This window comes from Paenibacillus sp. JT31N7 (genome assembly GCF_059692095.1).
In genome coordinates this window covers 285,408-516,093 of sequence record NZ_JCAUAT010000002.1, presented here as the reverse complement: position 1 = coordinate 516,093, position 230,686 = coordinate 285,408, and the positions used below count along the sequence as shown (strand labels likewise).

General features: G+C 53.3%; 206 protein-coding genes, 4 pseudogenes and 2 riboswitches (2 of these 212 only partly in view). Of the genes and pseudogenes, 159 read left to right on the top strand and 51 right to left on the bottom strand.

The genetic code is table 11. From position 1 onward, the window contains the following. A protein-coding gene (locus AC58P5_RS12640) for a metallophosphoesterase family protein (RefSeq protein WP_497386914.1) crosses the window boundary here: on the bottom strand, nucleotides 1–680 show its 5' portion. It extends 358 nt beyond the left edge of the window; the window shows 680 of its 1,038 coding nt (coding positions 1–680); it begins with the start codon at nucleotides 678–680; its stop codon lies off the left edge, out of view. 99 nt (nucleotides 681–779) lie between these two features. After that, nucleotides 780–2,243 (bottom strand): aminotransferase-like domain-containing protein, encoded by a 1,464-nt coding sequence (locus tag AC58P5_RS12635; protein ID WP_497386912.1) that lies wholly within the window; start codon nucleotides 2,241–2,243, stop codon nucleotides 780–782. A 142-nt stretch (nucleotides 2,244–2,385) separates the two neighbouring features. Between AC58P5_RS12635 and AC58P5_RS12630 the strand changes: the two genes are divergently transcribed. From AC58P5_RS12630 to AC58P5_RS12560, 15 genes are all read left to right on the top strand, one after another. Beyond that, nucleotides 2,386–3,711, top strand: coding sequence for an MFS transporter (locus tag AC58P5_RS12630; protein WP_497386910.1), 1,326 nt, complete (start codon nucleotides 2,386–2,388; stop codon nucleotides 3,709–3,711). Between the two features lie 260 nt (nucleotides 3,712–3,971). Then, nucleotides 3,972–4,931 carry a hypothetical protein gene (locus tag AC58P5_RS12625; RefSeq protein ID WP_497386908.1) on the top strand — a complete coding sequence of 320 codons (960 nt, stop codon included), beginning with the start codon at nucleotides 3,972–3,974 and terminating at the stop codon, nucleotides 4,929–4,931. Between the two features lie 15 nt (nucleotides 4,932–4,946). Beyond that, entirely contained in the window at nucleotides 4,947–5,198 is a 252-nt protein-coding gene (locus AC58P5_RS12620; RefSeq protein ID WP_009677159.1) for an acyl carrier protein, read from the top strand. A gap of 41 nt (nucleotides 5,199–5,239) precedes the next feature. Continuing rightward, nucleotides 5,240–6,928: an NAD(P)/FAD-dependent oxidoreductase gene (locus AC58P5_RS12615; protein WP_497386906.1), complete on the top strand. Its 1,689-nt coding sequence runs from the start codon at nucleotides 5,240–5,242 to the stop codon at nucleotides 6,926–6,928. Nucleotides 6,929–6,947: 19 nt separating this feature from the next. Continuing rightward, nucleotides 6,948–8,222, top strand: coding sequence for a cation:proton antiporter (locus AC58P5_RS12610; RefSeq protein WP_497386904.1), 1,275 nt, complete (start codon nucleotides 6,948–6,950; stop codon nucleotides 8,220–8,222). 30 nt (nucleotides 8,223–8,252) lie between these two features. Continuing rightward, nucleotides 8,253–8,510, top strand: coding sequence for an acyl carrier protein (locus AC58P5_RS12605; RefSeq protein WP_009677174.1), 258 nt, complete (start codon nucleotides 8,253–8,255; stop codon nucleotides 8,508–8,510). Nucleotides 8,511–8,551: 41 nt separating this feature from the next. After that, nucleotides 8,552–9,271: a class II aldolase/adducin family protein gene (locus AC58P5_RS12600; protein ID WP_497386902.1), complete on the top strand. Its 720-nt coding sequence runs from the start codon at nucleotides 8,552–8,554 to the stop codon at nucleotides 9,269–9,271. Nucleotide 9,272: 1 nt separating this feature from the next. Continuing rightward, on the top strand, nucleotides 9,273–12,161 hold the full coding sequence (locus AC58P5_RS12595) for an AMP-binding protein (protein ID WP_497386900.1): 2,889 nt from the start codon (nucleotides 9,273–9,275) through the stop codon (nucleotides 12,159–12,161). Between the two features lie 66 nt (nucleotides 12,162–12,227). After that, nucleotides 12,228–13,472 carry an LL-diaminopimelate aminotransferase gene (locus AC58P5_RS12590; RefSeq protein ID WP_497386898.1) on the top strand — a complete coding sequence of 415 codons (1,245 nt, stop codon included), beginning with the start codon at nucleotides 12,228–12,230 and terminating at the stop codon, nucleotides 13,470–13,472. Between the two features lie 67 nt (nucleotides 13,473–13,539). Beyond that, the gene (locus AC58P5_RS12585; RefSeq protein ID WP_497386896.1) at nucleotides 13,540–14,553 is read left to right on the top strand and encodes a hypothetical protein; all 1,014 of its coding nucleotides are present in this window, start codon (nucleotides 13,540–13,542) and stop codon (nucleotides 14,551–14,553) included. Nucleotides 14,554–14,586: 33 nt separating this feature from the next. After that, nucleotides 14,587–15,585: a cysteine peptidase family C39 domain-containing protein gene (locus AC58P5_RS12580; RefSeq protein ID WP_497386894.1), complete on the top strand. Its 999-nt coding sequence runs from the start codon at nucleotides 14,587–14,589 to the stop codon at nucleotides 15,583–15,585. 26 nt (nucleotides 15,586–15,611) lie between these two features. Beyond that, nucleotides 15,612–17,555: a hypothetical protein gene (locus AC58P5_RS12575; protein ID WP_497386892.1), complete on the top strand. Its 1,944-nt coding sequence runs from the start codon at nucleotides 15,612–15,614 to the stop codon at nucleotides 17,553–17,555. A 9-nt stretch (nucleotides 17,556–17,564) separates the two neighbouring features. Next, entirely contained in the window at nucleotides 17,565–19,010 is a 1,446-nt protein-coding gene (locus AC58P5_RS12570) for a CoA-acylating methylmalonate-semialdehyde dehydrogenase (protein ID WP_497386890.1), read from the top strand. Nucleotides 19,011–19,049: 39 nt separating this feature from the next. After that, nucleotides 19,050–20,060 carry an MBL fold metallo-hydrolase gene (locus AC58P5_RS12565; protein ID WP_497386888.1) on the top strand — a complete coding sequence of 337 codons (1,011 nt, stop codon included), beginning with the start codon at nucleotides 19,050–19,052 and terminating at the stop codon, nucleotides 20,058–20,060. Nucleotides 20,061–20,066: 6 nt separating this feature from the next. Beyond that, the gene (locus tag AC58P5_RS12560) at nucleotides 20,067–20,864 is read left to right on the top strand and encodes an NUDIX hydrolase N-terminal domain-containing protein (protein WP_497386886.1); all 798 of its coding nucleotides are present in this window, start codon (nucleotides 20,067–20,069) and stop codon (nucleotides 20,862–20,864) included. A gap of 197 nt (nucleotides 20,865–21,061) precedes the next feature. Here AC58P5_RS12560 and bluB read toward each other — a convergent pair whose 3' ends face one another. After that, nucleotides 21,062–21,709, bottom strand: coding sequence for a 5,6-dimethylbenzimidazole synthase (gene bluB / locus AC58P5_RS12555; protein WP_497386884.1), 648 nt, complete (start codon nucleotides 21,707–21,709; stop codon nucleotides 21,062–21,064). Nucleotides 21,710–22,086: 377 nt separating this feature from the next. Here bluB and AC58P5_RS12550 point away from each other — a divergent pair, with 377 nt between their 5' ends. The 15 genes from AC58P5_RS12550 (at nucleotide 22,087) to AC58P5_RS12480 (ending at nucleotide 36,982) form a co-directional block, all read left to right on the top strand. Continuing rightward, entirely contained in the window at nucleotides 22,087–23,403 is a 1,317-nt protein-coding gene (locus tag AC58P5_RS12550) for an ABC transporter substrate-binding protein (protein WP_497386882.1), read from the top strand. 142 nt (nucleotides 23,404–23,545) lie between these two features. Beyond that, complete coding sequence (locus AC58P5_RS12545) at nucleotides 23,546–24,442, top strand: carbohydrate ABC transporter permease (protein ID WP_497386880.1); 897 nt, start codon at nucleotides 23,546–23,548, stop codon at nucleotides 24,440–24,442. Between the two features lie 21 nt (nucleotides 24,443–24,463). After that, nucleotides 24,464–25,276, top strand: a complete 813-nt coding sequence (locus tag AC58P5_RS12540; RefSeq protein ID WP_497386878.1) for a carbohydrate ABC transporter permease — start codon at nucleotides 24,464–24,466, stop codon at nucleotides 25,274–25,276. Between the two features lie 13 nt (nucleotides 25,277–25,289). Beyond that, nucleotides 25,290–26,054 carry an MBL fold metallo-hydrolase gene (locus AC58P5_RS12535; protein ID WP_497386876.1) on the top strand — a complete coding sequence of 255 codons (765 nt, stop codon included), beginning with the start codon at nucleotides 25,290–25,292 and terminating at the stop codon, nucleotides 26,052–26,054. 45 nt (nucleotides 26,055–26,099) lie between these two features. Next, nucleotides 26,100–26,891, top strand: coding sequence for an HAD-IIA family hydrolase (locus AC58P5_RS12530; protein WP_497386874.1), 792 nt, complete (start codon nucleotides 26,100–26,102; stop codon nucleotides 26,889–26,891). 141 nt (nucleotides 26,892–27,032) lie between these two features. Then, nucleotides 27,033–27,635 carry a glycerol-3-phosphate responsive antiterminator gene (locus AC58P5_RS12525; protein ID WP_497386872.1) on the top strand — a complete coding sequence of 201 codons (603 nt, stop codon included), beginning with the start codon at nucleotides 27,033–27,035 and terminating at the stop codon, nucleotides 27,633–27,635. Between the two features lie 217 nt (nucleotides 27,636–27,852). Beyond that, nucleotides 27,853–29,754 (top strand): lamin tail domain-containing protein, encoded by a 1,902-nt coding sequence (locus AC58P5_RS12520; RefSeq protein WP_497386870.1) that lies wholly within the window; start codon nucleotides 27,853–27,855, stop codon nucleotides 29,752–29,754. 104 nt (nucleotides 29,755–29,858) lie between these two features. Beyond that, nucleotides 29,859–30,053, top strand: a complete 195-nt coding sequence (locus AC58P5_RS12515; protein WP_497387578.1) for a DUF6199 family natural product biosynthesis protein — start codon at nucleotides 29,859–29,861, stop codon at nucleotides 30,051–30,053. A gap of 31 nt (nucleotides 30,054–30,084) precedes the next feature. Then, entirely contained in the window at nucleotides 30,085–30,504 is a 420-nt protein-coding gene (locus AC58P5_RS12510; RefSeq protein ID WP_497386868.1) for a hypothetical protein, read from the top strand. Nucleotides 30,505–30,536: 32 nt separating this feature from the next. Then, nucleotides 30,537–31,202 (top strand): HAD family hydrolase, encoded by a 666-nt coding sequence (locus tag AC58P5_RS12505; protein ID WP_497386866.1) that lies wholly within the window; start codon nucleotides 30,537–30,539, stop codon nucleotides 31,200–31,202. 25 nt (nucleotides 31,203–31,227) lie between these two features. Beyond that, a complete protein-coding gene (locus AC58P5_RS12500; RefSeq protein ID WP_497386864.1) occupies nucleotides 31,228–31,599 on the top strand; it encodes a YybH family protein in 372 nt (123 codons plus the stop codon). A gap of 370 nt (nucleotides 31,600–31,969) precedes the next feature. Continuing rightward, complete coding sequence (locus AC58P5_RS12495) at nucleotides 31,970–32,620, top strand: TetR/AcrR family transcriptional regulator (protein ID WP_497386862.1); 651 nt, start codon at nucleotides 31,970–31,972, stop codon at nucleotides 32,618–32,620. Beyond that, entirely contained in the window at nucleotides 32,613–33,911 is a 1,299-nt protein-coding gene (locus tag AC58P5_RS12490) for an MFS transporter (protein ID WP_497386860.1), read from the top strand. The genes AC58P5_RS12495 and AC58P5_RS12490 overlap by 8 nt, the downstream gene beginning before the upstream one ends. Next, nucleotides 33,896–36,214 carry an ABC transporter permease gene (locus AC58P5_RS12485; protein ID WP_497386858.1) on the top strand — a complete coding sequence of 773 codons (2,319 nt, stop codon included), beginning with the start codon at nucleotides 33,896–33,898 and terminating at the stop codon, nucleotides 36,212–36,214. Before AC58P5_RS12490 ends, AC58P5_RS12485 begins: the two co-directional genes overlap by 16 nt. Before the next feature lie 9 nt (nucleotides 36,215–36,223). After that, on the top strand, nucleotides 36,224–36,982 hold the full coding sequence (locus AC58P5_RS12480) for an ABC transporter ATP-binding protein (protein WP_497386856.1): 759 nt from the start codon (nucleotides 36,224–36,226) through the stop codon (nucleotides 36,980–36,982). A gap of 255 nt (nucleotides 36,983–37,237) precedes the next feature. Here the strand turns inward: AC58P5_RS12480 and AC58P5_RS12475 are convergent, their stop codons facing one another. Continuing rightward, entirely contained in the window at nucleotides 37,238–37,408 is a 171-nt protein-coding gene (locus AC58P5_RS12475; protein WP_497386854.1) for a recombinase family protein, read from the bottom strand. An 81-nt stretch (nucleotides 37,409–37,489) separates the two neighbouring features. Here AC58P5_RS12475 and AC58P5_RS12470 point away from each other — a divergent pair, with 81 nt between their 5' ends. The 15 genes from AC58P5_RS12470 to AC58P5_RS12400 all read left to right on the top strand — a co-directional run bounded on the left by AC58P5_RS12470 (nucleotide 37,490) and on the right by AC58P5_RS12400 (nucleotide 51,939). After that, on the top strand, nucleotides 37,490–38,026 hold the full coding sequence (locus AC58P5_RS12470; RefSeq protein WP_497386852.1) for a nucleotidyltransferase domain-containing protein: 537 nt from the start codon (nucleotides 37,490–37,492) through the stop codon (nucleotides 38,024–38,026). A 334-nt stretch (nucleotides 38,027–38,360) separates the two neighbouring features. Next, on the top strand, nucleotides 38,361–38,870 hold the full coding sequence (locus tag AC58P5_RS12465) for an endonuclease V (RefSeq protein WP_497386850.1): 510 nt from the start codon (nucleotides 38,361–38,363) through the stop codon (nucleotides 38,868–38,870). 19 nt (nucleotides 38,871–38,889) lie between these two features. Next, entirely contained in the window at nucleotides 38,890–40,221 is a 1,332-nt protein-coding gene (locus AC58P5_RS12460) for an SMI1/KNR4 family protein (protein WP_497386848.1), read from the top strand. Between the two features lie 86 nt (nucleotides 40,222–40,307). Next, nucleotides 40,308–40,871: a hypothetical protein gene (locus AC58P5_RS12455; RefSeq protein ID WP_497386846.1), complete on the top strand. Its 564-nt coding sequence runs from the start codon at nucleotides 40,308–40,310 to the stop codon at nucleotides 40,869–40,871. A 496-nt stretch (nucleotides 40,872–41,367) separates the two neighbouring features. Continuing rightward, nucleotides 41,368–41,835 (top strand): DoxX family protein, encoded by a 468-nt coding sequence (locus tag AC58P5_RS12450; RefSeq protein WP_497386844.1) that lies wholly within the window; start codon nucleotides 41,368–41,370, stop codon nucleotides 41,833–41,835. A gap of 50 nt (nucleotides 41,836–41,885) precedes the next feature. Then, nucleotides 41,886–42,350, top strand: coding sequence for a DUF8821 family protein (locus tag AC58P5_RS12445; RefSeq protein WP_497386842.1), 465 nt, complete (start codon nucleotides 41,886–41,888; stop codon nucleotides 42,348–42,350). Between the two features lie 405 nt (nucleotides 42,351–42,755). Next, nucleotides 42,756–43,586 carry a 5-dehydro-4-deoxy-D-glucuronate isomerase gene (gene kduI, locus AC58P5_RS12440; protein WP_497386840.1) on the top strand — a complete coding sequence of 277 codons (831 nt, stop codon included), beginning with the start codon at nucleotides 42,756–42,758 and terminating at the stop codon, nucleotides 43,584–43,586. A 38-nt stretch (nucleotides 43,587–43,624) separates the two neighbouring features. After that, nucleotides 43,625–44,374 carry a DeoR/GlpR family DNA-binding transcription regulator gene (locus AC58P5_RS12435; RefSeq protein WP_009677137.1) on the top strand — a complete coding sequence of 250 codons (750 nt, stop codon included), beginning with the start codon at nucleotides 43,625–43,627 and terminating at the stop codon, nucleotides 44,372–44,374. Between the two features lie 29 nt (nucleotides 44,375–44,403). Then, nucleotides 44,404–45,159, top strand: a complete 756-nt coding sequence (gene kduD, locus AC58P5_RS12430; RefSeq protein WP_497386838.1) for a 2-dehydro-3-deoxy-D-gluconate 5-dehydrogenase KduD — start codon at nucleotides 44,404–44,406, stop codon at nucleotides 45,157–45,159. A gap of 274 nt (nucleotides 45,160–45,433) precedes the next feature. After that, nucleotides 45,434–45,904: a MarR family winged helix-turn-helix transcriptional regulator gene (locus tag AC58P5_RS12425; RefSeq protein WP_497386836.1), complete on the top strand. Its 471-nt coding sequence runs from the start codon at nucleotides 45,434–45,436 to the stop codon at nucleotides 45,902–45,904. Beyond that, nucleotides 45,879–47,390 (top strand): DHA2 family efflux MFS transporter permease subunit, encoded by a 1,512-nt coding sequence (locus tag AC58P5_RS12420; protein ID WP_497386834.1) that lies wholly within the window; start codon nucleotides 45,879–45,881, stop codon nucleotides 47,388–47,390. The genes AC58P5_RS12425 and AC58P5_RS12420 overlap by 26 nt, the downstream gene beginning before the upstream one ends. 151 nt (nucleotides 47,391–47,541) lie before the next feature. Then, the gene (locus tag AC58P5_RS12415; RefSeq protein ID WP_326054868.1) at nucleotides 47,542–47,847 is read left to right on the top strand and encodes a hypothetical protein; all 306 of its coding nucleotides are present in this window, start codon (nucleotides 47,542–47,544) and stop codon (nucleotides 47,845–47,847) included. Between the two features lie 117 nt (nucleotides 47,848–47,964). Then, on the top strand, nucleotides 47,965–48,339 hold the full coding sequence (locus AC58P5_RS12410) for a DUF423 domain-containing protein (protein ID WP_497386832.1): 375 nt from the start codon (nucleotides 47,965–47,967) through the stop codon (nucleotides 48,337–48,339). A gap of 217 nt (nucleotides 48,340–48,556) precedes the next feature. Continuing rightward, on the top strand, nucleotides 48,557–50,047 hold the full coding sequence (locus AC58P5_RS12405; protein ID WP_497386830.1) for a PAS domain-containing sensor histidine kinase: 1,491 nt from the start codon (nucleotides 48,557–48,559) through the stop codon (nucleotides 50,045–50,047). Further along, nucleotides 50,044–51,939 carry a putative bifunctional diguanylate cyclase/phosphodiesterase gene (locus AC58P5_RS12400; RefSeq protein WP_497386828.1) on the top strand — a complete coding sequence of 632 codons (1,896 nt, stop codon included), beginning with the start codon at nucleotides 50,044–50,046 and terminating at the stop codon, nucleotides 51,937–51,939. Before AC58P5_RS12405 ends, AC58P5_RS12400 begins: the two co-directional genes overlap by 4 nt. Before the next feature lie 347 nt (nucleotides 51,940–52,286). On the opposite strand, the gene AC58P5_RS12395 is transcribed toward AC58P5_RS12400, so the two are convergent. Continuing rightward, nucleotides 52,287–52,829 (bottom strand): hypothetical protein, encoded by a 543-nt coding sequence (locus AC58P5_RS12395; protein ID WP_497386826.1) that lies wholly within the window; start codon nucleotides 52,827–52,829, stop codon nucleotides 52,287–52,289. Between the two features lie 138 nt (nucleotides 52,830–52,967). On the opposite strand from AC58P5_RS12395, the gene AC58P5_RS12390 reads away from it, so the two are divergent. From AC58P5_RS12390 to AC58P5_RS12375, 4 genes are all read left to right on the top strand, one after another. Continuing rightward, entirely contained in the window at nucleotides 52,968–53,270 is a 303-nt protein-coding gene (locus AC58P5_RS12390; protein WP_497386824.1) for a YunC family protein, read from the top strand. 372 nt (nucleotides 53,271–53,642) lie between these two features. Then, the gene (locus tag AC58P5_RS12385; protein ID WP_497387576.1) at nucleotides 53,643–54,944 is read left to right on the top strand and encodes a transcriptional regulator; all 1,302 of its coding nucleotides are present in this window, start codon (nucleotides 53,643–53,645) and stop codon (nucleotides 54,942–54,944) included. Between the two features lie 337 nt (nucleotides 54,945–55,281). Further along, on the top strand, nucleotides 55,282–55,503 hold the full coding sequence (locus AC58P5_RS12380) for a Spo0E family sporulation regulatory protein-aspartic acid phosphatase (RefSeq protein ID WP_497386822.1): 222 nt from the start codon (nucleotides 55,282–55,284) through the stop codon (nucleotides 55,501–55,503). A 12-nt stretch (nucleotides 55,504–55,515) separates the two neighbouring features. Continuing rightward, the gene (locus tag AC58P5_RS12375) at nucleotides 55,516–55,695 is read left to right on the top strand and encodes a hypothetical protein (protein WP_497386820.1); all 180 of its coding nucleotides are present in this window, start codon (nucleotides 55,516–55,518) and stop codon (nucleotides 55,693–55,695) included. A gap of 228 nt (nucleotides 55,696–55,923) precedes the next feature. Here the strand turns inward: AC58P5_RS12375 and AC58P5_RS12370 are convergent, their stop codons facing one another. Continuing rightward, the gene (locus AC58P5_RS12370) at nucleotides 55,924–57,597 is read right to left on the bottom strand and encodes a fibronectin type III domain-containing protein (RefSeq protein WP_497386818.1); all 1,674 of its coding nucleotides are present in this window, start codon (nucleotides 57,595–57,597) and stop codon (nucleotides 55,924–55,926) included. A gap of 948 nt (nucleotides 57,598–58,545) precedes the next feature. Next, nucleotides 58,546–59,523 (bottom strand): aldo/keto reductase, encoded by a 978-nt coding sequence (locus AC58P5_RS12365; RefSeq protein WP_497387574.1) that lies wholly within the window; start codon nucleotides 59,521–59,523, stop codon nucleotides 58,546–58,548. 228 nt (nucleotides 59,524–59,751) lie between these two features. Here AC58P5_RS12365 and AC58P5_RS12360 point away from each other — a divergent pair, with 228 nt between their 5' ends. The 14 genes from AC58P5_RS12360 (at nucleotide 59,752) to ptsP (ending at nucleotide 73,106) form a co-directional block, all read left to right on the top strand. After that, a complete protein-coding gene (locus AC58P5_RS12360) occupies nucleotides 59,752–60,240 on the top strand; it encodes a DinB family protein (protein WP_497386816.1) in 489 nt (162 codons plus the stop codon). Between the two features lie 592 nt (nucleotides 60,241–60,832). Further along, nucleotides 60,833–61,150 carry a hypothetical protein gene (locus AC58P5_RS12355; protein WP_497386814.1) on the top strand — a complete coding sequence of 106 codons (318 nt, stop codon included), beginning with the start codon at nucleotides 60,833–60,835 and terminating at the stop codon, nucleotides 61,148–61,150. 6 nt (nucleotides 61,151–61,156) lie between these two features. Further along, on the top strand, nucleotides 61,157–61,693 hold the full coding sequence (locus AC58P5_RS12350; RefSeq protein ID WP_497386812.1) for a GNAT family N-acetyltransferase: 537 nt from the start codon (nucleotides 61,157–61,159) through the stop codon (nucleotides 61,691–61,693). Between the two features lie 75 nt (nucleotides 61,694–61,768). Beyond that, nucleotides 61,769–62,566 (top strand): inositol monophosphatase family protein, encoded by a 798-nt coding sequence (locus tag AC58P5_RS12345; RefSeq protein WP_497386810.1) that lies wholly within the window; start codon nucleotides 61,769–61,771, stop codon nucleotides 62,564–62,566. Nucleotides 62,567–62,639: 73 nt separating this feature from the next. After that, nucleotides 62,640–63,497, top strand: coding sequence for an SDR family oxidoreductase (locus AC58P5_RS12340; protein WP_497386808.1), 858 nt, complete (start codon nucleotides 62,640–62,642; stop codon nucleotides 63,495–63,497). Nucleotides 63,498–64,025: 528 nt separating this feature from the next. Then, nucleotides 64,026–66,149, top strand: coding sequence for a BglG family transcription antiterminator (locus AC58P5_RS12335; RefSeq protein ID WP_497387572.1), 2,124 nt, complete (start codon nucleotides 64,026–64,028; stop codon nucleotides 66,147–66,149). 26 nt (nucleotides 66,150–66,175) lie between these two features. Beyond that, a complete protein-coding gene (locus tag AC58P5_RS12330; protein WP_497386806.1) occupies nucleotides 66,176–66,619 on the top strand; it encodes a PTS sugar transporter subunit IIA in 444 nt (147 codons plus the stop codon). Beyond that, entirely contained in the window at nucleotides 66,616–66,879 is a 264-nt protein-coding gene (locus AC58P5_RS12325; protein ID WP_009671516.1) for a PTS sugar transporter subunit IIB, read from the top strand. The genes AC58P5_RS12330 and AC58P5_RS12325 overlap by 4 nt, the downstream gene beginning before the upstream one ends. A gap of 20 nt (nucleotides 66,880–66,899) precedes the next feature. Further along, complete coding sequence (gene ulaA, locus AC58P5_RS12320; protein WP_497386803.1) at nucleotides 66,900–68,195, top strand: PTS ascorbate transporter subunit IIC; 1,296 nt, start codon at nucleotides 66,900–66,902, stop codon at nucleotides 68,193–68,195. Nucleotides 68,196–68,294: 99 nt separating this feature from the next. Then, nucleotides 68,295–69,287 carry a phosphotriesterase family protein gene (locus AC58P5_RS12315; RefSeq protein WP_497386801.1) on the top strand — a complete coding sequence of 331 codons (993 nt, stop codon included), beginning with the start codon at nucleotides 68,295–68,297 and terminating at the stop codon, nucleotides 69,285–69,287. Between the two features lie 13 nt (nucleotides 69,288–69,300). Next, nucleotides 69,301–70,059 carry a creatininase family protein gene (locus tag AC58P5_RS12310; protein WP_497386799.1) on the top strand — a complete coding sequence of 253 codons (759 nt, stop codon included), beginning with the start codon at nucleotides 69,301–69,303 and terminating at the stop codon, nucleotides 70,057–70,059. 19 nt (nucleotides 70,060–70,078) lie between these two features. Further along, a complete protein-coding gene (locus AC58P5_RS12305) occupies nucleotides 70,079–70,813 on the top strand; it encodes an SIS domain-containing protein (RefSeq protein ID WP_497387570.1) in 735 nt (244 codons plus the stop codon). A gap of 260 nt (nucleotides 70,814–71,073) precedes the next feature. Further along, a complete protein-coding gene (locus AC58P5_RS12300) occupies nucleotides 71,074–71,343 on the top strand; it encodes an HPr family phosphocarrier protein (RefSeq protein ID WP_497386797.1) in 270 nt (89 codons plus the stop codon). Continuing rightward, nucleotides 71,343–73,106, top strand: coding sequence for a phosphoenolpyruvate--protein phosphotransferase (gene ptsP, locus AC58P5_RS12295; protein ID WP_497386795.1), 1,764 nt, complete (start codon nucleotides 71,343–71,345; stop codon nucleotides 73,104–73,106). Before AC58P5_RS12300 ends, ptsP begins: the two co-directional genes overlap by 1 nt. Nucleotides 73,107–73,658: 552 nt before the next feature. On the opposite strand, the gene AC58P5_RS12290 is transcribed toward ptsP, so the two are convergent. Then, nucleotides 73,659–74,279, bottom strand: a complete 621-nt coding sequence (locus tag AC58P5_RS12290; protein WP_497386793.1) for a pyridoxamine 5'-phosphate oxidase family protein — start codon at nucleotides 74,277–74,279, stop codon at nucleotides 73,659–73,661. Nucleotides 74,280–74,566: 287 nt separating this feature from the next. Here AC58P5_RS12290 and AC58P5_RS12285 point away from each other — a divergent pair, with 287 nt between their 5' ends. Beyond that, on the top strand, nucleotides 74,567–75,562 hold the full coding sequence (locus AC58P5_RS12285; RefSeq protein ID WP_497386791.1) for a Gfo/Idh/MocA family protein: 996 nt from the start codon (nucleotides 74,567–74,569) through the stop codon (nucleotides 75,560–75,562). Nucleotides 75,563–76,553: 991 nt separating this feature from the next. Here the strand turns inward: AC58P5_RS12285 and AC58P5_RS12280 are convergent. Further along, nucleotides 76,554–77,024 carry an ester cyclase gene (locus tag AC58P5_RS12280; protein WP_497386789.1) on the bottom strand — a complete coding sequence of 157 codons (471 nt, stop codon included), beginning with the start codon at nucleotides 77,022–77,024 and terminating at the stop codon, nucleotides 76,554–76,556. A gap of 80 nt (nucleotides 77,025–77,104) precedes the next feature. Then, entirely contained in the window at nucleotides 77,105–77,470 is a 366-nt protein-coding gene (locus AC58P5_RS12275; protein ID WP_497386787.1) for a winged helix-turn-helix transcriptional regulator, read from the bottom strand. A 198-nt stretch (nucleotides 77,471–77,668) separates the two neighbouring features. On the opposite strand from AC58P5_RS12275, the gene AC58P5_RS12270 reads away from it, so the two are divergent. Then, on the top strand, nucleotides 77,669–78,628 hold the full coding sequence (locus AC58P5_RS12270) for an aldo/keto reductase family protein (protein ID WP_497386785.1): 960 nt from the start codon (nucleotides 77,669–77,671) through the stop codon (nucleotides 78,626–78,628). A 288-nt stretch (nucleotides 78,629–78,916) separates the two neighbouring features. On the opposite strand, the gene AC58P5_RS12265 is transcribed toward AC58P5_RS12270, so the two are convergent. Continuing rightward, complete coding sequence (locus AC58P5_RS12265) at nucleotides 78,917–80,617, bottom strand: MFS transporter (protein WP_497386783.1); 1,701 nt, start codon at nucleotides 80,615–80,617, stop codon at nucleotides 78,917–78,919. 161 nt (nucleotides 80,618–80,778) lie between these two features. On the opposite strand from AC58P5_RS12265, the gene AC58P5_RS12260 reads away from it, so the two are divergent. Further along, complete coding sequence (locus tag AC58P5_RS12260) at nucleotides 80,779–81,486, top strand: TetR/AcrR family transcriptional regulator (RefSeq protein WP_497386781.1); 708 nt, start codon at nucleotides 80,779–80,781, stop codon at nucleotides 81,484–81,486. Nucleotides 81,487–81,599: 113 nt separating this feature from the next. Here AC58P5_RS12260 and mtnA read toward each other — a convergent pair whose 3' ends face one another. After that, nucleotides 81,600–82,709, bottom strand: coding sequence for an S-methyl-5-thioribose-1-phosphate isomerase (gene mtnA, locus AC58P5_RS12255; RefSeq protein WP_497386779.1), 1,110 nt, complete (start codon nucleotides 82,707–82,709; stop codon nucleotides 81,600–81,602). After that, nucleotides 82,709–83,935, bottom strand: coding sequence for an S-methyl-5-thioribose kinase (gene mtnK, locus AC58P5_RS12250; protein ID WP_497386777.1), 1,227 nt, complete (start codon nucleotides 83,933–83,935; stop codon nucleotides 82,709–82,711). The genes mtnA and mtnK overlap by 1 nt, the downstream gene beginning before the upstream one ends. A 201-nt stretch (nucleotides 83,936–84,136) precedes the next feature. On the opposite strand from mtnK, the gene AC58P5_RS12245 reads away from it, so the two are divergent. The 8 genes from AC58P5_RS12245 (at nucleotide 84,137) to AC58P5_RS12210 (ending at nucleotide 91,515) form a co-directional block, all read left to right on the top strand. After that, nucleotides 84,137–84,586 (top strand): Dps family protein, encoded by a 450-nt coding sequence (locus AC58P5_RS12245; protein WP_497386775.1) that lies wholly within the window; start codon nucleotides 84,137–84,139, stop codon nucleotides 84,584–84,586. Between the two features lie 245 nt (nucleotides 84,587–84,831). After that, entirely contained in the window at nucleotides 84,832–85,425 is a 594-nt protein-coding gene (locus tag AC58P5_RS12240) for a DUF1802 family protein (protein ID WP_497386773.1), read from the top strand. A 340-nt stretch (nucleotides 85,426–85,765) separates the two neighbouring features. Next, nucleotides 85,766–86,602 carry a Fe-S cluster assembly ATPase SufC gene (sufC, locus tag AC58P5_RS12235; protein WP_497386771.1) on the top strand — a complete coding sequence of 279 codons (837 nt, stop codon included), beginning with the start codon at nucleotides 85,766–85,768 and terminating at the stop codon, nucleotides 86,600–86,602. Between the two features lie 32 nt (nucleotides 86,603–86,634). Beyond that, on the top strand, nucleotides 86,635–87,930 hold the full coding sequence (gene sufD, locus AC58P5_RS12230; protein ID WP_497386769.1) for a Fe-S cluster assembly protein SufD: 1,296 nt from the start codon (nucleotides 86,635–86,637) through the stop codon (nucleotides 87,928–87,930). Beyond that, on the top strand, nucleotides 87,927–89,153 hold the full coding sequence (locus AC58P5_RS12225; protein WP_497386767.1) for a cysteine desulfurase: 1,227 nt from the start codon (nucleotides 87,927–87,929) through the stop codon (nucleotides 89,151–89,153). Before sufD ends, AC58P5_RS12225 begins: the two co-directional genes overlap by 4 nt. Continuing rightward, nucleotides 89,140–89,568, top strand: coding sequence for a Fe-S cluster assembly sulfur transfer protein SufU (gene sufU / locus AC58P5_RS12220; RefSeq protein ID WP_497386765.1), 429 nt, complete (start codon nucleotides 89,140–89,142; stop codon nucleotides 89,566–89,568). Before AC58P5_RS12225 ends, sufU begins: the two co-directional genes overlap by 14 nt. A 27-nt stretch (nucleotides 89,569–89,595) precedes the next feature. After that, complete coding sequence (gene sufB, locus AC58P5_RS12215; RefSeq protein WP_497386763.1) at nucleotides 89,596–90,993, top strand: Fe-S cluster assembly protein SufB; 1,398 nt, start codon at nucleotides 89,596–89,598, stop codon at nucleotides 90,991–90,993. A gap of 186 nt (nucleotides 90,994–91,179) precedes the next feature. Then, the gene (locus AC58P5_RS12210; protein ID WP_497386761.1) at nucleotides 91,180–91,515 is read left to right on the top strand and encodes a DUF2512 family protein; all 336 of its coding nucleotides are present in this window, start codon (nucleotides 91,180–91,182) and stop codon (nucleotides 91,513–91,515) included. Nucleotides 91,516–91,688: 173 nt separating this feature from the next. On the opposite strand, the gene AC58P5_RS12205 is transcribed toward AC58P5_RS12210, so the two are convergent. The 4 genes from AC58P5_RS12205 to AC58P5_RS12190 form a co-directional block, all read right to left on the bottom strand. Then, entirely contained in the window at nucleotides 91,689–92,111 is a 423-nt protein-coding gene (locus AC58P5_RS12205) for a DUF308 domain-containing protein (RefSeq protein ID WP_497386759.1), read from the bottom strand. A 184-nt stretch (nucleotides 92,112–92,295) separates the two neighbouring features. Beyond that, nucleotides 92,296–93,354: an HD-GYP domain-containing protein gene (locus tag AC58P5_RS12200; protein WP_497386757.1), complete on the bottom strand. Its 1,059-nt coding sequence runs from the start codon at nucleotides 93,352–93,354 to the stop codon at nucleotides 92,296–92,298. 354 nt (nucleotides 93,355–93,708) lie between these two features. After that, on the bottom strand, nucleotides 93,709–94,737 hold the full coding sequence (locus tag AC58P5_RS12195; protein WP_497387568.1) for a ThiF family adenylyltransferase: 1,029 nt from the start codon (nucleotides 94,735–94,737) through the stop codon (nucleotides 93,709–93,711). Between the two features lie 328 nt (nucleotides 94,738–95,065). After that, nucleotides 95,066–95,833, bottom strand: a complete 768-nt coding sequence (locus tag AC58P5_RS12190) for a molybdenum cofactor biosynthesis protein MoaE (protein ID WP_497386755.1) — start codon at nucleotides 95,831–95,833, stop codon at nucleotides 95,066–95,068. A 155-nt stretch (nucleotides 95,834–95,988) separates the two neighbouring features. Here AC58P5_RS12190 and AC58P5_RS12185 point away from each other — a divergent pair, with 155 nt between their 5' ends. From AC58P5_RS12185 to ytvI (AC58P5_RS12155), 7 genes are all read left to right on the top strand, one after another. Continuing rightward, nucleotides 95,989–97,440 carry a bifunctional metallophosphatase/5'-nucleotidase gene (locus tag AC58P5_RS12185; protein ID WP_497386753.1) on the top strand — a complete coding sequence of 484 codons (1,452 nt, stop codon included), beginning with the start codon at nucleotides 95,989–95,991 and terminating at the stop codon, nucleotides 97,438–97,440. 114 nt (nucleotides 97,441–97,554) lie between these two features. Continuing rightward, nucleotides 97,555–98,385, top strand: a complete 831-nt coding sequence (locus AC58P5_RS12180) for an undecaprenyl-diphosphate phosphatase (protein WP_497386751.1) — start codon at nucleotides 97,555–97,557, stop codon at nucleotides 98,383–98,385. Between the two features lie 181 nt (nucleotides 98,386–98,566). Next, complete coding sequence (locus tag AC58P5_RS12175; protein ID WP_497386749.1) at nucleotides 98,567–99,655, top strand: HD-GYP domain-containing protein; 1,089 nt, start codon at nucleotides 98,567–98,569, stop codon at nucleotides 99,653–99,655. 222 nt (nucleotides 99,656–99,877) lie between these two features. Further along, complete coding sequence (locus AC58P5_RS12170; protein ID WP_497386747.1) at nucleotides 99,878–102,124, top strand: MMPL family transporter; 2,247 nt, start codon at nucleotides 99,878–99,880, stop codon at nucleotides 102,122–102,124. A 123-nt stretch (nucleotides 102,125–102,247) separates the two neighbouring features. Then, nucleotides 102,248–103,378 carry a radical SAM/CxCxxxxC motif protein YfkAB gene (yfkAB, locus tag AC58P5_RS12165; protein ID WP_497386745.1) on the top strand — a complete coding sequence of 377 codons (1,131 nt, stop codon included), beginning with the start codon at nucleotides 102,248–102,250 and terminating at the stop codon, nucleotides 103,376–103,378. 63 nt (nucleotides 103,379–103,441) lie between these two features. Then, nucleotides 103,442–104,755, top strand: coding sequence for a hemolysin family protein (locus AC58P5_RS12160; RefSeq protein WP_497387567.1), 1,314 nt, complete (start codon nucleotides 103,442–103,444; stop codon nucleotides 104,753–104,755). An 18-nt stretch (nucleotides 104,756–104,773) separates the two neighbouring features. Further along, nucleotides 104,774–105,820, top strand: coding sequence for a sporulation integral membrane protein YtvI (ytvI, locus tag AC58P5_RS12155; RefSeq protein WP_497386743.1), 1,047 nt, complete (start codon nucleotides 104,774–104,776; stop codon nucleotides 105,818–105,820). A gap of 431 nt (nucleotides 105,821–106,251) precedes the next feature. Here ytvI (AC58P5_RS12155) and AC58P5_RS12150 read toward each other — a convergent pair whose 3' ends face one another. After that, on the bottom strand, nucleotides 106,252–108,837 hold the full coding sequence (locus tag AC58P5_RS12150; RefSeq protein WP_497386741.1) for a glycoside hydrolase family 84 protein: 2,586 nt from the start codon (nucleotides 108,835–108,837) through the stop codon (nucleotides 106,252–106,254). A gap of 227 nt (nucleotides 108,838–109,064) precedes the next feature. On the opposite strand from AC58P5_RS12150, the gene AC58P5_RS12145 reads away from it, so the two are divergent. The 5 genes from AC58P5_RS12145 to AC58P5_RS12125 all read left to right on the top strand — a co-directional run bounded on the left by AC58P5_RS12145 (nucleotide 109,065) and on the right by AC58P5_RS12125 (nucleotide 112,213). Continuing rightward, the gene (locus AC58P5_RS12145; protein ID WP_497387565.1) at nucleotides 109,065–109,250 is read left to right on the top strand and encodes a spore coat associated protein CotJA; all 186 of its coding nucleotides are present in this window, start codon (nucleotides 109,065–109,067) and stop codon (nucleotides 109,248–109,250) included. Between the two features lie 38 nt (nucleotides 109,251–109,288). Continuing rightward, nucleotides 109,289–109,555 carry a spore coat protein CotJB gene (locus AC58P5_RS12140; RefSeq protein ID WP_497386739.1) on the top strand — a complete coding sequence of 89 codons (267 nt, stop codon included), beginning with the start codon at nucleotides 109,289–109,291 and terminating at the stop codon, nucleotides 109,553–109,555. Nucleotides 109,556–109,632: 77 nt separating this feature from the next. Beyond that, on the top strand, nucleotides 109,633–110,202 hold the full coding sequence (locus AC58P5_RS12135) for a manganese catalase family protein (protein WP_497386737.1): 570 nt from the start codon (nucleotides 109,633–109,635) through the stop codon (nucleotides 110,200–110,202). A gap of 378 nt (nucleotides 110,203–110,580) precedes the next feature. Then, nucleotides 110,581–110,802, top strand: coding sequence for a hypothetical protein (locus tag AC58P5_RS12130; protein ID WP_497386735.1), 222 nt, complete (start codon nucleotides 110,581–110,583; stop codon nucleotides 110,800–110,802). 265 nt (nucleotides 110,803–111,067) lie between these two features. Beyond that, nucleotides 111,068–111,257, top strand: a riboswitch (cyclic di-AMP (ydaO/yuaA leader). 11 nt (nucleotides 111,258–111,268) lie between these two features. Then, the gene (locus AC58P5_RS12125; RefSeq protein ID WP_497386733.1) at nucleotides 111,269–112,213 is read left to right on the top strand and encodes a 3D domain-containing protein; all 945 of its coding nucleotides are present in this window, start codon (nucleotides 111,269–111,271) and stop codon (nucleotides 112,211–112,213) included. Nucleotides 112,214–112,260: 47 nt separating this feature from the next. Here the strand turns inward: AC58P5_RS12125 and AC58P5_RS12120 are convergent, their stop codons facing one another. Further along, nucleotides 112,261–113,301: a polysaccharide deacetylase family protein gene (locus AC58P5_RS12120; protein WP_497386731.1), complete on the bottom strand. Its 1,041-nt coding sequence runs from the start codon at nucleotides 113,299–113,301 to the stop codon at nucleotides 112,261–112,263. 145 nt (nucleotides 113,302–113,446) lie between these two features. Continuing rightward, nucleotides 113,447–113,586, top strand: a riboswitch (cyclic di-AMP (ydaO/yuaA leader). A 3-nt stretch (nucleotides 113,587–113,589) separates the two neighbouring features. Between AC58P5_RS12120 and AC58P5_RS12115 the strand changes: the two genes are divergently transcribed. From AC58P5_RS12115 to AC58P5_RS12075, 9 genes are all read left to right on the top strand, one after another. Then, nucleotides 113,590–114,444: a C40 family peptidase gene (locus AC58P5_RS12115; protein WP_497386729.1), complete on the top strand. Its 855-nt coding sequence runs from the start codon at nucleotides 113,590–113,592 to the stop codon at nucleotides 114,442–114,444. A gap of 131 nt (nucleotides 114,445–114,575) precedes the next feature. Next, complete coding sequence (locus tag AC58P5_RS12110) at nucleotides 114,576–114,977, top strand: phage holin family protein (protein WP_497386727.1); 402 nt, start codon at nucleotides 114,576–114,578, stop codon at nucleotides 114,975–114,977. A gap of 382 nt (nucleotides 114,978–115,359) precedes the next feature. Beyond that, nucleotides 115,360–116,061 carry a pirin family protein gene (locus tag AC58P5_RS12105; RefSeq protein ID WP_497386725.1) on the top strand — a complete coding sequence of 234 codons (702 nt, stop codon included), beginning with the start codon at nucleotides 115,360–115,362 and terminating at the stop codon, nucleotides 116,059–116,061. 25 nt (nucleotides 116,062–116,086) lie between these two features. Next, complete coding sequence (locus AC58P5_RS12100) at nucleotides 116,087–116,416, top strand: hypothetical protein (protein WP_497386723.1); 330 nt, start codon at nucleotides 116,087–116,089, stop codon at nucleotides 116,414–116,416. Between the two features lie 146 nt (nucleotides 116,417–116,562). Continuing rightward, entirely contained in the window at nucleotides 116,563–116,829 is a 267-nt protein-coding gene (locus tag AC58P5_RS12095) for a hypothetical protein (RefSeq protein ID WP_497386721.1), read from the top strand. A gap of 111 nt (nucleotides 116,830–116,940) precedes the next feature. Next, entirely contained in the window at nucleotides 116,941–117,759 is an 819-nt protein-coding gene (locus tag AC58P5_RS12090) for a sugar phosphate isomerase/epimerase family protein (protein ID WP_497386719.1), read from the top strand. A gap of 1 nt (nucleotide 117,760) precedes the next feature. Further along, nucleotides 117,761–118,867 (top strand): Gfo/Idh/MocA family protein, encoded by a 1,107-nt coding sequence (locus AC58P5_RS12085; RefSeq protein WP_497386717.1) that lies wholly within the window; start codon nucleotides 117,761–117,763, stop codon nucleotides 118,865–118,867. 259 nt (nucleotides 118,868–119,126) lie between these two features. Then, the gene (locus tag AC58P5_RS12080) at nucleotides 119,127–120,335 is read left to right on the top strand and encodes an MFS transporter (protein ID WP_497386715.1); all 1,209 of its coding nucleotides are present in this window, start codon (nucleotides 119,127–119,129) and stop codon (nucleotides 120,333–120,335) included. A gap of 139 nt (nucleotides 120,336–120,474) precedes the next feature. Then, nucleotides 120,475–121,611: an ROK family transcriptional regulator gene (locus AC58P5_RS12075; RefSeq protein WP_497386713.1), complete on the top strand. Its 1,137-nt coding sequence runs from the start codon at nucleotides 120,475–120,477 to the stop codon at nucleotides 121,609–121,611. Between the two features lie 81 nt (nucleotides 121,612–121,692). Here the strand turns inward: AC58P5_RS12075 and nagA are convergent, their stop codons facing one another. The 3 genes from nagA to AC58P5_RS12060 are packed head-to-tail and all read right to left on the bottom strand — an operon-like array spanning nucleotide 121,693 to nucleotide 124,475. Then, nucleotides 121,693–122,889, bottom strand: coding sequence for an N-acetylglucosamine-6-phosphate deacetylase (gene nagA, locus AC58P5_RS12070; protein WP_497386711.1), 1,197 nt, complete (start codon nucleotides 122,887–122,889; stop codon nucleotides 121,693–121,695). After that, nucleotides 122,886–123,614, bottom strand: coding sequence for a glucosamine-6-phosphate deaminase (gene nagB / locus AC58P5_RS12065; RefSeq protein WP_497386709.1), 729 nt, complete (start codon nucleotides 123,612–123,614; stop codon nucleotides 122,886–122,888). The genes nagA and nagB overlap by 4 nt, the downstream gene beginning before the upstream one ends. A gap of 3 nt (nucleotides 123,615–123,617) precedes the next feature. Next, entirely contained in the window at nucleotides 123,618–124,475 is an 858-nt protein-coding gene (locus AC58P5_RS12060) for a MurR/RpiR family transcriptional regulator (protein WP_497386707.1), read from the bottom strand. A 215-nt stretch (nucleotides 124,476–124,690) separates the two neighbouring features. On the opposite strand from AC58P5_RS12060, the gene AC58P5_RS12055 reads away from it, so the two are divergent. Together AC58P5_RS12055 and AC58P5_RS12050 are read left to right on the top strand one after the other, a co-directional pair. Next, nucleotides 124,691–125,371: an HAD family hydrolase gene (locus tag AC58P5_RS12055; RefSeq protein ID WP_497386705.1), complete on the top strand. Its 681-nt coding sequence runs from the start codon at nucleotides 124,691–124,693 to the stop codon at nucleotides 125,369–125,371. Between the two features lie 323 nt (nucleotides 125,372–125,694). Further along, nucleotides 125,695–126,960, top strand: coding sequence for an ArnT family glycosyltransferase (locus AC58P5_RS12050; protein WP_497386703.1), 1,266 nt, complete (start codon nucleotides 125,695–125,697; stop codon nucleotides 126,958–126,960). A 204-nt stretch (nucleotides 126,961–127,164) separates the two neighbouring features. Here the strand turns inward: AC58P5_RS12050 and floT are convergent, their stop codons facing one another. Together floT and AC58P5_RS12040 are read right to left on the bottom strand one after the other, a co-directional pair. Further along, nucleotides 127,165–128,721 (bottom strand): flotillin lipid rafts scaffold protein FloT, encoded by a 1,557-nt coding sequence (floT, locus tag AC58P5_RS12045; RefSeq protein ID WP_497386701.1) that lies wholly within the window; start codon nucleotides 128,719–128,721, stop codon nucleotides 127,165–127,167. A gap of 21 nt (nucleotides 128,722–128,742) precedes the next feature. Beyond that, nucleotides 128,743–129,279 (bottom strand): NfeD family membrane protein, encoded by a 537-nt coding sequence (locus AC58P5_RS12040; protein ID WP_497386699.1) that lies wholly within the window; start codon nucleotides 129,277–129,279, stop codon nucleotides 128,743–128,745. 271 nt (nucleotides 129,280–129,550) lie between these two features. Here AC58P5_RS12040 and AC58P5_RS12035 point away from each other — a divergent pair, with 271 nt between their 5' ends. From AC58P5_RS12035 to AC58P5_RS12020, 4 genes are read left to right on the top strand one after another with little or no spacing between them, the layout of a single operon-like run. After that, nucleotides 129,551–130,246 carry a glycosyltransferase family 2 protein gene (locus AC58P5_RS12035; protein WP_497386697.1) on the top strand — a complete coding sequence of 232 codons (696 nt, stop codon included), beginning with the start codon at nucleotides 129,551–129,553 and terminating at the stop codon, nucleotides 130,244–130,246. A 14-nt stretch (nucleotides 130,247–130,260) separates the two neighbouring features. Beyond that, nucleotides 130,261–130,650, top strand: coding sequence for a DUF2304 domain-containing protein (locus AC58P5_RS12030; protein ID WP_497386695.1), 390 nt, complete (start codon nucleotides 130,261–130,263; stop codon nucleotides 130,648–130,650). Beyond that, nucleotides 130,647–131,018, top strand: coding sequence for an EamA family transporter (locus tag AC58P5_RS12025; RefSeq protein WP_497386693.1), 372 nt, complete (start codon nucleotides 130,647–130,649; stop codon nucleotides 131,016–131,018). Before AC58P5_RS12030 ends, AC58P5_RS12025 begins: the two co-directional genes overlap by 4 nt. Before the next feature lie 41 nt (nucleotides 131,019–131,059). Further along, nucleotides 131,060–132,319 (top strand): ArnT family glycosyltransferase, encoded by a 1,260-nt coding sequence (locus AC58P5_RS12020; protein WP_497386691.1) that lies wholly within the window; start codon nucleotides 131,060–131,062, stop codon nucleotides 132,317–132,319. A 26-nt stretch (nucleotides 132,320–132,345) separates the two neighbouring features. Here the strand turns inward: AC58P5_RS12020 and AC58P5_RS12015 are convergent, their stop codons facing one another. From AC58P5_RS12015 to AC58P5_RS12000, 4 genes are read right to left on the bottom strand one after another with little or no spacing between them, the layout of a single operon-like run. Next, nucleotides 132,346–133,473 carry a YheC/YheD family endospore coat-associated protein gene (locus AC58P5_RS12015; RefSeq protein ID WP_497386689.1) on the bottom strand — a complete coding sequence of 376 codons (1,128 nt, stop codon included), beginning with the start codon at nucleotides 133,471–133,473 and terminating at the stop codon, nucleotides 132,346–132,348. Next, nucleotides 133,473–134,840 carry a YheC/YheD family endospore coat-associated protein gene (locus tag AC58P5_RS12010; protein WP_497386688.1) on the bottom strand — a complete coding sequence of 456 codons (1,368 nt, stop codon included), beginning with the start codon at nucleotides 134,838–134,840 and terminating at the stop codon, nucleotides 133,473–133,475. Before AC58P5_RS12010 ends, AC58P5_RS12015 begins: the two co-directional genes overlap by 1 nt. A 4-nt stretch (nucleotides 134,841–134,844) precedes the next feature. Beyond that, entirely contained in the window at nucleotides 134,845–135,990 is a 1,146-nt protein-coding gene (locus tag AC58P5_RS12005; protein ID WP_497386686.1) for a YheC/YheD family endospore coat-associated protein, read from the bottom strand. 21 nt (nucleotides 135,991–136,011) lie between these two features. Beyond that, the gene (locus AC58P5_RS12000; protein ID WP_497386684.1) at nucleotides 136,012–137,397 is read right to left on the bottom strand and encodes a YheC/YheD family endospore coat-associated protein; all 1,386 of its coding nucleotides are present in this window, start codon (nucleotides 137,395–137,397) and stop codon (nucleotides 136,012–136,014) included. A gap of 534 nt (nucleotides 137,398–137,931) precedes the next feature. Here AC58P5_RS12000 and AC58P5_RS11995 point away from each other — a divergent pair. The 7 genes from AC58P5_RS11995 to AC58P5_RS11965 all read left to right on the top strand — a co-directional run bounded on the left by AC58P5_RS11995 (nucleotide 137,932) and on the right by AC58P5_RS11965 (nucleotide 144,877). Further along, the gene (locus AC58P5_RS11995; protein ID WP_497386682.1) at nucleotides 137,932–139,296 is read left to right on the top strand and encodes an ABC transporter substrate-binding protein; all 1,365 of its coding nucleotides are present in this window, start codon (nucleotides 137,932–137,934) and stop codon (nucleotides 139,294–139,296) included. 77 nt (nucleotides 139,297–139,373) lie between these two features. After that, complete coding sequence (locus AC58P5_RS11990; RefSeq protein WP_497386680.1) at nucleotides 139,374–140,327, top strand: carbohydrate ABC transporter permease; 954 nt, start codon at nucleotides 139,374–139,376, stop codon at nucleotides 140,325–140,327. Nucleotides 140,328–140,340: 13 nt separating this feature from the next. Then, nucleotides 140,341–141,186, top strand: coding sequence for a carbohydrate ABC transporter permease (locus tag AC58P5_RS11985; protein ID WP_497386678.1), 846 nt, complete (start codon nucleotides 140,341–140,343; stop codon nucleotides 141,184–141,186). A 43-nt stretch (nucleotides 141,187–141,229) separates the two neighbouring features. Next, nucleotides 141,230–142,666 carry a PTS transporter subunit EIIC gene (locus AC58P5_RS11980; protein ID WP_497386676.1) on the top strand — a complete coding sequence of 479 codons (1,437 nt, stop codon included), beginning with the start codon at nucleotides 141,230–141,232 and terminating at the stop codon, nucleotides 142,664–142,666. Nucleotides 142,667–142,682: 16 nt separating this feature from the next. Further along, nucleotides 142,683–143,519 (top strand): PRD domain-containing protein, encoded by an 837-nt coding sequence (locus AC58P5_RS11975; protein WP_009674595.1) that lies wholly within the window; start codon nucleotides 142,683–142,685, stop codon nucleotides 143,517–143,519. Nucleotides 143,520–143,631: 112 nt separating this feature from the next. Continuing rightward, complete coding sequence (locus tag AC58P5_RS11970; protein ID WP_497386674.1) at nucleotides 143,632–144,627, top strand: acrylyl-CoA reductase family protein; 996 nt, start codon at nucleotides 143,632–143,634, stop codon at nucleotides 144,625–144,627. Between the two features lie 22 nt (nucleotides 144,628–144,649). Then, the gene (locus AC58P5_RS11965) at nucleotides 144,650–144,877 is read left to right on the top strand and encodes a hypothetical protein (RefSeq protein ID WP_497386672.1); all 228 of its coding nucleotides are present in this window, start codon (nucleotides 144,650–144,652) and stop codon (nucleotides 144,875–144,877) included. Between the two features lie 461 nt (nucleotides 144,878–145,338). Here AC58P5_RS11965 and AC58P5_RS11960 read toward each other — a convergent pair whose 3' ends face one another. Then, the gene (locus AC58P5_RS11960) at nucleotides 145,339–147,276 is read right to left on the bottom strand and encodes an ABC transporter substrate-binding protein (protein ID WP_497386670.1); all 1,938 of its coding nucleotides are present in this window, start codon (nucleotides 147,274–147,276) and stop codon (nucleotides 145,339–145,341) included. A gap of 129 nt (nucleotides 147,277–147,405) precedes the next feature. Between AC58P5_RS11960 and AC58P5_RS11955 the strand changes: the two genes are divergently transcribed. From AC58P5_RS11955 to AC58P5_RS11945, 3 genes are all read left to right on the top strand, one after another. Next, nucleotides 147,406–147,573: a hypothetical protein gene (locus tag AC58P5_RS11955; RefSeq protein WP_497386668.1), complete on the top strand. Its 168-nt coding sequence runs from the start codon at nucleotides 147,406–147,408 to the stop codon at nucleotides 147,571–147,573. 131 nt (nucleotides 147,574–147,704) lie between these two features. Next, nucleotides 147,705–147,980, top strand: coding sequence for a hypothetical protein (locus AC58P5_RS11950; protein ID WP_103997733.1), 276 nt, complete (start codon nucleotides 147,705–147,707; stop codon nucleotides 147,978–147,980). Between the two features lie 234 nt (nucleotides 147,981–148,214). After that, entirely contained in the window at nucleotides 148,215–149,552 is a 1,338-nt protein-coding gene (locus AC58P5_RS11945; protein ID WP_497386666.1) for a DRTGG domain-containing protein, read from the top strand. Here AC58P5_RS11945 and AC58P5_RS11940 read toward each other — a convergent pair whose 3' ends face one another. The 3 genes from AC58P5_RS11940 to AC58P5_RS11930 form a co-directional block, all read right to left on the bottom strand. Then, complete coding sequence (locus AC58P5_RS11940) at nucleotides 149,553–149,849, bottom strand: YtpI family protein (protein ID WP_497386664.1); 297 nt, start codon at nucleotides 149,847–149,849, stop codon at nucleotides 149,553–149,555. It lies immediately after the preceding gene. A gap of 169 nt (nucleotides 149,850–150,018) precedes the next feature. Continuing rightward, a complete protein-coding gene (locus AC58P5_RS11935; protein WP_009674608.1) occupies nucleotides 150,019–150,162 on the bottom strand; it encodes a hypothetical protein in 144 nt (47 codons plus the stop codon). Nucleotides 150,163–150,515: 353 nt separating this feature from the next. Continuing rightward, complete coding sequence (locus AC58P5_RS11930; protein WP_326052339.1) at nucleotides 150,516–150,683, bottom strand: hypothetical protein; 168 nt, start codon at nucleotides 150,681–150,683, stop codon at nucleotides 150,516–150,518. A gap of 82 nt (nucleotides 150,684–150,765) precedes the next feature. Between AC58P5_RS11930 and AC58P5_RS11925 the strand changes: the two genes are divergently transcribed. The 3 genes from AC58P5_RS11925 to AC58P5_RS11915 are packed head-to-tail and all read left to right on the top strand — an operon-like array spanning nucleotide 150,766 to nucleotide 154,676. Continuing rightward, nucleotides 150,766–153,093, top strand: coding sequence for a sensor histidine kinase (locus tag AC58P5_RS11925; RefSeq protein ID WP_497386662.1), 2,328 nt, complete (start codon nucleotides 150,766–150,768; stop codon nucleotides 153,091–153,093). Further along, the gene (locus AC58P5_RS11920) at nucleotides 153,090–153,713 is read left to right on the top strand and encodes a response regulator (RefSeq protein WP_497386660.1); all 624 of its coding nucleotides are present in this window, start codon (nucleotides 153,090–153,092) and stop codon (nucleotides 153,711–153,713) included. The genes AC58P5_RS11925 and AC58P5_RS11920 overlap by 4 nt, the downstream gene beginning before the upstream one ends. A 24-nt stretch (nucleotides 153,714–153,737) precedes the next feature. Further along, nucleotides 153,738–154,676 (top strand): polyprenyl synthetase family protein, encoded by a 939-nt coding sequence (locus AC58P5_RS11915; protein WP_497386658.1) that lies wholly within the window; start codon nucleotides 153,738–153,740, stop codon nucleotides 154,674–154,676. A 40-nt stretch (nucleotides 154,677–154,716) separates the two neighbouring features. Here the strand turns inward: AC58P5_RS11915 and AC58P5_RS11910 are convergent, their stop codons facing one another. Next, entirely contained in the window at nucleotides 154,717–155,262 is a 546-nt protein-coding gene (locus tag AC58P5_RS11910; protein WP_497387563.1) for a sporulation membrane protein YtrI, read from the bottom strand. Nucleotides 155,263–155,264: 2 nt separating this feature from the next. Continuing rightward, nucleotides 155,265–155,597, bottom strand: coding sequence for a YtrH family sporulation protein (locus AC58P5_RS11905; RefSeq protein ID WP_009674587.1), 333 nt, complete (start codon nucleotides 155,595–155,597; stop codon nucleotides 155,265–155,267). 226 nt (nucleotides 155,598–155,823) lie between these two features. Here AC58P5_RS11905 and hisC point away from each other — a divergent pair, with 226 nt between their 5' ends. The 10 genes and pseudogenes from hisC to AC58P5_RS11855 all read left to right on the top strand — a co-directional run bounded on the left by hisC (nucleotide 155,824) and on the right by AC58P5_RS11855 (nucleotide 168,064). Then, nucleotides 155,824–156,918, top strand: a complete 1,095-nt coding sequence (gene hisC, locus AC58P5_RS11900) for a histidinol-phosphate transaminase (RefSeq protein WP_497386656.1) — start codon at nucleotides 155,824–155,826, stop codon at nucleotides 156,916–156,918. A gap of 47 nt (nucleotides 156,919–156,965) precedes the next feature. Next, entirely contained in the window at nucleotides 156,966–158,165 is a 1,200-nt protein-coding gene (locus AC58P5_RS11895) for a pyridoxal phosphate-dependent aminotransferase (protein ID WP_497386654.1), read from the top strand. A 215-nt stretch (nucleotides 158,166–158,380) separates the two neighbouring features. Further along, nucleotides 158,381–162,364 carry a DNA polymerase III subunit alpha gene (locus AC58P5_RS11890; protein WP_497386652.1) on the top strand — a complete coding sequence of 1,328 codons (3,984 nt, stop codon included), beginning with the start codon at nucleotides 158,381–158,383 and terminating at the stop codon, nucleotides 162,362–162,364. Between the two features lie 2 nt (nucleotides 162,365–162,366). Next, nucleotides 162,367–162,745 (top strand): annotated as a pseudogene (locus AC58P5_RS11885) (phosphatidylglycerophosphatase A); the annotation flags it as partial. Between the two features lie 520 nt (nucleotides 162,746–163,265). Then, on the top strand, nucleotides 163,266–163,454 hold the full coding sequence (locus AC58P5_RS11880; RefSeq protein WP_497386650.1) for a glutamate decarboxylase: 189 nt from the start codon (nucleotides 163,266–163,268) through the stop codon (nucleotides 163,452–163,454). Nucleotides 163,455–163,537: 83 nt separating this feature from the next. After that, on the top strand, nucleotides 163,538–164,404 hold the full coding sequence (gene accD, locus AC58P5_RS11875) for an acetyl-CoA carboxylase, carboxyltransferase subunit beta (RefSeq protein ID WP_497386648.1): 867 nt from the start codon (nucleotides 163,538–163,540) through the stop codon (nucleotides 164,402–164,404). Beyond that, entirely contained in the window at nucleotides 164,394–165,368 is a 975-nt protein-coding gene (gene accA, locus AC58P5_RS11870) for an acetyl-CoA carboxylase carboxyl transferase subunit alpha (RefSeq protein WP_497386646.1), read from the top strand. The genes accD and accA overlap by 11 nt, the downstream gene beginning before the upstream one ends. Beyond that, nucleotides 165,361–167,121, top strand: coding sequence for a pyruvate kinase (gene pyk / locus AC58P5_RS11865; RefSeq protein WP_497386644.1), 1,761 nt, complete (start codon nucleotides 165,361–165,363; stop codon nucleotides 167,119–167,121). The genes accA and pyk overlap by 8 nt, the downstream gene beginning before the upstream one ends. 112 nt (nucleotides 167,122–167,233) lie before the next feature. Then, nucleotides 167,234–167,665 carry an acyl-CoA thioesterase gene (locus AC58P5_RS11860; RefSeq protein WP_497386642.1) on the top strand — a complete coding sequence of 144 codons (432 nt, stop codon included), beginning with the start codon at nucleotides 167,234–167,236 and terminating at the stop codon, nucleotides 167,663–167,665. A gap of 3 nt (nucleotides 167,666–167,668) precedes the next feature. Continuing rightward, a complete protein-coding gene (locus tag AC58P5_RS11855) occupies nucleotides 167,669–168,064 on the top strand; it encodes an FxsA family protein (RefSeq protein ID WP_497386640.1) in 396 nt (131 codons plus the stop codon). Between the two features lie 77 nt (nucleotides 168,065–168,141). Here the strand turns inward: AC58P5_RS11855 and ytvI (AC58P5_RS11850) are convergent, their stop codons facing one another. Beyond that, on the bottom strand, nucleotides 168,142–169,275 hold the full coding sequence (gene ytvI, locus AC58P5_RS11850; protein WP_497386638.1) for a sporulation integral membrane protein YtvI: 1,134 nt from the start codon (nucleotides 169,273–169,275) through the stop codon (nucleotides 168,142–168,144). A gap of 442 nt (nucleotides 169,276–169,717) precedes the next feature. Here ytvI (AC58P5_RS11850) and ppk1 point away from each other — a divergent pair, with 442 nt between their 5' ends. Then, complete coding sequence (ppk1, locus tag AC58P5_RS11845; protein WP_497386636.1) at nucleotides 169,718–171,823, top strand: polyphosphate kinase 1; 2,106 nt, start codon at nucleotides 169,718–169,720, stop codon at nucleotides 171,821–171,823. Here ppk1 and AC58P5_RS11840 read toward each other — a convergent pair. Further along, nucleotides 171,783–173,318, bottom strand: coding sequence for a Ppx/GppA phosphatase family protein (locus AC58P5_RS11840; RefSeq protein ID WP_497386634.1), 1,536 nt, complete (start codon nucleotides 173,316–173,318; stop codon nucleotides 171,783–171,785). The genes ppk1 and AC58P5_RS11840 overlap by 41 nt on opposite strands. Nucleotides 173,319–173,593: 275 nt before the next feature. Here AC58P5_RS11840 and citZ point away from each other — a divergent pair, with 275 nt between their 5' ends. The 4 genes from citZ (at nucleotide 173,594) to AC58P5_RS11820 (ending at nucleotide 177,781) form a co-directional block, all read left to right on the top strand. Continuing rightward, complete coding sequence (citZ, locus tag AC58P5_RS11835) at nucleotides 173,594–174,706, top strand: citrate synthase (protein ID WP_497386632.1); 1,113 nt, start codon at nucleotides 173,594–173,596, stop codon at nucleotides 174,704–174,706. Between the two features lie 149 nt (nucleotides 174,707–174,855). Beyond that, nucleotides 174,856–176,154, top strand: a complete 1,299-nt coding sequence (gene icd / locus AC58P5_RS11830) for an NADP-dependent isocitrate dehydrogenase (protein WP_497386630.1) — start codon at nucleotides 174,856–174,858, stop codon at nucleotides 176,152–176,154. 158 nt (nucleotides 176,155–176,312) lie between these two features. Continuing rightward, nucleotides 176,313–177,257, top strand: a complete 945-nt coding sequence (mdh, locus tag AC58P5_RS11825) for a malate dehydrogenase (protein WP_326054400.1) — start codon at nucleotides 176,313–176,315, stop codon at nucleotides 177,255–177,257. 110 nt (nucleotides 177,258–177,367) lie between these two features. Next, on the top strand, nucleotides 177,368–177,781 hold the full coding sequence (locus AC58P5_RS11820) for a hypothetical protein (RefSeq protein ID WP_497386628.1): 414 nt from the start codon (nucleotides 177,368–177,370) through the stop codon (nucleotides 177,779–177,781). A 96-nt stretch (nucleotides 177,782–177,877) separates the two neighbouring features. Here the strand turns inward: AC58P5_RS11820 and yfbR are convergent, their stop codons facing one another. Both yfbR and AC58P5_RS11810 read right to left on the bottom strand, forming a co-directional pair. Continuing rightward, the gene (gene yfbR / locus AC58P5_RS11815) at nucleotides 177,878–178,459 is read right to left on the bottom strand and encodes a 5'-deoxynucleotidase (RefSeq protein WP_103997708.1); all 582 of its coding nucleotides are present in this window, start codon (nucleotides 178,457–178,459) and stop codon (nucleotides 177,878–177,880) included. Between the two features lies 1 nt (nucleotide 178,460). Further along, entirely contained in the window at nucleotides 178,461–179,642 is a 1,182-nt protein-coding gene (locus tag AC58P5_RS11810) for a polysaccharide deacetylase family protein (RefSeq protein WP_497386626.1), read from the bottom strand. Nucleotides 179,643–179,802: 160 nt separating this feature from the next. On the opposite strand from AC58P5_RS11810, the gene AC58P5_RS11805 reads away from it, so the two are divergent. The 3 genes from AC58P5_RS11805 (at nucleotide 179,803) to AC58P5_RS11795 (ending at nucleotide 184,465) form a co-directional block, all read left to right on the top strand. Beyond that, nucleotides 179,803–181,386: a fumarate hydratase gene (locus AC58P5_RS11805; RefSeq protein ID WP_497386624.1), complete on the top strand. Its 1,584-nt coding sequence runs from the start codon at nucleotides 179,803–179,805 to the stop codon at nucleotides 181,384–181,386. Nucleotides 181,387–181,763: 377 nt separating this feature from the next. After that, nucleotides 181,764–183,563: a two-component system histidine kinase PnpS gene (pnpS, locus tag AC58P5_RS11800; protein ID WP_497386622.1), complete on the top strand. Its 1,800-nt coding sequence runs from the start codon at nucleotides 181,764–181,766 to the stop codon at nucleotides 183,561–183,563. Between the two features lie 182 nt (nucleotides 183,564–183,745). Further along, nucleotides 183,746–184,465: a response regulator transcription factor gene (locus tag AC58P5_RS11795; RefSeq protein WP_497386620.1), complete on the top strand. Its 720-nt coding sequence runs from the start codon at nucleotides 183,746–183,748 to the stop codon at nucleotides 184,463–184,465. Between the two features lie 511 nt (nucleotides 184,466–184,976). On the opposite strand, the gene AC58P5_RS11790 is transcribed toward AC58P5_RS11795, so the two are convergent. After that, nucleotides 184,977–185,846 carry an AraC family transcriptional regulator gene (locus AC58P5_RS11790; RefSeq protein ID WP_497386618.1) on the bottom strand — a complete coding sequence of 290 codons (870 nt, stop codon included), beginning with the start codon at nucleotides 185,844–185,846 and terminating at the stop codon, nucleotides 184,977–184,979. A gap of 206 nt (nucleotides 185,847–186,052) precedes the next feature. On the opposite strand from AC58P5_RS11790, the gene AC58P5_RS11785 reads away from it, so the two are divergent. After that, nucleotides 186,053–187,147, top strand: a complete 1,095-nt coding sequence (locus AC58P5_RS11785) for a Gfo/Idh/MocA family protein (protein WP_497386616.1) — start codon at nucleotides 186,053–186,055, stop codon at nucleotides 187,145–187,147. Nucleotides 187,148–187,701: 554 nt separating this feature from the next. Here the strand turns inward: AC58P5_RS11785 and cydS are convergent. The 10 genes and pseudogenes from cydS to AC58P5_RS11735 form a co-directional block, all read right to left on the bottom strand. Further along, entirely contained in the window at nucleotides 187,702–187,836 is a 135-nt protein-coding gene (gene cydS, locus AC58P5_RS11780) for a cytochrome bd oxidase small subunit CydS family protein (RefSeq protein ID WP_497386614.1), read from the bottom strand. Between the two features lie 7 nt (nucleotides 187,837–187,843). Next, nucleotides 187,844–188,869 (bottom strand): cytochrome d ubiquinol oxidase subunit II, encoded by a 1,026-nt coding sequence (locus AC58P5_RS11775; RefSeq protein WP_497386612.1) that lies wholly within the window; start codon nucleotides 188,867–188,869, stop codon nucleotides 187,844–187,846. After that, nucleotides 188,866–190,221, bottom strand: a complete 1,356-nt coding sequence (locus AC58P5_RS11770; protein WP_497386610.1) for a cytochrome ubiquinol oxidase subunit I — start codon at nucleotides 190,219–190,221, stop codon at nucleotides 188,866–188,868. The genes AC58P5_RS11775 and AC58P5_RS11770 overlap by 4 nt, the downstream gene beginning before the upstream one ends. Nucleotides 190,222–190,830: 609 nt before the next feature. Further along, on the bottom strand, nucleotides 190,831–191,682 hold the full coding sequence (locus AC58P5_RS11765; RefSeq protein WP_497386608.1) for a hypothetical protein: 852 nt from the start codon (nucleotides 191,680–191,682) through the stop codon (nucleotides 190,831–190,833). 28 nt (nucleotides 191,683–191,710) lie between these two features. Next, nucleotides 191,711–191,851: pseudogene (locus tag AC58P5_RS11760) on the bottom strand (ATP-binding protein); the annotation flags it as partial. A gap of 14 nt (nucleotides 191,852–191,865) precedes the next feature. Beyond that, nucleotides 191,866–191,958 (bottom strand): annotated as a pseudogene (locus AC58P5_RS11755) (DNA-binding response regulator); the annotation flags it as partial. A gap of 416 nt (nucleotides 191,959–192,374) precedes the next feature. Continuing rightward, entirely contained in the window at nucleotides 192,375–192,917 is a 543-nt protein-coding gene (locus AC58P5_RS11750) for a phage tail protein (protein WP_497386606.1), read from the bottom strand. Between the two features lie 18 nt (nucleotides 192,918–192,935). Beyond that, a complete protein-coding gene (locus tag AC58P5_RS11745; RefSeq protein WP_497386604.1) occupies nucleotides 192,936–193,436 on the bottom strand; it encodes a phage tail protein in 501 nt (166 codons plus the stop codon). Nucleotides 193,437–193,468: 32 nt separating this feature from the next. Further along, nucleotides 193,469–193,969, bottom strand: a complete 501-nt coding sequence (locus tag AC58P5_RS11740) for a phage tail protein (RefSeq protein ID WP_497386602.1) — start codon at nucleotides 193,967–193,969, stop codon at nucleotides 193,469–193,471. Then, on the bottom strand, nucleotides 193,962–194,450 hold the full coding sequence (locus AC58P5_RS11735; RefSeq protein WP_497386600.1) for a GNAT family N-acetyltransferase: 489 nt from the start codon (nucleotides 194,448–194,450) through the stop codon (nucleotides 193,962–193,964). The genes AC58P5_RS11740 and AC58P5_RS11735 overlap by 8 nt, the downstream gene beginning before the upstream one ends. A 272-nt stretch (nucleotides 194,451–194,722) precedes the next feature. Here AC58P5_RS11735 and AC58P5_RS11730 point away from each other — a divergent pair, with 272 nt between their 5' ends. The 14 genes from AC58P5_RS11730 to AC58P5_RS11665 all read left to right on the top strand — a co-directional run bounded on the left by AC58P5_RS11730 (nucleotide 194,723) and on the right by AC58P5_RS11665 (nucleotide 214,310). Further along, nucleotides 194,723–200,515, top strand: coding sequence for a cadherin-like beta sandwich domain-containing protein (locus tag AC58P5_RS11730; protein ID WP_497386598.1), 5,793 nt, complete (start codon nucleotides 194,723–194,725; stop codon nucleotides 200,513–200,515). 217 nt (nucleotides 200,516–200,732) lie between these two features. Then, the gene (locus tag AC58P5_RS11725; protein WP_497386596.1) at nucleotides 200,733–201,389 is read left to right on the top strand and encodes a response regulator transcription factor; all 657 of its coding nucleotides are present in this window, start codon (nucleotides 200,733–200,735) and stop codon (nucleotides 201,387–201,389) included. A gap of 3 nt (nucleotides 201,390–201,392) precedes the next feature. Then, entirely contained in the window at nucleotides 201,393–202,832 is a 1,440-nt protein-coding gene (locus AC58P5_RS11720) for a sensor histidine kinase (protein WP_497386594.1), read from the top strand. Beyond that, nucleotides 202,829–203,581: a hypothetical protein gene (locus AC58P5_RS11715; protein ID WP_497386592.1), complete on the top strand. Its 753-nt coding sequence runs from the start codon at nucleotides 202,829–202,831 to the stop codon at nucleotides 203,579–203,581. The genes AC58P5_RS11720 and AC58P5_RS11715 overlap by 4 nt, the downstream gene beginning before the upstream one ends. 223 nt (nucleotides 203,582–203,804) lie before the next feature. Next, on the top strand, nucleotides 203,805–204,485 hold the full coding sequence (locus tag AC58P5_RS11710; RefSeq protein ID WP_497386590.1) for an N-acetylmuramoyl-L-alanine amidase family protein: 681 nt from the start codon (nucleotides 203,805–203,807) through the stop codon (nucleotides 204,483–204,485). Between the two features lie 30 nt (nucleotides 204,486–204,515). Beyond that, the gene (locus AC58P5_RS11705; protein ID WP_497386588.1) at nucleotides 204,516–205,916 is read left to right on the top strand and encodes an ABC transporter substrate-binding protein; all 1,401 of its coding nucleotides are present in this window, start codon (nucleotides 204,516–204,518) and stop codon (nucleotides 205,914–205,916) included. 20 nt (nucleotides 205,917–205,936) lie between these two features. Next, nucleotides 205,937–206,830 (top strand): carbohydrate ABC transporter permease, encoded by an 894-nt coding sequence (locus tag AC58P5_RS11700; protein ID WP_497386586.1) that lies wholly within the window; start codon nucleotides 205,937–205,939, stop codon nucleotides 206,828–206,830. 20 nt (nucleotides 206,831–206,850) lie between these two features. Next, complete coding sequence (locus AC58P5_RS11695) at nucleotides 206,851–207,720, top strand: carbohydrate ABC transporter permease (RefSeq protein ID WP_497386584.1); 870 nt, start codon at nucleotides 206,851–206,853, stop codon at nucleotides 207,718–207,720. Between the two features lie 51 nt (nucleotides 207,721–207,771). Continuing rightward, nucleotides 207,772–208,935, top strand: coding sequence for an efflux RND transporter periplasmic adaptor subunit (locus AC58P5_RS11690; RefSeq protein WP_497386582.1), 1,164 nt, complete (start codon nucleotides 207,772–207,774; stop codon nucleotides 208,933–208,935). Between the two features lie 270 nt (nucleotides 208,936–209,205). After that, complete coding sequence (gene gap / locus AC58P5_RS11685; protein WP_497386580.1) at nucleotides 209,206–210,273, top strand: type I glyceraldehyde-3-phosphate dehydrogenase; 1,068 nt, start codon at nucleotides 209,206–209,208, stop codon at nucleotides 210,271–210,273. A gap of 120 nt (nucleotides 210,274–210,393) precedes the next feature. Next, nucleotides 210,394–210,939, top strand: coding sequence for an RNA polymerase sigma factor (locus AC58P5_RS11680; protein WP_497386578.1), 546 nt, complete (start codon nucleotides 210,394–210,396; stop codon nucleotides 210,937–210,939). Then, a complete protein-coding gene (lepB, locus tag AC58P5_RS11675) occupies nucleotides 210,920–212,152 on the top strand; it encodes a signal peptidase I (protein ID WP_497386576.1) in 1,233 nt (410 codons plus the stop codon). Before AC58P5_RS11680 ends, lepB begins: the two co-directional genes overlap by 20 nt. Nucleotides 212,153–212,703: 551 nt before the next feature. Beyond that, on the top strand, nucleotides 212,704–213,654 hold the full coding sequence (locus AC58P5_RS11670; RefSeq protein WP_497386574.1) for a helix-turn-helix transcriptional regulator: 951 nt from the start codon (nucleotides 212,704–212,706) through the stop codon (nucleotides 213,652–213,654). Nucleotides 213,655–213,719: 65 nt separating this feature from the next. After that, nucleotides 213,720–214,310 carry a DinB family protein gene (locus AC58P5_RS11665; protein WP_497386572.1) on the top strand — a complete coding sequence of 197 codons (591 nt, stop codon included), beginning with the start codon at nucleotides 213,720–213,722 and terminating at the stop codon, nucleotides 214,308–214,310. A gap of 274 nt (nucleotides 214,311–214,584) precedes the next feature. On the opposite strand, the gene AC58P5_RS11660 is transcribed toward AC58P5_RS11665, so the two are convergent. Further along, on the bottom strand, nucleotides 214,585–215,763 hold the full coding sequence (locus AC58P5_RS11660; RefSeq protein ID WP_497386570.1) for a DUF4272 domain-containing protein: 1,179 nt from the start codon (nucleotides 215,761–215,763) through the stop codon (nucleotides 214,585–214,587). A 111-nt stretch (nucleotides 215,764–215,874) separates the two neighbouring features. Between AC58P5_RS11660 and pdxR the strand changes: the two genes are divergently transcribed. Both pdxR and AC58P5_RS11650 read left to right on the top strand, forming a co-directional pair. Further along, nucleotides 215,875–217,323, top strand: coding sequence for a MocR-like pyridoxine biosynthesis transcription factor PdxR (pdxR, locus tag AC58P5_RS11655; RefSeq protein ID WP_497386568.1), 1,449 nt, complete (start codon nucleotides 215,875–215,877; stop codon nucleotides 217,321–217,323). Nucleotides 217,324–217,405: 82 nt separating this feature from the next. Further along, nucleotides 217,406–218,095, top strand: a complete 690-nt coding sequence (locus AC58P5_RS11650) for a GNAT family N-acetyltransferase (RefSeq protein WP_497386566.1) — start codon at nucleotides 217,406–217,408, stop codon at nucleotides 218,093–218,095. 115 nt (nucleotides 218,096–218,210) lie between these two features. Here the strand turns inward: AC58P5_RS11650 and AC58P5_RS11645 are convergent, their stop codons facing one another. Beyond that, a complete protein-coding gene (locus AC58P5_RS11645) occupies nucleotides 218,211–219,038 on the bottom strand; it encodes an SDR family NAD(P)-dependent oxidoreductase (protein WP_497386564.1) in 828 nt (275 codons plus the stop codon). Between the two features lie 194 nt (nucleotides 219,039–219,232). On the opposite strand from AC58P5_RS11645, the gene AC58P5_RS11640 reads away from it, so the two are divergent. From AC58P5_RS11640 to AC58P5_RS11595, 10 genes and pseudogenes are all read left to right on the top strand, one after another. Next, nucleotides 219,233–219,493 (top strand): DUF8617 domain-containing protein, encoded by a 261-nt coding sequence (locus tag AC58P5_RS11640; RefSeq protein WP_497386562.1) that lies wholly within the window; start codon nucleotides 219,233–219,235, stop codon nucleotides 219,491–219,493. Nucleotides 219,494–219,502: 9 nt separating this feature from the next. Further along, a complete protein-coding gene (locus AC58P5_RS11635) occupies nucleotides 219,503–219,790 on the top strand; it encodes a hypothetical protein (RefSeq protein WP_497386560.1) in 288 nt (95 codons plus the stop codon). Nucleotides 219,791–220,072: 282 nt separating this feature from the next. Further along, entirely contained in the window at nucleotides 220,073–222,490 is a 2,418-nt protein-coding gene (locus tag AC58P5_RS11630; RefSeq protein WP_497386558.1) for a Kelch repeat-containing protein, read from the top strand. A gap of 31 nt (nucleotides 222,491–222,521) precedes the next feature. Beyond that, the gene (locus AC58P5_RS11625; RefSeq protein WP_497386556.1) at nucleotides 222,522–227,138 is read left to right on the top strand and encodes an RHS repeat domain-containing protein; all 4,617 of its coding nucleotides are present in this window, start codon (nucleotides 222,522–222,524) and stop codon (nucleotides 227,136–227,138) included. Continuing rightward, on the top strand, nucleotides 227,135–227,554 hold the full coding sequence (locus AC58P5_RS11620; RefSeq protein WP_497386554.1) for a hypothetical protein: 420 nt from the start codon (nucleotides 227,135–227,137) through the stop codon (nucleotides 227,552–227,554). The genes AC58P5_RS11625 and AC58P5_RS11620 overlap by 4 nt, the downstream gene beginning before the upstream one ends. 246 nt (nucleotides 227,555–227,800) lie before the next feature. Continuing rightward, nucleotides 227,801–228,496: pseudogene (locus AC58P5_RS11615) on the top strand (transposase); the annotation flags it as partial. 354 nt (nucleotides 228,497–228,850) lie between these two features. Continuing rightward, nucleotides 228,851–229,270, top strand: coding sequence for a hypothetical protein (locus AC58P5_RS11610; protein ID WP_497386552.1), 420 nt, complete (start codon nucleotides 228,851–228,853; stop codon nucleotides 229,268–229,270). A gap of 88 nt (nucleotides 229,271–229,358) precedes the next feature. Further along, a complete protein-coding gene (locus tag AC58P5_RS11605) occupies nucleotides 229,359–229,658 on the top strand; it encodes a hypothetical protein (RefSeq protein WP_497386550.1) in 300 nt (99 codons plus the stop codon). Nucleotides 229,659–229,722: 64 nt separating this feature from the next. Next, the gene (locus AC58P5_RS11600) at nucleotides 229,723–230,169 is read left to right on the top strand and encodes a hypothetical protein (protein ID WP_497386548.1); all 447 of its coding nucleotides are present in this window, start codon (nucleotides 229,723–229,725) and stop codon (nucleotides 230,167–230,169) included. A gap of 27 nt (nucleotides 230,170–230,196) precedes the next feature. Then, nucleotides 230,197–230,686 carry the start of an RHS repeat domain-containing protein gene (locus tag AC58P5_RS11595; RefSeq protein ID WP_497386546.1) on the top strand. It continues 1,025 nt past the right edge of the window, so the window shows 490 of its 1,515 coding nt (coding positions 1–490); its start codon is at nucleotides 230,197–230,199; its stop codon lies off the right edge, out of view.

Genomic DNA, 230,686 nt, shown 5'->3' with positions numbered 1-230,686 from the left:
TTCTCCAGTTTCGTCAGCTCGGCTTTCAGCCAGGCCAGTTGGGCATCCGAGTACCAGGCTCCTTCGCCCGCCTCCGGTTTTTCCTGCACGTAGGCTTCCTGGGACAGCAGGAACACCGGAATTCCGCCGGCTTCAAACTTGCCGTAAGGACGCTCGGTTTTCATAAAAGCCTGAAAACGCTGCCTCGACTGCGCATCCGTTTTACCGTTGGGCTGCGTTTCCGTGGCGAAGCTTCCTTTGCCGTCAATCCAGATGTCGTAATAGTCGTGATTGCCCATGTTGGCATATAAAGGAGGCAGCTTGAAGCCGCTGAGCACGCCTTTGAGCTGCTTGTAATCTTTGTCCGAACCGTACTCGGTCAGGTCTCCTCCTAAAATAAGGGCGTCCCCGGTATGCTCCGGTTTTACGAGATCGGCCAGCGCTTTCTTCAGCTTATCGGAGGTCCCGGAATCATAAGGGGTGACATGCAGGTCGCTCAGCAGCCAGAAGGACGCGAGCAGCTTTCCCGGGCCGGCAGGCACCGGAGTCGGAGCCGCGGACGGTCCGGTGGGAGGGGCGTTCAGCCCCGGGCCCAGTTCCTTGGAAGCGCCGCGGGTAAAAAAAGAGTAGAAAGCGGCGGCACCGAGAGAGGCCGCCGCAAAAGCACCCGCAAGGGAGCGGAGGAATTGCCGTCTGTTCATGTCTCACTTCCGTTCGGAGGTAGTTGTGCCGGAGCACGCAGTCTCCCTACTCATACGGAATACGGGCCAATCGGTTACACCTGCGGCGAGGAAAAGCGGCTATAAAACCGCGTTTTCGAAAGCTCGCCGTATTCTGCGGATTCCTTCGACAATTTCATGCTCCAAGATCGAGGCATAGGTGAGTCTGAAAAATCCTTTTTTCATGCCGTAAATGCTTCCGGGCCACAGCATGACGCCTTCTTTTACAGCCAGATCGACCAATTGTTTGTCTTCCAAAGGCAGATTGAGTTTGAGCCAGACGTAATATCCCCCCGGTGCGTTACGATTTCCGCCGAAAACGGATGCGTACGGAGAAAGCTCGCGCTGCAGCGCGTTCAGCATTGTATTTCTTCTTGCCGTCAAAGCTTCGCGGATGGAGATCAGGGATGGAACGGACGAAGGAGAGGTCATGTAGAGCTGCGCGAGCCGTTCTCCCGAATGACTGGAACTGTAGCCCATACGGTTTTTGGTCTCGGCGAGTTTGGCGATCACCGGAGGAGGAGCTACAATCCAGCCGGTACGCATGCCGGGTGTTGATATTTTGGACAACGTTCCGAGGTAGATGACAATTTTGTCCCCTTCGGGCGCTGCTTTTAAAGGCGGAACGGGCGGCGAGCCGGACAGATGAAGCAGGCCGTACGGGTCGTCTTCCACAAGCGGAAGCCGAAGCTGTTCGCACAGATCGATGAGTTTGGCGCGGCGGGCCGGACTGAGTGTTGTGCCTGTCGGATTCTGATAGGTGGGATTCGTAAAAACCATGCGGATGTTGTGCTTGTGAACCAGACGCGGAAGCTCGTCCGGGATCAGGCCTTGTTCGTCTACGGGAAGCGGGAACATGCGGATACCGGATGATGAGAAAACCTGCATGGCATAGATGTAGGAAGGCCCTTCGAGAGCGACTGCGTCTCCGGGCTGCAGAAGAGTGTTGGAAATGAGCTGGAGCGAATGCTTCACTCCTGATGTGACCAGGATGCTTTCGGGAGAGGCGGAGATGCCGGACCGGGTTTTCATAAAATCGGACAGGGCTGCTCGCAAGGCCGGTTCGCCCCGTTTATCCGAAAAATAGCTGTAGGTCTGCGCATAGTCGATTTGAGACGCGAGCTCGCCGAGCAGGCTCAGCGGCATCAGATCCGGGGACAGCTCCCCTTTAATCATGTTTACGATGCCGGGTATGGAGGCGGCTTCGCCGATTTTGTCGGTTATCGCCGCGTTGGGATTGAAGAAACGCCGTCCCAGATAATGATCCCAATTCGGCGCGGTCTGGACGGTAGTTTCCCATAGGCTTTCGCTGACCCGGGTTCCGCTGCCCTGTACCGAGTAAACCAGTCCCGTAGCCCGGAGTTCTTCGTATGCGGCCGATACGGTGCTCCGGTTGACGGACAATTGGAGCGCAAGCTCTCTTTCTGTCGGAAGCCGGGTGCCTGGCGAGAGCTCTCCTTTGAGGATCTGTTCCTTGAAATACGTACAAATTTGACGAAATATAGGGGTGTGGTCATAAGGCCGCGGTTTCCAGCTCATATTCATGGCTAACCCTCCTTGTTTCGTTTATTATACCGCATGAGGGGATTGGATGGGGAAAAAAACTGGGATTGGCTGGTGTGTCTACATAATTTAGGCGATATACTGAACTTACTCGCTACTACATGACGAGGGTGAAAGGAGTTAGATGCGTTTGCTGTTCAAAGAGCAAAAATATGCCTGGTTTCTGCTGGCATTCTTATGGGTTTTCGGTTTTGTCGGATCTTTGGGCAGGTTCGTCATGGCTTATTATCAGAAGGACATTTCGGAAACGCTGGGCGTAGGACGAAGCTTTCTGGGCGCCACCTGGTCAACGGCCATTTTTATCGGAGCAATCAGCGCTCCGCTCGGCGGCTGGTTGATCGACAAAATCGGCTACAAGAAAGTCATGATTTATAGCGCGATCGCCAACCTGCTTTCTCTGGCTATCGTCCTGCTTTTCCGGAATCCCGTCGGTTACTTTCTCGGGTTCGGATTGATTACAGGCATAGCGGGTATAGGGGCCTCGGCCAGCTATGTGTTGGTCGCGAACTGGTTCAAACATCACCGCGCCAAAGCGTTAATGATCATTGGCAGCGCGGGTTCGCTCGGATTGGCGGTGCTTACTCCCATCCTTGTCAGCAACAAAAGCTGGCTGAACTGGACAACGGTATACACCGTGCTGTTTATTATCTCGCTCGCGTTTATCCCCTTGATTTTATTGATTGTCCGTTCCAACAAAGAGGCACCCGAAGAAGAGGTGCCGGCAGCACCCGTACAGGACACATCGTCTCCTACAAATAAGGAACCCGGTGAAGAACAGTCACCGGCTCCGGCAGCACCCGTCTTTTCCCTGAAAAAGATGTCGGAAGGCTTTAAGGCTTTCCTGCTTTACCTGACTCGCCCGGTAATGCTGGTCATTATGTTCGCGCTCCTTACCTGCGGAATCAGCATGGGTACCGTCGAAATGAACCTGATGGCCATTCACCAGCTGGCCCACGTGCCGGATATGATGATGTCCTCGTCCCTGAGTCTTCTGGGACTTCTGGAACTGGTAGGAGGCGTTACGTTCTCCATTCTTCTGGACTACATGCCGCGTGTCAAAGCACTTGCTTACTTATATTTCTTCCGCATTGCCGCTTTCGCGATCCTGTTCTTCCACTTCGATTATTCTCCCATTCTCTTTTCGCTGATTTTCGGAGCAACATACCTTGGCGCTGTGCCTGGAGGTATTCTCGTTGCCGGAGAAGCATTGAATGAAGGAAAGAAACAAATCGGCCTGCAGACGGGAATTCTCCTGCTCATTCATCAGCTGGGCGGAGTCGTTGCGGCAATCGCCGGCGGGCTTAACTTTGACCTTGCGAATGACTATCAATTCCTGATTGTGGTCAACGCCGTTTTCAGCTTAATCGCAGCCGCGGGATATTTTGTCCTTTACCGCAAAGGAATCGGGGCCAAGAAAGCTCCAGTTCTTACCGGCGAGGTCGGCGCCTGATCAGTAACTTTCAAGAGAGGCGGGGACAGGCTCCCGCTTCTGCTTGACCGGCGTTCTAAGTCCGGCTTGTCGTTTACCCTACCGGAAGAGCTTGTGCTTCGATCTTTCTGTGCCGTCGGTGTTTTTCACGGTGCGCACTAGAGATATATAATCTATATCGCAACATGAGAAGGTGAAGAAAGCGAGGTGCCGGCATAAGAAGCTCTTTTTTTTAAGCACAAAATGGATATTAATAGAATCTAAGGAGATGATTTTAAAATATGAAAATAATACCAAGGTATGATGAAGATTTTTTTAACTGTGTGGAAAGTCATTACGTCAGCTATTGGAAAGCAGAAGGCATTCCGGTTGAATATATGTTTTACGGCGCCTTGGAAGATACCAGTAACGTCTACGATCATTTTATCGAAAAAAGGGACAACCGCTGGCTTTTTCACGACAAAAAACACGTTTTGGACGATATTCATCATTTCGGCCTGACATTACGCCAGGAGAGAATCGAAACGTTCCAGGAAGCGGAGCCGAAAATTATCGAAGCGCTGGATGAGGGGAAAATCGTATTTTTCTTCATCGACGGATACTACTTCAAACACCGCACCTTTACTTATCTCCAAAAGCATGAAGCCCACTGCATGATGATTTCCCAGCTCAGTCACGAGGGCGGAAAGAAGTGGTTCATCCAGGACCATGCCCAGCCGGATTTCTTCGACTACTACCCCCATGAAACGGTTGAAAAAGCTTATGACGATAATCCCGTAAAACAATTTGTCAAAGAAATCATGATTTTTGACATCGACCGCGAACGGGCGGCCAATCCTGAACTCGATCAAATCAAAGCGAAATTCGAGCTTTGGCTCCACGAATGCCGCGACGATTTTAAAATTTACCAGCAGGCTGTCGATTTTCTGGAAGCCAACCGTACGGACATCTCCAAGGTAGAAGAAGAACTGGAGGCGTACCAGAATGCGTTTTTCTTCCTTTACAGCTCCCGGCTTCTGTTCAGCCGATTCCTCGATGTTATGAACATTGAAACCTCCATCCGCGAATCTTTAAATGAAAGCATCCAATTGAACGACCGAATCCGTAAACTGATTACCAACTACAAAATTCTGGGGAAAATCAGTATTCCCAAAATTACGGAAGCATGCGACAGACTCTACGAAATCGAACCTCAAATGATCCGGACCCTGAAAGAAGAGCTGCTGACACAAAAAATCTAGGAGGAGTCAACTTTTATGAATCCAATCGAGCACAAAATCAGAGAAATTCTTACACAGGCGGACATCGCCGTCGACCAGATCGGAAGCAATGACGATATGACCACAATGGGGCTTAACTCGTTAACCCTGATTAAATCGATGCTGGAGATCATTAAGTTTTACGATCTCGAAATCGATGAGGAAAGCGTGGAATTTTATAACATCAAAACGATTCAGAACATGGTGGACTTCGTATCCGCGAATGTAGCCGAGAAAGCCAACGCTTAACAAAAAAAGAGGTTTTAAATAGGGAAGGGGCATTCAATTTAATGGAAAACACAGCAACAGCAAAACACTACGATGTGATTGTAATCGGGGCTGGAATCGCGGGAACGATCCTGTCCGCCATATTGGCCAGACAGCAGCTTAACGTGCTCGTTATCGATGCGGCGACTCATCCGCGTTTCGTTATCGGGGAATCCATGATTCCCGCCACATCTTTTATGATGCGGATTATGGCCGAACGCTACGATGTGCCGGAAATCATGCACTGCAGCACACTTCCGTTTGTTCAAAATCATATCACATCAAATTCCGGAACAAAACGTAATTTCTCATTCTTCTATCACCGTGAGGGACAAACCCAGAATCCGAAAGAAAGCACCCAACTGCCAGTTCCTAATATCCCGTACGGGCCCGAGGCTCACTTGTTTAGACAGGATACCGATGCCTACATGATGGCGGTGGCCATTAAATACGGCGCCACAGTGAAACAGAAGACGATGATCTCCGATATCGACATTCACGAGGACGGCGTAAACATTAAAACGACGGCGAACGAAGAGTTCAGCGCCAAGTATATCGTAGACGCCAGCGGCTTCAATTCCGTATTGGCGAAGCGGCTTGGTCTGCGCGAAGAGCCGTCCCGGATGAAAACGAAATCCCGTTCCCTTTTCACGCACATGGTCGGCGTAAAACCGTTCGACGAAATTACAAATAAGGATGAGCACAAACTTCCCAACCGGATTCATAACGGTACTCTGCATCATATCTTTGACGGGGGCTGGCTGTGGGTAATCCCGTTCGACAACAATGCGAAATCGACCAGTATCCTTTGCAGCGTCGGTCTCCAGTATGATCTTACCCGCAATCCGTCCATACCGGACAAAAAACCGGAACAGGAATTTGCGGACTTCCTCGAAGCTTATCCCGATGTCAAAAAACAGTTCGAAAACGCCAAGCCGGTAAGAGAATGGATTTCCAGCGGCGGCCGACTCCAGTATTCCGCAAGCAAAGTCATCGGCAAGCGCTTCTGTCTGCTGGCTCATGCTTCCGCCTTTATCGATCCGCTGTTTTCCAGGGGCCTTGCCATTACGACGGAAACGATCAACTCGCTTGCCCAGCGGTTAATCGACGCCGTAAGGGAAGACGACTTCAATGAAGAGCGCTTCGAACCGGTTTCCCGTATCATCCAGCAATCCTATGACACGAACGACCGTCTCGTTTCCTGCTCGTACACAGCTTTCCGTGACTTTAACCTCTGGAATGCCTGGTACCGCGTATGGGCGCTTGGACAAGCTTTTACCTCTCTTCGTCTGACCCAGGTTCTTTCAAAATTCTACAAAGAAAGAGATATGCAAATTCTGCTTGATATCGAGAAAGCTCCATACATCGGTTCCTTGTGCGTAGATTTTGCGGAATACCAGCCTCTGTTCGAAAAAGTAGCCTCGACGGTGGAAGCGGTCCGTGACCACGGGCTTTCTACGGAAGAAGCGACCAAGCGGATTTACGGCTACTACGAAGAAGCGCAAAGCTTCATTCCGGATCAGTATGAAATTTTAAACCCGGAGAAGCGTCATATATCCAAGATGGATATGCTTTCCCTGTATGAAGTGGTTATGTGGGGGGCACAGCAGGCGCCGGAGACAATCCGTAAACTGTATTTCGATATTGACGAATCTTTCTTAAAAGGAACGAAGGAGCCGGCTTCCAATGAGGTTCCCGTTACGACGGTATAACGTCGGGAGGCTTTAAATCATGCATCTTCTTCTCAATGTAATAGTCGCTCTGATTCTCATTCTTACGTCTGCGCGGATTATGGCGAGAGTGGCGGTCCTGCTGAAATTTCCTTCTGTAATCGGGGAGATGGTAGCCGGGATTCTTCTCGGACCCACCTGCTTCATGTATTTCTTTCCCGAGATCGGCAAATCGGTATTTAATGCGGATGTCGGCAATGTGATCTACATTTTAAGCAATTTCGGCCTGTGCCTGTATATGCTGCTCGTCGGTATGGAGATGAAAGGCATCGACAAGAAATCGTTCCGGCAAGCCGGCATGCTCGCTTCATCGGGAATTATTCCTCCCTTTCTGCTTGGGGGAGGAATCTCCCTCTTCCTGTATGCGTCCCTGGCGCAGCAGCAGATTACCCAGCTCGAATTTTTCCTGTATATGGGCGTCGCCTTATCCATTACCTCTATTCCCATGCTAGCGAGAATCCTGGAAGAACAGGGGCTGCTTCAGTCCCGTTTTGCCTCGCTTACTATGCTGGCGGGAAGTATAGACGATGTCATTTCGTGGTGTATTCTGGCTGTCGTGATCGTCATGGTACAAGCCAAAAGTATGTTCACCGGAGTGTCGACTCTGTTGTATACCATTTTGTTCGTTCTGATCGTACTGTTCGTCGTCAAGCCGCTGATGCAGCGTTTTGGCGCAAAGGTCCAGAAGGCCGGCTTTTTGTCGCACGGAGGGTTGGCTTTAGTGCTGTTATTGACTTTGGGTGCGAGTTTCGTCACGGAATTCATCGGCATTTATGCCGTCTTCGGCTGTTTTATTCTGGGACTGGCCATGCCGCGCAGTGAAGTGTTTCTCAGCGAAATGAACGTTAAAATCAGGGACATTACCGTCGTCTTTTTTCTCCCGCTTTATTTCGCCTATTCGGGTATGAAGACGAATCTGCTGGATCTGTTCAGCGCCGATATGCTGTTGCCGTTCCTTATCCTGCTGCTTTGCTCCATTCTGGGCAAATACGGCGGATGCACGCTTTATATGAGAAAGATCGGATTCAGCTGGAGGGAAGCCTCCGCAGTCGGCGGTTTGATGAATGCCAGAGGTCTGATGGAGCTGGTCGTCATCAATATCGGGATGACATACGGAATCATCACGCCCAAGCTTTACGCCATGCTCGTACTGATGGCGCTAGTGACTACCGCTCTCGCTATGCCGATCTACTCCTTATCCATGGGGACCAAGTCCCGTTCGGCTTCGACGGTATTCCCTCCCAAAGTTCAGTACCGTACAGAGGACGGGGGATAGGAACATCAATCTGAAGAAGGTGGGAAAACGATGAATATTCAAGACAAAATCAAACAATTTATTATGGAAGCCTCCGACGGCAATGTGACGCCTGAGGATCTGGAAAGAGTAGGCGACGATATCGGAAGACTGGGGCTTGACTCCCTGGCGAAGATCAAAATCGTCGTTCTGCTGGAAGAAGCTTACGATATTGAGACCGAAGTGGAAGAAATCAGTCCCGAAGTGCTCAATTCCATTTCACGTCTGGCGGAGTTCATCGAGCAGGAAGTCCAAAAAATTTCTGTATAACTCTCTTTAATCATTCTTCAACCGGAAGGGGACTAAAATCAGTGAGCCAGTTTATTGAAGAGATGGTTTATGCCTCTCAAATTTTGTACTTGGAGGGACATAACGACATTAACAACGGGCAAATTTCATACCGTGACCCCGAAACGGGAAACATCTGGATTCGAAAGGGATTTCTGGGCTGGGAAGAAACGACGCCGGACGATTTTATCCTCATCGATGCCGAAGGCAACCGTTTGAAGGGCGAGGGGCATATTCCTTCGGAATGGCCGCTCCACACCGAAGCCTACAAAGCGAGGGCCGACGTGAACTGCATTATCCATTCGCATCCCCCGTATTCGATGATCTTCAGCGCCACGGAGTTGGACCTTCGTCCGGTCACGCACGATGCTACGCCGATTATGAATACACAGCGGTTTACGTTGACTACAAATACGGTAACGAATCCGAATATTGCGGCACAGGTAGCCGAGTCTCTCGGAAAAAGCAATACGCTGCTGCTCAAAAACCACGGGCTGGTCGCAGTCGGTAAAACGATTCCGGAAACCGTCTGCTGGGCGGCCGTTCTGGAGAACGCGTGCAAGCTGCAGCTTATCGCCGAATCGACAGGTGTTCCCTACACATGGACGGAAGGCCACGAGATCAAAATGAAGAGCAAAATCATCTTCGGCGCGACAGCGATCCGGGAGTACTGGGCCTATTGGTGCAGGAAGGCAGACCGGCATTTTAATCCCCATTCCAAAAACCATTTGGTAGGAGTGTAACATGACCAATCAACTGTTAACTCAAGAGGATGTTCTGTCCATTTTCTACAATTTAAAAGGCCGGGAATACGTCGGAAGCAAATTTTCCAAATCTCCCCGTCCCGAAAGACATAAAAACTTCGAAGGCCCCTACACCCGTCTGAAAACATCCGTTTTTAACAAAATCAATGAAGATATGCTGCCCAAAACAGGGTTAAGCATTCTGGAGCAGGTGCTGCTCAGCTCTTTCAGTGTCACGTCGGTTAAATTTTACGGTTACCAGTCTGAAATGCTGTGGTCGTTCCCGTCTGCCGGAGGCTGCTACCCTGTCGACGTATATGTTATTGTCCGTTCGCTGGACGGTGTGGAGCCGGGCATCTACTATTACTCGCCTCTCAATACTTCTCTTCATAAAATCGCCTGCGCCGATTCCCTTTTTCTGCTGGATGAGGCGATCCTGCCACAGGACCAGGACGCGGATTATTACATCATGGTTTCGGCTGTCCCTTGGCGCAGCTGCTGGAAATACTCCCATCGCGGTTATCGTTTCAGTTTCATCGACGCAGGCCATGTCCTGGCGAATTTTCAAACGATCTTCCATTCGCTCGGCGTAAATTTCACCACGTATACCGCGTGCAAAGATCAGCATATCAAAACGCTGCTTCATCTGGACAGCCATGAAGAACCGGTCGGCATTATCGCTGTCAAGCAGCACGAAACTAAACCCCGGGCCGTGCAGCAGGCCTATCGCGGAAACTATCAAAGCCGCTGCATTACTACGTTCGACAGCGGTTTGTCCGCTTTCGATTGGGAACCGATCCGGTTGTACCAGGAAAAGGTGCGCCAGTCTCTCCAGCATCAGCAGCCGTCTGAGGATTGGACGGTACGCCATCATATCCCGGCGGAATGGAACGATTACAATGAGATGCTGCGTCTGATCATCGAGCGCCGCTCCAGCTCCTCCTATCTGCCGGTTGAAATTCCGCGTCACGATTTCATCCGTCTGCTGGAGTTTGTAAACAGCCTCGGTATGCCGATCCGCATATTCTGCGTCGTCCATGCCGTGGAGGGAATGATTCCGGGCACATATGAATTCAACGGCAGCGAGCTGAAAATGATCAAGGCCGGCGATTTCAGAGCCCGCTCCACGCAGCTTTGCTTCGATCAGGAATTCGTACACGATTCGTCGGTCCTGTTCTTCTTTGCGATCGATAAGTCCCAGGTGAATGACAAAAACTTTTACACGTATCAGCAAAGACTGGTGGATATGGGAATTCTGGCTCAAATGATCTACCTGAAATCGGGAGAATTGAAGCTGGGTTACTCCGCGATCGGCGGTTATTACGACGAAGAAGCGAAGGAATTGTTTAACCTCGGGGAAAACATGGACCTGCTCTACTCCGGTACGCTGGGCAAAGATGACATTAACTCCGCCTTCAAGGTTAAAATGGACCGCTACTATCTGAACAAACCGAAAGACAGCGAAGAGGTAAAGGGTGATTCGCCGGCTCAAAACGAGCGCATCATCGACAAGCTGTATGAAGCGGTTTCGAAATACGGACCGAAAGAAGCGATCCGCTTTGCGGATGAAAGCTATACGTACCACCAGTTCTGGAACCAGGTGGAGAAGACGGGCGCGTGGATCAAACAGCAGATTCCGAAGCAATATCCCGTCGGCATTTCCATGAAGAACTGCCCGAACTATTTGTTCGCATACTACGGCCTTCTTCTGGAAGGGTACATCCCGATGCTGATCGATCACACCTTCACCCAGGATGAGGTGGACAATCTCTGCTCCTATTACAACATCGGGTCCCTTCTTACGCTTGACGGCGAAGGCCGGATTCAAGTGCAGCTGCGGGAAGAGAGCTTCGATTCGTTCGACGAGGACGAATTTGCGAATGTGGCGACCTGCCGGTTCTCTTCGGGTACGACAGGCCGTCCCAAATGCCTGATGTTCACCCATGATGCGGTGATCAATGCCGGAGTAAACTGGGCGAAGGCCTCCGGGATCACTTCCGCCGACAACGTGCAGGTGACCGCGCTGTTCCATAACGGACTCGCATTCAATACTTCCCTGCTTGCCGTATTCGTGTCGGGCGCCTGCCTGTTTATCGCGAAGCAGATTACACCGAAGTCGATTTGGGAAACGGTGATGAAGGAAAACATCTCGATTCTGGTCGCCTTCCCTGTCGTCTACGATCTGCTGAACAACTCGAAATATTGCAAACCGGGACACAGCCTCCGCTTGTGCTTGTCCTCGGCGGCTCCGCTCCACCATGCTGTGAAGCAGGCGTTTCTGGACAAAACCGGTATGGAAATCTGCGATTATTACGGTATCGTCGAGGCGGGTCCTTGCACGTTTAATAACGGCAGCAAGGAAGCTTCGCTGGGTACGCCGGTTCCCGGAGTCGATATCCGGATCGTGAACGAAGAGGGCTTTGCCGTTGCGGACGGTGAATCGGGCATTATACAAGTCCGTTCCTCCTCCATGGCCAAAGGCTACTATAAAGCCTCCTTCCCGTTTGTCATATCGCCGGATGGCTACTACCAGACCACGGACAGAGGTTTTATAGAAAACAATCACCTGTACATTAACGGCCGTTCTTCAGACATGATCAACGTCGCCGGCAAGAAGATGGACCCGCTTGAAGTGGAAAATGTCCTGCTGAAGCTGTCCGGAGTCCTCGATGTCGCAGTCGTGGGTATCATGAACGAGCGGAAGACGACCGAGTATCCGGTAGCCTTCGTCGTACTTGATCCGGGTGTGACGATCGACGATCTTATCGCACACTGCCAGCAGTATCTGGCCCCGTTCAAGCTGCCGCAAAAATTCGTCATGACAGATAGCATTCCGCGCAGCGGAGTCGGCAAAATCAAACGCAAGGAATTGGCGGATTCACTGTCATAAGCAAGCTCCCGCACCGGCGGGGAAACACCGCCGGTGCTCCATAAAACGCATAAATGAGGGATAATCATGCTCGTTCTACAAGATTACATTCAAAAGTCCTTTGCGGACCGCATCGGAGGAGACAAGTTCGGCAAAGGAAACGAGGTCTATAAATTCGAGAAGATCAAGCGCGCCAAGGCGCAAGCATTGAAGGAAAAACCAGGTATCCCCATTATCGATATGGGATTGGGGGAGCCGGACTGGATGGCCGATAAGGAGGTCGTTAACGTTCTCTCCGCAGAAGCCGCCAAACGGGAGAACCGGTTCTATTCGGATAATGGGTCGTTCGAATTCAAGGAAGCGGCTGCCGCATACATGGAGCAGGTTTATGGTGTAAAGGGGCTTGACCCCGCGACGGAAATCAACCACTGTATCGGCTCTAAGCCTGCCTTGGCCCAGATTCCGGCCGTTTTCATCAACCCGGGAGATATTACGCTGATGACTGTGCCAGGCTACCCCGTTATAGGCACTCACACCCAGTGGCTGGGCGGGGAAGTGGTCAAGATGCCGCTTCTGGAAGAGAACGGCTATCTGCCCGATCTGAATGCCTTGTCCGACGAAGAGAAGAAAAGAGCGAAGCTGCTCTACCTGAATTACCCGAACAATCCGACCGGTGCCGTTGCTACCCGGGCGTTTTATGAAGAAGTCGTTCGCTTCGCCAAAGAAAACGAAATTATCGTCGTTTCCGATGAAGCATATGCCGCTTTGACGTTTGACGGTGAACCTCCGTTGTCGTTTCTGTCCGTTCCGGGAGCCAAGGATGTAGGCGTTGCTATCCAGTCCTTGTCGAAGGCGTTTAACATGACAGGCTGGAGACTTGGTTTCGTGGTCGGCAACGAGCTTGTTCTTAAAGCATTTTCTTATGCGAAAGACAATCACGATTCCGGACAGTTTCTCGCGATACAGAAGGCAGGCATCTACTGTCTGAACCATCCGGAAATTACGGAGGCTACCGCAGCCAAATATTCCAGACGGCACGGTCTTCTAGCCGAAGCTTTAGGCTCGGTCGGTTTTAAAGTACAGAAGCCAAAAGCGACCTTTTATTTATATGCGCGAGCTCCTAAGGGAATAGAAGACGGCCCCCGTTTCGACAGTGCGGAGGACTTCTCCCAATATCTCATTACCGAAAAGCTCATCTCCACCGTGCCTTGGGACGACGCAGGCGCCTATGTGCGTTTCTCCGTCACGTTCGAAGCGGAAGGTGAGGAGGAAGAAATAGCATTGATCGACGAACTGAAATCGAGGCTGCACGGACTCCGGTACATCTGGTGATCCCGGCGCAGAGACAGCTTGTATAGAACAGAGGGCTGCCCTCAATTTGAAGAAGGAGTGAAGGCGCGTGAAAACGGGAACTAAAGTGCTGCCTGTGGAGATACCTCCCATCCATGGACGCATGTATTACGCGTTTCCTTTGAGCATACTCGGTCCGGCCGGTTCTTATATGCCCTGGATGCTCAACAATTTTATACAGCTGCAGGCTTATTCGCTGACCAGAACCCGGGAAGAACAAGTCGCGGAAATCCGTTTCTATAACGCGGACGAGCCCGGCTGTTTCAGTGAAGTGCTGACAATTGTGCCGGAGGCGGCAGGAAAAGAGCAGGACATTCACCGGCAGGTAGCGGAAGCCATTGACCGGGACCAATACGTGTATGCCTATGTAGACAAATATTTCGTAGCGGACAACCCTTTTCACGGAAAAAAACACGTTATCCAGGAAGCGCTGATCTATGGATACGATCTGGAGGAGCAAACTTTTCAGATTCTGGGTTTTAACAAAAGCAGGCTGTTCGCTTCTTCAACAGTCCCTTTCGCTGACATTGCCAAAGGGATTGTCCACTCTCCCGTTACGGATGTTTTCCTGTTAAGGCCCAGAGAAAATTTCAATCCGGAGTTTCAGCTGGACAAGGTGATACCGCTTCTGACCCAGTACGTAGACTCGGCAGATAAGCATACCGGTCTTGCACTCCCCGAGCGTTCTCAGCTGGTGTTCGGACTCGACGTGTACAAAAGTGCTGCGGAGTCGTTAAGGTGCATTCTGGACAGAGAAGGTGCTGTCGTAACGAATATCGCGTACCTCCATATCCTCTGGGAGCACAAGAAAGTCATGGGGGTCCGGCTTCAAAACATGCAGGAGCATGGGATAGCCGTAGATTCCGGTCTTGACATCGTACAGGAAGCATACCGGCAGATGGAAAAGGAATTGTTCAATTTGAGAAACAAATTGCTCAAATACGAGCTCACTCAAAGCGCGCGTCTGATCGAACAGATCATACAAAGTCTCGATACGATGGCGCTTAAAGAAAAGCAGGTTCTGGAGCTTTGGCTGGAAAGACTGGCTATGATACCGGGCTGATTTTCATCTTGATTAAGAAGGGAGCGCGCTGCGTTGACGTATAACCAATCTCTCCGCCCGTTTAACGACTTTTGGATGAACTGCGTGTCGAACACGGTCTATTCCATTGCCGTCTCAAACGATTCCAGCTACCGGACAGCTGCTTATCTGAACCACTACACGTATCAGGTCGCAACTGATCCTTCATTCACTTATTTAACGATGGACCACCCGCTTAAGTATCAGAATGAGGTTTTTGATACGTTTATCCGAGAGTGGGAGCCTTACTATTTCCGGAATCCGCAGGAAATCGGGGAAGAAATCGGCGAACTGCTGGATAGCGGTCAGCTTCCGGTCGTTCACGTGGATCTATTTCACTGGATTCCGAACTCGCTTGCCTGGAAACAGTACCACTGGTACCACTACTCCCTGATCACCGGTTACGATGGGGAACGTTCGGTATACCGGGTGCTGGATGACGATATCAACGGCTTCCGGGATTTTGAAGTTCCGCCCGAACGTCTTCAGGAAGCTTTCCTCAGCTCCCAGACGGAGAATAATCCGGCTTATCAGGAGCCTCCTTGTTCTTTGATCCGGCTGAAAGAAGAGATTCCTCCTTACGAATTCAAACTTTCCGATTTGAGCCGCCACGCGGAGAGGTTGATCGGAGAGCTGGACAGCCTGCAGACGGAGCATTTGTGGGAAGGTACACCGGAACCGGATATGTTTGAAGAGAGCATGACCAACGGACTGGTCGGCGTCAATATTATCGAAAGCAGGCAGGCGGGAAACCGGCTTATGCTGCGCTATTTATTTGATGCCGGGTTTATAAAGGAAGCTGATTTTCAGACGCTTGACCGGGAATTGGAGGAATTGGCTCTGGGCTGGTTTAAAGCGAAAAATGTGTTTATCAAGGCGAAATTTTCGCTGAAAAGAAGATTCAACCGCGATCAGCTCCTTACCCTAGCCGTGCCGCTTCTTTACCGGGAGAGAAATTTCTGGGCGGCGCTTCTTGAAAGCACCAGTGCCGCAGCACTCTCCAAGGAAACTTAGGAAAGCGGCCAAGGAGGGCACCAAGAATGAAATATATCGGAATGGAACAAGCGGAGGCGTCCCAGCACCACGGTCGGCTCCAGCCTGTTCCCGGCGTCCGGCATTACCAGGCGGTCCGGGCTTGCAGGTTTAAGCCTGATTTGGAAGGGGGTCCCGGCTGGACCTTTCACAACGCGCCAATGCTGGCTTTCTGGAGACAGCGGTTTTATTTGCAGTACATTACATGTCCCGTGGAAGAGAACCATCCTCCGGCCCGGACGATGATTACTAGCTCGGCCGACGGCAGGGAATGGACCGAACCGGCGATTGCCTTTCCATCTTATGAGATACCGGCGGGGGTATATAGCGGTCCGGACGGCGCTGCCCTGCCGAAAGGCAGTCTTGCCGTCATGCATCAGCGTATGGGGTTTTACACGGCATCCGACGGAAGGCTTCTGACACTGGGCTTTTACGGCATCAGTCCGGTTCTTTCCGTGATGCCCAATGACGGCCGGGGAATCGGCCGGGTCGTACGCGAAATTTACCCGGACGGGTCCATGGGACCGATCTATTTCATCCGGCTGAACACTCATGCGGGATGGAATGCCGGCAACATCGGGTATCCTCTGTATACGGAATCGCCGGATGAAGAGTTTGTCGAGGCCTGCCGCTTATTACTGCAGGACAGACTGGCGACGATTCAGTGGTGGGAAGAGGATCAGAGCGAGGATGGCTTCTATCCGCTTACAGGCTACAAAGCGTTGAGCTGCTATCCCTTACCCGAAAACAAGGCAGCCGGCATCGGCAAAAACGGCAAATACGCAATCAGCTCGGACAATGGGGAAAGCTGGACAGAGACGGGTGAGATTGACGGTCTGGTTACAGCGGGCAGCAAGCTGTGGGGCCAGCAAACACCGGACGGCAAATATGCGCTGCTGTACAATCCCAACCCGAACAACGCGTACCGCTGGCCGCTGGCCGCAGCCGTAAGCGAGGATGGACTTCACTTCGACAAGCTCCGGGTAATCGGAGGCGAAGTTCCCCCGCGCCGCTATACGGGCTTTTACAAATTTTACGGGATGAATTATGTCCGCGGAATATCGGTTGGAAACGGCACGCCTGAAGAGGACGCAATCTGGGTTGCTTACAGCATGAACAAAGAGGACATCTGGGTGGCCCGCATACCGGTGCCCTTGGAGCCTGATACCCAAGAAGAGGCCGAGGCGGCCGCTGCGCTTGGTGCGGATACGAAGGGCTCGCTCAATCAAAATGCTGCTTCCGGGTATAGCTTGTCCGATCCGCAATATGAGCCGGATCATGCAGCGGAAAATCGGCTCGGTCATACGGCCGAAGATTCTAAAGACTTCTCGGCTCGTGCAGGCTCCGGCCTGGAGGATTTCGACCGTTGGAGCGTATACCAGCCCAAATGGTCGGAGATCCGCTTACGGGGAGATTCCGGGCTTATCTTGAGCAGCCGCGACCCCTATGACTACGTCAAAGTGGAGAAAGCTTTCGCTTTCCGGGCCGGCCTTCAAACGGAATTGACAATCGGTATCCGGCCTCTTGCCATCGGAACGGCACCGCTTACGATTGAGCTGACCGATGGCCGGGGAGAAGCGGCGGGCGGACTCCATTGGAGTACGGACGGACGTATTTCGGTCCTGCAAGCAGAAAGCAGCGTATTTTTGCAAACCTACGAAGAGGGCGTCGAGTATGAATGCGTGCTGTCCATTGATCCGGATAATGGCAGCTTATGTCTTTCCATAAACGGAACGCGGGTAGAAGAGCTTTTTGAGTATCGCGCAGCGAGCGTGAAAACCGTCGCATTCAAAGTAGGCGACAGGCCGTTCCGAGTAACACTGGATACGCCTTTAGACGGCGGGGATTTAAGCATTCCGGACGAGCCGCTCCTTCCCTCCGCCTACTGTATCCGCTATGTGAAGATTCAAAGTTCGCGCTTATCAAATCGTGTGCAAGCCGAAAGGAGATGAGATGCTTCTGTGACCATTTTATTGAAAAATTATATATCCGGCAGCTGGCAGGAATCTTCTTCATCCGTGACGGAAGCGGTCTATAATCCGGCTAACGACGGGGTTATCGCCCAAGTCCCGCTGTCAACTCGCAAGGATCTGGATGAGGCTGTTCAAGCGGCTAAAGCCGCCTTCCTGCCCTGGAAAAACACACCCGTTCAGAAAAGGGCGAGAATTCTTTTTAAATACCAGCAGCTTCTAGTTGAGGCTTGGGACGAGCTTGCCGCTTTGATCACGAGGGAGAACGGGAAATCCCAGCAAGATGCGTATATGGAGGTCCAGCGCGGCGTCGAATGCGTGGAATTTGCGGCGGGTATTCCATCCCTCATGATGGGACAGATCACTCCGGATGTGGGCACCGGTGTAGAGACGACTATGCTGCGTTACCCGATTGGGGTTGTGGGGGGCATCACCCCGTTTAATTTCCCTATGATGGTCCCTTGCTGGATGTTTCCGATGGCGATTGCCTGCGGCAATACGTTCATTTTGAAGCCGTCCGAACGTACGCCTTTGCTTGCGAACCGGCTTGCCGAGCTGTTCACGGAAGCGGGACTACCCGATGGCGTGTTCAATATCGTGCACGGCGCGCGCGAAGTGGTGAACGGCATTCTGGAGCATCCCGAGATCAAAGCCGTATCCTTCGTCGGCTCGCAGCCGGTTGCGGAATACGTGTACAAAACGGCGGCGCAGCACGGCAAAAGAGTTCAGGCACTTGCCGGAGCCAAAAACCATTCCATCGTTATGCCGGATGCGGACGAGGACCTTGCGGTCAAAAGCATTATCGAGTCGGCTTTCGGGTCTGCCGGTGAACGGTGCATGGCTTGTTCCGTCGTCGTTCTGGTCGGCGGAGACCGCGAGGACTTGAAGCAAAAACTGCTTGCCGCGGCGGACCGGCTGCAAATCGGCAACGGCGAAGAAAAAGAGACGGAGCTGGGTCCCCTTATTCGTCAAAGCCATAAGGACAGGACCCTGGACTATCTCAGCTCCGGCGAACAGGAAGGTGCCGTTCTGCTGCGGGACGGCAGAAAAGACGGGGCCGCTTCCGGCGCGGGCTATTTTCTCGGGCCGACTGTCTTCGACGAAGTTACACCCGCAATGAAGATTTGGCAGGATGAAATCTTCGCGCCCGTGTTGTCCATTATGCAGGCGGACAGCCTGGAAGAGGCGATCGCGATAGCCAACCGCTCTTCATTTGCCAACGGTGCCTGCATTTACACCGGACAGCTCGCAGCAGTCCGCCAGTTCCGGGAGGAAATAGATGCCGGAATGCTGGGAGTGAACATCGGCGTGCCGGCTCCGACGGCGCTTTTCCCGTTCTCCGGTTACAAAAATTCTTTTTATGGCGATCTGCATGTAAACGGGAAAGACGGACTTGAATTTTATACGCGCAAGAAGGTTATGACCGTGAAAGCATGAGCTAAACCGATGCGGGACACATGGAAAGGAGCGTGACGAATGGAGCTGCTCAAGCAGGAAACCGAGGACATTGTCAGTGTGAAGCTGCCTGTCGGCAGTGTCCTGCAGTGGCTGAACGCCTATCTGATCCGCGGGGAAGACGGCTACACGCTGCTCGATGCGGGAATGCCCGATGAAGAGACGTTCGGCTTGTGGCAGCAGGCCTGGAGACACCTGGGGATTGCTCCGCGCGATATCCGCTCCATTATTATCACTCATCATCATGTGGATCATTACGGGCTGGCCGCAAGGCTCCAGGACGTGACGGGCGCTTCGGTCCGGATGACGGAAGCCTGCTTTCTTCAGGCCTCCCGGATTTGGTCGGCGGACTCCGTTTACGATGAAGAGGTACTGGAGCTTTTCACCCGGCACGGAGCTCCCGGGCATTTGCTGGAAGTTACCGCGCCCGATCTGAAGCATTACGTGAAGTCTATGACTGAGCACCCGGAAGCCGAATTTATACGGGCAGGCGATAAACTTGCGATCGGTAAGTCGATCTTCGAAGCCGAACTGGTGTCCGGTCACGCGGAAGGACATCTTTGTCTGTACGACAAACAAGAGCAGCTCGTTTTTTGCGGGGATCATGTGATTCCGAAAATGCTGCCGAACCTTAATTTCACGCTCGGATTTGACGAGAATCCGCTCAGCTCCTATTTCAGTTCGCTGAACGAACATGCCGGACTGCCTGTCCGGAAAGCTTATCCCGGGCATATGATTCCTTTCCGTAAATACAACGCCCGTGCGGCCGACATTGCGGCCCAGTACCGCCAGCGCATTGACGACATACTGGCCCGGATGGACAAGCCGATGACCGCCTTTGAATTGTGCTGTCTCGTGTTCTTTGTGCCGTTAAACGCGGAACAGCTCCGTTTCAAGCTGTTTGAAATGTTGGCTTGCCTGAATTATTTGCAAAGCCTGAACTTGATTAAACCAGCGGAAGCGGGAGCGGACGGGCGGCTTTATTACAGACGTGCACCCGCACATGCGAATAAGGAACCCATGAAAGGATGAGGACCATTGGAAGCAAACAAAATAGTGGACTGGGCACATTATATCTTCGTAAGCGCAAAAGCGGGCCTTACTTATGCCTCGGACAGCTGTGATCTGAAAAGATACACGGTTATTAAGGGAGTGGCGGAAGATATGCTTTCTCTTTACACAGAGCCGCATGAGGATCTCCCTCGCAGAGTTCCGAACGGAGAAAACAAAATTTATTTAACGTTTGACGACGGCCCTGATCCGGTTTATACCCCGCAAATCCTGGATCTTTTAAAGAAATACGGCATCACCGGTACGTTCTTTCTAATAGGAGAAAGGGTACGGCAGCACCCGCACATCGTTAAGCGGATAGTGGATGAAGGGCATGCGATCGGCAATCATACCTACACCCATCCTTTCATGATCCTCCTTAATGAGAAAGAGTTGAACGAGGAGCTGTCCCTGACGGATGAAGCCATACGAGAGGCCGTCGGTTTTGCGCCCGTTCTTTTCCGCCCTCCGTACGGTTTGCTGAATCAGGGGACTATCGATTTGCTCCGTGCTCGTGGTAACGAAATTATGATGTGGTCCGAGGGACTCGAAATGTATGATTGGTCTTTCCCCGGGGTGGACAACATGGTCCGTCTTATTGAGGAAAAGACGGAATCCGGCAGCATGATTCTGCTTCATGACGGTGGAGGAACCCGGGAAGAAACTGTCCGTACATTAGAGAAAGTCATTCCTCTGCTGCTCGAGCACGGCTTTCATTTTGCGGCGGACTACCTGGAACAGAGCCGGAATGAACATGGACATACGACGGCGGGAGCGATCCGGTAAATCGGACATAGATGATCGGGGAAGAGGCTTTTGCAGGTGAAGGTGAATGCTTGAGTTCGGCTATGATACGCAGGCTGCTGCGCAAACAAGTGCGGCGCTGTCATGTTACAGCATACCGCTGCAACCGCGTTCGTTTACAGCCGCGGCCCGGGCCGCAGCAAAAACAAGGGAGCATTCCAGCCGGAATACTCCCTTGTTTAGTTTCCGAGCTGTCCCCACGTTTCGCGGTAGATCAGGCCTTCCAGCGCCCGGCGCTTTTCCCAGTTTGCCGTTTCGAGAATCGGCTGGACGGGATAGTGGTCCGTGTAGCCGATGGAGATTAAGGCGAGCGGGTCGATATGCGGCGGAATCGCCAGAATATCGCGGATATCGTTCTTCTTGTAGAAGCTGACCCAACCGGCTGCCAGCCCTTCCGCGCAGGCCGCAAGCCACAGGTTCTGGATGGCGCACGCGACGGACATCATATCCGTCTCCGGTATGGAGTTGCGTCCCAGAACGTGGGAACCTCCGCGCGTCGGGTCGCAGGTGATGCACACGGTCAGCGGCGCCTGCTTCAGGCCTTCGATTTTCAGATTCAGAAATTGATCCTGGCGCTCCCCTTCGTAATGAATGGCCAGCGCCCTTCTTTCTTTGTCGGCCGCCCAGGCGAGCCGTTCCTTGATTTCATCCGACGTCACCAGGATAAAATTCCAGGGCTGCATAAACCCTACGGAAGGGGCATGATGGGCGGCTTCAAGCAGTTTGACAACGGTTTCGTCGGAGATAGGATCACTGCGGAATGTACGGACGTCACGCCGGGTATACATAATTTTATAAAGCGCATCTCTTTCTTCTTTGCTGAACATGTCTGCTCACCTCCTCCTCCATTATATGCTTTTTTATCCCATAGCGGTTTGGCTAAAAAAGAGGAAAGGGTGCAAATCTCCTTCTTAATATGAATTTTTTTTGACAAAAACCTCTTGCCAATGGAACCGCTTCCGTGTAAGATGGAGACAAATATCATACCTGATCCAACGACGGCTAGAGATGATGAGAAGCCTTCACGCATACTCCTTTTCGGAGGCGTTTTTATGCTGGAGGCTTCTTTTCTTATGCCTATTTATAGAAAGGAGCGATCGCATCCGGGATACCGCAAACAAATGAATGCGTTTACACGAAAAGAGAAAGGTCACACAAACCGGCACAGACGTACACACTTAACGAATTTCAGGGGGGAACGTTCTTGAAAAAACTAATGGTTCTTATGATCGCGGTCGCCATGCTCCTTTCAGCCTGCGGAGGAGGAGGCGGAAGTACGGCGTCCACGGACAACAAAGGTTCCGGCGGAGACAGCGGCAAGCCCGTCGAGCTTCAATTTTACTTCCCGGTTGCGGTAGGCGGACCGATTACGAAAATTATCGACGGGCTTGCCCAAGATTTTGAAAAGGAAAACAAGGACATCAAGATCAAGCCGGTTTACGGCGGCAGTTACCAGGATACGATGACGAAGGTCGCTACGGCGGTTCAGGGCAACAACTCCCCGGATATGGCGGTTCTTCTATCCACGGATCTGTACACGCTGCTTTCAATGAAAGCCATTGAGGATCTCACTCCACGATTCTCGAAGGAATACTTCGGCAACTTCTATGAAGCGTTCCTCGGCAATACGAAGTCCGGCGATACCGTTTGGAGCGTTCCGTTCCAGCGCAGTACGATCGTGCTTTACTACAACAAGGATATGTTCAAGGAAGCGGGGCTGGACCCGGAAAAAGCGCCGAAGAACTGGACCGAGCTCCGGGAGGCGGCGGCTAAGCTGACGAAAAAGGACGCATCCGGCAAAGTGTCGCAGTGGGGGATCGAAATCCCGAGCACCGGCTATCAATACTGGATGCTGCAAGCGCTCTCATTGCAGTCCGGCGACAACATTATGTCGAACGACGGCAAACAGGTATTTTTCAACAAGCCGCACGTCGAAGAAGCCCTTCAATTCTATATGGACCTGGGGCAGAAGGATAAAGTGATGCCTAACGGGGCAATCGAGTGGGCGACCGTGCCTTCCGATTTCATCAGCGGCAAAACGGCCATGATGTTCCATACGACAGGCAACCTGACGAAAGTCAAAACCGATGCGAAATTCAACTTCGGCGTCGCTTTCCTGCCGGCCAACAAACAGTTCGGTTCTCCAACCGGAGGCGGCAACCTGTACGTGTTCAAAAACATCCCGGAAGAGCGCAAAAAGGCGGCCGTCAAATTTATCGAATTCCTGACGAAGCCGGAGCGTGTGGCCCAGTGGTCCATCGATACCGGATATGTCGGCACGACGAAAGCCGCTTACGAAACCGATCAGCTGAAAAAGTACATCGAATCGTTCCCGCAGGCCAAAGTAGCCAGAGATCAGCTGGAGCATGCGGACAGCGAGCTTTCCACGTACCAGAACGGCCAGATAACCAAGCTGTTTAACGACAACATCCAGGCGGCGCTGCTCGGCAAGATGACGGCGAAGGAAGCTTTGCAGAAATCGCAGGAAGCGGCCGAAGGGATTCTAAAGAATTTTAAATAACTTAAAACATGTTCGGCTAGAGACGATGAGAAGCCGCAGTTGCGTTAAGGAATCCTTCTTTCTCTGCGGGATCGCCTAATGCGACCTGCGGCTTCCTGTCGTTTTCGACCAACCTCTCCATGTGAAGAAACGGGTGATTTGATTGGCTCAACGAACGGCAACCATCAAGAGCAAATTCAACTGGAAAGAGAATGCGTTCGCTTATGCGCTCCTTCTGCCTTCTCTGATTTTCCTGGCCTTATTCACGTTTTACCCGACGCTCAAGTCGATCTATCTCAGCTTCTACAGCTCCAATTTCGAAAGCAGCACGTTTGTCGGGCTCGACCAGTATAAATCCGTCCTGCAGGATGAAGTGTTCCGCAAAGTCATTAAGAACAACATTCTTCTGGCGATCGGCACGGTTCCGACGAGTATTTTTCTCGCCATCTACATGGCCGTCTGGGTGAATAACAAGCTGAAGGGCAACGGGCTGCTCCGTGCCGCCTTTTTCTACCCGACCATCATTCCGATGATTGCCATCGCCAACGTCTGGCTGTTCATTTATACGCCTGATTACGGGCTTTTGGACAAATTCCTCGGTGTATTCGGCATTGACAGCCCCAACTGGCTCGGCAGCCCCGAGTGGGTTATGTATGCCATGATGTTTATGGTCATCTGGAAGGAAGCCGGGTATTTTATGATTTTTTACCTGGCGGGGCTGCAAAGTCTGCCTAAAGAAGTGTACGAAGCCGCCAAGATGGAAGGCGCGAGCCCTTTTCAGGTGTTCCGCAAAATTACGTTTCCGCTGCTGATGCCTACCACGACGTTCGTTTTTATCATCGCGGTGACGAATTCCTTCAAGCTGGTGGACCATCTGTACATTATGACCAAGGGCGGTCCGGACAACGGGAGCAACCTGCTGCTCTATCACATTTACGAAACGGCGTTCAGCTTCTGGGACATGGGCAAAGCTTCCGTGCTGACGGTCATCCTGCTCGTCATTCTGCTTGCCGTATCGATTTTCAACTACGCTTACCTCGATAAAAAAATCCATTACTAGGAGAAAGGAGAGGCACATTCTATGCATCAAGTCATCAACCGGACGATTGTTATTCTGCTTGCCATTGCCTTCCTGATCCCTCTGGTATGGACGGTGTTCACTTCCTTCACGCCTTCGGAAGAAATCATTACGCGGGCCAATCCGTTTGCGATTGAGAACCCGACTTTCGTGAACTACATCAACGCGTGGAAAACGATTCCGTTCCTCCAGTATTACTGGAATACGATCGTCATTGTCGTCGGCATCCTGGCCGTTCAGCTCTTTACGGTCACGCTGGCCGCCTATGCGTTTGCCCGGTTGAATTTTGTTGGCTCCGGTATTCTGTTCATCATCTTCCTGACGCAGATCATGATTCCGCCGGACATTCTGATCTACCCGAACTACACGATCATGAAAGAGCTGAATCTGGTCGACACGAAGCTGGCGATCATGCTGCCGTACTGGGCTTCCTCGTTCGGAGTGTTTCAGCTGCGCCAGACGTTCAAGCAGATTCCGCTCGATCTGGACGAAGCGGCACGCATGGACGGCTGCAAATGGTGGCAGACGCTCTGGTACGTGTACCTGCCCGCCGCCAAACCGACTTACATCGCGTTCGGCCTCATTTCCGTGAGCACCCACTGGAGCAATTTCATGTGGCCGCTCGTCGTTACGAACTCCGTCGAATCCCGTCCGCTTACCGTAGGAATCGCGATTTTCGCCCAGTCGTTTGAAACCGGCGCCCAATGGGGAACGGTAACGGCAGCGACGCTGATGGTTATCCTGCCTCTGCTTATTGCGTTCTTCGTATTCCAGAGACAATTTGTCGACAGCTTTATGCACTCCGGCATCAAGTAGGGGGCGCGCAGACATGGAACTGATTTTAATGGGAACGGCTTGCGCCTCTTCGGGTAGGGAAAGAGACAATACGTATCTGCTTTTGCGCGATACGGCCGGGAGCACGCTTATAGATATCGGAGGCAACCCGCTCGGGAAGCTGAAAACGCTCGGACTGACGACGCACGAAATCAAGCGGGTGGTGTTCACGCATTTTCATATCGACCATATTTACGGTCTGCCCTCCCTGCTCTGGGGGATGTGGATTGACGGCCGTGTGGACCCGCTGGAGCTTTACTGCGACGAGTCGGAGAAAGAATGGATGCAAAACTGGCTGGAGCTGATGAAGCTGACGCATGCTTTCGAGATAGTGGTCAAAGCCTTCAACTGGGAGAAGCCTGCGCTTCTATGGAAAGAAGGCGAAACGGCCCTGTCGGTTTTTCCAAGCAGGCACGGCGTTGCGGCCGTCGGCATCAAGGTGGAACACGGCGGGACGGTATTCGTTTATTCGACGGATACGATGCCGAATCCGCTCATTCGGGACATGGCCCGGATCGACCTGCTTGTCCACGAATCGACGACGGCGGAGAGAAGTCTGGCGATGCACAGCACCTTGCGCGACATTGCCGGCTACTACGACTGGGGCAAAATCGGCCGGGGCATACTCGTGCACCTGACGGACGACGAGCCTTACGAGGATCTGCTGAAGGATATGCCGGAACAGATTTCTTCCAAAATCTCTTTGGGCCGGGAACTGGAAAGAATCCCTCTGACAGCTGGAAATCCGGGTTTGTTTTAAAACGGCAGTAAGAAAGGGCAAAACCGAAAGAAAGGGAGTGAAGAGATGGATCATTATGCGGGGTACATATTTGATTTGGACGGAACGATTTACTTGGGCGATCATGCGATCGAAGGAGCTGTGGAAACGATCCATCATCTGCAATCCAGAGGAAAGAAACTTTTGTTTTTGACGAACAAGACGATCGAATCCCGTGAAAATTACGTTAAAAAGCTCGATACATTCGGCGTGAAGATCGGCATGGAGCAGATGCTGAATCCCGCGCTCGTCACGATTCATTATTTGCAGAACCATTATCCGGGCCAAAAGGTGTACGTCATCGGTGAGCCGGTTCTAAAAGAAGAATTTCTGGAAAACGGCATCCGGTTCGCGGACACGCCGGAGGAAACCGGTGTTGTCGTCATTTCCTGGGACCGCGATTTTCACTACAAACATCTGGACTTCGCTTACCAGGCGATCAAGCATGGAGCGGAAGCCATCGCGACCCACCCCGACAGAACATGCCCGATGCCGGGCGGAGACGTTCCCGACTGCGGAGGGATGATCGGCGCCATCGAAGGCACCACCGGCAAAAAGGTCACCCTGATTATGGGCAAGCCTTCCGTCATGACCGCGCTGACCGCGCTCGATATTTTGCAGGTGGAAGCCAAAGACTGCCTGATGACCGGAGACCGTCTGGAGACGGACATCCGGATGGGAGCCGAGGCGGGAATGAGCACCGCGCTTGTCCTCACGGGCATTACGAGCGAAGAAGATATCGCATCGGCCGAATTTAAGCCGACCTATGTGCTGCCTTCCGTTCATGCCATTGTGAAGCAGGGCTGTTCTTCCCCGTAACCTGCCGCTACGAGGCGCAAGATACAGCTAGAGGCAGCCGGGAAATGCAGCATGGTTACTTGCATAAAGGGACTGATGGGACTGAACGTTTGATTGGACCGGAGACCTGGAGAATGTTTAATCAACGATGAGGTGATGAGGATGAAAGAGACGACAGAACGTGCACAGCGAGTGGCTTATTGCCTGAAAAAGAAACCCGTGATTACAAGCCTGATGAATGCGGAGGAGCTGCCCGGCATTTTGCAGACCTCCTCCAATATCGTCTTTATATTGAAATCGGATATTTTTATGATCGAAGGCATCGTGGAAAAAATCCGCGAAGCCGGGAAGCTGTCCTTTGTCCATTTCGACTTGATCGAAGGAATCGGCAAAGACAAAGCGGGCGTCGCCTATATGGCGGAAAAAATCGGCATCGACGGGATCGTCACGACGAAGAACAATATTATTGCCGAAGGTAAAAAATACGGTCTGATTACCGTACAGCGGTTGTTCGTTTTTGACTCGGTATCGCTGGACAACGGCATCAAAATGACAAAAAGCTCCCAGCCTGACGCCATCGAGGTTCTTCCGGGAATGGTCTGCTCGCGGATTATGAAGCGGATCCGGGGCGAAGTGGATGTGCCGGTCATTGCAGGCGGTCTGATGACCGATCTGGAGGACTTTAACGCCGCTCTCGGAAGCGGGGTCATCGGAATCTCGACTTCCAGCAAGGAATTGTGGCGCTGGCAGGATGAAAACCGCTAGAGCCGTCTCAACAATTTCTTCATTAGATGTGCGGCACCGGATGCGTTAGGATATTCAAGGGACTTCTATACATGCTTTTGTAACGTTTCTGCGGGAAGTAAGCGACGCAGCTCCTTTGGGAAATAACGGTTGAATACTTGTGGATGGCTTTGAAAACAAGATCCGCTTTTATTCAGCCGTTTTTCATATAAAATTGATTCACCCGGGAGGATGAAGTATGCGCAAAAGTTTACGGAAAAAGATGGCCGGCGCCTTGACCCTGGCACTGGCGGCGGCTCCGCTTCTGCTGGTCTTGCCGACTCAGTCCGTTCAGGCTGCGGCCGTGCCGAAGCTGCTCATTACGGAGTTGGTGCCGGACACGACCAATTTCGCGAGCTACGACGCTTTCGAGTACATCGAGGTGTACAACAACAGCGCCGTGCAGGTTGACCTTCAGGGCTACCGGTTCAAAGCCGGCAGCTGGAACGCTCAAATCGCCCAGTCCTACAAGCTGGGGCCCTGGGAGACAGGCGTGGTCTGGACCCGGAGAGCCGAAATCAGTCCGCTTGGCAAAGAGGCGTTCAACAGCTATTATTCCCTTTCCTACGCAAGCAAGTATGTACCGGACAGCAAGCTTCACATCATTGAAAATGTCGGCGGCCTGACGAACAGCGGAACGCAGACCGTCACGATTCTGGACCCGGCGGGCGTCGAAACGGTCAAGGCGGCATACACGGCCGACGATGTGGCCGAAGGCAAGACGATCACCTACCGCTATCCGGCAGCGGGCGGTACGGCGATGCAGAAGATCGCCGGGCTGCAGGCGCCGACGCCCGGCAGGCTCGTGGCGGGACAAGCGCCAGCCCGTCCGAAGCAGGACAATCTGGCTCCCCAGGCACCGGCAGGGGTTACCGCTATTGCGGGCGGCGGCAGCGCGAAGCTCGCCTGGTCGGCGAACCCGGAGGCAGACGTGTTCCAGTACAACATCTACCAGAACGGAGCCCTGCTCTATACGGTTCCCGCTTCCCAGCATGAGTTCACGGCTTACTCCCTGATCGGAAACAAACCGTATACGTTCCAGATCAGCGCCGTGGATCTGTCCGAGAACGAGTCGGCCAAAACGTCCGTAACGGTTACGCCTTCCCACCAGTTGATCACGCAGGAAGAAAGAGCCGTCAATCCGAAGGACAGCAAATATCAGAGCCTGTGGAACATCAGTTCCGACGGACCGGTCGTTCCGGGACTGAAACAGGATCTCGTCCCGCAGGGAATGGCGTATTACCAGGCCAACAACTGGCTGCTCACCGTGGCGTATCTGGAAGACGGCCGCCCCGCGACTTTGACTGTCACGGATGCTTCGACGAACCAGTACGTCAAATCCATCGTGCTGTACAACAGCGACGGCACTCCTTACACCGGCCATGCCGGGGGCGTGGCGGTCAGCCGGGATCACGTGTGGATCGCCTCCGAAGGAGCGCTGCACCAGCTCCGCCTGAGCGATGTGACCGGCGCCCAGAACAACGGCGAAGTCTCCTTCATCGGCTCCGTGCCGGTGCCGGTAGACGCGGCGTTCAACACGTTCGCCGACGGCGTTCTTTGGGTGGGCGAGTTCTACGAGGCGAAGAGCTACCCGACCGATCCGAGCCACAAGCTCATGAACCGAGACGGCGTGCAGCATTACGCCTGGACCGCGGGATACCGGCTCGACCCGGTCACGGATACGATCCGTTCGGACAAGTGGAACGGCAGCGCCGGCACCCCGGCCGTGCCGGATTATCTCTTGTCCATCACGGAGAAAATCCAGGGCATCGCGTTTATGCAGAACTCCATCGTGCTTAGCCAGTCCTACGGACGCGGCAACGACAGCACGCTGTACCGCTACAACAACCCGATGCAGGAACCGGCCCACGCCACGGGAACCGTGGGCGGGACAAGCGTGCCCGTCTGGTTCCTCGACGGGCAGTCTGCCAAGGCCACGAACAGCAAGCTGACCGCCGTTCCGATGACCGAAGGCATCGTGCCGGTGGGCGGCGACCTGTTCGTCCTGTTCGAATCCGGTGCGAACAAATACCGGTACACGACGACGTACATCATGGACCGCGTTCTCAAAATCAACTGGAACCAGTGGGATCAGATGTAAATGCCAGGCCGTCCGCTTTTCGCAAGCGGGCGGTTTTTTTTTGCGGGAATGCGGAAGGCGTTGTAAGATAAAGGAAAACGGGCAGAAGAAGGGAGGTTTGGGCTATTTTTATTTTTATTGTCCTGATCCTGATAGGTATCTTGATGCTGGCTGCGCCGGGCGCCGTTTGGGCTGTCAAGGAAAGCTGGAAGTCCAACGACGGGACGGAACCGTCGGACCTGTATATGTTCTCCACAAGGCTCGGCGGAGGGATTTTTCTGCTTATCGGAATAGCCGGTATTGCGGTTAGTATGCTGTGACGGTGAATCCGTTTAAACGAGGGAAGAGACCATGATAAAAAAGTGGAACGGCACGTTTTTCGGCACGCTCGGGCTGACTCTGCTTTTGAGCTTTCTTCACGGAGCGGGCGGAGAGCTGCTTTTTCTAAGCGCATATAAGTACTCTGCTGTAGTGGAGAGCTTAGGTCTCGCCGTGGCTGTCCTGACCATTTTGTACGCCCTTCCGGTTCTTGTGTGGTTCAGGACGAAATATTGGGCCGCCTTGGCTTTTCTCCTTGTGCTTAGCCCGCTCGGCTCTTTGCTGTTTCTTTTCATCGGTGGCCTGTTTTTTCCGGTCGCGGAAGGTGACTTAGGAGCCGGAATACTTGGGTTCATTACAACGGGGATCAATCTTGTGAGCGTTGTGCTCGGCACATTCCTCGGTGGCTTGACTAACCTGATGCTGCACAGCAGGCGTATGCTCAATTCTTAATCTATGCTGTATACAAAAAGGAGGACCCACCCATGCCGATTCAGGCGGTTCTATTCGATTTCGACGGCACGCTGGCGGATACGCTGCCGCTTTCTTTCGACGCTTTCCGCTCCGTTTTTGAAACGTACGAAAACGTGACGCTGTCCGACGAGCAGATTACGGCCAAGTTCGGGCCGACCGAGGATGACATCATCCGGCGGAATGTAACGGACACATCCAAAGCGGAAGCAGCCATTGGGGATTACTATGCTTTCTATGAAAATCATTTTCATGAAAGGGTGAGTATGCCCCGGGATATTGTTCATATGCTGGAGGATTTAAGCGGGCGAGGAGTCCGGATGGTCATCATAACGGGCAAAAGCAGGAGAGCCCTCGATGTAAGCTTGAACAAGCTGAACATTGAGAAGCACTTCTTCTCCACCGTATCAGGCGACGAGGTGGAACGGCCTAAACCGGACCCCGAGGGGATTTTTGCGGCGCTGAAGCTGCTTGGGTTGTCCAAGGAAGAAGCGATCTTCGTCGGAGACAGCAGCGCGGATATTAAGGCCGGGAAGTCGGCCGGATTGAGGACGATTGGAGCTCACTGGTTCGAGACCGTTCAAACGGCACGGTTTGATCCGGAACCGGACCGTGTATTGAGGAACGCCCGGGATCTGACGGAGCTGGTAAGAGAGTCGCGTGCTACGATAGAACGTTAAGAACAAAAGAAGGGAAAGCTGCAGCATGACATACCAGAAGGCACTGGAAGCTTACATAACCGCTACAAATACACACGACTTCAGTGAAGTCGAAAAACTTCTGCACCCGCAGGCCGTCTACTGGTTTACGGACAAGAGCTGCACGACTACGGAGCAGATCCGGGCGTATTTTGAGAATACATGGAATCTCATCCGTGATGAGGTGTATTCGGTCCGTGATGTGCAGTGGATCGCGGAGAATCCGCAGACGGCTGCCTGCATTTACACGTACCTTTGGGAAGGCGTTCACAACGGGAAGTTTGTTTCGGGGAGCGGGCGCGGGACGAATGTGTTCGTCAAGGATGCTGAGGGCGAGTGGAAGCTCGTGCACGAGCATCTGAGCGGTGCCGTTCAGTAACGGGAGGTACAGGGGATGAGCTTATTCGAGGTGAGTCGTATCATAAGTAACGGCAAGTTTTTAGGTCGTACGCCCAATTATACGACTATTTCGATTTTGCGATCCCATGGATAATGATATTCCATACGGCATTGAAATTGTCATCAATCGAACTTCTGCACCACATATAAGGAGCCCTTCCAGACAAGGATTTCCGTGGCATCGAGTTGGGCAAAGATTGCTCCATCCACAATGATCGGGAGGGCCCGAATAAAGAAATCATGATTTATGCCATACTCACTTTCACTCCTTCAAACAATATGCTATTATTTACCTCATAACCGACAGACAGTCGGTCTATCAACCTGGCATCAAGCAAGGAGATGTAACGATGAGAGTTGTAAAAGAAGCAGAAGAACGCAGAAACGAAATACTTGACGCGGCGGATGAGCTTTTTGGGCAGAAGGGCTTTGATGGTACAAGTACGAACGATATTTTGGTCAAGGTGGGAATCGCACGAGGAACGCTATATCATCACTTCAAGTCGAAGGAGGATATTATGGACGCTCTGATTGATCGGTACAGCGTCAATCTTATAGGTGCAGCGCAGGAAGTTGCCCTAGATAAGAGCGTCCCCGTCATTGAGCGTATTCTCCGCGTGGTCATGGCACTGAACATAAACAGCGATAACGGAAGCGGCAAGGAAGTTATGGAGCATATTCACAGGCCCCAGAACGCGCTAATGCATCAGAAGATACAAAAGGTCATTATAAGCGGCGTTCCGCCGATCCTGACACCAATTATCCGCGAGGGTATTGAGCAGGGCCTGTTCAACACGCCGTATCCGTATGAATGCATGGAGATGGTTATCGTATATGCGAATACCATCTTTGATGAGGATAGGGCTGACATGACGAACGAGGAGCGCACTTCACGTGTGCTGTCGTTTATTTTTAACGTAGAAAGGCTGCTTGGTGCCGAAAGTGGAAGTCTGATGAGCGTTATGCAGATATTTGGTAAGGGTAAAGACGGCAATGAATAATCCGGGAGGAGCTTTCGGCAAATTTATTCTGCTGTGGTCGGGACAGCTTGTCTCAGCGATTGGAAGCGGGCTTACATCATTTGGGCTTGGGGTTTATATTTATCAGCAGACAGGGCAGGCATCGGCCATGGCACTGGTCACTCTGCTTGCATTTATGCCATCACTGCTGTTAAGTCCCGTGACGGGAGTGCTTGCGGACCGCTATGACCGGAGAATTCTAATGGTACTAGGCGACAGCCTTTCTGCAATAGGACTTGTATTTATTCTGATTTGTCTGCTTAACGGAGAAGCACAACTGTGGCAGATTTGCGTGGGAGTGACCCTAAGCTCGGTATTCTCATCGCTGCTTGATCCTTCGTATAAAGCTACGGTTACGGATCTGCTTACCGAGGAGCAGTATACGAAGGCAAGCGGTTTTGTTCAGGTGGCAGGCTCAGCCAAATATCTGATTTCCCCGGCACTTGCGGGATTTCTGCTGATTGTCTCTGATGTGAAGCTGCTGCTTATTATCGACATCTGCACCTTTTTTGTAACCGTTGCTTCGACGCTTGCGGTACGCAGGGGCCTTGCTTCCAAGAAATCTGAACAGACCGGGTCGTTCATGCATGAATTTAAGGAAGGGTGGAGAGCCGTTTCTAGTAACAGAGGTGTGCTTGTACTTGTCATTATGACCTCCGTAATGACCTTTTTTCTTGGTTTCATCGAAACGCTTACTATGCCCATGATCCTTGCTTTTTCGGACAGCTCTGTATTAGGGACGCTTGAGACGATTATCGCTCTGGGGATGCTTGTATCGAGTGTGCTGATTGGAATGGTTCGGATTAAAAGGGATTTTGTTAAAATCCTTTCACTTTCGCTATTTTGGGAAGGCATATTCATGGCGGTATTCGGACTTCGGGAAAACATTATACTTCTTGGTATTTCGGGGTTTCTCTTTTTTGCCATGCTGCCATTTGTCAACACAAGCTTGGATTTTCTGGTCCGCACCAACATTGACAAATCTGTTCAGGGCAGGGCTTGGTCACTGATCGGGTTAGTATCACAGCTTGGATTCATTGTTGCCTATATGCTGTCGGGAGTGCTTGCGGATTATGTGTTCACGCCTTTGCTGATTGACGGCGGAGAACTTGCGGGCAGTGTGGGCAGGATCATCGGTACAGGCAGCGGCCGGGGAACGGGACTTCTGATTATCATCGCCGGAATACTGTTAAGTGTTGCTTCTGTAATTTTGTATAACCTGAAATCTATTAAAAGGCTTGAAGACAGAGGTGACGTATGTACTACCGGATAATCCGCAATGATATGTTAAAAAGCAAACTAATTACGTTGACCATCATGATCTTCGTCGCTGCCGCGGCTATGCTTGTCTCTCTGTCGTCCATACTTGTCGTCAATCTTACGGGTGCAATTGATACACTCATGACGCAGGCAAAAACCCCGCATTTTCTGCAGATGCATTCAGGGGAACTGGATAGGGCACGGTTTACGGCTTTTGCGGACCAGAACAACAAGGTTGACGAGTTTCAAGTGCTTGAGTTTCTCAATGTTGATGGTTCGCGGATTGTCATTAACGGCAACTCACTTGTGGACAATGTTCAGGACAACGGCTTCAGTACGCAGAGCCGGAAATTTGATTACCTGCTTGACCTTGATGGGAATAGGATCACGGTATCCGACGGGGAGCTATATGTTCCAATCGGCTATATGAAGGACGGCACCGCGAAGACCGGGGATACGGCTGTAATCGGCGGAAAGAAACTTGCCGTTACCGGATTTCTCCGTGATTCTCAGATGAATTCGCTGCTCGCCTCGTCCAAAAGATTTCTTGTAAGCGAACATGACTACGCCGAAATACAGAGCTCCGGAAGCAAAGAATATCTGATTGAGTTCAGACTCAAAGACTTGTCCATGCTCGGGGCATTCAAAGATGATTACACCTCTGCTGGGCTTGAAGCCAATGGCCCCACGATTACCTACCCCCTGTTCAAAATGCTGAATGCCATGTCCGACGGACTTATGATTGCAGTCATCCTTCTAGTAAGCGTGCTTGTCGTTGCCATCGCATTTATGTGTATACGCTTTACGCTCCTTGCCACAATCGAAAGTGATTACCGCGAAATCGGTGTTATGAAAGCAATAGGATTACGAGTATCTGATATTAAAAAGATATATCTTGCGAAGTACGCGGGAATTGCGGCCTTTGGCTGTATGGTTGGTTTTGCCCTTTCATTTGTGTTCAGAGGCTTGCTGCTTGAAAATATAAGGTTATACATGGGAGGGAGCGAGAACTCTTCCTTAGCCTTGTTGTTCGGAGTAATCAGCGTAGTGCTAGTGTTCCTAGCCATCATTGGCTATTTGAGCAGCGTGCTGAGACGCTTCCGGAAAATCTCCGCTGCAGAAGCTGTTCGGTTCGGTATTTCACAGGACAAATCCGCGGGAGCAAGGCGTTTTACGCTGAGCGCAAACAGGCTGCTGAACGCGAATATTTTTCTCGGCGTCAAGGATGTGCTCGCAAGGACAAGTCTATACGCGACAATGCTTGCTGTGCTTGTGATCGCTGCATTTATTATGATTGTTCCCCAGAACCTGTACAACACGATTTCCTCCAAAAGCTTCATCACCTATATGGGGATAGGCAATAGCGATATGCGCCTGGACATTCAACAGAAGGACCATATCGCTGCAAAAGAAGCGGAAGTTGCAAAGGTCATGGAGAGCGACACGTCCATATCCCGATATGCCGTGCTTACAACGGAAACCTTCACAGCAAGGAGGCAGGATGGATCGGAGGAGAGGCTCAAAATCGAGCTCGGCGACCATTCGGTTTTCCCGGTGAAGTATTCCCAAGGCAGAGGACCAGCCGCAGATAACGAAATTGCTCTGTCCGTGATGAACGCCGATGAACTGGGCAAGAATGTTGGCGATGTCATTACGCTCGTGATTGACGGGAAGGCCAGAGATCTCACGGTATGCGGAATGTATTCGGACATTACCAATGGCGGGAAGACCGCAAAGGCTTCTATTACAGAGCGTTCGGAGGATAGGATGTGGTCCGTTATTTATGCGGAGCTTTCAGATGAAGCTGTTGTTGACGGAAAAGTTAGGGAATATGCGGAAAGATTTCGTTTTGCCAAGGTATCAGGCATTGATGAATATGTTACGCAGACCTTCGGCTCGACCATTAGCTCTGTCGGTAAGGCCTCACAGATCGCAATTGTGATGATGCTGGTTATAAGTGTTCTGGTTACGGTGTTGTTCATGCGAATGCTTGTTGCAAAGGACCGATATTCGATTGCCGTCATGAAGTCATTAGGTTTTACCAACTCTGATTTGAGAACACAGTATTTTTCGCGTTCGGTAGTTGTGCTCATTATCGGAATTGTTCTCGGGACGCTTCTGGCTAACACGCTCGGAGAGATATTGTCAGGCGCAATTATTTCTTCGTTTGGAGCATCGTCGTTTACGTTTGTGGTCAATCCGCTATCGGCGTATCTGCTGTGCCCGCTGATGCTGATCGGTTCAGTACTTATCGCAACAATGATTGGCACATCGGGAGCGGGACAAATCACAATATCCGGCAATATTAAGGAGTAGGTCATGAATATGAAGAAGATTATAACCGGTGAGAATATAGAAAAGGTTTACGGCCAGGGTGATGACAGGCGCAAGGTTCTTGACGGAGTGTCCGCCCACATTAACGAGGGGGAGTTCGTGTCGGTGATGGGACCTTCGGGCTCGGGAAAGTCGACGCTGATGTTCGCGATGAGCGGGATGGACCGTATTGACGGCGGGGAGGTTACTTTTGACGGCAGGGACTTATCAGCACTCCGCGAAGACGAGTTGGCTGACCTGCGCAGAACCCAAATGGGCTTTGTGTTTCAGCAGCCTACGTTGATGAAGAATATGAACATTCTGGATAACATCATTCTTCCGTCCATGCGCGACAACAGAAGGAATGTCAAGACAATCACGGAACAGGCGAGAATGCTTATGAAGAAGGTGGGCATAGCAGAGCTGGAAAAGCGGGACATTACCCAGGTGTCGGGAGGACAGCTTCAGCGTGCGGGCCTTTGCCGCGCCCTTATGAGCAATCCGCAGATTATTTTTGGTGACGAGCCGACCGGTGCGCTTAACCAGGAAGCTGCGCAGGCCATTATGAATCTACTTTCCGAAATCAACGCGGCGGGTACTGCGGTAATGCTTGTAACCCATGACGCCAAGATTGCGGCGAAGACGGAGCGTATAATGTTTATGTGCGACGGAAAAATCGTGAGCGAAATGCGGCTTCCGAAGTATAGTGTTGTAGATATCGAGGATAGGATGGAGAAGGTCATGGCGAAAATGCGGGAGATCGGGATATAAATAGTTGTGTACAATAATGCCTTGAGAGTCTCTACATTCTGAATTGAGGGTCCAGAGAACAAAAAAACTTGCCGTCACAGACAGCGCGGTGAACCTCATCACAAGTGACAGCAAAAAGTTGTCGTTAATTGAAGCTTCAAAGAAAAATCCAATGTCCTACGATTTTCTCTAAGAGTTTGAAGCCCGAATACAAAGTGATAATTGTCCGTATTGTTGGGATTGCAAACATTCTCAATGATTTGATTTCTTTCTAACTCAGCAAAGCTTCCTAAATATTTGTAGCATCAACTTATCCACAGGGGTAGAAGCATCGATGTTTTCACTAAGGCTGAAGAAAGCAGCTAAGTTTTTTTCAAGTGTTTCAATGATCGGAAGAAAATCTAATTGCTTCCGTGACATTCGGTTGATTCTCCATACTGCCACCATATCAAACTGAGCGTTTCCAATGTACTATAAGTGTAAACGGGTAAGGTTATGTAAGAAGTATATTTGTAAAAGGGGTTCAGCATGATAGAGCCAATGTTGGGAAATCAAACAGAGTTACAATTAAAGGTGTTAAGTGAAATCAGTACGGTTTGTGCAACAATCAGATGTGAATTCTGGTTGCGTGGTGGATGGGCAATCGATTTTCTACTCGGGAAGGTCACCCGTCCACATGACGATATAGACTTGATAACATGGATACAAAACAGAGAGCACTTAGAACACGCTCTTGCCGAAGCTGGCTATGAACAGACTCCCGTGAAAGAGCAGTTTCGTGGTAGGCAGTCCGATTTTCGTAAGGGTGACGTAGACATCACTTTCGGCTATATAACCAGTACCAATGATGGAAGCCTTATTATGAATGACTTACCCGAGTGGGTATGGCAATCTGACTCATTGTTACCACAAAGTTATATGTTAAACGGAATATCGGCTCATGTCATAAACCCAAGACAACTTTTGGAAGAAAAAAAGGTTTACGAACACATCGGTAGGAAACCTCGACCAAAGGACGCAGATAGCAAAAAGATATTGCATCGTATAATAGCAGAGTTAAATTGACCATTGTGACAAGAGACTCAGTGTCAGTAACTGTGGAGTTATTTCAGTAAAAGAGTACGGTAAGCTTCACGTTTCAAAACTATAGGGCGGTGATGCATGTTGCTTAAAGAAGTAGCAATGCCATCGCGCGTCAATGGCAGGAAGTAGCGGTGACGTACGGTTCCCCATCCTGTTCCGCGTTGTCGGCGGCGAAATATAATGAAAAAATCCATCTTTCAAATGGTTAAAGGGTGGATATTTTCTCTGTGCTGCGCCTGCGGCAGAAAAAATACTATGTGATATAATGGCTATAATTTCTAGCTTAAAATGAGTTTAAAGGAAGGAATCGCTATTAATGATCATCGCTGTCGATGTGTATTATGAGAAAAATCAAGCGAAATCAGTGGGGGTTATTTTTCAGAGCTGGGAAGATTCTAAACCACTCGAAGTGATCATCTCTTATACGGAGAACCCTCACGAATACGAAACGGGTTTTTTCTATAAACGAGAGCTCCCTTGTATACAGGAACTGTTGAACCTTACTGATATAAATCAAATACATACCATTGTTGTGGATGGCTATGTGTACTTAAACAATGAGAAAAAGCCCGGGCTTGGACATTATGTTTACACAGATTTTTCAGGGAAAATTCCAGTGATCGGTGTTGCAAAAAGTGCTTTTCACGACAACGAAGCCGTTGTCAAAAAGATTTACCGAGGCAACAGCTCTAAGCCTTTGTATATAACCTCTATCGGCATGGAGCTAGCAGTCGCTGCCGAGCACATACAGAGTATGTACGGAGAATACCGATTTCCGCATCTGCTGAAATTGCTGGATAAGCAAACGAAGGAAGCCCGGCTATAATCAACAGGGGGAATTCAATATGTTGTTTTGGAAGAAAGAAACGCAACTGGATCGAATAAAAAACAAACTCGAAAAGGCCATGCGCAAAGATACGGCTTTTTCGGTGTTTGGAGCATCCTCACACAAATACAGGGTTTATGACAAGCTTACAGCAAAAGAGCTTGCAGACTGGCAAGCAAAGAATAAGGTCATACTCCCGGAGCCTTATGCGCAGTTTTTAACGAGAGTCGGAAATGGAGGTGCCGGGCCGTATTACGGGATTTATTCGATTGAAAAGGCAACTTCTTATACCGATAGCGCACTCACTACAAAATGCGCTCTACACCCCAGAATGACAAAAGAGGAATGGAACCATCTGACCGATCCCCTTATCAATGATGAGGACATCTCCGACCTGGAATACGACGCCGCCCGTGAAAGGGTGTTGGGCGGCATGTTGTGTATTGGCACGCAAGGCTGCGAATACAATATGTATCTCGTACTTGAAGGGAAACACAGGGGGAAAATCGTTTACACTTCAGATTTTTATCCGGATCATCCCTTTTTCTTTGTCTATGAAGACAACTTTCTGGACTGGTATGAGCGCTGGCTGGACGAAATTATTCTGGATTATGATATCGCGTGGTTTGGCAGCAGAATGCCGGGCGATGAAAATGCATTGATACAGGTTTATCAAAACGCCCCAAACGAAGAAATCAAATCAAAAGCGCTTGATGGAATGTTCAAGTTTAAGAAAATCTCGCAGCCAACCATTGATTTTTTAGAAAGCGTTGCAGAGCAAAGACAAAATGATCGCACCACAGCCATTCAGCTAATTTGCAAAACCTCTGTTGACGCGGGAAGAGACTTTCTTCTCGAGCTGTTGCATTCCGAAAGTAATGAGGATTTTTTACAAGCATTATACATTCTGAACGGGTACGGTAAATCTTTTGATTTAGCGGAATTTATAAAAGTAATCGTGCAAAGTCTTGACAGGGTTCACGACCCGGAGACGTTGCGTCATGTGGGGTATGTTTTGGAATCCTCCTGCGCGATTACACTCCGAAACTTTGCGCCCTTTTTGTGCGACACCGACTCGAATATCCAAACTGCCGCAATCTATGCGACACGCAATTGCAATGACAAATCGGAAAGTTGGGAAACCATTGAGCAGATGTTAAAGGATGGCGACAAGGAGGTTGTGAAAAACTCTATTCAATATTGGGGCATTATCCCACATGAGAAGTTAATGCCTTATTATAAGGCTGCATGGCCGGAATATAAAAACAATAATAATTTCAGAGATAAATTTATAGGTTGTTTGAAAGAATTAAATTTGCCGGATGATTATTTTGACAAAGAATTAATGTAACTACTCCATATCCATACCATTAAAAACTCGCGCAACTTTGCGTAAGGCACCTTGAAAATAAATGATTCCATTAGAAGGAGAAGTATATGAGTTACGATCTCTCTGTCCACCTTAAGGGATTAAATGACCGTATTATACCTGAATGGTTGTCTGAAATAAGAAAGTTTAATATGGATGTAGAAGTCTATCCTGGATTTTCATTCCATACTCATTCAGGATTTCTTCCCTTCAAGGTTGTCATCTATGATTGCCCTAACAGTAGTCTGAATAATATCAAACTAATGACAGGATTTGAATTGTTTGTTAGACGTATTGAAGTAAAGGGTAAGAAGGGAACCTTTTTCACAAAGATATTTGGCAAACCACAACCATTGAGATTAATTGAGAAGAAACTAAGAGAAGCGGAAACTGAAATAAGTTTTTACATAAGTACTAAGGATAGTTTTGAATTTAGGATGGGATGGTATTCAGCGGCTGCGCTCGCTTTATTGTGTGATGGCGTATTGACCGACTTACAGGAAGGTATTCAATTGGAAGGAAGTCAATTAATTAGACATGCACATGAAGTAGTTTTGAAAGACGAGAGGCTAATCAGTAAAGACGATTGGAGAGTACATGAATTTAAAGAATGGCTTGGGGAACACAAATAGGTTTCCATTATTGGGGGTACTTTCATCATTGAACGATAGTTGAATGGACCGCTGTTTTATTATTCCTGCTGAAATTTCTCTGAGGCTTGATCGATAATCTTCCAGCGATAGGGTTTCATAAATTTCCGCAGTGCTGTGGTTACGGAGATATCACTATTTCTTGGTGATAAACTGCTCCGACCGAACCGGCTGTAATCATCGGTCACGATTCTCTCGCATCCTGACGCCCGCCAAAACTGACTCATGTTCAAAAACTTCGGCATTATCGCGCCGGAGCTTTTTTGCATTCAATCAAAGAGCCAAATGGCATAAAAGGAAGATACACATAGCCGACCGGCAGTTTTCATAAGGAGTTAAAAAACGTTGTTGACATGACACCGAATGGTGTCCTATAATTCAAATAGACACCAAATGGTGTCATAATAAGAGACAGCTAATTAACAATATGTGAAACCTGAATAAGTTTCGCTTAAAACAAGGATGGGGAGGAAACAAAATGAGTACCATCATCGGTACGGAAACAACCGTGAAAGCAGAAACCCGGCACCGCGGAAAAATAACTGCTTATTGGACCGTCACCTTACTGCTCGTCATATCCATTTCGTTAAGTGGTATTGGGCAATTAATGCGATATGGGGGGAATGTAGACTTAGTGACCGGTATCGGTTTCCCGTTATACGTCACGTACATTCTCGGGTCTTGGAAATTACTCGGAGTCATCGCTATCATCGTGCCGGGTTTTTCTCGGCTCAAAGAATGGGCTTACGCCGGTATTTTCTTCTTAATGACGGGTGCGGCTATATCACATGCGTTTGCTGACGATTATGGGGTTTACGGGTTTAATCTTATTCTTCCGCTTTTTTATGCGGCATTGACTATCGCCTCGTGGGCGCTGCGTCCGGATAACCGTAAAATGTATCAAGAGATGGTGAAATTATCAGTTGCCCCTTCGTACAATCAATAGATTACTACTGCCTGTTTTTAGTAAACCAATAGATAAGAGGAGAGATGAAAATGTCGTCTGTCGTTGATTTTAAAAATGTGTCTACGGTTGGTTTAGAGTCTTCACCTGTAGCAGAAGCGCTTGCCGGATTACGTGCGAATGAAGCCCGTTACTTTATGAACAAATACAAGCATGAATTTACGGTGGTACCTGCTAGCGAAAGTCAGGAGAACCTGGATTATGTAAACCGAATTTTGAAAGAAGAACGTGATATTGAGTTTGCGGCCAAACCTTTGGAAACGTCGCGTTTTCAAGTGGAAAATATCCGGTTTACCTACGTTTTTTATGAGGACGGGCTTGCGCTCAATGTCATGTATACGGTTGATGCCCCTAAGAAGCGGGCCGTCGGTTTTAAGCTTTCCGAGGGAATGGAGGTACCACAGGAGTTAGAAGGGAAGTTTAAGTTCGCCAGGCAGAAGTCTGCATTAGCCGGAACCATTCGGGGCTCGTTTTTTGTAATCAAAGGAGAATATTAAGGGAAGCAAAAATGCAAGTGGAGGAATCATTGTCCGAACACGACAAGACTTACAGGCTGCTGATCGAAAAAATTCGGGAACGTTTCCCCCGGGTTCGAGACTGAGCCCGACTCCTGTTCCGCCCATAGGAAAAGCGGCCGCCTTCATCTCCGGAAGGCGGCCGCTTTTTTTATTTGAAGAGGAGGGGCAGGGCCGGCTGGGTCCGTTGTGCGGGTTGGGAACTCTTTCCTCCTTTCTGAGATATCCTATGCGAGATTAATAGAAAGATGGCGGCGGCCGCCTGAATCTATGAAAAAAAGGGTTTCTGATCTCAATGAAAAAAGTTCTTTTATGTTCACTATGGTTGTGATACACTAAAAACGAACCTAAATGAACATAAACGTACCTTACAGGAGGTTATCCCATATGGAAATCCGACACACGACAAACCCGGCTGATTTTAAAACCTTTACGACCGAACGCATGAGAAAAGACTTTTTGATCGAAAATCTGTTTCAAGAAGAACGCATTTCGATGGTCTACACCCATTATGACCGCATGGTCATCGGAGGCGCGGTTCCCGTTAAGGAAACGCTGGAACTTGAAGCGGCCGACACGCTCAAAACGGAATACTTCTTGGAGCGCCGCGAGGTTGGCTTCCTGAACATCGGCGGAGACGCCGTCATTACGGCAGACGGAGAAAGCTTCGAGCTGGGCCGTCTGGATGCGCTGTATGTGGGCAAAGGGAACAAGAAAGTGACGATCGCCAGCAAGGATTCTTCGAATCCGGCCCGCGTATATTTCTGTTCGGCTCTCGCTCATGCGGAAATCCCGTCGAGAAAAATTTCGATCAAGGAAGCGAACCCGAACCACCTTGGCTCTCTGGAAACGTCCAACGAGCGGATTCTGAACCAGTACATTCATGCCGACGGTATTCAAAGCTGCCAGTTGATGATGGGGGTCACCCAGCTCAAAACGGGAAGCGTATGGAATACGATGCCGGCTCATATCCACGACCGCAGAATGGAAGCTTACCTGTACTTCGATCTGAAGGAAGACGCGCGCGTATTCCATATGATGGGCGAGCCTTCGGAAACGCGTCACCTCGTGGTTGCTAACGAGCAGGGCGCTATTTCACCGAGCTGGTCCATCCATTCCGGAGCGGGTACCAGCAACTATTCGTTCATCTGGGCTATGGCCGGCGAAAATTATACCTTTAAAGATATGGATATGGTGGCTATGAACGAGTTAAAGTAGAAGCATGAACCTGTTTGACAGGCAAGGAGGAATTATTCATGCTGGCTGCTGAACGCCATCGTACCATTCTGGAAGAACTGGAAAGCCGGAAAAGCGTCAAGGTTTCCGAGCTAAGCGATAAATTTCAGGTCACAGAAAAGACGATCCGCGAGGATCTCGAGAAGCTGGAGGAGAAAGGGCTTCTGAAGCGGACCCACGGGGGAGCTGTCCCTTTGCCCGACGAAGAGAGCTTGCTGCCGCAGATTCCGAATATCAAGCATGTCCGCGAAAAATCCGCCATCGCCGAATACGCGCTGACTTTCATCGAACCGCACGACATCATCGCGCTCGACGCCGGGAGTACGACGCTGGAGATTGCCCGCAAGGTGAAGAACATGCCGCTCACCGTCCTGACCAACGATCTGCTCATTATCCGCGAGCTGACGGCCAAGGACCAGATCCGGCTTGTCGTGCCGGGCGGGTACCGGCATCATAACCTGCTCGTCGGCACCGATCCGGATTGGGTGAAGAAGCTCAACGTGCACAAGCTGTTTCTGTCCGCCACCGGCATTCATCCGGATTACGGGCTGACCATTTTCACGGAGGAGCTGACAAGGCTCAAGCGCGTCTACATGGAATGCGCCAAAACGATTTACTGCGTCGCCGACCACAAGAAGTTCGGCAAAGGCGCCTTGATTACGTTTGCCGGGCTTGACGAGATCGACTATTTGATCACCGACAGCGGCATCGGTTCCGAGACGCTGAGCAAATACGGGGAAGCCGTCAACATTTTGCAGGCCCCTCTCTAATAACCGTTAGACTAAGGAAGGTGTACCGAATGAATTTATTTGATTTGTCCGGCAAAAAGGCCGTCGTAACTGGGGCTGGCCGCGGCTTGGGCGCCGCTATCGCGATCGGTCTGGCCGAGGCGGGAGCGGACGTGGCGCTGGTGACGAACCGGACGCCGGCCGATGACGTCAAGGCCCGGGTCGAGAGCTTCGGCCGCCGCGCGGTCACCATCCAGGCGGATGTCTCCGACCGCAGTCTGCTGCCCGGCGTGATCGGCCAGGCCCTCGAAGGCCTGGGCGGACTCGACATCCTGGTCAACAACGCGGGCATCATCCGGCGCAAGCCGGCTGCCGAGCATGACTACCAGGACTGGCAGGATGTTCTGGACGTGAACCTGAACTCCGTGTTCACGCTCTGCCAGCTTGCCGGCCGCCATATGATCGCGCAGGGTTCCGGCAAGATCATCAACGTGGCCTCCATGCTGTCGTTCCAGGGAGGCATCAACGTGCCCGGCTACACATCCAGCAAGCATGCCGTGGCCGGTTTGACCAAAGCGTTGGCGAACGAGTGGGCCTCCAAGGGCATTCAAGTCAACGCCATCGCGCCGGGCTACATGAGCACGGACAACACCGAGGCGCTGCGCGACGATCCGGTCCGCAGCAAGCAGATTCTCGAGCGTATTCCGGCTGCGCGCTGGGGCACGTCCGAGGATCTGGCCGGTCCGGCTGTGCTGCTGGCATCCCGGGCCTCGGATTACATGAACGGACATGTCCTGTGCGTGGACGGGGGCTGGATGGTCCGCTAGTCCGTCCTGCCCTGCTTTCGCTCGATCGTGACAGGGACGGGCTGTCCCTGCATAAAGCTGTGCCCTTCCGGGTTACAATGAGAACATCCTTCTCGTTTAACCCGGGAAGGGCTTTTTGCGTTGGAACATAATTCGACTATAAAGGTTAAAAAAGGACTCATAAAAGACTTATTAAGTTTATAGGAATATGATTGACTAGAAATCCTTTAAACTCTATAATATTTCGTATGCAAAATATTTGGAGGCGAATAATAAAGAGAGGAAGGAATCGGCATTGGATGAACAGGACCGCATTCACCGGATATTTCACTCCTACCGTGAAGTCAATCAAGCTTTTTTCCAAGTCTTGATGAAAGCGGCCCAGCTGTACGGCTTGACGCCGGTCCAACTGCTCACCCTAAAAAATCTGAAGGAGCATCCTCGTATCGGATTGGGGGAACTGAGCGAGTATATTCTGCTGGGGACCAGCACGACGAGCGGGATTGTGGACCGTCTGGTCAAAGCGGGCCTCGTTTCCCGGGAGCGTTCGGAGACCGACCGCCGGTCCGTTACGCTCAAGCTGACGGAGAAAGGGCTGGAACAGTGGAACCTGGTGGAACGAGACCACATGGAGCGATTGTATATTCTCGCTTCGGTATCCGAAGAGGATCAGCGGCAGTTGGAGCGTATCAATACACAAATCATAGACATTTTACAGAAAGTGAGAGATGAAGAAACCCATGAGTACAGAAGCACCCAAATTTAAACGGGGGCCCATTGTGGCTTCCCTGCTGATCGGAGCGTTCGTCGCCCTGCTCAGCCAAACCTTCCTCAACGTCGCCCTGCCGGGCATGATGAAGGATCTCCAAGTAAGCGAGAACACTATCCAGTGGCTGTCCAACGGCTATATGCTGGTCAGCGGCGTTCTCGTCCCGATCAGCGCATTTCTGATCGAGCGCTTTACGACGCGGAAGCTGTTTATCGCCGCGGTCGGCTTGTTTACGCTGGGCACGATCATAAGCGGATTGGCCCCCGGGTTCGAGCTGCTGCTGACCGGCCGTCTTGTCCAGGCGGCAGGCGCAGGCGTGCTTATGCCGCTGATGTCGATCGTCTTCCTGACGATCTTCCCCGTAGAGGAACGCGGCAAAGCGATGGGGATGATGGGTATCGCCATGATTTTCGCTCCGGCCATCGGTCCTACGCTGTCCGGCTGGATTATGGAGCATTACAGCTGGCGCGCCCTGTTCTACATCATTATCCCGCTTTCCGTTTTTGCCCTGATCTTCGGAGCCGTGTCGCTTAAAAACGTGACGCGCACTTCCAAGCCGCGCCTTGACGTTCTCGGCGTTATTCTCTCCACCCTCGGTTTCGGGGGACTTCTCTACGGCTTTAGCGACGCGGGTAAAGACGGATGGGACAGCACGATTGTCGTGACTTGCCTGACGGTCGGCGCCGTTTCGCTGATCCTGTTCATCTGGCGCGAGCTGGTGACCGAGAAGCCGATTCTGGAATTCCGGGTTTTCAAATTCAACATGTATTCCCTCACGACAGTTATTAACGTCATTGTTACGATGGCCATGTTCTCCGGGATGATTCTTCTCCCGCTCTATCTGCAAAATATCCGTGGATTTACACCTTTCGAATCCGGACTTCTGCTTCTTCCGGGCGCCATTCTGATGGGCATCATGTCCCCGATTACGGGTATTATTTTCGATAAAGTCGGAGCCCGCTGGCTTTCCGTTATCGGCCTGCTGATCATGGCCGTGACGACTTACGAATTCAGCAAGCTTACCATTGATACGACGTATACCACGCTCATTATGCTGTACACGATCCGCAGCTTCGGCATGTCGATGCTGATGATGCCGATTCAGACCGCAGGGATGAACCAGCTTCCGCAGCGTCTGAACGCGCACGGCTCGGCCATGTCGCAGACGCTCCGGAACGTGGCCGGCGCTATCGGCACCGCGCTGCTCGTGTCGATTATGACCAATGCGGCCAAGTCCCATGGAGCGGAAATGGTTGCCGCAGGCGGCATCAATCCCGCCGACAAGGTCAAAATGGCGGAGATTGCCCAGCAGTCCGCAGTCTACGGCATCAACCATTCCTTCGTCGTGGCGACATGGATGACGGTGGCCGCTCTCGTTATGGCTTTCTTTATCCGTAAAGTGAAGCCGCACGTCGAGGTCAAGCACGAGAGTGTCGTGATCGAAAACAAAGACGCCGAAGCCGTCACGGTTTCGTCGAAATAAGGTGGAACGAAAATCGTCCCGAACGCAGTCCCCGCGGCTGCTTCCGGACGATTTTTTTTGCTTTGGAACTGCATGCTCCAGGAAGGAATCTATCGAAGAGTTGTCGAATTTTGGAACCATGCAGGCTTTGCAGAGAGAGGGGACTTTTAAAATGAAATGCAGCATTTGCCAATGGGTTAAAATCGTCGATATGAACAACGAAGCGCTGACGGAGCAGCTTTTCGTACACGGGGAAATCGAAGGGGCGGCACTTACGGTAGGCGCTTCGGTCGTTACGCATTCGCTCGGACTGAAGAAGTTCGAAGTCGTTTACGACAAGAGGGAGGGCATCGAATCGGCCCGATTTAAAGTGGTCGACATCGAAGTGGATATGCTCCAGCACCCGTTTACGACCCGTGCGTACCTGGAGCCTCAGGTGCTCATTATCGGCCAGCACGACGTGGGTGAAGCGGAGTAATCGTAAGGCTCCCGGGAGGGCGGAAAAGGCGGCTAAAACCGTATCCGGATTGGATTCTTCGCGGATAATCGGCTATCATGGGGAGAGACGACTTTGCTTACAAAGGAGAATGGAGACATGATGCGTTTATTCATGATGCTGGGAAGCGTGAATATGTTTTTGGCGGTGGCGCTGGGCGCTTTCGGCGCCCATATGCTGAAAAGAACGAACATCAGTGCGGATATGCTTGCCGCCTACCAGACCGGCGTGCAGTATCATATGATTCATGCGGTCGGTCTTATCGCGATCGGACTCGCCGCAGATCGTCTGACACAGAACCAATCCCTGGTCAATGCCTCGGGCTGGGCGATCCTGATCGGAATTATTTTATTTTCCGGAAGCCTCTATGTGATGAGTTTGTCCGGTATTAAAGTGTTAGGGGCCATTACGCCGTTTGGCGGTGTTGCCTTCCTGGCAGGCTGGGTTATGCTGGCGATTGCCGCAATGAAATAAGAGCCGGATTTATTCCGGCTCTTTTCTTTTTTGTAAGGGACTTAAATAATAGCAGGAAAATTTACCTAGTGCGTAGAAGTTGTTACCATTTGCACAGTTGATTGTCGATTCAGGTGTTTGACGGAAGACGAAAATGTCGATTAAGGGCGGATTTGCAGGTTAATTCCCTGTACAAAGTCAGTAAACCCAAAATCCTTTTGAATGAAAGGAATACCGGATGTATAAGACATTCAGTCCAGATGAGGATAACGAATCGGGCTTAATCGCACCCGCTATGATTCCCGTGTTTGCCTACGCGTTCAAAGAAGCCTTGATCGGGATGGCGGTTGTTAATCAGCAGGGAGATATTCTTGAGGTGAATGAAGTACTCTGCCGGATGCTGGGATATACACGCCGGGAGCTTCTCGGGATGAACAAGGACGACATCGTCTATGCGGCGGTCGGTACGGAGGACTGGGTAAGCCGGTGGAAGGAGCTGGCCTCGACCAAAAGGCTGCAGATGGAGAAAAGGTTTCGGCATAGAGAAGGACACTGGGTCTGGGCGATGCTGAACGTGTCTCTTCTCCCGGGTACAGACGGTTCCTTTGTCTATTATGTGCAGCTGCAGGACCTGACGGGCCGGAAGGCCATGGAAGAAAAGCTGGAGCGGAGCCGTCAGGAGCTTGGGCCGCTTTTCGAGTATAACCCGGACATCGTCTGCATCCTGGATATGAGGGGACACATTGTCAGCATTAATTCCACGATGAGACAGGTCACGGGGTACGAGACGGGTGAATTGGCGGGGCATCACTGCGAGAGCTTCATTTTCCCGGGAGACCTGGACACGGCGACGGAGCTCTTCAAGGCTGCGAAAAGCGGCAGAACCCGGACCGGCGAATTCAATGTCTCGCGCAAGGACGGCAGCTGGATCACCGTGGAGGTCAATACGCTTCCGATTCAGGTAGGCAGCCATGTGGAAGGGATTTATGCGATAGCCAAAGACGTAACGAGGCGCAGGGAAACGGAAGAACGGCTGAGAACTTCCGAGAAGCTGTCGGCCGTGGGCCAGCTTGCGGCCGGTGTCGCCCATGAAATCCGGAATCCGCTGACGGCTCTGAAAGGCTTTACCCAGTTTTTGCAGTCCGGGGCAGAGGGAAAGCAGGAATACTATGAAATCATGATGTCCGAGCTGAACCGGATCGATCTCATCCTTTCCGAACTGCTTATGCTCGCCAAGCCCAAAGCGTCGGAATTCGCCTGGTTAAACCCGGAGCTTGTGATCCGGCATGTACTTGCGCTCCTTGAGGCGCAGGCCATTCTCAAGAACGTCGAATTCGCGACGAATGTGGACGGCTCCCTGTCAAGCATGATGGGTGCGGAGAATCAGCTGAAGCAGTTGTTCGTGAATTTATTGAAAAATGCGATCGAGGCCATGCCGGACGGAGGCCTTATCACGATCCGGCTGCAGGAGCAGGCGGACAAGCGGATCTGTTTCGCCATCGGGGACCAGGGAAGCGGGATTCCGCAGGATTTGATCGACAAGATCGGCGTGCCCTTCTATACGACCAAAGATCAGGGCAGCGGGCTGGGCATGATGGTCAGCCGCAAAATTGTGGAGGAGCACAAAGGCACCCTTCAGATTGAAAGCGCCATGGGGGAAGGGACGACGGTTTACGTTCGGCTGCCCATAAACAGAGAAAGCAGCGAAATGGAGGAAAAGCGGAAATGATACCGGTTCTCTTAGGCGGGTATGCGGCAGTTATCGTGATCGGAAGTGTGCTGCTGAGAGCCTACGCAGTCTGGATCTGCCTGGGAGCCTCTGCCATACTGGCGGGGGCGCTGCATACCGTGAACAAGCGCGGCAACCCCGCTGCTTCCCGGCAGGAAGGACTTACGGCATTGGACAACAAGCCGGTGGATCCGCCGGTTGCGGATGAATCCTCCCGATTGCTGGACACTTTATTCGATTACAGCCCGAACGCGATCAGCGTAACGGATGAGCACGGCAACTTAACCCGGGTAAGCCGGACCATGGAACGGCTCCTCGGAGCGACGAACGAGCAGCTGGTCGGCCATTCTTTCGGAGCCTACGTGTCCGACGGGCACCAGGATACGCTCAGGCAACGCTACGTAGATTTGCGGACAGGGGCGCCGCAGTTGTTCGATATCCCGGTGCTTCACCGGAGCGGATACCGGATTGACTTGTCCGCTACGGGCGTGCCGCTCGAGACGCAGGGGGAAAGCCGGCGGTTCCTGTTCATGTTCCAGGACATCACGGAACGGCGGAGAGCCGACGAGCAGTTCCGGCATATGGCCTACTACGACGATATGACGGGCCTGCCGAACCGGCGGCTGTTCAAAGAACAGCTTACGGAGGCTCTGCATCTGGCGGAAAGCCATCATCAGCGGGTAGCGGTCATGTACGTCGACATCGACGGCTTCAAGCTGTTCAACGACTGCTTCGGCTACGACTACGGAGACATGCTGCTGCTTCAGCTTGCGGAGCGCTTTACCCGGTGTGTCTCGGATAACGACTTTATCGCCAGAACGGAAGGCGACGAATTCGCCTTCTTCTACACGGGTATTCAAGGGCGGGAACAGGCCCTGCAGCTCGCCGCCCGGCTGTTGTCCGTGCTCGAAGAGCCTTTCATGCTGGAGCAGTATGAGCTGCACGTCACGGCAAGTATCGGCATCTCGCTGCTCTCGCGCGAATGTGAGGATGCGGATACGCTGATGAAGCATGCGAATATGGCCGTCACGCGGGCCAAGGAGAACGGAAAAAGCGATATCCAGATTTTCAACTCCGAAATGAGATCGGTCTCGCTTCAGAAGCTTCAATTGGAAAACGACCTGAGACGGGCCATTATAAACAACGAATTCGTGCTGCATTATCAGCCGCAGGTTGAGATCGAAAGCGGCCAAATCGTAGGGATGGAGGCGCTTATCCGCTGGAATCATCCTCAGAAAGGCTTTATTTCGCCGGGAGAATTCATCCCGTTTGCGGAGCAGTCGGGACTGATCGTGCCGATCTCGGAGTGGGTGCTGCACGAAGCATGCCAACAGAACCAGACCTGGCAGGATGCCGGCCTTCCGAAAGTTCCGGTATCCGTGAACTTGTCCTCCCGGCAGTTTCTCCAGCACAACTTGAAGGCTAAAGTCGATCAGGTGCTGCAGCATACGGGGCTGGCTCCCCAGTTTCTGGAGCTGGAGATTACGGAGAGCATGACCATGGACGTGGAGCATGCCATCGCTTCGCTTCTGGAGCTGAAGCAGCTCGGTGTCCAGGTGAGCATCGACGATTTCGGCACGGGATACAGCTCCCTGTCGTATTTGAAAAGATTTCCGGTCGACCGGCTGAAAATCGACCGCTCCTTCGTCCGGGACATCATGGAAGACCCGAGCGACGCCGCCATCGTCGCCACGATTATTTCCATGACGCGGCACTTGAACTTGAAAGTGATCGCCGAGGGCGTGGAGACGGAGGAGCAGCTTTCCTTCCTGCACCGCAATCATTGCCATGAGGTTCAGGGCTTCTGGTTCAGCCCGCCTCTGACGGCGGATAAAATGGGCTCCATGCTGCGCCGGATTACCTGCAGCGCAGGGAGGCTCAAGGAGGCGTAGGCCGGCGGAGACGGTGCGGAGCAGTCGATGAGGGCGCCGGCATAGAGAATAAACCGTGAAAGTTAAAGCGGTAAAGCTTTGGTCTGCATTCTTAAGAAAACGGTGAGGCCGCAACAGCAGCTCCGGGGACCGACAGTGAAGCGGTGCGACCGACCAGTAGGAAGAGCGAATGGCTGGCCGGAAAAAAAATAGAGCCGGAAGTTTTCGGGACACCGTTCTGCCAGACCCGTGATCGAAAAAAAAACGACACCGGGATTGCAGCTCCCGGTGCGCGATGCAGGGCCGCTTGACTTTAATCGGCCAAGCTGCCATATAGAAGAAAGGCCCGGGCGTATGCCGGGCCTTTTTTAATGTAAAGACATGTTGTCAATCTCGTTGAGCTTGAACAGATAGACCTTCTTCTCGTCCACATGGTAGACGGTGACGTTGCCGGACTCTTCATCGAAATTCAGAACCCGGCAGGGAAGACTGAGACGGATGCCGGCCCCTTTTACGACGGAAAGGCGGATAAGGGTGTTGTCCTTGATCATCTTCCGGAGCTGGTCTTCTACCTGGGGCCTATGCTGATTGGAAGCGGATGCAGCGGAAGGCGCAGGCGACCCGGTCTGGGATGCCGGAGTGGATGCCGGCTGTTTCCCGGATGATGCCGGTGATCCGTCCGATAGGGGAGCAGGTGCGGATGGCACAGGCGATGTGCCGTCCGGAGGCGTATTTAAAGCGATCAGCCTGCCGAGCTCAATCCCCTGTTCAATCGAAAAATCTTTAAAATTCGCGTCGTTCAAGACCTGCAGCAGCTTTTGAAGCGCAAGTCCATTCGTCTCTTCTTCCATCAAAATTTTAACGGTAAACAAATGGCCTTGTTTGGATGTTTGGTTCTTGTTAGTAGTCATAAGACCTCCGTCTCACTGAATCTGATCCTTTTACTATAGCATGAAATGGGTCTTTAGATACACACCGTTTTTGGGGCACCAAAACTTCTTTTCGGGCATATACTGCCTATGATTTTGAAGCGAGGAGATGTGTCGATCATGATGAAAGTGGAACCCGTTGAATTGGACGGAAATACGGCCATTGCGATAGAAGTAAAGCTGCCCAAAACGACGCTGCTCGTAGTGACGACGGATAAAGGCTATATCATGTGCGGAGCACTTGATGTCGCCCTGCTGAACGAACGGCTGAGCGACCGCCAGATTATCGCCGCCCGTGCCACAGGTGTGAAAACAATCGGCGAGCTGCTCGACGCTCCTCTGGAATCCGTTACGCATACGGCCGAGGAAATGGGGATTTTCGCGGGCATGACCGGCCGTGACGCCATACTTAAAATGATGTAGGAAACTCGGAAAGCCTCGGGTGCGGGTACTGCCGCTGCGCAGATGCCTGCATCCTTTTTTATGCGGAAAAATAGATCTATGAAACGGGCATTCATCTAATTGTCCCGATACAAGATTTGAGGTATAATTCCCATGTAATGGTAAAAATAAACAGTTTGTAAATGCAAAGCAGGCGTTCGAACCGATTACCTGTTTTAGCGGGTGACTCTCTTGTTATTTCTCCTGTTCTTTTATTGACCTATGTCTTAATAGCTCTGTTTCGTGAATAGGACATAGTACGGAATTCGGTGGTTTTCAGGAAGCGGTGATGGTTTGGGGACAAAAATAACTTCGATTCGCAATCAATTGAAGAGCTATCTGGATCGCCGGCAGATGACGATTAATCAGTTTGCGGAAATATCCGGCATCAACTCCGGGACGTTAAGCATTATTTTGCACGGGAACCGTCCGATCGCCATGCAGCAGCTGGACCGGATGACGGCCGGAATGGGGCTTGGCGAAGGCCATTTCTATGACTTATACATTGAAGAATGTTTTTTTCATTCGAATCCGGATTGGCGCAGATTGGGGCCGCTTATCCACCGGTGTGCGGAGCTTGGCAAACTCGACTGCCTTCTGCGGGTTGTACGGCTGATGCTGGAAAATCTCTCTTATCTTCCTTTGTTATTTGAGACAGCCGAGCAATTTCATTCGGAAGGTAAAAGAGAGGCGGCCGTGCTTTTGTATGAGTGCATCGCCGAAAGTGAAAAATATCAGCATTCGGAAAGACTGGCTCTTTGTCAGTACCGGTTGTTTACCCTTGCGCTCGGAGATGATTTAAAAGCTAATTTACGGGCGGCGACCTTATTCGAAAGCTATGTACCCCGGTTGGACGTGGCGGATCAGCTGGATGCGTTTAATCAATTGGCCTATGTATTCGGTACTCTTCACGAATGGGAGAAGGTCGATGCGCTGGCCATGGAAATGCACCGCATTGCAACCATTCAGTATCGGCTCGAACCGGCTTCGGAGCGCGGCGGGGAGAACGTCAAACGACCCGAACGCCCGCTCTGCTACTACATCCTGCAGGCCCTGTTGATCCGTTCCGTGGTATGCGAGGAGCGGGGCCAATTCGATCAAGCGCTGCATTACGTTTCGTTGTACGCCAAACCCGATTGGGTCCGGGATCAATCGGATGAGGAAAAACGCATTGTCGAACAGTTCAGGGGATGGGCGGTGGCGAACACCTATTTGTACCGCATCATGTCGGGTGACCTCATGGTCCTGCCCGAGTACATTAACTGTATCGCGTCCCGCAAGGACGATATTTTCACGGCACTCTGCAAAATCGTACAAACAGCCAATCGTTACGGGTATGATATCGACGGCATTCTGCAGCGTTTTTCTTCTCATCTTCCTTATCAAACCTATCAATCCGAATTCGGCGAATACAACAAGCCCGTTATGAAAGAGCGATACGCCCAGTTTTTGAGCGATTTGGCGGCCTATCACTTGACTCAAAATCGTAGAAAAGGGATAAAGTTTGTACTGCACGGATTGGAATTTTCTGTTAGAATAAATAGTGAGAGAAATATTATTCAATGTATGGCGCTTTTTGAAAGATTTAGGCATTTGGCGGGCATTGAAGAAAAGAACGAGTTTAAACATTTAGTGAATGAGGTGCGATTAGGATGAAAAGAAAATTATCGGTTTTGCTCGTGGTATCGAGTGTGGCAATTGCTGTTTTGGCGCCAAGTACGGGATTTTCAGCTCAACCGCAGACGCAAGTACATAAGATCGTACAATTGGGGCATGGCTGGGGAAATTAACCCGGCAAATGTAAAGGATAGCGGCAGTAAAGGCATTCCCGGTTTTTCCGGGAGTGTCTTTTTTTATGGCCGAAAGAGTTTACAAAGAAGAGAAAGAGTAATGTCATTCGGAAGAAATACTATAATTTAACAGAAGGATGTAAAATATGACAAGAAGAGTGTTAAAGTCAGGCTTTACATATGATCAATAGGAGAGTATGAAGATGGATGACATTCATCAACATATTGAAGAAATTCGTAGTGAAATGATGCGGCTGGCCGGGGAATACGGATTTTCCGATTCCAGGGTTTTAAGCAAATCGCAGGAATTAGACCGAGTGTTGAATAACTATCAGCGGGAGAAATACAAAATCGAGCAAAGTTATTCGGGTATTATCCATCTGAAACTCTCTTCTGTAACGAGTTCCGCCGAATTTATGAATTAGGAGAATATCCGTATGCCTGCTTCGATCATGGAATTGTTTAATTCTGAACAGCTCATCATTGTGGTGTTTTTGATGTGGGTACTCATAAGCGCCATGTTTATGGTCTTTCATCTGGACGGTAAAAAAAACAAGCGTACGCGTGATGACGTGGATCGGAAGCAAGAAGAGCCGCCTGATCACAAGCATCGCTAAAATGAATAAAGGCGGCTTTGATAACAAAAATCCGCTCAAAAGCGGCCCTGGATAAATAAGAGCCTCCTTTCTGCGCTTCGATCCTGTTCGAGCGCTTATTTGTGCTTGTGCTGGAACGCGTATCCGGGATTGCCCATTTGGCGCCGCTCAGCCCAAAAAAGCGGTTACCGCTGCGCGAAAGGCGCAAGGGTAACCGCTGCTTGTAAGGTGCCGTTATGCCGCTTTCGTTTACGGAGTCAGCTTCGGCAGTGTAGGAATGGTCTGGTTGCAGTCGCCTGCCAGAGGCAGGTTGCGGCACACATACTGGCCTGCGCTGTTCTCGGTGGCGCCGTCCGAAGGGGCGGGCAGATGAACACGCTGCTTCCACAGCTGCCAGAGCATGAAGCCGTCAAACGACTTGCCTTTGTTTTTGACGTATTTGACGAGCGTTTCCACGTTGTAGTAAGCGGAAGCGACGTTGTTCTGGCCGTTCAGCATCTCGGCGTCATAAACGGTTCCCGGCGCCGCATTCAGCTTCAATACGGCCCCGCCGGAGCCCTCGGGCGCAATCTGCAGGCCCATGTTGATCGTCCCGCCGTAGATAGCGCGGTACGCTTCGTAGCCTTCGCGCGGATCGTAATAGACGCCGCCGTCATAGGACATGAGGTTGATCATGTCGATTTTGCTGCCGTGGTCTTTCACGATGCGGTACATCGTGCCGCCGAACGGCGAGCCGTACTGCACTTTGCCTTCTTCGAACGGCGTGCCTTTCACGTAATAGGCTCCCGTGGACCAGCCGGCGATGGAGATTTTCAGCTTCGCGCCCCGTGCCTTGATTTCGTTGTACAGGCTGTTGATAATGCCGGCGATTTCGGCGTCTTTGGAACAGCTGAACGATTCGGCTGCGGCTTTGTTGCAGTTGCTGCCGCTAGACTCCCAGTCGATATCCACGCCGGAAGCGCCTAGATCGAGTGCAAGATCGACGACATGCGGGGCGTTGAAGTTCGCCCATTGGGTGCCTTGGCTGTAGGACCAGCCGCCTACGGAGAGCCACGTATCCGTTCCGCGCGCATCCAGTGCGGCGATGTTGCTGCGCAGATCCTGGGACTGCTGCGGCGTAAACTTCAGCTGGCCGCGGCCCGTAGAGGCGCCCTCGACAAATTCAAAGCCCGCAACCTCCTGGTCGAAGGCGTAGGAACCTTTGACATACTTCGTATCCGGTCTGGCGAAAGACAGGTTGACATCCGTGACGTAATTCGGGATATTCTCCAGCTTCAAATCGTAGATGCTGGTGTTCCAGGTGCTGGCGTAGGCGACGTACCTGCGATCCGGGGAAGGGGTGGTTCCGCCTTCCGGTGTCGTCACGCTGACCGGAGCGCTTGCGGCCGAAACGTTGCCGGCCGCGTCCTTGGCCTTCACGGTAAAGCTGTAGGCCGTCGAGGCGGTAAGGCCGGTGACGAGGGCTGTCGTTCCCGTCACGCTGGCGGCAAGAGCCGTCCCCTGATACACGTCGTAGCCCGTCACGCCGACATTGTCCGTCGAAGCCACCCATGACAGGGAGACGCTTGTGCTCGTGGAGGCGGTTGCCTTCAGCCCGGCAGGAACGGATGGCGCCTGCGTGTCCGTCGTTCCACCGGTTGAGCCGCAGTCGCTCACATACTTCCAGGCGCCCCAGGCGTTCGCCGTGTTGGGCTGTTCTCCCTGCGTCCACCACTTGGCTTCGAACGTTTTGCCCGAATAGGAGACTCTTTTGCCGGCCGTGTAGGCGGTTGTAGAGTTCCAGGCGGGGTCTTGGCATGCCGCTGCCGCCGTGCCGGCCGCATTAGCCTGGCTGGAAGCCAGAGCAGGCACAACACCGAGGCCAAGCGTGAAGGCGAGGGCGAGGTGAATCATTTTTTTTCGGGGAGTTGCGTAAGTAGTCATCAATCGGACGCTCCTTTTAATTGAAATAAGTGCGGGATTCAGCGGATAAGCGGGTTGGTCGTGCCTCCTTTCCATAGGGGCGAGGGCTTTACAAAATCGCGTATAGACATATACCCTCGATAAATGTAAACGGTTCCAATCTCGCTTTTATTATCCCATGACGGCTCGTCCCGATTAAGGATAAAAACCTATCATGGAGGGGGGAATTTCGATAAAGTCTGTTTAGTGGTAAAATATTCCTCGTATAAAGGCGGATTAAGGCGGCGGCAGCAGCGAAGTTTGTCGGGGCATGTGGGCCATTTTCACAGGGGTTTTTTGGAGAGAGAGGAGCGGATAAATTGACTAGTGGGAAAATCATTTACTGGATAACGGAGCTTCTCCTTCTTGCGGGTTTGTTCTATTTGATAAGAGTTTATTTAAGCGTTTATCTGGTGCGGTCCGTGGGCCTCTCGGATTGGCAGGCTACTCAGGTTGTATGGATCAGTCTACTCGTGTGTTTACTCGTTTGCGCGACGATCGGCATCCTTCAGGGACTGCGGACATATCTCAAAAAAAGAGGAAAGTTTTAACCGATAAGCTTTCAGGGGGAAAAGGATGATCAAAGGCGAAGCCGATATCCGGCAGGTGATCGACGCTGACGAAGACGGGTACAGACACACAAGCCCGGCTTGTTCGCTAAGAAGCTGGAATGGCAGGTAATGCCCGACAGCGGTGATTTTGGAGGTGTTATTATGGTTAAACTGATTGCACAGTGTCTCCTAATAGTTGTCGCTGTGCTAATTATTGTCGGAATTGTTCGTTTCATAAACGGACAGGGCTGAAAACGGCCCAAAGCCTGCTAAACCTATTTTATATTCTTTTCCGTCGGCTCGGCCGAGCTGGAGCCCCTTCTTTTTGCATAAAAAAACCTCCGGAGCTGCCAAAGCAGACCGGAGGTTCCGGAAGCGTTTAAGGAAGGAAGCTTCCTCTTGCGCTGACGTAAAGCGAATACCATTCTTCGCGGGTCATGAGCTCCGCCTGGCGCTCCGCGTCCCGGCAGGCGGCAATGCGCTCCGCGTTGGCCGTGCCGATTACCGGCTGGATCATGGCCGGATGCCGCATGAGCCAGCCGAGTACGATGGCCTCGCGCGTGGTCTCTTTCTCCTCCGCAAGCCTGCCGACGAGCTCCGCCGTCTTGCGGATGTGCTCCGGCTCCGAGTCCCCGAGGTTGCCGGAGAATTTTCCTTGGGCCAGCGGGCCCCATGCCTGAATCTGGATGTTCTCCATCCGGCAGTATTCCAGCAGCCCCTCGGAGAAGTTCACCGAAGTGCCGGCCTTCTGGTTCACATGAACCCCCTGGTCGAGCCAGTCGTGGCGCGCCAGACTCATCTCCAGCTGGTTGACGGCCAGCTGATCGGGCAGCGCGCGCTGCAAGAAGCGAATCTGGGCGGCGCTCATGTTGGACACCCCGAAGTAGCGGACTTTCCCGGCGGCTTTAAGACGCCCGAACGCTTCCGCGACTTCTTCCGGCTCCATCAGCGGATCGGGTCTGTGCAGCAGGAGGACGTCGAGATAGTCGGTGCCGAGACGGCGGAGAATCCCCTCGACGGCTTCGCCGATATAGGCTTTGGAGAAGTCGTAACGCCCCGGAACGCCCCCCTCCGCAAAGCGGATGCCGCATTTGGACTGGATCACCATTTCCTCGCGCAAGCCCGGCTTGTTTTTGAGAATGCGGCCGAAGGTTTCTTCCGCTTTTCCCCTTGTATAGATATCGGCGTGGTCGAACATGGAGATTCCGATAGATAGAGCGGCTTCGACGGCTTTCTGCGCCTGCGCTTCATCTTCTTTGGTCACCGGATCGGAATTCCAGCCTCCGCCGAAAGGCATGCAGCCCAGTACGAGGCGGCTGGCGTTCAGGCCGCGGTTTTTTAACGGCAGTATGTTCATCATCATTCCTCCTGTTGTAGGCACTATGCGGCAGACGTATGTACGTTGTTCATTATACCGAATGCGGAGTAGAGTGCCAAAAAAGAAAAGGGAAGGTCCCGGGAATTCACCGGAAGGCTCCTTTCCCTTCGTGCCTCGCGCAGCGTATGGAGCCGCGTCGTTGGAGATCGAGGACCTCTTTGTATTATACTGATAAAGAAAGTAGTTCCTTAAAGGAGGCTGACTAGTATGTTTGTAAGTCTGGATGAGTTTCAGCAAGAATGGAAGCATGAGGCTTCGTTGACCCTGAAAATTTTAAATACCTTAACGGACGAGTCGCTAGGCCAGAGCGTCGCGTTGGACCACTTCTCCCTCGGAGAGCTTGGGTGGCATTTGTCTCAAGCCATGTACGGCATTTTTTCGGCGGTAGGCTTGAAATTCGAGGGACCGGAGCGAGGCGCGGGAGTTCCCGAGTCCGCCAAAGAAATTGCCGATGTCTACGAGCGGACAAGCTCGAACCTGCTCCGGGCAGCGAGCGAGCAGTGGACGGACGAGACGCTGAAACAAAGCATTACGCTGTTCGGCCAGGAAACGACGATTCATGCCGTCATGCGCATGATTATTCAGCATCAGGCTCATCACCGGGGCCAAATGACGGTTCTTATGCGTCAGGCGGGCTTGGTTGTTCCGGGCGTTTACGGCCCGAGCAAGGAAGAACGTGAACAGATCGGTAAATAATGAGCTTGGAGCAAGCCCGAAGTAAGCCTGGGGCAAGCCTGAAGCAAGCCTGAAGCAAGCCTGAAGTAAGCCAGGAGCAAGCCTGAAGTAAGCCAAGAGCAAGCCAAGAGCAAGCCAAGAGCAAGCCATAAGCAGGACCTACATAGCTTTGCCGGAGGCAGTGGACATAGCTTCTATATGTAAACATCAAGTGAGTTTCGCTTGGTGTTTTCTTTTTAAACCGGAACAAAATGAAAAGCGCGGAGGACCGCTAGCAGGCCCCGTCCATTTACACCCCGCGTGATTGATCCGCTTCATGCGGCACTACACCGTACGCCGGGAGATTTATGTGGTGAGATACAGACAACGTGTGCATGAAATGCACGCGTTTTTTTGCGTCTCCGAGATGAATCGACCCGCTCACGACCCACCCAGGAGCCGCCCAGGAGGAGTTTCTTTAGGTGGGAAATAGGGAAGAAATCGGCAAATCGCTTTTTCTGTTTACCTTTTTTTAACGGAAATTTTCTTTTTCGAAAAGCATTTTCAAATGAGATCAGGGATGCTACTCTAACAGAAGGATCAACTTACAAATGATGGGAGGTAAAGGCTCGCCATGCCTAACGACAAGGTGACGGAATCCGCGAGCGGTGGGAACCGGCTGCTTTCGTGGCGCTATTACGCCTTATTTTTGCTGCTTACCGCCGGGCTTGAAATTACGGCTTTCCGCCTGGGAAGGATGTCCTTTACGGATGAGCTCACGGGTTACCTCGTCATGACGGGGCTGCTTGCTTTAAGCGTACTGCTGGCGGTATTCACCTTCGTTTTCGGCCTGCTGACCTGCCTGCAGAACAGACAGCACCTGCTTATTGTGCCGTGCGCTCTTCTGACCGCCGGTTTATATCTGGCCATAATCAGATGGGAAGGAATGTGATCTGAAATGATTCGACTTGCGTATTTCGGGAAAGAGGATTTCGACCGGCTCATCGAATGGAGCGGGGACGAGGCTTTTCTGCTTCAATGGGCGGGGCCCCAGTTTAAGTACCCTCTAACCGCACCGCAGCTGGAGACTTACATGGAAGGGGCCAACGATCCCGAACAATCCGATCGGCTCATCTACAAAGTCATCGATGCGGAAACGGATCTGCCGGTGGGCCATATTTCGATCGGAAACATCGACCGGGATAACCGCTCCGCAAGAATCGGCAAGGTGCTGGTGGGCCATACGGCCCGGCGGGGCCGCGGGACGGGGCAAGCGATGATCCGCGAGGCGCTCCGGATCGGGTTTGAAGAGCTCCGCCTTCATAAAATGACGCTCGGCGTTTTCGATTTTAACGAAGCGGCGATCCGCTGCTACGAGAAGGAAGGCTTCGTTAGAGAAGGTTTTATCCGGGACGCGAGAAGAATGGGAGACACGTACTGGAATTTGATCGAAATGGGCATTTTGGAGAACGAATGGCACGGACGCGGCCGGTAAAAAAATCGGATGACAGGTGCCTGTAAACAAGCCTGGTCGGATAGGCGGACAGATAGAGCGGAGGGGGAGAAGGAAGTGGAAGACATTCTGCGCGCAGCGAAGAAGGTGGCGATCCAAGCCGCTTTGCAAGCCGGACAAGAAGCGAAGAACCGGTTTGAGAATATCAACAGCATTCTGGAGAAGGACGATTTCGGCGACGTTGTAACGGAGGTGGATCACCTCGCGGAGGAAATTATTTTGACCCATATCGCGAAAAGCTTTCCCGATCACTGCGTGGACAGCGAGGAAATCGGGCACAACGGCAGGCAGAGCGACTGGATGTGGATCGTGGACCCGCTCGACGGGACGAACAATTACGCGATCGGCCTTCCGCTTTTCGCTACGTCCATCACGCTCATGCATCAAGGCACACCCGTGCTGGGCGTCATTTACGAACCGATGGTGGACAGGCTGTTCCTCAGCGCGGCGGACAAAGGATCCTTCTGCAACAATATCCGCATTCAGGCCAAACCGTGCCCGTCCATTCAGCGCGGCACGATCGGCTGGATTCAGGGGCACAAGGTCCAGAACGAGGCGCGTGCCGTTAAGCTCCGCCATCATCTGGATGTGAGGTTCAAGCGGATGATGAGGGTGTGGGCGCCGACTCTCCAGTGGTGCATGCTCGCCAAGGGAGACCTCGACGGCATCGTTCTCTACAATTCCGAGGGGACCGATCTGTATTCGGGCATCCTGATGGTACAGGAGGCGGGGGGACTCGTCATGGATTATGAGGGCAAGCCGTTCAGAGGAATGAGCCCGGAGCCGTATCTCATTGCCTGCCATCCGGCGCATAAGGAGCATTTTTTGAAAACGGTGGCCGAAGGGCTGGTCTGACCGGTTAAGCAACTGATATCGGCCATCCGGCTGGACACGATTTATTCCAAAATCCAATGAAGGCGGGCTGCAGATGAAGCATAAAATCATAATGGTAACCGGAGCCAACTCCGGGATGGGTCTCGCCACAACGATTGCCCTGGCCCGGCAGGGGGCGAAGGTCATTATGGTATGCCGCAGCGAAGAGCGGGGGAAGAGCGCTCTCCGGGAAGCGATAGCGGCCAGCGGTTCCCGGGAAATCGAGTTGATGCAGTGCGACCTAGGTTCGCTCCGGAGCATCCGGTCTTTTGCCGCGGATTTTAAGAGCCGCTACGATCATCTGGACGTGCTGATCAACAATGCGGGCGTCGTGTCGCTCAAGAGAGAGACCACTTCCGACGGATTCGAAGTCATGATGGGCGTTAACCATCTGGGCCATTTTCTGCTGACGAATCTGCTCCTGGGACCTCTGAAGCGGGCGGAGCAGGGCCGGATCGTCGTCGTTTCCTCCGGCGCGCACAAAATCGGCAAGATCCGCTGGGAAGACCCGTATCTGACAAAGGGATACACGGTATGGACGGGGTACGCGCAGTCCAAGCTGGCGAACATTTTGTTCACCAGGGAGCTCGCCACCCGGCTGAAGGGGACCGCCGTCACGGTGAACGCCCTGCACCCGGGAGCCGTCGGCACCCAGATCGGCGTGGACAGGAGCACGGGCTTCGGCAAATCGGTGCTCGCCATGCTTCGGCCGTTCTTCCTTACGCCCGCGCAGGGTGCGGAAACGGCGGTCTACCTGGCTACCAGCGATAACGTGGAGTGCGCTTCCGGCGAATATTTTTACAGGAAGAAGATCGCGCCGGTGTCCGCACGTGCCAAAGACAAGGAGCTTGCCGCGAAGTTCTGGGCCTGGAGCGCGCGGGAAACGGGGCTGCAGCCTTCGGAAACGGAGTGACGCGGTCGGATACGGATTAACGCCGATACGAGCAAGCAGGGTGCAAGGACGATCCCATTGAGAGGCAAACTAGATATAAGCAGGATGCAACCAAGATGCAACCAAGAGGCAGCAAGAGGCAGCAAGACTACTTAAACAAGATGACGGCGCTACACCGATAGACCGTACAAGACCGTACAAAACAGCGCAAGATTCAACTGAACATAACAGTACCGTTAGTACGTGACAGTACGGCGTGCACATGACAGTAAAGTGGAGTACATGGTGGAGTACATGATCGTACAGGACAAGTCCTGCTTTAATAGAACCGGCTTCCATAAAGCGGCCAGGAGCGGATGCTTCCGGAGCCGTTTTTTTGCGTGGGCAGGAGTCGGAGCCGGATACCGACCTTGCGGATGGTTTCATTCCGTTAGAATTCATTTTTGCACAAAGGAGCCTCCACGAATTGAACTGTCTTTCGTTTATTGTCCCTGGGTATAATCAAATCAAACAAAGAACCACACTAAACGGCAAAGGAGTTGATGCCGTATTCTGGACGAACGCAGTACCCGGATTTTGACGCTGCTGCAGCAGGCAGCCGATTATGTATCTCTGGAAGAACTGATGCAGAAGCTCGGCATCTCCAGACGAACCGTTTATTACGATATGGAAAAAATCAACGACTGGCTGAAAACGATCCCTCTTCCGCCAGTCGAATATGTCCGGGCGGCCGGTTACTATTTGCCGGATGAAAGCCGTAAGGGCATTCCGCAGCTGTCCGGACAGCTTCCGGTCCAGCAATACTACTTGTCTCCGCGAGAGAGGCTGGCCTGGCTGGCCGTGCATCTGTTATCGCCGACGGACGGATCGCTTTTCGTCCACCACTTGACGGATCTCCTGCAAGTCAGCCGGGGAACCGTGCTGAAGGACTTAAACATCGTCCGGCCGGAACTGGAAGCCCTGAAGCTCAAGGTCGCTTACGACCGCAAGCAGGGCTACCTGGTCCGGGGGGAAGAGAGCGACAAGCGGAAGGCGCTCACCTACTACTTCGGGCAAATTTTCGGAAGCGTGGGCTGGGAGCAGGCGCTCAACCGGAGCGAAGATCCCGGCAGTCTTGACCGGGTGCTGGACTTATTCCCGCCGATGAAGCCGGATCACCTGAAGCGGGTTTACCGGCTCATCGCCGACAGCGAACGCACACTCGGCGTGGAATTGACGGACGAGATGGTGTTTAACCTGACCACACGCTTCCTTCTCTATACACGCCGAATCCAGAACAAGCAGCTCATCTCGATCGACGAAGATGAGCGGAGCGTGCTGGGGCTCATGCCGGAATACGAGGCAGCGGCCCGCATAGCGGAAGGCCTCGGCGATTTGTTCGACACCGCCATACCGGACGAGGAAGTCGCGTATTTTACGATGCACCTGCTCGGCGCGCGCGTCAACCGCATGGAGCAGATGACCGGCTCCGAGGAAGTGATCGACAAGCTCCGCGATGCGGCCAGGGGAATGACCGACGCTTTCCAGCGTCACGCCTGCGTGTTTCTGCCGAACCGGGAAGCGATGGAAGAGAATCTGCTCGTTCATCTGAAGCCGGCGTATTACCGGATTCTGTACGGGCTGGAGCTCGATAATCCGCTCCTCGGCAACATCCGCTCTAAGTACGGGGAAGTGTTCGAGCTGACGCGGCGCTCCGCGGCCCCCTTCGAGGAGCTTGTCGGACGCAGGCTCGACGATGACGAGATCGGCTACCTCGCCATGCATTTCGGCGGCTGGCTGCGGAGGGAAAATACGCAGCCGGTACAGAGGCGCCAGGCCGCCATCGTCTGCGTCAACGGCATTTCCGCTTCGCGGATGCTGAAGTCCCAGCTCGAAGATTTGTTTTCGGCGGTGGACATTACGGCGATTCTCTCGCTGAGGGATTACGAAGCGTTTGAAGAGGAGAGCGTCGATTTTATTTTCTCGACGGTCCCGCTTCCGGACAGCAGCGTCCCCGTGTTCGTCGTGAATCCGATTCTCAGCGATAAGGACAAGGAGCATCTGCTGAACCAGATCAACACGGTCGTCGGCCGCAAGTCACGGGCCCAGGCCAGCTCGGTTCAGGCCCTGCTCGACATTGTCCGCAAATACGCGAAGGTGACGGATGAAGCGGGGCTCGCGGAGGAACTGAACCGCTACATGTCCGTGGGGAAAACGTGGCTGAGCGAAGCCCGCAAGCCGTCGCTGGCCGACCTGCTCACCGGACCGATGGTCCGGGTGGAGGAAGAGGCCGCCGACTGGCGCTCCGCCATCCGCGAGGCGGCCCTGCCTCTTCTCGAGGACGGGCGCATCGAAGAGGCCTACATCGGGGCGATGATCGCCAAGGTGGAGGCGCTGGGCCCTTACATCGTCGTGGCTCCGGGCATCGCCATCGCGCACGGCAAGCCGCAGGAGGGAGTAAAGCGGCTGGGAATCAGCCTGCTGCGGCTTGCGAAGCCCGTAGCCTTCTCCGGAGAAGCCCGCCATCAGGTTCAGGTGATCCTGGTGCTGGCGGCGATCGACGGAGAATCGCATCTCAAAGCGCTGTCGGAGCTGACGCTCCTGCTCAGAGAACAAGATAGCCTGACCCGGCTGAAGAACGCCGGGACCAAAGAACAGATATTACAGCAGATACAAGCAGGTCCCCGCAGTTAGATTACCGGATTTGGGAGAGATGAGAGATGAAATTTTTAGAACCGTCATTGATTGCACTGGATGTCGAAGCCGAGACGGCGGAAGAAGCGATCCGCCTGGCGGGAGGACTGCTGGCAGACGCGGGAGCCGCGGAAGCGCGCTACGCCGAAGCCATGGTGGACTCCTACCGGGACAAAGGCCCGTACTTCGTCCTGGCGCCTCATATCGCTCTGCCGCACGCCCGTGCGGAAGACGGAGTGAAAGAAGCGTCCGTCTCGCTGCTCCGGCTGAAGAAACCGGTCGAGTTCGGCCATGCGGCCAACGATCCCGTTCAGCTCGTATTCGCACTGGGCGGGTCCACGAGCTCCGAGCATATCGCCATGCTGCGCAAGCTGACGATTTTGCTGAGCAACCCGGACAATGTGGAAGCGTTCAAGCAGGCAGCCGATGTAGATACTATCCAACAACTTATTAGGGGGAACGAACAATGAAAATTTTATGCGTATGCGGTCTTGGACAAGGAACCAGCCTGATTTTGAGAATGAATGTAGAAAACGTGCTGAGCGGCTTGGGCGTAAGCGCCGATGTGGAGCATACCGACGTATCCACGGCATCCGGCACGGCGGCGGAGTACATCATTACGAGCAATGAACTGGCACAGAGCCTGCAAGGGCACGCGGCCAAAATCGTGATCGTCAATAACTATTTTGACAATGACGAAATCAAACAAAAACTGGAAGAAGTGCTGTAACCCATTAAGGAGGGGTCTTTATGGACGTGCTTTTTTGGATCGCCACCAATATTTTCGGAACACCGGCCATTCTGCTCGGGTTCATCGTTCTGGTCGGACTTCTGCTTCAGAAGAAATCGACGAGCCAGCTCGTAAGCGGTACCTTTAAAGCCATTATCGGTTTTCTCGTAATCGGTGCAGGTTCCGACGTCATCGTCAAAGCGCTGAACGTCTTCGAGCCGATGTGGAAAGAGGTTTTCGGACTGGAGGCCGGCTCGCTCGGTACGTTTATGGGGCAGGAGGCGTTTAACGGCAAATACGGAAGCGCCGTCACGCTGGCGATGCTCGTCGGCTTCCTGATCAACGTTGCGCTGGCCCGTTTTACCCGGTTTAAATTCATTTACCTGACCGGTCACATGATGTTCTGGACTTCAACGATTTTCGCAGGCGTGATCGTGCATGCCGCAGGCGGTATCGCCATTTGGAAGCTTGTGCTGATGATTGCCGTCGTACTCGGTCTGTACTGGACATTCCAGCCGGCTCTCGTTCAGCCGTTCCTGCGCAAAGTAACGGGCAACGATAACATCGCCCTCGGTCACACGTCCGCCTCGGTTGCCCTGCTGGCAGCCCTGTTCGGTAAACTACTCGGCAACAAAAACAACGACTCGGAGAAAATCAAAGTGCCGAAAGGCTTCGAATTCCTCCGTGATTCCAACGTCATTACAGCGCTCAGCATGGGGATTCTGTTCCTGATCGGGGCCATTATCCTTTCGACGAAAGGAACGCCTGCCGCCGCCGAACTGATGGCGAAATCGGGCGATCAGAACTTTATTATCTATTCGATTATCCAATCGTTTACGTTCGCGGGCGGTATCGCCATCGTTCTGATGGGGGTCCGGATGTTTGTCGGCGAACTGGTTCCGGCTTTCAACGGGATCGCTACAAAACTCGTACCCGGCGCCAAGCCGGCACTCGACGCGCCGGTTGTGTATCCGTACGCGCCGAATGCGGTCGTACTCGGCTTCCTGGGAGCTTTTGCAGGCGCCATTATCTGGCTGCTTGTGCTCGGTAACACCGTTTCCTACATCTTCGTTCCGACGATGATCGTCTTGTTCTTCCACGGGGCTACGGCCGGCGTGTTCGGGAACTCGACGGGCGGTGTCCGCGGGGCTGTGATCGGCGGATTCATCACGTCCACGATCGTAGCCTGGGGACAATTCCTCATGGTCCGCTTCTTCATCAGCTCGACGGTGCCGGATACGGCCATGTGGGCCGCTGACTCCGATATGTTCATTATCGGTCCGATTTTGAACTTCCTGGCTAAACTGTTCTTTTAACAACGAATGACCGGGCGAACGCCCGCAACAACAAGACGGTGACAGCGCTAAGCTCCGCCGTCTTCCTTTTCCGAATAAAGAGAGTGGAGGAGACACGTTATGAGCTATATCCGTACCTTACATGGAGACATCGCCAAAGAGGATCTGGGCTTTACGTATTCCCACGAACATATTGTATGCCGTCCGGCCTTCTGGCAGGAACGGGGAGAGGACGATCTGCTGCTGGACGATAAAGAGAAATCCAAGCTGGACGTTCTTGATTTTAAACAGCACGGCGGACGCACGATTGTGGATGCGACGGCGGTCGATTACGGCCGCGACGTCCAGGCGGTTCAAGAAATTGCCCTGGAAACGGGCATTCAGATTGTGGGCACCGCAGGCTTTAACAAAAGCTTCCTGTGGGATGCCAAAATCAAGGAAGAGCTGAAGCCGCTCACCGGCGATTATGGAACCTATACCCAGTGGATCGAAGCGAAAAGCATCAACGAGCTTGCCGATTTCGTCATCCGCGAGGTGGAGGAAGGGCTCGAAGGAACTCCTTTCAAAGCCGGCCAAGTCAAATTCGGGACGGGCTATAACCGCATTACGCCCCTGGAAGAGAAAACGCTTCGCGCGGTAGCGCGCGCCCACCACGAGACGAAAGCACCCGTGCACTCCCATACGGAAGTCGGCACTATGGCGCTGGAGCAGATTGAACTCCTGAAAAGCGAGGGCGTGGACCTGTCGTACCTCAGCCTGGGCCATATGGACCGCAACCCGGACCCTTACTACCATGAGCAGATCGCGGCAACCGGCGCTTACATGAGCTTTGACGGCATCGGCAAAATCAAGTATGCCCCCGAAAGCACGCGGATCGCGCTCATTCTCAATCTCGTGAGCAAGGGCTACGAGGATCAGATTCTGATCAGCGGAGATACCGCCCGCAAAACGTACTACAAGCATTACGACCACGGTCTCGGCCTGGAGTACATCATTGCGAAGTGGGTTCCGCGGTTTGTGGACGAAGCGAACCGCAACGGGTTCGACGGGCAGAAGCTGATCGAGAAGTTTTTCGTAAAGAACCCGGCCAACTGCTTCTCATTCAAAAAGTAAGGAGGCGCGCACGATGAAGTTCGAGCACGAAAACTCGTACGAGGTGCAGGACAAAATCCGACAATTCCGGGCGGCGATCCTGCCTATCGGAGCCGTGGAAGCGCACGGCCCCCACCTGCCGCTCGGGACCGATAATCTGCTCGCCGAACGGCTGGCGGACAAACTGGCGGCACGCACGGACAGCTTCGTGCTTCCGGCCCTGCCATACGGCCAGGTGTGGAGCCTGAGGAATTTTCCGGGAAGCATCAACGTCTCCAACGAGGCGCTGATCCGGCTGCTGGCGGATATCGGAGAGAGCCTGTACCAGCAGGGCTTCCGCATCTTCGCCATGGTCAACGGCCACTTGGGCAATGCGGTCGCGCTTAAGGAAGCCGCGAGGGTACTATACGAGCGGGTACCGGAGCTCAAAGTGTTCTATTTCTTTTATCCGGGCACGAAAGAAATTACCGCCCAGGTGAGGGAGTCTTCGGCGGCCCACGGCACCTACATGCATGCCGACGAAATCGAGACTTCCTACATGCTTTATCTGGCCGGCGAGTACGTGGACATGAGCAAAGCCATAGACGGCGCGCCCCGCATAACAGCGGAAGCGGACTGCACGCCGACGCCATGGGAGGAAATCACGTCATCCGCCGTTCTCGGCGACGCCACGCTGGCCACCCGGGAAAAGGGCGAGAAGATTATCGAACGCAGCCTGGACGTGATGGCCGAGATGCTTCTGCGGGCCAAGCAGGCGTTGAAAGACGGGGAACATCAAGATTCAACAGACTGACAACGGGGTGAGAGCTATGATGATGAATACGTATTTTGATGTGATCGGCGAACTGTTGAACAAAGTCCGGACCGAGCAGTCCGGACCGATCCGCGAAGCGGCCGAGAAAGTGGCGGCCTGCATTCAGGACGGCGGCATTATTCATTTGTTCGGCTGCGGCCATTCGCATATTTTGACCGAGGAAGTTTTCTACCGGGCAGGCGGACTTGTCCCGATTCGTCCGATCTTCGTCGAGAAGCTGATGCTTCACGAAGGCGCGGTACGCTCGTCGGAGCTGGAAAGACAGAACGATCTGGCGGTCGATTTCATGAAAGAGCAGGATATCCGCCCGGGCGAGGTCGTGTTCGTCCTATCCACCTCGGGCCGCAATCCGGTTCCTGTCGATGTCGCTCTGATGGCGAAGGAGAAGGGCGCCGTTACCGTCGGCATCACCTCCCTGGAATATTCCATGAGCCAGCCGTCGCGGCATACCAGCGGCAAGCATCTGGCCGATGCGGTGGATCTCGTGATCGACAACTTCTCGGTCAAAGGAGACGCCGTGCTGAATCATCCGGGCTTGCAGGTGCCTTTCACACCGAGCTCGACCGTGATCGGAGCTGCGATCCTGAACGCCGTTTTCGCCGAGTCCATTGAGATTATGATCGAAAACGGCTTCAACCCGCCGGTGTTCCTGAGCGGCAACATCGACGGCTCCGACGCGCACAACCAGGCGCTGATCCAAACGTACAAAGAGCGGATCGCCCTGCTGGCTTAACCTGGCTTAACAAAGAAAAACAACCGCAAATCAAATAGAAGGTTGTATCCGGCTAAGATCCGGTAAACGTGTGGAGTTACAGAGAGATAAGCGGACCAGAGAACGGAACTTTTACAATCAACCCTAAAAAAACATTAACCGGGAAAATCGCCGAAAGACGCCTTGCAAAAGTTAATCGGATAGCTATCGGGGGAGAAACCATACAACCCTATCCTTTTTTGCGGTCTTGATCCGGCGGTGAACGGGTGAGGAGGAACGACATGTTCGCACAAACAGTAACCATACAGAACGAGCAGGGATTTCATGTCCGTCCGGCTCAGCTTTTTGCTGAAACAGCCGGCCAGTTTGGAGCAGAGGTGCACCTGAAAACCGGAGAAGGTCGCACGGCGGATTGTAAAAGCATGCTGGAGCTGATGACGCTTGGCATTGAAAAAGGAGCTGTCGTAACGATCGAAGCCAGCGGCGACGGAGAGAAAGAAGCCGTTGAAGCGCTGACACAGCTTATCGAAAGCAAGTTCGGTGAAGCCTGATGAAGGGGCTGCATATTCAGGGAATCGGCGTTTCGGAAGGAATCCGCATCGCGCAGGCGTTCGTTTACCGAGCAGCGCACGGGAGCGTTGGCGGAGCGGCTGCCGAATGGAAGCCCATTCCGGGCGATTCGGCGGCTGTCGAGGCTGAGCTTGCCAAGCTCAGGGACGCCAAAGCCCGCTGCGCGGGCGAACTGGAACAGCTCACGGAGAAGGCGAAAGAAACCGTCGGAGAAGAGCAGGCCGGTATTTTGGCGGGCCAGCGGAAGCTGCTGGACGACCCGGCCTTCTATCCGAAGATGGAAGCGCGGATCCGGGAAAAGCTGGAGTCGGCACCGCAGGCCGTCTCCGAAATCGTAAGCCAGGTCGCCTCCTGGTTCGAGGGCATGACCAACGACTACATGAAAGAGCGTGCCGCGGATATCCGCGATATCGGAAGCCGCCTCTTGGCCTGCCTGTCGCCGGAAGAGAGAGCCGGTCTTGCGGGAATCACCGGTGAGGTGATTCTCGTGGCCGACGATCTGACGCCTTCCGACACGGTGCAGCTGGACCCGGCCAAGGTCGTCGGCTTTATCACCCGCACGGGCGGTGCGACCTCCCACACCGCCATTCTGGCGCGGTCGCTCGGCATCGCCGCCATCGTCGGCGCAGGCGATGCCGTGAACGGCATTGACGACGGGGACACACTCGTCGTCGACGGAGCCGCCGGGCTGTGCATCGCCCGGCCGGGTGAAGCCGAAGCGGAGCAGTACCGGCTCCGCATGGGGCAGGATCTCGAGCGCCGCAAGTCGCTCGAGGCGTACGCGGCCCGTCCCGCGGTAACCGCGGACGGTACGCGCGTGGAGCTCGCGGCGAACATCGGAACCGCCGCGGAAGCCGGGGCCGCCGCCGCACAGGGAGCGGACGGCGTGGGGCTCTACCGCACGGAGTTCCTGTTCATGAATTCCCCGTCTATGCCGGGGGAAGAAGAACAGGTCCGTGCTTACGCGGAAGCGGCCCGGCTTATGGAGGGCCGCCCCGTGATCATCCGCACGATGGACATCGGCGGGGATAAGGAGCTTCCGTATCTGCAGCTGCCGAAGGAAGTGAACCCCTTCCTCGGTTACCGGGCGATACGGATCGGTCTCAGCCGCAAAGAGCTGCTGCTCACGCAGCTGCGGGCGGTTCTGCGGGCCAGCGCCTCCGGCAAGTTGAAGGTGATGTTCCCGATGATCTCCGGCCTGCAGGAATGGCGGCAGGCCAAAGAAATCCTGGCGCAAGCGCAGGCGGAGCTAAGGCAGGAAGGCGTCCCGTTCGACGAGAGCATGGAAGTCGGCATCATGGTCGAGATTCCTTCCGCGGCCGTGATGGCGGGCCAGTTCGCCCGGGAAGTGGACTTCTTCAGCATCGGGACGAACGACCTGGTCCAGTACACGCTGGCCGTGGACCGGATGAACGAGCACGTGGCGTACTTGTACGACTATTTCCATCCGGCCGTCCTTCAACTGATCCGCACCGTGATCGAAGCTTCGCACTCCGCCGGCAAATGGACGGGCATGTGCGGAGGTATGGCGGGCGATCCGCTGGCCGCGCCGCTTCTGCTCGGACTCGGACTGGACGAGTGGAGCATGGAGGCGGGCCGTCTCAGCCCGCTGAAGGAAGTGCTCGCCGGGCTGGACCGTCAGGAGTGCCGGGAGCTTGCGGAACGAGTGCTGCTTCTTGATACGCCTCAGGCGGTACGCCAAGCTCTTGAAGAGTTCCGCGCGGCTAAAGCTAAAGCTGTTTAAACTACGCGGGCAGATGGCAGAGTGACCGGAAAACGGACGCTGATGCGAAGGCTGAAAACGAAGCCGGTTAAGCGGGGAGCGGCCGTCTGCTCATGTTATCCGCGAAGAGGCATTTCCGCTTCGCGGGTTTTAAATTAAGCCGCTGATCAAGATATAGACAACAGGACACTCTCGGACAGAGAGCGGCAAAACAAACAACCCGGTTCCCAACGCTTGGGAACCGGGTTGTTTGTTTTGCGCCGGAAGGAGCCGCGCATCGGCGGTATGCTTTTGCGTGCTGCCGCATCTTTCTATGAGCAGCTGCGACAAGCGCACGAGAATGAGGCTTCCCGGAATCGGTTCTTCGCCCCCTATTGTGCCCGTAGGAGCCGCATCTGCGGCGTTTCGCGGAACTATGGCGCCGTCCCGAGCGTCGTCCCGAGGCCAGCGCGCGAGAGTGAGGCTGTCCCGCATCGGATTGCCCTGTTTAACGCGTGGAAGAGGGGCAACGGCAGCCGGAAACTCCGCCGGGCTGCGGCCCTCTCAACTCTCTTCGCCGCCCGGCAGCGGCTGCTACCCTTCCCGGTGCGCCGGACAATACAGCTTCATCAAACGGACGGTTTCCTCGTCCAGTTCTTTTCCGCGGTTTTGGAGTCCGGTCACAACGGCTTCGCGTTTCGCGCCTTTCATGTTCTGCCCGAATTTGAACTTGGCGGTCAGGTCGTCCACATCGATACGGATGACGGCGACGCCGCGGATTTGGCTGACGTAGCCGGGATTGTCCAGCGAGAAAGGCTCATAGCCTCCCTCGGGCTGGAGCTTTTCCATGAAGACGCCGAGCGCTTTGGCTTTCTCGTTCATATCTTCCACGAGGACGGCTTTGCCTTTTATCACGACCGACTTAAAAAAGGCCGTCGCCGGACACGCATACACGGGTTCCGTAAAATAGGAAGGAATAAGCGCATACTCCTTGGCTATAGCGAAAGTGACCAACGGATTCCGGTTCAAGTCCGAAATTTTCTCGCCGACTTTGCTGCCGTGGGCATAAATCCCGCCGTCCGCGTATACAAAGTTAAGAGCTTTTAAATTCGGATACCCGTCCTCGCCGGTCGTTCCCAGGATTCCGAACGTCATTTCGCTCATAAACTGCTCGATTTCATGCCATTCTTCCACGCCGAACTCTTTTCTTCTCAAAGTTTTCCACTCCCATTAGCGCCTGCCCGAGGCTGTTTTTATACATTTTAGCGGGCCGGTTGACTTTTCTGAAGAGCCACTTTACGCTATTTTTAGTGGACCAGTTGCAGCCAATAGCAAGCATGGGTTCATAGATAGATGTACGCGCGTTCAAAAATGAGTACAAAAATATTTTAGACAGCTATGCATTCACATGCAGCTACCCGACAGACGGCGCTCGCCGGGCTCAGGTTAAACTCTCCCCGGCAAGCCGACACAAAACCAGACATAATGGAGGTCGTTTTCCCATGTTAAAAGTCGCTCTGCTCAGTTTTTGGCACGTTCATGCCCTGGATTACGAGAAAGATGCCAAGGAGCATCCCGGCACACAAGTGACCGCGATCTGGGATGAAGATTCCGCCAGAGGCCGCAAAGAAGCGGAAGCACGCGGTATTGCTTATTACGAAAATCTCGATGAACTGCTCGCGAGCGATGATATCGACGGCGTTATCGTGACGACCCCGACTCATCTTCACCGGGACGTTATGACGGCTGCGGCCAAGGCCGGCAAACATATTTTTACGGAAAAAGTTGTCGCGTCCACGAAGAAAGAATGCGACGAGATTATGGACGCGGTCCGCGAGGCGGGAGTGGTCATGACGGTTTCGCTGCCAAGATTGAACGCTCCGTACACGCTGGCGATTCAGGACATTCTCGAACAGGAAGTCCTCGGAAAACTGACGCTGGTCCGCACGAGACTGTCCCATAACGGCGGGTTAAGCCGTGAAGAAGGGGGAGGCTGGCTTCCCGAGCGTTTCTTCGACATATCCGCTGCCCAGGGAGGGGCCATGATCGATCTCGGCTGCCATCCGATGTATCTGACCCGCTTGTTCCTGGGCATGCCGGAAAGCCTGACGGCGAATTACGGCAGCGTCACGGGGCGCTCCGCGGAAGATAACGCGGTAAGCGTACTGCGTTACCCGAGCGGCGCTCTGGGCATCGTGGAAGCGGGCTTTGTGAACAGCCATTCCCCGTTCGTGATTGAGATCCACGGCACGCAGGGCACTCTGCTGTACTCCCAGCATGACGACAAGCTTCTGCTGCGTACACGATCCCAGGAAGGGGAGGAGTGGCAGACGGTCACGAATCTCCCGCAGGCGAACCCTTCGGCTTTCGAGCAGTGGGTGGCGCATATCGAGTCCGGAACCCGGGCCGAGGAAAATCTGCTGCTGGCGGCGGACCTCACCCGCTTGATGGAAGCGTCCAATGCTTCGGCGGCGAGCGGCTGCGCCGTTAAGCTGTAGGCGGGTGCGGAGCATCTTCATAAGCCGCGGTTCCGCTCGTCGGGGACTGCCCGCCTTGAGATAATGGAGCGCGGTCCGCCTGCGGACTTGTTTGGGGACGCCGACGTAGGCTCTAGGCAGAACGGGAAGGAGCTTTCCGCAGCTTTTCGTCCTGATTGCACGTTTTGCCATTGCGGTACATAAGCACATACGGAAAGAAGTGGTTATCCGGCTTCTCCGTCAAATGGCCTTACAAGAAATGGTGTTATAAAAACCATATTCATGTAAGGTTATTTGATCGTGCGAAATGAAATCGCCATATACGTATTTATTTATAAATAAGGGACTATTTGGTTGCGTGCTATCTGAAGACTGGTGAATAAATTCGTCGTGCTCGTCAGGACGAAGAGATTCGACCGGCAATGTATACTCTTCGAGACGTTCCTAACCCCTTCCGCTAATGACAAAGTGAAACAAGTCAAAAGTCAAAAAGCCGAAAGGCAAGATCCCGTTTCCATAGATGCCGAAACCGGTTTTCCCGTATTTCTAGGAGCAGTTAAAAGCGAAAGACGACGAAGCTGCCCAGTTAGCTACAGCGTTAGAATTATACGTTAAGGGCAATTTGTCCGTGTTTTCCACTAAAACGAATATCAACATTAACAATCGCTTTGTTTGCTTTGATATTAAGGACCTGGGGAAGCAGCTTAAAACAATGGGGATGTTTATTGTTCTTGACTAAATATGGAACCGTATCACCTTGAATCGTAGCAAGGGACAAGGCTGACGATTCGCCAAGAGCAAGACCTTGCGTTGACTTCGAAAGGTTTCCGAAAAAAATAAGCCGCCAGACTTCTGAGTTCTGCGGCTTGAAACATTTATTTTATGTAAGCTGACTCTTTGATCCTATTCGAATCCTCGCCCAAACGAGGTCCGTCGACTTGTCCATTCAACCGCTACCGCTAATTTTCGCAGCTTTTGCACTGGCCCGAACGCAAGCTCCGGTGACAGCCCGCTAGTCCGCCGCACCTTCCGCCTTGGCTGTCACCGCCTCGGCTTTCGCTGCATTTCGCCTCAGCTGACGCTCGATACCGGCCCGGTCGATCTGGATCCAGTACTCGGCGATTTTGCCGTTTTCGACCCGGTACACCGCGCTCGCCAGCTCGATTACCGTCAGACCGGTCGGCGCATAGCCGTCGACTTCACCGATGTGCGTCCCCGTCTGCTTCCAGCGTACGTACACCCGATCGCCGGAGCCCAGCAGCTCCTGCACTTCCAGAGTGAAAGGGCCGTAGGCATCAAGCATTTCCCGCACGTGCTCCGCATAAACCTCGGGCGAGCGTTCTACCGTGACTTCCTGCTCCGACTGGACCTGGTGGGCGAATACTTTTCCGGCCATCAGATCGGGAGCCGCTTCCAGGTTTTTTCCTGATCGCACTTCTTCGAAAAAACGCTTTACTACTTCTTCCGCGCTTAAAGTCGTCATGATTTTTTCTCCGTTCTTCCGGGTTCGTTCATGTTCCCAAGTCCTGGCCTTCGACGGCGATTGACCGTCTCATCCGGCAATCAGGTCCATTTTGCCGCCCAGAGTTTCATTTCTTTTAAAATGTTGTGCAGATCCCGGCCTTTCGGCGTCAGTGTATATTCCACCGTAACCGGCACGGTCGCAAAGGCTTTCCGTTCGAGCACGCCCTGCTTCTCCAGATGGCGGAGAATATTCGTCAGGGCGGTAGGGCTGATCGAAGCGATGCTGCGCTGAAGCTCCCCGAAGCGTCTCGTTCCGTCGAAAAGCTCCCGGATCACAAGAAACGCCCATTTTCCGCCGATTACATCAAGCGTTTTTTCAATGGAGCATTCGATAACGCAGGGCTCCTTCGGAATATAGCTGCTTGCCGCCGGTTCCGACGGTATTTTCCCGGATCGAGCTGTCATGAAGGCGCTTCCCCTTTTCTAACAAAATAAGTCCCTCCACAAGGCCGGAGCCCTGCTAAACAAAAGTGTAGCAGCTACAATTTTATGGGTATGATCAAAAAAAGATCACTACTGTTCATCATATAGAAAGTATTTTATGATGGCAATGGGGGGCGGCTTGTCCGCTTCGCGAAAACAGATTGGGGAGGTTTATGGAACATGCACTATCGCAGACTCGGACGGTCGGGCTTGAAGGTCAGTGAGATTAGCCTCGGAAGCTGGCTTACTTATGGGGGCTACGTCGAACGTGACAATGCGGTTCAATCGATCCGTAAAGCTTACGATTTGGGCGTTAACTTTTTCGATACCGCAAACGTTTACAAGCAAGGGGAAGCCGAGAAGGTGGTCGGCGACACTTTGAAGGAATATCCGCGCGAATCCTACGTGCTTGCGACGAAAGCTTTCTGGCCCATGGGCGAAGGACCGAACGACAGGGGCCTTTCCCGCAAGCATATCATGGAACAGGCGCATGCCAGCCTGAAAAGACTCGGAACCGACTACGTCGACATTTACTACTGCCACCGGTACGATCCCGAGACGCCGCTGGAGGAAACGCTCCGCGCACTTGACGATCTCGTTACCCAAGGCAAAGTGCTTTACATAGGGGTAAGCGAATGGACAGCGGCTCAAATGGCGGATGCGCTCGGTCTGGCCGAGAGATATCTGCTGGACAAAATCGTCGTCAACCAGCCGGTTTACAATATGTTCAACCGCTACATCGAGAAAGATATCATCCCGCTCGGCGAAGAAAAAGGAATCGGTCAGGTCGTTTTCTCGCCCTTGGCACAGGGACTTCTGACCGGCAAATACAAGTCCGCGGACGACATCCCGGCCGACAGCCGCGCCGGCAAAGTGGAGACGATGCGCGGGGCCGTCACGGCGGAGAACATTGCCAAGGTGAAGGAGCTTGAAGGCATCGCCTCGGAGCTGGAGCTTACCGTGGGTCAACTGGCTCTCGCCTGGATTTTGCGCCAGCCGAACGTAGCCAGCGCCCTAGTAGGCGCAAGCCGTCCGGAGCAGGTGGAGCAGAACGTGAAAGCCAATGGCGTAAAGCTGGAGGCAGACGTGCTGGAGCGGATCGAGGCCGTTCTCTCGGGGAACGCGGCAGCCGGGAAGTAACAGATGCGGGGCGAAGGCCGGCCCGCCTTCATGACGAGCGGTGCGGCAGTGATACGGAGAGGGCCGTTTGGTTGCCCGGACCGGAGAAGAGCGCAGCAAACGCGATCCGGGAATGGAATGTCCGGTCGGACATTCCTTCGCTATCCTTTAGTGTACGCCTCCATGCCGCATGGGCATCCCGTATCCCGCATCTCTGAAGCAGTGACTATGGCTCGGCAGACTCTATGAACCAGATAAGCGCACAAAAACACCGGTCCCTGGAACCGGTGTTTTTGCTGTGCAGCCCGTCTACTGCGGGGAACGGAGGGCATTTTCCGCACGTTTCGCTTCCCGTGCGGGCTCCGCCGCCTTTCGTCCGTTGACGAAAGCGCAGACGGCGCCGAGAAGCAGAGCCAGACAGCTGATTTTAAACACGAGGCCGAAAGCGGCCGTCGTATGGGTATTCACCGCCGCCTGAAGCTGGGGGAGCAGGCCCTGCAGCTCCGCTTTGTCTTTGGCGAAGGCTTCCTTCACTCGCCCGGCCGCTTCGGGGGACGCGGCTTGGAGCTGTTCCCGCTCCTTGCGGTCCCACTGGTCGAGCAGGCCCTGCATCGCTCCTGAGGCACCTCCCGCAGCAGCCCCGCTGCTTCCGGCCTGCTGCTGCAGAGCTTCGGCAAGTCCCGCCTTGCTCTCCGCAGACAGAGCGCTGCTTGCGATCCGCTCCGTCAGCTCTGTTTTGGCGGAAGCCATCTCGGTCCGCATGGAATGGGACAGCAGGGAGACGAGAACGGCGACGCCGAGCGCGCTTCCGATCGTCCGGGCCATCGTTCCGATGCCCATGGCGATGGTCGTTTTTTCCGGCGGGGGAAGCAGGACGGTGGTTGCCGTCAAATTCGCGATCGCCATGCCGGTTCCCATACCCGCAATTGTCAGGCGCCAAATGTAATCCAGAGTCGTGGATTCCGTCGTGAGGCCCGCCAGCAGGTAGGTTCCAAGGGCAAGCAGGATCATTCCGGTGACCGAGAATATCCGCGGGCCCAGCTTGGCGGCGCCTTTGGCGGCAAGGACGGAGCAGATCATGGACGCAACGGCAAGGACGCTGATAATGAGTCCGGCGCGCAGCTCCGTCATGCCGATCACCTGCGTGAGGAAGAACGCGAGGATGAAGGTCGGGCCGGTCATGCCGATTCCGAGCAGGAACAGGCCGAGATTGCCGGACGGAAACCGTTTGATCTTGAAAAGGGAGAGCGGAAGCATCGGTTCTTTAACGCGGGATTCGATCCACAGAAACAGGAGGAGCGAAAGCAGAGCTGCCGCGAAGAGGGACACAATATAAGGAGAAGCCCAGCCTTTGTCGTTCGCCTGCATAAAAGCGAGCGTCAGGGTTAACGAGGCGGCCGAGACCGTCAGCATACCGCCCCAGTCGAGCTTTCGCGTAGCCGTCGGATCGTAAGATTCCGCCAGGGAGGAGGCGGCCAGAACGAGGGCCAGGGCGCCGAGCGGGATATTGATGTAGAAAATCCACTGCCAGTCGAGCTGGTACGAGAGCACTCCGCCCAGGGCGGGTCCGCTTGCGGCCGCAAGGCCGGCCAAAGCGCCGGTAATGCCCATCATGACGGCTTTCTTTTCGGGAGGGAACAGGGCCAGCAGCAGGGGGGCGACCAGAGGGGTGATCAATGCCGCGCCGATGCCTTGCAGAACACGGAAAAGGATGAGGGACGTGATAGAGCCTGCCATGCCGCACAGAAGGGAGCTCAAGGTGAAAAGGAATAAGCCGGTCATAAACGCTTTTTTACGGCCGAACTGGTCGGCAAGGCGGGAAGCGGCGAGCAGAAAAACGGCGAACGACAGGCTGTAGCCGTTCACGACCCAGGAAATGCCGGCGGTGTCCGCGCCGTAAAACTCGCTCATCCGGGGAAGCGCGACATTGACGATACTCGTGTCGAGAATCGCCATAAAAAAACCGAGCAGAAGGGTAATGATGGCGGGGATCTTGCGTGATTTTTGCATGAGTGGAATCCTCCAGAAACATAATTGACTGACTGTCAATCAGTCGATGAAAAGACTATATAACATTGACTGACTGACAGTCAATAGTTAAATTTAAAAGAAAGAGCCTCCTTCCCCGTTTAAGTTTAGAACAGGAAATCGGACAGGCAGGCATAAAGGCGGTGGAGAAGTTGGCACGTGTGACGAAAAGTCCGGAAGAACGCAAACAGGAGCTTTTATCCGCTGCGGACTCGCTGTTCCGTATGAAAGGATACGAACGGACGGCGGTTAGCGATATCGTTAAACAGGTCGGGGTCGCCCAAGGGACCTTTTATTATTATTTCAAGTCAAAAGACGAGCTGGCGGACGCGATGATCCGGCGCATGCTGGACGACCATATGGGGCTTATTTCAACGATTGCGGAAGATCCGGAGTTGTCCGGCCGGGAGAAGATTGTCAAGATCATGAAGGAAGATTTCGTGAAGCGGGGAGAAAATCTGGACAATCTGGAATATATGCATCATGAGAGCAATGCGCTTCTTCATCAAAAAATGCTCGTGGAATCCGTCAAGGCTTACACGCCTTTCTTTACGGGCATTATCGAGCAGGGCATCCGGGAGGGGAGTTTCCATACGAGCCACCCTCGGGAAGTGGTCGAGTTTTTTATGGTCGGCCTGTTTTTCCTCTACGATCCCGGTATTTTCGCCTGGACGGTGGAAGAAGTGGTCACGAAGCTTCAAGCGATCGGTGAAATTTTGGAAAAGCTGCTCGGAGCGGAAAAAGATTCGCTCGATATCTGGAAGGAGCTGCCGGATATGCCGGCCATTATCCAGAAGGCGCTCGAATCCGAGAAAGCGTCGCGGGGAAGAAGTCCACGGTCCCGGTCTTGAAAAATAACCTGAAGCTGCCTCGCTGCAAGCATAGCGATGCGACCCGCAGCGCGAAGAAGCCAGTCCGGAACTTGCCGGACTGGCTTCTTGTTTGCCGGGACAACCCCGGCGGATTATTCTTCGAACAATTTGGCGAGATTCTCCGCGAACGGCGCGCGGACGATCCCTTTCTCCGTAATGATCGCCGTCACGTATTCGTTCGGCGTCACGTCGAAAGCGGGATTGTACACCTTGACGCCCTGCGGGGCGGTACGCTTGCCGAAGCCCTGCGTGATCTCTTCCTCGCCGCGCTCCTCGATCGGAATATCTTCCCCTGTCGGCGTGCTGAGGTCGATCGTGGACATCGGGCATGCCACGTAGAACGGGATGCCGTGGGCTTTGGCCAGCACGGCCACGCTGTACGTGCCGATCTTGTTGGCCACGTCGCCGTTGGCGGCCACGCGGTCGGTGCCGACGATGACGGCCTGCACCCAGTTCTTCTTCATGACGGCGCCGGCCATATTGTCGCAGATCAGCGTCACATCGACGCCGGCCTGCTGAAGCTCAAACGCCGTCAGGCGCGCGCCCTGCAGGACAGGTCGCGTCTCGTCGGCGTACACCTTCAGCGCGATGCCCTTCTCCTGGGCCAGGTAGAACGGCGCCAGCGCAGTACCGTACTTCGCCGTCGCAAGTCCGCCGGCGTTGCAGTGGGTGAGGACGCCCATGCCGTCCTCGAACAGCTCCAGGGCGAATTCGCCGATGCGGCGGTTCGTTTCTTCATCCTCGGCCTGAATCAGGATGGCCTCGGTGAGAACCGCCTGCTTCATTTCGCCGTGCGAAATGTCCATCTCGACAAGCTTCTGCGTCAGCCGCTTGAGCCGGTCGAGCGCCCAGAACAGATTGACGGCGGTCGGGCGCGAGGTGGCGAGATAGTCCGCCTGCTTGGCGACTTCACCCGCCAGGCGGCGCCGGTTCGCTTCGCGCGAGATGGCCTCGTCTTCTTCGGCGTCACGGATGCCGAGGAAGACCCCGTAGGCCGCCGCGATACCGATTGCGGGCGCCCCGCGGACCTTCAGGTGGCGGATGGCTTCCCACACCTCGTGGGGCGTTTCCAGCGGCAGGTAGACGATTTCCTCGGGAAGCAGCCGCTGATCGAGAAGATCCAGCCGCTCTCCGTTCCAGCGGACGGACTGGACCCAGCCGCGCTGGCCTTGGCTTTGTACTTCGTTTCCGTTTGCAGTCATTAGCGGACACCCTCCTTCGCGGCGGTAGCCTCGCGGGCAGCCGCAATCAGTTCGTCGATCGAGCTTGCCTGACGGCCCCGTTTAATCAGGGTCGTGCCGATTGCCAGCGCAAGCCGCTGCGCCCGCTCGCGTGCCGCGGCATCTTCGATTCCGTCGATGTCGGCCACGTGCGAGAGGCCGTAGATACGGCGGACCATTTTGCAGCCGGCGAATCCGAATGTCTCCTGAAGAACGCGGTTCATGTACCAGTCCTGGTAGGCGGGGGTTTCGGACATCGGATCTACGGTTTCGTTGTCCCACAGGGAGCGGAATTCCCGCTCGAATACCGTCCACACTTCTTTGACGGTTTCCAGGAGGTACTCCCGGTATTCCGTTCGCTCGGCATCGCCTGCGCTCCAGCCTTCCTGTCCTGCGTAATTCAGCAGCAGATTGGCCAGGACCGCACCAATATCGAAGCCCATCGGCCCGTAGTAGGCGAATTCGGGGTCGATCACTTTCGTGGAATCTTCTTTGATGAAAATACTTCCCGTATGCAGATCGCCGTGAAGCAGAGCCTCGGCACGCGTCAGGAACGTATTGCGCAGAATGGCGACTTCCAGATGAAGCTCGCGGTCCTGCCAGATCGCCTGAACGGCATCTTTCAAATGATCTTCGATGCTGTTATTTTCCGAATCGCGGTAAGGGTCGTCGAAAATAAGATCCTCCGTGATTTTGCAGAGCTCCGGATTAATAAAGCGGCCGACCCGCAGCTTCTTCTCCTGCTGGTTCATTCCGAGATCCGACGAGAAAAACAGCGTGCGGGCCATAAACCGACCGATATGTTTCGCGAAGAGCGGGTATTTGTTTTTCTCGATCAAGCCCTTGCGCATGATGACGTGGTCGCCCAAATCTTCCATGACCGTCAGCGCAAGCTCCTTCTCATATGCGAATACGTGAGGAACGAGGTCCGGGCACAAGGAACCCTGGAGCTGCAGGGCTTCGCTTTCGATCCGTGCGCGGTCCAGCGTTAGCGGCCACGATTCTCCTACGACTTTCGCGTAAGGCAGAGCCTGCTTCAGGATCAGGCTGCGTCCGGACTTTTCATCCGAAATGTGAAAAACAAGATTAAGATTGCCGTCCCCGATTTCACGGCTTGTCAGCACCGCGTCGGGCGCGAAAATGTTCGGCAGTCCTTTGGCATATGCAATCGCTTCCGCTTCCGTCAGCGCATAGTAAGTCGTAGTCATTGTGCGTTCCTCCTGAGAAAGAATTAATAAGTGGCGGCTTGTACCGGGTTGTCCGTTAATTCCGACTTAAATACTAGTATAAAGGAAAACACCCCTGCATGAAACACAATTTTTAGGGCTCCGGTCCCTGGACACGGCTTACATAAAACGACTCCGTTCAGCCTACACTACCGGAAGATATCCCACATCAGGAGGTACGTCATGTCGATTGCGATCCGTTCCGCCCACAAAGTATTGAACAAACAGGTAGCCAACTGGACCGTGCTTTACATCAAGCTCCACAATTATCATTGGTATGTAAAAGGAGATCAATTCTTCACCCTTCACGTGAAGTTCGAAGAATTGTACACCGAAGCGGCAGGCTATGTCGACGAGCTGGCGGAGCGTCTGCTCTCCATCGGGGGCAAGCCCGTCGCCACGCTCAAAGAATGCCTGGAATTGTCCGACATCGGGGAGGCCGCGGGCAGCGAGAAGCCGGATACGATGGTGCGCGCCCTGCTGGCCGATTTCGAAACCGTCATAAACGAATGCAAAACGGGCATGAAAGAAGCCGAGGAAGCCGGAGACGAAGGAACCGCCGATATGCTGCTCGGCATTACGCAGTCCCTGGAGAAGCACCGCTGGATGCTCGGTTCTTTCCTGAACGGCTGACGAAAGCGGGCGGTGTGAACCTGCTGACCGCAGCCGCTGTCCTATGCTTTGCGGTCCGGGCAAACACCGGTTACGGATGCCGGCCGGCGGCCTCTAACGAGGTGCGCCGGTTTTTTGCGGTTGCCTTTGCGAAAAATTTACTGTCGTTTTAACGCAATTTTTGCCGGACGGGTTTGGCATTTTCGGAAAAGGCCTACTATAATAAGAGGGAGTGAGCCGAATAACGGGCAAGAGAGGTGTAAACGGTGATACATTCCCAAATGGCATTGAAAGAATGGGCTTCGGCGGTACAGGCTTTGGAGCAGGGCGAGCAGATTCTCATCATGCGCAAAGGCGGCATTCGTGAAGAAACGCGGGATTTCCGCGTCGTTTCCGATGCCTTTTACCTGTATCCGACCTACGAGCATCAGAAGCCGCATCTCATAAAGGATTCAGCTCAGCCGGGGCTCCGGCAGACGCTGGACGGCTGGAATCCGGACGACAGGCAGGTGACGATTTCTTCCTGGGCCGAACTGGTCCGCGACATTGAAGTCAGCGACGGGGAGACGCTGGAGAAGCTGCAGCCTTTTCATATCTGGACCGAGACCTTCGCGGAGGAAAGACTGAAGTGGAAGCGCAAGCAGCCCCTTCATGTTATGCTGCTCCGTGTGTATAAGCTGGACAAGCCGGTTACCCTGGACGTCGACCCTTCCTACGAAGGCTGCAAGTCCTGGATCGAACTCCAGGGAGAGCTGGAGTCCGCGGGCAGAACACCGGTGCTTAGCGACGAATCGTTCCGGGCGGCAGTGGACAGGATCGAGAAAGCACTGACGGACGGAGCGCCGGTCACAGGGGCCTAATTTCGCGGGACTCGTTATTATACGTCCGGCCAACCGATGCAGCTTGAATAGGCTGCCGGGGGCAGGACGAAGAATGTCAAACCCAGGATTGAACAGGAGTTGTTCGAGCTGGATTCTTTTTGCGGCAAGCCGGGTATTCTGGAAAGAATTACATAGTTTTATTCGCCGCACAATGAAAAAGCTCATATGACGGCGTTTAAAGACGATAGACAGGGGAAAATGCCCTTTCTTGATTTAAGCAGGCGGCATAGACTATGATGAAGCTATTGAGAATCATTGAGAATCATATTAGAATGATTATAAAGTGAAATTCATTGAAAAGTTGGAGGGTTAATTCACTATGGCAAACGCACCCGTATTCACAATAGAGGGTCTTAAGGCACAAATCGAAGGCAAAGAGATCCTGAAAGGCTTAAGCCTTGAAGTTAAAGGCGGAGAAATCCACGCCGTCATGGGACCTAACGGTACCGGTAAAAGTACGCTGGCTTCCACGATTATGGGCCACCCCAAATATGAAGTGACCGAAGGCTCCATCAGCCTGGACGGCGAAGACGTACTGGAAATGGCCGTCGACGAAAGAGCGCGCGCAGGCCTGTTCCTGGCTATGCAGTATCCGAGCGAAATCGCCGGCGTAACGAATGCCGACTTCCTCCGCAGCGCGATCAACGCGCGCCGTGAAGAAGGCAGCGAAATTTCCCTGATCAAATTTATCCGCCAGATGGAAAGCAAAATGAAAGAACTCGAAATGAATCCGGAATTCATGCACCGTTACCTGAACGAAGGTTTCTCCGGCGGCGAGAAGAAGCGGAATGAAATTCTGCAAATGCTGATGCTCGATCCGCGCATCGCTATTCTTGATGAGATCGACTCCGGTCTCGATATCGACGCCCTTCGCATCGTCGCTGCAGGCGTTAACGCTATGCGCAGCGAAGACCGCGGCTTCCTGATCATTACCCACTACCAGCGCCTGCTGGATTACGTAACGCCTGACTTCGTACACGTGATGATGCAGGGCAGAATCGTCAAATCCGGCGGTCCCGAGCTGGCACAGCGTCTGGAGAAAGACGGCTATGACTGGATTAAAGAAGAGCTGGGCATCGTCGACGAAACAGTCGGTAATGACGACGAGCAAGAATTCCAAGTTCCTATGAACACAACTGCACCGAAATATAACTAATGGCCTGGGCTATATATTAGGAGGAAATAGATATGACGACACAAACCATTCTTCCCGTTGATTCCCAAGCCGTCGCCCAAGCGTCGAAAGCCAGACAGGAGCCGGAGTGGTTGACCGATCTGCGCGTGCAGGCGGCAAATCTGGCGGGATCTTTGGAACTGCCTAAATTGGAAAAAACGAGATTGGACCGGTGGGACCTGAGCTCTTTCGGTACGTACCGCGAGCCTCAAGCCCTTGCTTCCGTCAGCGAGCTGCCGGAGCAGGTTAAAACACTCGTCGGAGATACGAACATTATCGTACAACGGAACTCCGGGGCCGTTTACCGGGCTCTGTCCGAAGAACTTGCCGGCCGCGGCGTTATCTTTACGGATCTTGAAACCGCGGTACGCGAACACGGCGATCTGGTCCGGCCGTACCTCGGCAAAGCGGTTGAAGCGGGCGAAAACCTGCTGACGGCCGTACATGCGGCAACGTGGAGCGGCGGCGTATTCCTTTACGTTCCGAAGAACGTAAACGTGGAAATCCCGCTGCAGGCCTTGTTCCTGTCCGATGATTCGGCAGCGAGCTTCTCGCCGCACATCCTGATCGTAGCGGATACGAACAGCTCCGTCACTTACGTGGAGAACTTTACTTCGATCGGTACCGGCGCCTCGCTAGTACAAAACGGGGTAACCGAAGTATTCGTGAAGCCGGGCGCGAACGTTCAATTCGCTTCGGTCCACAACCTGACGGAAGGCGTTACGGACCTGACTTACCGCCGCGCCGTTGTAGAGAACGACGGACGCGTGAACTGGGTCGTCGGCGAAATGAACCAGGGCAACTCCATGTCGGATACGACTTCGATTCTGAAGGGCAACGGCTCTTACTCGGATGCGAAAGTCATCTGCGTGGGAACGAACGATCAGAAGCTGAACCTGACGACACGTGCGGTTCACTTCGGTCTGAACTCCAACAGCGACATGATTACGCGTGCCGTTATGAGAGACCAGGCTACTGCCATCATCAATGGCATCACGAAGATCGAGAAAGGCGCAACGGGCGCCAACGGCCAGCAGACGGAGCGCGTGCTCATGCTCAGCCCGAAAGCCCGCGGTGACGCGAATCCGATTCTTTTGATCGACGAAGATGACGTAAAAGCCGGTCACGCGGCGAGCGTGGGTCAAGTAAACCAGGACCAGGTTTACTACATGATGTCTCGCGGGATTTCCCGTGAGGAAGCCACTCGTCTCCTGATTTACGGCTTCCTGGCTCCGGTCGTATCGGAGATTCCGATCGCCAAGCTGGAAGAGCAGCTGCAAACTATGGTAGAGAGGAAGCTGGGGCAATGAAACCTTCGGAGATACGCGAACTGTTCCCCATTTTGAATCAGGAAGTGAACGGGCATCCGCTCGTTTATCTGGATAGCTCCGCGACTTCCCAGAAGCCGGTCCAAGTCATCGAGGCCCTGAAAAAGTATTACGAATGGGACAATTCGAACGTACACCGAGGCGTCCACACCCTGGGGTCCCGTGCCACAGACGCTTACGAAGGAGCGCGTGCGAAGGTTGTCCGTTTCATTAACGCCCGCTCCGAGCAGGAAATTATTTTCACCCGCGGCACGACGACAGCGATCAACCTGGTTGCCGGCTCGTATGCCCGCTCCATCTGCGGGGAAGGCGACGAAATCGTCATCACCCCGATGGAACATCACAGCAATCTTATTCCATGGCAGCAGGTCGCGAAGGCGACCGGCGCCACGCTCAAATATATCCCGCTTCAACCGGACGGTTCCATCGCCCTTGAAGATGTGGAGACTACCATTACGGACCGCACGAAATTCGTATCGGTCGTTCATCTTTCCAACGTCCTGGGTGTCCTTAACCCGGTGAAAGCCATCGCCGAAATCGCTCACCGTCATGGTGCCAAGATGATGGTCGACGGTGCGCAGAGCGCTCCTCACCTGAAGGTGGATGTGCAGGATTTGGATTGCGACTTCTTCGCTTTCTCGGGCCACAAGATGTGTGGACCGACCGGAATCGGGGTATTGTATGGGAAGAAGGAGCTGCTTGAAGCGATGGAGCCGATCGAATTCGGCGGTGAAATGATCGACCATGTGGATCTTTACGATTCCACGTGGAAGGAACTCCCTTGGAAATTCGAAGGGGGAACGCCGATCATCGCCGGTGCCGTCGGTCTTGGAGCGGCTATCGACTTCCTGGAGGAGATCGGTCTCGACGCGATCGCCGACCACGATGCCAGCTTGACTGCCTATGCGCTGGAGCGTATGCTTGAAGTTGAAGGTCTGAATGTTTACGGTCCGAGAAATAACCGCGTCGGGCTTGTCACCTTTAATCTCGGTGACGTTCATCCACACGACGTGGCCACGGTGCTGGACGCCGAAGGAATCGCCGTTCGTGCCGGTCACCACTGCTGCCAGCCGCTGATGCGCTGGCTGGAACAATCGGCTACGGCACGCGCCAGCTTTTATTTATACAATACTGAAGATGACATCGACCGACTCGTCCAGGGCTTACTAAAAACAAAGGAGTATTTCGGTCATGCAATTGGATGATTTATACCGCAGAGTCATCATGGATCATTATAAAACGCCGAGAAACCGCGGGTCGTTCGACGATAATGAATCGGTTTCGATCAACTTGAACAACCCTACGTGCGGGGACCGGATCACTTTGCAGATGCAGGTAGAAGACGGAAAAGTCAAAGCCGCCAAGTATGTGGGAGAGGGATGCTCGATTTCGATGTCCTCGGCTTCGATGATGACGGATGCCGTCAAAGGCAAAACGCTCGAAGAAGCGCTCGAAATGGCAGAGAATTTCTCCAAGCTGATGAAGGGCGAAGACGTTGAATTTGAATACGAAGATATAGAGGCTTTGTCCGGCGTGAACAAGTTTCCGGCCCGTATTAAATGCGCCACACTCGCGTGGAACGCGCTCCGCAAGGGAATCGAACAGACGAAGCAGCCATAATTCACTGAATTAAAGGAGGTTGGTACGATGGCTAAGCAAATGCCAGAAATGGAAGAGTACAAATATGGCTTTCGGGACGAGCACAAGTCTATTTTCCAATCGGGAAAAGGACTGAACGCCGAGATCGTGACCGAAATTTCCAGAATGAAAGGCGAGCCCGAGTGGATGCTCGAGTTCCGCCTGAAATCGCTGGAACAGTTCTTCAGCATGCCGATGCCGCGCTGGGGCGGTGACCTGGATGACCTCGATTTCAACGAGATCCAGTACTATGTCAAGCCGTCCGAGAAGCAGGGCAAGACGTGGGAAGAGGTTCCGACCGAAATTAAGGAAACGTTCGACAAGCTCGGTATTCCGGAGGCTGAACAGAAGTTCCTTGCCGGCGTATCCGCTCAGTACGAGTCCGAAGTCGTTTACCACAGCATGCAGAAGGAACTTGAAGATCAAGGTGTGATCTTCATGGACACGGACAGCGCGCTGCGTGAATACCCGGAATTGTTCCGTGAATATTTCGGAACCGTCATTCCTCCGACCGACAACAAGTTCGCCGCGCTGAACAGCGCTGTATGGTCCGGCGGAAGCTTCATTTACGTACCGAAAGGCGTAAAATGCGAAGTTCCGCTTCAAGCGTATTTCCGTATCAACTCGGAAAATATGGGACAGTTCGAGCGTACCCTGATCATCACGGACGAAGACAGCTTCGTTCACTATGTAGAAGGCTGTACCGCTCCGGTATACAGCACGAACTCGCTTCACAGCGCGGTCGTTGAAATCGTATGCCGCAAAAACTCCCGTGCCCGCTACACCACCATCCAGAACTGGGCGCCGAACATCTACAACCTCGTTACCAAGCGTGCCGTCGCTGAAGAAGGCGCGAACATGGAATGGGTAGATGGCAACATCGGCTCCAAGCTGACGATGAAATACCCGGCTGTCGTGCTTAAAGGCCGCGGCGCCAAAGGCTCCGTTCTGTCCATTGCCGTTGCAGGCAAAGGCCAGCATCAGGATGCCGGTGCGAAAATGATCCACCTTGCTCCGGATACCACTTCGACGATCATTTCGAAGTCGATCTCCAAGCACGGCGGTAAAGTAACGTACCGCGGACTCGCTTCCTTCGGCCGCAACTCCTCAGGCGCGAAATCCAACATCAAGTGCGACACGCTGATTATGGATAAACAATCCACGTCCGACACGATTCCGTACAACGAAATCATGAACGACAACATCACGCTGGAGCACGAAGCGACCGTTTCGAAAGTATCCGAAGATCAGCTCTTCTATCTGATGAGCCGCGGTCTGTCGGAAGGCGAAGCGACGCAAATGATCGTAATGGGCTTTATCGAGCCGTTCACGAAAGAACTTCCGATGGAGTATGCGGTCGAAATGAACCGTCTCATCAAGTTCGAGATGGAAGGTTCCATCGGTTAATCCTTGTCCCTAATCAAACAGACGTGTCCGAATTTATTCGGGCACGTTTTTTTGTATAAAAAAACAAACGCGGTTAAAACCTAATGCTGCTTCCCAGTGATTATTCCAAACGTCAGGGGAAAGAAAAAATGTAGGGGCGGGCTGTCGCAATACTAAAATAACCAAGAACCTCAAGGAGGAAACAAAGTGGCAAGCAAATTGATTATTAAACTGATTCTGAACGGGGTTATTGTGGTACCTTTGCTGTTGACTTTTACGGAAGCGAGTATTGCGTCGGCGCTCTTAACGGCGGTTTTGTTATCGCTCGTGGCTTTTGTAATCGGAGACCAACTGATTCTGAGGGTTTCCAATAACATGATTGCGACGATTTGTGACGCCACCCTGGCTTTTGTGTTTTTACGGCTGGCGGCTTATGCTGCGGACTGGTCGCTTTCCACGGGCGAGCTGCTGACCATTGTCCTTGTGCTTGGCGTGATCGAGGCTATGTATCATCGGATGCTCCGGGAACTGCCGGCTAGATAGGAAGAGGTGCATCCCTTCGGAGTAGGATGACGATGCAATCTTAAACCCTCCAGGGCAGGTTTCCGACTTCAGAGGCTCATCCGTCTAATTTAATTCCTGCGGGCGAAGCCTGCATTTAGATCGGAGTTTCCTTTCTCAATAAAAAGAGTCAAGCCAAAAAGCCCGGACCGCTGTTAAGGCAGCCGCAGGCCGACTCTTATCGTGGGATCGACCGCAAGCGGAACCAAGGCGCTGGCAAGCCAAACCCCCGCGATCAGAAACGAGAAAAGGGAGAGGATAAGCCCTGCGGACCGCCCGTGAGAGCGCCTGGCGACAAGGCCCGAGCCGAAGGCGGTGAGTCCGAGGATAATGCCCAGGGGAAGCGTAACGACCAGCAGGTTAAAAAGGATGGCCAAAATGCCGCAAAGCTCCGCCAAGACAGCTGAAGTTTTTCTCCGCTTTACGGGAGGCGGGGTGTAATCGGAAGAAAAAGAGGGAAGCTCGGGGTCTCGCAAGGGTTCGCTCTCTTCATTGTTTACGGTCGTACCTTCCCATTGTGGATCAGGCTGGCGATTTATCGTTACAAACGGCTGTTCTTTGTCTTTGTCGTAGGTCAAGCTGTATTCGCCTCCTTGAGGAAGGATTGGGTTGTCGTATTCACTACAGCCAGATTTGGCATAACCGGTTATGGGTGGATAGACGGATCGTGTGCCGATACGGTCATTGTAGCACAAAACAGCCGCGCAATCCCAAAGGGAGAGGCGGCTGTTGTATTTTGCAGGATTAGAAATGAAGCGCTTACTAGATCGTGATGGATTGAATCTCCAGATCGGACCGCTGTGTAAGGTCGACGAACGTATCTCCGGCATCATCAATCTGAATTAGGGGGCGGAAATAATCGTTCGGAAAGGTCATGACGATTGTGCCGGACTGGCCGTTGGATAAGGTGGCTTTCTTGCCGATAAAGTTTGGGACCATGTTGGCGATAAAAACATGAACCGCTTGAGGATCAAGCTCACCGAAGCTCATTTTGTGAAGCTCCTTCAGGACGTAAAGCAGATCCCGCTTGGCCTGGTAAGACCGGTTATTGATCATGGCGCTGTATACGTCGGCTACGGCAACGATTTTTGCGGCGGGATGAATCGCTTCGGAAGTTTTACCCAGCGGATATCCGGAGCCGTTGAGCCGTTCGTGATGCTGCAGGGCGACAAGCGCCGCCAGGTCGTCATGAATCGAATTGCGAATAATTTCATATCCGTAAACGGTATGCTTTCTCATCTCGGCATACTCTTCTTCCGTAAGCTTGCCCGGTTTCTGCAGCACGTCAAAACTGATGCGGCATTTTCCGATATCGTGAAGATAGCCGGCTTTGCCGATTTCCTTGGCTTCCTCTTCGGGTTTGCCCAGCCAGATCGCAATAAAATAAGAAATAAGGCCGACCTGTACGCTGTGCTGGTATGTATAATCGTCGCGGCTGTCCAGGCAGAGCAGCAGGTTCACGACATCTTTTTCTTCCCGCACACTGGAGATGAGGGGACTGTAGTACTGCTCGACGGTCGAGTCGGAAAGCTTGCCGGTCCGGACCGCGCTTTCGAATAAGTCCTTGATGCCGCCGATAGCGGAGTGGAACGATTCCTCCTGACGCAAAAGCTCCGAGGATGCAGCGGTTTGCAAATGAGCTTCGCTGCCGGGCTGAGGACGGTCTTCGATGTCCACATATTCGATCTGATGCTTGTTCAGTTTCAAAATATCAAACTCGTCCACTTTCGTATCGGCCGATAAAATGTTCAATCCGATTGAATTGAACGTATCGCGGGTTAGACGGTCACCCACCTGCAGATCTGTTATATGAATTCTCATTGAATTCATTCACCTTTTCCCATACCCAATTTTTCTCATTCACCTTCATATTAGCAGGAGGGTAAACAGGCTTGCAATGAAACATTTTCCATTTATCGGAATAAGGCTGTCAGATTTGATCAATTCTTTATAAAGAAAATTAAAACTTGATCAAGCCGCTAGAAGACGGGCAAAATAAGCGGAAAAAGGGGAGGAATTGTGCCGTAAACGGGAAGGAGGGTGCACGTTTTATTATGGATAGCGTGCGAGTGCGGGTACCCGGATATTCCTTTCTCATAAAGCTATACCGACATGTGTCTGATCTAAAAAAAACGGACCTTATCCTTCGATAAGGTCCGCAGCATCGCGTGCAGATTACATGCCGATGTACCGGCTGTATAAAGTTTTGGCGGCGGCGGGATCGGTGACGCCCTGTACAAGCACGCGTCCGTCGGGAAACAGGACAAGTGTAATTTCATCCGAAGGACGGAAGCGGAGCAAAAATTTGTTGCGGCTTACGTAACCGAGGGGAGCAAGACGCCGTTCCCAGTGCTCCAGAGAAAATTCCGCGGACTGGACGGGATGAATTTGGACGGAATCTCTTCCGCACAACGTCTGGATCGTTTCCCCTTCGATATCCGCGTCGAGATACTCGAACGTATGACGGGCGCAGGCGGGACAGTCCGCTTTGCGGGCTCCCGCAACATCCACGGACGTATAGTGGTTGTACCACAAATCCCACTGCTGCATGCGGCGGTTGAGATGCTCCGTATCCCCGATCAGGATTTTCATCGCCTCGGTTGCCTGGTAGGAGGCGACCATATGAATGATCGGGCCGATGACGCCGGCGGTGTCGCATGTATCGGCGGTGCCGTGCGCCGGCGCGGAGCCGAACAGGCAGCGCAGACAAGGCGTCTCGCCGGGCAGAATGGCGAGCGAGACGCCGCGCGAAGCGACGGCGCCGCCGTACAGCCACGGAATGCCGTGCTTGACGCTGACATCGTTGATCAGAAACCGGACGGAAAAGTTATCCGTCCCGTCCAGAATCAGATCAACGGCGGTCAGCAGCTCTTCGGCATTCAAGGGATTCAAGTCGGCGACATGGGCTTCGATGCCGACGAGTGAGTTCACCAGCCGCAGCTTCGCGGCAGCGGCTGAAGCTTTGGGCTGCGCCTGGCGGGCGTCTTCTTCGTCATAGAGCATCTGCCTCTGCAGATTGCTCTCTTCGACGAAGTCGCGGTCGATCAGGCGCACGAAGCCGACACCGGCGCGAACCATGTGGTTCGCGAGGACGGTGCCGAGCGCGCCGAGGCCGACGATGGCGACCCGCGCGCGGCCGAGCGCCCGCTGGCCGTTCTCGCCGACGGGCTTGAAGAGCACGTGCCGGGAATAGCGGGCCGGCACTTCGGCTTCGCCGGCGGCTGTGCTTGTCTGCGCCGCCTGCACGGCTGCGGGATGCTGCGCGGCTGGTTCGTCGGTGGCCTGCACGGCCGCTTCGCCGGAGGACGGCACGGCTCCGGCTTGTGATGCGCCGGTCTGCCTCGCCGTGCCGGGCATCGCCGACGGTTCGGCAGCCTGGTCGGCTCCTCCTCCCGATGAAGGGGAGGAAGCCGCGGACGGCAACTCGTCCGCTGGCGGATAGGGGTGGAGGCTGCTCATAGGTTTGCTCCTTCCGGGCTTGTTTTTGTAAGTAATTTGCCGGGCATTATGGTGATTCGCCGCAGTCTTACGGTTACCGCTCCCCGCCTTCCGGGAGGTCGAGCGGATTCCACTCGCGCCCGCCGGAAGGCGAAACGTAGCCTTTCCAATCGGAGCCGTCTTCGCCGACTTCTTTTTTCCAGACGGGCAGGATCTGCTTCACCCGTTCAATGGCATAGCGGCTTGCCTCGTAGCAGTCCGCACGGTGCGGTGTGGAAACGGCGATGACCAGACTGCTTTCGCCGATTCCGACGGGACCCAGCCGGTGCGTCATTGCGCAGCGGCAACCGGGCCAGCGGGCTGCCATCTCGGCGCCGATAGTTTCCATGACGGAGACGGCCATCGGTTCGTAGGCTTCGTACTCGAGCAGGACGGTGCGGACTCCGTGCGTATGCTCGCGGGTAGTGCCGATAAACGCGAGTGTCGCTCCGCAGTCGGGATGGGTAACCTTATGTAGAACCTCGCCAGGCTCGATGGGATCTCGCGTGAGTACGTAGCGGGCGTCTTCGGACGCTTCGTCTCCCGCTTCCGGCTCTTCGCCGCTTCCTCCCGAGACGGGAGGAATGAGAGCGAGTTCGTCGGTCTCGGCTACAAGCTCATCCGGAGCGGCATAAGCATGATTTTTAGCCAGAAAGCAGTGGGTGAGAAGAGAACGGGCACCGGGAAATTGCCCGCCTATTTCGTCCAAAAGATCCTGAACGGTTACGGATTTTTCACCGGAGTCCCGGGACAGCGTTATATCAATGGAAGGGCGGCCGAGCTCATCGGCCAAGCCCGCAAAAAGGCGGATATGAAACGTCATGAGGGCTTCTCTCCTGAAAGTTGCGTTTTCAACTAGCATATCATATCCTAAAACGAAAAGGATATATTGAGGCTGTCCGGCAACCGGGCTCCTTACATAATGAAGCAAAGTACGGCATACGTAATAGAGACAGGCTTTACAGCGGAGGTGAAATCATGCCCGAAAAGCAGCAGAAGCATCAGACGTTAGTAATTCTTCATACGAACGACCTGCACAGTCATTTTGAACAAATGCCCAAAATTGCGACCTGCTTCAAAGAGCTTAGACGCCGCCACGAAGGGGATGAGATCCTGACGCTGGATATTGGCGACCATCTGGACCGGATGCGGCTCGAGACCGAAGGGACGGGCGGTGCCGCCAATATCGAAATCATGAATGCAACGGGATACGAAGCGATGGTCCCGGGCAATAACGAAGGCTTGACCTACGCTCCGGATGCGCTTCGGAGCCTTTTTGAAACGAAAGCGGAATTTCCCGTTATCGGAAGCAACATTCTCGATGCGGACACGGGGAAGGTTCCGGCTTGGATGGTTCCGTATCATATCGTGCGCAAAGGAGACATCACCGTTGGTTTAATCGGCCTGACGGCGGCTTTTACGGACTATTACGAGCTGCTCGGCTGGGATGTCCGGGAGCCCGTCAAAGCTGCGGCCTACTGGGTGGAGAAGCTCCGGCCGCAGGTCGACATCGTGATCGTCATGTCCCACCTCGGCCTCCGTTACGATGAACGGATGGCCGCGGAAATCGAAGGCATCGACGTCATTCTCGGCGCCCACACCCACCATCTGCTGGAACAGCCGCTGCGCATCCGCGGCACGCTGGTCTGCGCCGCAGGCAAATACGGCCAGTATGCGGGAGAGGTGGAGATCGCCTACAACGTGCGGGAGCGGCGTATCGACCGGCTTGCGGGCCGTGTTCACGCCGTATCCGGCTGGGAGGACGACGCCGGGATCGCGGAAATTCTCGCCCGCAATGCGGAGCTGGGCCGGCGCGCTCTCGATATTCCGGTAACGGATCTGGCGGAGCCTCTGGAGCTTGACTGGTACGGCGAGTCACCGCTCGGAAACCTGCTCGCTTCCGGTTTGCGCCGGTGGATGAAGGCGGAGATCGGACTCGTCAACGCCGGCCAGCTGCTGCGCGGGCTTGCGAGAGGGCCCGTCACGCTGGGCCGCCTCTTGGCCGTCTGTCCCGGCCCGATCAATCCCTGCCGGGTCAAGCTGACAGGCGGCCGCCTGCTTCAGGCGCTGGAGGAATCCCTTCTGCCGGAATTCCAGAGCAAGCCGATCCGGGGCTTCGGCTTCCGTGGGGAAGTGCTCGGCATCCTGTGCCTGGACGGGTTGAGCGTCCGCTACGACCCGGAAGGGAAGCCGCTGCACAAAATCCGCGAGGTGCTCGTTAACGGAGCGGCACTGGAGAAAGACCGGACGTATACGGTCGGTATGATCGACATGTTTACGTTCGGAGTCGGCTACTTATCCCTGCGCGAAGGAACGGATGTGGAGTACCTGCTTCCCGAGCTGCTGAGGGATATTCTGGGCGAGGAGCTACAGCACCCCGAGCGTTTTCAAGAGGCTTTGAAGCCCCGCTGGCAGCCTGAAGGTATTTGAACGATGCCCGGGGGTTAACTTGTCTTGACCCTTTGATCCGGGTAAAATGTATAGTTGCGGGGATCTGTCCATGCCCGGCACAGGTCCCCAGCTGTCATTATTAGGAGAGAGACCATGTACAGTTTGTGGATTGCCGTGATTATCGGGATTGTCGAAGGATTGACCGAGTTTCTGCCGGTTTCCTCAACCGGACACATGATTCTGACGCAGTCTTTGCTGGGAATCAGCGACGAAGAACCGCTCATGAAGACGTTCACGATCGTGATCCAGCTCGGCGCCATTCTTGCCGTCGTGATCGTGTATTGGAAACGGATCCTGCGTATTCTCGGAATCAACCGGGAGCCGGTAGCGGTTAAAGCAGGAGCATCCCGCTTAAATGTCCTTCACATTCTGCTGGGGATCGTCCCGGCGATGGGAATCGCTTTTCTGTTCGACGATTTGATCGAAACGTATTTGTTTTCCCCGAAAACCGTTGTCGTGTCCCTGATCCTGGGCGGTATTCTGATGATCGTCGCCGAGAAGAAAATGGACCGGACCAGAGGACCGGTCGTTGAAGACATGGACGGTATTTCGTACCGTCAGGCTTTTGTCATCGGCCTTTACCAGTGTTTATCCGTTCTGATCCCGGGATTTTCGCGCTCCGGTGCGACGATGGCCGGCGGTATGCTTCACGGTGTGACTCGCAAAGCGGGTGCCGATTTTACGTTCATTATGGCGGTTCCGATTATGTTTGCCGCCAGCGGATATTCCCTGCTTAAGAGCTACAAGAACTTCACGTCGGACGACATCCTGTTTTTCGCAGTCGGCTTTATCGTTTCCTTTATTGTCGCGCTGCTTGCGATTGTGACGTTTATTCGTTTCGTACAGCGCATGAAACTGACTTATTTCTCTTATTACCGCTTTATACTGGCCGCCATTTTCATCGTTTATCTGTGGATCGTTTAAGTTTTTCCGAGTTTTCGCTTGTACGTTCTGAGAGATATTTTTTACAAAAATGGATGTAACATGAAAAAAAACCTCCGAGACCGCGTCGAAAAAACGCGGTTTTTGTATTGCTCTTTCCAAAAATATCTTATACAGTAAGGGTATAAAGAGAGGAATACACAGATCGCGGGGTTTGGAGAATATGCGTCTTTTACCCATCAGCCAATGTCAACCGGGCATGAGACTGGGCAGACATATTTACAACGAGCAGGGAGCGGTGCTGCTTGCGGAAAATGTCGAATTAACACAATCGCTGCTGGGGCGGTTGAAAACATATGGAATCGATTATTTATATATCCAGGATGAGCTGACGGACGATATCGTTCCGGACGATCTGATCTCGGAGGAGACCAAGCGCAGGCTGTTCACGGAAATCCGCACCACCTTCCGCAAGCTGATGAACGAACCGGGACGGAGAACACTGGCTAATTACCAGCATTTCGGCAAATCGTTCAGACAGCAGATGGACCACGTGATCGATGATTTATCCCGTCATAAAGACGCCATGATTATGCTGGGCGATATTCAGATTAAAGACCACTACTTATATCAGCATTCGCTTAACGTCTGTTTATACACCACCATGCTCGGCCTGAGCCATGGGTACGAAAGGGATGAATTGATGACGCTGGGCCTCGGGGCACTTCTTCACGATATCGGCAAAACGCAGATCGCCGAAGAAATCCTGTCGAAGCCTTCCAAGCTGTCCGAACCGGAATGGTCCGAGATGGAGAAACATACGGTATACGGCTATCAAATGCTCAAGGACGAAGCGAACATACCCCTGCTTTCCGCTCACTGCGCGTTTCAGCATCATGAACGGATCAACGGCAGCGGATACCCCAGAGGGATCAAAGACGAGGAAATTCACCCCTATGCGAAATGGATCGCGATGGTCGATTCCTACGACGCGATGACGACTCAGAGGGTTTACCGTAAGGCGATGCTTCCCCACGAAGCGCTGGAAGTCATTATGGGCGGCGCCGGTACCCTGTACGATACGGATATGCTGAACCTGTTCCGGGATAAAGTGGCCATATACCCGCTCGGCGTCACCGTTGCGCTCAATACCGGCGAAATCGCCGTCGTGGTCGACCTCAATGCTTCCGCACCCCAGCGGCCCGTTGTCCGTGTGATCAAGAACGAAGCGCGCGAAATGATCGCCTCCCCGTACGAGATCGATTTGTCCAAAAAATTGACGATCATGATTACGGAAGTCCATCCCCTGTAAGCCGTGGGGTTAAGTGAGCGCGGTATAGTGCCGTTCTGTTTTTAAAATAACGCGTTGTAAGCCGAAAGTCGACGGAGGGTTCCGTTCGGCTTTTTTTGCGTTTCTTCCCTAATGGCTGATATAAAACGGAAATCCCGGAACCATACTAAAAGAAGCGAATACGGAAATCCCGCTTATACGGCAGGCTTCCGGTAACGTGCAAGAGGTCCGGGAGGAATCGGAATGAACGGGATGAAGCCTGACGGGAAGTCGGAACTATTCATGAAGTGGGGATACGCCATGTACCGGTACCGCAAGCGGGTGCTGACGGTATGGATCGTTTTCTTTGCCGGGGCCGCAATTTTGGCGGGTCAAGTACCGGCGCTTTTGAAAGATGACGGGTTTACGCCAGAAGGCAGCGAATCCGATACGGGGTTTCACCTGCTGCAGGAGAAGCTGGGGGTTCCGCCTTCCTCGCTGCAGCTTGTGTATGACGGGGACGGCAAAGATCTGACGACGGAAAAAGCCAAAGCCTCCATTGCAAAATCGCTGGAGCCTTTGAAATCCCTGCCTTATGTAGATACATGGGCATTTGTCGAAAGCCCGAGAAAGGAATCGGCCAGGGCGGCCGAGATCCAAGCGGTGAACGTAGCGCTTACGCTTGAGATGGAGAAGGTGCTGGAGAAATACGGCGAGATCCAGGCTCGTCTGATTCCGCCTTCGGGAACGAAGGTGTATATGGGCGGAGCGCCAGCCCTGCTGGCCGATATGCAAAAAGCGAGCAAGAACGATATCGCCAAAGCGGAGATGATCGGCCTGCCGATTGCGCTGATCGTGCTCCTGATCATTTTCGGCACGCTGACCGCAGCTTTGCTGCCGCTGATCGTCGGAGTAGCCAGCCTGACCGCGACACTGGGGATCACGTACTTTATTGCCCAGCGCGTCGCGCTGTCCAATTTTCTGCCGAACATGGTAACGATGCTCGGACTCGCGGTCGGAATCGACTACGCCTTGTTCATGGTCAGCCGGTTCCGGGAAGAGCTGAGAGCAGGGAGGGAGATTCCGGATGCCGTTGCGGTGACCTGCAGGATGGCGGGGCGGAGCATCTTCTTCTCCGGAATCGCCGTATTGATCGGGCTTAGCGGCATGCTGTTCGTGGATCTTTCTTTCTTCCGCTCGCTCTGCCTAGGCGGAATTCTTGTGGTAACGATCTCGGTTCTGGCTGCCAACTCCCTTCTGCCGGCGCTGCTGGCTATGCTGGGCAGACACGTGAATTCCTTGCGGATCCTGCCGAAGGCGTGGTCGGAGAGAGGGACGACACGGCGCTTCTGGGAGCGGACCGCTTACTTCGTCATGCGCCATCCGGTCGTTCTGGCTCTCGTGCTGACGGCGGCGCTGGCGGCCATGATGCTGCCCATACGCGGCATGCAGCTGAGCACGCCGAGCGGAGACGTCCTGCCGCCGCAGTATGGCGCACGTCATGCCGATGACCTGGCCGGGCTCGCATTCGACGAGCGGGAGCTGAACCCGCTGCAGATCCTTGCGACGACCCCGGAGGGCATGTGGGATGCCGCAGCCGTCGGCCGTCTGAGGGCCTACATCGCCTCGGTGAAGGCAGCCGCGGGAGTCAGGGCCGTGCGCAGCGTGCTGGACGGTTTCCCTGGCCTCAGCGACGGGCAGGCGGCGTCGGTGCTGAGCGAGCCTTCCCTTTCTTCTCCGGGCTCGGGGAAGAAAGCGGCGATCCGCGACAGCACGCTGATCCACGTCGTCCCGGAAAGCGATCCCGACGACCGGGCGACCGATGCTCTGGTGCGGAGACTCCGCGGGCTCGACCGGCAGCAGCTGGACGTCCATATGACGGGCGGTCCCGCGTACCGGCTGGATATGCTGGATCGGATTCAAGACAAGCTGCCGGTGGTAATTATGTTTGTCTTGGGAGTGACGTTTATCGTCCTCCTGCTGGCGTTCCGCTCGCTCCTTCTCCCGCTTAAAGCGGTCCTGATGAACGTATTGAGCCTAGGGGCGAGTATCGGAGCCGTGGTGCTTGTTTTTCAGCACGGTTTCCTGGCCGATCTGATGAGGGTGACTTCGACCGGATATGTGAGCGCTACGGTACCCATCGTTATTTTCTGCGTCGTCTTCGGCATTTCGATGGACTATGAGGTGTTTCTCATTTCGCGGATAGCGGAAGAGTACGACCGGACCGGAGACAACGAACGCAGTACGGCCGAAGGGCTGATGAAAACCGGCTCGCTGATCACAAGCGCGGCTTTCATTCTTATCGTCGTGGTCGGCACGTTTATTTTTACGGATATCGAGATTATGAAAGCGCTCGGTCTTGGCCTTGCGCTTGCCGTCCTAATTGACGCGACTGTCGTCCGTGTCCTGCTTGTTCCGGCCTTGATGAAGCTGCTTGGCAGACTGAACTGGTGGGCGCCGGGCTGGCTGCGTCCCCACGGGCCGAGGGAGGAAGGCGATCCGTTACTGTAACGGAGATGATTTCATTTTTCACTGGCATCGGGTACAATAGAGGGCATACGTTTGCGCAAAGCGGCGTATATTCCAGGGGGATCGGGAAATCACCCCAATTTTGGTACCGGATGTGAAGAAGAAATGAATGAACGAACAGCAGTCCCGGCTTTAATGAAACTTTCGCCCTCCTACGACCCGTGGGATCCGATACGTTCGCTCCAGCAGTACGGTCGTCACACGTTAACCAGTGTGGAATTCACCCTTTCGAATTTGTGCAACATGCGCTGCGAACACTGTGCGGTGGGCGATACGCTTGTCATGAAAGAAGGGCCGAAGCTTGCCCTGGATCATGCGCTCCGCAGGCTGGAAGAAATCCGGCACCTGGAAACGATCAGCATTACGGGCGGAGAGCCCATGTTCTCCGAGAAAACCGTAAAGGAATATATTGTCCCTCTGCTGCGGTACGCACGCGAGAGAGGAGTTCGCTCGCAAATCAACTCCAATCTAACCATGGAGCTGGAAAGGTACGAGTGGATCGCCCCTTATCTGGATGTGATGCACATTTCATTTAATTACACGTGCGCGGAAGATTTTCACGAGGTAGGCTTTGTCCGTTCGGGAAGGCCTGTCGGAATGCAAGCCGCTTCTAAAATGTACGACCGCATGTTGGATAATTCCGTGGCACTCAGCAAAGGCGGGATGTTTATTTCGGCGGAGTCCATGCTGAACACCCGCACGAGCGAGAAGATGGTTCCTATACATAAAATCATTGAAGAGATCGGATGCCAGAGGCATGAGGTTCATCCCATGTATCCGAGTTCTTTTGCATCCAATCTGCCCATCCTCAACCTGGATCAGCTGAGGGATACGATTCACCGCCTGCTGGACGGGCGCAATCCGGAGATGTGGATGCTGCTCGGAACGCTTCCTTTCTACGCGTGCAACGGCGCGGAGGAAGACCGGAAGCTGCTGAGCAGGCTGCGCAGCGAACCGAACCTAACGGTCCGCAACGATCCGGACGGACGCAATCGTCTTAACGTCAATATGTTTACAGGTGACGTTTACGTGACCGACTTTGCCGATGTCCCGGCATTGGGCAACCTGCACGAGGATAAGCTGGAGACCGTTTTCGAGCGGTGGCTGAACCACCCGTTGAGCCGTACGGTCGACTGCCATTGTCCGGCCGTTTCCTGCTGCGGTCCCAACCTGCTGGTGGCGAATTCTTATTACTCCGGTGAGGATTTCACACGGCGTCAGGCCATTCTGACGTAATTTAGCAGCAAAGGAGACTGAGAACCATTGGGGAGTTTTGAATGGGATAAAATTTTTCTGAACATGGCACTGGTCTTATTACTGGTTCTGCTCAACGGGTTCTTCGTCGCCGCCGAGTTCGCGCTCGTGAAAGTGCGTCAATCGAAACTGCAGCAGCTCGTGAACGAAGGGAACAAGAAAGCGAAATTCGCTTTTACCGTCACCAAGAAACTGGACGCTTACCTATCCGCCACCCAGCTCGGGATTACGCTGGCGTCCCTCGGACTCGGCTGGGTAGGGGAAAGCGCGATTGCGAAACTCATTATCGAACCGCTTTTCCATGCGCTTAACTGGCATTCGACGTTCCTGTCCGGAACGATCTCGCTAATTTTGTCCTTCTCTATCGTGACGTTTCTTCACATCGTGCTGGGGGAACTTGCGCCCAAATCGCTGGCGATCCAGAAACCCGATGCGGTTTCTTTGTGGACTTCGGCCCCGCTGATGTATTTCTATAAAATTTTTCTTCCCGCTATCTGGGTTCTCAACGGAGCGGCACGGCTGCTTCTTAAAATGTTCGGCGTGCAGCCAGCCAATGAACACGATGCCGCGCATACGGAGGAAGAAATCCGCATATTGATGAATCAGAGCGCCAGAAGCGGACACATCGACCGCGACGAAATGCTTCTGTTCGATAATATTTTCGAATTCTCCGACCGAATTGCCCGCGAGGTGATGCTGCCCCGCACGGATATGGATTGTCTGTTCATCGACCAGCCATACGACGAAATTTTGCAGCATATCTACGAGACGAAGCATACGCGCTACCCTGTGGCCTTGGGGGACAAGGACCAGATTATCGGCTTTGTCCACATTACCGATCTGCTGACAGCGGATGCAACGGTTCAGGTGGAACTGCAGCAGTTCGTGCGGCCGATTCTCAGCGTGCCGGAATCCATGGAGATCAGCCAGGTGCTCAAGCTTATGCAAAAAAAGCATTCCCAGCTTGCCATCGTAGTGGACGAGTACGGCGGCACGGCGGGGATGCTGGCGCTCGAAGACATCATGGAGGAAATCGTCGGCGAGCTTCATGACGAATTCGATGAGGATGAGAGACCGAGCATCGAAGTCAAAGGCAACGTCACGTCCGTCGAAGGACGCACCCTGATCGAAGATTTGAACGTGCTTCTTCACCTCGAAATCGAGGACGAGGAAGTCGATACGATCGGCGGCTGGGTGTTCAAGACGCTTGAAGGCTCCCCGATCAAGGGAAGGAAAGTCGTCTTCGGCGGACACACGTTTGAAGTCGCCGAGGTGGATCGGCTTCGGATTACCCGCGTCAACATCACGAAGAACGAAAGCGAAACGCCCAAAGATCCTGCAGCCGGACTGGAGGAATAAAAGGGGGAATTCTTTCACGTGTCGTGGAAAACCCTGTTTATATTGGCTTTCGGGCTGCTGCTGCTGTACGGTCTCTTCACAGTGGGAATGCCGTTCCTGCTGGCGATCGTGACCGCGATGCTGCTGGAGCCCGTGGTGACAGTGGGAATGCGGCTGCTTAAACTGCGCAGGTTTGCAGCCGTTTCTCTTGTCAGCACGCTGTTTACGCTGCTTACCCTGGGCCTTTTTTCCATGATCGGCGTCAAAGTCGTAACGGAATTCATGAACTTCTGGGGCAAAATCCCCGATTATCTGGAGGAAACCGGCGTTTACGTGGAGGATGCGTCCGCAAGGGCAAGGTTGATGTACGAATCGCTTTTCCCGGGCGATAACTCCCAAATGCAAGTCTGGCTGCAAAACGGACTGGCTTCCGCAGCCCAGGCGTTAGAACGATTTATCCTGCTTTTGTCCGACTCGTTTCTGGGAGCGGCCGCGGCCATCCCGAATCTTCTTATTCTCTTCATCGTCTATCTATTCTCCCTCTATCTCTTCTCCTACTCGCTGCCCGTATTGAAGCAATCCTTCCTGAATATGTTCGATGACCGTTCCCGCGAAAAAGTCGAAAGATTGATCCTTTCCCTCCGTCAGGCTTTGTTCGGGTTTATGTATGCCCAAGTCATGATGTCCATGCTCACTTATGTGCTTACCTTGATCGGCCTCCTGTTTATCCGGACGGACTATCCGCTTGCGATTGCCCTGCTTGTCATGTTTATGGAATTCGTACCGGTGATCGGAACGGGACTCGTCTTTTTGCCGTGGGCGATTTACAGGATACTGCTGGGCGACCCGGGCATGGCTATGCAGATCATGCTGCTCTTTATCGTCATCACGCTGGCCCGCCGCGTTATCGAGCCCAAAATTTTAAGCAACTCGGTCGGAATCAGCGCGCTTGCGGCTATGGTTTCCTTATACATCGGTTTCGAGCTGATGGGCGTGGCCGGCATGTTTTTGGGACCGCTGCTTGTCATTCTCTTTCAAACGATGCGGCAGGTCGGACTGCTGCAATTCAAGATCAACCTGGATTAGAAGGTCTGTTTGGTGTAAAAAGAGCCTGTCATCCCGAGCTTGCGCTCCGGTTGACAGGCCTTTTTTAGATGTCGGCCGCTTGAAATCAAGCAGTTGACAGGTGAAACTCACCTAACGAACCGTCCGATGAGTCACTGGTAAAGGGTTAACGAAGTACGGATGAACGGGCGGATCAACTACAAGAAGAGCGCAAACAAATCATGAGTCAACTACGCTGGCCACCAAGCACGAATCGAATCAACAAATCACGCATGAATCGCGAATGAACGACTCATAAACCCATAAACAACAACCCATAAACCACTCGCAAACCAACCTGCAAGGCCACACATTAATCTTCCGTAATCACGCACGAGCCACTCACTAACCACCCACCATAAAACCGCTAAGTCCGCACCTTATTCAAGTTTCTGCCCCACTTTCGCCTTCGATCAGTTCGCCGCCTGATCGCGGTCCGCCGTGACCGTGAACTCACGGACTATGACCCACTCGGTCTGGGCCGCCATGCTTTTCAGCCGGACAAAGTGAGCGCGGAAGGGGACGGCGGGAGTGAAATCAATCTCCCGCTGCTCCGTGAACTCCGCCAGCTTCGTCCAGCTAAGGCCGTTCAGCGAAGCTTCCAGGGATGCGCTGCGGATGAGATCGCCTGCCTGCGGAGCCGCCGGATCGGGGTGGCCCAGGCTGATGCGGACTTGGCGTACCTTTGCGGGCTGCCCGAGGTTTACGCCCACGTAATCTCCGGATTGCGGAGCTCTGCCGCTCCAGAAATACGTATCCGCCCTGCCGTCGGTCATGTTTGCGAGCACGCTGCTCTCCCAGGCCGGAAGTGTGCTGATCGGGTCGGTGAACCCGCGGTTCTCACGCCACCGGACATACATTTCGTAGACCGACGAGACCCGCTGCAGAAACGGCTCCATAACTCCGTCGGCCGAAACTTTTTTGTTGGGGACCGGATAGATTCCCTTTGCGACTGAAATGGTCACGGTCCCGTCATGGATGTCCACTTTTGCGCCGACTATCGTCATGTTTTTCAGCCAGTCTCTGTCCTGCCCCGAATGAAGGCTGAGCACGTATCCGTCGGCGGGAATGACGGAATTGTTGCCGCCTTCCCGGACGATGAGTCCGTTCACGACCGTCACTTCGTAGCCCCAGTCGTTCGTTCCGGTTCTTGCCCCATACGCCGGCGTATACCGGATGAGCTCGGACTCCCCGCGCTCGCGGTTTTCGCCGTTGATGAGGCGCGAGCCTGTTCTCGGTTCCGCCACCTCGATGTCGACAGTATCCTGCGTGAGAACGGCGGCGTAGGAGGAGTAGCGGGCGTCGGCCTCTTCATCGCTGCCCAGCATCATCGCCAGAAGCAGGGAAACGGCGGATTCACCGGCTTTTCCGTAAAAGTCGATCTTTTTCAGCCAGTCGGCCGTTTCCCTTACGAAATCGGGATGGGGCATTTGGCTCAAACGCAAGGCTGCCCTGCGCATAGAGCCGAAGTAGGCGGTCAAACGGGCGGCGGTTTTCTCCGGTGTGCCCTTCTCGAAATCTTCCCAGAAAGCCGGAAGAAGAGCTGCGAGCTTCGGAGATTCACCGGCGTGGACGGCGGAGGATAAATGATTTTCCGCAAAAATCCGCAGTTCCTTATACAGCGGCCCTCCGAATTCCTTCAGGGATCTTTCCCAGGATTCCCAGAGTTCATATGCTTCGGGCTTCCAGGCATACTCGGCTGAGGTGAACAAAGCAAGCAAAGAGGCCTGCAAATGCTCCATCGGATTGGACAAATAACCGAATTGGCCGTGCTTGTGCAGCTCGGCATCGCGGCCCTCCAGAGGCCCGAGAAAAAGCTTCTCGCGGACATAATCCGTCACCGGGTAGTTATCCCACAAGAGCATATCGTGATTGAACACCTTGTGAATCCGCTCGGCTTCCCCCGAGGTGATAACCGCCGGAGCGATGCCGATCCCTGTCCAGCAGACGAGTATACCCGGATCTACCAATTCGGCAAAGCGCTTCCGGTAAGGGCTGGAGCCGTCCTGGTAATACTCCGTCGGCGCCGTAATGAGCCTGGAGGCTCCGGGATGCGCTTGCACGAACTCGCGGTTGAACCGGTTCAGCAGATAAGCCTGCGCAGCCGCAGCGGGGCTCTCGTCTCCGCCAAACTTCTGTACATCGTCCGCACAGTTGGGATTCTGGAAAATATCGTCCATAAGCAGAGAGAAATGGCGGACTCCAAGCGTCCACATCTGGCTGGCTTTGGCAGCCAGCTTCTGAAATTCCTCGTTCGACGAGAAACAAATATCAAGCCCGGGCGAGAGGGCGTAAACGAAACGGACACCGGCTTTTTCGGCCGCATCCACATATCTGCGGATATGGCGGAGTTCTTCCTCCGGGTAAGGTTCCCGCCAGCGCCCGCGCAGGTACGGATCATCTTTCGGAGCGTATAGGTACGTATTCATTTTATGATCGCCGAGGAAAGCGATCAGATTAACCCGGTCGTCCGGAGACCACGGCCCGCCGTAGAACCCTTCCACAACGCCCCGTACGGGGAAAGCGGGGAAGTCCCGGATCGCGATAGCCTGCACAGCGGCCATCATCGGGCCTTTGCGGATGAGCTGCCTAAGCGTACGGACGGCATAGAGAGTGCCGGTGTGATCCGCGCCCGCCAGCACGATTATGCTTCCGCCGCGTCTGCCGCGGCGTGCCGCAAGGGTATAGCCCTCTTCGGGAATTCCGAGGGGGTCGCCGCTGCGCCGGCTTCGGAATTCCCGCAGTACGGCGGGATCGGCGGGCAGCTTGCCGATATAAACGGCCAACGGCATTTTAGCGGCGGAATGCCAGTCCTTGCAGGGAACAATGCGCTTGACGCCCGATTGGATAAGCAGATTCCGCAGCTCCAACAGAGCTTCGGGGGACGTATCCGCGCCTGCCATTATCCCGGCGGTTGAATACAAAGGCACGGTATACCCGCTGTATTCCATCTGCTGCGGAGGCGGGGTCAGAAGGGGAGCTTTCAGATGATGTGTCATGCCATCTCACTCCTTTTTAAAGGGGAAAAAGCTTCCCCGGATCGTCTCTCTTTCAATCATAAGATATTCATAGAGCCGATAGAGATGACAACCTTGCGGATTATTCCGCTTTTATTTCATGAATCTGGGCGCCCGCCCATACCGCTCCTGGGCGAATGCCATATGGTATTGCAGAGCCGCACCATTACCGGTTACAAGGAGGAAGCACATTGTATCCTGAAGTCCGCATGTATCACCCCTTCGTGGGGCCGTTCGATCCCTGTCCGCCGAAGCTTGTCAAAACGTACGTAACTCCGCCGCACCTGTTTATCCAGTTCCAGCCCATGTGCCTGCCGCAGTTTAGCCCTTATGAGGCATTGAAGCTAGGTACCCTTTGGCCGGAACTGTACAGCAGCTACGAACCCAGATGCTGATCCGGTCCGAAAGCGAAAGAGAGGGGAACGACAACCATATGCAAAAACAAATGGATGACAATTATTACCGGCTTCTGCACGACCTGCAAGCGGCCGATTTCGTACTGGTCGAATTGACTTTGTACCTGGACACCCATCCCGAAGATGCCAATGCTCTGCAGCAGTTCAACGAATTTTCCCAAAAACGGAAGCAAATCGCGCTGGAATACGAGCGTTTGTACGGACCGCTTCTGCAATACGGGCAAAATGCGCTGCCGCAGCAGACTTGGGAGTGGGCCGAAGCTCCCTGGCCTTGGCAGGTGTAACGTGTGTAGAGGGAACTGTATGAACGGCCTGGCCGGAAGATCAAGCACGGATATGCTTAAGGAGACGGGGGATTCCAATGTGGATTTACGAGAAAAAACTGCAGTATCCGGTTCGTGTAAGCAAATGCGATCCGCACATGGCCAAACTTCTGATCGAGCAGTACGGGGGTGCGGACGGGGAACTTGCCGCCGCGCTGCGTTACTTGAACCAGCGTTACACCATTCCGGACAAAGTGATCGGGGTGTTGAATGACATCGGGACAGAAGAATTCGCTCACCTCGAGATGATTGCCACGATGATCTACAAGCTTACGAAAGACGCTACCCCCGACCAACTGAAAGCCGCGGGTCTGGGCGAATATTACGTCAATCACGATTCGGCTTTGTATTACCAAAATGCGGCCGGCGTACCGTGGACGGCAGCTTACATTCAAGCCAAGGGCGATCCCATCGCCGACCTTTACGAAGATATCGCAGCGGAAGAAAAGGCCCGCGCCACGTATCAGTGGCTCATCGATCTGACGGACGACGTCGATCTTCAGGATGGCCTGAAATTTCTGCGTGAACGGGAAATCGTCCACTCGATGCGATTCCGCGAAGCGGTGGAAATACTTAAAGACGAAAGGGCTGCCCAGAAAATTTTCTAGCGGCCTGGACAAAAAGACGGGGAAACCCGTCTTTTTTCGGATAATTTTAAAGCCGGGGAAAGACCGATAGTCAATGGATATGGAAAAATTGAATAAGATTGCTAATTTTTCCGGAACGTTTCCCCTTCTGAAGGTGTCTTACTTATATACAAGTTATAGCTAAACAGTCTGTTTAAAGCGTCGGCGTCTAGTAAGAATTTTTATTAAAAAGCTGGAAATAGGCAAGAATTATGTCGTACTTACGAAAAATCTTAAAAAAATCGTCTATTTCAAGCAAATAAATACCACATTTTACCTATAAGTATGATAAACTGGAATAAGTTGCTTAAGAATTAGGAATAGAACCTAGATTTTGGAATCGAAAGGAGGCTGCTATTCATGGGGATTACATTAAGCCTGCTGATCGGCATGTTAGTTCTTTTAGCGGCATCATTAGGTCTGCGCAAACCGAAGGAATTTGACCGGTCCGATAACGTGCCGTTTCGTCCTTTCGATGATATTTACGAGGGAAAGAAACGTCCGACTGTAGAATCGGTACGAAGCCAGGCAGCCGTAAAAATCGAAGAAAAGCCGAGAGAAAGCAAACGAATCGCCAAATAAAGGTTTCCTCCTATGGGATGAATTACCTGGCCGCAAGGTGAATAAATGATGGTTTTTCTGAGAAATAGATGAGAATTACATAAGCGTGCGCTGAGCATAACGTTAATTTTCTCCCTTTGATTTTTTCGGTTTAAAGGGCGGAACAGGCTTCAAATAGGCTTGAAGAATCAGCTTTTTGCAGCAGGTTATCCGGCGGATTAAAAAAATGAAAAGGTCGGTTTTTACCAATTTGTGTGTGTTTGTTTCTAAAGATGTATGTGATAGCTTGTGTAAAGAGCCGAAACTTCAATCGTTTCCCGGATTTTCCAGGGGAGGATGAGGTGCGGGGGATGATTTACTTCGGAACCGTATCGCATGACTGCGGCGTCCGATAGGGGTGAATCGCTGGCAACAGCGTGGGCGACTTCTCAGTCCAAACCCGACAGCTAACCTCGTAGGCAATACCGAGAAGGAGCGTACATCAACTATGGCTTTAAAGCATCATTGGAAAAAAACTTGCGCTACTCTGCTACTAGGTGCAGTGGTGGCGGCATCTTCCGCATTCCAGTCGCAGGCGGCTGAAACGGAAGCGGCTAAAAACGACGGTCTGATGTTTTGGAAACTGGCCAAATCTTATCAGGAGATCGCCGCCGGCATTGCCGATACGGTAGGACAAGCAGCCGATTCGGAACTTGCCCAATCCTTCCTGACACCGGAAAATCAAACTCTGGTATTATCCGAGCCAAATTCCATGTGGAACTTCGCTTCCCAAATGAATATGGACGTTCTTGACCTCTTATCGTTAAATCCCGATGCGGATCCGCTTAGCCTGCCGGCAGGCAGCGAGCTGAAAATTGCGGGGGAAGCGGCTCCTGAGCAGCTTAAAGCTTTAAAAGCGACGTTAAAAGTTCCGGCGCAGGCACCGGCTTCGCCAAGCCAAGCGGATTCCATAAAACCTTCGGGGGCTCTTCAGAAGAGCAGCAAGCCGCAGGCTTCCGAGCCGAAGAAAAGCGCGGAGAATAAGGCCGTTAAGAAACCGGCTGCCAAAGCCGCATCGGCTTCCGCAAAATCCGGGCAGACGCTGACAACCGCGGCGGGCAAACAGGTTCAATACAAAAAAGCGCTTTCTATCAAGGCATCCGCTTATTCCGCGGACCCAAGCGAGAACGGCGGATATGCCGGAATCGATTACTACGGCAACAAACTGACCGTTGGCACCATCGCGGTCGATCCGAAAGTTATTCCGCTTGGCTCCACCGTATATGTAACGGGTTATGCTTTCCCGGGCCTCCCGGCCAAGGGAATGATCGCCAAAGCGACGGACATCGGCGGCGCGATCAAAGGCAATCGGATCGATATCTTCGTTCCGGGCTCCAAGGAGAAAGTAAATAACTTTGGCTATCAAAGTGTGAAAGTGTACATTCTTAAATAATAGGAGCCGAAAAGAAGGCGGGAGCGAATGCTCCCGTCTTTTGTGCGTTACAGACCCTTGGAAATTCCCATCAGCTCCGGCACCGTGACCAGCTTGTATCCGCTCGATTTCAAGGAACGGATCAAATCGGGAAGAGCAGTGACTGTACCGCTGAGATCGTGCTTGTCGTTACCTCCCGCGCTGTGCTGCAGTATGACTGAACCGGCCCGGGCTTTGGTCACAATGTTGCGGTATACCTGCTTGCCCGATAATCCTTTCCAATCCAGAGAATCCACATCCCAGTTCATGACCATCAGGCGATGGTCGGACATCCAGCGTACCTGCTCTTCATTGATGGCTCCGTAAGGAGGCCGCACAAGTCTGGGCGTATATCCGGTCAACTGTTTGATGACGTCCTGGGTACGCATAATTTGCGAAGAAAATTCCGAGGCGGTCAGTTTGGGCATAAAAGGATGGGTGTACGAGTGGTTGCCTACGACGTGACCCTCCCGCACCATCCGGTCGATAATCTCGGGATGTGCCTTAGCGCGGCTCCCGATCACGAAAAAGGTCGCTTTCACCCGATGCTTTTTCAAAATATCGAGCACTTGCGGGGTATATTTGTGATCGGGCCCGTCATCAAACGTGAGCGCGATTTTTTTTCCTTGGGAGGTTCCTCTCATCCGGAAAACCGCAGGGTACTTGTGATGAATCTCGGCTAAGCTCAGCTTGCGCTGCTCCGTTTTCTGAAGGGCGTTCGCTTCCTGATGATGCTTCTGAACGGGAACGTCTTTCTTTTTCGGTTCCGGTTTAGGAGCGGCTGCTTGTTTAGGTTTTACGGGTACGGAAGGCGAAGGGACCGGAGTAGCCGGTGATGCCGAAGGAGTCGCGGCGTTTTTCTTCTGGATCGCCGGATCTTTCGTAGGCTGGAATATTGCCGGACCTGGTACGGATGACGGACCTGGAACTTCGCTTAGAGAGTGCGGGATAAAACGGTTTTCGTCCAGCCGGGAAGAAGTCGAGCCCTCGTTCGGCAGTTTTGCCGGAGAACATGCGGAGACGAAGGCCAGCAAGATGGCGGCTGAGGCAGTCAGGGCTGCACGTTTCATGGGGCACCCTCCTCTAAAGGCGTTTTCACTAGTTTTGTTTAGAGGGAGGAAATTTATCCGGGATTTGTTACAAAATAGACACAACAAAAAGGGTTGTCCGATTATGTAAATTATGTTAACCTTTTTAGGAGTGTCTTTGACACAATTTATACAAAAGCCGAATCCGGTGAACCAAAGCACCTGTACGGGGGACTTATTTCTGGGGTGAATGCCTGTCATTTTGCAAGCTAGGGAACCTCTTTCCCGAACCCGTCAACTAACCTCGGAGGCCCAAGGAGGAAAAAAGTTTTGAAGATTTGGGTACAAAGCGTTGTAGTTTCATGTGCCGTACTGACGGCCGGTCTATTCGCGGCTTCGGATGCTCATGCCAATGCCGCTCGTTCCGCTAAAGTACAGGTCAACGACCAACTGGTGAATACCGAAGGTACTGCACCTTTTATCGATTCCAGCAATAACTTGATGATTCCGCTACGTCCTGTTGCAGAAAAATTGGGTGGTCAAATCGGATGGGAACGTGCAGGGGCACAAATGAGTATCTCGGTGACCGGGAACGGGCACAAGATTACGTTTACTACGGGGGAGAATCAGGCTCTCGTGGACGGCAAGAAGATCGACTTGCCAAGCAAAGCGCAGTTTTTGAACAATACGGTCTATGTTCCGATGAGATTTCTGGCCGATTCACTAGCTATCCGTGTACAATGGGATAATGCGAATACGATTGCCATTTTCGATGCCGATGGACAGTATCATTCTCCGGCTTGGTATGCAACCGTGCCTCAGAAATCGCAGCAAGAAAATACGATTGTAGCAATAGCCAACAAATACAAAGGCGTTCGTTACGTGTATGGCGGGTCTTCGCCATCTGGATTTGACTGCTCCGGGTTTGTGCAATATGTGTACGATAAGAACGGGGTAGACTTGCCTAGATCTTCTGCAAGTATGTATGCAAGTGCCGGGGTTAAAGTATCCAATCCGCAGCCGGGCGATCTTGTATTCTTCGCAAGCAATTCCAAAATGCAGCATGTGGGTATTTACGTAGGGGCTGACAAATTCATTTCCGCGACAGATGATGGAGTGAAAGTGGACAGCTTGGGCAGCGCTTACTGGGGCTCTCGTTATGTTGGAGCCAAACGCGTCATGTAATCATACAAATGTACATTTTTATGCCGTCCGGGTGCCACCGGGCGGTTTTTTATATTATTTGTAAGCACTAGCCAAGCGTCGTTCCTTTCTACTGCCGGATTCATAGAATGGTAGAGAAAGGAGGGATATAGATGAACCAAACGATTTTCGGTAGTTTAGCGGCTTTCGGCGCCTCTCTCGTTACGTATGCGTTTGGTGGGTGGTCTGAATTGCTGGGTTTCTTCCTCGTGGCGATCGCAATCGACTATGTAACAGGAGTTGCGGCCTCTTTGAAAGAAAAGTCAGGGTTGAACAGCAATATCGGATTCTGGGGCCTCGCCAAGAAAGGGCTTATGCTGCTCATCATTTTGTTGGGTCACCGGATGGACATGCTCATCGGCGGCAATGTCGTGATGAATGCCACTATTTATTTCTATCTGGTCAATGAGTTGATTTCCATTACGGAAAATTATGGCCGGCTAGGTCTTCCTCTTCCCGATAAAGTCAAGGAAGTCATCGCCCAACTGAAAAATTCGAAGCAAGGTAAGAATTAATACCCGCTCCAAGCTGCTGTGAAACTCTTCCATTAGAAAAAGTTTCCGTTTTTTAATAAAATTTATGATTGGACAAGGCTCCCGCTCAGGCGGGATTTTTTTATGACTTGGTCCTAATTCCTATTGTATGCGTTCATGAAGAAAGAAGGGTAACAAATTGATGACAAAATGAAATATTTGTAACTTAAACGAAATATATAGTGACTTGAAATAAGTAAGTTGAAGGTATATGATAGAGAGTAGAATAGACAAAAAATAAGATTAGAGCCTCGGCCTCTAGCGAAATCTTATTTCGCAATCAAGAATCCTATTAGAAAAATCCCGATGGCTCGGAAATTCATAAACGCTGGGCAAATTTATTATATGGAAAGGTGTGTTGACAATGCTACAGGTCTATCCCGCTTCATCCCGGTATCGGACGGATCACGGCTGGCTGGTCAGCCATTTCAGCTTTTCGTTCGCGGATTATTACGACCCGGACAATACCCGTTTCGGTCCCATGAGAGTGCTGAATGACGACACGGTGCAGGGCGGCAGGGGATTCGGGGCCCATCCCCACCGTGAGATGGAAATCGTGACTATCGTTCTGGAAGGACGGCTTCAGCATGAAGACAGCTCCGGCCACCGGGCGGTCACGACCTACGGAGGCGTTCAGCGGATGACCGCGGGCACGGGCATTATTCATTCGGAAATGAATCCGGGCCAAGACGACGTCACGCTTTTGCAGATGTGGTTTGATCCGGAAGAACGTGGTCTTGAACCTTCCTATGAAACGACTGAGTTCCAGGTAGAAGCGCTGAAAAACAATCTGCTGCCGGTGGTGTCCAAATCGAAGGCCGGTCCCGGGGTCGCCGGCATTCATCAGGACATGAGCATCTACTTATCCGAATTGGACGGAGGAAAATCGCTCACCTTCGAACAACCGGAAGGAAGACGGATTTTCTTCATGGTCCTGGACGGTGAAGCCGCGCTTAACAGCAGGACGATTTTGGGTAAAAGAGATTCAGCACGGATCACGGAAACACCGTCGCTCACGATCAGCAGCGCGGCAGGCGCACGCTTTATGCTGATTGATCTGCCTTGATACGCAGCAAAGAGGGGGAATACCTATGAGTGAAGCGCACCGTTTATACGTTAAGCATGCAGTAGGCAGCCGGATGCTGCTGGATACGAAAGAACTCAACGGATTTCTGCATCTGTCCGACGTTCCGGGAGGCTGGCGCTTTGAAATAAGCGGAGTCGATCTGGACGCGGCACGTGAAATCGCGGATTTCAAGGAAGAGCTTAACCTCTTTTACCTGGAGGAAGGTGGAGAGGAAGAGCGCCAAAAGTGGTGGTATTACGGTCAAAAAACTCCGGAGATCGACTATGAGGCCAATGGCCGAGTCCTCCATATTACCGTGGATACGCGAAAGGCTTACAGCAACCGGCACGTCTGAGGACGTCCGGTTTTTTTTCTGCGGATTTTTCAGGGTTGGCAAAAGAAGGGTGATTGCATTTTTGCTTTCCGGGAATTATAATAAGAACAAATGTTCTTATTTTTTGTTAGGAAATGCGCGATAACTCAGAAGGAGGCCGGCCGTTTATGTCCACGTTGGAGCGATACCTGGGAAGGAAAGTAGAGATTATCTATATGGACCGGAAGGGGGCGATCAGCCAGCGCGACATCCGGCCGCTAGCGGTAACCGGCGACAAAGTTAAAGCTTATTGTTACGCGCAGCAGGCGCTTCGTTATTTCAGCAGCGCCCATATCCTGGCCTGGGTTCCGCAATCCGAGGAAGAAGCTTCGGGCAAACCGGAATATTACCCCCGCAGAAAAAAAACGCCGGGAAATCCTTTACTTTATGGTTGACATCGCCATACAGACGGTTTAACATTTAAATCAAAGTGAACACGATTTCACTTTTTTGTTTAATTAATTAGTTTTTCCGCTGGAACAATTAATTCTCAGGAGGACTTACTCATGAAAGTATCTGTAGGCGGATTTTCTTTTAACCAAGCTTTTCTGAACGGAACGATGGATGTATTCGGCTATCTGGAAACTGTCCGGTACCGCTACGGGCTCACCACCGTCGATTTGTGGAACGGACAATTTGCGGACCGCGCCCATCCGCTGCTTAAGCTGCCGGACCGGGATTATTTGAAGAAAATCCGTCAGGCGATGGATGAGAAAGAAATGACGCTCGTGAACATTGCCATTGACGGAGCTCATCTGTGGGACCCCGATGCGGATAAAAGGGAAGCGCTTCACAAAAATGCGCTGGAATACCTGGACGCCTCCATTTTGCTGGGCGCGAAAACAGTCCGCATCGATACGGGCGGCCGCGGACAATCCACTTTCTCGGACGAGGAACTGGACTATGTGGCGGGCCGCTACCGCGAATATTGTCAAATCGCGCAGGAGAACGGATTTACGATAGGTCCCGAGAATCATATGGGCCCGTCTCTCGTGCCGGGTGAAATGAAACGCCTTGCCGAAGCCGTGAATCATCCTTCCTACGGATTTCTGCTTCATATGCACCGCTGGGATCAAGACCGGGAGCAGGGGGACGCTATCGTGGCCCCGTGGACCGTACACACGCATTTCGACCCTCAGACGGCCGAGGCGGACGATGCGGTTGAAACTATCCGTATGCTGAAAAAGAGCGGCTACGACGGCTACTGGGGCGTTGAGCATCATGCTCACAAACAGCCCTACCTGGAAGTGGAATGGCTGCTGACCACGGTCAAGCATCTTCTGCTCATGAGCGAAGACGACAACAACGGGGAGGAACAAGCTTAACATGAACCCAATTCGGATCGGCATCATCGGAGTCGGACAAATCGGCAAAATTCATCTCGATCAATATAAATTAATTCCGGACGCGGAAATCGTGGCCGTCTGTGACGTGAATGAGTCGGAAGCGCGCCGTGTGGCGGAACTGTATGGAATTCCGGAAGTATACACGGATTATAACGAGCTGTTAAAACGCGACGACCTGGATGCGGTGGACGTCTGCCTGCATAACAACTTCCATGCCCCCATTTCGATTGCCGCCATGAAGGCAGGCAAGCACGTTTACTGCGAGAAACCGATCGCGGGCACCTATGCGGACGGCAAAGCGATGGTAGACGCTTCCCGCGAATTCGGCAGGCTGCTGCACGTCCAGCTCGGCACCCTTTACCGCAAGGAGACGAAAGCGGCCAAAGCGCTGATCGAAGGCGGCGAGCTCGGCCATGTGTTCCACGCGCGCTCTACGGGCTACCGCAGACGGAACCGCCCTTTTGTGGACGGCTACGGCACCCCGGCTTTCACGCGCAAAGAGACGGCAGCGGGCGGAGCGCTTTTCGATATGGGCGTGTACCATATCTCGCAGATGCTGTACCTGCTCGATTTGCCCAAAGTTGAGCGGATCTCAGGGAAGCTCTACCAGGAGACGGATATGGACCCCGCACGCCGTGAATCCAGCGGTTTCGATGTGGAGGAGCTGGCGATCGGGCTGGTGCGCTTCGAGAAAGGCATCACGATGGACATCATCGAATCTTGGGCCGTTCACATGAATCCATTCGAAGGAAGCTCCGTTCTTGGGTCCAAAGGCGGATTGCGCCTGCCGGTCAACGGGCCGGACGGCAATAAACTTACGCATTATTCGACAAGATGCGACATGGACATGGACACGACGATCGATCTGGACGCGGCCGATTTGCGCTGGCACCGACTGCGTGCCGACGAAGATGCCTACGACTCTTCCCAGCATCACTGGATCGCCGCTCTTCAGGGTAGAGTGAAGCTTCTGCCGACGGCGGAGATCGCTCTGCAGACCATGCTGATCAGCGAAGGCATGTACCTCTCTGACGCCCAAGGCCGCGAGGTTTCCGCGGATGAAGTGGAGAACGGGCTTAAAGCTTAAGAGAAGCACAGGACAGCAGGCTGCCGGCTGAGCATACAAAGAAGCGCGGCGGCGGGAGATCCGACGGCTGCCGCTATCCCGCACGCGGGGTTCGACCGACCGCCGCGCAATGCCCCAACGCGCGCATTGGAGCCGAAGCGCGCGCGTGCGGGATACGGCGTTACGGAAGGAACCGCTTTTCCTGTGTATCGCCGTTTCTTCCGCTTGGCGGAAGCCTGCCTGTTCACCTGCAACCGAATCGCAAAGGAGTTTGCTCATCATGACAACCGGAGCCGCCGAACGGCGCTCATTTACGATGTTTAAGCTGTATATTCTTTTTTTGTACGGCGCTTTTTCGCTTCTGTTCACCTACGTGCCGCTTCTGTTCCTGGAACACGGTTTAACCCGGTTTCAGATCGGCATGCTGATGGCCGGGGGCCCTTTCGTCTCCATTCTGGCGAACCCGTTCTGGGGCTATTGGAGCGACCGGATGCAAAATGTGCGGCGTACGCTTATTATTTTGGTTATTTGCAACCTCATTGTCGTTCAGCCCGTTTTCCACCTGCATTCGTTCTCCTGGCTTTACTTGGTCCTGCTTCTGTACTTTTTCTTTCAAAGTCCTACCTTTTCCCAGAGCAATAGTCTCATACTAAGCACAATTGAAAATACTCCTTACAAGTTCGGCACGTTCCGTCTTTGGGGCTCGCTCGGCTGGGCCATTGCCGCCGTTGCGGCGGGACCTGTACTGACTGCGGTTGGCATAGAACAGCTTTGGTGGCTGTACAGCGGTGTTCTGATGATCTCGCTTTTGTTCGTTTTCAGCATTCCGCAGCCGAAACCCGCTGCTGCGGGCGATGTGCTGCCGGGAGGCGGATTCAAGCGGCTTCTGAGCAACCGTCCTTTTGTGATGCTGCTTTTGCTGGGTGTCCTGATTTCGGTACCAAACTCGATTAACTCGACCTTCGTATCCATTTACTTGACGGATATGGGAGGATCGGCGACATGGATCGGCTGGGCCGCTTTTCTTTCTTCCGTTTTCGAAGCGCCCGTATTTCTCCTGCTGGACCGCTATCTGAAGCGGGACTCCAGAACGATGTTTGTCTGCCTGGCCTTGGTCAGTCTGCTTTTCAGTATCCGCTGGCTGCTTATGATGCTGGTGGATAGCCCCATGCAGCTGATTTTTATTCAACTTTTGCACTGCATTACGTATGGAGGCTACTATTATATCGGAACGAATCTGACGGGTCATCTGATTCCGGCCCGGATGCGGGCGTCCGGCCAAGCGGCCTTTGCGCTTACGTGGGGCGGGGTTTCCGGTATTTTCGCGGGATTTGCGGGAGGCTGGATGTACGATACGCTCGGAGCCGCTAAGATGTACGGTATCGGAGCGGGTGTATCCTTGATCGGAATGGTCGGATTTCTGCTGATCTGGCGCGGAATGCGGCATTCGGCTGCCGGTCGGGGAACGGATGCGGCCGCAGGCGTTTGAAAAATCCGGAAACATTTTGACAGGGGTGGACCAGACAGGGATTCGTACGGAAAACGGGAAGGTTCCTTCATTGCGGGAAAACGGATGCCCGTGGCACAATGATAATGGATGAAATAAGGCTTGCAGGGAGTAGAAGATTATGAATCAAATTGGAAATCAACAAATGCTGCGGGAGATTAACAAGTCTCTGCTGCTGAACAATATTTATGAGCAGGGTCCGATCTCGAGAGTGGATTTGGCTCGGAAAACAAGATTAAGCCCGACGACGGTTTCCGTTCTTATGGAAGAAGCGATCCGCGAAGGGCTGGTGCGCGAAACAGGTACGGCCGGCTCGGGTGTCGGCAGGCGCATGACGCTTCTCGATATCAACGCGGCAGGCGGCTGCGTGCTAGGCATAGACCTGTCCAACGCCCCGGCCCGCTGCGTTCTGCTGGACCTGCGGGGCAATTTGCTCGCATCGCAGCCTCTGCAGCCGGCGCTGCCCCTATTCGGGCCGGAAGCGATGCGCAGCGAGCTTCCTCAGCTCATCCGCGCCTTCCTGGAGGAGCAGGATACGCCGCTTTCCACCATCCGTTGGATGGGCGTATCGATTCCGGGACGGATTGACGAGAAGCGCGAGAACGTCGTAAACTCGACTGTTCTGGGCTTGGAAAACTTCCCGCTGAGAACGCAGCTTTACGAGGAGTTCAGCATCCCGATGCATCTGGTGAACGATCTGGATGCCGCGGGTTTTGCGGAGCGTTTTAACGGAACGGCCAAAGGTCTCCAGACGATCGTCTACATCCTCATCGATTACGGAATCGGTGCGGGCCTTGTGCTGAACAATCAGATCTACCGCGGCCGTCATGATCGTGCGGGACGTATCCGCGAGTTCAGCCGGTTCAGTACGGCGAATCTGTCCAAGCGTCTGCTGGAGACGTTCCCGGACACCTTCGGCGATGTGAAAGACGAAGAGCCGCTCGTCGTCCGCCGTTTCGTGGACCTAGGGATGCAGGGGGTAGAGCCCTTCGCTGGAGAGCTGGAGGAGATCATCGAGACGATCGCCACCTACTGCGGGCACGTCCTGCAGCTGCTCAGCCCCGAGCAGCTCATTCTGGGCGGCTGGATAGGCGAGAGCGAGCCGTTCTTCGTACGGCTTGCGGAGCGCATCCAAAGCCGCGAGCAGGCGATCGTGCCGACGCCGGTCCACTCGCCCCGGTGGAAGGAGTACGGCGCCTCGATCGGCGCCGCTACGATCGGCCTCCACCGGATGTTCAAGTCGCGGACCATGAGCTGACCGCGATGCGCATCAAAAAACCTCCTGCAGAATGAACACTCATTCTGCAGGAGGTTTTTGTGCTTGAGGGCGGAAGGCTGCTCAAGCTTCCGTCACGAGGGAGAGCTCGCGTCCGAGCACCCAGGCGCGTTCGAGATCCAGCGACGGGCTGACGAGCAGGAAGTCCGCCTGCTTGCCGCGTGCGATGGACCCCATGCGGTCCGCAACGCCCATCTGGCGGGCAGGGTTGCCGCTGGCGTATTCGCTGGCCTGCTGCACGCTGACGCCGATTTTGTTGACCATGAATTTGAAGGCGTCGATCATGTTTAGCGTGCTTCCGGCGAGGCTGCCGCCTTCTTTCAGGCGGCAGATGCCGTCTTTCATGATCACGTCGAGTCCGCCGAGTTTATAGTTGCCGTCTTCCAGACCCGCGGCGGAAATCGCATCGGTAATCATAATGAGGTTATGCTGCTTCTTCGTCTGCGTCAGCAGTTGAACGCCGGCCGGATGCACATGCACGCCGTCGGCGATGATTTCGGCATGAATCCGCGGATCGGTAAGTACGGCGCCGACCGTGCCGGGATTCCGGTGATGCAGGGGAGTCATGGCGTTGAATGTATGCACGGCATGGCTCAAACCGTGTTCAACCGCGCGTTCGATCGTATCGTAGTCGGCATCCGTATGGCCTGCGGCCGCGACGATTCCGTGATCGCTCAGCCACTGGATCACGTCCATGGCTCCTTCCCGTTCCGGCGCGAGCGTCATCATTTTGACCAGGCCGGGGAAGCGGGCATGCCAATCTTCAAGCCATTCGGATGTAGGCAGGGAGATGAATTCCGGGTTCTGGGCACCGCTCCATTTCGGAGAAATGAACGGGCCTTCCAGATGCACCCCGATCAATTGGGCATACGGCATACCGCCGCGGATATAAGCGTCTGTGGCCGTGATAACGGCATCCAGCGCTTCACGGGACGCCGTGACGGACGTAGCCAGCATGGCTGTCGTGCCTTTGGTGCTGTGGAAACGCGTGATCGTCTCCAGAGACTCGGCGGAAGCATCCATGAAATCGGCTCCGAAGCCGCCGTGAACATGAACGTCGATAAACCCCGGCAGCAGCCAGCTTCCTTGCGCGTCTACGGCATCCGTTAAATCAAGCTCCGCGAGTTCATTCGCCTTATAGATGCGCTCGATTCGTCCGTTCACGGCGAGCAGTGCGCCGTTTTCCACGATTGCATTTTCCGTCACGATTCGGGCGTTTACGATTAAAATGCGCTCCTGAGCAGAAGTGGACGTACTCATACAAAATTCCTCCCTGCTTCGGAATCAAGCAGAACGATCAGATGCGGGTGTGTCTGCAGCAGGCTTGCCGGACACTGGGTGGTAATCGGGCCGGTCAGGGCACGGTGCACGATATCCGCTTTGTCGGCGCCGCGGACAACGAGAAGAATCGTTCTGGCTTTAAGAATCGTTCCTACGCCCATTGTGAGAGCGTGTGTCGGAACCTCATTAATGGAAGGGAAGAAGCGTGCGTTGGCTTCGCGTGTTTTGTGATCGAGTTCGACCAGGTGAGTGCCGCCATGAAGCTCGTCCGCCGGCTCATTGAAGCCGATGTGACCGTTGTGGCCGAGACCGAGAATCTGCAGGTCCACTTGTTTAACCTCATCGAGCTCGCGATTATAGCGCGCGCATTCTTCCTGAAGGTCGGAGGCGTTGCCGTCCGGAATGCGGGTGCGCTCCGGCTGTACATCGATATGGCGGAACAGATGCTCGTTCATGTACGTACGGTAGCTTTCGGCATGTCCGTCGGGAAGGCCCACATACTCGTCCAGATTGTACGTGCGCACGTTTTTATAGCTCACACGTCCCTTGTTGTAAGCTTTTACGATTTCTTCGTAAATACCGATCGGCGTACTTCCCGTAGCCAGACCGAGAACCGCATCGGGCTTCGTCTGTACTAGAGCGGTAATAATCCCCGCGCCCGCCTCGTTTAATTCCTGCTGATTGTCAAACTTGTGAATAATCATCGTTTATTCTCTCCCTTTGCTTCGGTATTTGCGGACCATCTGATAGGTCCGTTCCAAACGGGTGACATGCTCGTCGAACCGGTCGCTGACCAGGCTCGTAAACAAAATATCTATCACATGAAGCTGTGCGATCCGGGACGCCATATCCCCGCGGCGCATGCCTTCCTCCAGCGTAGAGGCGAACAGCTTGATGTCCGAAAGATCCGCCAGGGGGTTGGAGCCGTATTTGGTCAGGCTGATCGCCGTGGCCCCCCGCTCCTTGGCGCAAAGCAGCGCCTGAATCGTTTCAGGCGTATCGCCGGAGTAGGAAACCGCGAAGGCGACGTCACCCGGCTGCAGGTTGGAAGCGGACGTAATCTGCATATGAGGATCCGACCATGCGGTCGCATATTTCCCGATCCGTACCAGCTTCTGGTGAAAGTCGAGCGCTACGACGCCCGAAGTGGCGACGCCGTAAAGGTCGATCTGCCTGGCGCTCTGAAGCGCATCGACCGCTGCCTGAACCTGCTTGAGATCCAGCAGACGGGTGGTATCCGCAATAGAGCGCATATGATTGGCTTCCATGGCCGACACGATTTTCTCCAGCGGATTACCGGCGACGATGTCCTGATAAGACTGGCCGGCAGGCTGCGTGGCGAGCTCCGCGCCGAGCTGGAACTTGAAATCGGTGTATCCCTGGAAATGAAACGTCTTGCAAAAGCGGGAAATCGTAGCGGGACTCGTCTTCGACTGTTCCGCCAATTCCGTAATTCCCATACGCACCACTTGACTGGAATGCTCAAGAATATAAATGGCGAGAACCTGTTCCTGGCGGTTAAGCCCGTGTTTCCGTTCTTCAATAGCCCGAAGAATGCTGGACATAGGAATCCATACCTTTTTGAAAAAAATTTTAGCGAAATAGTAGTTTATCAAGAAAAACATTTTCATATTCATTCTAAAATATTTTACCCTCAACATCAATAGGAAGTCCTGGTGAAAAGCGGGCGGGGGCGGAAAAATTTTCCGCGGACCGAGTTGACAAGCCCGGTACGGTTTGCCATGCTTAAAAGAAAACCATTAGGATGTGGAGTCCAGCTATGAATCAGTCCCCTACACCACAAGCGATGCTTTTTGATTTGGATGGAACGCTCTTCAAAACCGAAACGCTTCTTCTGCCGGCCTATCATACCGCTTTCGACGCTCTTCGCCGCGAAGGAGTTTATGAAGGGCCGACGCCGTCTGACGAACGTATTCTCGGAGGACTCGGCATGCTTCTCGAAGAAATCTGGGAGCGGGTTCTGCCCGATGTCCCGGCCGCGGTCCGCAGCCGCGCGGACGAGCTTCTGCTCGCCGAACAAATGGACAGGCTTCTTCGGGGAGAAGGCATGCTGTACGATGGCGTGGAGGAAACGCTGCAGGCGCTTCATGCACGCGGCATCCGGCTTTTCGTGGCGAGCAACGGCCTGGAGGACTATGTCCGGGGAGTGATCCGGATGAAAGGGCTGGCGCCTCTCTTTACCGGGTTGTACAGTGCGGGCGAGTACGCAACGAAGTCCAAAGTGGATCTTGTCAAACTGCTCCTGGAGCAGCACGGTTTACAAAGCGCCTGGATGGTAGGGGACCGCTCTTCCGATGTGGAAGCGGGGCACCGGAACGGGCTTAAGGTGATCGGCTGCGATTATGCGGGGTTCCGTTCCGAGCGCGAACTCGACGAAGCCGATGTCCGGATTACGGCATTTCCGGAGCTGCTCGGCCTTCTTCCTCAAGAGGAGAACTGAGCGGCGCGCCGTCTCTTAAAACCAGTTGAATAAAGGTAATCCCCGGCGGGACAAGTTTTTATCCACCCGCCGGGGATTTTTGTTTCTAGGCGGAATTTAGTCGGTATATATAGGGTAGACTTCCGGCAGCCCGGTATTTTTTTTACGTAAAATTGACCGGACACAGCATGGCCGTTGACGTTTCTCGGTTATGCTGGTACGGCGGAAGCGCAGCGGCGCTTTGTACGGAATTTCTTATTAATCCTTAAGAAATGAAACCTTTTGAATCCAATCCGCGTTAAAGGGGCAGGAAGAATAAGGTAGAACGAAGGAGGAAGAAGAGCGTGGATGCATCCCGGTTGTGGAAAAAAATGCTGATTGTGTTCGTTCTGGCTTTGGCGCTCGGCCTGAGGCTATTCTACGTACTGGGAGAACAATACGAGCCTGTGGAACACGATCAAAAGAACTATACGACGATGGCCATACAAATGCTTGAAAAAGGGGTCTACGGTTATAACGAGGCGAAGTCCAACACGTTAGTGACTCCCGGATTTCCAGTGTTTCTGGCTGCGATTCTGGCCGTATTCGGATACGCGGATATAGAACGCACGTTTATGGTGGTGCGTGTCTTGCAGGTGTTTATCTCGCTCGGTGCCATCTGGTATATCTACAAGATCGGGCAGCGGCTTTTCAACCGGACGACCGGTCTGGTCGCGGCGTTTTTCGCTTCCGTTTACGGAACCTTCATTGTCGTGAATTCGTTGATCCTGACGGAGGTTATATTCTTGACGTCGTTTCTGGCGCTCATTTATTATCAGGTCAAAATTGTACAGGAAAACCGTATCAGGGATCATCTCATTGCCGGACTCCTCCTTGCCCTGGTTGTCCTGATCCGCCCGAATACGCTGGTGGTGGCGCCGGTTCCTTATATTTTCCTGTGGTTTCAGCACAAGAAGCCTTATTTTAAAGAAATCGGCTTCGGGGTCCTCGCTTTTGCGCTGGGGATGCTTCCTTGGTGGATACGCAATGCGATCACCTTTCACGAATTTATTTTCATTTCCAAAGGAGGAGCGGGGAATCCGCTGCTAGGCGGAACCGATCCTTATTACCGGGGAACACTGGACTGGAGCAAGATCGACTTCAGCAATCAGCAGGGAGAGGCGATTAAACGTATAAAAGAAGGTCTGCAGACCGATCCGGCCCTCTGGATCCGCTGGTTTACGGTGGGCAAAATGAAAGAAATGTTTCTGAACAAGCTGTACATAGGGGATTACGGCTCCTCGGTGCCTGCCTGGTATGCGCCCTGGATTCCAAGGTTCCACAAGTTTCTGGTATACGCGGGAATGGGAGGCTCCCTGATCGCCTTCTTTATCCATAAAAGCTACCGGTATCTGATTACCGTCTTTCTTATTCTGCTGGGGACGCAGCTTATGTTTATCCCGGAAGCACGTTACACGATCGGCATGATGCCCTTTCTTATGCTGATTATTTCCGCGGTGCTCGTTCAGGCGGTTTCCTATGCGGCAGGACGGGTCCGCGCCCGTAACAAAACGGATAGCGGGGTCCAAACGGATGTCCGTATGGAAGCTAACGGAAATAAAGCGGTCTAAGACGTTGATGCCGGATGGACCATACTCCGTCAAGCGAGAAAGGTGAAGGCCGGAACTGCGGACGGTACTGCCGAGATTCCGCGGGTTCGTACCCTCGGCCTGTAAAGAAAATGAAAAAGCACCCCCGAATGGAGTGCTTTTTCATTCCCTGGGAGGGCGGCAGTTTTACGCTCTCCGGGTTGATTGATTTCGACCAGGGGACGATCAGGCGGTCCCGGGGTCGTCTTCCTTGGCGGCGGCGATAGCGCCGGCTGCGGATGCAGGCTCCAGCTCGGCGGTCAGGGGCACGGGCTTCGCTGCCGGCTTCGCGCTTCTCGTCGTCAGGCCTTTGATAAGATCCTCGACGTCGATTCCGGAGACGTTCTTGAGCATCTCGGGCGCGGTGGCCATCAGCGAGGTGACGTAGTTGCTGATGCGCGCGGCGCCTTCGCCGTGGCCCGTATCGACAACGGTCAGCTTGTCGATGCCTTTGATCGGTTCGGCAACCTTGCCGGCCAGCTCCGGAAGCATCTTGACGATGATGTCCAGCACGGCCGCTTCGCCGAACTTCTCGAACGCTTCGGCGAGCCGCTGCTTCGCCTCGGCCTCGGCCAGACCGCGAAGCCGGATGACGTCGGCTTCGGCCGTACCGCGGGCCCGGTCGGCGTCGGCAATGGCCAGACCGTCAAGCCGCTTCTGCTCGGCCATCGCCTTGGCCTCCGCTTCGATGCGGAACTGAAGCGCTTCCGCTTCGAGCATTTTGCGCGACTTCTCTGCTTCGGCTGCTTGAACGACCGAATACCGGTCCGCGTCGGCTTTCTTCTTCACCTCGGCGTCGTACTGCTTCTCGCGGCGCAAAATCTCTTTGGATTCGAGGTCGATTTCGCGCTCTTTCCGCACGAGTTCCACGCGCATCTGCTCCTCGACTACGCTTTGCTTCGAGCGTGCTTCCTGGATGTGATAGGCCTGGTCGGCTTCGGCCTTGGCCATATCCTGGTCTTTCTTGAAGGCAGCGATCTTCAATTCCTTCTCCTTGCCGGCCTCGGCGATGTTCGTATCCCGCAGAAGCTCGGCTTTCTGCCCTTCTTCCTCGGCTTTCGCCTTCTGGATACGGGAGTCCCGTATAGCTTCGGCTTCGGCGATGTCCGCATCGCGTTTCACGGCCGCGATTCTCGGTTTGCCGAGCGCATCGAGGTAGCCATGCTTGTCGCGGACGTCCTTGATCGTGAAGGAAACGATCTGCAGGCCCATTTTTTTGAGGTCCCGCGCCGCAACGCCTTGAACTTCCTGGGCAAACCGGTCCCGGTTGCGGTATACTTCCTCGACGGTCATGGAGCCGAGAATGGCCCGCAGGTGTCCTTCGAGAACTTCCTGGGCTTCGCTCTTCAGCGCTTCGGTCGGTTTGCCGAGAAACTGCTCGGCCGCCGTCGCCACATCTTCGACGGAGCCGCCGATTTTAATGATGGCGACGGCATCCGTCATAACCGGCACTCCCTGCTCGGTATACACTTCCGGCGTCATGACGTCCAGCTTGTGGGAGAGCAGGGAAAGGAACCGGGACTGCTGGAAGATCGGCAGAATAAACGCACCGCCGCCGCGTACGATTTTCATTTTGCGTCCGGAATCGTCGATGCTGACGTTCTTGCTTCCGAGAAAAGAGCCTGTAACGATCATCGCCTCATCGGGGCTGACCGTTTTGTAGCGGGCCCAGAAGGCAATACCGAGAATGAGAATGACGCCGACTACGATACCGGGAATGAGAAATACATCTGGGTTCATCATGGGCAAAACTCCTTTGGTTGGTTAGTTAAGAGGATCGGAATCCAGCGGGGAGACGAGCAGCACGCTGTTCTTTACCTCCACGACGACGACACGGAGGTGGCTTGGAATGCTCCGTCCGTCGAAGCTTTCCGCGATCTGGTTGGTCACTCCGCCGCCGGTCCGCACCAGGACCTCGCCGAAACCCGACGCGGGTACGGGCACGGTGACTTCACCGATTTTGCCGACCAGCTCCTGCAGCGAGAAAGCGACCGAATTTTCGCTGTTCTCCATCGGTTTGACGTAGACGAGGTACACCATAACGGATAAAACGGCGGCGATCAGCAGAGAGAGCCCTCCGCTCTGCCAGGAAGTCAGTTCCGTGTACCGGGAGAGCAGAATGCCGGCCCCGCCGAAGGTTGTGATTCCCCCGACGAGAACAGCCGGTTGCAGAAATGGCAGGTGATGTCCGGAGGCGGAGTCCAGCATACCCGTGAGATGGCCGAGAACTTCGCCGAAAATGAGGGTAGCCAAGGCAAAAAGAATACCGGCTGTAAAAAGGCCCCAATACCAGGTTTCCATGTGGTCCCTCCCTTATCAAATACTGGATATTGGTTATGGGATTCTATACGGGCGAGGCGGAAAAGGGTTTCGGTCAGAAATTAACGGGATTAATGATTCAGGGGTTGTCCTTTCCAGCGGGAGGGATATCCTTTATACTGAATAAAGCTGATTTGAAACAAAATGATCGGGTATTCCTAAACTATAGAGATTTCAATTTAACCATATGCATAAAATGAGTTGGCAACTGGACATGGTGAATGAAAAGCAATGAAGGAGGAAGTAAGAGGTTATGTCCAGACAAAGTGATGTACTCATTATTATTCCGGCTTATAATGAAGAAGACGCCATCGAACAGACCGTCGATCATTTGCGGGAACACGTTGAGTACGATTATCTGATCGTGGATGACGGCTCCAAAGACCGCACGGCGGCGATTATCCGGGAACGGGGCTACAACGGGGTACATCTGCCCGTCAATCTCGGCATTGGCGGAGCCATGCAGACCGGCTACCGCTATGCCGCGAGACACGGCTATAAATATGCGATCCAGCTCGATGCCGACGGGCAGCATGACTCCCGGGACATAGATAAGCTGGTACGGGAGATTCGCGAATCCGGCGCCGATATGGTGATCGGTTCCCGTTTTGTCGAGAAGAGTTCTTACAAAAGCAGCCTGCCCCGACGGATAGGCATCTACTATTTCTACATGCTGATCCGTCTTCTTACGGGGAACCGGATCTTCGACCCGACGTCGGGATACCGGATCGTCAACAGCAAGATCATCCAAGAATTCTCCGCTTATTATCCGGTTGATTATCCGGAAGTGGAAATTCTCGTCTCCATGGCCCGCAGCAAATACCGGATCAAAGAAATCAGCGTGGAAATGAAAAAACGGCAGGGCGGCGTTTCGTCCATTAATCCGGTCCGTTCCGTTTATTACATGCTGAAGGTGACGATGTTTTCGATCATCCGGAGAAGCTTCTAGGGAGGGCAATTATTTTGATTCAGGCTATTACGATCGGAGTTACGGTCATTTTCTTGTTTCAGATTCTTTTCTACACCAGCAAGCACAAATTAAGAGACCGCCATGCGTTTACCTGGATTATGATCGCGCTGGCGGGACTTGTCACGGGCATTTGTATCCCGCTGCTCAACCGTTTCGCTCTCTGGATCGGCGTATCGTACATGCCGTCGCTGATCTTCCTGATCGTGATCGTGGTCACCCTGAGCCTGCTCGTCCATCAGACGATCCTGCTGTCCAAGCAGCAGGAGCAGATCAAGACACTCGCTCAAGAGCACGCTTATCTGGAGAACGAAGTGATGCTGCTTAAGGAACAAAGCCGAAACCAAGATAGTTACACAGGAGCGGGGAGGCGGGAAGCGCCATGAATCCGTTACATATCGGACTGATTTTACTGAATACGCTTATGCTGGTAAGCGGTCAATTTTTGTGGAAATTCGGGCTCTCGCGTAAAGCGGACCCTTTCGAAAGCTTGCAAAGCATCATTCAGCTTATTTTTTCCCCGTTTATTCTGGGGGGACTTTTCATTTACGGGCTTGCAACGGTTTTATGGCTGTTTATCCTGAATAAAGTGGATATCAGCATCGCCTACCCGATGCAGAGCATCGCTTATCTGATTACGGTCATCGGTGCGTATTATATTTTCAACGAACAAATGTCGGTACTTAAAATCGCCGGTTGCGCAGTAATCCTGATCGGCGTGGGAATGATCGGTTTATCGGCGCGTTATTCGTAACGCGCTTTTGATTTTTTTACGGAAAGCGGGGGGAAGGCATCATGCCGCACAGGCTTCGACCTGTACCGGTCCGGGGCTGGCTCTGGATCGTTGTGCTGCTCACGACACTGCTGAAGCTGGTAGTGGTGTTTACGTACGGTTCCTCCTACAACTTGGGGTCGGACGACCAGTCTTATCTGGAAACCGCGCGAATCTGGCTGGAAAATGGAATGTTTACCTACAATGACCCGTCGAAGCCGACGGTGTTTATTACGCCCGCTCTTCCGGCGTTTATCGCCCTGTTTATGAGCGGAATTGGAACGGGAGACGTGCTGGAGCAGACGATCCGGGTCGTTCAGGTCGTCATGGTTTCTTTCTCGATGATTTTGTTATTCAAAATCGGAACCCGGCTGTTTAACGAGAAAACCGCGCTTATCGCTGTCGTTTTGACGGCCGTTTATCCGCCGATGTGGAACATTTCGTTTTATATTTTGACGGAAGCCTTGTTTGTGCTCGCCCTGATGCTCCTGGTGCATGGCGCGTTGAGAGCGATGGATAAGCCAACCGCGGGAAATGCCGTCTGGTTCGGGCTGATGTGGGCGTTTGCCGTTTACGTAAGGCCGACGATCGCGCTTTGGCCGGGATTTTTTCTGCTGCTGCTCATTTACTGGCGGACGATCCCGTGGAAAAGACTGGCGGCTTGCCTGACAGTTTCCGCTATGGTATTTGTCCTCTGCCTCATGCCGTGGTGGGTCCGCAATTACGAGGTGTCGGGCGGGCAGTTTATTCCGCTGACGAAATCCAGCGGCAATCCGCTTCTCCTCGGCACGTTTCCTTACGGGCCTCCACCCTTAGCCGAACAGCGGACGTGGCATTCCTCGGACGATCTGTGGGCCAATGACGCGTTTGACACGCAGTGGGCCAAGGAGCGGATCCGGACGGGCTTTGCGGAGCAGCCACTTTACTATCTCCAGTGGTATACGATCGGAAAGTTTGCGACGTTCTGGGGGGACGTGTACTATTGGAATGCTGTAAACTGGGCAAGCCTCATTCTGCCGGTGCTGATTCACTATACGATCCTCGGGTTCGGTATCCGGGGAATCTGGCTGGCGAGAGAGAAGCGGCTGACCTACCTTTTGACGGTGCTGTTCGCCTACATGTCTCTGCTTCATATGATTTATTTGGCTCATTCGCGGTATTCGGCTCCGCTGATGCCGTTTATGGCTCTTTTTGCCGGGTATGCGATTCTCCAGGCGTGGGACCGCAGGGGAAGAACAGAAGTGGCAGACGGCCGCAAACAACAAAAACCATCCCTTCCGTAAAGTGGGGGATGGTTTTTTTAACGGGTTTATTTGGTCTTGTTTTTGTTTGCAAGATGCAAACTGTAGCCGATAATGCGTGCCAGCGATTTTTTGCGGATGTGGGGTTCGTCGAATTTCATCGGTTTGGAATTGGCTTCGAAAAACCAGATGCGTCCCTCGAGATCGACGCCCAGATCCATGGACATTTCCCCCAGCTTCTGCTTGGAAGTCTGTTCCACGCTGCTCGCCATAAGCAGGGCGGCACTGCGCGTCCGCTGGAGAATCCGTTTGGCCTTTAGCGGACCGAACGAATTCTCCAGCAGCCGTGCCGGATCGTCAATGGAGCCTCCCCGCGGCACATGTGTCGTAATGCTCTTCCTGCCGGCCACTCTGGCTCCGATTCCGGTTACGCTCCACGTGCCTTTCGATGTTTTTTGGAGAAGCGCGCGCAGATCGAAAGGGCGTTTGTTAAAGCTAGACAGGCGTATTCCCTGCTGGATGATGTAGCTTTCGTCCTTTTTGTTCTCGGCAATCCGGCTCCAGACATCGGATAAATTCGTGAACAGCTCGTAATGCGAGTTCATAGTTTCCTGCATGGTCAGCTTGTAAGTCTGCGCTCCGCTTTTCTTCGTGATCCGCTCCAGGCGCATGATCCCCTTGCCGGCTTTCCCTTCAACCGGTTTGAGGTAGATGAAAGGGAACCGTTTGAGCATCGACTCCAGTACGGCCTGGCTGCTCAACTGCTTCGTAACCGGCACGTATTTGCGGTTTTCGGGAGACTGATCGAGCCATTCGAAGAGCGTCCATTTGTCGAAAAAGAAAGGATTGAACAAATGAACCTGCTTGCTGCGGATGCAGGCCTGGATCGTCCGCTGGACATCACTCTGAATTTCAAGACGGCGTGTCGGAATCCGGTTGTAAATGACGTCGGGAAGAGGCATTAGCTGTTTGTTCCATTTTTTCGTGGCCAACTGGTAGCAGTAGGCCTGAACCTGCTTGCCGCTCAATTTCAAATCGGATGTAGTGACTACATAAACGAGAGCACCCTGTTCGTAGCCGGCTTTGATCAAATCAATGAAATTTTCACGATTTCCCGAAAATTGGCGCTTTGAATCCGGTGTTGTCAAAATCCCGATGCACGGAGGCTGCTGCTTTTTATGGGCGCTAACGTCCACTAACCATCCCTCCTCGCACGAAAGCGGCTTAAATAGACGCAGTGCTCATAGATATAGTTAAGGGAGGCCTTATCCTGTGCTTTCAAACCCGGGTGCTTGAAGATGGAACGACCCGGCTTCGCATTGGCTTCAAACATCCACGTTTTCTCGTTCTGGTCGATACCGAGGTCGAAGCCGAGCTCGCCCAGACGGTGATTGTAATTTTTTTCGATCGCTTCCGCAAGCTCGATGGACGTCTCTTTCATGCGGGACAAAACGGCGTCGCTTCTGCCGCCGTATACCTGCTTTAGCGCCTGCTCCGCCGTCATCAACTGGCCGCCTGTGCGCAGATGGGTCGTGACGCTGCCCTTGCCCGCTTTTTTGGCGCCAATGGCGGCGACGATCCACTGGTTGCTTCCGTTCTTGGTCAGATGGAAGCGGAAGTCGATAGGGCAGCCGTCGATCTCGATCAGCCGGATTCCCTGCTGGGTCACATAGCTGGTCAGCTTGCCGCGGTTTATCCCCAGCATTTTGACGAGCCCGTCGAATTTGTTGAATCGCAGCAGCACATTTTTGCCGTTGCGGCGGTAGCGTACGAAATATCCCCGGTCCGTCGAATACGTGATGCGGTAAATACCGATGCCGAGGCTTCCGGCCGTTGGCTTCAGATAGATAAATTTGTGGCGGCTCAGAAGGTCCTTCAACTGCTCGGCCGTGGGGCCCAGGACTGACTCCGGCACGTATTTAAAAGCCGGATCGTTTTCAAGCAGGCGGTACACATCCCATTTGTCGAAGAAAGCCCAGTTGAATAAAGGGATATTGCGTTTGACGAAGCGCTGCTTAAAGTCTTCCATGGAGACCAGTTTCTCCACTTTGCGGCTGGGAAGGCGGTTGTAAACCACATCCGGAAGCGGAACGGTTTTACGGACCCAGCCGCCCTGCGGCTGAAGCATATAGCCGTTTACAGTGCCCTGCAGCCAGTTGACATCCTTCGGCGCGAAGGCGATGTGGAACGATTTGCGTTCGCCCGGCTGCATTAGCGATCGGATAAACGGAGTTCTCGATCCGAAAGGACCCGACGTGGAGTTGGCCACATTCGTCAGAATCCCGATTAAGGGACCGAGCCGGATATCTTTGCCGCTTTCGCTCGCTGCCAGGCAAGGACCGATCCGCGGAAGTTTCACGGAAGTAATGACGGACTGTGGCAAATAAAGGTGGAGTCCGCTTTTTTTGATATATCGGGCCGGGAGTGTAATGGATTTGGAGCCGACCTGGAGCTGCAGCGTCTTGCCTTTTGACAAGCGCAGCGCCTTGGCCAGTTCACCGGATACCAAAATGCTTTTTTCCTGTTTGGAATTTACGTGAACCGTGCACGTCGTCAAACTCATTGGGTTACCCTCCTAAACTTGTTGCCCCTGCCGGTTCCCGCTGCGTTCTCAGCAAATAGGCGGCGTACCGGACCGGATTAGAGGCGGCTGAGCGGGCGGTTTTGCCGCCGTCAATGCTCTGGAAGGCTGCTCTGCCTGGCTTGGAATTAACCTCCAGAATGTGGATGCGTCCATCCCGGCAAACGCCGAAATCGATGCCCAGCTCGGCCAGACGCCCATGCGACGATTCCAGAATAAGCGCAATTCGATGGGATAAAACGGACAGTGTCTTTATCAGCCTACCGGACGCCACACCGGGAAATTGTTCCCTCAGAAAAGCTTTGACCTCGCAGGCGGAGCCACCGCCGTGGAGATTGGACGTCACGCTCCCCGGACCGCCCGAGCGCACAACCATCCCGGTCAAATTCCACAGGCCGCCTCCGTCTTTTTGCATAAGAGAACGGATATCGTAAGCCGTACCTTCGGGTGTAGTCAGCGGAAGGTACTGCTGGAGCAAATAGCGGCGTTTGCCTATGAAACCGCGGACCCAGCACCGCATCTCCTGCGTCGTGCCGAAATCCTGTTCGATCGGGCGGTTTGCCCGGTCACGGCCGCGTACGCTGCAGGGAAGTTCCGAGCCGGGACTGCGGTATACATGCAGGGCGCCTTTGCCGTGCATGCCCCCTTCGGGTTTCAGAAAAGCGGCCCCGTGCAGCTTAAGCCACTGTTCAAGCTGGTGCAGCGAGGTCAGGCGTCGGGTAAGCGGCAGATGCGAGGCGAGGACCGGGTCGGCGGCCAGCAGGCGCTGGACGTCCCATTTGCCCCGGAGGCCTCCGCCCAGGAACCGGATGCCGGGCAGCCGGTGAAGCCGGTTCAACTGCCGGCGGTACAGCCGCTGCTCTGCGGCACTGGAGCAAAAGCAGCGGTCATAAAGGACGGCGGGAAGAGGGAAGGTGCCTTCTCTCCAGGTGGAGTCCGCGGGACTGTACAGGAAGCCGTCCACCGTCTCGTACTCGAAAGAGATTCCGTTAGGGCTGAACACGATGACCTCGATTCCCTCGGCCGCCCCGTTCAGGCTCAGCCTGCGGAAAAAGGATTCGGAATCTCCGGCGGGCGCCTCTTTACCCGGTGAGGCCAGAACGCCCAGACACCGATTCGCTGCATGATCCACACGTCCCACCGCCTTCCTGTTTTACATAAAGCCGGACAAATAAACGGCATATTCAAGGAGTCGTCTGACGGACGGCCGCACAAGCGTTTCCTCAGCCGCGGAGGGAAGGGAGAATTCCTCGCGGGAAGGCTTTGAGTTCACTTCCAGCAGTTTTACCTGCCCGGCGGTGTCCAGAGCCAGATCCACGCCGAGCTCCCCGAACGTTCCCTTTACGTTCCTGCCGATGGCCTGAGCGACTGTCAGCGCCGTACTTTTTAAAGTACGCTGAATGCTCCCTTTGCGTGAGGCCAGGGCGGACCCCGCCAGCGCTTCCTGGACGGCCGTCATTATTCCGCCTCTCGCAAGGTTGGAAACGAAGTGCTGCTCCGCCGCGATCCGGGCCACGATGGAGCTCAGAACCCATTCTCCTCCGCCGTCTCTCTGAACGAGGGCACGGAAATCGACGGGGCGGCCGCCGATCGTCAGCAGGTCCAGACCTTCCTGGATCTGATAAGCCTGTGTCCGGATTTTTCCCGCCATATGGGAGTAAGCCTCGAAAAGATCGGGATAGGGAAGGACGACAGTCCCGCTGAGCGCGGAGAAGCGGACTTCACAGCTGCCGTCCTCTTGGACGTGCAGGCGGAAAATTCCTTTGCCGAGACTGCCGGAGGCCGGTTTTATAAATAAGGTCCGGTGCCGGCGGGACATGGCCTTCAGCATGTGATAGTTGGAGAACGGATGAGACTCCGGCAGGCAGTCCTGAAGAGCGGTTTCACTGCACAGGGCGGAGAATACGGCGTTCTTATCCAGGTATTTATCGTTGAAAATGTGCGTCTGGTGACGCAGTTGAACGGCTTTGAGAAAATGCTGGACTTCCGGTTTATTTTCGTACTTGCGTGAAGTCAGCCGGTTGTAAATGACGTGCGGGACGGGAAAAATCCCGTTTCGCCATTCCACGTCATAATACAGGCCTCCCAGATCGGGAAAGGTGTGCATTTCTTCGGGAGAGAAAAAGAACAAGCTGACACCGGCTTCCTCGCCTGCTTTAGTTAGCTCCCGGCAGAAGGCCGTCATGGAGCCGAAGGGCATTTCCCGGGACGAGTATAGGCGGCTGAGCAGAACGCCGACGAGCGGGCCCGCGTAAAGCGTGGCGGCGGAAGGCTGATAAACGAGCGAGAGCCTGCACCCGCCGCGGATGCCGAGCCTGCGCCCCAGCTCCGGATGAAGGCAAAGCTCTTCGTCCGGGCTCGCGCCCGGTTCCGCGGCCGTCCGGACCACCGCTTCGCAGGACGCGGAACCGAAGCGCAGCTTGACGGCGCTGTCCTGGGCCAACCGGCATGCCCGGATCATACCCGCGCTCAGCAGAACGGTCCGTTCGTCTACGTAGAGAGCGGGATCGAGGCTGCGGACATGGACGATGCGGGTCATAGAAAAGCTCCTTCGCTTCGCGGTACTGGGGGTACCAGCGGCTGAAACTAAAGAATTACTCCATCATATGAGGACATATATCCCTTGGTGCAAGGGCGAATGTCAGGTTTCGGCTTGCTTTCGGAATGACTTGGCGGAGGAAGGATTAGGGAGAATGTCCTGCGGCGAAAGGGGGGTTAGAAGAGAAGGACGGAACATCCTGCCTCCGGCAAGGAGAAGAACCGGCACAGGATGACAAATATGGACAAAGTGTAAACAAAAGGATTGACGGGAGACTAAAGTCACTGTAAGATGTAAGTAATTTCAATATTATCTTTATCCCGACAACTACATACCCAAACTTTAACATGTTACCGAAAGGGCATTAGTTAAAGAAGTGATTTTGCTTCTTTGACTATGTCCTTTTTTTGTTCTCTCGGGGCCACTAAGGAGGTGAGGAACTCCCGGTAAGAAGGCGTTGGTTGACAAAGCATCAGGGGGACCGTTTCAATTTGAAACCGATTACAAAAGAACCTTTAAGGAGTGTTTGTACACATGAAAAGAAACAAATGGCTCAACATGGGACTTTCTTTGATGATGGTATCCGCAATTGCGGCAGGGTGCAGCAAAACGAACACAACGACTACGCCGGCAGCTACTCCGGGCGCGTCCTCGAACGCGGATACGGGAGAAGCGGGCGCTAAGAAACTGACCGGCGAGTTCGAGATCCAGTATTTTGTCGGCGGATACGGAGATACCTGGTGGAAAGCGGCCATCGACGAATTCCAGAAGGCCAACCCGGATCTCAAAATCAAGCAGTCTGCGGGAGCCAAAATCAACGATCAGATGAAACCCCGCTGGATTCAGGGCAATCCGCCGGACGTGGTTTACATCGACGGCGCAGGCGCCAACGCGAGAACGATGTACCAGGACGGCCAGCTTATGGACATCACTGACTGGCTGAAAACCGCCAAGAACGCGGACGGCAAAAACATTATGGACCTGTTCATTTCCAAGCCGGAAGAGTACGAAGCAGGCAAATACTACGACGTTCCGCTCGTATTCGGATCCTGGGGAACGTTCTGGGACCGCGCCGAATTCAAGAAAAACAACTGGGAAGAGCCGAAGGACTGGGAAAGCTTCCTGGCTGTAGGCGACAAAATCAAAGCTTCCGGCAAGATGAGCGTCTACATTCACACCGGCGTGTACCCGTACTACATTAACGGCGCATTCCTGGATTCCGCAACCGTTGCGGCGAACAACTACGATACGTCCATCATCAAGAAAATCAACAACATGGAAGAAGGCGTATTCAAAAGCGAACCGGTTATGAAAGCGCTTGATAAGATCATTCAAATGCGTGACAAGGGCTTCATCGACAAGGGCTCTGTCGCTTTGAACCATACGGATTCCCAAACGCAGTTCCTGCAGCATAAAGCGGCCTTTATCCCGAACGGACTCTGGGTAGAGAACGAAATGAAGAAAGACGTTCCGCAAGGCTTCGAATTCGGATTCATTCCGTCCATTACCCAGGAAAAAGGGGGCAAGAGCGTAGCCATTCCGACTACGGCCACGATGGGTATCGCGAAAAAAGCGAAAAATCCGGAAGCGGCAAAAGCGTTCATCCAGTTTATTTTTACGGAGAAGCAAGCGGGGAAATGGGCGGAAGCGACAGGCGCTCTGCTTAACGTGAAAACGAACCTCGACAACACGTCCGCAAGCAACCTGGCAAAAACGGCCATCAAATCCTACAGCTCCCCGGAAACGGTTGTAGCTCCGGAACCGGTTATCCCGGAAGACCTCAAAAAAGTGCGTAACGATTCCACACTGGCTCTGACTCAAGGCACGATCACCAAAGAAGAGTGGGCGAAACGTATGGAAGACGAAGCAGCCAAGCAGCGCGCCAAATTGAAAAAATAAGCACCCATATCTCCGGAGTGATAATAAGGGAATGCGAATTCCCTTATTGTCGTTCCCAGGAAAGCGGAGGTTCACGCATGAAAGGAACACCTGTCACTAATCCGGCCGGAGCCATCGCGGCGAAAAAGCCGAAGAGCGGACGCTCCAAGGTAAGACGCAATCTGTTTATTGCTTCTTTTATCCTTCCGACTCTGCTGCTCTATCTCGTATTCACCGTATACCCGATGCTGAAAGGCATCTATCTCAGCTTGTTCGACTGGTCCGGCGGATCCATGGATTACAATTTTATCGGGCTGGACAATTTTAAAGAAATGTTCAAGGACCCCATTATACCGAAGGCCCTGCTCAACGATTATTTTCTGGTTGTCGGAAAAGTGATCGGCTTTATGGTACTTGCCCTGTTTTTTGCAGTCTCGCTTACCCGTCTTAAAATCAAAGGCTCCGGGTTTTACCGGGCGATCTTCTTCCTCCCGAACGTGATTTCCGTCGTAGTCGTCGGTGTGTTGTGGCGTTACGTTTACAACCCGAACCTGGGCTTTCTGAATTCTCTGATCGGCGAGATCAAAGGCGAGAAGTTCGTGTTCCCGTGGCTGGGAGATGTGGCAACGGCGATGTGGTCGCTGCTTCCGCCTTCGATCTGGGCCGGCGTCGGTTTCTGTACCCTGCTTCTCATCGCGGGAATTTTGAGCATCCCGGATTCGCTGTACGAAGCCGCAGGGCTTGACGGCGCGACTCAGTGGCAGCAGTTCTGGCACGTTACGCTTCCGCTGACATGGGAGCAGATTCAAACTTCCGTCATCTGGATCGTGATGACTACGCTCAACGGCTCCTTCATCATCGTCTCGATTATGACCGAGGGCGGGCCGGACAACGCGACCCAGGTACTGGGCTCCTACTTGTACCAGCAGGGCTTTAGGCAATACCACCTGAGCTATGCGGCCGCGATCGGCGTATTGACGCTCGTTGTATCTCTGGTAACGACGGTTGCCTTGCAGCGGATTATGAAAAGAGAACCGTTAGAAATTTCGTAGAGGGGTTATACGCATGAGTGATGGACTGAAAAACCCGTTTTGGCGCATAGTCGTCAACGTGCTTTTAATAGGCTGGGCGATCATGGTGCTTTACCCGCTCGTCTGGACCGTACTCGGTTCCCTGAAGGATAACCAGCAGTTTTTCCTGGGTAAACCGTGGGATCTTCCCAAATTTCCGCTGTTGTTCTCCAACTTCAGTTACGTTTGGGATAAGTACCAGTTCGGCGGCTATTTTATGAACTCGATCATTGTTACGGTTGTCAGTGTCCTGGCCGGTCTCGTGCTTTCGGCAATGACGGCGTACATTCTGGCCCGGTTTGCCTTCAAGGGAAGCGGCGTCCTCTTTTACGTGTATATCGCGTCGATGATGATTCCCATGTTCCTCGGGATGATTCCCCTGTTCTTCCTGATGAGCGATATGGGATTGACCAATTCCCTTCTTGGGCTTATCATCGTATACACAGTTTCTACCATTCCGTTCAGCGTGTTCGTCCTGGTCGGATTCTTCAAAACGCTGCCGTCCGAAATCGAGGAAGCGGCCATGATGGACGGCGCCTCTTACTACGGCATTTTCTTCCGCATTATGATGCCTCTCGCCAAACCGGGACTCATTTCCGTCAGCATTATCAACGTGTTGAACACGTGGAATGAATACATTCTCGGTGTCGTACTCAATAGTGAACCTTCCAAATACACCCTGCCTGTGGGCATTGCCGTTATGCAGGGGGAGATGCAGTACCGGACGGAATGGGGTCCGCTCTTTGCGGCGCTTCTCATTTCCATGGTGCCGGTCATGATTTTCTATCTCATTTTTCAGCGTCAAATTGCCAGCGGAATTACAGCGGGTGCGGTTAAATAACGGCCCGCCGCTTTTTTCCGCAAGATGAAAAAGGTGAGCAAACATGCTGCATACGCTTCAAAAAATCGGCCGGTCTCTCATGATACCGATTGCCGTCCTGCCGGCCGCCGCAATTTTGCAGCGGCTCGGCGCTTTTACTTTCCAGGATCCGTTTCTGATCTTCATCTCGAAAATATTTAGCACAGGCGGCAATGCCATTGTGGATAACCTTCCTCTGCTGTTTGCGATCGGCATTGCAATCGGTATGACGTCCGGTCAAGGAGTGGCGGCGCTTGCGGCTACGGTAGGATACGTCGTGTTTGTGAGAGCGCTTGCGACTTTTGAAAGCGTACCCCCCGTAGAGCAGACGGCGCCCGGAACCCATCTGGATATGGGCGTCCTTGGAGGGATGATGACGGGGCTTATCACCGTGATGCTGTTCAACCGGTTTCATAATATCAAGCTGCCGGATTACCTCATGTTTTTCGGGGGCCGGCGTTTCGTGCCCATCATTACCTCGCTCGTTATGGCAGGAATGGGGGGGATCATGGGCTTGATCTGGCCTCCTGTACAGGATGTGATCCGGGATGCGGGCCTCTGGATCGTAGATGCGGGGGGAATCGGCGTATTCATGTACGGCTTTCTGAACCGGCTTCTCCTGGTCACGGGTCTGCACCATATTCTGAACAGTATCGTGTGGTTTCAGGTGGGCGAGTTTATGACAAATGCCGGGACTTATGTTCATGGCGATATGACCCGCTACAACGCGGGCGATCCGAGCGCGGGCATGTTTATGAGCGGCTTTTTTCCGACGATGATATTCGGTCTGCCCGCGGCCGCCTTGGCCATGATCAAATGCGCGCTCCCGGAGAAGCGGAAGAAAGCGGCGGCCCTGCTTTACAGCGCCGCCCTCACCTCGATGCTCACCGGGGTGACGGAGCCGCTTGAATTTTCGTTTATGTTCGCGGCACCGCTTCTTTACGGGGTCCATGCGGTTCTGAACGGTCTGGCGATGCTGCTCATGCATTTGTTTACTATTAAGCTCGGTTTCAGTTTCTCGGGAGGATTTATCGATTTATTGTTGAATTGGAAATTAAAGGAATTTCCTTATATGTTTCTGATCATAGGAGCTGTCTATTTTGTCGTCTACTACGGATTATTCCTGTTTCTGATCAAGGCCTTCCAATTGAAAACCCCGGGCAGGGAAGAAGATTTTCCCGGTTTGACCGCGGCGATCGTATCTTCGGCTCCGCCTCCGGAGGAAGAACGGATTACGGCTATCGTGAACAGCGTGGGTGGCATCGACAATATCATCAAAGTGGACTCCTGCATAACCCGGTTGAGGCTGTGGCTTAAAGAGGCTGGGGAAGTGGAGGAAGAAAAACTGAAGGAACTGGGTGCATTCGGGATTATGAACATGGGAAAGGGACACGTGCACGTTATTTTCGGGACGGACTCGGAACTGATTAAGGAATCCATTGCCAAACGTTTAGCTGCCTAGATGGAGGAGAACCTTTATGATTCAAAGAAAAATCATTCACGTGCTTTCCCATAATGTAGTCATGACGAAGCTTTCGACCGGCAAAAATTCAATTGCGTTCGGTAAAGGAATCGGATTCAAAAAAGAACCGGGCATGATTATACAAGACGCCGATATTTCGCAGGAGTTTCTGCTGCATACTTCGGAAGTGCTGGAGCATTACGAGCACATTCTTCATGCCGTCGACGTCAAAATTATCGGGATTACGGAAGAAGTGATCGCTTACGCGCAGGGGCATCTGGAAGGGGAATTTTCCGAAACGATTCACGCCGCGCTGGTCGATCACATCAACTTTGCCGTGGAACGCTGCAAGCGGGGGGTTCATATCCTTAATCCGTTCGCTTACGAAATCAAGCATTTGTACGAGGAAGAGTATCGGATAGCCAGCAAGGCGATCGATTTTCTGAATCAGCATCTGGATGTGAGGCTGCCGGACGATGAAATCGCGTTTCTCGCGATGCATTTCCATACCGCCCGGACCAAGGTGGAAAAAGGCACGGCGCTTGCGGTGGTCAGACTGGTGGCCCAGGTAATCGAGAGAGCCAAGGAACTCGGTCTGGATTTCGATAATTCGTTCTCGACCGTCCGTTTTATTTCTCATTTAAAAGCGCTTATCGACCGGATCATGGAACAAAAAACGATACGCAACCCCCTGCTGGGTAAAATCTGCGAAGAATATCCTTTGGCGTTTCAAAAGGCGGTCCTTCTGGCGGAGCTGCTCAAGGCGAATCTGCAGAAACCGATCCCTATGGATGAAATCGGATTTCTGGCTCTTCACCTCGAACGGCAGATGCAGCGCTCCGGGATGGACTGAACGGCTTCTCTGCTGCCGTAGGGAAAGTGCCGGGCCTCCGGTCGGAAGCGGCACCCCCGCATTTTCTCGACGGCAGCAATCGTGATAAGATCGGAATGAGGAGGGATGAATCATGACAGATTCCACATTCCGTGCTCTGCAGGTCAACAAGACCGGGCAGGGCGTTTCACTGGGTATACGCGAAATGACGGCGGAGGAGCTGCCCGAAGGGGAGCTGCTGGTGAAAGTTGCCTACTCCGGCGTCAACTTTAAGGACGGGCTTGCCTCCATGCCGGAGAGCAAGACCGTCCGTTCTTATCCGATGGTGCTCGGCATCGACTTGTCCGGTACCGTCGTCTCGTCGGCCGATCCGCGCTACAAGGAAGGAGACGAAATACTCGTCACCGGCTATGCGCTCGGGACCGGTCATTTCGGCGGCTACAGCGAGCTGGCCCGGGTACCGGCGGACTGGGCGGTGCCCGTACCGGACGGCCTGACGCCGAAGGACGTCATGGCGCTCGGCACCGCGGGCTTTACGGCCGCTCTCTCCATCCAGCGGCTGGAAGACAACGGCCTGCGCCCGGGCCAGGGGCCCGTGCTTGTCACGGGAGCAACCGGCGGCGTAGGCAGCACCGCCGTTTCCATGCTGGCGGGTCTCGGTTACGAGGTCGCCGCCAGCACGGGCAAAAGCTCCGAGCACGCGTACCTGCGCGGACTCGGAGCAAGCGAGGTGCTGCCGCGCGAAGCGCTTGCGGCAGACGACGGCAAGCCGCTCCGCCGCGAACAGTGGAGCGCGGCGGTAGACCCTGTGGGCGGCGCGTCGCTTCCGTACGTGCTCGGCACGGTACGGTACGGCGGCTCCGTCGCCCTCAGCGGGCTCACCGGAGGCGGGGCGTTTCCCGCCACCGTGTACCCGTTCATCCTGCGCGGCGTGAACCTTCTGGGCATAGACTCCGTCTACTGCCCGGCCGATCTGCGCAGGAAGCTGTGGGAGCGGCTTGCCGGCGACCTCAAGCCGCGCAGCCTGGGGGATATGATCCAGCGGGAAATCACGCTGGAGGAAGTGCCTGCGGCGCTGGGGGACATCCTCGCGGGCCGCATGCGCGGACGCGTCGTGGTGCGCCTGTAGCGCACAGGGGCCGGATGCGGGGATGCCCCCGCCGCATACAGGTGAGCGCAGCGTTGGACCGGCAGGCAGCGGAGGCTCTGAGCTTGCAGACTGGGGCGTTCTCCGGCGCACAGACGGACGTGTTGACGATTCGCAGGCCCCGGATACGACAGTGCGCAGTGGCCCCGCGAGGCGGCCGCTCTTGATGGAACTGGCCCTGCTGGTTCACGGGGTGGCCGCCAGGGAGCGAGCGGGTTGGTTGAAGGGTTGAATCACCCGTGGGGTTGCGCACCTATACGCTCCGCGAGGCGGCCGCTCTTGATGGAGCGGGCCCTGCTGGTTCACGGGATGGCCGCCAGGGAGCGAACGGGTTGGTTGAAGGGTTGAATTACCCGTAGGGTTGCGCACCTAAACGCTCTGCGAGGCGGCCGCTCTTGATGGAACTGGCCCTACTGGTTCACCGGGTGGCCGCCAGGGAGCGAACGGGTTGGTTGAAGGGTTGAATCACCCGTAGGGTTGCGCACCTATACGCTCCGCGAGGCCGCGGATGCCCATTAAAAAGCAGTCAGATGCGGATTCCCGCGGCTGACTGCTTTTTGCATATTCTGCCTTGGAGGGTAAAGCTGCTCTCGTACAAGCCTAGTAGTGGCTACATGCCCCAAGCATCAAAGTGATTGCTCTTTAATACCTGCCCACCGGCGCTGCCGCTCCTCCTGAGCTCAGCGTCTTTTTTTACGGCCGTTCGTCCGCGGCATCCCGGAGGACGCTCCCGTTAACGGTTCTATCCGCCTCGTCAAACTCCTCCTCACCAAGCGCTTGCCCGGGAGAACGCTCCCTTACGAAAAGATGGCGGTAATCGACCCAGCCCTGGCGGTCTATGCGGACGCCTCCGATCGATGAGTGAACGGCGACACGGAACGTTTTTTTTAATAAAAAAAGCAGGGCCGTTTCCGCATGCAGCATGTCTTCGATCTTCAACAGCTCCGCGGCCTGGCGTTCAAGGGAGGACTCCCGCTGGATTTGTCCCACCGCGTTTTGTATGCGGCTTTGCAAAGCGGAGCTCATATGCCTGTGGATATAGTTGGTCGTCTGAAGGAGATAGCCGAGAAAACCCAGCGGTGAAGCTGAAACCGGCATGAACATGCACATGTCCGCCCGGTGGACATAGTCCCGGTCGGTAAAAGCGGCGATCGGCATCGTTTCGACCTCCACGCTCAAGCCGGCTTCCGTAAGTTTTCCGGCTATCCAGCGGGCATCTTCACCGTGCTGGGCGTACGCAAAGAGCCGCAGCGTCTCACCGGCGTATCCCGATGCCCGGATCAGCTCGTCCGCGGACAAAGAAGTCCCCTCAGGCAGACAGTCTGCATCAGAATCAGGATCTGCCGGAGACATGGAACCTTGCCGGATCCGGAAATCCCGCATAATGCCGGACGAAGGACCGACCCGGTTATCTCCCAGCTCCCGCGCCATGGCCTGACGATCGATAAGCCGGTCGATAGCTTGGCGGAGAAGCAGACTGCGGCATGGACCGCGTCTGGCGTTGAATGTGAGCACGGTGCTTCCGTCGAATACATGCTCCTCTTTGGCATGAAAACCTTGATGTTTATACTCCTCGGCGGGCATTGGGACATCCCCGTGGGAGACGATGAGCTTATCTTTTCCTTTCGGACGATAGGCGGCAAGCTGCTCCGGTAAAATCCACATCTCGATCACATCCAGATGAGGCCGTACGCCGTAATAGCCGTCAAAGGCATGAAGCCGGCAAATATATTTGTCATAAAACTCCATCCGGAAGGGTCCTGTACCTATAGGGGAGCGCCCGAAGAGGGAGGGATTATCCCGGACGACATCTTCCGGCACGATAGAAGCCGCCGGGAACGTCAGGAAGAAAGGAAGCAGATGATTGGGCCGTTTGAGCGAGATCCTGAGACTGTAGGGGGTTACGGGCAGGAGAGAAGTCACGTCTTGAATAAACCAGGACCAACTGGAGCCGCTGGCGGGATCGGCAAGCCGTTCCAGCGAATATTTCACATCTCCCGCATCCATTTCTTTGCCGTGATGGAAGTAAACTTTTTTGCGCAGGTAAAAGGTCCACTCGGTGCCGTCCGCGCTGCTTTCCCAATAATGGGCAAGCTGGGGCAGCAGAGTTCCCGTCGCGGGATCGAGTTCAAGCAGAGTTGAGAACACATGGCTGATAAGTTGGCAGTCCGTAGCGTAAATGGCATGGGCCGGGTCGAGTGAAACCGGGTGCCGGAACAAGGGCAGGCGCAGGGTATCCAGGACGGCTTCTTCGGAGGAAGCGGTAGTAAAGCCGAAATACCCGGATATCCAATCGAGACAACTGTCTTTAAGGGCATAGTGGCGCCCGTAGGTGTGAATAAGTTCGACGGCGGCTTTGAAGTCGCCTTTCCGGGTCAAGTCCATCGCCGTCCGGGAGATAAGCTCAGGAGCCGGGATCACGAAAGTAAGCAGCGAAGAACGGCCGCGTCCGCAGCCCGGCTGCCAGCGGATCCAGTCAAGCTGGACCATTTTTTTAAGCAGCATCTTCACATTTCGTACGGTGCAGAACCAGTGGCCGGCCAGCAGGTCCAGCGTGATCGGAACCGGCTCGCCTTCGCGCGCATGCGGCTGGCTGACGCGCAGTTGCAAATAATAATCGTAAAGCTGCATAAGTCCGGTCTCCTTTTAGTTGTAAAAAAAGGGGAAAATATTAAAGATGATTATACTCTTTTTGTTCCTCTTATTCCATCTATAATCAAAGGTAGCCGGCCGCTTAACACAAAGAAAGGGGTTTGACGCATGTATCCACAACCATATTATCTGGAAAAAGAAATGGAACAGCACAACCGGGACCTGGATCGCAGACTCCGGGATTATACCAAATTCGGGCGTTTTCTCTGCCAAAAGCTTACGGGCAGCAAGAACGGAACGAAGAACGCCAGTGCAACCGCTAAATCCGCCGTATAAAACGTAATCATAAAGTCCCCCGGCCTGTCATAGGATGTAGAACAGGGCGGCATGTCCCGAAGCTGCTGCGGGCAGCGGCTTTAAGGCGGGATGCCTGGGATGCCGTCACTCCAGGGGGAGCGTGAACAGCCGTGAAAGGTTTCAAGAACGTGATTTTTATGAGCCTCGCGCTTGGGATGCTGCTGTACTCCGTACCGCAGCTTGATATTGGGGGAGGCTTTACCCTGCCGACGGTGTTCGGCGCGCTTTGGATCTGTTTCGCCCTGCTGATCATCGCGGCTCATCTGCACGAGCTGCTCGGTGTCGACGAGGAGACCCGGCAGGAGATCGTCCGCATCAAGCGAATGAAACGCTGGCGGATGGAGCAGCGGCTACAGGGCAAGAAAATGCTGGGCCTGCGCAAGTAAGTCATTCCGGAGGGCGCTGCGAATGCCGGGACTCACGGACACCGCAGAACGCAGGCATCGTGGACACCGCAAGCGTCGCACACATCGCGAACACCGCAAGCCCTCGCGAACACGCGGAGATGATAGGAAAAGAAAAACCAGACGGATGGCGCCTTCCGCGCTTTTCGTTTGGTTTTTCTTCGTCTATAATAAACTTAACAGACTAATACAGCGAATCGGACGGGGGTAGTACAGTTGGATGAAACGGGAACAGAATCATTAACGAAGCACGAACAGATTCTCCGCCATATCGAGAGCTTGAAGATCGGAAGCAAGATCAGCGTCCGCAAAATTGCGGATCAGCTCGAAGTGAGCGAAGGCACCGCATACCGCGCCATCAAAGAGGCGGAAAACCAGGGCCTCGTTTCCACGAAGGAACGGGTCGGCACGGTAAGGGTCGGCAAGCGGGAACGCCGCAATATCGATAAGCTGACCTTCGAGGAAGTCGTGAACATCGTGGACGGCGAAGTGCTCGGCGGCATGAACGGTCTGGAGAAGACGCTGCACAAATTCGTGATCGGGGCCATGGAACTGGATGCGATGATGCGTTATGTGGAAGCGGGCTCGCTGCTTATTGTGGGCAACCGGGAAGAAGTGCACAGGCTGGCTCTGGAGCAGGGGTCGGGCGTTCTGATAACGGGCGGCTTCCATACGAGCCCCGAGATGACGAAGCTGGCGGATAAGCTGGAGCTTCCCATCATATCGAGCAGCTACGATTCTTTTACCGTGGCTTCGATGATTAACCGGGCCATTTACGACCGTCTGATCAAGAAAAAAATTCTTCTTGTCGAGGATATTTTGACGACGAATCCGCATGTTTTCGCCTTGAAAGCGAACAGCTCGGTCAAGGAATGGCGCGCGCTGGTCGAGGAGACGGGGCACAGCCGGTTTCCCGTCACGGACGAGTGGAACCGGGTTATCGGGCTTGTGGCCCCGAAAGATATGCTGGGCGCCGATGCCGGCCAGACCGTCGACCGCCTGATGACGCGGAATCCTCTGACGGTCAGCCCGCAGACTTCCGTCGCCTCCGCCGCCCATATGATGGTGTGGGAAGGGATCGAGCTGCTGCCGGTCGTGGACGGCAACCGCAAAATGCTCGGCGTGATCAACCGCAATGACGTGCTCAAGGCGATGCAGTATATCCAGAAGCAGCCGCAGAACGGGGAGACGTTCGAAGATCTCATCTGGGGAAGGTTCGAGGAGTTCCGGGACGAACAAGGGAACGTAGTGTTCCGCGGAACGATAACGCCCCAGATGACGAATCACCTGGGGACGGTTTCGGAAGGGGTCTTGACCACTCTGATGACGGAAGCGGCGTACCGCGTCGTGCAGACCGTCAAGAAGGGGGACCTCGTGATGGATAACATGTCGACGTACTTTATCAAACCGGTGCAGATCGAAAGCGAGATCCAGATCCGGCCCAACATTCTGGAAGTGAGCCGTAAATTCGGCAAAATCGATGTGCAGATCTACCATGCGGGCACACTGGTCTGCCGGGCGATGCTGACGGCCCAGTTTATCGACGGCATCTGATCAGCGGGACATGCGGGAGAAGTATAAATAATTGCGGATTCCCGCAAACAAGTTAAACAGCCCGAGCAGCAGGCAGATCGTCCCGAATATTCTGCGCACCGGCGTATCCGATAGGAAGAACAGCTGTGTCACGGCAATAAGAATAAGCATCAGCCCCATGCTGATATTCATTAGCGCGGCGTTGGTGCCTTTTTGCTTTGGATCGGTTTTCCGGCGGGAACGGAAGCTGAAGACGACCGAGAACAGCAGGGTAATAAAAATAAGCGTAGATAGTGCGATTTGAACCGTTTCTAGCATGTACGGAAAGCCCCCTACAGATTGTTTTGCTTTAACTGTACCGATTTTCCCTGGAAAAAGCAACGAAGCCGGGGCCTCCAGGGCATCCGGCTATCATGAGTAAAGAAGGGATTCAATTATTTCTGTCGAATACATGTCCTAATTATTTTGACAGAAGGCACAAAACAGGTCAGTTGCTTATCTCTAATTTCTGCTGCAGTTTCTCCCAGGAGGATTCCAGCTGCAGCCGTGGTACTTCCACAGTTTCGAACTTTTCGATCAGCGTGTCTTTGAGAAGATCTTCAAAAAAGTTATCGAATTGGTACTGGGTCATAAATAACACTCCTAAGTTCTGGTCTATGGATAAAAATGTATACTTTTATATTATCTTTAAAACCTTACATAATCAGCGCAATTTTGTTTCGCAAGGATGCAAAGTTATTTTCACTGATGCGCAAGAAAGAAGGATAATAATGGAAGATATTAACGCCTAATTTAAAGACATATATAGGAACTTATGTCTTTAAATAAATTCTGATATGACAGTTCTGTGCTATCACGTGAACAAGTACGCAAACGGGCTTGCGCAGTTGTGCAGTCTAGTGCAGATGAACCATAAAAAAAGATTGCATATCAGCAGTGGGCTGATATGCAATCTTTTTGTTTTTTGCTATGATGTGGATAGGATTACCACATCATATATCTAACTTCCGGTTTCTCGCTGGAAACCGCTTTTTGCAGTGATTCTACTTCGAGTTTGGACAAGGATGCGGAGGATACGGGAGCCGCTTTGGAACTTACAGCTTCTTTAACAGCTTGCTTCAGTTCACGGGACCATAGTACTGCCGTTTGCATGACAGACACCTCACTTTTGAATTTAATATAAAACTTATTTCCTATATTACCTTAAAAACTTGCACTCGAAAAGGTGGTTTTTATGATTTTCAAAAAAAAATGGATGATATTGTTTTTTATAGGCATCATCTTCCTTCAGTTCTGGTGCTTAAGGGTAGCTTATCGGTATCCGTATCTGGGTATCATCGTGGATCAGAACCCCAAACAGGAATGGGTCATCACCCAGCTGGAGCGGGTCAGCATCGGTTCCAAGATCGGCTTCAAGCCGGATGACAAGATCCTCAGCGTAGACGGGAAAAGGCCCGGAGAGCATCTGACGGTCAAGAAATATTACAGTATCGAGCAGGCGGACGTCATTACCGTGCTTCGCGGAGACAAAGAACTGACCTTTACGACGAGAGATTATGCCACGTCCATGACGGTCGATATTTTATCCCTGCTGGGCGAGATCATTGCTTTTGTTTTCGCGTTTCTGATTTACAGCCGGCTTTCCAAATCCCGGTCGGCCCTCATGCTGTCCGCTGTATTTCTGAATATCGGGCTTATCTTTATGTGTCTGGGCGCATCGACCCGAACCGATATTCTAGCCAAGGGAATGACGACAAGTCTGGTAGCGTGCCTGCCCTTTCTGTTCCTGCAGTTTCTAATTATGTTTTTCCAGGAACGATCCAATTTCACTTTCTCGACCCGCTACATGAAGTACGTGTACGCCGCCATCGGGTTCTCTTCGCTGCTGCAGCTCAGCATGTTTTTCCCGGAGGCCAATTTCAAGTTCTACAAAATCATTTATTACGGCACCATGAGTTTCTTCATAGCCGGGTTTATTATGAATATTTATCTGCTGGGCCATTTATACAAGAAATACCGAAAATCCAACGATTATTTATTTACCATTATTAAAACGATTATATTTTGCTTAGGGCTGTCTTTCTGCCCGCTGGCGTTCCTGAACTTTATACCGAGGATTCTGTTCCAGACGGAGTTGGCATTCTCCTATTACAGCGGCTGGTTCATTCTCTTCTTCCCCGTTACCTTCGGCTATCTCATTATGTCCAAGCAGCTTTACGACCTGGATATCATCTTGCGGCGGGTGTTCAACACGACTCTGATTTCCGTCCTGCCGAGTGCCGTGCTCGTAGCCGTCAATTATTTTATTTTCCAGAAAGACGCGACGCTGAAGCATATGGTAATCAGTTTTACGACCACGATGGTTGTGCTGACGTTCGTTACCTACTCCCTGGAGTATTTCGCGACCCGGCTGGAGAAGATTATGTTTCCCAGGAAATATTACCTCCAGCAGGCGCTCAAAAAAATCGCCGGCGCCCTCGGCAGCATTACGAATTTCCGCGAGCTCAGAGATATCGTACTGGTGGATATCGTGGACATTTTACAAGTATACGGCGGGGCCATCGTCATTCAGTATGCGTCCGGAACTCTCGAAATCATCAGCGAGGGCAATATCGACGAGCAGGATGTAAAAAGGCGGTTCCTTACCGGCGACTGGTTCGACTCCGAATATACGCGAACGTTGATCAAAGGGCACGAGGAGTACGTGAGCTACCTGGTCATGGCCAAAAAGAAGACCAATACGTTTATGAACCGGGAAGAAACCCAGTGGCTGAGTCTCATTATTTCGTATTTGTCCGTCAGCCTGGAGAACCTGTATCTGATCCGCAGGCTGAACATGAAGCTCCTGGAGCTGGCCTCGGAGCTTCCCAACCAGGAAGGCAGCGAGGAATACGTCTGGTTCCGCAAGACCATGTTCGACCTGCAGGAGAAGGAACGGACGCGGATCGCGACCGATTTGCACGATACGACCATGCAGGATATTTTCTTCGTTCAACGGAAATTGAAAAATCTTCAGAAGCAGCTGCTTAATCCCGACGACCACCGGCAGCTTAAAGATATTTTGAACCATCTGGAACTGATCAATATGAATTTGCGGCAGTGCTGCTTCGAACTGAATCCTTATCTGCTTAAAAATATCGGGCTTGTCCGTGCCCTGCAGAACCTCGTGGATACCGAATCAAGTCTCGGCGATTACGAAATTCAGTTCGTGACGGAAGGAAAGACGACGGCGATGGAGAATCTCGATTATGAGGCGAAACGCCATATTTTCCGCGTCATTCAGGAATTGATTACAAATGCGAAGAAACATTCGCAGGCCAGCAGGCTTTTCATCCGGCTTGTCGCAAGCGGAAGCGAGGTTACCATTCACTATGAGGACGATGGAATCGGCTTTAAACCCAATTCGTCGTCGGGCAAGACAGTCGGCCGTTCCGGTATGGGCCTGGAGCAGATGAAAGGCCGGGTCCTGCATTTAAACGGGCAGTTCACGATGGAGTCCATGACGGGTAAAGGCGTTGAAGTGAGAATTCAGATCCCTATAAAGGAAGGCATACCGACATGAATAAAATACAACATATCCTAATAGTTGATGACCACCCCGCCATGGCATACGGCACGAAGTTTATTCTGGAGCAGGAGGAGAATATTCAAGTGGTCGGCGTCGCGACGACCGGGGAAATGGGCGTCGAAATGATGGTGAAGCTGAATCCGTCCATCATTTTTCTCGATTTTCACCTTCCCGATTTAACGGGCATGGAAGTCGCCGTCAAGATGAAGGAGTTGGACAAGGACGTTCAGATCGTGATTTTTACGGGTATCGATTACATGCCGATTCTGAACAACCTTCTTGAGCTGGGCGTTTGCGGCATTATGTCCAAAGACTCGAGCGAGGACCAGATCCGCAACATGATGCGGGCTCTGAAGGAAGGCCAGTCCGTCATTCCGATCTCCCTGCTGCATCAGATGAGGCTCAGCCATCCGGACGATGATTTGTCGAGCCTGACCGACGAGGAAATCAACATCATGAACCAGATCGTCAAAGGCGCCACCAATGAGCAGATTGCCGATGAGATTCATATGAGCAAGCGCTCGGTGGACAACTACGTGCGCAAGATTTACGACAAGTTCGGGGTAAAGTCCCGGGCTCAGGCTATCGAGAAATTTTTACAAATCAAGCGTTGACTAATCCCGAAAAGGCGGTGCAGCATGAAGGCTGAAGTTTGGAGCGATATTCAGGATCTCATTGAAACTTATTTTACCGTACCTTCCTTGAAAGAACTGCTGTTAAAAAGCGTGGCGGACAAGAAAGAAGAGCATTCCATCTGGGGAGAGCTCACCTGGAGCGTTCACGATCTGCTGGGAGGAAGCAATCCGGCCATTCACCGGACCGCCGCATTGACCGAGCTTATGCTGCTCGCGCTGGATATCATGGACGATATCCAGGATCAGGACAATACGGAGAAGCCGTGGATGACCGTGCCCCAGGAGCAGGCGCTGAACGTGTACACGGGACTCGTGACGGCGTCCGTCTCCGAATTGGGGGCCTTGCGCCGCCAATACCAGGCCGTTCCTCTGCCCGATCCCGCCAAAGTGTGCGAATTTATTACGGAAGCGATTAACGGCCAGCACCTGGACGTGACGAATGCCGTGCAGACGGAAGAAGACTATGTGGGAATGGTCCAGCGCAAATCCGGTACGCTGGTTCAGTTGGCTTTGTACATGGGCTATGCCTGTACGGATGCGAACGCCGATGAAGATACCGTCGGCAAGCTGAACCGTCTGGCCGTCTATATGGGACTGATGGCCCAGCTCGACAACGATTTGAGCGACCTGCTCCGCTTCGATTACAAGAACGACCTCGTGCAGAAAAAGAAAACCATACCGGTTTTGTTCCTTCTGGACGAGGAAGATACGGAATTCCCGGTTATTCAGCAGTATTACAAGGGAGAAATCGACCAGCCCCAATTTTTAAAACATAAGCCGCAGTGCGTGCAGTATGTCGTGGACTCCGGCTGTATCGAATACACACGTACGATTCAGAACTTGTATCTGCACCATGCCGACGAGCTGTTTGCCGAAATTCCCGCCGCTTCCGCGAATAAAGAGGCATTCCGGGAGATCGCATTGGCCCGTTTCGAGCTGTAACGCATGGCTTCATCTCTTTCTCCCTATTTAATAGGAAGGGCTAGTAAGAGTCGTTAAAGGCGTCATGATCCGGCACGATCGTTCCTTTGTCGGGAACGGCCTGCTTCTTCGGTTCGTCCGCCGTAATCCACACGGTTAGCTCCGATTGTACGAGCGCCATCGCTTTGACATTGACGATGTAGTCTTTATCGATTACGCCGTAATACGTTTTGTTTGCGATGAGACGTTCGTACAATTGGGGCGAATCCCGGATTTCCCCCAGCTTTTGCCCCTCGACGATTTTCAGATCCCTCTTGACCCGGTCTTCCAGCGCTTTTTGAACATGGCTTTCCAACGGATGCTGAATATTATTGTACAAATGGACGGTCACACGCGTGATCAGTCCTTGTTTGTTTTTGAATTTGTTCAGAGATTCGATATCCAGCTGAAGCCCGTTGTTTTCTTTTTTCAGATTCCAGTTTTCAATCACGAGCACGTTGTAGGTATGATGATACAAGCTTAGAAACACGGCGCTGCCCACAACCCCTCCCGCCAAAAAAAGCCCGATACCCGCGAGGAAGCGGGGATAACGGTCGAAGCTGGGCATTTTCAAGACTGCCCGCCCCCCTTGCAGATCAGTTGGATGAGCGATGTGCCCATGTGTGCCCCGATATAAGCGCTGATGATCAGCAGAATTTGCTTGAAGGCGGGAGAGAGCTGCCCGTCCTGGAAGTTGTCCTGGATCATCCGGATGGGATCGATCGTGCCGCCGATTGCGGCGACCATCGCCCAAATTTTAATATTCTCGGCGATAAGCAGCATCTTATAGGTAGGGGGCTGGAGCGACAGAACCGAGCCGATTCCCGCCAGCATGCTGCCCCCCATGACAACGCCGAATGCTACGAAGAAATTGAGTATCGCGGAAGTGACAAAGCCCGTCACCTGATTCCCTTCTTTCTTTTTGGACTGCTGTGCGGTTTAATAGGGTCCCTTTGGTATAGTCTATGAAGCTCCGCGATCGTTTATGATAGAGAAAAGAGACAAAGCCCGAGATTCTTGCAGAACGGCTCCGGTCTCTATTTTTTTGCTAGAATCTTCGGAAATTTGCGTTATACTGATTAAAAAGAAAGTTTACCGGAGATTTATAAGAGCAGAGGAGGCAGGTTTCTTGTACGCCAAAGCCCACATTCGCAGCATGGCCCCCTACATACCCGGCTTTCAGCCGGAAGCGGAGCAGCAGGTCGTCAAGCTCAATTCCAACGAAAACCCTTATCCGCCCTCACCCGATGTGAGGAAGGCGCTGGCCGGTTTCGATTACTCCTTGCTGAGGCGATACCCCAACGCTACGGCCGAGCCCGTAAGGGAAGTGCTGGCGGACATCTACGGTGTAAACCGCAATCAGGTGTTCTGCGGCAACGGCTCCGACGAGATCATTTCCCTCCTGTTCAAAGCGTTTCTGGAGGAGGGGAGCATTATCGCCCTGCCCTATCCGACCTACTCGCTCTACCGTACCGTGGCGGACATACACCGGGTACACTGCGAATTCGTACCGACCCGGGAAGATTTCAGCATCGATATGGAAGCGCTGCTCGCCGTGCCTTCCCAGGCTATCATTCTCGTAAATCCCAATGCCCCTACGGGACTGCTAGTGTCCGTGGAGGCGATTGAAGAGCTTGCGAACCGGTACAAAGGGCTTCTGATCGTCGATGAAGCCTATATCGACTTTGCCGATGGAGAAGCGAGCGCCTTGAGGCTGATCGGCAGCTGCCCGAATCTGATGGTTCTGCGCACGTTATCGAAATCGTATTCGCTTTGCGGAATCCGCTTCGGGTATGCGTTTGCGGACGAGGCTCTGATCGAGTCGCTCGATAAATGCAAAGATTCCTACAATGTGAGCATGCTCACCCAAACCATTGCGGCCGCCGCGTTAAGAGACCGGTCCCATTTCGACGAAACCGTCAGCCGTATCCGCGCTTCCAGAAGCAGCTTGGCCGGCAAGCTCCGCAGTCTCGGTTTTGCCGTCCCCGATTCGGAGACGAACTTCCTGCTATGCACGCCGCCCGCCGGCTCGGGGTTGTCCGCACGCGGGATTACGGAGCGGCTGGCGCAGCGGCACGTGTACATCCGGCATTTCGATTCCCCTCTGCTGGAGGACAAGATCAGAATCAGCATCGGTACGGAAGAGGAAAACCTGAGGCTGCTGACTCTCCTTGAAGACCTGCTTAACCGGACGGAGGAAGAAACGGTTCCATCGGGAGACTAAATCCCTTTTTCGTTTACAAAAATAAAATGTACAAAAGGAGCAACGCTATGACATCTTCAGCGAAAGGCGCAATTTCTGAAAAACTCGCAGGCCAGCTTGAAAAAGGCTCCTGGATCCGTAAGCTCTTCGACGAAGGAAAGCGGCTGATCGACATTTACGGAGCCGACGAAGTCTATGATTTCTCGCTCGGAAATCCGGTAGTCGAGCCGCCCGAGGCTTTCCTGAAAGCTTTGGCCGATACGGTGAACAGCGGCGAGCTGGGCAAGCACCAGTACATTCCGAATCAGGGGCTGCCTCCGGCAAGACAGAAAGTGGCGGACTATCTCAACGGCCGGTACGGAGGCAGCGTCAAGCCCGAGCATATCGTCATGACGGTCGGAGCGGGCGGAGGGCTGAACGTGGTCCTGAAAAGCATCCTGAATCCGGGCGATGAAGTGATTCTGCTGACGCCTTACTTCGTGGAATACGACTACTATGCCGACAATCACGGCGGCGTCGCGGTCCATGTTCCCCTTGCAGACGATTTCAGCGTCGATACGGAACGTGTCGCCCAGGCGATCACGGAGAGGACCCGCGCAATCATTATCAACACACCGGGCAATCCGACCGGCACGCTTCTTACGCAGGACAATTTAAACGAACTGGGAAAAGTGCTCGCCGAAGGCGAGAAAAAGCACGGCGGCCTGATCTACCTGGTGTACGACGATCCGTACAGCCAACTGGTCTACGACGCGGTTCCGCCGAACCCGTTTGCCGCATACGGGCGTACGATTCTCGTCAGCTCGTTCAGCAAAGACCTCGGAATCGCCGGAGAGCGTCTCGGTTATGTGGCGGTCGACGCTTCGGCAGACGATGCGCAGCTGCTCGCTCAGGCGTTCGTTTTCAGCAACCGGACGCTCGGGTTTGTCAACGCGCCGGTTATGATGCAGCGTGTCATTACGCGTATGGATACGCTCGCCGTCGAGCAGCAGGAATACCGCAAACGGCGCGATCTTATGGTCGGCGTCCTGCGGGAGGCTGGCTATGAATTTACCGTGCCGCAGGGAGGCTTCTTCATTTTCCCGAAGACGCCGATTGCCGACGACGTCGAATTCTGCCTGAAAGCGGTGCAGGAGCATCGCCTTCTGATCGTGCCGGGAAGCGGCTTCGGGCGCAGCGGCCACTTCCGGCTGTCCTACAGCGTGCCGATCAAGCAGATCGAACGTTCAGGCAAAGTGTTCAAAGCGCTTCTGGATTCTTACCGGTAATAACGCCAGAGGCAGACAGAAAGCAAGCACATGACACGCGAAAACATGACAGGCAAAAACATGACAGGCAAAAACCGTCTGCCCCTACGGGTACAGGCGGTTTTTTTTAGATAAAACCGGCGGCGGGGCCTAAATTTTTCCGGGGCGAACGCATTTTCGCCTTTTTGAAAATTATGATAGAATAGAAGAAAGGAAGTTTCGGAGGAGTAATGGCCATGAATTCGTTTATACATCTGCATGTTCACAGTGAATACAGCCTGCTTGACGGCGCCGCTCGCATTCAGGACCTCGTGGAGACCGCCTCGCAGTTGGGCATGAAGTCACTTGCGCTGACGGATCATGGCGTCATGTACGGGGCGGTACCGTTTTATAAGGCGTGCCGGGCCAAGGGCATCAAGCCTATTTTGGGCTGCGAAGCTTATTTTACGGAAGGGACGATCCGGACCAAAGGCACGCGGCAGGAGCAGCCGATCTATCATCTCATTCTGCTGGCCAAAAATATGCAGGGCTATCAGAACCTGATGAAGCTGTGCTCGGTCGGTCATCTGGAAGGATTCCACTATAAACCGCGCATTGATCACGACCATCTCGCCCGTTATTCGGAAGGTCTTGTTTGTCTGAGCGCGTGCCTGGGAGGCGAAGTGTCCCAGCATCTGCTCCACGACCGCAAGGAACAGGCTAAAGCGGCCGCCGAGCGGTATCGTTCTATTTTCGGCGAGGATTTTTATCTTGAAATTCAGGATCACGGTTCCATCGAACAGAAAAAAGTCATGCAGGGCATGATCGAACTGAGCCGCGAGACGGGCATCCCGCTTGTCGCCACCAATGACGTGCATTACGTCAAGGAAGAGGACCATGTGGTGCAGGATGTGCTGCTGTGCATCGGAACCGGCAAGACGGTGGACGATCCCCAGCGCCTCAAGTTCGAGACGAGCCAGCTTTACCTGAAAAGCGAAGACGAAATGCGCAAGCTGTTCGCACACGTACCCGAAGCGCTCGACAACACGCTGCTTGTGGCGGACAAGTGCGATCTGGCTTTGAATTTCGATCAGTCTATCCTGCCGAAATTCAAACCGATCCCCGAGGGGCTTACCGCCGGGGAATACCTGAAGGAGCTGTGCATGGAAGGGCTTGCCCGCCGCTACGAAAACCAGCCGGGCTGGAACAACGTGCAGGGGGAATACCGGCAGACACTGGACGCCCGGCTTTCATACGAGCTTGGCGTCATCGAAAGCATGGGCTTTTCGGATTACTTTCTTATTGTCTGGGACTTTATCCGTTTCTCGCACGAGCACGGTATTTTGACGGGGCCCGGGCGGGGGTCTTCCGCAGGAAGCCTCGTTGCGTACGTGCTCCAGATTACCGATGTGGACCCTATCCGGTACAGGCTGCTCTTCGAGCGTTTTCTGAACCCGGAGCGAATCACGATGCCGGATATCGATATCGACTTTAACGACGAACGGCGGGACGAAGTTATCGATTATGTCGTCGCGAAATACGGGCAGGAACACGTCGCTCAAATTATCACCTTCGGTACGATGGCCGCCAAGGCAGCCGTACGCGACGTCGGCCGTGTTCTGAACGTTCCGTACAATGATGTGGACCGCGCCGCGAAAATGATTCCGGGACAGCTCGGTATGACACTGGAAGCGGCCCTGAAGGTGAATCCGGATCTGAAAGAGCTGGCCGCGAAGCAGCCTAAAACCGCAGAACTGCTGAATATGGCGAAACGTGTCGAGGGCATGCCCCGTCACGCTTCGACACATGCCGCGGGGGTTGTCATTTCGCGCGAACCGCTGACCCATTATGTTCCCTTGCAGGAGGGAACCGGGCAAACGCCGCTGACCCAGTATTCAATGGAACATCTGGAAGCCATCGGCTTGCTCAAGATGGATTTTCTCGGCCTGCGGACCTTGTCCATCATCGAACGGACCTTGAAATCCATTGAGGAGCAGGAAGGCATCCGGCTGGATCTGGCGCAGTTGGACATGGATAACGACCCTCTGACGTACGAACTTCTCGAAAAAGGGGAGACGACGGGTATTTTCCAGATGGAGTCACCGGGAGTACGCAAGGTGCTGCGGGATTTGAAGCCTTCGGGCTTTGAAGATATCGTCTCCGTTATCGCCTTGTATCGCCCGGGTCCGATGGAGTTTATCCCCCGGTACATCGAATGCAAGCACGGGCTGACGCAGCCGCAGATCCCGCATGAAGCACTGGTTCCGGTCCTTAAGGATACGTATGGCATTATCGTTTATCAGGAGCAGATCATGCAGATCGCTTCGGTAATGGCGGGCTTTTCGCTCGGCGAAGCGGACCTGCTGCGCCGTGCCGTTTCCAAAAAGAAGCGCGAAGTGCTGGACGAACAGCGCGCGCACTTCGTGGAAGGAAGCGTCGGGTTAGGCTATACGAAAGAAGAAGCGAACGGCATCTATGATATGATCGTCCGGTTCGCGGATTACGGCTTCCCGCGTGCGCATGCGACTGCCTACGGTGTGCTGACTTTCCAGACGGCGCACCTGAAGACGCATTATCCGCGGCATTTTATGGCTTCCATGCTGACGGCCGTCGTCGGGAATCACCGCAAAACGGCCGAGTATGTCGACGAATGCAGACGGATGAAGCTTGAAGTGCTTCCGCCGGATGTGAATGAGAGCGGCGTTAATTTTACGCCTGTCGCTCCCAAAGCATCCCTGCAGGCTGTAGAAGGGGCAGGCGAAGGGCACGCAGGGACGGACAATGGAGATAAGGACCGCCAAGGGGCCGCTGTTACGGCCGGAAGCAGTCATTCCAAGGGAGAAGATGGGGTGATTGGGGATTCCGGGGAATCCGCCAAGAGCGATGCCGGCGCTTCTCCTGCCGGTAAGGGTGCCATCCGCTTCGGTCTGGCGGCGATCAAAAACGTCGGTACGAACGCCATCGAAGCGATTCTCAAGGAGCGGCGGGAAAAGCCTTACGAGAGCCTGCTGGATTTCTGCCGCAGAGTGGACCTGCGCGTCTGCAACAAACGCGTGATCGAATCGCTCATCCAGGGAGGGGCGCTTGACGACTTTCCCGGTCACCGCGCCCAATTTGTCGCCATGCTCGACGATACGGTGGAGGCGGCGGTGAAATGGCGGAAAGAGCGGGACGATCTGCAGCTTCACTTATTCGGCTTCGTCGAAGAACCGAACTGGGAAGTGGAGGTTCCGGAAGTTGCCCGGCTTTCCCGCACACAGCAGCTGGAGTATGAACGTGAACTGCTGGGGCTCTATATATCGGGTCATCCGCTCGATGACCATGAAGCGCTGCTGCAGGAGCTGGAAGCGGACCCGCTCCATTATTTGCAGGATTATGCGGATAACAGTGAAGTTATCGTGGCGGGTATGGTTGTTTCCAGTAAAACGATCGTCACGAAGAAAGGCCAGCCAATGGCCTTTATGGATCTGGAAGACCGGATTGCGCGGGTCGAAGTGGTTTTGTTCCCGGAAGCGTGGAAAAAATATGCTCCGCTCGTACAGAAAGGCAGCATCGTCCTTGTCAAAGCGAAGCTTCAACTGCAGGACGAAGACCCGCCGAAGCTGCTGGCGGATGCACTGGCCGCCCCGGACGATCCGGCCGTCCGCCGTTGGCAGCGCCGTCCGCTGCGTCCGGGCGGCCAGTCCGCCACCGGCGGCAGTGCGCCGCGAGGGGGCCGCGCCGGAGAGCGCGGCCCTGCGGCCGGTGACGCCCGCGTCGGGCAGTCCGGCGGCGGACAGCCGGGCGCAGGCCCGGGTACGGGCAGCGCCTACGCTGGCCCGGCAGGCGGCACACGGCCGGTCGGCGCTCCTAACGTCGGCGCCGCAGGCCAGCCCGGCGGAGCCGCCGCTCACGCGGACTCGTCCGGCCGTGCCGCAGACCGCGCCAGCGCGGCCCCGCAGCGCTCATCCGCAGCCAAGCCTGCGGATGAGTCCCGGCGCCCCGCCGCGCAGGGTACACCCGCCGGGGCGTCCCGGCAGCGGGTGTACGTCAAGATTGCGGCTCACCTGGAGGAGCCGCACAACCTCGTGAAGCTGCAGGAGCTGCTGCAGCTTCACGCGGGTCCGCTGGAGGTCGCGCTGTTCTACGAGCGCACCCAGCGGCTGCTGGCTTTGAGCGGCCAGTATCGCGTTAAGCCTTCTCCGGAGCTGTTCCGTTCGATCGAACAGCTGATGGGCAAAGATTGTGTAAAGGTGAAATAATCCTCCTTTTCCGGCTCCAGAAGCCGTATAACAAAGCTTTGACGATGGAGGTTTGCCTGGAGAGCGTGATGACCGTGCTTGTCAAACGCGAAGTGCAGTACACCCTGATGACCGGTATCGCACTGGACGAGCTGGCGGAACGCAAGCTTCTCCCGAACCGCCGCAAAGCATTCAGGAAGCGGACGAGCCCTGTTCGGGGTGGACGAGACGCTGGCTTTGGGAATTGTACATGTGTATGGTATGATCGGTCTGACGAGCTTCGGTTATCTGGATAAGCGGAAAATAGGCGTCATCCGTGATCTCAACGACCATGAGCGGGAGATTCACGTGTTTCTCGACGATCTCGCGGCCGGGCTGGCCGCAGCGGCATCCGCTGGAATCGTCGATCCAAACAAACCGGTTTCGTCTTATTTCGTGGAACTTTGTGAAACCGGCCGAGCTGGAGTAAATAGGAAAGAGCCCGCTTATCCCGGCTTTGATCTGCGGCAAGTCCCCGAACGGGCGAGCACCGTCGTGGCGAAGCGGTTGGGACCGCGGCGATCGCGTCCGCATGTCCGGTTCACAAAAACTTCACCAGCCCGCGGGCTTGGGAAGTTTTTTTTGTCCGGCCGATGCCGGAACGGGATTTTTGACAGAGGAAATGCCTTGGTATCCGGGCAGTGGAAAGCGCGTTTGCGGCATGCTTCCACCTTCTTTTTCCATGCGAAAACTCAGGTTTCTGAGGAAGGGCGGCCTATGCGGATAGACAACCCTTCCTTGCGGTAAAATTAGAGGTTGTGTTATCATTATTCCATTGTATACACTTGAGAGAACGGAAAGTGAAGGCTAGAGATTGCTGCTGCGTCATTTTCGTTTTGGCGCTATCCATTTTACCCGGGTACTGTTGAGGAGGTATATCCCCATGTGGACCGTGATTTATATTGCCCCCACCGCCAAAATTGCGGAGCGTATAAAGCAACGCCTGTCGGAGGAAGGGTTTCTGGTCCAAATTCGAGCAATCTCCATGACCAAGAACCAATTTGAAATCGTGGTTCCCGCGGGTGAAGTGGAAGAGGTTCAAGAAGTACTCAACACCATTTTACATCGCTGACCGCAGCGGTTGCGAAGGCGTGTTTTACGAAACCTCCGCAGCGAACGGCTGGAGCGGAAATTGTAAGCCAGAGAGGTGCAAATGTGCTAAAGGATCTTTTTCAGAAACGCAAATATGCAACTATCCCTTCCGAGAAAGCGAAACGCGATATACCCGAAGGGTTGATGAATAAATGTCCGCGCTGCGGAACTATTCAATACAGTAAAGAGCTTGAGAAAAACTTGAAAGTCTGCACGTCCTGTAATTATCATTACAAATTAAATGCGATGGAACGTATGACGATGACCCTCGATGAAGGCCGTCTGTTCGAGTATGATGAGAATATGATTTCGGAAGACCCGCTCGGATTTCCGGATTACGAGAATAAAATCACCAAAGCGAAGGAGAAGACCGGCCTGAAGGATGCCATCGTTACCGGTGAAGGTACGATCGGCGGATATCCGGTCGTCTTTGGCGCGATGAGCTTTGACTTTATGGGCGGCTCCCTGGGCTCCGTCGTCGGCGAGAAGCTGACGCGTGCCATCGAGAGCGCCATCCAGAAGAAGTATCCGCTTATTCTGTTCTCGACTTCGGGCGGTGCCCGCATGCAGGAAAGCATTCTCAGTCTGATGCAAATGGCTAAAACGAGCGCGGCTATTCAGAAGCTCGACTCGGAAGGCGGCTTGTTTGTTTCCGTCATTACGGATCCGACTTTCGGAGGGGTTTCGGCAAGCTTTGCCATGCTCGGCGATATTATTATCGCGGAACCCGCGGCATCGTTCGGCTTTACCGGACGCCGTGTCATCGAGCAGACGATCAAGCAGAAACTGCCCGACAACTTCCAAACCGCGGAATTCAACCTTCTGCGCGGACAGGTGGACAAGGTCGTGCCCCGCAAAGACATGCGGACAACGCTGATCAAACTGCTTGATATGCACGTGATGAAAGGGGATGCGAATTATGGCGGGTGAATTGTCATTTGAGCAGCCACTGACTGAGCTTCGCAGCAAAATTGACGAACTGAAGCGTTTCGGTGAAGAGAAGAAAATCGATTTTACGGATGAAATCAGGCGTTTGGAGGAACGGTATGCCGAGCTGCAGCAGGAATTGTATTCCACGATGTCCGCATCGGAGAAAATGCAGCTTGCCCGGCATCCGCAGCGTCCGACGACCATCGACTACATAGAGAAAATCTTTACGGACTTCGTGGAGCTTCACGGAGACCGTCTGTATGGAGACGACCTGGCCATTATCGGCGGCGTCGCCAAACTGGACGGGCTTCCCGTTACAGTCGTAGGTCATCAGAAGGGCAAGGATACGAAGGACAACATCGCCCGTAATTTCGGTTGTCCGCATCCGGAAGGCTTCCGTAAAGCTCTTCGTCTGATGAAACAGGCGGACAAGTTCGGCCGTCCCGTCATTACGTTCATCGATACGAAAGGGGCGTTTCCGGGCAACGCCGCCGAAGAGAGAGGCCAAGGGGAAGCGATTGCGCGCAATCTGCTTGTCATGGCCGGTCTTCGCGTGCCTGTCATCTGCGTCGTGATCGGCGAAGGAGGCAGCGGCGGAGCGCTCGCGCTTGGCGTCGGCAACCGGGTGCTTATGCTCGAGAATGCCATTTACTCGGTCATCAGTCCCGAAGGGGCGGCATCCATTTTGTACAACGATGCATCCAAATCCCTGCATGCCGCGGAAGCGATGAAAATCACTGCCAAGGATATTGCGGAATTAGGCGTTATCGATAGCATTGTCTCTGAACCGCAGGGTGGTGCCCATCGTGATCTGGAGCTCCAGTCAGCGAATATTAAAGCGGCCGTTCTGGAGCATATGCAGCCGCTGTTAGCAATGTCGGAAGAGGAACTCAAAGAAGACAGGTACCTCAAATTCAGACAAATCGGCAGATATACATTTACTCAGGAGGGTAACCATGCGTAAGACAAAAATTGTATGTACGATCGGACCGGCAAGCGAGTCCAAAGAAAACCTCAAGAAGCTCGTAACGGCAGGAATGAACGTGATGAGACTGAACTTCTCTCACGGCGATTTTGAAGAGCACGGCGGCCGGATCAAAAATCTTCGCGCTGCCTGCGAAGAGCTCGGAGGCCGCAACGTATCCGTTTTGCTGGATACGAAGGGGCCCGAGATCCGTCTCGGCAAGCTGAAAGAAGAGCCGATCGAATTGGCCGCAGGCGAGATGATTACCCTGACGACCGAAGAAATTCTCGGAGATCGTGAACGCGTGTCCGTAACCTACGAAGGTCTGGCGGAAGACGTTAAGCCCGGCGACACGATTCTGATCGACGACGGTCTGATCGGTCTGACGGTTGAGGCCGTTCAAGGAACCGATATCAAATGCCGCATCGTGAACAGCGGTCCGATTAAAAGCAAAAAAGGCGTGAACGTTCCGGGCGTCAGCATCTCGCTGCCGGGTATTACGGAAAAAGACGCTAACGATATCGTATTCGGTATCGAGCAGGGCATCGATTTCATCGCCGCTTCTTTCGTCCGTAAAGCAAGCGATGTGCTTGAAATCCGCGAACTGCTTGAGCGCCATAACGCATCGCACATTCAGATCATCTCCAAGATCGAGAATCAGGAAGGCGTTGACAACCTGGATGAAATTCTGGAAGTTTCCGACGGCCTGATGGTTGCCCGCGGCGACCTTGGCGTGGAAATTCCGCCGGAAGACGTGCCGGTTGTGCAGAAGCAAATGATCAAGAAGTGTAACCTGGTCGGCAAACCGGTTATTACCGCTACCATGATGCTTGACTCCATGCAGCGCAATCCGCGCCCGACCCGTGCCGAAGCAAGTGACGTGGCGAATGCCGTGTTCGACGGTTCCGACGCGATTATGCTGTCCGGCGAAACGGCTGCCGGGAAATATCCGGTTGAAGCGGTAGAAACCATGTCCCGCATCGCACAGCGTGCGGAAGCGGCGCTGGAATACCGCGAGATTTTCTTGCGTCAAGCGCATGCGCTGCAAACGACGGTAACGGAATCCATTTCTCAATCCGTCGCGAACGCCGCTCTTGAGCTGGATGCCAAAGCGATCGTAACCGCTACGGAAAGCGGATATACCGCAAGAATGGTATCCAAATACCGTCCGAAGGCGCCGATCGTTGCGGTAACACGCAACCCGCAGGTTATGCGCCGCCTGAACCTCGTCTGGGGCGTACAGCCTGTCCTTCTTCACGGGGACGCGCAAACGACGGACGAGCTGTTTGAGCAAGCGGTCGACGGAAGCATCCGTGAAGGCTATGTGGATCTCGGCGATATCGTCGTGATCACGGCCGGCGTACCGATCGGAAGCTCCGGTACTACGAACCTGATGAAGGTTCACCAGGTCGGCGAAATGATCGCCAAAGGAACCGGTATCGGCACCCAGCATGCGAAAGGCGTTGTCGTGACAGCCGAAACAGCTGAGGAAGCCGTCAGCAAAATGAAAGACGGCGCTATTCTGGTCACCAATACGACCGACAAGGAATATATGCCGGCTATCGAGCGTGCGGCGGGTCTGATCACGGACGTGGGCGGGATTACTTCCCACGCCGCGGTGGTAGCTCTCAGCCTGGGCATCCCGGTTATCGTCGGTGTTGAACGTGCCCTTGACCTGATCAAGGATGACATGGAAATCACCTTGTTCCCTGAAGTAGGGATTGTGTACTCGGGACGTGCGCGCGTCCTGTAATCGATTCGGATAAGTAAGGAGTGAGTCCGCCTAATAGCGGGTTCACTCTTTTTTTCAAACAGGAAGGATAGAGAGTCTCGAAACCAGCAAACAAAAGACAGGAGGAAGGGTCTTGCCGAATGAAGCAACGAATAAGCGCGAATGGTTTCCGTACGGCGTCCGGGTCAGGTATCAGGAAACCGACCAGATGGGAGTCGTGTACCATGCCAATTATTTAACCTGGCTGGAAATCGCCCGCACGGAATATATCCGGGAAAAGGGATTTCCGTACAAGCGGATGGAGGAGCTGGGGCTGCTGCTGCCGGTCGTCGGCGCCGAACTGAAATATGTGCGTCCGGCCCGCTATGACGACGAGATAACGATTCTGACCCGTGTCACTAGCTATACGACGGTGAAGCTGGAGTTTGAGTACGAAGTGCGGCGCGGAGAAGAACTTCTTGTTACGGGCATTACGAATCATGCCTGGGTGAATCCTTCCTGGAGACCTGTACGTATAGATAAAGAAGCGCCTGAATTATACGAATGGCTGCAAAGGGGTGGATAGCCGGTGTTTCGCATTGCGCTTGCTGTCTTTATTATCGTTCCGGTCCTTGAGATCGCTTGTATCATTGGCATGGCCCATCTGATAGGCGGCTGGATGACGTTCGGACTGATCCTGCTCACGGGTCTTCTGGGGGCTCTTATCGTGAGAAAGGAAGCGTCCCGTTTCCTGCCTTACGCCCGCAATCAGCTGTCTATGGGCCAGAACCCGACGGATTCCGTGCTGGACAGCGTCTGCGTCTTTGTCGGCGGATTGCTGCTGATCGTTCCGGGCTTCCTTACCGATCTGGCGGGGCTGCTCCTGGTGCTCCCATTTACACGTTCCTTGTTTAAAATGGGGCTGCTCGTCCTGCTGCAGAAGCTGATGAGGAACGGACGGTTCATGTTCATTAACCGCAGGTAAAACGAAAAACGGAAGGGAAAAACAGCCGGATGTGCTGTTTTTTCGCTTCCGTACAAGCAAGTAGAAGAAAAGCCCGGTCAGCGAACCTCCGTGTTCGCGGCCGGGCCATTTTTTATGTAACGGGCAATATCGTGGAAGACGTTCGCTTTATAGACCGCCGTCAGGACTACCATGAGTACGGGGCCGAGGATAAGCCCAACGACGCCGAACAGCTTAAGCCCTACAAACAGGGCGATCAAGGCGGCGAGCGGATCCAGCCCTACGCTTGAGGCGAGCACTTTGGGCTCCATAATCTGCCGCACCACGACGATCAGGCCGTAAAGCACGGACAGTCCGATTCCGAGGAAGAGGTTGCCTTTGAAAAAGCAGTAAATGATCCAAGGAACGAGGACGGCGCCGGTGCCGAGATAAGGCATCAGATCGCACAATCCGATCAGAAGGCCGATGGTGACGGCGAAATCCACACGCAGAATGACCAGCCCGATAATGACCGCGACCGTTGTCAGGGAAATCAGAATAAGCTGAGCGCGCATAAAGCCGAACAGTGCCTTCTGCAGATCGCTGGAAATAAGACGGGTCGCTTTGCGGACGGTTTCCGGTACAAGCACGGTATAGCGCATCACGAGACGATACCAGTCTTTGCTGATAAAGAAGGTCGCCATCAGCACGATGATGGAAACGGTCGCGATGTTCGGCAGGGACTGGATGATATGGATCAGCGAGTTGACGATATATTTCAAGGCATTGGAGCTGAAATCGGCAATCGTTCCCGTAACGGAGCTGAGGTTGCTGCTGAGATCCAGATTGTTGGCCCTCATGAAATCATTAAGCTGCCCGACAATCCCTTGAAACCAGGCCGAATTCAAAAATCCGGTCGCCTGATCCTTCCAGCCGTTGATCATACTTTGTAAATTTTCGGCCAGCGTGCCCAGTTCCACAATTACTTTCGTCACCAGCAGGGTCATGGCCGTAACCGTGATGGCGATCAGTAGAAGGATGACCAGCGTGGCGGACAGCCAGCGCGGCATTTTGGCCTTCCGCTGCAGCATGTTGACGACGGGATTCAGTACATAGGCCAGCAGCCAGCCGATAATGAAGGGATAAATCAGCGGGGATACGTACCGCAGCAGCAGCCAGCCCGCCACGAGGCACAGCATGACCAGAGCCCCCCGGAAAATCTTGTGCAGCAGGTACGGATTGAACACTCTCATAGGCTTCCTCTTTCTCGCTCGAAATGAGTTTACTGCAGGACGGGATGAATCCCTAAATCACAAGAAGCGAGTATAGTGTTTCTCTGAACTTCCTCGATTATAGGGCCGTGCCTGTCTTAAGTTCTGAGAAACAATACCCGCAATAAGCCTCTGCTGAATCTGGCGCCTACGGATAGACTATGCGCTTGTTCATATGGATGTCTCCTTTCTTATCGTCTCTTTTGCCTGAAAAAGACCGTAAAAACTCTATTTCGTTCTTTTCGCCGTTTCCGGCACAATTCCTTGCCTGACCGCCGAAACCGGAGAATTTAATACGGAGAAAACATTCCGCGAAACTTTTACATAAAATTAACAAAGCAAAAATATAGCGCAAACATGCCCCCTGAATAACCCTTGTACAATAGAGATATAGAAATTGCAGAAAAGTGGGAGCTGGGGTTCCGTGGAAAACATTCAAAAGCCGGAAGGCGCTAAAACCAATGATTGCTATAAGTATGTTAACCGTGATTTGAGCTGGATCGAGTTTAACCGCCGCGTGTTGGAAGAAGCGCAGGATCCGACGGCTCCGCTGCTGGAAAGAGCCAAGTTTTTGTCCATCGTATCGAGCAATCTGGATGAGTTTATGAGTGTAAGGGTAGCGGGAATCCTGGATCAGATGAAAGCCGGCTATCATAAAAAAGATTTTACCGGTTATACGCCGTCCGGTCTGCTCAAGCGTCTGCTGAAGAGAGCGAACCGCATGGTGGCCGACCAGTATAAAGCTTTTCGCGATTTAACCCGCCAATTGGGCCGCGAGGGAATTTTTTTTCCTTCCTATGACGAACTGAACAGCACTCAGCAGAAGGAAATGGACACCTATTTTCATGAAATCGTATTTCCGGTACTGACGCCGATGGCCGTGGACCAGAGCCGTCCTTTTCCGCTGGTGCACACGCAGTCGAACTATTTGGCCGTCGTTCTGGAAAGCTGTGTGCCGACGGATCTCCGCACCTATTTCGCGATTGTGAGAGTTCCGCATAATCTGGGCCGGCTTGTCCGGGTGCCCGCGCGCACCAACAGCAAGAAGCTGGAATTTATCCGGATGGAGGAGCTGATCAAGCATCATATCGAGTCTCTGTTCAGCGGGTATAAGCCGATTGCCGTCAACGGATTCCGGCTCACACGCAATGCGGACCTGACTCTGAACGAGGAAGGCGCGGAAGATCTTCTGGAAGAGATCGAGAAAGAGCTCAAGCAGCGCAGGTGGGGGGCGCCGGTCCGGCTGGAGGTGGAGAAAGGCGTCCACCCTTACGCCCTGGAGCTGCTGCGGGACGAGTTTGAAATCGGAGAGGGCTGTTTTGAAATAGACGGTCCGATCGATTTGACTTATCTGATCAAGCTGCCTCAACTGGTCGGCGGGCGGGCCCATTTGTACTATCCCGCCCTGGAGCAGGTTTACGCGGAAGAGTTCGAGCATACGGACGACTTTTTCGAGGTGATCCGGGAGAGAGATGTGCTGCTTTATCATCCGTACGAATGCTTCGATACGGTGGCGGATTTTATTTTGCAGGCGTCCGACGATCCTTATGTGCTAGCCATCAAAATGACCCTGTACCGCGTCAGCGGCAATTCTCCGCTGATCGGGGCGCTGGCCAGAGCGGCCGAATCGGGCAAGCTGGTGACGGTCGTCGTCGAGCTTAAAGCCCGTTTTGACGAGGAGCGGAATATCGCCTGGGCCAGGAAGCTGGAGAAGTCGGGGTGCCACGTCGTGTACGGTCTGGTCGGCCTCAAGACCCATGCCAAAATCACGCTGGTCGTCCGGCAGGAGCAGGAAAGCCTGCGCAGATACGTCCATGTCGGAACCGGCAACTACAACGACAATACGGCCAAGCTGTACACGGATGTGGGCTTGTTCACGAGCCACCAGGTGATCGGCGAAGACGCCTCGGCCTTGTTCAACGAAATGACCGGTTATTCGTCGCCTCATGACTGGCAGGCGTTTATCGTCGCCCCCGCGGACATGAAGACGCGGCTTATCGAGCTTATCGCAAGAGAAGGGCGCCACGCGCTTGCGGGCAAGCCGGCCCGTATCGTGGCCAAGATGAACTCGCTGTCGAACCAGGAAGTGGTGGACGCGCTTTACGAAGCTTCGCAGGCGGGCGTGAAGATCGACCTCATCGTGAGAGGGGTCTGTGTCCTTCGTCCCGGCGTTGCGAATCTGAGCGAAAACATTACGGTGCGGAGTATCGTCGACCGTTTTCTGGAGCATTCGAGACTGTACTGGTTCGAAAACGGAGGCAGTCCCGACGTCTACTTGTCGAGTGCCGACTGGATGACCCGCAACTTGACGCGGCGGATTGAACTGATGTGCCCCGTCAGGGATGAGGAGCTGCAGCAAAGTGTGATCAATCTGCTTGAATTGTGTTTGCGCGACAATGTAAAAGCCCGTTTCCTGCAGCCCGGGGGAAATTATATCCGGGCGGCCGAAAACGGGCCCATGGTGAGAAGCCAGTTCGATGCCATGACGATTAGTCGGTGGAAAGTGCGGAAGCGTGAATATACGCGGTAAAGGACCAGTATTTTCCGGTCTCCTCCGCGGTTTCTTCGATCGTTCCGATTTCCGACGGGTCCTGCTCTTTGCAGAGCAGATGCAGGTGCAGCTCGCCCGGAACGGAACGGACGTCCAGTTCGGCGATGTTTCCGTTCTCCCCGTAATCCAGGGAGGTGGCCAGTCGGAGAAGCGATCCGAGCTTGGCCGCGATGTCTTCATCGGACCTGTCCAGCACGCTTGCGTAAGGAAGCGCCTGCTGACGGGTCCGGTTTTTGTTTTTGAAGGTAGCGATCAGGGCGCAAAGCACGATCTCCCTATGGGTAAGCCCGTCGATTCGGGATTCCGTGATGAGGTGGAACGTATGGCGCCAGTGCTGGTAGCTGCTCACCGTGTAGCCTATCCGCTGCAGCAGCGCTGCGGCGTGAAGAAGCGAGCGGTGGCGCGGCTGCAGTTCGGGCGCGTTTTCTGCCAGAGCATCGTAGAGAGCTGCCGCGTGCGCGGCTGCGCGACGGAGATGATCGTGCGGCAGAGGCGTGTGCAGCTTCAGCATATTTTCCACGCTGAATTCCAGCACATCCGTGATGGGCAGTCTGCCGGGCATGGCCGTTTCGTAGAAAAGGCCGTCGCGGAGCCCCGCACTGCTTACGATAATCCGTGAAGCGGACGTCTGCCGGTAAACGGAGTGAAGGAGAACGACTCCGGCAACAATAATATCGGCGCGTCCCTTGGACAGCCCGTCGAGTTTCTTGCGCTTCTCTACCGGAAGAGAGGGAAGAAGGTCCATGTAGCTCTGGAGGTCGCTTTCCTCCAGCTCGTAGTTGTGCATGACCGGGAGCGGATAATCCACCCGCTTCTGATTAAGCTTTGCCAGCGCCCGCCCGGCACCGCCCAGGCTGACCAGGGGCAGCTGCGCATGCTCCCGGATCCAGGGGTGAAGCTCGACCGTATCCCGGACGAGCGCTTTGAGCGCCTCGATCCGTTCCGGCCGGACGACTCCGCCCGGAGTGTACTCGCGGGCGGCGGTCACGGCGCCGAACGGGAAGGAGACGCTGTTCACCCGTTTGCGGTCCAGGAAGAGGGTGATCTCGGTGCTTCCGCCGCCGATATCCACGATGAACCCGTCCCGGACGTCGAGCGTGCTGACCACGCCTTGAAACCCGAGGCGGGCTTCTTCTTCGCCGGAGAGGATGTCGATGACGATGCCGGAACGCTCCGCAAGCTCCCGCGCGATATCTTCGGCGTTCGCGGCATTGCGGATGGCGGCCGTCGCGGCGGCCTTCACCGAATCGACGGAATAGGCGCCGCATATCCGTTTGAAACGGCGCAGCAGCGGTACGACGGACAGGATGCCGTCGTGAGTCATCGCGCCGTCTTCGCCGATGCGCTCGGACAGCCGGGCCGTCTCTTTCGTTTCATGCAGAATCCGGTAGGCGCCCGGAGGCGTCACTTCGTAAATGACCAGACGGACCGAGTTCGATCCGATGTCGATAATGGCGTAGCGGCTGCTGTTCATATGCGTTTGGGCTCCTATATACGAGAAAATTTGTGAAGAATATGGTATGATGAATGAATGGCCGATTTTGCTCACTGCTCTGGTTCCTATTGTACCAATACCGAGTATAGACCACAAACCGGGCGAATGTGCGCGAATGGTGCAAGAAAGTTTATTTATTGTACTGATAATGAAGTTTTATGGGCTTTTGTTTCACATAATGGTCAAAATCCTTTATTATTAGTAAGAAAGCTACCGCAGTTTTTGTCAATCCAGTGAAATAAGGAGAGGTTTCCATGACAGCTACCAAAGGCTTGGAAGGTATTGTTGCGACAACATCGTCGATCAGTTCCATCGTGGACGGTGTGTTAACTTATCGCGGATTAGATATCGATGATTTGGCTGAGAATGCCTCCTTTGAAGAAGTCATTTACCTGCTTTGGTTCGGCAAATTGCCTAACCAGGCCGAGTTGGACCAGCTCCGCAGCGATTTAAATGCGAGTTCTTCCATTCCGGATCAGGTTCTTGAACAAATTAAATTGTATCCTTCCGATACAAACGCGATGGCAGCGCTCCGTACGGCTGTATCCGCTCTTGCTTTGTATGATAAAGAAGCTAACGAGATGAGCCGCGAATCCAACGTTCGCAAGGCGATCAAGCTTCAAGCGCAAATTCCTACGATTATCGCGGCTTTCGCCCGCATCCGTGAGGGCAAAGAGCCTCTGGCTTCCAAAGGATACCCGTCCCTGGCCGCAAACTTCCTCTACATGCTTACTGGAGAAGAGCCGGATGAAACCGCTATCACCGCTTTGGATAAGGCGCTTGTGCTTCATGCCGACCATGAGCTCAACGCTTCCACATTCGCGGCACGTGTAACCGTGGCGACGCTGACGGACATCTACTCCGGCATCACTTCCGCAATCGGCACCCTCAAAGGGCCTCTGCACGGCGGCGCGAACGAAGCCGTTATGGCGATGCTCGAGGATATCGGCGAAGTGGATAACGTCGTTCCTTACATCAACAAGAAGCTCGAGAACAAAGAGAAGATCATGGGCTTCGGACACCGCGTTTACAAGAACGGCGATCCGCGCGCGAAGCATCTGCAGGAGATGTCCCAGCAGCTGACGGAATCGACGGGTCTTGGCAAGTGGTACCAAATGTCCATTCAAATCGACGAGCTTATAACGAGCCTCAAAGGTTTGAAGCCGAACGTTGATTTCTACTCCGCTTCCGTTTATACGTCCCTGAAAATCCCTCGTGACCTGTTCACGCCGATCTTCGCCATCAGCCGCGCATCCGGCTGGACTGCTCACATCCTGGAGCAATACGACAACAACCGTCTGATCCGTCCTCGTGCCGAGTACACGGGCCCTACGAATCAGAAGTACATTCCGATCGAAGAACGTTAATTAAGCAGGCCGGCAAATGAAGACGGGCGGCAACGGGAGCAACGGCTGAGCCGTCCCCCGCCCGGACAATCCGGCTTTATCTTTGCGTGCGCCCGCGGTTAAACCGGGTGCGCAACTATGATCTTATAATCGATTAGGAGGATATTAACATGCCGAAATTTGAAAATTATGCACTGCCTATCGAAGGACAAGCGATTACGATTGAGAACGGTAAGCTGAACGTACCGAACAACCCGATCATCCCGTTCATCGAAGGTGACGGAACAGGTCCCGATATCTGGGCAGCTTCCCAACGCGTTCTTGACGCGGCTGTCGAGAAAGCCTACAAAGGCGAGAAGAAAATCGCATGGTACGAAGTATTTGCCGGCGAAAAAGCATTCAACAACTATAACAGCTGGCTGCCGAACGATACGCTCGAAGCTATCCGCGAGTACATCGTAGCCATCAAAGGACCTCTGACTACACCGGTAGGCGGCGGTATCCGTTCCCTGAACGTGGCGCTTCGTCAAGAACTCGATCTGTACACTTGCCTGCGTCCTGTTCGCTACTTCAACGGTGTACCTTCCCCGGTAAAACACCCTGAGCTCGTTGACATGGTTATTTTCCGTGAAAACACGGAAGATATCTATGCGGGTATCGAGTATCAAGAAGGTTCCGCAGAAGTGAAAAAAGTGATCGAGTTCCTTCAAAACGAAATGGGCGCGAACAAAATCCGTTTCCCTGAAACTTCCGGTATCGGCATTAAGCCGGTTTCCAAAGAAGGTTCCGAGCGTCTGATCCGTGCGGCTATCGAATACGCGATCAAACACGGCCGCAAGAGCGTTACCCTCGTTCACAAAGGCAACATCATGAAATTCACCGAAGGTGCTTTCAAAAACTGGGGTTACGAGCTTGCCGAGAAAGAGTTCGGCGATAAAGTATTCACATGGACAGAATACGACAGAATCAAAGAAGAGAAAGGTACCGACGCTGCTAACCAGGCTCAAAAAGAAGCCGAAGAAGCCGGCAAAATCGTCGTAAAAGACGCGATTGCCGACATCGCCCTGCAGCAAGTTCTGACTCGTCCGACTGATTTTGAAGTGATCGCAACGCTGAACCTGAACGGCGACTACCTGTCCGACGCTCTGGCGGCACAAGTAGGCGGTATCGGTATCGCACCGGGAGCGAACATTAACTACATGACAGGTCATGCTATTTTCGAAGCCACTCACGGTACGGCTCCGAAGTATGCCGGACTTGACGTGGTTAACCCGGGTTCCGTAATTCTGTCCGGCGTTATGATGCTTGAGCACCTGGGCTGGCAGGAAGCGGCCGACCTGATCTATAAAGGCATCGAGTCCGCAATCGACGCTAAAACCGTTACTTATGACTTCGCACGTCTGATGGACGGCGCGACTAAAATCAAGTGCTCCGAGTTCGGCGACGCAATCATCAAGCACATGGGTTAATTGTTAGTTGAATAAAAGGAAAAGCCGGGCTTGCCCGGCTTTTCCTTCTTGTTCCGGCGCCGCTTGCGCGGAACAGCAGGTAAGGCTGTTTTTACATTTTCCTAAAAAACATGCCCGCTTGTCCAAAGCGTGCAACAATGACCAGGAGGTAACTAAAAATGGCTATCCGTCGCAACAAAATTACGGTTGTAGGTGCAGGTTTCACAGGAGCGACAACGGCTCTGATGCTGGCTCAAAAAGAACTGGGTGACGTTGTCCTCGTTGATATTCCGCAGCTGGAAAACCCGACAAAGGGTAAAGCGCTGGACATGATGGAGGCTAGCCCGGTCCAAGGGTTTGACAGCAATATCGTAGGCACTTCTTCTTACGAAGATGCTGCCGGCTCCGATATCGTAATCATTACGGCAGGCATTGCCCGCAAACCGGGAATGAGCCGTGACGACCTCGTGAATACCAATGCGGGAATCGTAAGATCCGTTTGCGAAAACGTGAAAACACACTGCCCGGATTCCATCGTTATTATCTTGAGCAACCCGGTTGATGCCATGACTTACGTGGCTTACGAAACACTCGGCTTCGAGAAAAACCGCGTAATCGGCCAATCCGGCGTGCTGGATACAGCCCGTTACTGCACGTTTATCGCGCAAGAACTGAACGTATCCGTAGAAGACGTTCGCGGCTTCGTGCTTGGCGGCCACGGCGACGATATGGTTCCGCTCGTTCGTTACTCCAACGTAGGCGGTATTCCGATCGAGAAACTGATCCCGTCCGAGCGCATCGAGGCGATCGTTCAGCGTACACGCACAGGCGGCGGCGAAATCGTAAACCTGCTCGGCAACGGCAGCGCATACTACGCTCCGGCAGCTTCTCTGGTTCAAATGGCTGAAGCTATCCTCAAAGACAAAAAACGCATTATTCCGGCTATCGCTCTCCTCCAAGGCGAATACGGCTACGAGAACTTGTTCATGGGCGTACCGACCCTGCTGGGCGCGGGCGGCATCGAGAAAGTATTCGAGCTGGAACTCACAGGAGAAGAGAAAACGGCGCTGGACAAATCCGCGGACTCCGTTCGCAACGTAATCAAAGTCGTAACAGGCGCTTAATTTAAGCCCGGTTAGCGCATATAACCCGAACACTCAAGAAAAGAGCCGATCCGGCTCTTTTCTTCTGCCCGGATTCAAACGGGCTCAATTTCGGAAGGATGGGATTTACTGTGCTTTACCTGCAATCCCTGCTGTTTTTGCACGTGGCGGGAGCTATTACGCTAGGCTTCTATTTGCTGCTTCCGCTTCTGCTGCAAAGCAGCCTGAAGCAGCCGGAGGACGCCAGGCTGGGACAGCTCAGACTGATCCGGCACCTTAACCGGATCGGCCAGTGGATTTTACTGGCACAGCTCGCAACCGGCGGTTACCTTCTCAGCCTGGGCACTTACTCGGCAGCTTGGATAACGGCTGTCATCACGCTGTTCATCGTGGTCGGCGCTGCCGGAGGCATGCTCGGAGTGGCCCTCCGCCGCGTCATTAACGGGCGGACGGAAGCGATGCGCCAGGCTTTCTGGTACAGCGCGGCCGCCGGGCTGGCTTTTGTGCTGCTTCTGGTGCTGAAGAAGTATCCGCAGATTTTGTGAGGCGGCGGCCAACTTAGCGGCGGTACGTCGTTCCCCGCCAGTACACCGCCGCGCTTCCGGTGACGCCGGGCATACAAAAACGAGCTGTCCGGTTAACTAATCGGACAGCTCGTCTAGGGTTTTCTCCAGGCTCGGAGCGAGACGCGTCAGGAAGTACTCGACTTCCGGCATGTTCAGCTCCGTGATGGACTGCTCGATCTGCTTCTTGGCAGTGCCGAACTCCCGGTTGCCCGCCGACAGCTCGGCGGTGCATTTGAGGTAGGCGTCAAGCAGATCGGCGGCTTTGACAATCCGTGCAAGCTCGGGATCCGCCGGACCGAGTATAAGCGGCTCGTAAGCATGCCGGAGCTCGTCCGGGATCATCTGGACGAGCTTGTCGGCCGCCAGCTGCTCCAGCTCGCGGAAATTCCGCAGAATGTGCGGGTTGTGATGCTTCACCGGCGTAGGAATATCGCCGGTGATGACTTCCGTCGCATCATGGAACAAAGCCATGGATACGACGCGGTCGGTCGGCCAGCTGCGGCCGAACACTTCGTTGCCGATGGTGCAGAGCACGTGGGTGAGAAGAGAGACGTGGAAGGAATGTTCGGCCACGTTCTCCCGCACGGTGCTCCGCATCAGGCTCCATCTTTCTATGTAGCGCATCCGGTACAAGTAGGCGAAAAAATGATGTTCCATCTTACGGCGTTCCTCCCTGAGGGCTCTTACTGTCTTGGGACGCCAGGATCCGGGGTTCCTGCCGCCAATAGATTTGGCCGGTGGACCGGTTGTAAGTCACTTCCCGCCCAAGCAGCCGCTGGAGATCGGCCAGGCCGATGACCAGCTCGCCGTGCTCCCGGCGCACGGGTTCGGACAGTTCGACGGCCGAGGCAGCGGATTTGAACCGGCGGCTGCCCACCGAACCCGACAAGACGCGCTCGTCCGAGCGGATCGTCACCGACTGCCCGTCGTCGGTAACGGTACCTCCGAGACGGTCGACGGCATCGGACAGACGCACGGAGTCGGACGTCCGGGGCTGGGCGACCGCCCGCCGTTTGAGCGTGGTATGCAGCCGTTCCGGCGTGATCCACGGGCTTCCCGCATTGATCCGCGGAATATGCATCCGGTCAACATCGCGGGTAGCCATCTGCGGAATGATCGTAAAGCCGTAGCGGAAGCCGGCTTTGCCGTACATCTCCGCGCCTTCGTCGGCGATGATGCCGTAAGGGTAGGCAACCGTATCGACGGGGAGCTCCTGCAGCGGAGACAGGTTAGATGCGCAGGCGGCGGCATCGTTGTAAATCCGGCTGCGGTACTGCTCGTCCGTTTCCTGGGCGCCGTTTACCGTTTCGTGCCCGACAAGGGCGGCTTCTCCGCTGTCCAGCTTCCGGTGGGAAGCGTTGGTATGGCATTGATTTTCGATAAAATTCGTCTCGTGCGACATCCGGGTCAGTTCTTCCTTGGACATGGACGGAATCAGGGTCGCTTTGGGATCCGCCAGCGTCTCGGTAATGATGAAGTTGACGGCGGGAATTTTCAGTTCCTTCAATGCGGGGTAGGCGTGCGAATACACGCTCTCGTATCCATCGTCGAAAGTGACGAGAACGGCATTATCCGGGACGCTCGCTCCCGCCAGGTACTGTTTGAACTCCTGCAGCGTAATAAAATGATAGCCTTTGGCAAGCAAATAGTTCATCTGATCGCGGAACAGCTTGCTTGTAATGGTGCTGGTGCTTGTGTCCTGGTCGTGGATGTGGTGGTACATCAGGACGGCTACCTGATCTCTGTACCACAGTTTGTACCGGTCCGCACCGGTCGGTATCAGCAGCGCGCTAAGCCCGAAAACGGCAAGCAGCAGCGCGCTCAGAAGTCTTTTGTACATGAATGGCCATGCTCCTTGTATCATATTTCCGTGGTAACAAGCGGCGTAAACGGTGTGTTATAATTAAAGCATAGTAAGAATAACGGTGACTACCACAGAAATCACGGTCTTACGGTTGTTCTGATGTTCTGATGTGACAAGAGGAGAGGAGAATAACACCATGCAGCATTTTCTACAAAGTGTATACGATTTGATTGTGGAAACATCCACTAACCTTCCGGCCGACGTCCGCCGGGCGATCCGCAATGCCCAGTCCCTGGAGGATAACGGTACTCGTGCGGCGCTTTCGTTAAGCACCATTGCGCAAAACATCGAAATGGCGGAAACGAACGTATCTCCGATTTGCCAGGATACGGGAATGCCTACGTTTATTATACACTGTCCGGTCGGAGCTGACCAAATCACGATGAAGCGTCAAATCCGTGAAGCCGTCGCTCAAGCGACCAAAGACAGCAAATTACGGACGAATTCGGTCGATTCCCTGACAGGCGCAAACACGGGCGACAACCTGGGTCCCGGCACCCCGGTCATTCATTTCGAGCAGTGGGAACGCGACGATATTGAAGTGAAGCTTATTTTGAAGGGCGGCGGCTGCGAGAACAAAAACATCCAGTACAGCCTTCCGGCGGAAATTCCCGGCCTGGGTAAAGCGGGACGCGACCTGGACGGAATCCGCAAATGCGTCATGCATTCCGTCTATCAGGCGCAGGGCCAAGGCTGCAGCGCGGGTGTGATCGGAGTCGGCATCGGCGGTGACCGCACGACCGGCTATGAGCTGGCCAAGCACCAGCTGTTCCGTTCTCTGGACGATGTGAATCCGATCGAAGATCTCCGCAAGCTGGAAGACTACGTGATGGAGAACGCCAACAAGCTGGGTATCGGCACGATGGGATTCGGCGGCCAGGTTACGCTGCTCGGCTGCAAGGTCGGCGTGATGAACCGTCTTCCCGCAAGCTTCTTCGTTTCGGTCGCGTATAACTGCTGGGCCTACCGCCGCCAAGGGGTTGTCCTGAACGCCCAAACCGGAGAAATCCAGGATTGGGTGTATGAGCGCGGTTCCGACCAGCCGATGAACGAGGCGGCTCAGGCAGTGGATGCGGCAGAAGCTTCGCAGCCCGAAGCCGTAGCTGCCGCCCCTGATGCCGACGCATCCGGCGAGGGTCGTGAGATTGTTCTGCAAACGCCGATCAGCGAAGAGCAGATCCGCCAGCTGAAAGTGGGCGACGTGGTCATCATCAACGGAATGATGCATACCGGACGCGATGCGCTCCATAAATATTTGATGGATCACGACTCTCCGGTCGATCTGAACGGTGCCGCCATTTACCACTGCGGACCTGTTATGAGCCAAGACCGCGAGGGCAACTGGAAAGTCAGAGCGGCTGGCCCTACGACGAGTATCCGCGAGGAGCCTTACCAAGGAGATATTATTAAAAAATTCGGCATCCGCGCCGTCATCGGCAAGGGCGGTATGGGACCCAAAACGCTGGCTGCCCTGAAGGAGCACGGCGGTGTATATCTGAACGCGATCGGGGGAGCCGCGCAATACTATGCGAGATGCTTCAAGGAAGTCGAAAGCGTGGACTTTCTGGAATTCGGGATTCCGGAAGCCATGTGGCATCTGCAGACCGAAGGCTTTGCGGCCATCGTGACGATGGATTCCCACGGAAACAGTCTCCATGCGGACGTAGAGAAAGATTCGCTGCAGAAGCTGGAACAGTTCAAGGAGCCCGTTTTCGCCTAAGCTTACCTATGCACGGGCGGTAGAGTGGTCGTTCGCGTGGACGGACAATAAGGCCGGTCGTTCGCGATAGATGGACAATAAAGGCAGGTCGTTCGTGAAAACGGGCCTTCGTGCCGATTGCATCCGGAGATAGAGCGATTTGTTCATGCGGATTTTAAAAAACTTCATAAACGGACTTATATCGCGGGTGGAAGCCTTATGCCCGCCGGGCCGGAGGCGGAAAGCCTCCGGTTTTTTTACATGCTTTTTAACGGCGCTCCCGCGCATTCCTTTACATAATCTTTACTTTTTTTACGTGCGGGGGAAGCGTACACTAAGGATTGATCTCCTGAAGAAAACCGTTAAGATGACCTCATGTTTGGAGTGAAGGTAAATTTATGCTCAAATTCAGAGCCCGTTTGACGCTGATCCTCATGCTGATGATCGGCATTTCCATGCTGATCGCCGGTATTTTTATGGCGAAGCTGCTGGAGGATTCACATATCAAGGAGCTGGAATCCAATCTGGTGCGCGAGCTCCGCGTGATCGAAATGACCGGCGACTGGAACAAGGCCGGGGATTCGGCTTTTCTTGTGCCGTATTATACGTCACAGACGAAGCGACTGAAGGAATTTACGGATGCGCGAGTGACGTATGTCCGGGAAGACGGCAAGGTGCTGGGAGATTCGGACGAAAATCCCGAAGAGATGGACAACCATGCGGGCCGTAGCGAGATTCAGCAGGCAGACCGGGACGGCGTCGGATACGCGATCCGGTACAGCGACACGCTTAAGCGCAATATGCTCTATGCGGCAATTCCGGTGCAGACGGCGGGCGGAGAGAAGTCCGGCTATCTTCGTATGGCCATGAGTCTCGAGCAGGTGGAGAATACGATCCGCCATTTATGGCTCTTCCTGCTGGTCGGTCTGGGCATCCTGTTCCTTATTGCGGGTGTAACCAGCTACCGGATTGCCAGTGGGCTGACCCGGCCGATCGAGAATATAACGAATGTGGCGAAACAGATTACAAACCGCAACTATAAAGCGCGTGTGGAAACGAAAAGTCTGGACGAAGTAGGCCAGTTGGGTCAGGCCATCAACCGGATGGCGGACAGTCTGCATATGCAGATGAATCGCATTCTGGAGAACGAAGGCCGTCTTAAAGGTGTCCTGGAGAATATGGGAAGCGGCATTCTGATGGTTGACCGCGATCAGCGGATCGTGCTCGTTAACCGTTCGGCCGAGGATATTCTCGGTTTTTCTTCCAATGAACTGTACGGAAAAAAGTACGACGAAGCGAAGCAGCAGTTCGAGCTGACACGGCTCATCCAGGAATGCATCGAAACGAACGAGCCTATCCGCGAGGAAATCATTTTCTACTATCCGTCGGAACGGATTCTGGAAATCAACCTGAGCCCCATCTCGCAGGCGGATGGCGAATGGTCGGGCGTGCTCGTCGTCCTGCACGATATTACGGCGATGCGCCGGCTTGAGCGGATGCGCAGTGAGTTTGTGGCGAACGTTTCCCATGAGCTGAAAACGCCGATTGCCGCCGTCAAAGGATTTTCGGAGACGTTGCTCGCCGGAGCGCTGGACGACAAGGAAACGGCGAGGTCGTTTCTGCAAATTATTTTCGACGAGAGCGAGCGGCTGAACCGGCTGGTCGGCGATATTCTGGAGCTGTCCAAAATCGAATCGAAGCGCATTCCTCTGCAATTGTCGCCGACTCATCTCCAAAGCATCATTCAAAAATCGCTTCATATGATGGAAGCGGAAGCGGACAAGAAGAAGATCGCGCTCAGCATGAATGTGGATGAAGCGCTGTTTCTGGAAGCGGATGAAGACCGGCTGAGGCAGATTCTGATCAATCTGATGGCGAACGGGATCAACTACACGCCGGAAGGCGGCCGGGTATCGGTTGCGGCCGAGCTCGCGGGATCGGGGACCGAAGGAGAGGACGAGCGGATCCGGATTTCCATTAAAGATACGGGGATCGGGATTCCGAAAAAGGATCTTCCGCGGATTTTCGAAAGATTTTACCGTGTGGATAAAGCGCGCTCCCGCAGTTCAGGCGGAACGGGGCTCGGTCTGTCGATTGTGAAGCATCTCGTTGAGATGCATCACGGAACGATCCGGGTCGAGAGCGAGGTCGGCTACGGGACGGAATTTATTATCGAGCTTCCGGTCATTCACCCGTAACGGCGGCTAGATTGTTGTGGTCGACCACCGTCATGTGACGCCGAGCACCGCGTACTGGGAGCTACGTGCGGTTTTTTGGACAAGTTTACACGGCGTTAATATTTTATTTACATTCGATTTACATTCCACTGCTATGATAAACTTAAGATAGTAGTATAAGACGTTCAAGCGTGGGGGACACGATGTCACAAAAAATTCTGGTTATCGAAGACGAGCCTACGTTAGCGAGGCTGCTCTCTTATAATTTGACTCAGGAAGGCTACGAAACGAAAGTCGTGGATCACGGGGGAGACGGCCTGCAGGCTGCTATGCAGCAGCCGTACGATCTGATCATTTTGGACATTATGCTTCCTGGGCTGAACGGGTTTGAGGTGCTGTCCAAACTGCGGCAAAAGGGCAATGCGACGCCTGTGGTGATTCTGACGGCCCGTAATGCCGAGGAAGAAGTCGTGCAGGGGCTGAAGCACGGCGCGGACGATTACATTACGAAGCCGTTCGGCGTCGCCGAGCTTCTGGCGCGGGTGGCGGCGGTTCTGCGCCGCACGCATGCGGACGAGCCCGGCGGCGACGGCAAGAAATCGACCGACAAGGTGATTGCGGTCGGCGATCTGCAAATTTTCCCCGAGAAGTACGAAGTCTATCTCGGGGAAGAATCTATCCCGCTGCGCCCGAAGGAGTTCGAGGTGCTGCTCTATCTCGTGCAGCGCCCCGGAGTCGTGATTACGCGGGATGACCTGATGAACATCGTCTGGGGCTTCGATTATATCGGAGGCCAGCGGACGGTGGATGTTCATGTAAGCTCGCTGCGCAAGAAGCTGGAGATGAACCAGCAGTCGGTTCAGATCGAATCCATCCGCGGCGTGGGGTACAAGCTCGTTGCCCATCAGGGCCGCAAGGTGTAAACGGGACCGGTGCGGCTGAGTGCCGCCGGTAACGAGATCGCGCCGTGCGAGCGAGGCGATGGGCACGGCCGATACGGAAAGCCCCGGGCTGTTGCCGGGGCTGTTCCGCACGGCGGCGCAGCAAAAAGAAAGGCAGGTCCCGATGCGGGCCTGCCTTTCTTCGGTTTGTCTGCGGCGCGCTGCACTTGACCGCTAATGCCGCGGTTCTGCCGGCCCGCGGATACGGCTGGTTGAAAGCGGCGGGTCCAGCCGAGTGTCGCAGCCGCAGAGCGCAGGAGAGCGCAGGAGAGCGTGGCATGAGGCAGCCCCGCTGCCGGGAGGCGTAGACGCGCGCGGGGCCGGCCGGTAAGTGCAGAGACGCAAGCTTGACTTGTGCGGTTCCGTTAGGTCGCCCGGCAAGCTCCCAAACGCCTGGGCTAGTACCAGCCGCACCAAGCGAGCTCTCGTTCTGCGTTGCTTCAGCATGACGGTGAGCAACCATGGCTTGCCCGCCTGAAAGCCCATATCCGCCTTACCGGTTCCACTCCAGCATCTTTTTACGGAACTCATGAGGCGAGCAGTGATTGATTTTCTTGAAGGTTTTGTAGAAGTGAGCCATGTTCGGCATGCCGATCTGTTCGCCGACCTGGGCGACGCTTATGTCCTGAGTCAGCAGGATTTTTTCGGCTTTTTTGATTTTTTTGAAATTCACGTAATCGAGGAAAGAAATGCCGAGTACTTTTTTGAAATATTTCACAAAATAGTAGTAGGAAATGTTGGCCGCTTTGCTTGCTTCATCCACGTAAACTTTGCCGTCGATATTCCGGTCGATGTACTCGAAAACCGGCTTCAGGCGGATCAGATCGGCGCTGTTGCCGTAATCGAGCAGGCGCTTCTCGTCGCTGCGGAGCAGAGAGAGCACGATCTGTTTCACCAGGATGGAGATGGCGATTTCATAACCGACTTTTTTGCCGGCGTACTCGGTGTAAATGTTGCGGATGCAAGCAAATACCTCGTCACGGATAGCGGTATTTTCCCGGAAAATATAATTCAGCTTGCTCAGCGCGGACTGGGTCTCCGAAAAATAGCGCAAATAAGCAATTCCGCTTTCGTCAAAGTAATGCTCCAGATCGAACTGGAACACATAATAGACGAGTGTGGTGTCTGCCGACGAACGGTCCCGGTGGAGCTCGGAGGAACCGATGAGGACGACGTCCCCGGCGCTCAGGCTTACTCTTTCATTTTCAAGGTAAACGTCGAGTTCCCCTTCCACAATGGCGAGCATTTCGACTTCCTTATGGTAATGCCACGGGCTCGTTTGCTCATCGTCACGACGGGCCTGAAAGACCCGCATGGACAAAAAAGGGTTTTCATAATTAATCTGTTCGTTATAGATTTCCACCAGCTCTGCCCCCGAATGACAAAATCGCATATAAGTATCGCCATATCTGTGATTTTATTTTGGCGAGGTATCTTCTATACTTTATTGTAGTACGATCGAGCAGGCAGGGGAAGCCGCTAAATTTTAGAACGCGCGTACATTTCGCCGCCATCCTGTCTGATTGTTAGTTACATACCCATGTTTACCCATTTGAAGGAGGAACTGCAATGTCACAAAAGTACCGGATCGGAATTATCGGATGCGGAGGGATTGCAAACGGCAAACACCTGCCGAGTCTGGCGAAACTGCCTAACGTTGAATTGGTCGCATTCTGCGATATTGTCATCGAACGGGCGGAAAAAGCCAAGGAACAATACGGTTCCGGCGATGCTTGCGTTTACCAAGATTACCGTGAACTGCTGAAAGATTCCTCCCTTGATATAGTTCATGTCTGCACACCGAACGATTCTCACGCGGACATTACCATCGATGCACTGGAAGCCGGCAAACACGTCATGTGTGAAAAGCCGATGGCTAAAACGTCCGTGGACGCCCGCCGCATGGTGGACGCCGCGAAGCGGACCGGCAAGAAACTGACGATCGGTTATAACAACCGTTTCCGTTCCGATTCCCAGTATTTGAAAAAGCTTTGCGAAGACGGCGAGCTTGGGGAAGTTTACTTCGCCAAAGCACACGCTATCCGCCGCCGGGCCGTTCCGACTTGGGGCGTATTCCTGGATGAAGAAAAGCAGGGCGGGGGCCCGCTCATCGATATCGGGACTCACGCGCTCGACCTTACGTTGTGGATGATGGACAACTACAAACCGAAGGTTGTGCTCGGCACTTCGTACCACAAGCTCTCTCACCGGGCAAACGCCGCGAATGCATGGGGACCTTGGGACCCGGCGAAGTTCACGGTGGAAGATTCCGCTTTCGGCATGATCACGATGGAAAACGGAGCGACCATCCTTCTCGAATCCAGCTGGGCGCTGAACACCCTTGAAGTCGACGAAGCGAAATGTACGCTGAGCGGAACCGAAGGCGGAGCCGACATGAAGGACGGCCTGCGCATTAACGGCGAGAAAAACAGCCGACTGTACACGCAGAACATCGAGCTTTCCAGCGGAGGCGTCGCTTTCTACGAGGGGGCGTCCGAGAATGCGCCCGACCTTGAGATGCGCATGTGGATCGACGCGATCGAAAACGACAAAGAGCCGGTGGTTACACCGGAACAGGCGCTTGTCGTATCGGAGATTCTCGAAGCCATCTACGAATCGGCGAAAACCGGCAAAGCGATTTACCTGAACGAAGAGAAGGAATAGCGGCCGGAGTCTGCTAAAACAAAGAAGTCCGCCTCGTTTACGGGGCGGATTTTTCTTAAACTGTCCAACAAAAATAAGCTCGTTTCCGTTAGCGGAGAACGGGCTTTTTTGCCGTCTGGAAGGAAGGATAGCAGAAGGCCGAATTTGTTAGGCCATCGGTTGAAGAAACTGATCACGGCGGGCTTGGTTGGCATGGAGACATGGAGACAGAAAGGCGCGGACATGCACAATGAAATCAGGGAGAGAGTTTTAACTAAGAGCCTGAAAAAACGGGGAGTTGAGTTCTAGGAGGACGTTTGTGAAGGATTTATTCTTCCTGCTCGTCGGCGGCTGCACCGTCTTCAAACGGTTCGCGATCTTCTTCGTAGTACATATAGTCGGCACCTCCTTCCGGAAATCTATTCTTACATACTAGTTTATGATCGTTTTCTGCAAATTATCACCATGTAAGCGGCAGGTAAAATAAAAAAAGGCGACTCTCTTACGGAATCGCCTTTCTTATCGCTATTTATAGGACTGGTATGGCCGAACGGCCGGACAAGAGCAGAGAAGGTTCAGCGCATACGCTGCTGACGATCGCCTTCCGTCTCGTCGGTGACATCTTTGGTGCGGGGCGCCCACAGAAACAAGAAGAGCAGGGAGAGCGCAACGACAATCGGAGGAGCATACATGATCATAACATGTTCCACGGCAGCATCATCCTTTCTTATCCCGGTTTCCTTGAACATAGCCCGCATCAAACAGGAACAGTCTCATCAGCAGAACAAGCGAAGGAATGAGGATCAGCAGGCCGGCGATAAAAGCAACAATAAGCGCCGTGCCCATGGCGGGATTGGTGAAATTTTCATGAATCGTGATGTACGGATACAGAATGTAAGGCAGATGGGAGGCTCCGTACCCGAAAAAGGCAAAGGCGAACTGAAGCAGGACGAAGGTGAAGCCGAGGCCCAGATATCTTTTTTTCCAGACGGCGTAGACGGCAATCAGGAAGCAAAGAAACGAGATGACGAACATCCAGGCGAGATCGAGCATTCTTGTAAAATGTTCGGGGTTGTGCCGGGAGATCGCGAAAAAGACGAGCACGCTGACCAGAATGGTCGGAACGCTCCAGAAAAGCGCATACCCGCGTACAATTTCGAAAGCGGCCGTGTCCTTCGCCTTATGCGCATAGTAGGCCAGGAACATGGCGGAGATGTACAGCACGCTGACGATAGCGAGCAGCACGACCGACCAGGTATAGACGCTGCCCAGGAGAGCGCTCCAGTCCAGCGTGATTTGGCCGGCGGTTTCCACGATCAGGCCGCCTTCCGAAATGGCCAGCACGGTCGATAAAGCGGCGGGGATCAGCAGTCCGGTGGCTCCGTAGATCAGCATGTACCAACGGTTGTCTTTGGACCCGTACGTGCTGAAGGCGTAGTAGGAACCACGCAAAGCGAGAAGAATGAGCGCCAGGGACCCGGGGACGAGCAGCGCCGTGCCGTAATAGCGGGCGGTTTCCGGAAAGAATCCGACTAAGCCGATGTAGAAAAAGACAAGAAACACGTTGGTAACTTCCCAGACGGGAGAAAGATAGCGCTCAATGATGCGGTGCGTACTATTTTTGCTGCCCGTAATGACGGAATAGTAGCTGAAAAAACCGGCTCCGAAGTCAATGGAAGCGACGATCAGGTAGCCGAACAGAAACACCCACAGAACGGTGATGCCGAGCAGTTCCAGATTCATTCCAGCGGCCCCCTTTTCTCGAAAACGCCGAATGCGATCAATTCATCCGCAACGTCGTTGTTTTTGAACAGTTTGGACAGCACTTTTATCGCGGTCAGCCCCAGGACGAGATACAGCAGACAGAACAGGAGCAGCATCTTGTCCACATGAGCCGACGTCGTGGCGGCTTCGGCCACTTTCATGTAGCCGCGGAGAATCCACGGCTGCCGGCCTACCTCGGCATAGAACCAGCCGAGCCAGATGCCGAGCATGGAGAGCGGTCCGCAGGCGACGATCACCCGGAGCAGCCAGCGCGGAGCCGGCTTCGAGGCGCGTTTGCTGCGGCTGAGCCACAGATAGAGAGCCGCGATCACGATGGTGAACATCCCAATGGTGACCATGCCGTCGAAGAAGTAGTGCACATAGAGCGGAGGCTCCAGCTCGTCGGGAATCTGATCCAGCCCTTTGACTTCAAAACCGGGATTGCTGCCGGCGAGAATGCTCAGGGCGTACGGGATTTTCAGCCCGTATTTGATTTCTCTGTCCTCTGTCAAAATTCCGCCGAACACCAGCGGAGCTTTGGTCTGCGTCTCGAAATGCCATTCGGCCGCGGCCAGCTTCTCGGGCTGATAAGCCGCGAGGAACTTGCCCGAGAGGTCGCCGATCGCGGCCGTTGCCAGCGCGAATACAAGTCCTGCGCTCATCGTAAGCTTGAGCGCCTTCTTGGCGTAAAGCCGGTCACCTTTGCGGCGCAGCAGCGAGAAGGCCGCTATGGCCGCAAGAATGAACGCGCACGTCATGTAAGCCGATGCGAGGACGTGGGAGACTTTCGTGGGCGTCGCCGGATTGAACATGGCCGCGATGGGGTCCACGTTCGTGATTTTGCCGTTTTCCAGCGTAAAACCCTGCGGCGTGTTCATAAACGCGTTCACGGTCGTAATGAAAAAGGCCGAGGCGGAAGACCCGATGGCGACCGGGATGAGCAGCATCAGATGCCGTTTCGGTTTGAACCGGTCCCAGGTATACAAATAAATGCCGAGAAAAATCGCTTCGACGAAGAACGCGAACGTCTCCAGAAATAGCGGCAGCGCGATAGCCTGTCCGGCGATTTCCATAAAGCTCGGCCACAGCAGGCTCAACTGGAGACCGATAGCCGTTCCGGTCACGACGCCGATGGCGACCGTGATGACAAAGCCGCGCGCCCAGCGGCGGGCCAGCAGTGTGTAGTACCGGTCGTTCTTGCGGATGCCCGTCCATTCGGCCAGAGCGATCATGACCGGCACGCCGACACCGATAGTGGCGAAAATAATGTGGAACGCGAGCGTGACTTCGGTGAGTATGCGGCTGTACAGCACAGGATCATAATGAAACATGATGGCACCAACTCCCCCTGGGATATTCTTGTTCTTTGTAAACGTGTAAGGTCATGCAAACAGCCTGCGCAGAAAGGAAAGCAGCATAACGGCGGCTACGACGAACATGAGAATCATCAGCCGTTTCTCCTGCCGTTTAAACGGGTTCATGCCTTCACCGCCCCGGAAATGAATTGTAAAACGAGACCCTGGATTACTTAAATCAAATCCTTCTAATTTATCTTACACACTTAGCTGTGATTATTTTCACAATATCTGTGAGTAAACGGTGAAGAAAGGTTGACGAAATGTTGACGGGTCACGAAAAAAAGAAGCTCCATCCGGAAGCACGGGAAACGTGCGACTGGACGGAGCCTTTACAGTGAATGGATCTTGTGCGGCCTTCGGTTAAAAGAGGCGCTTAAAGTGGAAATCCGGGAATAGGGAACTGACCGGCTCATATTACAAGGCTTATGCGAACCCGGAACAAAGTCTTGGAGGACGTGTACCAATCTGCCGTTCGAACCAGGAACAAACCGCAACCCGCAAAAAGCCGCGGCCCGGGACTAACTGTACCCCGCACCCCGCATATCCGCAAACCGCATCCCCTCAACAAGCCGGGCGGGGCAGCTAGTCCTGCTCTTTCTGGATTTTAGCGGGGTTGTTGATTTTGTAAGGCACGGGATAGCGGGTCAGCTTCTTGGCCACGATTTTGGCCTCGAACGTGATCGTATCGCCGACTTCGAGCTCCAGCTTCTTGATCGTCGCGCTGTGGCTGGACCAGGCGGTGCCGATATCCGTTTCCGGCTCCATAATGGTCACATTCTCGTAAATGATGACCTCATCGTCGTTATCGGAAAAATGATTGGGAACCGTCGTGAAATCCTGTACCGTAGCGGTCATCTTCACTTTTTCTTCCGGAAGCTGAAGCTTGGGCGCTTTTTCTTTCTTGGCCTTCGCCTTAGGCGCGTCGGCGGCTGCGTCAGTGGCAGCGGGCTTGTCCGGATCGGCCGGAGCGGTTTGCCCGGGCGCGGCCTCCGTCTGTGACGCCAGCGTCGACTCTGCGGCAGGCTGCTTCTGCGGGATGGCGGCAGACGTAGTCTCACCAGCCGCATCCGCCGGAACTTCACCTGCAGGCTCCGCATTCCCGGCAGTCTCGTCTCCTTCCGGAGCTTCGGCTTCGGTGCCGTTTTCGCTGGAGGACCACTGCCTCTGCCCGTAGTTCGCCGCCTGCATTTCCTTCAAATAGGAAGGATGGATGCAGTGCTGCTGCTTGTTGTCAAATTCTATGACAGCCGTCATTCTGTCGGTGTACCCGACGATGGTGCAGGGAACGTTCAAGCCGTTTCCCTTATAAAAAAAAGCTTTGGTCTTGGTTGCCTTACCGGATAGCAGGCCCCATTCCTTGCATTGTTCAATCTGCTCCGCCTCGTCTTCGAAGGCGTGGTAGATGCCGGGCTGAATCGTAAACGCGTATACCATCGCTTCTCCGCCTTTCTGTTTATCCCGTTTATTTTAACATTTTTCCGCCGTTATTTTCACCGGTTTCAGGGAATACGAGCACGAACGTCGAGCCGGCGCCTTCCCGGCTCCAGACGGAAATCGTACCGCCGTGGGCTTCGACGATCGACTTCGTGATCGACAGCCCGAGTCCGGCTCCTCCGCAAAGCCTTCATTGACAAGGCCGAATTCGAGAAACTGCAGAATGTGCGGCTCGTCATCGACGAGCAGGATTCGGATATCTTTTGCATTTTTTATGCGGAATCACCTCTCGGGGTCTTCTTTCTATTACCTATATACAGATTATCCGTCACGAAACTGAACGGAATCTGAATGAAGCCTGAGCCTCCGCTTAATCATGGGGCACCTGCCCGGGCTTTCAGCAAAATTCAGCCAGCCTTCAAGAAGAGTTCAGTCACAGCCCGCACAATACAAGCATGCCCGGTAATTAACCAAATGCGCTGCAAGAGGGTTCCGACAGATCGACAGGGTGGCGCAGGCTGACAATTGGCACACTGTAATCCGGAAACGAAAACGTATGGACTTCTGAATGAATGAATGAATTTCAGCTTACGCATCGGCTTTATAACAAGGAAAGCGAATAAAATAAAGAGCTATAAAAAAAGAACCTTCCCGTCCTCTTACCGGACGGAAGGTTCTTTAGTTTTGCCCGTTTACTGACGTGGCGGGAATTCCCCGGATAAACTGATGATATAATTCATCGCAAGATAGGGCTGCATGTTGTTATGCGGCTGGCTGCCGCCGGCAATGGGAAGAATGACCGGGTTCATCTGTACGCTCGGTGTGGCATCGTACAGATTCCGCTGCTTTTCCCGCCCGGGACGGCCTTCGGGGGGAGATTGGGCCCAGAAATTGTTGGCGGGACTCGTGTCGCTACCTACGGCATTTACCGATTGGGGAACGTGGGTGTGCGAAGGGATTTCCGTCGTGAGCAGAGTCTCGGTAGGCGATCCTGTCACTTGACCGACGACGCGGGGGGTTAAACCCTGTCCGGCACCCTGGTGCATCGGAGCTTTGCCCATCAAGTTCGGCAGGGCGAATGTGGTTTTGCCGTCTCCGCCGTACTGCGTGCCCAGAATGGAAAATAGAGCGGTGTTCTGTCTAACCTGCATGAGCTGCCCGTTGCAAAGCGCCCAATCCCTTGGGGCAAAATTACCTGCGAATATGCGGATTTCTCCTATGTAAGCATCAGCCATAAAATAATGCTCCTCTCTTTAGTTCCTCGAAGGATAAATGCCGACTAGGGCGATAGCGAAGCTAACGGCCAGATAAGGCTGCATGTTGTTGTGCGGCTGACTTTGTCCGGCAGCGGACAGGGCGCCGGGGTTCATCGAAACGGCAGCAGTGGAAGGGGCTTCGTACAGTGCCGTTTCCACGGCCCAAACGTTGCTTGCGGGTGAAACGGCGGAAGCGGCATTGCCGGAGGCGGCCACTTGATGTGTGTGAGCAGGCATCTCGTTGATAGTAAGCGTATGAGCCGCCTCTCCTGCGGACTGACCCAAAGGAGTGGTGGGGCCTACGTGAATCGGGACACGGCCGCGAAGATCGGGAAGCTTGAAGGTTGTGATGCCGTCTCCTCCGTAAACGGTACCGATAATAGAATAGAGAGCCTGGTTGTTGTTAATAGGCAGGGTTTGCCCCTCGCAATAAGCCCAGCCGCGCGGAGCGTAGCCGTTGGCAAACAACCGGATTTCCCCCACAAATGGTTCGGACATAGTTAGTTCCTCCTTTATATGATCAACTGTGTTTAGGATTGCGAAGGGAAGATTCCGTAAAGGGAGATGATGAATGTAACGGTAGCCGATGGCATCATATTGCTGTGCGGCTGATTGCCGCCGATGGGGGAAACGGTCTGCGGATTCATGGGTGTTGTAGTGCCGGAAGCCGCATAGTTCTGAGAGGTAGCGGCTGCCCACGTGGAATTGACCGGAGAGTCCGCCGTACCTGGATTTGATGTGGCAATAGGGACATGGGTGTGCTGGGGCAGCTGGGATTGGATAAGCGTCACGGCTTCGGAGCCGCCTTTTGATCCCCGGCTGTACGCCGGACTCGGATGAACCGGGACGCGGCCCTGTAAATCCGGCAGTCCGAACGTGGTTTGACCGTCTCCTCCGTAGGTTGTGCCAAGCAGAGCATAAAGAGCTTCATTCTCCGCAATACTCAAAATTTGACCGTTGCACAGCGCCCATCCTTGCGGCGGGAAATTGCCTCCGAACATCCGTATTTCACCTAAATAAGCTTCACTCATGAGCCGTCACCTCTTTACAAGTTTCGTGAGTCCATTCCATAGCCAGATACATGTCGTTCTGTCCCGCAGTTTGAAACCCCAGCCGTTCATACAGGGCAAGCGCTCTGTTCGTTCTAAGAACGGAAAGATGAAGCGGCAGGTTTTGTTCGCGGGCTTCTTCCATAAAGGTTTGAAGCAGCTTTGTACCGAGTCCTTGATTTTGGAATTGCGGGAGGAGGGTGATATCCACAATTCTTATGCAGCGGAGCGTCCGATGGATAAGAATTCTTCCGGCCCGTTGACCGTCCTGGCAGATTATGAACGACTCCGCTCCGGGATATTGCTGCCGGTAAGAGCCGGTCTGGGCGCTGTACTGCATGTGAAGAAAAGACCGCAGGGCGGTTTCGTCCCATCCCCAAGCCTGTACTTCCGTCATCCTGGAGCTGCAATAAAGCTCGAACAGAAACGGCTGGTCATCCGGCTCGGACAATTTTTTTAACACGGGCGACCTCCCTCGTAAGGAGTAAGAACTATTTTCCATTTCAGAATACCACAAGGTTTCTCCAAAATATATACATTTTGTGACATGCAATAGGCTGTTTGTCTTTATTTTTTTGGTGAGTTTTTCTTCATTTTCAATTAAAATGTAATTAAGTCACAAAATAAAGGCTTGTATTCCGGTGGTCTTATGGGGGGATGAAAATTACTAGCGTCTTTAAACATCCAGATGACATACATTCAGTCACCAATTATAAATCGTTATAGGAGGTTCACATGAGGGAGCTGGGTAAAACGGGATTTTGGGGCCGCTTTCTGCGGATAGCCCTGGTGTTCCTGCTTGTTGCCGGTACAGGCGGAGCGGGAAGCTGGATAGGGAGAGCGGAAGCGGCGGGCACGTGGGATAATGTTCCTAACGGAGCGGGAACGGATTTAAACCAAATTGCTTACGGAAATGGAAAATGGGTGGCCGTCGGTAACTTAGGAACGATTATGACGTCGTCCGACGGGCTAAGCTGGAGCAAGACAACCATTGCTCTTCCATCGGCGGTAGGGGTAACCTATGCCGGAAACCAGTGGATTGTTACGGGAGCGGGCGGTAAAATCGCGACCTCGCCCGATGCCGCAACCTGGACGGTTCGCACGACGGGAGCAGCTGCCAATCTCAGTGGGGTTGCATATAACGGCACCGTATCGGTCATCGCAGGATATAACGGGGTTCTCCTGAGCTCTACGGACGGCATCGCTTGGACCGCCAGAACTTCGGGAACTGCGGCCAATTTTTACAGCGTTACGTATGGAGGCGGTTTGTTCGCTGCGGTTGGGAGTGCCGGCACGATACGAACTTCTCCCGACGGGATCACCTGGACGACGCGTTCGGGCGGTACGGTTGACTTGATGGGCATTACTTACGGAGCCGGCCAATTCGTTGCCGGCGGGTTAAATCAAAGGGCGCTTACTTCCTCCGATGGGACCACCTGGACGCCTAGAACGGTCCCCGTGGCCGGAATGAACTTATACGGCATTGCTTATGGCGCGAACAAGTTTGTGGCCGTAGGCGATACAGGAGGAGGACCCGGAGCGATAGCATCCTCTCCCGACGGCATTACATGGAGTGCGGAGAAAACGGGACTCGGCGATTTTTTAAACCATGTGGGATTTGCAGGCGGAAGGTTTGTCAGCGTAGGGGGAAACGCGCTTATGCTGACGCAGTATAACACGTTGTCTACGAACGCCAATCTGATCAATTTAACGTTAAGCGCTGGAACGTTAAATCCTCTGTTTGCATCCGGGACAACCGGTTATACGGCCGATGTGTCATACGGCACGGCGAACATTAATGTGACCCCGACGGTTGCCGACGGTACGGCGACGGTTAAAGTGAACGGCAGCACAGTTGCCAGCGGCAGCCCGTCGCCCATATCGCTGAATGTGGGTGGGAATACGGTCAGTGTCGAAGTCACCGCACAGGACGGCACGACGAAGAAAACCTACACAGTGTCAGTTACCCGTGCAGCAGCTTCGAGCAACGCGGACTTGAGTAATTTGACGTTGAGCGCGGGAACGCTCAACCCGTCTTTCGCTTCCGGTACGACGAGCTACACGGCCAGTGTGGCTAACAATGTGACGAGCGTCGACGTAACGCCGACCCTTGCGGACGGTACGGCAACGGTTAAAGTGAACGGCAATGCGGCCGTCAGCGGCAGCCCGACACCCGTATCGCTGAGTGTGGGTTCCAATACCATCACCGTTCTGGTAACGGCACAGGACGGCACGACTGAGAAAACCTACACGGTCACGGTAACGCGTGCGGCATCCAATAATGCCGACTTGAACGGCTTAACGCTTAGCGCCGGTTCTCTTAGTCCGGCCTTCGCTTCCAGTACGACGCTCTACACGGCCAATGTGGCTAACAGCGTAGCGAACATCAATGTGACGCCAACTCTTGCGGATAGCACGGCAGCGGTCAAAGTGAACGGCAACGCGGCCGTGAGCGGCAATCCGTCATCCGTACCGCTGAATGTGGGCTCCAATACCGTTACCGTTCTGGTAACCGCGCAGGACGGCACGACACAGAAAAGCTACACGATCACGGTAACGCGTGCGGCATCCAACAATGCCGACTTGAACGGCTTAACGTTAAGCGCCGGTTCACTTAGTCCGGCCTTCGCATCCGGTACGACGAGCTACACGGCCAATGTGGCAGACAACGTAGCGAGCATCGACGTAACGCCGACCCTTGCGAACGGCACGGCAACGGTCAAAGTGAACGGCAGTGCGGCCGTGAGCGGAAGCCCAGCGTCCGTACCGCTCAATGTGGGCGCCAACACCATCACTGTTCTGGTAACCGCACAGGATGGAACTACGCAGAAGAGCTACACGATCACGGTAACGCGGGCGGCGCCGTTATCCGGCAATGCCGATTTAAGCGATTTAGCACTGAGAGGGGCTGCATTGACCCCCGGATTTGCGTCCGGTACGATTACGTATACGGCGAATGTCGCCTACGGAGTCTCTACGCTGGACGTAACGCCTAAAGTGGCAGATGCGAACGCGACGGTGACAGTGAACGGCAAGTCTGTCACGAGCGGGAGTGCATCTTCCGTATCGCTGAATGTCGGAGCCAATACAGTTACGGTTCTCGTTACGGCAGAGAATGGTGCGACGAAGACTTATACGGTTAAGGTAACCAGGGCGGCGGGCTCCCATAACGCCGATCTGAGCGGAATCACGCTGAGTGGAGGCGCATTCTTAACTCCCCGTTTTGCAGCGGATATCACGAATTATACGGTGAACGTTCTGAACAGCGTTTCCGGTCTGGACGTCACACCGGTGGTGGCGGACGGCACGGCGACGCTGCAAGTTAACGGCGCATCGGCCGTCAGCGGCAGCCCGGTTCCCGTCTCGTTGAACGTGGGGATCAATACGGTTACACTACTCGTCACCGCACAGGACGGTACGCCTAAGACGTATACGTTGACGATAAACCGGGCACCATCCGACAACGCGCTCTTGAACAACTTAACGCTAAGTGCGGGCACGTTAAGCCCCGTTTTTGCTTCAGGCACTACAAGCTATACGGCGCAAGTGGCAACCGGCGTATCAAGCATTGATATGACGCCGGTAGTCGCGGACGGCACGGCAACCCTGACCGTGAATGGTCAATCGGTGCCAAGCGGCACGGCGGCTCCGGTATCGCTCAACATCGGCGACAACACGGTCACCGTTGTAGTGACGGCGCAGAACGGAACGACTAGCGAGACATACACGGTGACGGTAAAGCGCGCAGCACCGCTATCGGGCAATGCGGATCTAAGCTCGCTGGCGCTGAGCGCAGGTACGCTCAATCCGGCTTTTGCGGCGGGGACCACGGCCTATACGGCAAGTGTAGCCAACGCTGTGAGCACGGTTGACGTTACACCTGCGGCGGCGGACAGCACGGCTTCCGTCAAGGTGGACGGAACCCCTGTGACGAGCGGCAGCGCTTCTGCCGTCTCCTTGAACGTGGGTTCCAATACGGTGAAAGTCCAGGTGACGGCGCAGGACGGGACCGTCAAAACCTACACGGTAACGATCACCCGCGCCGCATCCGGCAACGCGGATTTAAGCGGCATCTCGCTAAGCGAGGGGACATTGACGCCTGCATTTGATCCGGCACAGCTTAGCTACACGGCGGCTGTACCGAACGGTTCGGGGGGAATAGACATAACGGCCGTGACATCGGACGGGGCCGCTTCAATCACTGTGAACGGAGATGCCGTTACCAGCGGAACCCCTAAACCGGTTGCGCTGAATGTGGGCGATAACCCGATCACGATTGTCGTTAAAGCGGAAAACAACACGCTTAAAACGTACACCGTGACGGTCACCCGCGCAGCTTCAAGCAACGCGGATCTCAGCGCTCTGACGCTGAGCGAAGGAACGCTGACACCTGCCTTCGCCGCAGGAACGAGATTGTACACGGCTACCGTGGCATCGGATGTGTACGATCTGGATCTTACCGCACAGTTTGCGGACCTTACCGCGACGATGACCATCGGCGGAAATCCCGCTGCGAGCGGGCAAACCGTCAATATCCCGTTGAACACGGGGGCCAATCCGGTCACGATCGTTGTGACGGCGCAGGACGGAACGACGAAAACCTATACGGTCACGATCAACCGGCAAGCGCCGCCTTCGAGCAACGCGCTGTTAAGCGGCTTGACGATCAGTTCCGGCACGCTTAGTCCGGTTTTTGCCGGAACGCAGACCAGTTATACGGCGGATATCACCCACGATATAGCCGAAGTTACGGTAACACCGACGGCTGCCGACAGCACGGCATCCGTATCGGTTAACGGACACGCCCTGACTGCCGGAAGCTCTGAAATCGTTCCGGTTACAACGGGAACCAACACCATTACCATCGAGGTTACGGCTCAGGACGGAACGAAAAATAGCTACGTGATCCTCGTAACCCGGGCCGTTCCTCCGTCCGGCAATGCGGACCTCAGCGGTCTGGCCGTAAGCGCCGGTTCGCTGACACCGGCATTTACTCCGGCGGTGACGGCATACACGGCTTCCGTGAAAAATTCCGTGGCGGAAGTCACGATAACGCCGACGGCTGCGGATTCCGCTGCTTCCGTATCGGTTAACGGAGTTTCCGTACCGGCCGGCAGCGGCCGTCAGATCCCGCTGAGCGTGGGTGCCAATCCGGTTACGGTTGTCGTTACGGCACAGAACGGGACAGCCAAAACCTACACCGTCACGTTTACACGCGAAAGCAGCGGTGGCGGCGGTGGAGGTGGAGGCGGCTCGACGGAGCGCGCGATCGACGGGCGCATCGAGGTCGTTTCCTCCTCGGGAGAGGTGCTTAACGAGTCCTTCACCAAGCTAATCGGAGATAATTTGACGATGCTTGCGGACATTTACAGCACCGACGGCGCTACGCTTTTGAAGCAAAACGTAAGCGTCCATACTTCAGGAAAGTTTACGCTGTACTCGCTTTCCGCCGGAACTTATAAAATGACTCTTTCCTTAACCGCTCCTAACGGTGAGAAGCTCGCCGGAACGGCAGGAACGGTGACAGTAAGCTCGGATACGGCCGTGTTCCGGACGCAAAAAATCGATCCGTTCGGGACGGTTCGCGACTCGGTCACGGGTGCCGCTCTTGCGGGAGTCAAGGTAAGTCTGTATTGGGCCGATACGGAAAAAAACCGTTCCAAGGGAAGAGCGGCGGGAACGCCGGTTTCTTTACCTGAGCTTGTGAAGATGCTTCCGGGGCAAAACGTGAATGGTCAGACGACTTCAGGTGACGGCCGGTTCGGCTGGCTCGTTTATCCCGAAGGGTCCTACTACATCATCGCCGAAAAAGCCGGTTACGAAAGCTACGACAGCAGAAATGGCGGCAACAGCGGAATTATTCATACGGATTTTACAGCGTTCAAAACCGATATTAGCCTGAAGCCTCTGGCGCAGGCATATCACGAGCACAAGCCTTACATGGAAGGCTACCCGGACGGGACTTTCCAGCCGGGCAAGGGGATTTCACGGGCGGAGCTGGCAGCCATACTGGCCAGACTTTTCGCGAATGAAACTTCCGCCGCTCCGCAAAATCCGTTTGCCGATGTGTCGGCCTCGCACTGGGCTTCCAAATACGTGTCGGCCGCATTCGACAGCAAGCTTATGGACGGATACCCGGACGGCAAGTTTTATCCGGACCGCATCCTGACGCGTGCCGAAATGGCCACGATTCTCGTGAAGCTGAGACAGCTTCCGGGCGTGCAGGGAGCTTCCGCCTTCACAGACCTGCAAGGTCACTGGGCCGCCGAAAATATCCGGAAAGCCGAGAAAGCCGGGCTTCTCACGGGATTCGAAGACGGTACGTTCAGACCGGATCAGGCGCTTACGCGGGCGCAGGCGGTCGTCATTTTCAACAAGCTCCTCGACCGGAATCCGGATAGTGTTCCTGCTGGAACTCCGCAGGCATGGTCCGATGTCCCTTCCGGCTTCTGGGGATATAAAGACGTGATGGAGGCGTCCATCTACCATGAGTACAAGAAAGTGAACGGCCGGGAAGTATGGAAATAACGACCCGAAAATAAAACCTCAGCCGGACAAAGCCGGAGGTTTAACCGCATCTTATGGATAAGATGCGGTTTTTTTATGTCAATGAAAGTTTGCCGGTTTCTCCCGTACTTACAGACTTTCGAAGAAGATTGGAGGTTATGCCGTGTGCATGTTTAATGACGGTGCGTTATCATATAGAAGATAGCAGAAGCTCAAACTAAAAGTAGGGGATTACCGGATGCAGAAAAAGATTTTGATCGTGGAAGACGATATCCATATTTCCAACATCATTAAAATGAATCTCAACATCGTGAACTATGCGACGGCAGAAGTCTACGACGGTTTATCCGCGCTGGATGCGGTAAAACAAGAAAAGTTCGATCTCATCCTGCTGGATGTCATGATCCCTAAGCTGGACGGATTTGCGTTGATGGAAAAAATTCAGTCTTGCGGAATCCCGGTTATTTTTCTGACGGCGAAAAATTCGGTGTACGACAAAGTCAACGGACTGAGGCTGGGGGCCGACGACTACATGGTCAAACCGTTCGAAGCCATCGAGCTGCTGGCCCGGATCGAGACCGTATTGCGCAGATACGGCAAAGAAGAACGCGTGATGGAGTTTCAGAACCTTCAAGCGGACTTGAACAAAAGAGAAGTGACCCTGCAAGGCGAACCCGTCGAGCTGACGCCGAAGGAGTACGAGCTGCTGATCGTGCTGCTGAGGAATAAGAACATCGCCCTAACGAGGGAACAGTTCATTGATAAAATATGGGGGAGCGACTATTACGGGGAAACCAGAACCGTCGATATGCATATCAAATCGCTGCGCAAGAAGCTTCACCTGCAGGATCACATTAAGACCATCTACAAAATCGGTTACCGGCTGGAGGATTAACCGATGAAATTTTGGCAAAAAATTTATTTGTTCTCGATTCTGGTCTTCGTCTTCATCTTTAATGCGGCATCCGTTATGGTCATCGAGCGGAGCCACGGCAAAATGCTGGATCAGGAAATCAACGGGGCGTTAAGCCAGAACATGAGCATTCATTCCAGCGTCGATGCCATTGTTCCGATTCTTCGTATTTACGATTCCATCGATTATGAAAAAACGGTATTAACGAACATGGCCAATGAATTTGCGGCGAAGAATAGCGATCAGCGCATTTATTTGGAAATCTTGGACGATACGAACCGGGTCATTTTCAGCAACAACGATTTCAAGATGCCGGAGCACCGCGAGGAACTGGACAAGCTGGACATGGATGAAATCCATTATATTTTACGGGATATCGACAATCGCACCCTGCTATTTACATCGAACCATACCGAAATCAATCACAAGAACTATGTGTTCACCTACACGAAAGACGTGACTCCCTTATACCAGGATCGCATGGATCAATACGGTTTTTTCATCAAAGTGGACATCGCCGCCTGTTTGCTCTACATGCTCATCATGTTTTTCGTGAGCAAAGGATTGACGAAACCGATTGATCGTCTAAACCGGACGGCCAGGGTTATCGCACAGGGCGGCTTTTCGGAACGTGTCCGCTTAAAATCGAAGGATGAAATAGGCGTTCTGGCACAAAATTTTAATGAGATGGCCTCGGCTGTTGAAGATAAAATAAATGATCTGAAGCGGCATAATGAAGAAAAACAAAGGTTCATCGATAATTTTACACATGAATTAAAAACGCCGTTGACGTCGATTATCGGGTATGCCAACTTCTTGAGGACAACCAAATACAACGAAGCGCTGTACTTGGACGGATTGAACGTGATTTATTCGGAAGGCAAACGCCTGGAGTCGCTTTCGTTGAAGCTGATGGATCTGATTGTTCTACAGGAGGATCATTTCCATATGGAGGAGCATGATCTGGGAACCGTCGTTGCCGAAATCGAGCCTGTGCTGGTGATGATGGCCAAGGAACACCGGGTTACGATCGTCACCGATTTGGAGGAAGGGAAGCTGCGGCTGGAAAAGGATTTGATTAAAATTTTGATTTTTAATCTGGTAGACAATGCGCTGAAAGCCTCCGGTGAACAACAGAGCATTACGATCCGTACATACTGGCGGGACAGCCGCTTCATTTTTGAAGTGATGGACCAAGGCATCGGGATTGCCGAAGAGCATCGGGACAAAATTTTCGAACCGTTCTATATGGCGGATAAAGCCAGAACGAGAAACAGCCATGGAGCGGGCCTGGGCCTCGCGATTTGTCAAAGCATAGCCGGTATTCATCATGCCGTGATCGAAGTGAACAGCCGGGAAAATGAGGGCACGACAATCGGAGTCATTTTCGAGCGGACAAATCCGGAAGGCGGGATGAATCCATGAACAAGCTCATCATGCTTATTCTATGCGCCTTATTTCTGGTTTTGACGACAGGGTGCGAAGGATTGTTCAACACGGTCAAGAAAGACACAGTCCTGGTAAAAAAGATTTCGCAAGAGCATAAAATGAGCGAAGTGAAATACGAAGGCGTTCTTGCTCAGGATACGGTGAAGACACTCAGCCTCAATGCGGTAAACAAAACCTATAACGAAAAGCTGAAGTTGGAAGAAGCCCGATTCGAACTGATGGCGGTGGACCGGAAGAAGCTTGAAGACCTGCTGAACAAGACGGAGTACGGAGTCAGACCGATGCTGGATAAGAATCGGAAGTTAAAGATCGATTCCGAGACGGAATTGAATAATGTCCCGGGCGGTTTATTTTATGTAACCCTGACCCGTGCGGCCGATCCCGGTGAAGTGTATGAACTTGTTCTGAACGCGAGAGACGGCGAGGTACTGAAAGTTTCCAATGACATCTCAAAGCCGGCCCCTCTTGAAAAGGAACCGAGCGTAATTCAGGACGGGGGGATCGAGATCGCTAACCGTTTTATTGAGGAAAAGGGAGCTTATGCCTTATCCGATCTGATTCCGGAAGAGAAAACAGCCCGGCAGGGCGTCGTTGCGGAAGTGTATTACAAGAACAAGGAAACTGAATCGTTAGCCTACAGTGTCAGGGTTAATCTCAGAACGAATCAAGTGATCGGATTCAGCAAGGACATTATGGCCATACTCGGTTATTTTTCGGATTCATAGACTAGCATAAAAAGCCGGCTGCATCTGCAGCCGGCTTTTTTGTGCTGCCTTTTTTGTCATTTTTACAAGTTCTATATAAGTCCATCTAACTTATCCTATAATCGCGAACTACACTGATGGAGTGCCGCCCGGGAGTGTGGGAGAACGTCAGAGAAAATGGGAGTAAAGAGAGAGCATGAAAAGGAGCAGCAGGAAACAACTTCAGTCCCGCCGAGCGATATGGATGAGCATAATCGTGTTAACGGGAATGGTCTGGTCGCTATATAAGCTGTCCGCGTCCCTGACTTTAGCGAGTGCAAGCATACCTTCGACGGAGTTGGCCGTCTCGCCCGGCAAAAATCAGGCAGCGCTGCAAAATGGGACAAGCCGCTATAAAATCGTGATCGATCCGGGACATGGGGGCAAGGATCCCGGCGCTGCGGGAGTGAGCGGTAAGCAGGAGAAAGCGTACACGCTCGCGCTTTCTAAAAAGGTGTTCGATCTGCTCCGGCAGGATCCGGCATTTGAGGTGGTTATGACACGTACGGATGACACCTTCGTCGAACTGGGGGGGCGCGCCCAAATCGCGAATGAGCTTGGTGCGGACGCATTCATCTCCATTCATGGGAACACCTACAAGGACCCCGATGTATCCGGCACCGAAACGTTTTATTATACGGACGATAGTTCTGCGCTCGCACACAAGGTTCATGAGCAGCTGCTAAAAACGACCGGATTCAAGGACCGCGGTGTTAAAAAGGAAGGCTGGCAGGTACTGAGAGACAGTAAACATCCGGCTGTACTTCTGGAAGTCGGGTATCTAACGAACCCGGATAACGAAACGGATATGCTGGATGAAGCCCGCCAGATTCGAACGGCCCAAGCCATTGCGAGTGGAATCAAGAAATATTTCACGGAGTTTTAACTTCGTATACAAAAGAAGGGAAGGATTTCAATGAGAAAAATTTCGTTCATTTTAATCGCCGTCATCCTTATGATTTCGGCCTCGGCCTGCAGCAGCCGTACGGACAATGGAGAAGCGGCCGGAACCCAGAACGGGGATAAGACAACGGAAAGTCCAGGCGGGGGAAAGACGGAAGGAAACAAACCGGACGGTGGCCCCAAAACGATCGTGTTTTCCACGTTTTTTCCGGATGATTTCTTTAAGGAAGCCAAAAAGCGGTATGAAGCGAAACATCCGAATATCACAATCGAGCTGAAATATGTGGAGACTGACGATACACATGGAGAAGAGAATATTGAAAAATTTATAAAAACGACGAATACCGCCCTATTATCCGGGAAAGGTCCCGATTTGATCGAAATGGATTTACTGCACATCGGAAATTATGTGAATAAAAAATTGTTGGCCAATATAAGCGAAATGATGGATAAAGATCCAAGCTTTAAGAGAGAGCAGTATTTCACGAACATATTGGACAACGTCAAGTTAAACGGCGGGATTTACGGGATGCCTTTGAATTTCATTGTCTACGCATTCATCGGGAATGAAACGGCGATAGAGAAAAGCGGAGTGAAAATCGACGATAAGAACTGGAATTGGAGCCAATTTGCCGACGTGGCTAAAGAGTTGATGAAAGACGGGAATCAGAAGAATAAATCCGCGTTATATAGTATGCCGGAGTCTCTGTTGAATGTGAGGGTTAAGGAGCAGTATGCCGCGTTTGTGGATCCGGTGAATAAAAAGGCGAATTTCGAGACGGCTGCTTTTACCGGGCTCATGAAGCAGGTGAAATCCCTTTTCGATGACCAAATCGCCACAGACAAGCCGATTCCGGCTTTGTTCAGAAGTGAATCGATCGTTTCACCGGAATATTATATCCGCGATTTGAAGCAGAGCGAATATTTATCGAAAGGGTATGAGTTTACATCCAAGCTTTACGCCAAACCGCACGCGGAAGAACAGAAAGCCGGAGGCTATTTCCAGACGTATAAAACCATCGGGATTAACGAAAAGTCTTCCGTGAAAGAGGAAGCATGGGATTTCCTTAAATTTATGTTGTCCGATGAGGTTCAAGAAGGGCCGGACCATGCCGGGTTTCCGATGAATAAATCCGTTTACGAGAAGCGAGTGAAGGAGCTGCTGAAAGTAGGGAAAGTGAAATCCGATCAGGAAATGGGTGTTTTGAAGGACAAAGTGTTCGATATTACGGCCAAGGATATTCAAGATTTGGACCGGTTCCTTTCCGAAGCGATTTATCCCGTCGAATTTAAGCCTTCCAAGATCGAACAAATTATCATGGAAGAGGCCAAATCCTATTTCAAAGGGCAGAAATCAGCCGAAGCCGTGGCGAAGTTAATTCAAAACAGAGTGACAACTTTCCTGAATGAATAGTCAGGGTTCGAGGTGATGACATGGCGGACAAGCTTTATCGGGGCAACCCGTTTAAACGAAGGGGCAAGAATTGGATAGTCGTTCTTCTTTTCTTGGGGCCGAGTTTAACGGGGTTTGCGATTTTTTATCTGATTCCGTTTGCCATGGGGTTCTTCTACTCTTTTCAGGACAAGACGCTTGACGGCTCTTTTGTCGGTTTCGAAAATTATAAGGAATTGCTGGCGAGCGGATCTTTCCGCAATGCGGCAGCCAACACCTTTCTTTTTACCTTTGTAAGCGTGCCGCTGATCCTTGTCCTGTCCTTGATAGCTGCTCTCTTGCTGAATCAGAAACTGTTTATCCGAAATTGGCTGCAGACGGCTTTTGTTTTGCCGCTGGTGGTACCCGCAGCCTCTGTCGTTATGATTTGGCAAATTTTATTCGACTGGAACGGTTCTGTGAACGCGTGGATGCAGAGCCTGCATTTGGAGCGGATCGATTGGATGAAATCGGACTGGTCTGTGGGGGTACTGGCTGTCGTATACAGCTGGAGAAATATCGGATATAACATCATTTTATTTTTGGCGGGTCTCCAGAGTATACCGAAGGACTATTACGAAACGGCGGATATCGAAGGCGCCGGAACATTCCGCAAGACCATTCATATTACGCTCGTGTATCTGACTCCGACGATGTTTTTGGTCGTTCTGATGTCCATTATCAATTCCTTCAAGATTTTCCGGGAAACGTATCTGATTGCGGGCGATTATCCGTACGACCGGATTTATATGCTGCAGCAATATATGAACAACATGTTTCTGTCCCTGGATATTCAGAAGCTGACGGCCGCGGCAAGTTTAATGGTAGGCTGCATTCTCATTCTGGTGACCCTCATGCTTTTCATAGAACGGCGCTTTAGACAGTTCATGGATTAGATGCAAGGACGGTGGTACTGTTGACTTTATTCCGGAAGGTCTCGCTGACGCTCGTGATGGGGGTTATCGCGGCGATGATGCTGTTTCCCATTGGAGTCACCTTTGTAAACTCGCTTATGACGGAGGGTGAAATCGCCCATAATTATGATCTCATCGGCAAAATGTCCGATACCGCGGCAGGAGATAAAGAAGGCTTTGTCAACCTGAAGCTGATTCCGGACTGGCTGTCGTTTCATCAATATATGGAAGTACTGGTGTATAAGCCGGTGTTTCTCCAAATGTTCTGGAACTCCGCAGGGTTGGTCGCGCCTATTATCGCCGGGCAAGCTCTGGTCGCCTCTATGGCCGGTTACGCTTTTGCCAAGCTCCGGTTTTGGGGGCGGGATAAGTTGTTTGTCGTGTACCTCATGACGATGCTGATGCCATTTCAAGTTACCCTCGTTCCCAATTACATGATGGCTCAGAAGCTTGGACTTCTGAACACGGCATCCGCCATTATTTTGCCGGGAATCTTCAGCGCTTTCGGGGTTTTTATGCTCAGACAATTCATGCTGCATATTCCGAATTCCTATATCGAAGCCGCCCAAATGGATGGAGCGGGGCATTTGAGGATTTTTTACAAAATTATTCTTCCGCTCATTCAACCTGGAATCGCCGGGCTGATTGTTCTGCTGTTTGTCGATAACTGGAATATGGTCGAACAGCCGCTTATTTTTCTGGAGGATTCGTTCAAGCAGCCGTTATCTTTATATTTGTCACGTATCAACGAAGGAGCCAGGGGCGTCGCATTTGCCGCTTCCGTGCTGTATATGACTCCTATGGTGCTGCTGTTTTTACATGCAGAGTCGCACTTTATCGAGGGAATTCAGTTATCGGGAATTAAAGGATAGCCGGCACCTGCCAATCAAAAGCTCCTTCTGAAATGTATAGAGGTGGTCCTAATGGAATTGCTGCAAGCCGGGCAGGCGAAAGACAGACGCAAAAGAAAGATTCGCCTCATTTCGGGTTTATTTATCGGTCTTCTGGTGATATTTACGCTGCTCAGCAACACGTTCATGGCTCTGACTATTCCCAAGGTAGCGGTTGTAGTACCGAGCCGGGGCCAGCTTGTTCATACGTTCAAAGGCAGCGGCGTAATCAAGTGGAAGGCCGAAACCGCCTTAACGAACAGCACGGGGTGGAAAGTAAAAAAGGTAGAGGTGAAGGAAGGGGACCGCGTCAAGAAAGGACAGACGCTGGTGACTTACGACAGCGAAGATGCGGAGCAGAGTATCCTGGACGAGCAAGCCGGTCTTAGCAAGCTCAAGCTTACTATGGAAGAGCTGCAGAGCCATTTTATTGAAGCTTCGCAGAACGGAGAAGAGAAGAGTATTGAGGACGCCAAGCGTGCCATGGAGATTCATAAACTCGATCTGGAAGTCCAGCAGCGGAAAATACAAAATCTACAGGAAAAGTTGAAAAAGAATGCCAAGTTGACGGCTCCGTTCAAGGGAATCGTCACGAAGGTAAACGCCAAGGAGGGGCTTTCTTCCGAAAATGGACAATTTGATGTCCGCTTAGCCGACGAAAGCCTCGGATTTGAATTTGAGCTGGCAGTCCCTGTCGATACCGCGGCCACGCTGAAAGTAGGAGACAAACTGGATGTTGAGGTGGGTGACGCTGCTGCCGGACAAGCCGAAGGCCAAATTTCGGACATACACGAGCCGGATATGCCGGATAAAAGTAAGGCGGACGATAGCAGCGCCGGTGAGGTCGGTCATACGGCCCTGAGTTCGCCAATGAAGCGTCTTCTGGTGACGCTGCAGCATGCCGGTTTGAAGGAAGGCGACCGTGTCCGGGTGGAGCTGAACAGAGCGACAGATCCCGATACGCTGTTGGTAGACAATAAAGCCATTCACGAAGATAGCACCGGAAAATACGTCTTTACAATCGAAGAAAGAAACGGCCCGCTTGGCAACACCTTTTATATCCGCAGAACATCCATCACGGTCACTGACTCGGACGATAAAGTATCGACGGTCACCCAAGGCCTATTCGAACAGCAGCAAATCGTAGTCGAGAGCAGCGAGCCTTTGCAGGATGGCGATAAGGTGCGGATGCAATAAGGACGGATGAGGTTGAGATTCGAAAGTGCCGAATAAGCGTAAACGCAAACGCAACGTTAGCGGAGAGAGGCCTGTATGGCCTCTCTCTTTTTATGGGGGAATAAACAATGGAAGCGATTAGAATTTAATTAACCGTTGTATAATACTCATATATAAACATTAAAAACATACTATTGTCTTTTATGACGTCATAAATTATAATTGTGATGTACTAATTGGCCATCAAATACGAAATCACCCTATATTTCACCTTACAAAGGAGGAGTTAGCTTGTCACAGGCAGCAGGAATTAAAGGAATCGGGATTAGCGGAATGGGGAGAATCGGGCGTCTTGTCGTCCGGAAAATGTTTTCGGATAAAGGACAGACTTCTCCGCTCAAGGCGATCAATACCATTTATCCCGCGGAAACGCTGGCTCACCTTTTGAAATACGATTCGGTCCACGGAAGATGGAACGCGGATGTCACCATCGCCGACGGGTGCCTGGTCATTAACGGACAGTCCATCCGGCTGACGTACGAAAGAGAACCGGAGAACATTTTGTGGGGGCAGATGGGAATCGATCTCGTCATTGACGCTACCGGTAAATTCAACGACCGTCAGGGCTCTCTGAGACATCTGGCTGCCGGAGCTTCCCGTGTTCTCATTACCGCGCCCGGCAAGCAGATGGATTTTACCGTTGTGATGGGCGTCAACGAACACCTTTATGATCCTGCGCGGCATACCCTTGTATCCGCCGCTTCCTGCACGACGAACTGTGTAGCGCCCGTGCTTCATATTCTGGATCAGGCGTTCGGCGTACAGAGCGGGTGGATGAGCACGGTGCATTCCTATACGTCGGATCAGAAGCACCTGGACAATCCGCACAACGATTTGCGCAGAGCGCGGGCGTGCACGGAGTCGATCGTTCCTACCACGACGGGTGTGGGTAAAGCGCTTACAGATGTCCTGCCTCACTTGGCGGCGCATGTTCAAGGCGTTTCGCTCCGCGTGCCGACTCAGGACGTTTCTCTGGTGGATTTAACCGTGAAGGTGTCCCGCACGGCTTCTCTGGAAGATGTGAAGTCCGCTTTCCGCAAAGCGGCGGAAGGTGCCATGTCCCCGTATGTCGCCTACTCCGATGAACCGCTCGTGTCCGTCGATTATGTGGGCTGCCCGAACTCGGCTGTCGTGGACGGTCTCTCCCTGATGGCGATGGGCGATCAGATCAAAGTGCTGGCCTGGTACGACAACGAATGGGCTTACGCCTGCCGTGTCGTGGAACTGGCGGGTCTTATGCAGGAGAAAGCCAACGCCCTGCCGTCCCGCGATACCGAGGTCAGCGGCATGTTGGCCTAACTTCCGATGCTCGGTATGGTATACTAAAAAACAGAAAATAAAATGTCCAAAGTTCCCCAAAGGCGGGAACTTTTTCTTTTGCAGGGAGTCTGTTTGTTCAGATAAGAAAGGGGGGAGCGCGTGGACGACGAGTATTTGAAGTACGTGTCCGACCTTCATCCGTCCGATTTAAGAACCTTAATGGAACAGCACGGGGAAGATGTATGGAATTATGCGTATTTTTTAACGAAAAAACGGGATCTCGCCGACGACATCGCGCAGGATGTGTTTGTAAAAGCGTTCCGCAGCGTCGGTTCCTTCCGGGGCGAATGCAGCGTGAAAACCTGGCTGCTGAAAATTACCCGGAATACCGCGTATTCGTACCGGAGAAAAGCTTTTTTTCGACGGGTAATTCTGGCCGATTACGTCCGGGGAGAAAGCCCGTCCGCCGAAAGCGAATTTCTCGAACGCCATTTGGCCGATGAGGCATGGAAAATCGTGCTGGAGCTTCCCGCCCCCTACAGGGAGGTGCTGGTGCTGCAATCGATGCACGGGATGACGGTAGCGGAAATGGCGGCCGCTCTGGGAATTTCGGAAGGGACGGTAAAGTCCCGCATTCATAGAGCGCGCCGGAAAGCGGCTCAACTAGCGAAAGGAGGATTCCGGTATGAAGAGAACGGAAATTGAGACGGCCCCGTTTGAGCTTTCGGAGAAACCCTTTAACAAGCCGATGTTCGGAACGGAGTCGATGGATGCCGTGGAACGGAAGGTATGGAACGGGGGCGGTCCAGAAGCGGGCAGGCCCGCAAAAAGACGCAAGCGGCTCTATCTGGGGGGAACGGCACTGACTGCCTTGCTCGTTTGTTGTGCCATTCTGTTTATGGGGCCTCTCGGGGATAAAGCGAACGGAACGATCCGGGACTTAACGACACCCCTGTACCCCCAGCGTGTAGAAGCGAAAGAAGGTTTGATGCTGGTAGACGATTATTCGATGAGCATGGTCGGCCAGAAAATGGAATACTACAGCGGCGGTTACGGGAGGTTAGTCGTCGATCCCCGGTTTAAGACGGTACAGCAGTTCCGCCGCGGAGATGTGCTGTATTACCGGCTGCCGGCCATTCCCGAGTTTACGCCCAATCCCCAAATCAGCGGGTCGGATTCTCAAACAGCCCGTGTGATCGGGCTGCCGGGGGAGAAGATTAAGATCGAGAAAGGCCGGGTTTACGTGAACGGGAAGAAGCTGGATACGTTCTACGGACAGGCGAGGTTTGCTGGGCTTGACGAAGCCGCATACTTCAAGAACACGGAAGCATCGGGCAGAAAGGATGCCTGTCCTCCGGACTGTGTGAAAGACACCAAAAACTATTTCAACACGAGTATGCCGGAGACGGAAGTGCCGGAAGGGTCCCTCTTCGTCTTGGGAGATTTCTGGGCACGGAGCCATGACAGCCGGGAGTTCGGGGCCTTGGCGCAGGGGAACATTCAGGGGAAAGTGCTCGGATACGACGAAGCGGGAACGCGCAGTCCGAGCCAAACCTTCGGTTCAGGGAATATGTGGTTTACCGGAATTCCGGGTAAAATCGGCTTCCTGAGCGGTAAAATTTTTACCTTTAGCCCTAACAAAATCGTCTGGCATTTCTGGGGCGCCCGGGAAGAGTTCGAAGGCAAAAATTTGCGGATCGAAGGCATTCATACGAGTGACGGCGTTAAAAAACCGGTGCTGCTGCAGGAAGACGGCAGTGTCATATGGGAGTATAAGTGGGGACCGGGCTACGGCCCGTTACACGGGGCGGATGCGAGCCTGCCCTCGCTTATTAAGCTGGACGAAAGCGGACAGTGGCGCCTCGATTTTTATTTGGGCGGGAAATTTTTCGCAAGTATGTATGTTAACGCCGAATAACTGGCATGCAGGGCAAGTAAGGAAGCACCGGCAGGATAAGGGTAGGAGCGGCGCTGCCTGCGTTAAATGGGCTTTCGGAATCGATGCCTTGGAGGAGAAAGGGAGAAACGGAATAAGCTGATCAAGATGAACAAGGTGAACAAGATGAACAAGATGAACAAGATGAACAAGATGAACAAGATGAACAAGATGAAAGCTGAATAAGATGAACAAGGTGAACAAGATGAACAAGATGAAATGAACAAGATGAAATGAACAAGATGAACAGACAGCTCGCGTCGGTTCAGGAGATCACAGAGAGCGCAGCAGGTATAAATGATGAAACCGAAAAACGGTAAATGACAGTGTCAGAACTGTCTGCCGATATCATTCGCTTAAACTCGACCTGCTATGGTCGGGCAACAAAAACAGGGAAGGAGCTGGCGGCCGCATGGTGCCGGAGCTTCTTTCTTTCTTTGCTCAGCGGCAAGAAAAGCTGGCACACTCCCGCGGCAGCGGTTACCATAGATATAACTATCCAAGACGTTGGCGACAAGGAGGGGCTTCACGCTATGAACAAAACCGACCGCATGCTGGCCATCATTTTGCGGCTTCAGCGCAAGGGCATGCAGCGCGCGGAAGATCTCGCCGCGGTCTTCGAAACGAGCGTGCGCACGATCTACCGCGACATGCAGGCGCTCTGCGAAGCGGGAGTCCCGGTCGTCGGGGCACCGGGACAAGGGTACTCGCTCGTCGAAGGCTACTTCCTGCCGCCGGTCAGCTTCACGGCGGAAGAAGCCGTCACCCTGCTGCTCGGCATCGAATTTGTCGAGCAGCAGTTCGACGAGGCTTCCCGCGCTCAGGCGGATGCCGCGCGGGCGAAGCTCGAGGCCGTGCTCCCGGAGCGGGTGCGCCGGGAGTCCCAGAGGCATCGCGAGGGCATGAAGCTCCTCGCGAACATGGAAGGCGCAGCCGCCCGAAGCGGGGCGGCTGCGCTGGCTCTGCTGCGCGGCGCGGTGCTGCAGGAGCGCACGGTGCGCTTCGCATACGCGGCGAAGGATGCGGCGATGCCGGGAGGGGAGCGGCTGACGGTGCGCGAAGCCGATCCTTACGGGCTGGTCTACGTGAACAGCTCGTGGATGCTGATCGCCTTCTGCCGGCTGCGTCAGGAAATCCGGCATTTCCGGCTGTCCCGGATCAGCGAGCTTGCGCTCTTGGACACTACCTTCGAGAAGCCGGAAGAGTTCGACCTCCGGTCGTACAAGCCGGCGGATGACCGGCACGGGGAGGTCCGTCTGCTTTTTCGCAAGGAGCTTGCGGGCCGGGTCAAAGAAATGAACTACTATTATATAGAAGAAACGCAACATGTGGAGCAGGGCCTGCTCGTCACATTAAAGGTCAGAGCGCCCGAGGAAATCCTCCATTGGGTATTGAGCTGGGGGGCGGGTGTTGAAGTATTGGAGCCCGAATCGCTGCGCGTCCGGCTGCGTGAAGAAATTCGGCACATGGCAAAACGCTACTGACATACTGTTGTCAGCAGCGCTCCTTTATACTGAGTACAACTTCACTTTAAAGGAGAGAACGACCCATGGAAACGAATCAGAACCAGAACCAGAACCAGAACCAGAACATCAACACGCTCGACACTCTGAACCGCTTCGAACAATTGGTTGAAACCTATATTCAAGAACTGGAGAATTACAGTCTGGAAGAGCTGACCCGCAAGCCCGATGAAGATCAGTGGTCGCTGGGACAAATGTATGTGCATTTGATCAAGTCGGCTTTATACCGGCATCTTCCCATTATAGAAGCCTGCCGTACTTCGTCCGGTACGGACGAGGCTGCCGGGAAAACGGAGAGTGGCGCAGAAGCTCTCGCATGCGGCAGCTATCCGCCGATCCGGATTCAAGTTCCGCCGTCCAAAGAATATACGCCGCTTCAGCCGGAAAGCAAAGAGCAGCTCGCCGATGGTCTTCGTGAGGTTATCCGTGCTATGCGAGCCATCCAGCCATCGCTGGCCGATATTCCGGCCGCCAATACGGTGGGGCACCCGGGCTTCGGCGGATTGAACGCGGTGGAATGGTTCTCGCTGGTGGAGATGCATTACCGCCACCATCTGCTCCAGAAGGAGCGCTTGGACGCCTTTTTGCAGGAGAAAAAAGAAGCTTCCGGAGCCTAATATCTGCGGCTGCAGTTGAGGCGCCGTCATGCGAAATCGGATCGCCCGCCGGGAATTCATATTCAATGCGGAACCCGGGTTCACATAAGCGGCGGCCGCCTGCCCATAAATAGAACGGACGATGACCGAAGGGCGGGTAAACCAAAAGCGCCTGCCGGCAGCGCAGGCAGCCCAAAAAGGAGCAGGCTCATAAATGAGCTGCTCCTTTTTTGTATGGGCGGCGTGATTGGTCAACTATGGTTGAAGCCTCGTCCCGTGCCCTATGTACCCGGCCCTATGTATCCATGCTTACTTCATCCCACTCCGCATCCATATAGCGGACCAGCCAGTTCAGCGCACGGTGTCTTTCCATAACGACGCCGCCGTCCAGTCCGGCAGGAGCGGGACGGCCGTTGATCCGGGCGTCTACGCAAGCCCAGTCGTAGCGGTAGATCCGGTCCGCTTCGTCGAGAATGTCTTCTTTCGGTCGGACGTTTGCCCGCTCATAAAACGTGTCGAAATTGCCGGCCAGCCGCAACGCGTCCACAGCCGCCTGAACATCGCAGACGGAGCCGGGATAGCCCAGTTCTTCGACATATCCGAGTGACCAGAGCAGCACCCAGTAGCATTCGTACATCCAGGCGAACTGGATCGCATCCGTCGGATCGGGCGCGCCGCTTTCGAGGAAAGCCTGTTCTTTTTCCGTAAAAAAAGGGGAAACGCCGTACAGCTCGATAACGCCCTCGATAAATTCTTTCGCTTCTTGGTTGTCCCCACCTTCGGCAACATCCGCGCCGTACATGGCGATCATGCACAGAGCGGCGGCGCGGGCGGATATTTCTTCCTTCGTCCGGATAACGGCGTATTCATCGCCGTCGATGACCGGCAAATGCTCGATAACGGGAACACCCTGTTCCTTCAGCAGAAGCATATTCCGTTCTTTCCGCGCTTCGGCGGACGGGGACGACTGAATATGGGCGTCGATCAAATCCGTGCTGACTGTAACGGTAAAGTCTTCTACCTCGGATTCTCCCTGGGCGCTCAAAATTACCTTGCCCTCCGGGTTCAGCAGCTGGCCGGTCGGTAGGAATAAAACGGCATGCACGCGGGACGCTGCATCCAAAATCCGATTCATCGTGTCCGAGTCGATCTCCTTCGAAGAGACGATGCCGACAGCCGCGTTAAGTCCGGTGATCTGCCGGAGCACTTTGTCTTGAATGTGCTCGTGCGGCGTCTCGATCTGGCTGAAAAAGCCGTACATCCCCCGGATCATCGGCTGGAATTCATCCGGATTGCTCTCCAGCGTCATCAGGGAAAACGTGACGGTCGTTTTGCCGAAGAGCTTTTTATCCACAATCGTAATCTGGCCGCCGTCCGGCGATGTTTGAACCTGCTTGTCCCCGAAGGCGGTGCGGATGGCCTCCGTTATTTTTTCGTACCCTTTTATCGAGATATAAAGCGTACACTGATTCATGCTGCACTTCCTCTCCTCATGTCCTTAACCACCATCATCATACCGAAAAATCGGCAAAGTTGTAAAATGTGGTATTCTAGCAGTAAACCTAGAAAGATAGGAAGGATTCACGTGATTGGTTACCCTAAGCTGGACGAGCGGGACCCGCAGCCGCTGTATATGCAGCTCTACATTCATATTAAGACCGGCATTATCCGGGGCGAGATCGCCGAACATACCCGACTGCCGTCTATCCGCAAACTGGCCGGTTTTCTCGGGCTGAGCACCACACCGGTCGAATCGGCTTACCATCAGCTCCTTTCGGAAGGCTATATCGCGAGCAGACCCAAGAGCGGCTTTTACGTGGAAAAGCTCCCCGAGCCCTATGGGAAACTCGGCTCATCGCCCATGGCAGAGCCCTTGCAGGTCGGGGAGGAGGAGCCTGACGCGGTCAGGAAGCGCAGGTTCCGCTACGATTTTCATTTGTCGCGGAACGATTTTACGGTTTTTCCATACAGGACCTGGAAAAGGCTTGCGAACGAAATGCTCGCCCCGGATAACGAGAACCTGCTGTTCTTCGGGGACCCGAGAGGGGAGCGCGGGCTGAGGGAACAAATCGCCGCCTACCTCCGGCAGATGCGGGGCGTGGAATGTTCCCCAGGGCAGGTTGTCGTCGGAGCCGACCATTTTAATCTGGGCGTCATCCTGAGCCAGATTCTGAAGCGGTACGGCACACGGCTTGCCATAGAGAACCCCGGCTACCCGCTGATCCCGTCGATCTTCGGCAAGGCAGGCTATGAGATTGTACCCGTGCCGCTGGAAGCGGACGGCATCGACATCGGGCGGCTTTATGCCACCGGTACCCGTCTCGTCACCGTCACACCTTCGCACCAGTTTCCCCGAGGCATGGTGATGCCGGTCTCCAAGCGGCTGAAGCTCCTCCAGTGGGCGCGCGATACGGACGGCTTCATCCTCGAAGACGATTACGACGGTGAATTCCGCTACCACGGGCGTCCCGTTCCGGCCATGCAGGCGCTCGTTCCCGGCGCCCCCGTCATTTATTTGGGCGGCTTCGGCCAAATTATGGCCCCGGCCCTCTGCGTCAGCTATATGGTGCTGCCGGACAAGCTCGTGCCGCTTTTCGACGCGCTGCGCAGAGAGATGATGTTCGAACAGTCCGCCTCCAGGCTGCATCAGCATACGCTGGCTCTTTTTATGGAGCGGGGCTACCTGGAGAAGCATGTACGCAGGATGCGCAAGCTTTACCGGAAAAAGCACGACAGGCTGACGGCAGCCGTCGGGCGCATTTTCGGCAGCCGGGCCGCGGTGATCGGCAGGGACGCCGGGTTCCACATCGTGCTCCGCGTGCGCAGCGAACGGCCGGAGGCAGAACTGCTCCGGCTGGCGGAAGCGGCCGGCGTTCATGTGTCATCGGCGGCGTTTTACTGGCCGGGGACGGTTCCGCCCGAAGGCGAGAAAGATTTTATGGTCGGATTCAGCGGGATTGCGGAAGAAGATATCGAACCAGGCATACGGAATCTGAAGGAAGCGTGGTTCGGCGATGCTCATCTGTCGTCTTAAATTTTCCGAATCTGCTTATTTTGAAATAGATAGTTTGCTGGTATAACGGAGGTAGACATGATCTATGGAGGAATTGAAAGCTATGAATGAACCTGTGAAAGAATCAGTGAGGGAGACTGTGAATACAGCTGGGAATGAACCTGTGAACGAACACGTGAACGGACCTGGGAGTACCGTAACGGACCGTCCCAAAAGCGGCTCTCCGAACAAAGCCGGCACCCCGGTGCCCGTACGTTTTCTGGAAGGGAAAAAGGTCTATTTGCGTCCCATTGATACCGGGGACACGGAGACGTATTTCCAGCAGTTGTTTCAGCCGCAAACCCGCAAGTTGACCGGTACGCAGAAACATTTTACAAGAAGCCAGATCGAGCGCTACATCGAAGGAAAAGCGCAGGACACGTCAAGCATTCTGCTGCTGATCGCCCTGACCGAAACCGACGAGGTGATCGGGGACATCGCCCTGCAGGATATCGACAGCTACAACCGCAGCGCGGGCATCCGCATCTCTATCGATAGCAGCAGAAACCAGGGCAAAGGCTGCGGCACGGAAGCGCTCAACCTTATGCTGGATTACGGATTCGGGATCGTGAACCTGCACCGGATCGAACTGAACGTATTTGCCTATAACGAGCGTGCCCTTCACGTGTACGAGAAAATCGGCTTCAAAAAAGAAGGCGTGCAGAAAGAAGCCCTCTATTACAATCACAAGTACCACGACTCGATTCTGATGGCGATCCTCGAACACGAGTATCGGGAACTTCACGGGCTGTAGAGTTTGGGCTGGACTGCTCCTCTGGACTCCTAAAGAGTTTTCACCCCATTTCCTCAAAAAAAGATCCTTTTTCGACTAACCCGGGGTTAGATGGGAAAGGATCTTTTTAATTCTTTTAATTCGCCGGTGTGGGCTTTGCCTCTCTCATTACTCTACAGACCAGCCGCATCAACTTTCTTTCCATGGCGGGGAAGAGGTGGAAGAACACTTTCGTCGTGATGCGGAGAGGAACCGGGCAGATGAGAAGTTTGTTCTTCTCGATCCCTTTCAAAGCCAGCGCGGCGAATTGGTCGGGACTCATCATTTTGCGCTGCTTCACCGATGCGTTGATTCGTTCCTTATCGAGATTAATGGCGCAGCCGTTCTCGTAAATCGCCGTATCGACATGTCCGGGGCAGAGTGTCGTGACCTTAATCCCGTACATCTCCGCTTCATAGTGCAGCGAGGTCGAGAAGCCGACAACCGCGTGCTTGGTAGCGGTATAAGCGGACACCATGGGAGTCGGACCGAGGCCGGCAGCCGATGCCGTATTGACGATATGGCCGAAGCCCTGCTTCTGCATAATGGGATAGGCCGCATGCGTGCCGTAAAGGACCCCCCAGAAATTGACCGCCACAATTTGATTCCAGTCATCCAGACTCATATCCTGAAATTCCCCGTACATCGAAATTCCCGCGTTGTTGAACAAATAATCCAGCCGTCCGAACTCATCGGCCGTTTCCTGGATAACCATCCGGAACTGGGAAGCGTCCGTTACGTCCAGCGGAACAAACCGTGCTTGACCTCCCTCATCGGCGATTTCGTTCGCCAGTTCTTCTCCTTGCACGACATGAATGTCGGCAATGACCACGTAGACGTTTTTCGCGGTTAACTGCTTGCACAGGGCGCGCCCGATACCGGATGCCCCTCCCGTTACGATGGCCGTTTTAAGCAGATTGTGCATAGACCACACCTCCCGTGAAATGTGAACAAGGACAATTCAGAAGCGGATCGGTTATCATGCTGTTGCCTAAATTATTCCATGAGAACGCTCGCAATCAAAGAGGGGAATATTGGCAGAAATATGGACGAAAGGAAACGGTTTTGTGACAGGGGATGCTATACTATATGGAAGAACATTGAAACTGGGTAGAGCAGATGTTTAGAAAAGGGGAGCAGCATATGGCCGTATTTAGATGCGATTGCGGTAAAGGTTTATCCAATTCAAGGTGTCCTAATGACATCCAATTGATTCTTTTTACGGATTACGAATGGGATTCCATACAAGAAAAAGTGCGCGAAGGAGCAGATATCTATGATTTTGAGCCTAAATATGACGTATGGCGGTGTCCTGAATGTGCACGCATTTATGTATTTAAGGGTGTGAGTTTGTTGTACCAATATAAATTGGAAAAGTAGGGTAGATCCATGCAACTGAACGGAATCGACTTCTCAGCGGAAGAAATCGAGGAAATTGAGCTTCTAAAAGAACTTTGTGAGGGCATGACCGTCGACGGAGATGAAATTGTCTGTTTTAAGGTGCTTTCGGATCTATTGAACAATCATGTCAAGTTCGAAGACTTTCCGCAGGATGTATTACAGACTACGCAGCTTCAGGTGAACGATTATGTTCATTTCTGGTCGGATGTCGATTGGTTTGACAGTCGGCTGGCTGAGAGCGTGGCTATGAAATTCAGTAGGATGTTAGAGAATTGAGGTCAGCCGGGAAATCCGGTTGGCCTTTTTTGTACTTCATCAAAAAATACTTCGTTTTTACAAAATACGACAAAAGTTCCTAATGCTAAATGAAGCTTTGTCCACTAACATTGTAGGTTGTTGGTTCTTTATTTTATTCGAGGCGGGTGAGGAAGATAAGGTTCAAGGGCCATAGGGATATACATATCACATGATAACAAAAATATTTTTAGTTCAAGGATGGTGGAAATTTTGAGTTGGTTTCGTAAACAAAAAAACAGAACTTTAAGGATGTTTACTAGTATGGTTCTGCTGCTGAATGCTTTAACTCTTGGAGCAACTGCAGCGTATTCACAGAGTATGAGCGCAGGTGGGTTTGAAGGGGCCGCTAGTCTGTCCGATCATTCACTCACGAATCCGGGGAATCTTATAGACGGGACGGCACTGCCTGGCACAGATGTCCAAAGCAGTGTATACGGGAACGTGTATTTGAATGGTTTTGCCAAAACGTTAGGAGCATCTTTTACGGTTACACCGGCTGCGCCTATCCCGGTTTTTCAGATTAGTCAATATGGTCAAAGTGCTTTGAACGATGGGCGGGTTATGGTAACTGTAGGAGAAACTAGAGCTGATTACAATCTTATGCTTAATCCGCAGACAAATACGTGGGAGTCAGCAGCTCCAATGCCTGTTAAAAGATACCGTCATCAACAAAGTACACTTAAAGACGGAAGGGTTCTTGTTACGGGTGGGTTTTTACCGTTAGAAGATTATTCTCCTAGTCATAAAGCCTATTTGTATGATCCTAAAACCAATACTTGGTCTGAAGCCGCTAACATGCCGGTTGGAAGAGCTGGCCATTCGCAAAGTGTTCTAAATGATGGACGTGTGCTTATAGCTGGAGGAGAAGCGATGCGAGATACACTTGATACCGCATATATTTATGACCCAGTATTTAACACATGGTCGAAGGTAGCAAATCTCCCGTTTGATCTTGCAGGTGCTGGACAAAGTACACTACCGGATGGGCGAGTTATGGTAGTAGGCGGAAGTTCACTAGTGGATAGGGAATGGACATCTTCTTCTAAAAAAAGTTTGCTGTATAACCCCATAACCAATTCATGGTCATACGCTGAGGATTTTCCGATTTCTGATTATGGAATTTTTCAGAGTACTTTGTTAGACGGAAGAGTTTTAATTAACACTCTTAAAGCAAGTTATCTTTACACACCGTCGACAAATAAATGGACGCAAGCTACGATACTTCCAACGGGATTCTATCCGTCTAGACAAAATACACTTCCAGATGGACGTGTATTAATCACAGGGCGTAACAGCAGCGGAAATGCCGCGTACTTCATTTCCTTCAACACACCGCCCACACTCAGCGTAGATAACACCAACCAAACGGTCTGGAAAGAAGACGGACGAGGTATCGTTACACTCTCGGGTAAAGTAAGCGATGTGAACAATGATCCGGTTACAATAAGCGCTACCTTAGCGGGTATAACCAAGACAACGCTTGTGCCCAATACGTCTTCTTCCCCGTCCTGGACGTTACAGTGGGATCTGAACACCGACAGATTACCTGCCGGGACTTACACGAATATCGCCGTTACGGCAAGTGATTCTGCGGAAGCGGTCACCTCTGCCTATACAGGCCTGATTACGGTCAATCAAGCACCGAATGCACCGACGAATATTCAGCCGGGCCGTTTTTCATCCAGTGATCCTCAGATGATCGCCACGGACACGTCCGTAGTGAGCTGGACATTCAGTGATCCGGATGCGGGAGATATCCAAACCGCTTTTCAGGTTGTTATTTTAAGCGCGGATGGTAAGTCACAGATTTATGACTCGCAGTGGGTCGTTTCAAGCGCAAACACGTTTACCGTTCCCGCTAATCTTATTAACAGGGGATCAGTCGCCGGATGGTACGTGAGGGTGAAAGACAGCAAAGGAGCGGTTTCAAACTTTTCTCCATTAGCGTATGTGCGGATAAATACAATGCCTTCTGCAGAGCTGACTTCATACACCGACGGGCAGACGCTGACAGATAACATGTTGACCTTTACCTGGAAGTATAAGGACGCCGATCAGCAGGCGCAATCCGAGTATCAGGTTGTCGGAACGAACGACGGATGGAAAAATTGGGCCTATAACTCGGGAGAGATAAAATCCGGCTCGACTTCCCATGTGGCCGGACCGATTACGAGCGGGTCATGGAATTTTGCGGTGCGGGTCAAGGACGGTACGGAATGGTCGGAATGGTCTTACCGGAACAATCTGATGCTGCCCAACGCGTATGAGCCCAACGATACGTTCGAGCAGGCATTTTCCGTCAAAATGAACGAATCTTACGCTTCCGTAATTACCACGGCCACCGACGTCGATTTCTACAAGTACACGGCAAAGGCTAATGGAGTGGACCGTTTAACCCTGAATGTACCGAAAGGCCTGAACTACAATGTACACATCTACGACAGCAGTAAACGGCTCCTTGCGGCAGGCATCCAAGAAACCGATATACCGGAAAATGTTCTCTATGAAGTGACGGAAGGACAGACTTACTATTTTAAAATTTTCGGAGTCAACGGCAGTTTTAGCGGGTCTAGTTACTCGTTCTTACTTAACAGCCTGACTTTCAGAAACGATACACGTTACGAGTATGATAACAACGGCAATCTGATCAAGAAATCCTCAACGGCTCAGAGCCAATAGGAAAAGCCGATGAAGGCAGGAGGATATTCAATTGAAAAAAAGAAATAAACAGATTTTCGCGCTTGTGATGGTATTGACCATCTTTTTATCGTGCGTCCAAGGGTTGTTCGTTCCTCATGCCTATGCCAAAAGCGACGAAGCTAAAACTAAAAAGGACAAGATTCAGAAATACCTGGATAAAGGCTTTAACTCCCAAGAGGTTGAGCAGGCATTAAGCAGAAACATCAAGGAAGCGGATTTGGAAGAAACGTTAACCAAAAGTAAACCCGTAAATAAATCCAAAGAGACTTCAAGCACAATCGTTAATGAAGTCAAAGAGAAACCTGTTCCTTCTTTTCGAATGAAGGCAGCAGCAGCATCCGGTCCGGAACCGGTACCTGACTTTGTTGTCGTGAATACTAAACCGGATGAAGCCCCATACAGTGTCAACCTGGAGCATGAAACGATTTCGACTCTCTCCGGCAGTCTCTCCGTCCGGGAAACGGATATGGTATTGCAGGGGCGAAACGGGCTTAATTTTTCCCTGACACGCAGTTACGACAGCAGCTCGGCTCAATTTAACCAGATGGCTTCTTATCGGAGCACTGGAGAGAACGGAACCATTCCCTATGAAGAGAAAATGTTTCCGATCGGCAAGGGGTGGTCATGGGACATTTCTTCCGTGGAAAGGCACGGCGATACGAAGTATTTGCACCTTGCAGGTTCGGGAGTTTATAAGATTACAAGCAGCGGTCTTGAAGGATACCCTTGGAAAGATCTGACCATTACCGAGGAAAGCGGCAATCTTGAACACAGGTATGTTTTGAAATCAATTAACGGAACCAAACAGTACTTCAACTATGATGGACATTTGGTGAAAATTGAAGACGACTACAAGAATTCGATCTATTTCAGGTACAGCGACGACCCGATTTACAAAAAAGTGTTAACTTCGATCTCTAGTGACGTAGGCAATGCCATTACGATCAGCTACAGTCCGACAGCTGTTGTCCTGACAAACGGCAGCCAGACTGTAACCTACAACAAGTCACTTCAAAGTTACATCGAAGTGTTAACCTCTGTAGTCGATCCTATTGGCAGAACTACCGTGTACGATTATGCCTTAAAATCGGCAAAGTCTTATGCAACTAATATATCTGTAATAGAAGCGGAAAATCCGTATTCTCTGCTTACCGGGGTTATGCATCCGACCGGCGCAAAGAGTGTTTACAAGTACGAAGATAGTCCGGTTGTACGGAATTTTAATTACGGATATAACGGATATTACCGCATGAAATCCAGAGAGGATCAGATTACACTCCAGGACGGCTCGTTACAGACCTATAACCGCAAAGATATTACGTATGAAGGGGATATGGGCAGCTCGTACGATAAGGATATGGAGTTTGCAGTCACTGTAGACAATAAGCTGAACCAAACCACATTTAGAACGAAGAAGGATTTTATAGAAAGAGAGAAGCCTTCCTATTACTACAACACCAACATAACGGAAATAACGTCCGTGAACGGCAAGACTCACCGCACTTCCACGGACCATGTTTATGATGAGAAAAGACATTTGCCGTCGCCCGACAAAACGACCGTTACGAAATCCGTTGACGGTGGGGCTCCGATCATTTTCACACATTCCAAGGTGTATGACGATTACGGAAATATAACTTCATCAACAGATCCGGCGGGTGTTACGACAACCTTCGGATACAATGACAGCCATCTGCTGACGAGTATTCTGGAGCCAAGGAGCTCCAACCAGAGCAAGTATACGCTGTACACATGGGACAAGCATACCGTGATCTTGAAACAAGTGTTTGAAGGCAGCGCAGCGGGCGCCAAACTTTCGGAAACCGCGTATGAGAATACGGATGCGTACGGCAACGTCACTCAGATACGCAATAGGAACAGCGCCGGCGAAACCGTTATGAAGCTGGAATATTCCTCCGGATATCAGGGAGCTTTTCCGACCAAAACGATCACAGCCGTAACGGATGCGGACGGGAACAAGTCCTCTATTATGAATCAGTATGAATATGATGCTATTAGAGGGCTGCTGACCAAGCAAATCGACGGAAACCAAGGCGTAACCACCTACCAGTACGATGCGCTGGGCCGTGTGATCAAAGCCATTCAGCCTGGCAACAGCACGGTTAGTATTCAGTATCTTGACCTGCAGAACCAAATCCGGCAAAAAGACGAAACCGGTGTGGAAACCGTCACCACCTGGAATCCCCTTGGCTGGAAAATGGAAGAAGGCATTATGCAGGGCACATACAAAGCCAAAGCCAAAGCCAAATACGGCTACGATACATATGGCCGTCAAATTTGGAACGAAGACGCCGTAGGGAACCGCACGCAGATCGGCTATGACGCCTGGAACCGGCAGAACCAGATCACCTATGCGGATCAGGCTGTCTCCAGAATCGAGACAGACGACTACAATCTGACCCAGACGACAACCGACCCGGAAGGCAACATATTCAGGCAGACGGCCGACAAGCTCGGCAGAATCGTCAAGAAAGAGCAGGTCGCTCCAAACGCCAAAGTACTCGGAACGTATCAGTACAATTTTGCAGGGAACGTCGTTGCTAGCACGGATGCGAACGGCGGTACCACCGAATTTCGCTACGACTCTTTGGGGCAGCTGACCGCCGTAATCAATGCCAAGAAGGAAGAAACGAAATACACCTACGACCAGTTGGGCCAAATGATCCGCATCACGTATCCCGACAACAACACAACGCAGAAAAAATACGATGAGTTGGGCCGTCTCATTCAGACCGCCGATGCTAACGGCAAAGTGGAGAAGCTGTACTATGACGGCAACAACAACCAGATCCGGGCGACCGATCGGAACGGCACAGAGCTCAGCTACGTGTACGATGCGCGCAATTTCCTGATCGAGAAGAAAGCGCCGGACGAAACGATCCGCTATGCGTACGACCTTGCCGGACGGCGCACCCGGATGACAGATAACACGGGCACGACGCAATACACGTACCAGCCATCCACGGGACAGTTGTCCAAGGTTGTCTACCCGGACGGCAAAACGCTCACGTACGATTACAACGCGCTTGGCCTGCGAAGCTCCCTGAACGATCCGTTCGGCCAAAACACCTACTACCAGTACGACTCGCGCAACCGCCTGTCGAGCGTGTCCTCTTCCCTCGCGGACGAGGAAGCGGCCTACAGCTATTACCGCAACGATCTCATCAAGCAGACCAGGCAGCGCAGCGGAATCACGACCGCGTACACGTACAACGGGCTGCAGCTGCAAACGCTGACGCATAAGCAGGCGGACGGAACCGCACTCAACACCTATGCCTACGAGTACGACGCCAACGAGAACGAAACCGCCAAAACCGAGAATGGCCAAACCTATCAATTCGGCTACGACCCGCTCAACCGGATCACTTCGTCTAGCCAATACCGGGAAAGCTACGCGTATGATGCCCGCGGCAACCGGACTTCTTTTCAAACCAACCATGAAGTGAACAGTCCGGACGCCGACTACGTCTATGATAAAAAAGACCGGCTCTCCGCCGTGAAATTGAAGGATGGAAGCACCGTTTCGTACAAATATAACGGAGACGGGCTGCTGTACGAGCGCACAGACAAGGAAGGAACCGCGCGCTATTATTACGATGGAGACCAAGTCATCGCCGAGGGCGACGGCAGCGGCAGCCTCAAAGCCCGCTATGTACGGGGAAGAGAGCTCGTAGCCCGGGAGAGCGGCGGAAGCAAAGCCTACTACCTCCACAACGGACACGGAGATGTCGTCGAGCTCCGCAGCGAAACCGGAACCCGGTTGAACCAGTACGCCTATGACATCTGGGGCAACCCGACCGTAAGCGAAGAAAACATCTCCAACCCGTTCCGCTATTCCGGGGAGTACTGGGATTCCGCAACCAAGCTCCAGTACCTTCGTGCCCGCTGGTACGATCCGAGCATGGGACGGTTTATTAACGAGGATACGTATGAAGGACAGCTCGATAATCCGCTGAGTTTGAATTTGTATACGTATGTGATGAATAATCCTCTGAAGTATACAGATCCGAGTGGGCATATGCCAGTAAAGGCGCTGAATGAAATGCTTAAAGAATTTGCCTACGGAAATATGTCCCAAAAGGAAATGGTTCGAAATGTTATAATAAGAAACGGAGAAGGAGCGATATACACGGCTTTCCATGAAATTACGCAAATAACGGTGGCAAACCAGTTGTTTAATTATACGGGTGAATTACCAACTCTAGAATATAAGGTAAGCACAGGAGAAATTGATATCGTTCATCAAGGACAAATGTGGGAGGTAAAAGCCTTTAAGCCGTTTGGCAGTTCTAAGGAAGATGCGGAAAAACAATTACAGAAATATGAAAAAGCGTCCGATTTTAAAAGAGGAGATTATATAGACGAAATTTGGGGAGTCAAAATTATCGATCGTGATGATGAGGATTATAGACCAGACTTATATATGGAAATGTTCTCGATAGATAAAGGGAAAATTGGATACCAATTTTACTTTTATGATAAAGATGGAGAAGCCCAATTTAGAGGTAATTTTGATGCCTGGGTGCTCACAAAACAATATTATTTCGACGATTTCGATTACGACAAAAGAAAAGGTGGAGGCAGAGGAGGGAAAGGAAACAGGTGAGAACTACAATTCTAGCATTTTTGGCGATGGTTCTATCTGCTTGTGCAATACCAGGAGAGAAAGGGGTTGAATTGCCTGTGACACAAAATCAAAACGCTAGTTTTACAGGGATATCCCAAAAGTTCTATGAAGATTGCAATAAAGCGCTAGATATTTTAGAGGACGTCATCTCTCATTTGGATTTATTTCATGATGATGAACGAAGCTTCATAGATTCATTTATTGATGGTGTATACAGCCAGCAAGAGGAGGAGTTTATTAAGAAGATTATTAAAATAGAGATGGGGTACTTCTCCAAATTAAATACAAGAAATCACGATGATCCTAATCATCCTGAACTGATTAGCAAATCACTTGAAAGCATCAAAACAGTTCGCACTGAATTGAATGAAGCGTACAATAAGAGTAAACAGTAATGGCTTTAATCTGTTAAATTAGATCGATTCTGACCACAATGCGACTAACCATCGTGTTGTGGTTTTCTGTTTGTGAGGCGGCGAGTTTAATAGCCCCCACCCAGTGCCGAATGAATCCTTTGCCCATATATAAGAAGACTTAACCCTCATTAGCCCCGTAACAAAATTCTGCCGTAATCGTATGCGTACAGACTTATGCTTGAATATTATATCCTATTTGCATTGCCGACGACCCATTCAACTGCAGCATTAGCATTCTGGCATAAGTATCCCTCTCCTATTCATCTGACAGGCGTGGGGATAGACGAACTAGCAACGTATCTACGAAAGCTAAGTAACTACGCACTATCGACCAAGAAGGCAGAGCAGATTTTAACGCTCATAGCCGAAGATGGCGATACGACAAGGGACTTCCAAGAGAAACGGGATTTCATCGTGAAGGGGCTTGTCCGTAACATACGCTTTTACGAGCGTGAATTGACTCGTATTGAGCAAGAAATCGAAGGGCTAATGAAACAGCTAGGCTTCCAACTCCAAAGCATGACGGGCATAGAACTTGTTACAGCGGCTGAACTGGTGGCAGAAATTGGAGATATTCACCGCTTTGCTACCCCTGATAAACTGGCTCGTTTTGCAGGAATCGCCCCTATTGCTGTAGGTTCAGGCAACAAGCATCGGAACTACAAGAGTAGGCAAGGCAACAGGGAACTACACGATATCATTAAAGCCCTTGCTATTCGGCAGATTGCCGTTACGAGAACGAAGAAAGAGCCGCGTAATCCCTACTTCCATGCTTACTATGAGCAGAGAATGGCGGCAGGAAAGACTAAGCAACAAGCGATTGTGTGCATTATGAGGAAGTTGGTGAACGTCATCCATTACCTGATGCGAACAAAGGCGGCTTACATAATTCCAGAAGTATCCATGCAACAAGCAGGATGATATGCTAAAGTTGGGCGGCGAGCAAAAAACAGTCACCGCCCATTTTACTCAAATAGAACGGTTTATAAACTAGGATACGTATGAAGGACAGCTCGATAATCCGCTGAGTTTGAATTTGTATACGTATGTGGAGAATAATCCGCTCACGCATGTTGATCCGAGTGGGCATATGAGTAATGATGCGTTAAATAGGGCATTGTTGAAATATATAGGGGATGAAGATACAAAGGGATTAGTGCAATCTGTTATTCTTTCCAATGGCAATAGTGAGCTGGTAGGTACCTTGCTTTTCATCAAATTACACAAGTTGTAGCAGCAAAAAAAATACATGAACAGTTCGGTACTAATATAACTTTGGAATTTAAATTAGAAGAAAAGAAATTTCTTTTTGGTACTACGAATTATTATGTTGATATTGTTTCAGGCGATAATCAAATTTGGGAAGTAAAACCTCGCAGGGAGACCGGGCTGTTAAGCGGTGTGGATGGTTATTATCAAGATGCGGAGAAGCAATTAATTAAGTACCAATCGTTAAATGAAAACTTTATTAGAGGAACAACTCTTAACGGCATAGAAGGGATACCTATTGTAAAAGATTTAAAAATGGATATAGATTTTGTGGATTCCGGGAAAATCCTTTATGAGTTTTATGTGGGGAATAGAGCTTATACAACGAGTGAAGCAGAAGATTATGTTGAAGTATACGCTGACTATCCAATAGATGTAAAAGATATTATTGGAGATACAATAAAAAAATCTGGTAAGAAAAAATGAGGACTTGGTAATGATACAAATAGGACGTGTAATGGCACTTATAATTTTGATATTATCTTTCTCAGGGTGCAGCGAGGAGCAATCGAAAATGAAGGCAAAAAAAAATGAGTTCAAAAATACTGCATTAGAAATTGTTGGACTTTTTGAGTTAAGCATTGAGCACGTAGGGTTTCCTTACTCTAAGAGAGAATTTATAAATGCTTTTTATGACAGCAAGTTTGATGATGAGGGAGAACGGTTAAAAACACGCATTATTGATTTTGAATATGATTACCTAGGCAAGACTAATTTTAAAGATAAAAATGACCCTAACAACGCAGTTCTTTTTGAAAGATTAACTTCGGAACTAAAAGAAATCAAGGAAGAACTGGAGAAATATCCAGACTAATAAAGGAAGTTCTAGAGAAGTGATATACCACCTTGCGACTAACCATTGTTAAGGTGGTTTTTGCATGTACACCTACGACCAGTTGGGACAAATGATCCGCATCACGTATCCAGACAACAACACGACGCAGAAGAAATACGATGAGTTGGGCCGTCTCATTCAGACCACCGATGCCAACGGTAAAGTGGAGAAACTGTACTATGACGGCAACAACAACCAGATCCGGGCGACCGACCGGAACGGCACAGAGCTCAGCTACGTGTACGATGCGCGCAATTTCCTGATCGAAAAGAAAGCGCCCGACGAAACGATCCGCTATGCCTACGACCTTGCGGGACGGCGCACCCGGATGACAGATAACACGGGCACGACGCAGTATACGTACCAGCCGTCCACGGGACAGCTTTCCAAGGTCATCTACCCGGACGGCAAAACGCTCACGTACGATTACAACGTACTGGGCCTGCGAAGCTCCCTGAACGATCCGTCGGGCCAAAACACCTACTACTAGTACGACTCGCGCAACCGCCTGTCTAGCGTGTCCTCTTCCCTCGCGGACGAGGAAGCGGCCTACAGCTATTACCGCAACGATCTTATCAAGCAGACCAGGCAGCGCAACGGGATCACGACCGCGTACACCTACAACGGGCTGCAGTTGCATACGCTGACGCATAAGCAGGCGGACGGAACCGCGCTCAACACTTATGCCTACGAGTATGACGCCAACGAGAACGAAACCGCCAAAACCGAGAACGGCCAGACCTATCAATTCGGCTACGACCCGCTCAACCGGATCACTTCGTCCAGCCAGTACCGGGAAAGCTATGCGTATGATGCCCGCGGCAACCGGACGTCTTTTCAAACCAACCATGAAGCGAACAGCCCGGACGCCGACTACGTCTACGACAAAAAAGACAGGCTCTCCGCCGTAAAATTGAAAGATGGCAGCACCGTTTCCTACAAATATAACGGAGACGGACTGCTGTACGAGCGCACTGACAAAGAAGGAACCTCGCGCTACTATTATG

Coding starts and splice junctions, on each gene's coding strand:
- AC58P5_RS12635 (WP_497386912.1), bottom strand. CDS start 2,243: ATGAATATGAGCTGGAAACCGCGGCCTTATGACCACACCCCTATATTT.
- AC58P5_RS12630 (WP_497386910.1), top strand. CDS start 2,386: ATGCGTTTGCTGTTCAAAGAGCAAAAATATGCCTGGTTTCTGCTGGCA.
- AC58P5_RS12625 (WP_497386908.1), top strand. CDS start 3,972: ATGAAAATAATACCAAGGTATGATGAAGATTTTTTTAACTGTGTGGAA.
- AC58P5_RS12620 (WP_009677159.1), top strand. CDS start 4,947: ATGAATCCAATCGAGCACAAAATCAGAGAAATTCTTACACAGGCGGAC.
- AC58P5_RS12615 (WP_497386906.1), top strand. CDS start 5,240: ATGGAAAACACAGCAACAGCAAAACACTACGATGTGATTGTAATCGGG.
- AC58P5_RS12610 (WP_497386904.1), top strand. CDS start 6,948: ATGCATCTTCTTCTCAATGTAATAGTCGCTCTGATTCTCATTCTTACG.
- AC58P5_RS12605 (WP_009677174.1), top strand. CDS start 8,253: ATGAATATTCAAGACAAAATCAAACAATTTATTATGGAAGCCTCCGAC.
- AC58P5_RS12595 (WP_497386900.1), top strand. CDS start 9,273: ATGACCAATCAACTGTTAACTCAAGAGGATGTTCTGTCCATTTTCTAC.
- AC58P5_RS12590 (WP_497386898.1), top strand. CDS start 12,228: ATGCTCGTTCTACAAGATTACATTCAAAAGTCCTTTGCGGACCGCATC.
- AC58P5_RS12575 (WP_497386892.1), top strand. CDS start 15,612: ATGAAATATATCGGAATGGAACAAGCGGAGGCGTCCCAGCACCACGGT.
- AC58P5_RS12565 (WP_497386888.1), top strand. CDS start 19,050: ATGGAGCTGCTCAAGCAGGAAACCGAGGACATTGTCAGTGTGAAGCTG.
- bluB (WP_497386884.1), bottom strand. CDS start 21,709: ATGTTCAGCAAAGAAGAAAGAGATGCGCTTTATAAAATTATGTATACC.
- AC58P5_RS12540 (WP_497386878.1), top strand. CDS start 24,464: ATGCATCAAGTCATCAACCGGACGATTGTTATTCTGCTTGCCATTGCC.
- AC58P5_RS12535 (WP_497386876.1), top strand. CDS start 25,290: ATGGAACTGATTTTAATGGGAACGGCTTGCGCCTCTTCGGGTAGGGAA.
- AC58P5_RS12530 (WP_497386874.1), top strand. CDS start 26,100: ATGGATCATTATGCGGGGTACATATTTGATTTGGACGGAACGATTTAC.
- AC58P5_RS12525 (WP_497386872.1), top strand. CDS start 27,033: ATGAAAGAGACGACAGAACGTGCACAGCGAGTGGCTTATTGCCTGAAA.
- AC58P5_RS12520 (WP_497386870.1), top strand. CDS start 27,853: ATGCGCAAAAGTTTACGGAAAAAGATGGCCGGCGCCTTGACCCTGGCA.
- AC58P5_RS12510 (WP_497386868.1), top strand. CDS start 30,085: ATGATAAAAAAGTGGAACGGCACGTTTTTCGGCACGCTCGGGCTGACT.
- AC58P5_RS12505 (WP_497386866.1), top strand. CDS start 30,537: ATGCCGATTCAGGCGGTTCTATTCGATTTCGACGGCACGCTGGCGGAT.
- AC58P5_RS12500 (WP_497386864.1), top strand. CDS start 31,228: ATGACATACCAGAAGGCACTGGAAGCTTACATAACCGCTACAAATACA.
- AC58P5_RS12495 (WP_497386862.1), top strand. CDS start 31,970: ATGAGAGTTGTAAAAGAAGCAGAAGAACGCAGAAACGAAATACTTGAC.
- AC58P5_RS12490 (WP_497386860.1), top strand. CDS start 32,613: ATGAATAATCCGGGAGGAGCTTTCGGCAAATTTATTCTGCTGTGGTCG.
- AC58P5_RS12485 (WP_497386858.1), top strand. CDS start 33,896: ATGTACTACCGGATAATCCGCAATGATATGTTAAAAAGCAAACTAATT.
- AC58P5_RS12480 (WP_497386856.1), top strand. CDS start 36,224: ATGAAGAAGATTATAACCGGTGAGAATATAGAAAAGGTTTACGGCCAG.
- AC58P5_RS12475 (WP_497386854.1), bottom strand. CDS start 37,408: ATGGTGGCAGTATGGAGAATCAACCGAATGTCACGGAAGCAATTAGAT.
- AC58P5_RS12470 (WP_497386852.1), top strand. CDS start 37,490: ATGATAGAGCCAATGTTGGGAAATCAAACAGAGTTACAATTAAAGGTG.
- AC58P5_RS12465 (WP_497386850.1), top strand. CDS start 38,361: ATGATCATCGCTGTCGATGTGTATTATGAGAAAAATCAAGCGAAATCA.
- AC58P5_RS12460 (WP_497386848.1), top strand. CDS start 38,890: ATGTTGTTTTGGAAGAAAGAAACGCAACTGGATCGAATAAAAAACAAA.
- AC58P5_RS12455 (WP_497386846.1), top strand. CDS start 40,308: ATGAGTTACGATCTCTCTGTCCACCTTAAGGGATTAAATGACCGTATT.
- AC58P5_RS12450 (WP_497386844.1), top strand. CDS start 41,368: ATGAGTACCATCATCGGTACGGAAACAACCGTGAAAGCAGAAACCCGG.
- AC58P5_RS12445 (WP_497386842.1), top strand. CDS start 41,886: ATGTCGTCTGTCGTTGATTTTAAAAATGTGTCTACGGTTGGTTTAGAG.
- kduI (WP_497386840.1), top strand. CDS start 42,756: ATGGAAATCCGACACACGACAAACCCGGCTGATTTTAAAACCTTTACG.
- AC58P5_RS12435 (WP_009677137.1), top strand. CDS start 43,625: ATGCTGGCTGCTGAACGCCATCGTACCATTCTGGAAGAACTGGAAAGC.
- kduD (WP_497386838.1), top strand. CDS start 44,404: ATGAATTTATTTGATTTGTCCGGCAAAAAGGCCGTCGTAACTGGGGCT.
- AC58P5_RS12420 (WP_497386834.1), top strand. CDS start 45,879: ATGAGTACAGAAGCACCCAAATTTAAACGGGGGCCCATTGTGGCTTCC.
- AC58P5_RS12415 (WP_326054868.1), top strand. CDS start 47,542: ATGAAATGCAGCATTTGCCAATGGGTTAAAATCGTCGATATGAACAAC.
- AC58P5_RS12410 (WP_497386832.1), top strand. CDS start 47,965: ATGATGCGTTTATTCATGATGCTGGGAAGCGTGAATATGTTTTTGGCG.
- AC58P5_RS12405 (WP_497386830.1), top strand. CDS start 48,557: ATGTATAAGACATTCAGTCCAGATGAGGATAACGAATCGGGCTTAATC.
- AC58P5_RS12400 (WP_497386828.1), top strand. CDS start 50,044: ATGATACCGGTTCTCTTAGGCGGGTATGCGGCAGTTATCGTGATCGGA.
- AC58P5_RS12395 (WP_497386826.1), bottom strand. CDS start 52,829: ATGACTACTAACAAGAACCAAACATCCAAACAAGGCCATTTGTTTACC.
- AC58P5_RS12390 (WP_497386824.1), top strand. CDS start 52,968: ATGATGAAAGTGGAACCCGTTGAATTGGACGGAAATACGGCCATTGCG.
- AC58P5_RS12385 (WP_497387576.1), top strand. CDS start 53,643: ATGACGATTAATCAGTTTGCGGAAATATCCGGCATCAACTCCGGGACG.
- AC58P5_RS12380 (WP_497386822.1), top strand. CDS start 55,282: ATGGATGACATTCATCAACATATTGAAGAAATTCGTAGTGAAATGATG.
- AC58P5_RS12375 (WP_497386820.1), top strand. CDS start 55,516: ATGCCTGCTTCGATCATGGAATTGTTTAATTCTGAACAGCTCATCATT.
- AC58P5_RS12370 (WP_497386818.1), bottom strand. CDS start 57,597: ATGACTACTTACGCAACTCCCCGAAAAAAAATGATTCACCTCGCCCTC.
- AC58P5_RS12365 (WP_497387574.1), bottom strand. CDS start 59,523: ATGAACATACTGCCGTTAAAAAACCGCGGCCTGAACGCCAGCCGCCTC.
- AC58P5_RS12360 (WP_497386816.1), top strand. CDS start 59,752: ATGTTTGTAAGTCTGGATGAGTTTCAGCAAGAATGGAAGCATGAGGCT.
- AC58P5_RS12355 (WP_497386814.1), top strand. CDS start 60,833: ATGCCTAACGACAAGGTGACGGAATCCGCGAGCGGTGGGAACCGGCTG.
- AC58P5_RS12350 (WP_497386812.1), top strand. CDS start 61,157: ATGATTCGACTTGCGTATTTCGGGAAAGAGGATTTCGACCGGCTCATC.
- AC58P5_RS12340 (WP_497386808.1), top strand. CDS start 62,640: ATGAAGCATAAAATCATAATGGTAACCGGAGCCAACTCCGGGATGGGT.
- AC58P5_RS12330 (WP_497386806.1), top strand. CDS start 66,176: ATGAAATTTTTAGAACCGTCATTGATTGCACTGGATGTCGAAGCCGAG.
- AC58P5_RS12325 (WP_009671516.1), top strand. CDS start 66,616: ATGAAAATTTTATGCGTATGCGGTCTTGGACAAGGAACCAGCCTGATT.
- ulaA (WP_497386803.1), top strand. CDS start 66,900: ATGGACGTGCTTTTTTGGATCGCCACCAATATTTTCGGAACACCGGCC.
- AC58P5_RS12315 (WP_497386801.1), top strand. CDS start 68,295: ATGAGCTATATCCGTACCTTACATGGAGACATCGCCAAAGAGGATCTG.
- AC58P5_RS12310 (WP_497386799.1), top strand. CDS start 69,301: ATGAAGTTCGAGCACGAAAACTCGTACGAGGTGCAGGACAAAATCCGA.
- AC58P5_RS12305 (WP_497387570.1), top strand. CDS start 70,079: ATGATGAATACGTATTTTGATGTGATCGGCGAACTGTTGAACAAAGTC.
- AC58P5_RS12300 (WP_497386797.1), top strand. CDS start 71,074: ATGTTCGCACAAACAGTAACCATACAGAACGAGCAGGGATTTCATGTC.
- ptsP (WP_497386795.1), top strand. CDS start 71,343: ATGAAGGGGCTGCATATTCAGGGAATCGGCGTTTCGGAAGGAATCCGC.
- AC58P5_RS12285 (WP_497386791.1), top strand. CDS start 74,567: ATGTTAAAAGTCGCTCTGCTCAGTTTTTGGCACGTTCATGCCCTGGAT.
- AC58P5_RS12280 (WP_497386789.1), bottom strand. CDS start 77,024: ATGACGACTTTAAGCGCGGAAGAAGTAGTAAAGCGTTTTTTCGAAGAA.
- AC58P5_RS12275 (WP_497386787.1), bottom strand. CDS start 77,470: ATGACAGCTCGATCCGGGAAAATACCGTCGGAACCGGCGGCAAGCAGC.
- AC58P5_RS12270 (WP_497386785.1), top strand. CDS start 77,669: ATGCACTATCGCAGACTCGGACGGTCGGGCTTGAAGGTCAGTGAGATT.
- AC58P5_RS12265 (WP_497386783.1), bottom strand. CDS start 80,617: ATGCAAAAATCACGCAAGATCCCCGCCATCATTACCCTTCTGCTCGGT.
- mtnA (WP_497386779.1), bottom strand. CDS start 82,709: ATGACTGCAAACGGAAACGAAGTACAAAGCCAAGGCCAGCGCGGCTGG.
- mtnK (WP_497386777.1), bottom strand. CDS start 83,935: ATGACTACGACTTACTATGCGCTGACGGAAGCGGAAGCGATTGCATAT.
- AC58P5_RS12245 (WP_497386775.1), top strand. CDS start 84,137: ATGTCGATTGCGATCCGTTCCGCCCACAAAGTATTGAACAAACAGGTA.
- sufC (WP_497386771.1), top strand. CDS start 85,766: ATGGCAAACGCACCCGTATTCACAATAGAGGGTCTTAAGGCACAAATC.
- sufD (WP_497386769.1), top strand. CDS start 86,635: ATGACGACACAAACCATTCTTCCCGTTGATTCCCAAGCCGTCGCCCAA.
- AC58P5_RS12225 (WP_497386767.1), top strand. CDS start 87,927: ATGAAACCTTCGGAGATACGCGAACTGTTCCCCATTTTGAATCAGGAA.
- sufU (WP_497386765.1), top strand. CDS start 89,140: ATGCAATTGGATGATTTATACCGCAGAGTCATCATGGATCATTATAAA.
- sufB (WP_497386763.1), top strand. CDS start 89,596: ATGGCTAAGCAAATGCCAGAAATGGAAGAGTACAAATATGGCTTTCGG.
- AC58P5_RS12200 (WP_497386757.1), bottom strand. CDS start 93,354: ATGAGAATTCATATAACAGATCTGCAGGTGGGTGACCGTCTAACCCGC.
- AC58P5_RS12190 (WP_497386755.1), bottom strand. CDS start 95,833: ATGACGTTTCATATCCGCCTTTTTGCGGGCTTGGCCGATGAGCTCGGC.
- AC58P5_RS12185 (WP_497386753.1), top strand. CDS start 95,989: ATGCCCGAAAAGCAGCAGAAGCATCAGACGTTAGTAATTCTTCATACG.
- AC58P5_RS12180 (WP_497386751.1), top strand. CDS start 97,555: ATGTACAGTTTGTGGATTGCCGTGATTATCGGGATTGTCGAAGGATTG.
- AC58P5_RS12175 (WP_497386749.1), top strand. CDS start 98,567: ATGCGTCTTTTACCCATCAGCCAATGTCAACCGGGCATGAGACTGGGC.
- AC58P5_RS12170 (WP_497386747.1), top strand. CDS start 99,878: ATGAACGGGATGAAGCCTGACGGGAAGTCGGAACTATTCATGAAGTGG.
- yfkAB (WP_497386745.1), top strand. CDS start 102,248: ATGAATGAACGAACAGCAGTCCCGGCTTTAATGAAACTTTCGCCCTCC.
- AC58P5_RS12160 (WP_497387567.1), top strand. CDS start 103,442: ATGGCACTGGTCTTATTACTGGTTCTGCTCAACGGGTTCTTCGTCGCC.
- AC58P5_RS12150 (WP_497386741.1), bottom strand. CDS start 108,837: ATGACACATCATCTGAAAGCTCCCCTTCTGACCCCGCCTCCGCAGCAG.
- AC58P5_RS12145 (WP_497387565.1), top strand. CDS start 109,065: ATGTATCACCCCTTCGTGGGGCCGTTCGATCCCTGTCCGCCGAAGCTT.
- AC58P5_RS12140 (WP_497386739.1), top strand. CDS start 109,289: ATGCAAAAACAAATGGATGACAATTATTACCGGCTTCTGCACGACCTG.
- AC58P5_RS12135 (WP_497386737.1), top strand. CDS start 109,633: ATGTGGATTTACGAGAAAAAACTGCAGTATCCGGTTCGTGTAAGCAAA.
- AC58P5_RS12130 (WP_497386735.1), top strand. CDS start 110,581: ATGGGGATTACATTAAGCCTGCTGATCGGCATGTTAGTTCTTTTAGCG.
- AC58P5_RS12125 (WP_497386733.1), top strand. CDS start 111,269: ATGGCTTTAAAGCATCATTGGAAAAAAACTTGCGCTACTCTGCTACTA.
- AC58P5_RS12120 (WP_497386731.1), bottom strand. CDS start 113,301: ATGAAACGTGCAGCCCTGACTGCCTCAGCCGCCATCTTGCTGGCCTTC.
- AC58P5_RS12110 (WP_497386727.1), top strand. CDS start 114,576: ATGAACCAAACGATTTTCGGTAGTTTAGCGGCTTTCGGCGCCTCTCTC.
- AC58P5_RS12105 (WP_497386725.1), top strand. CDS start 115,360: ATGCTACAGGTCTATCCCGCTTCATCCCGGTATCGGACGGATCACGGC.
- AC58P5_RS12100 (WP_497386723.1), top strand. CDS start 116,087: ATGAGTGAAGCGCACCGTTTATACGTTAAGCATGCAGTAGGCAGCCGG.
- AC58P5_RS12095 (WP_497386721.1), top strand. CDS start 116,563: ATGTCCACGTTGGAGCGATACCTGGGAAGGAAAGTAGAGATTATCTAT.
- AC58P5_RS12090 (WP_497386719.1), top strand. CDS start 116,941: ATGAAAGTATCTGTAGGCGGATTTTCTTTTAACCAAGCTTTTCTGAAC.
- AC58P5_RS12085 (WP_497386717.1), top strand. CDS start 117,761: ATGAACCCAATTCGGATCGGCATCATCGGAGTCGGACAAATCGGCAAA.
- AC58P5_RS12080 (WP_497386715.1), top strand. CDS start 119,127: ATGACAACCGGAGCCGCCGAACGGCGCTCATTTACGATGTTTAAGCTG.
- AC58P5_RS12075 (WP_497386713.1), top strand. CDS start 120,475: ATGAATCAAATTGGAAATCAACAAATGCTGCGGGAGATTAACAAGTCT.
- nagA (WP_497386711.1), bottom strand. CDS start 122,889: ATGAGTACGTCCACTTCTGCTCAGGAGCGCATTTTAATCGTAAACGCC.
- nagB (WP_497386709.1), bottom strand. CDS start 123,614: ATGATTATTCACAAGTTTGACAATCAGCAGGAATTAAACGAGGCGGGC.
- AC58P5_RS12060 (WP_497386707.1), bottom strand. CDS start 124,475: ATGTCCAGCATTCTTCGGGCTATTGAAGAACGGAAACACGGGCTTAAC.
- AC58P5_RS12055 (WP_497386705.1), top strand. CDS start 124,691: ATGAATCAGTCCCCTACACCACAAGCGATGCTTTTTGATTTGGATGGA.
- floT (WP_497386701.1), bottom strand. CDS start 128,721: ATGATGAACCCAGATGTATTTCTCATTCCCGGTATCGTAGTCGGCGTC.
- AC58P5_RS12040 (WP_497386699.1), bottom strand. CDS start 129,279: ATGGAAACCTGGTATTGGGGCCTTTTTACAGCCGGTATTCTTTTTGCC.
- AC58P5_RS12035 (WP_497386697.1), top strand. CDS start 129,551: ATGTCCAGACAAAGTGATGTACTCATTATTATTCCGGCTTATAATGAA.
- AC58P5_RS12025 (WP_497386693.1), top strand. CDS start 130,647: ATGAATCCGTTACATATCGGACTGATTTTACTGAATACGCTTATGCTG.
- AC58P5_RS12020 (WP_497386691.1), top strand. CDS start 131,060: ATGCCGCACAGGCTTCGACCTGTACCGGTCCGGGGCTGGCTCTGGATC.
- AC58P5_RS12010 (WP_497386688.1), bottom strand. CDS start 134,840: ATGAGTTTGACGACGTGCACGGTTCACGTAAATTCCAAACAGGAAAAA.
- AC58P5_RS12000 (WP_497386684.1), bottom strand. CDS start 137,397: ATGACCCGCATCGTCCATGTCCGCAGCCTCGATCCCGCTCTCTACGTA.
- AC58P5_RS11995 (WP_497386682.1), top strand. CDS start 137,932: ATGAAAAGAAACAAATGGCTCAACATGGGACTTTCTTTGATGATGGTA.
- AC58P5_RS11990 (WP_497386680.1), top strand. CDS start 139,374: ATGAAAGGAACACCTGTCACTAATCCGGCCGGAGCCATCGCGGCGAAA.
- AC58P5_RS11985 (WP_497386678.1), top strand. CDS start 140,341: ATGAGTGATGGACTGAAAAACCCGTTTTGGCGCATAGTCGTCAACGTG.
- AC58P5_RS11980 (WP_497386676.1), top strand. CDS start 141,230: ATGCTGCATACGCTTCAAAAAATCGGCCGGTCTCTCATGATACCGATT.
- AC58P5_RS11975 (WP_009674595.1), top strand. CDS start 142,683: ATGATTCAAAGAAAAATCATTCACGTGCTTTCCCATAATGTAGTCATG.
- AC58P5_RS11970 (WP_497386674.1), top strand. CDS start 143,632: ATGACAGATTCCACATTCCGTGCTCTGCAGGTCAACAAGACCGGGCAG.
- AC58P5_RS11965 (WP_497386672.1), top strand. CDS start 144,650: ATGCCCCCGCCGCATACAGGTGAGCGCAGCGTTGGACCGGCAGGCAGC.
- AC58P5_RS11960 (WP_497386670.1), bottom strand. CDS start 147,276: ATGCAGCTTTACGATTATTATTTGCAACTGCGCGTCAGCCAGCCGCAT.
- AC58P5_RS11955 (WP_497386668.1), top strand. CDS start 147,406: ATGTATCCACAACCATATTATCTGGAAAAAGAAATGGAACAGCACAAC.
- AC58P5_RS11940 (WP_497386664.1), bottom strand. CDS start 149,849: ATGCTAGAAACGGTTCAAATCGCACTATCTACGCTTATTTTTATTACC.
- AC58P5_RS11935 (WP_009674608.1), bottom strand. CDS start 150,162: ATGACCCAGTACCAATTCGATAACTTTTTTGAAGATCTTCTCAAAGAC.
- AC58P5_RS11930 (WP_326052339.1), bottom strand. CDS start 150,683: ATGCAAACGGCAGTACTATGGTCCCGTGAACTGAAGCAAGCTGTTAAA.
- AC58P5_RS11925 (WP_497386662.1), top strand. CDS start 150,766: ATGATTTTCAAAAAAAAATGGATGATATTGTTTTTTATAGGCATCATC.
- AC58P5_RS11920 (WP_497386660.1), top strand. CDS start 153,090: ATGAATAAAATACAACATATCCTAATAGTTGATGACCACCCCGCCATG.
- AC58P5_RS11915 (WP_497386658.1), top strand. CDS start 153,738: ATGAAGGCTGAAGTTTGGAGCGATATTCAGGATCTCATTGAAACTTAT.
- AC58P5_RS11910 (WP_497387563.1), bottom strand. CDS start 155,262: ATGCCCAGCTTCGACCGTTATCCCCGCTTCCTCGCGGGTATCGGGCTT.
- AC58P5_RS11895 (WP_497386654.1), top strand. CDS start 156,966: ATGACATCTTCAGCGAAAGGCGCAATTTCTGAAAAACTCGCAGGCCAG.
- AC58P5_RS11890 (WP_497386652.1), top strand. CDS start 158,381: ATGAATTCGTTTATACATCTGCATGTTCACAGTGAATACAGCCTGCTT.
- AC58P5_RS11880 (WP_497386650.1), top strand. CDS start 163,266: ATGTGGACCGTGATTTATATTGCCCCCACCGCCAAAATTGCGGAGCGT.
- accA (WP_497386646.1), top strand. CDS start 164,394: ATGGCGGGTGAATTGTCATTTGAGCAGCCACTGACTGAGCTTCGCAGC.
- pyk (WP_497386644.1), top strand. CDS start 165,361: ATGCGTAAGACAAAAATTGTATGTACGATCGGACCGGCAAGCGAGTCC.
- ytvI (WP_497386638.1), bottom strand. CDS start 169,275: ATGAGAGTGTTCAATCCGTACCTGCTGCACAAGATTTTCCGGGGGGCT.
- AC58P5_RS11840 (WP_497386634.1), bottom strand. CDS start 173,318: ATGAACAGCAGCCGCTACGCCATTATCGACATCGGATCGAACTCGGTC.
- citZ (WP_497386632.1), top strand. CDS start 173,594: ATGACAGCTACCAAAGGCTTGGAAGGTATTGTTGCGACAACATCGTCG.
- icd (WP_497386630.1), top strand. CDS start 174,856: ATGCCGAAATTTGAAAATTATGCACTGCCTATCGAAGGACAAGCGATT.
- mdh (WP_326054400.1), top strand. CDS start 176,313: ATGGCTATCCGTCGCAACAAAATTACGGTTGTAGGTGCAGGTTTCACA.
- yfbR (WP_103997708.1), bottom strand. CDS start 178,459: ATGGAACATCATTTTTTCGCCTACTTGTACCGGATGCGCTACATAGAA.
- AC58P5_RS11810 (WP_497386626.1), bottom strand. CDS start 179,642: ATGTACAAAAGACTTCTGAGCGCGCTGCTGCTTGCCGTTTTCGGGCTT.
- AC58P5_RS11805 (WP_497386624.1), top strand. CDS start 179,803: ATGCAGCATTTTCTACAAAGTGTATACGATTTGATTGTGGAAACATCC.
- pnpS (WP_497386622.1), top strand. CDS start 181,764: ATGCTCAAATTCAGAGCCCGTTTGACGCTGATCCTCATGCTGATGATC.
- AC58P5_RS11795 (WP_497386620.1), top strand. CDS start 183,746: ATGTCACAAAAAATTCTGGTTATCGAAGACGAGCCTACGTTAGCGAGG.
- AC58P5_RS11785 (WP_497386616.1), top strand. CDS start 186,053: ATGTCACAAAAGTACCGGATCGGAATTATCGGATGCGGAGGGATTGCA.
- AC58P5_RS11775 (WP_497386612.1), bottom strand. CDS start 188,869: ATGAATCTGGAACTGCTCGGCATCACCGTTCTGTGGGTGTTTCTGTTC.
- AC58P5_RS11770 (WP_497386610.1), bottom strand. CDS start 190,221: ATGTTTCATTATGATCCTGTGCTGTACAGCCGCATACTCACCGAAGTC.
- AC58P5_RS11765 (WP_497386608.1), bottom strand. CDS start 191,682: ATGGTATACGCGTTTACGATTCAGCCCGGCATCTACCACGCCTTCGAA.
- AC58P5_RS11750 (WP_497386606.1), bottom strand. CDS start 192,917: ATGGCTGATGCTTACATAGGAGAAATCCGCATATTCGCAGGTAATTTT.
- AC58P5_RS11745 (WP_497386604.1), bottom strand. CDS start 193,436: ATGTCCGAACCATTTGTGGGGGAAATCCGGTTGTTTGCCAACGGCTAC.
- AC58P5_RS11740 (WP_497386602.1), bottom strand. CDS start 193,969: ATGAGTGAAGCTTATTTAGGTGAAATACGGATGTTCGGAGGCAATTTC.
- AC58P5_RS11730 (WP_497386598.1), top strand. CDS start 194,723: ATGAGGGAGCTGGGTAAAACGGGATTTTGGGGCCGCTTTCTGCGGATA.
- AC58P5_RS11725 (WP_497386596.1), top strand. CDS start 200,733: ATGCAGAAAAAGATTTTGATCGTGGAAGACGATATCCATATTTCCAAC.
- AC58P5_RS11720 (WP_497386594.1), top strand. CDS start 201,393: ATGAAATTTTGGCAAAAAATTTATTTGTTCTCGATTCTGGTCTTCGTC.
- AC58P5_RS11715 (WP_497386592.1), top strand. CDS start 202,829: ATGAACAAGCTCATCATGCTTATTCTATGCGCCTTATTTCTGGTTTTG.
- AC58P5_RS11710 (WP_497386590.1), top strand. CDS start 203,805: ATGAGCATAATCGTGTTAACGGGAATGGTCTGGTCGCTATATAAGCTG.
- AC58P5_RS11705 (WP_497386588.1), top strand. CDS start 204,516: ATGAGAAAAATTTCGTTCATTTTAATCGCCGTCATCCTTATGATTTCG.
- AC58P5_RS11700 (WP_497386586.1), top strand. CDS start 205,937: ATGGCGGACAAGCTTTATCGGGGCAACCCGTTTAAACGAAGGGGCAAG.
- AC58P5_RS11690 (WP_497386582.1), top strand. CDS start 207,772: ATGGAATTGCTGCAAGCCGGGCAGGCGAAAGACAGACGCAAAAGAAAG.
- lepB (WP_497386576.1), top strand. CDS start 210,920: ATGAAGAGAACGGAAATTGAGACGGCCCCGTTTGAGCTTTCGGAGAAA.
- AC58P5_RS11670 (WP_497386574.1), top strand. CDS start 212,704: ATGAACAAAACCGACCGCATGCTGGCCATCATTTTGCGGCTTCAGCGC.
- AC58P5_RS11665 (WP_497386572.1), top strand. CDS start 213,720: ATGGAAACGAATCAGAACCAGAACCAGAACCAGAACCAGAACATCAAC.
- AC58P5_RS11660 (WP_497386570.1), bottom strand. CDS start 215,763: ATGAATCAGTGTACGCTTTATATCTCGATAAAAGGGTACGAAAAAATA.
- AC58P5_RS11650 (WP_497386566.1), top strand. CDS start 217,406: ATGAATGAACCTGTGAAAGAATCAGTGAGGGAGACTGTGAATACAGCT.
- AC58P5_RS11645 (WP_497386564.1), bottom strand. CDS start 219,038: ATGCACAATCTGCTTAAAACGGCCATCGTAACGGGAGGGGCATCCGGT.
- AC58P5_RS11640 (WP_497386562.1), top strand. CDS start 219,233: ATGTTTAGAAAAGGGGAGCAGCATATGGCCGTATTTAGATGCGATTGC.
- AC58P5_RS11635 (WP_497386560.1), top strand. CDS start 219,503: ATGCAACTGAACGGAATCGACTTCTCAGCGGAAGAAATCGAGGAAATT.
- AC58P5_RS11630 (WP_497386558.1), top strand. CDS start 220,073: ATGGTTCTGCTGCTGAATGCTTTAACTCTTGGAGCAACTGCAGCGTAT.
- AC58P5_RS11605 (WP_497386550.1), top strand. CDS start 229,359: ATGAAGGCAAAAAAAAATGAGTTCAAAAATACTGCATTAGAAATTGTT.
- AC58P5_RS11600 (WP_497386548.1), top strand. CDS start 229,723: ATGTACACCTACGACCAGTTGGGACAAATGATCCGCATCACGTATCCA.